This window comes from Rathayibacter sp. AY1C6 (assembly GCF_002931535.1).
Lineage (GTDB): Bacteria > Actinomycetota > Actinomycetes > Actinomycetales > Microbacteriaceae > Rathayibacter.
The window spans coordinates 1-230,686 of sequence record NZ_PSWC01000001.1; the positions used below are offsets into that span (position 1 = coordinate 1).

Sequence of the window (230,686 nt, forward strand, 5' to 3'; positions counted from 1 at the left end):
ACGGAGGACGTCGTCCTGGAGCTGCTGCGCGCCGCGCGGGAGACCGCGATGCCGTCGAGGACTGCGAGGAGAAGCGCCGCGTCGTCGGCGCCGAACGACGCCGCGGGATGCGCGGCGCGCAGCAGCTCCAGGACGACGTCCTCCGTTCGCGACCAGCCGGCGGTGTGGATCGCGCGGATCTCCGGATCGGTGCCGGCGCGGGAGGCGAAGGCGGTCCACACGATCGCGTCGGGCACGTCCTCGTCCGCGACGCACGCGATCTCGTCGCAGAAGACGCGCAGCCGCACCTCGGCCGAGGATTCGGCCTCCAGGCGGCTCCGCATCCGCTCGCGGAAGCGCTCCTCGACCCGGGCCATCGCGCCGGCCAGCAACGCCTGCTTCGTCGGGAAGTGGTGCTGGACGGCCCCCACCGAGACGCCGGCCTCGGCCGCGACGGTACGGATGCTGAGGTGCTCCGCCCCGCGGGTCGAGAGGACGGCGACGACCGCCGAGAGGATGTCGCTCCTGCTCTCGCGCCGATCCGGCATGGCGTCCCTCTCGTTCGACTGCTCGAGCAGGCTACGCTCTCGGATGTGACCAATACGACCGTATTGCCGCCCCGTGCCGGAGCCGGCCGCCGCATCGCGACCCTGGACGTCGTCCGCGGTGTCGCGATCATCGGGACCCTCGGCACGAACATCTGGATCTTCTCCCACCCCTGGGGGATGCTCGGATTGCTCTCCGTCCCGGTGACGCCGGAGACCTCCTCCTCCGCCGGGACTGCGCAGCTCCTGCTGATGGCGCTGGCGCAGGGCAAGTTCCTCGCCCTCCTCTCCCTCGCCTTCGGGGTGGGCCTCGCGATCCAGCACGCGTCCGCGGTCCGGCGCGGGACGCGCTGGCCGGGCCGCTACCTCTGGCGCGCGACGCTCCTCCTCCTGGACGGCGCGGTCAACTACGTGCTGATCGCGGAGTTCGACGTCCTCATGGGATACGCCGTCACCGGAGCGGTCGTCGCCTGGCTGCTGCTCACCCGGCCGACGACGCAGCGCCGCGTGATCCTCGTCTGCGGCGCTCTGCACGTCGTCCTGATCTCGACGCTCGTGGCGCTCGTGGCGGCGAGCCCGGACGGTGCCGGACAGGGGCCGACCGGCCGGAGCCCCTACGCGGACGCGTCGTTCCTCGGCCTCGCCCTCTTCCGGCTGCAGAACGCGGGCGTCTTCCGTGCGGAGCCGGTGCTCATCGGGCTCCTCAGCCTCGCGATGTTCCTCCTCGGCGCGCGCCTCCATCGGGCGGGGGTCCTCGCTGCCGAGGGCGCGTCACTCCGCCGTCGCATGATGGTCCTCGGCGCCCTCGCCCTCCCCGTCGACCTCGCGCTGGGCGTCGGCGGGAGCGCCGCCGGTCTGCTCGCCGAGCGCTACCTCGTCGCGCCCCTGGTCGGGCTCGGCCTGCTCGCGGCCCTCGCCGAGGCCTGCCTCCGCCGGGGCGCCGAGGGCTGGGCGGCACGCCGGGCGCGGGAGGTCGGCCGGGTCGCCCTGAGCGCCTACCTCCTGCAGAACCTGCTCGGCGGCGCCCTCTTCTACGGCTGGGGACTCGGGCTGGCGGTGACCGCCGCGCAGTGGCGCGTCCCGGCGACCGTCGGAGCGTTCCTGCTCATCGCGGCGGTCGTCGTGCTCGCGGCGCACCTGTGGCTGCGCCGGTTCGAGCTCGGTCCGGTGGAGTGGCTCTGGAAGCGGGGCGAGCGGATCGGTGTCCGCGCGCCCCGCTGACCGGAGGGGGACCTACGCGAGGAGCTCCGCGGCGCCGGTGCGCAGGGCGGCGAGGCGGGACGAGACGGCCGACCGGCGGGCGTCGGCGTCGGAGTCGTGCGACCAGGCGTCGAGGTAGAGCTTGACCTTCGGCTCCGTGCCGCTCGGGCGCGCGATGAGACGGGCACCGTCCAGGGAGAAGCGGAGCGCGTCGGTCGGGGGCAGCGCGCCGCCCTCGGCGAGCAGGTCCTCGCTCCGCTCGACGGCGAGCCCGCCGATCGCGGTCGGAGGCGTCGCGCGCAGTCCGGCCATGATCCGGCCGATCTCGGAGAGGTCGGTGACGCGGAGCGAGATCTGCTCCGATCCGAAGAGCCCGAACCGCTCGGCGAACGACTCCAGCTCGTCGTCGATCGTGCGCTCCTCGGCGGCGAGCGCGCTCGCGAGGGAGAGGAAGGCGAGCGCGGCCGAGACGCCGTCCTTGTCACGGACCGTCCCGGGGTTCACCAGGTAGCCGAGCGCCTCCTCGTAGCCGAAGACGAGGTCGGGGACGCGCGAGATCCACTTGAAGCCCGTGAGCGTCTCGGCGAAGTCGAGGCCGTAGTCGGCCGCCACAGCACCGAGGGCGGGGGAGGACACGATCGAGCAGGCGAGCGCTCCTCCGGTGCGGCCCTCGCGGCGGGCCTGCTCGGCGGCGCGCCAGCCGAGCAGCGCTCCGACCTCGTTGCCGGTGAGGCGACGGAAGCCCTCCGGGGCGGAGGCGTCGGGCACGGCGGCGGCGAAGCGGTCGGCGTCCGGGTCGTTCGCCACGATCAGCTGCGCGCGACCGGAGCGCGCGGTCGAGAAGGCGAGGTCGAGGGCGCCCGCCTCCTCCGGGTTGGGGAACGCGACCGTGGGGAACGCCGCGTCGGGCTCGATCTGCTCGACCACGACGGCCGGCTCGTCGAATCCCGCCGCGGAGAGCACCCGGTGCGCCGTCTCCCAGCCGACCCCGTGCATCGCCGTGTAGACGATGCGCAGCGGAGCGGACTGGCGGCCGACGGCTGCCGTCGCCTCGATGTAGGCGGCGACCACGGACTCGTCCGCGAGCCGGTACTCGCCGCGCGGAAGCTCCGGAACCCGCCGGTCCCGCGCGACCGCGAGGATCCGCTCGGCGATCTCGGAGTCGACCGGCGGCACGATCTGCGAGCCCTCGTCGGCGCCGCCGAGGTACACCTTGTAGCCGTTGTCCTGCGGCGGGTTGTGGCTCGCCGTGACCATCACTCCGGCGTCGGCGCCGAGGTGGCGCACGGCGAAGGCCAGCACGGGGGTGGGCAGGAGCCGGGGCAGCAGCACCGCGTCCACGCCGGCGCCCGCCATCAGCGCGGCGGAGTCCTCGGCGAAGACGCGCGAGTTCTTCCGGCCGTCGTAGCCGATCACGACCACGGGCCGCTGGACGCCCTGCGCCAGCAGGAAGTCGGCCAGGCCCACGGCGGCCTGCGAGACCAGCACTCGGTTCATCCGGTTTGATCCCGCCGCGATGGCGCCGCGCAGGCCCGCGGTGCCGAACGCCAGGCGGGCGCCGAAGCGGTCCTCGAGCTCGGCGCGGGCGGAGGCGTCGCCCGAGTCGGAGGCGGTCAGCAGGGCGACCAGCTCCTCCCGCGTCTCCGGGTCGGGGTCCTGGGCGAGCCAGGCCTCGGCGAGCTCCCGGACGTCGGCGCTCACAGGGCGCCCGTGATCCCGGCGAGCAGGCGGGCGAGGTCGTCCTCGGCGTCGCGGCCGGCCTCGAGCACCTCCTCGTGGCTGAGGGGGGTCTTCTGGATGCCGGCGGCGAGGTTCGTGATGAGCGACATGCCCAGCACCTCCATGCCCGCCTCGCGTGCGGCGATGGCCTCGAGGGCGGTCGACATGCCGACGATGTGGCCGCCGATGATCTTCGCCATCTGCACCTCGGCCGGGCTCTCGTAGTGCGGCCCGCGGAACTGCACGTACACGCCCTCGTCCAGCTCCGGACGCGTCCCCCGGGCGAGGTCGCGCAGGCGCGAGGAGTAGAGGTCGGTGAGGTCGACGAAGGTCGCGCCCTCGAGCGGCGAGTCGGCGGTGAGGTTGATGTGGTCGCTGATCAGCACGGGGGTCCCGGGCGTCCAGTGCTCCTTGATGCCGCCCGCGCCGTTGGTGAGGATCATCACCGTCGCGCCCGTCGCGGCGGCGGTGCGGACGCTGTGCGCGACGCGGCGCACGCCGTAGCCCTCGTAGTAGTGGGTGCGGGCGCCGATGATCAGCGCGCGCCTGCCGGTGGGGAGCAGGACGGAGCGCAGGGTGCCGCCGTGCCCGTGCACGGCCGGCTTGGAGAAGCCGAGGATCTCGGTGGCCTCCACCGTCGCGGTCGTCTCGCCGATCGCGTCGGCGGCCTTGCCCCAGCCGCTGCCGAGGGTGAGGGCGATGTCGTGCTTCTCGACCCCTGTCGCCTCGGCGATCTGAGCGGCCGCGCGGGCCGCGATCTCGAAGGGATCGGCGTCGGGGGCGTCGAGCGGGTGCAGGGTCTGGTCGGACATCCTCCCACCCTACCGACGGGCTGCGCGGCGGCGGAGGGCGACTCCCGCGGCCGATCCGACACCCCGCGATTGGGCGAACACTCAGTGAGAGAGGACAATGGGAAGCATGGCTTACGAGTTCGAGCGCGCGCAGAGGATCGCTGTACTCGGAGGGGGGCCGGGCGGCTACGAAGCCGCCATCGCGGGAGCGCAGCTCGGCGCTGAGGTCACCCTGGTCGAGCGGGTCGGAGTGGGCGGCTCGGCCGTCATCACCGACGTCGTCCCGTCGAAGTCGCTCATCGCGACGGCGGAGGCCACCAACGCCATCGGCGAGGCCGCCGACCTGGGCGTGCAGTTCTTCACCCGCTCGGAGCAGAACAAGCCGGTGCGCCCGGACGTGGCGGTCAACCTGGCGACGGTGAACAAGCGCCTGCTCGGGCTCGCGCGCCAGCAGTCCGAGGACATGCGCGCGAACCTGGTGCACCACGGCGTGCGCATCGTCCAGGGGGACGGGCGCCTGGACGGCTCGAACGCCTTGATCGTCTCCACGGCGGCCGGCGGCGAGGGCATGGACTTCGACCGCATCGAGGCGGACACGATCGTGGTCTCGGTGGGCGCCAGCCCGCGCGTGCTCCCGACCGCGGCTCCCGACGGCGAGCGCATCCTCAGCTGGACCCAGCTCTACAACCTCAAGTCCGTCCCCGAGCACCTGATCGTGGTGGGCTCCGGCGTGACCGGCGCGGAGTTCGCCTCCGCCTACCGTGCGCTCGGCGCCCGCGTGACCCTCATCTCCTCCCGCGACCAGGTGCTGCCCGGCGAGGACGCCGACGCGGCCGCGGTGATCGAGAACGTCTTCAAGCGCAACGGCATGGTCGTGCTCTCGAAGTCGCGCGCCGACCGCGTCGAGCGGACCGAGAAGGGCGTGCAGGCCGTGCTCTCGGACGGACGCGTCGTCGAGGGCTCGCACTGCCTGATGGCCGTCGGCTCCGTGCCGAACACGGCGGGCATCGGCCTCGAGGACGCGGGGGTGCAGCTGACGGAGTCGGGGCACATCCGCGTCAACCGCGTCGCCCGCACCAGCGTCCCCTCGATCTACGCGGCCGGGGACTGCACCACGTTCCTCCCGCTCGCCTCCGTCGCCGCCATGCAGGGCCGCACCGGCGTGTTCCACGCCATGGGCGACGCCGTGAACCCGACCGAGGTGCGCAACGTCGCGGCGAACATCTTCACGCAGCCCGAGATCGCGACCGTCGGGTGGAGCCAGCGCGAGATCGAGGAGGGCATCGCGCAGGGCGAGATCTACAAGCTCCCGCTCGCCGCGAACCCGCGGGCGAAGATGATGGGCATCCGCGACGGCTTCGTGAAGCTGTTCGCGCGCACCGGCTCCGGCACCGTCATCGGAGGCGTCATCGTCGCTCCGAAGGCGAGCGAGCTGATCTTCCCGCTCGCCCTCGCCGTGGAGCACCGCCTGACCGTCGACCAGGTCGCGCGGGCCTTCACCGTCTACCCGAGCCTCACCGGCTCGATCTCGGACGCCGCGCGCGCCATGCACATCGTCACCTGACGCGCCCCTCCGCCGGGCCGCGCGGGGTGCGGCCCTTCATCGGCAGAGCGCGCGACCGCGAATCGCGTGCGAAGCGATTGACGACAGCGCGACGCGACCCGCTCTGCGGTACCCCTCACGTCGAGGAGCAGACCGCGCCGGACCGCGCGGGGAGCGGCCCGGAACAAGCTCAGACGATCTGGAGGAGCACGTGTCCCGCGGGGACGGTCGCTCCGGCCGTCGCGTCGAGGCCCTTCACGACGCCGTCCTTGTGGGCGGTGAGCGGCTGCTCCATCTTCATCGCCTCGAGGACGACGACCAGGTCGCCGGTGACGACCGTGTCGCCCTCGGCGACGGCGACCTTGACGATGGTGGCCTGCATGGGCGAGGCGACGGAGTCGCCCGTGACGGTGCTGACGGAGGAGGAGCCGCGGCGCTTCGGGGAGGCGGCAGCGGCCCCGCGGGCGGGTCCCGAGCCGACCAGGTCGCCGGGGAGAGTGACCTCGACGCGGCGCCCGTCGACCTCGACGACCACGTTCCGGCGGGCCGCCGGCTCGTCGGTCGCTCCGGGCTCGCCGCTCCAGGCCGGGATCGTGTTCTCGAACTCGGTCTCGATCCAGCGGGTGTAGATCGTGAAGGGCGCGCCGCCCTCGGGGGCGAAGGCCGGGTCCTCGACGATCGCGCGGTGGAAGGGGAGGACGGTCGGCAGTCCGGTGACCTCGAACTCGGCGAGGGCGCGGCGCGAGCGCTCCAGCGCCTGCTCGCGGCTGTCGCCGGTGACGATCAGCTTCGCGAGGAGCGAGTCGAAGGAGCCGGAGATCACGTCGCCGGCGACGACACCGGAGTCGACGCGGACGCCGGGTCCGCCGGGGGCCTTGAAGACGTGCACCGGGCCCGGAGCGGGGAGGAAGCCGCGGCCCGCGTCCTCGCCGTTGATGCGGAACTCGAAGGAGTGGCCGCGGGGCGCCGGGTCGTCGTAGTCGAGCACGCCGCCCTCGGCGAGGCGGAACTGCTCGCGCACGAGGTCGATGCCGGTGATCTCCTCCGACACGGGGTGCTCGACCTGGAGGCGGGTGTTCACCTCGAGGAAGGACACCGTGCCGTCCTTGCCGATCAGGAACTCGCAGGTTCCGGCGCCGAGGTAGCCGACCTCCTGCAGGATCGCCTTCGAGGCGCGGTAGAGCTCGGTGTTCTGCGCGTCCGTCAGGAACGGCGCGGGCGCCTCCTCGACGAGCTTCTGGTGGCGGCGCTGGAGGGAGCAGTCGCGGGTGGAGACCACGACGACGTTGCCGTGCGCGTCGGCCAGGCACTGGGTCTCGACGTGGCGCGGCTGGTCGAGGTACTTCTCGACGAAGCACTCGCCGCGGCCGAAGGCGGCGACGGCCTCGCGCGTGGCGGAGGCGAACAGCTCCTCGACCTCGTCGCGCTCGCGGGCGACCTTGAGGCCGCGACCGCCGCCGCCGAAGGCCGCCTTGATCGCGACGGGGAGGCCGTACTGGTCCACGAACTCGAGCACCTCGGCGGCGCCGGAGACGGGGTTGAGGGTTCCCGGGGCCAGCGGCGCGCCGACCTTCTCGGCGACGTGGCGGGCCGAGACCTTGTCGCCGAGGCGCTCGATGGCCTCGGGACCGGGGCCGATCCAGATCAGGCCGGCGTCGATGACGGCGCGGGCGAAGTCGGCGTTCTCGGCGAGGAAGCCGTAGCCGGGGTGCACGGCGTCGGCACCGGAGCGGCGGGCCACCGAGAGCAGCTTGTCGATGACGAGGTAGGTCTCGGCGCTGGTCGTCCCGCCGAGGGCGTAGGCCTCGTCGGCGAGGCGGCTGTGCACGGCGTCGCGGTCCTGGTCGGCGTAGACGGCCACGGAGGCGATCCCGCTGTCGCGGGCGGCGCGGATGACTCGGACGGCGATCTCGCCCCGGTTGGCGACGAGCACCTTCGTAATCTTCGGCATGGTCCCCAACCCTAGGGGGCGGCTCCGCCCGGCCCGGCGCGGCTCACCACAAAGAAGCGGAGGGCCTTCGTCGGTTCCTCACAAGGGCGGGACGGGCCTCAGCGGTTCCAGAGCGCGGTCCAGTCGACGCCGAGGCTCCGCACCAGAGTGCGGAGGGTCGGCACCGACATCCCGATCACCGTCGAGGGGTCGCCCTCGATCGCGGTGATGAAGCCGGCGCCGCGGCCGTCGATGGTGAAGGCGCCGGCCACCTCGAGGGGCTCGCCGGTGGCGACGTAGGCGTCGATCTCGGCGTCGTCGATGTCGTCGGCGAACGTGACGGCGGCGGAGGTGACCGCTCCGGCTTCGGCGACGATCCTCCCGCCGCGGTGGTCGACGAGCCAGTGGCCGGAGTGGAGGCGGCCGGTGCGACCGCGCTGGGCGCGCCAGCGCTCCCGGGCCCGCTCCGGCTCGTGCGGCTTGCCGTGGACGACGCCGTCGAGGACGAACGCGGAGTCGCCGCCGAGCACCAGACCGTCGATGTCCGGGCGCAGGACGGCGTGCGCCTTGGCGCGGGCGAGCAGCGAGACGGTGGCGTCCGCGTCCAGCGCCGCGCCCCGCTCCTGCTCGGCCCGGGCGACGGCCGCGGGCTCGTCCACCTCGGAGGGGACGACGACGGGCTCGATCCCGGAGGCCCGCAGCAGCGCGAGGCGCGCGGGGGAGGTGGAGGCGAGGTAGAGGCGCACGAGGGCTCCCTGCGGCCGGGCCCACGCTGTGGGATGCTCGACGGATGGCACAGACCCCGTCCCGAGCATCCGCCCGCCCCGACGGGGCCGACGACGCACTCGGGACCGAGATCGAGCTCGACATTAGCAACGTCGCCCACGGCGGCGTGTTCGTCGCCCGGCACGAGGGCCGCGTCGTCTTCGTCCCGGACGTCCTCCCCGGCGAGCGCGTGCGGGCGCGGATCAGCGAGGTCCGGCACGACAGCTTCTGGCGTGCCGAGGCGCTCGAGGTGCTCGAGGCGTCCGAGCACCGGGTGGAGCACGTCTGGCCCGAGGCCGCCCTCGACCGCCGCCCGGAGGAGCGCGTCGGCGGCGCCGAGCTCGGCCACGCCGACCTGGCCTACCAGCGCGAGCTGAAGCGCCTCGTGCTCGTCGACTCCTTCTCCCGCTTCGCCCGTCGCGAGATCGAGGTGGAGGTCGCGCCGATCGGCGGGGACGACGCGTCCGGCGGCCTCGGCTGGCGCACGCGGAACCGCCTCCACGTCGACGACGACGGACGGGTCGGCCCCTACGCGGCACGCAGCCACCACGTCGTCACCGTGGAGTCGCTGCCCCTCGCGACCGCCGATTCCTCCCTGGCCGCACCGCTCGGCGAGCGCCTCGCTCCCGGCTCGGTGGTCGACCTCGTCGACGCGGCCGGGTCCGAGGGAGCCGCGGTGCTCGTGCACGACCCCTCCGACAAGCGCGCCCGCCGCGACCGCACGGTGGTGAGCGAATTCGTCGCCGACCGCACCTTCCGGGTCGACCGCACCGGCTTCTGGCAGGTGCACCGCGGAGCCGCCGCCGCGCTCTTCGAGGCCGTGCAGGCCGCCGTCGACGCGGACGCGGCGGACCCGTCGGCCGCCAACCACGACCTCTACGGCGGGGTGGGCCTGCTCGCCGCGGCGCTGGCCGACCGCCTCGGCGCCGGAGTGCGCGTGACCAGCGTCGAGAGCGACTCCCGCGCCACCGAGCACGCGCTCGAGAACCTGGCCGACCAGGTCGGCGCCCGCGCGGTGACCGCCCGCGTCGACCGCTACCTCCGCGACGTCGTCGCCCAGGCCGATGCGCGCGAGCGGGCGCGGTGGCGCGCGGCGACCGTGGTCCTCGACCCGCCGCGCTCGGGCGCCGGCCGAGCGGTCACCGACGCTCTGGCGGAGCTGCGGCCGGCGCAGCTCGTCTACGTCGCCTGCGACCCGGTCGCGCTCGCCCGCGACGTGGGCGCCCTGACCGGGGCCGGCTACGAGCTGGAGCGCCTCGAGGGCTTCGACCTCTTCCCGCACACCTCCCACGTGGAGGCCGTTGCGCGACTGGTCCGCCGAGAGGACTGACCGCGGGCCCGCGTCTGCGTACCATGGGCGGGATGGAGCCCCACGTCGACGCAGCCGAGGCCCCGCGCGTGCGCGTGGCGATCGTGGACGACCACGAGTCGGTGCGCCTGGGCGTGGCCGCCGCCGTCGAGAGCGCGGGGATGCAGGTGGTCGCCGCCGCCGAGACCGTCCAGGCCCTCGAGAGCACGATCGGCGGCGCCGAGATCGAGGTGCTCGTCCTCGACCTGTCCCTGAACGACGGCTCGAGCATCACCAGCAACGTCAAGTGGGGGCAGGTGCGCGGCTCCGCCGTCCTCGTCCACAGCATCGCCGACCGCGTCGTGGCCGTGCGGGAGGCGCTCGCCGCGGGAGCGGCCGGCGTCATCCCGAAGTCCTCGCCCATGTCGACGGTCGTCGCCGCCATCCGCACGGTCGCCCGCGGCGAGGTCCTCAACAATCTGGAGTGGGCCTCGGCCATCGACGCCGACGACGACTTCGCGCGGGCCGTGCTCGGTCGTCGCGAGCGCGACGTCCTGCACCTCTACGCCTCGGGGCTGCCGCTGAAGCTGGTGGCCGAGCGGCTGCAGATCTCGGTGTCGACGGCGAAGGAGTACCTCGACCGGATCCGCGACAAGTACGTCGAGATCGGCCGTCCCGCCCCGACGAAGGTCGATCTGCTGCGGCGCGCGGTGGAGGACGGCATCCTGCCGGGCATCGACCCGGACGACGGCGATGGCGGGCGCTGAGGCGCCGATCGCCCGCCGCAACGCCGGGCGCGAGCGGATCGACCGGATCATCAGCACGGTCGTGTCGTTCTTCGGCTTCGGCTTCGGCGTGCAGACCGTCCCGCCGATCCTCGCCCAGCTGCCCCTGCTGCGCCCCGAGGTGGCCTGGCCGGTGCTGGCGCTGGTCTTCGGATCGCTCACCGCCGCCGTGGTCACCGCCGTGCTGCGGCGGGGCACGCGGATCACGGCGGTCCTGGTCGCGGTCGGTGTCCTCGTCGCCCTCCTGACCTGGCCGGCCGCCGTCGCCACCGGGGGCGCGGACCGCGAGACCCCGTGGATCTGGTACCTGCTGACCATCGGCACCGCCTTCTGCACGATCGCGGCTCCCCTCCGGATCGCGATCGCGTACGTGTCGGTGACGACCGTGCTGTTCGGGCTGCTGCGCGTCCTCCCCTCCGGCGGCGGGGCGGAGCCGACCCGCGCGATCCTCGACGCCGCCTACGTGGGCATCGTCGGCTTCGTGATGCTGGTGCTGATCACCGTGCTCCGGCAGTCGGCCGACCAGATCGATCGCGCGCAGACGACGGCCATGGAGCAGTACGAGGCGGCGATGCGCCAGCACGCCGGCGAGGTGGAGCGGGTCGAGGTCGACGCCCTGGTGCACGACAACGTGCTCGCGACGCTGCTCTCCGCCGCCTCCGCCGAGTCGCCGGCCGAGCGTGCGCTGGTCTCCTCGATGGCGCAGCGCACCCTCGCCGTGCTGCTGCCCGACCACGAGCCGGAGCCGCCCGAGGGGCTGGTCCCGCTCGAGCTCCTGCAGCGCCAGCTCGCCCACGCGGCGTCCACCTTCGGGACCGAGATCGCAGTCGCGACGGCCGACGGAGTGGATCCGCGCGCGACGACGCTGCCGCGCCCGGTGGCCGAGGCGCTGCTCGGCGCGGTCTGGCAGGCGCTCGCCAACAGCGTTCAGCACGCGGGTCCGAGCGGCAGCGTCCACCGCGCCGTGCACGGGCTGCTGGGCGACGGCGCGGTGGAGGTCGTGGTGGAGGACGACGGCCGCGGCTTCCGGCTCGCCGACGTCCCGCGCGAGCGGCTGGGCATCCGGCTCTCCATCCTCGAGCGGGTGCACAACGCGCGGGGATCGGCGCGGGTCGACTCGACTCCGGGCGAGGGCACCCGTGTCGTCCTCTCCTGGCGGGCGGACGCGGGAGGAGGGCCGTGATCGCCTACCCGCGCCCCCTGCTCCAGGCGCTCGGCGCCGGCTTCTCGCTGTACCACGTGGTGCTCGCCTTCTTCTCCTTCCGCATCTCCCCGGCCACGCCGGCCGACCTCGTCGCGGTCGCGCTGTACGTCGCGGCGACCGTCGTCGCCCTCTGGCCGGGAGCGACGACCCGGCTCGCCCTGCCCGTCGCGGTCGGGATGACCGCGGTCGCCGTCGCGCTGCCGCTGCTGGTCGCGCCGTCGCTCGATCCGGGCGTCTCCAACGGCTACTCCACCTGGTACATCGCCGCGGTCGGCACCCTCATGACGATCGTGTGCGCCCGCCGGCGCGCGGCCTGCGCCTGGGTCGGCGTCGGCTTCCTGATCGTGCACACCGTGTTCTGGGCCGGCCCGGCCGCGCTGGCCACTCTCGGCGTCGTCGGGGGGATCGCCTGGGTCGCGATCGCGCAGCTGCTCATCGTCGAGCTCGGGCGCGCGGGCTCCGAGGCGCGCGTGCTCGAGGCGGCCGAGCGCGCGGCCGCGTCGTGGCGGGCCGCGGAGGAGGCGCACCTCACGGAGCGCGAGGTCCGGCTGGAGCAGACCCGTGCCCTCGCCGCCGACATGCTGCTGCGCATCGCCGAGCCGGGACCGGGCCTCACCGACGAGGAGCGGCGCGAGTGCCGGCTGCTCGAGGCGGCCGTGCGCGACGAGATCCGCGGCCGGCGGCTGCTGGACGACGAGGTGCGGCGTCTCGTGCTCGACGCGCGGCGGCGGGGGGTGACCGTGTCGGTGCTCGACGACGGCGGCCTCGACCGCACCTCCGAGGGCGAGAGCCGACGGGTGCTGGGGGAGCTCGCCCAGGCTCTGAGCGGGATCCGCGAGGAGGTCGACCGCGTGGTGGTGCGCACCGCGTCGGCCGACTCGGCCTCGGCGGTCACAGTGGTGGGCCTGCGGACGGCCGGCGACGGCAGCGCGGGCGCCCTCGGCTCCGACGACGCGGGGGACGAGGTCGACGCCTGGGTCGAGATCCGGCGCGACGGCGTCGGCGGACGGGACGTCTGAGCGGCGGAGCGCGCGCGGGACGGCGCGGCCGTCCGCCTGCGCAGCGACCGACGGCGGCCCGGTGCGGAGGTCGTGCGGATGTCGGATCGGTGCCGCGGGCGGGACGCTCCGGCTCTCAGCACAGCTCAGGTCTCGGCGCGCCCGGTCTCTCGGAGCGGACCGATCGTCGGCGCGGCACGAGCGTGAGCAGAGCCGTCGTGAGCAGTGCCCGTCGAGCGCACAGCACGTGATGAGAAGAGCCCGTTAACGGAGTGCGGCGGGCCGTCCACTCCTCCGAAGAGGGGGCCCGGCCCGCCGTCAAACCCCGAGTGAGGGTAACAACCCGAATATTACCCTCACTCGCCCCCAACACACCCGCCTGCTTACCCTGGTCGGCGAGTGATTGGCGGTGCCCCTTCCGAAGGAGGAGCACCGTACGTCCACTAGTGTGCTCGCTCCGCCAGGAGGCGCATAGTCAGCACTTTAGGGGACTAATCGGGGGACAAATTTCACGTTCCGCGTCGCGGATCGCTCGTTCCCCGACGGGCTGCGTCTGCGAGTCCGCTCAGCCGGAGAAGGAGCGCCACGCTCCGGGTGCCGGCCGGAGCGGCCTGCGGACCGCCGCGGCGCGGTCGTTCCAGCCCCCGCTGAGCTCCTGCGGGGTCTCCGGCTCGGCCTCGGTGCGAGAGGTCAGTGCGGTGACGACGGCCGTAACGGCGGCGATCTCGGCGGCGTCGAGGCCGGGGGTGGAGATGACGACGGCGGGTGCGGAGTCGGAGGCGGTCATCCCGCGACGCTATCGCATGCCGTTCACGGCGCCGGTCGGCGGGGCATGGCTATGCTGACGCCGGATGCCGCCGGAGCGTCGTCCGTCCGTTGCGAACAGGAGCGTTCCCGCATGCCGACGTGGTTCCCGAGGAGCGGTGCCGCGGCGCTGCGCCCCCTGCGTCTGCTGGTCCGGAGGTCGCCCGCGGCCGTCTCGGTCGTCCTGGTCCTCCTGGCCGCGAGCGCGATCACGGGGACGCTCGTCGCCCCCGCAGGAGCCGAGACGACGGCCTGGTGGGCGGCGGGCCCGATGACGACCCTCGACGGCCGTCCGTGGACAGCGGTGACCGCCCTCCTGATCGCGGCGGACCCGCTGCAGCTGCTCCTGGACGTCGTGCTGGTGCTCCCGATGCTCCTCGCCGCGGAGCGCCGCCTCGGCTCGGCCCGCACCCTCCTCGCCTTCCTCGTGACCGGCGCCGTCGGGATCGTCGTCGGGTCCTCCGTGCAGTCGATCGGCGCTCTCGTCGGGGAGTGGTGGGCGGGCGACACCGTCGGCGACCACACCTTCGACCCGCTGATCGGCGCGGTCGGCGCCCTCATCGCCTCGACCGCCTTCATGGGCGCTCTCTGGCGTCGCCGGCTCCGGGTGACCGTCTTCGCCGTCGTGCTGATGTTCGTTCTCTACGCGGGCGACTCCGCCGACGCGTACCGGCTCCTCGCGGGCGGCGCGGGGCTCGTGCTCGGCGCGGTGCTCGCGCGGGGAGCGGCGGGGCTGCGTCCGCAGCGTCCGGCGCCGAGCTCGCACCGCGAGTCCCGGGGGCTGCTGGCGGCGGTCGTCGTCGTCACCGCCATCGGTCCGCTCGTCGCCGTCCTCTCGGACTCGGGCTACGGTCCGTTCTCGTTCCTCGGCCGACTGCTGCAGAGTGCCTTCACGGGGACGACGGACCTCGAGGACCCGTGCAGCCGCGCCCTCCGGCACTGCGCGCACCACGTGAAGCTGAGCCTGGTCGCCCCCGGGCCGATCCTGCTGACGTTCGTCCCGCTCCTCCTCCTGCTCGTCGCCGCCTACGGCCTGCGCTCCGGGCGCCGCCTGGGCCTGCTGCTGGCGGTCGGGGTGAACATCGCGATCGCGATCCTGGAGGTCTTCTCCCTCCAGCGCGCCGCCCGTCACCCCGAGTTCCTGTACTACGCCGAGTACCTGCTCTGGGTGGCGACGACGGTGCTGGTGCCGCTGGCCGTCGTGGCGATGCTCGTGATCGGGAGGAGGCACTTCCGCATCCGCGCGCCCCGTGCCGCTGCGAGGCTCTGGACGCGGGTCGTCGCCATCGCCTTCGTCGTGTCCCTCGGCGGCTACCTGGCGCTCTCGGCCGGCGTGCGCACGAGCTTCGAGCCGCTCCTGGGCCTCGGGAGACTCCTCCTGGACGGGCTGCTGCGCTTCGTCCCGGTGAGCTTCCTCGGCGGCGCCGGACTGCTCGCCGTGCCGCGGGAGCCCGTCGCGCGGATCGTCTTCGAGTGGGTCGGCCCGGTGTTCTGGCTCGTGGTCGTCGTCGCGGTGGTCGCCCTGCTCCGGGCCACCGACGTGCAGCGGAACCGCGGCGACGAGGCGCGGTACCGCGCGCTCCTGTCCCTGCACGGCGCCGGCAGCCTCGGCCATCAGGGGACCTGGGAGGGCAACGCGCACTGGATCTCGGCCGACGGGACCGGCGGAGTCGCCTACCGGGTGATCGGCGGCGTGGCGATCACCCTCTCCGACCCGGCCTGCGCTCCCGAGCGGCGGGAGGACGTCGTGGCCGAGTTCGTGCGGTTCTGCGACGAGCGCAGCTGGACGCCCGTCTTCTACAGCATCCACGATGAGCTGCTCCCCGTCTTCGACCGGCTCGGCTGGTCGCGCCTCTCGGTCGGCGAGGAGACGATCATCGAGCTCTCCTCCTTCGAGCTCACCGGCAAGCGGTGGCAGAAGGTGCGCTACCCGCTCACGCGCGGCATCAAGCTGGGCATCGAGGCGCAGTGGACCAGCTGGCCCGAGCTCTCCCTCGGCATGGCCAACCAGATCGTCGACCTGTCGGAGCGCTGGGTCGCCGAGAAGGCGCTGCCCGAGATGGGCTTCACCCTCGGCGGCATCGACGAGGTCCGCGATCCCGACGTCGCCCTCCTGCTCGCGGTCGGACCGGACGGCGTGCTGCAGGGGGTGACGAGCTGGCTGCCCGTGCACCGGGAGGGGCGCGTGGTCGGCTGGACCCTCGACTTCATGCGCCGCTCCGACGACTCGATGCCCGGCATCATGGAGTTCCTCATCGCCTCCGCGGCGCTGCGCGTCAAGGAGGAGGGCGCCGAGTTCCTCTCGCTCTCGGGCGCTCCGCTCGCCACCGCGCCGGTCGAGGAGGGGGAGGAGCCTCCGGAGCCGACGGTCCTCTCGCGCCTGCTCGAGTTCCTCTCGCGGACGCTCGAGCCGGCCTACGGCTTCACGTCGCTGTTCCGCTTCAAGGCCAAGTTCCACCCGCGCTACGCGGGCCTCTGGATGACCTACCCCGACGCGCTGCAGCTGCCCCGGATCGGAGCCGCGCTGGGTCGCGCCTACCTGCCGGACCTCTCCGCCGCGCAGGCGCTGGCGTTCGCGCGGGTGGTCGGGGCGAAGCCGGAGGAGAAGCCGTCCGAGGCGTCCGCGGCGAAGCCGGATGCTCCGGCCGCCAGGGCAGGCGCTCCTGCGGCGAAGGCGGGTGCTCCGACAGCCGAGCCGGACGGTCCTGGGGTGAAGGCGGGTGGTCCTGCGGTGAAGGCGGGTGCTCCGGCTGCGAGGGCGGATGCCCGGGAAGCGGAGGCCGATTCCGCGACAGGGAAGCCGGGTGCTCCGGCCGCGGAGCCGGCCGCTCCCGTCGTGCGGCCCGATGCTCCCACGGAGTCCGCTGCCCGACGGACCGGCCCCGGCTCCTCCGACTGATCGTTCCGCCCCTCCGCCCCGTGAGGAGGTGGGCGCAGCGGAACGCCGCGGCACGGACGGTCTCCCGTCTCCTGCCGCGGCGTCCGAGCGAGCCGGGTCAGAGCGGGATGTTGCCGTGCTTCTTCGCGGGCAGGTTGGCGCGCTTGGTGCGCAGCGCCCGCAGCGCCTTGATGACGGAGACACGCGTCGCCGAGGGCTCGATCACGCCGTCGAGCTCGCCGCGCTCGGCCGCGAGGAACGGGCTCGCGACGTTGTAGGTGTACTCGTTCGCCAGGCGCGTCCGGACGGCTGCGACGTCCTCGCCGGCCTCCTCCGCCTTGCGGATCTCGTTGCGGTAGAGGATGTTCACCGCGCCCTGGCCTCCCATGACGGCGATCTCGGCGGTGGGCCACGCGAGGTTGATGTCGGCTCCCAGCTGCTTGGACCCCATCACGATGTACGCGCCGCCGTAGGCCTTGCGCAGGATGACCGTGACCAGCGGCACGGTCGCCTCGGCGTAGGCGTAGAGCAGCTTCGCGCCGCGGCGGATGACGCCGGTCCACTCCTGGTCGGTGCCGGGCAGGTAGCCCGGGACGTCGACCAGGGTCAGGATCGGCAGCGAGAACGCGTCGCAGAAGCGGACGAAGCGGGACGCCTTCTCGCCCGCCTCGATGTTCAGCGTGCCCGCCATGGCGCTCGGCTGGTTCGCGATGATGCCGACGGAGCGGCCCTCGACGCGGCCGAAGCCGATCACGATGTTCGGCGCGAACAGCGGCTGCACCTCGAGGAAGTCGCCCTCGTCGACGATGTGCTCGATGACGGCGCGCATGTCGTACGGCTGGTTCGGGCTGTCCGGGATGACCGTGTCGAGGAAGCGGTCCGCGTCGGTCGTCTCGAGGTCGACCTCGGTCTCGAAGACGGGGACCGGCGACAGGTTGTTGTCCGGGAGGAAGGAGAGGAGCGTTCGCGCGTAGTCGAGCGCGTCGTTCTCGTCGCTCGCGAGGTAGTGCGAGACGCCCGAGATCTTGTTGTGGGTCAGCGCACCGCCGAGCTCCTCCATGCCGACGTCCTCGCCGGTGACGGTCTTGATCACGTCGGGCCCGGTGACGAACATCTGGCTGGTCTTGTCGACCATGATCACGAAGTCGGTCAGGGCGGGGGAGTAGACCGCGCCTCCCGCGGCCGGGCCGCAGATGATCGAGATCTGGGGGATCACGCCGCTCGCCGCGGTGTTGCGGCGGAAGATCTCGCCGTACTTGCCGAGGGCGACCACGCCCTCCTGGATCCGTGCTCCGCCGGAGTCGAGGATGCCGATGATCGGGACGCCGGTCTTCAGGGCGAGGTCCATCACCTTGATGATCTTCTCGCCGGCCACCTCGCCGAGCGAGCCGCCGAAGATCGTGAAGTCCTGCGAGTACACGGCGACCTGGCGGCCGTGGATGGTGCCGGTCCCGGTGACGACGGCGTCGCCGTAGGGGCGCTTCTTCTCCATGCCGAAGGCGTGGGTGCGGTGGCGCACGAACTCGTCCAGCTCGACGAACGAGCCCGGGTCGAGGAGGGTGTCGATCCGCTCCCGTGCGGTCATCTTGCCCTTGGCGTGCTGCTTCTCGATCGCCGCCTCGCCACTGGCCGTGACGGCCTCGTGGTAGCGGTTCCTGAGGTCCGCGATCTTCCCCGCGGTCGTGTACAGATCGGGCGCGGGACGTTCGGTGTTCGCGGTCACCCGCTCACCCTACCGGCGGGGCGGACGCCTCCTCTTGTCGCACTCGCACAGGGAGGGCCGCTCCCGACGGGAGGATCCGGACAAGGGCGGGCCGTCGCGCGCGGCGCTCGGAGCGGCCTCGCGGGAGCCGCCGCTACCGTGGCGGCATGCTCCTCCCGCTCTCCTCCGCCGTCTCCCCCCGCGTCCTCGCGCTCGAGTCGGCGGGGTCGACGAACGACGAGCTCCGCGAGCGGGCGGCCGCCGACCCCGCCGCGTGGCCGCACCTCTCCGTCGTCGCCACCGGCGACCAGCGAGCCGGGCGCGGCCGGCTGGGGCGCGTCTGGCAGGCGCCCGCGGGCCGCACGCTCGCGGCCTCGACTCTGGTCGACGCCTCCGCCCTCGGCGCCGAGGCCTCCGGCTGGCTGCCGCTCGTGGCCGGCGCCGCTCTCGCCCGGGCCCTCGCACCCCTCGTCGACGGGGACGTCGCCGTCAAGTGGCCCAACGACGTCCTGATCGACGGCCGGAAGGTCGCGGGGATCCTCGCCGAGCGCCTGCCGGACGGGCGGGTCGTCGTCGGCACCGGCGTGAACCTGCTGCTGACGGAGGCGGAGCTGCCGGTCCCGACCGCCACCTCGCTCGCCCTCGCCGGAGCACGGACGACGAGCGCCGACGAGGTGCTCGCCGCGTTCCTGACCGGATTCCAGGGGCTGTTGGCTCCGCTGCTCGCCCAGGGCGACGCCGAGGCCTCCGGAGCGGCCGCCGCCGTCCGCGCCTCCTGCGGCACCCTCGGCACGCGCGTCCGGCTCGAGCTGCCCGACGGCACGCAGGAGGAGGGGACCGCCGCCGCACTCGCCCCGGACGGCTCGCTCCTGCTCGAGCAGGGCGGCGCGCTGCGCTCGTTCCCGGCCGGCGACGTCACGCATCTGCGCTCCTGATGGCCAGGACCGACCCCGCCGACCGCGAGCTGGCGCGGCTGACCCCGCGCGCCCGCCGGGCGGTCGCACCTGTCGTCGGCCTCCTCCTGCTCACCTGGACGGGCTTCTACTTCGCCGCGCAGTTCGAGCTCGCCCTGCAGCGCTGGATCATCGGGCTCGGTACCGCACTTCTGGTGCTTCTCCTCTGCGCTCCCGGGATCGCGGGCTGGGCGAGCGTGCGCTACCGCGTGACCGCCTCCGGCCTCAGCGCGCGCCGGGGCGTGGCGTCGATCCGGCGGGCCGAGGTGGTCTTCGATCGGAGGATGGAGGTCGCGGTCGAGCGCTCCCTCGGCCAGCGCCTCGCCCGGTGCGGCGACGTCCGGATCCTGCAGGCGGAAGCCGAGGTGTTCGTGCTGCGGGACCTGCCGGATCCGGAGCTCACGGCCGACCTGCTGCGGGAGGCGATCGGCGCGGCTCCCGCTCTCGAGCAGGAGTGGCCGCCGCCCGCGTGAGCGCGTCGGGGCCTCGGTAGCATGGAGCCGCCCCGCGCCAGCGGGCGGAGACGGAGGAGCGCCATGCGCGTCGGCGTGATCGGGGGCGGCCAGCTCGCTCGGATGATGATCCCCGCGGCGGTGGAGCTCGGCATCGAGATCGCCGTGCTCGCCGAGAGCGAGGGCGCCCCGGCGGGGCTCGCCGCGACACGGGTCGGCGACCACCGCGACGAGGCGACCGTGCTCGCCTTCGCCGAGACCGTGGACGTGGTCACGTTCGACCACGAGCACGTTCCCCAGCCGATCCTCCGCGAGCTCGTCGCCCGCGGCGTCGCCGTGCACCCCGGGCCCGACGCCCTGCTGTTCGCGCAGGACAAGCTGATGATGCGGCGCCGCCTGACCGAGCTCGGCGTGCCCGTGCCCGAGTGGGCCGAGGTCTCCTCCGCCGAGGAGCTGGGGGAGTTCCTGGCCGAGCACGGCGGCAGCGCCGTGGTGAAGACCGCGCGCGGCGGCTACGACGGCAAGGGCGTTCGCGTGGTGCGCGGCGCCCACGAGGCGGACGACTGGTTCACCGCCCTCGCCGAGGACGGCCGGGGCGGCTCGCTCCTGGTCGAGGAGCTGGTGGGCTTCCGCCGCGAGCTCGCGCAGCTCGTCGCCCGGCGTCCCTCCGGCGAGAGCATCCTCTGGCCGGTGGTGGAGTCCGTGCAGCGCGACGGCGTCTGCGCCGAGGTGATCGCTCCGGCCCCCGCGTCCGCCGGCCGGCTCGCAGCCGCGGCGGCCGAGATCGCGCAGACGATCGCCGACAGCCTCGGGGTCACCGGCGTCCTGGCCGTCGAGCTGTTCGAGACGACGGACGACCGGATCCTGGTCAACGAGCTGGCCATGCGCCCGCACAACAGCGGCCACTGGACGATGGACGGATCGACCACGTCGCAGTTCGAGCAGCACCTGCGCGCGGTCCTCGACCTGCCGCTCGGCGCGACGGGCTGCCGGGATCCGTGGACCGTGATGGTCAACGTGCTCGGCGGCCCGGTGGGGGAGTCGCTGACCGACCGCTACCCGCGGGTGCTCGCCGATCACCCGGGCGTGAAGGTGCACAACTACGGCAAGGAGCCGCGACCGGGCCGCAAGGTCGGGCACGTGAACGCCACCGGCGACGACCTCGACCTCGTGGTCTACGAGGCTCGCGCGGCGGCGGCCGTTCTCACGGACTGACCCGTACGATGGTCGCCGTGACGAGCCTGCCGACCTCCCCGACCCCTGCCGGAGCCCTCTCGTGAGCGCGGACGCGCTCGTGAACGGGCCCGCGCCGCTCGTCGGCGTCGTGATGGGGTCGGACTCGGACTGGTCCGTCATGCAGGCGGCGTCCGCCGTCCTCGCCGAGTTCGGCGTGGCGCACGAGGTCCGCGTCGTCTCCGCGCACCGCACCCCGGAGGCGATGATCGCGTACGGCCGCGAGGCCCGCGGCCGCGGCCTGAAGGTCGTCATCGCCGGAGCGGGCGGAGCCGCCCACCTCCCCGGCATGCTCGCCGCCGTGACCTCGCTCCCCGTCGTCGGAGTGCCGGTCCCGCTCGCCCGACTCGACGGGCTCGACTCCCTCCTCTCGATCGTGCAGATGCCCGCGGGCGTCCCCGTCGCCACCGTCTCCATCGGCGGAGCGCGGAACGCCGGACTGCTCGCGGTGAAGATCCTCGCGACCGCGGACGACGCCCTCTCCGCAGCGCTCGACGCCTTCGCCGCCGACCTCGAGGTGCAGGTCGCCGCGAAGAACGACGCCCTGGTGGCGGGCCTGTGACGGCCGTCGCCCTGCCGCTGCGGCACCCGGACGTCGCCTCCCGCGCCTTCATGACGCGGCGGGCGTGGTGGCTGCTGATCGTCAACCTCCTGGTGCCCGGGTCCGCTCAGGTCCTGGCGGGCAACCGCCGGCTCGGGCGCCTGGGGCTCGGCTTCACCCTCGGGCTCTGGGTCGCCCTCCTGGTCGCGGTGCTCCTCTACTTCGTCTTCCCGACCGGCCTCTACACGCTCGCGACCTTCGACCTCTCGATGCTCGCGCTCCAGGCCGCGCTCGTCGTCTACGGGGTGGTCTGGGCCGTGCTGACGCTCGACACCCTCCGCCTGATCCGCGTCGTCCGGGTGCGCCCGCGGATGCGCGGCGTGCTCGCGTTCGCGACGATCGCGCTGATGGCGGTCTCGGTCGGCACCACCGCCTACGGCACCTACCTGCTCGGCGTGACCCGGGGGACGCTGTCGTCGATCTTCGGCGGCGGAGCGATCGAGCAGCCGATCGACGGCCGCTACAACGTGATGCTCCTCGGCGGCGACGCGGGGGAGGACCGCGACGGTCTGCGCCCCGACAGCATCTCGGTGGTCAGCATCGACGCGTCGAGCGGCAAGGCCTCGATCATCGGCGTCTCGCGCGAGTTCGTCGACTTCCCGTTCCCCGAGACCAGCCCGATGCACGAGCTCTATCCCGACGGCTACGACACCGACAACTGCGCCGTCGACGTCTGCAAGCTCAACTCGGTCTACACCGAGGTCGAGCTGAAGCACCCGGAGCTCTACCCCGACGCCGTCGACCACGGCAGCGAGCCCGGCATCGAGGCGATGCGCGACGCGGTCGAGGGCATCCTCGATCTGAGGATCCAGTACTACGCGCTGATCGACATGGAGGGCTTCGCCCAGCTGATCGACGCGCTCGGCGGCATCGACATCGACTACGTGGCCGACGAGCCGCTGCCCCTGGGCGGGCTGCCCGACTCCGACGGCGTGATGCAGGGCGTGAACCAGTGGATCGATCCCGGGCACTGGCACTTCAACGGCGAGCAGGCGCTCGCCTACGCCCGCTCGCGCTACACCACGAGCGACTACGACCGGATGGCGCGCCAGCGGCAGGTGCAGGAGGCGCTGCTCGCCCAGTTCGAGCCGGGCAACGTCCTCGCCAAGTTCCAGGACGTCGCGTCCGCCGGGTCCCAGGTCATCAAGACGGACGTCCCGCAGGGGATGCTCGGCTACTTCGTGCAGCTGGGGCTCAAGACGAAGTCGCAGCCGGTGGATCCGATCGAGCTGGTCCCGCCGGCCGTCGACCCGGAGGACCCGGACTACGACGTCGTGCACTCGCTGGTGAGTGCCGGACTGTCGGTCGACTCCGCGCCGTAGACGGCCGGGTGCCGCACGCCTCAGAGGTCGGCGTGCAGCGCCCAGACGCGCTCCGCGGAGTCGCGCCAGCTGAAGGCGCGGGAGCGGTCGCGGCCGGCCACCGACATCCGCTCGCGCAGACCGGTGTCGGCGAGCACGCTGCTCATCGCGAGGGCGAGGCGGTCCGGATAGTCCTTCGCGTCGCCGCGCTCGACGGCGACGCCGGCGTCCGCGGCGACCTCCATCAGCGCGGGGTCGTCGGAGTGCACCACCGGCACTCCGAAGTGCATCGCCTCGAGCACGGGCAGGCCGAAGCCCTCGGCGATGCTCGGGTAGACGAAGAGCGTGGCACGGGAGAGGACGACGGCGAGGTCGGCGTCGCTGAGGACTCCCAGGGCGCGCACACGCGTCTCGTCGAGGCCCTGCTCGTCGGCGACGGAGGCCACGTCCAGGTCGCCCCAGCCGGTCGGGCCGACCAGGAGCAGCGGGATCGCCGGGGCGGACGCTCCTCCGAAGGCCGTTATCAGCGAGACCAGGCCCTTGCGCGGCTCCAGCGTGCCGACGCTCAGCACGTACTCCGGGGGGAGGCCCAGCGCCGTGGCGCGCTCGTCGGCGTCCTCCGGGACGACCAGGCCGGAGCCGACGGCTCCGCCGATCACGCGCAGTCGATCGCCGAAGTCCATCAGCTGGGAGAGCTGGTGGGCGACGGCGTGGGTGGGGACGACGACGGCGTCCGCGTGCTTGCGGGCGCGCTTGGCCATCGCCCGGTGCCACTTCGCGCCGTGCGGGGTGAGGGTCTCGGGATGCGTCCACGGCACCGTGTCGTGGATCGTGACGGCGATCTGCTCGCCCTCGCTCCCGTCGTGGCTGCGCAGCGGTGCGAAGAGGCTCGGGGCGTGGATCATGCCGCCGCCGGCCGGGATGGCGATCCCGTACTGCCAGGCGCGCGAGAGCTCGCGACGCCCGAGCGGCAGCCGGTGGATGCGCGCGAGGCCGGGCAGGCGCAGGCGCAGCTCCTCCTCCTTCTCGGGCGGGTGGGCGGAGACGACGGCCTCCACCTCGCAGTCGCGGGGAGCCGTCGCGATCAGCTCGCGGGTGAGCTCCTCGGTGTAGCGGCCGATGCCGCCGGGCACGCGGGCGAGCATCTGGTCGACGACGACGCGGAGAGTGGTGGTCACGGGGTCACCGCCTCGAGGGGTGCGGCGGCGAGCGCGTCCTGCCAGGAGCGCAGCGGCGGCAGGCCCGCCCGGCTCCAGCCGTCGTGGCCGAGGACCGAGTAGGCCGGACGCGGAGCGGGGCGGACGAACGAGCCGCTGTCGGTCGGGCGCAGGCGCTCGGGATCCAGGCCCGCCTTGGCGAAGACGGCACGGGCGAAGCCGAGCCAGGTCGTCTCGCCGGAGCTGGTGCCGTGGTAGATGCCGGCCGGGGCCTCCGCGTCGACCAGCTCAATGAGGCGCGCGGCGAGGTCGGCGGTCCAGGTGGGCTGGCCGTGCTGGTCGTCGACCACGGTCAGCGTCTCGTGCGCGCCCGCCAGTCGCACCATCGTCTTCGCGAAGTTGCCGCCGTGCTCGCCGTAGAGCCAGGCCGTGCGGACGACGTAGCCGCGCTCCGGGTTGGCCTCGAGCACCAGGCGCTCGCCCTCGGCCTTCGTGCGGCCGTAGGCCGAGATCGGGTTCCGGGGGTGGTTCTCGGAGTAGGGGGTCGTCGCGGAGCCGTCGAAGACGTAGTCGGTGGAGACCTGCACGAGTGCGGCTCCCGTCTCGGCGGTGGCGAGGGCGAGGTTGCGAGCTCCGACGGCGTTGACGCGGTGCGCCTCCTCCTCGTCGGTCTCGGCGTCGTCGACGCGGGTGTACGCGGCGCAGTTCACCACGGCGTCGTGTCCCGCGACGGCGGCGCGCACGGCGTCGAGGTCGGTCACGTCGAGGTCGGAGCGGCCGAGGGCGGTGTTGGGGCGGGAGCCGAGGGCCGCGCGCAGGTCGGTGCCGAGCATGCCGGAGGCGCCCGTGATGAGGAAGGTCACCTCCTCATCATGCCCGAGCGGTCCGTCGGCCGACGGTCGGCGCTCCGGCACGCCGCCGGGTGGCGCAGAGAGGCGTCGCGGGCCCGTGACACGCCGTCGTTACACTGGCGACCGTGCAGATCCGAGAGCTCGACATCCCCGACGTCTACGAAGTGACTCCGCGCCAGTTCCCCGACGATCGCGGGGTCTTCTACGAGTTCTACCGCTTCGACCGCCTGGCCGAGAAGGTCGGGCACCCGCTCTCGCTGCGGCAGGGCAACACCTCCGTCTCGCGGCGCGGCACCGTCCGCGGCATCCACTTCGCGCAGATCCCGCCGTCGCAGGCCAAGTACGTCTCGTGCTTCTCCGGCGCGGTCCTCGACTACGTGATCGACGTGCGCGTCGGGTCCCCGACCTTCGGGCGCTGGGAGTCGATCCTGCTCGACGACGTCGACCGCCGCTCCGTCTACATCGCCGAGGGGGTCGCGCACGCCTTCGTGGCGCTGACCGAAGGCGCCGTGGTCTCGTACCTCGTGAACGCCACCTTCGACCCTGTGCGGGAGAAGGGGATCGACCCGCTCGACGAGCAGATCGGCCTGCGCTTCCCGGAGGAGGCCGGCGAGCTGCTCCTCTCGCCGAAGGACACCGACGCACCGACGCTGGCCGAGGCCGAGGCGCAGGGCCTGCTGCCGACCTGGGACGAGGCGCGGGCCTTCTACACGGAGCTCGACTCCGCGTCCTGACCGCCGATCCGGCGGACGGGCCGCCCGGCGCCGGCCAGGCGGCCCGCCCGACCGGACCGGATCAGCTCTTCGAGCGCAGGCGCATCAGCGCGACCCGGGCGCCCAGCCCGGCGCGCACCGCCGCACGGATCGGCGCCTGGTACCAGGCCCCGTACTTCTGCGCGAGGTAGAGGTAGGCGCTGCGGTGGTGGACCGCGAGCATCCGCGCCGAGGCCAGGCGGGTGGAGTGCCCGCCGAGGTGGGAGACGACCGCGTCGGCGAGGTAGACGTTGGTCCACCCGCGCTGTCCGAGCGAGTCGCCCAGCTGGACGTCCTCGAAGTACATGAAGTAGCGGTCGTCGAACCCGCCGATCTCCTCGAAGGCCGTGCGGCGCACCATCACGCAGGCGCCGGAGAGCCAGCCCGCCTCCATCCGGCCGTGGCGGAGGGTCTCGGCCGCGCGCGAGCGCCGGTAGGTCGCCGACCACGGGTTGCCGGGCCAGACGTGGGCGAAGACGGCGTGCCCGACGCCCGTGCCGAGCGAGGGCAGAGCGCGGGCGGAGGGGTAGATCGTGCCGTCGGAGTCGAGGATCCGCGGCCCGATCGAGCCGATCCGGTCGTCCGCCGTCGCGGCGGCGTAGAGGGCGTCGATCGAGCCGGGGAGGAAGACCGTGTCCGGGTTGGTCACCAGGATCCACTCGACCTCGGGCCCGAGGCGGTCGACCGCGTAGTTGACGGCCCGGCCGTAGCCGAGGTTCTGCCCGGTCTCGTGGAACTCGACCTGCGGCAGGCGCTCGACGACGCTGCGGACGGAGTCGTCCGTGGTCAGGTTGTCGACCACCACGATGCGCACGTCGTGCTCCGTCGCCTCCGGCACGGACTCGAGGCACGCGCGGAGGACCTCACCCGAGAAGTGGGTGACGACGACGACCGCGATGGGCAACGTCGAGCGGGCGATGGGAGCCTCCGGGTGGTGCGGCGTCGACGGGAGGAGTGCCCCGTCGGAAGAACTCGACGAGGCTAGCACGCGGCTCGAGCGGGGCCCGGGAGCCTGCGGCCCTCAGCGGACGATGTCGACGGGCTCGGTGCTGACGGCCACGGCGGCGGGGGAGACCGTCTCGATCGCGGGCAGCGCATCGTGCGCCGGACGGCGGAAGACGACGAACTTGTACATGCAGAAGTTCCACACCAGTCCCACGAGGACGGCGACGGCCTTGGCGATGTTGATCGCGAGGAAGGCGTTCTCGCCGGAGCTGGGGAGGAAGAGCAGCGAGTTGCCGAAGCGGGTGTCGAAGAAGACCTCGAAGCCGTAGATGATCGCCGACTGCAGGACCAGCGAGCTGAACCCGGTGACGAGGAAGAACTTCGCGAACGTGGCGACCGAGACCCTGCCCGGGTGGCGGAAGACGAAGAAGTGGTTCAGCGCGTACGAGATCGTGATGCCGACCAGGACGGAGAAGACGTTGGCGACGAGGGTCGGCAGACCGAGCAGGAGCACGAGCGTGTTGAGGATGAGGAAGTCGATCGCCGTGTTGGTGCAGCCCGCGATGAGGAAGCGGACCTTCTGCGATTCGAGGAGTCTCTTCATCTGCGGCGCTCTTTCCCGTCCCCCTCTGGCGTCGATGCCCGACCGTCGGGCTCCGACGGGCGTCCATCGGGGCAGGCGAACAAGGGGTGAACCGCCGTGCACTGTCGTCCATCGTAACCGCGGACCCCTGCCGGGCGGTCGAACAGCCGGTGCCATGTTCCTGAGAGAGTGCGCGGACGGGGCGGCGGGCCGCGGGCGCGCTCGGAGGCTCGCGAGCACCGCCTCGTTATACTCGCAGGGCTCTCACCGGTCAGCCGGTGCACCGGAAGAACGGATCCTCCCCGCCTCATGCGCTCCCTCGCCGTCGTCGTCCCCACCTACAACGAAGTCGCGAACATCGCGACGGCGCTGCCGCGGGTCGCGCTCGCGGCGTCCCGCAACCCCGACTTCCACGTGACCGTCGCCGTCATCGACGACAGCTCCCCCGACGGCACCGCGGACCGCGCGCGCGAGCTCGCGGCCGAGCTCGGGTCCGACACCTTCGAGGTCCTCGTGCTCTCGCGCGAGAAGAAGGAGGGGCTCGGCGCGGCGTACATCTGGGCCTTCCAGCACCTCCTCGCGGCCGAGCGCCGCTACGACTACCTGCTGCAGATGGACGCCGACCTCTCGCACGACCCGGACTACATCGACGCCTTCCTCCGCGAGGTTCGCGCGGGCGCCGACTTCGTGGTCGCCTCCCGCTACATCGCGGGCGGGGGCACTCCCGACTGGACGCTCGACCGCAAGCTGCTGAGCGGTGGCGGCAACCTCTACACGCGCCTCTTCCTCGGCTCGAAGATCACCGACTGGACCGGCGGCTTCAACCTCTTCAGCGCGGACCTCCTGCGCACCCTCCACCTCGAGACGATCCGCGCAGCCGGCTACGGCTTCCAGATCGTGCTCAAGTACCGGGCGCTGCGCCGGGCCCGCGGAGTGAAGGAGATCCCGATCGTCTTCCTCGACCGCACGGTCGGCAACTCCAAGATCCCGAGCGACACCCTCCTGAAGAACCTCCTGCTCGTCCTGGCCATCCGGTTCGGCGGGAAGCACCGGTGACGGCGGGTCCGACGGGATCCCCTCGGACCCGGAGGGCCCTCCTCGAGCTCGCCGCCCTCGCCGTCGTCGTCAGCGGGACCCTGCTCGTGCTCGGATTCATGGTCGGCACGCCGTGGCGGCCGCTGCTCTTCCGCGACGGCGACTCGCTGGCGCTGCCGCTGATCCTGCAGTCCTTCGCCGAGGGCCGCCCGGCGGCGTGGGTGATGACGAGCCAGCTCTTCCTCTTCCCCGAGCTCCCCGTCTTCGGCGTCGCGTGGCTGCTGACCGGTGGCGATCCCGCGGCGGCGCTCGCGGTCAACGCCGTGCTCAACGTCGTCCTCCTCTACGGCGTGCTCCGGATACTCGCGCGACGGCTCGTCGCGGACCGGCACCGCCGGCTGCGGCCCGCGGCCGCGCTCGCCGGCATCGCCGTGCTGCTGGTGCTGTGCCTGACGGAGGGCCGCGCGCTCAACAACGAGGGGGCCCTGGCGACCACCTTCCTCCTCACGACCTACTACTACGGCGCGGTGCTCACAGGCCTCGCCGGGCTCGCCGTCGCTCTGGGCGCACTGCGCGAGCGCCGTCCGGCCGCGCGTCCGCTGCTCCTGGTCGGGGCGGCCGTCGCCGCGACGACCCTCTCCGATCCGCTCCTCCTGGTGCAGTTCGTCGGCCCCCTGCTGGTGGTCCTCGTCGTGCTGCTGGTGCTCGCTCTCGCTGCTCCCCGAGCGGTCCTGATCGTCGCGGGCACGGTCCTCGGGGCCGCCGCGCTCGGAGCCGCGCTGCGGGTCCCGCTCGGCTTCCTGATCGGGACCGACGCCGGCGGGTACCTCCGGCTGCCGCTCGCCGGGACGGCACTGGACGACCTGATCGTGCAGTTCCTGGTGCTGAAGGCGCCGCTGATCGGCAAGCTCGAGGTGGCGCTGCTGGGTCTGCTGCTGCTGGCGGCCCTCGCCGTCGTCGTGGCCGGTGCCGCCCGACTGGCGCGGGGAGCCGCCCTCGACGAGGCGGCCCGTGCGCGCTTCGCGGTGTGCGCGTTCCTGCCGGCGCAGACGGCGGTGCTCCTGGTGGTGCAGGTCTTCACCGGCAGCTCGGTCAGCCGCTACCTGATGCCGATCCCGGTGACCGCGACCGTGGTCGTGATCGCCCTGATCGGCGCCGCGGCGGCGCACCGGCGTGCTGCGGGCGCGCGGCTGGCGCCGGTCGTCCGCGTCGTCGCTCCGCTGGCCGCCGCAGGCCTCGTCGTCGCCGCCGTGCCGGCCACGACGGCGGTCGCCTCCGCGGCGGCCGAGGCGCGATCGGACCCGGACGCCGACTGCCTGGAGCGCTGGATCGACGGCCGCGAGCTCGCGGGCGTCGGCTCGTTCTGGTCCACGCGGCCGCTGGACCTCTACGGGCCGGCCTCGCTGCACGTCCAGCAGGTCAACTTCGACTTCACGGTGCAGCTGTGGATGAACAACCTGAGCGACTACCGCGACCGGCAGTACAGCTTCGTCCTGGCCGACCGCTCGCCCGACTGGGCGGGGCTCGCGCGCGGGACGCTCGGCGCTCCCTCCGATATCGTCGCCTGCGGGGGGTTCGACATCTACGACTACGCGGGCACCGACGGCGAGACCGAGCTGAACCGGATCGTCCAGACCAGCGTGGAGGAGCAGCGCCGTGAGCGCGGCTACTGACGTGCGCGGCCCGCGGACGGCGAGTCGGCGGCGCCGGACGCTCGTCGAGCTCGGATGGGCCCTCGTCGCCGCCCTCGTCTCGGTCGTCGCCGCCGTGCTCGCGCTCGGGATCGGGCCGCAGGACCTGACGGCCCGCTGGACCGTGGGCGGCGACGACCAGATCCTGCACTACACGCTCTTCACCAGCGCCACGCAGGCGTTCCCGTTCGACGGCAACGCGGCGCTCGGCTTCCCCGACGGGTTCAACGCCTTCTTCAGCGCGCAGTTCGACGTCGCCTCCGCCCTCGCCGTCTCGGTCCTGGCCCTCGTGGTGCGCGACGGGACGACGCTCCTGAACGTCTTCTACCTGGGCACGTTCGCGACGGTCGCCGTCACCGGCTACGTGTTCTTCCGCGCCCTCCGCACGCGGCCCTGGGTCGCGGCGTTCTCCGCGGTCCTGCTGTCGCTGCTGCCGTACCACTTCCTCCGGATCGGATTCGGCCACGCGTTCCTCGCCAACTACTGGGCGATCCCGCTCCTGGGCGTGATGGTGCTGATGGTCGCCGGACCGCGCACCGATCCTCTCCGAGCCTGGTCCGAGCGGGGCGCGACGCGGAGGAGCCGCGTACTGCGCTCCGTCGTCCCGGGAGTCGTGCTCGGGCTCCTGGTGGCGAGCACGGGCGGCTACTACTACGTCTTCGCGGTCCTGGTCCTCGGAGCGACCTGGGCGGTGAGCACGGCCGCCGGGCTCCTCTCCCGCGAGCGGCTGCGCGTGCTCGCGGTCTCGTCGGTGCCGATCCTCGCGCTCGGCGTGTTCGTCGGGCTCTCGCTGCTGCTGCTCTCGCTCGACTTCGGGGAGCGCTACAGCCCGTACTTCACGTCGCGGACCGTGGGGGAGTCGGAGGCCTACGCCGGCAAGCTCGTGCTGCTGGGCCTGCCCTGGTCGGGGACCGGGCTGCCGCAGGGGTACGGCCTGCTGAACACCTACGCGGGCCAGTCCGGCGTGGCGCCGACGACGGAGCCGCCCGGATTCTCGATGCTCGCCAGCGTCGCGCTCCTGATCACGCTCGTGGCGCTTCCGATCACCGCGCTCGGCGGCGGACGGGCGCTCCGTGCGACCGCGGTCGGCCGGTTCTTCTCGGACGCCCGCGTGCGCGTCCTCGCCGTGGCGACGCTGGCCGCGCTCCTCTTCTACACGGTGACGGGCCTGGGCGTCGTGGTCTCGCTGGTGGCGGGGCCGACGATCCGCGCGTGGGCGCGGATGTCGATCGTCATCGCGGTCCTCGTCCTCGGCGTGCTCGCGCTTCTGCTCGATCGGGTCACGGCCCGTGGCGGTGTCCGGATCCTCGTGGCGGCGCTCCTCGCCGCCGTCGCCGTGGTCGATCAGCTGGCCGGAGTATCGGCCGCGGTGCCGATCGCTCCCACCGACGACGCCGAGATGCGCTCGTTCGTGTCGGAGGCCGACGCGCAGCTGGACGACGGCTGCGGTGTGGTGGAGCTCCCCCTGAAGAGCTTCCCCGACAGCGGGCGGATCGGAGCGCTCTCCGACTACGACGAGGCGCTGCCCTACCTCGCGACCGAGGAGGGACGCCTCCGCTGGAGCTACGGGGCGGTGGAGGGCACCTACGGCTGGGACGTCTGGGGCGACGTCGACGACCCCGCGGAGTTCGCCGACGCCGTGGCGGGCAGCGGCGCCTGCGCCGTCTACGTGGACACCGCCGGCTACACCGACGACCCCGACGGCTGGCGGGCCTACGTCGAGGCGGCGACGGGGGACGTCGAGCCCGAGGTCGCCTCCGCCTCCGGGCGCTGGCTGCTGTTCACGACCCGGCGCTGATCAGCGCTCGTCGAAGGCCAGCTCGAGCAGGCGCCGGGCGGTGCGGTCCCACCCCGGGATGGGCTCCGGTGCGAGTCGCCGGGGACGGCGCAGCGCCTCTCCGATCGCGGCCGACCACCCGGTGCGGTCCGCCGGGTCGATGAAGACGGCGGCGGACTCCCGCCCGGCGAGCGCGTCGCGGAGGCCGGGGATGTCTGCCGCGAGCACCGGAGTGCCGCAGGCGACGGCCTCGAGGGCGGGCAGGCCGAAGCCCTCGTGCCAGGAGGGCATGGCGACGGCGTCGGCGCCCGTGAGCAGGGCCGGCAGATCCTCGTCGGCGACGTAGGAGGAGGCGAAGCGCACGTCGGCTCCTGCGGCGACCGCGCGGGCGACGGCGGAGTGGACGTCCTCGTTGTCCCAGCCGTCCCCGCCGACCAGGAGCAGGGTGTGGTTCTCCGGCCGCTCGGCCTGCCGGTACGCGTTCACCAGGGTGACGAGGTTCTTGCGGCGCTCGATCGATCCGACGAAGAGCAGGTAGGACCCGAGCCCGTGCTCCGCGCGGACCCGCGCCACCTCCTCCTCGCCGCGGGCATGGAAGAGGTCGGCGTCGATCGTGGTCGGCAGCACGCGGACGCGCGCCGGATCGACGCCCAGAGCGCTCTCGACCTCGGCCGCGGAGGACGGGGTGCCGGTCAGGACCAGGTCGCTGCGCCGGATCCACCCGGGCACGGACCGCGACAGCAGCTCTCGGCGCTCGCGCGGAACGAGCTCGGGCATCACAGCGAAGCAGACGTCGTGCACGAAGGTGATCGAGCGGGAGCGGGCGAGCGGCCAGCTCCGGAAGTTCGGGAAGAAGTAGGCGCCGCGGCCGAGCAGGAGGTCGATCCCCGGCGCGGGCACTCGGGTCAGTGCGCTCCACACCGGCCGGGGCAGCGGCACCGGTCGGACGCGCAGCGTACGGAAGCCGAAGCGCCCGAGCGAGCCCGCCTCGCTCGCCGGGACGACGAGGAGCACCTCGACGTCTGCGGCGGTCGCGTCGGTGTCCAGCGCGTGCAGCAGGCCGAGCAGGACGCGGCCGACCCCGGTCAGGCGCGGCGCCGCGAGGGCGGTCGCGTCGACCAGGAGGCGGCGGCGCCGCGCGGTCACGGCCTGCTGAGGCGGACGGTGGAGTCGATGTCGACGACGCCGTCGTGCACGGAGGCCCGCTCGACCGTGAAGGTCGCGGCGACCGGGATCCGCATGGTCTCGCCCTGCGAGAAGGTGGCCGAGGAGGCGTGCACGGCGTAGTTGCCGGCGCCGAGGTGCAGGTCGGGGAGGGTGAAGGTGACCGTCATCTCACCGTCGACCGCGCTCAGCGGCGTGCCGATGCGCTCGGTGTTCGTCCCGAAGACGCGCTGGCCGAGGGGCGTGTCGATGCCCATGCCGATGTTCCAGTCGTCGACCGGGCGGCTGGTGCGCACCGTGACGTCGAACTCGAGGGTCTCGCCGCTGCGGACGACCGTGCCGCCGTGCTCGATCGATCCGCCGCGCAGTCGGCAGCCCAGGATCTCGATGAGCTGGGGGGCGGGCTCGTCCGCGGCCTCGGCGGCCTCGGCCTCGCGCTCCTGGCGGGCGGCCCGACGGTCCTCGAAGCTCTCGCGGAGGACCTGGAGCCCCTCCGAGGTCTCGCCGTCGAAGACGACGGTGCCCTTCTCGAGGACGATGGTGCGGTCGCAGAGCTCGCCGACCTGCTCGAGCGAGTGGGTGACCAGCACGATGGTCTTCCCCGCGCGCTGGAAGGCGCGGATGCGGTCCATGCACTTGCGCTGGAACGGCTCGTCGCCGACGGCGAGCACCTCGTCGACCAGCAGCAGGTCGGGATCGGTGTGGATCGCGATAGCGAAGGCGAGCCGCACGTACATGCCCGACGAGTAGAACTTGACCTGGGTGTCGATGAACTCGGCGATCTCGGAGAAGTCGACGATCGAGTCGAACTTGCTGTCCAGCTCGCTGCGCGAGAGTCCGAGGATCGCGCCGTTGAGGTAGACGTTCTCGCGCCCGGTGAGGTCGGGGTGGAAGCCCGCTCCGAGCTCGAGGAGCGCGGCGAGGCGTCCGCGGCGCTCCACGGTGCCGGTCGTCGGCTGCACGATGCCGCCGATGAGCTTGAGGAGCGTGCTCTTGCCCGATCCGTTCGCGCCGATGAGGCCGACGGTCGAGCCCAGGGGGATCTCGAGGTCGACGTCGCGGAGTGCCCAGAACTCGTCGCGGTGCTTGCGCCCGCGGCCGAAGTTGACGATCCGCTCCTTGAACGACTTGTCCTTGCGGATGACGAAGCGCTTGGAGGCGTTGCGCACCCGGACGACGGTCGGGGTGCCGGAGGAGGCGGGCACGGACTCCTGCTTGCTGGTGAGGGTCACGATCAGATCTCCTGGGCGAAGTTGCCCTCGAGGCGGCGGAAGATCCGGTGGCCGATCCACACGAACACCAGCCCGACGACGAGGACGATGAGAAGGCGCAGCTCCATGTCCGGCGGCCACACCTGGGGGGCGATCTCGTTGCCGTCGATGATGCTGACGCGCGAGCCGTCTCCCCAGATCGCGCGCTGGAAGGCGAGGATCGCGTTAGAGATCGGGTTGATGAGGTAGAGCTGCTCGGCCCAGCCGTGGCCCGCTCCGGTGGAGGCGGCGACGACGAAGTTCCACGCGTAGACGATGGGGGAGAGCCAGAAGAAGATCTGCAGCCCGACCTCGACGAGGAACTGGACGTCGCGGAGGTAGACGTTGAGGGCCGAGAGGGCCAGGGCCAGCGCGAGGCCGTACACGAGCACGATCGCCAGCGCGGGCACGATGTAGAGGAGCTGGACGCCGAAGATCAGCGAGCCCGTGAGGACGGCTCCCGCGATCAGGACGACGAACTGCACACCGAAGTTGAAGAGGGCCGAGCCGATGGCCGCCACCGGGAAGATCTCCCGCGGCAGGTACACCTTCTTGATCAGTCCGCCGTTGCCGAGGATCGACGTGGTGCCCGCGGTCACGATCTCGCTGAACAGGCCCCAGAGGGTGAGCCCCGAGAAGACGAAGATCGCGAAGTTCGGGACGCCGCGAGAGGCCCCGAGGATCTGGCCGATCGCCACGTAGTAGATGAGGAGCATGATCAGCGGCCGGACGAGGCTCCAGACGAAGCCCAGGCTGCTGTCCTTGTAGCGCGACTTCAGCTCGCGCCCCACGAGCAGGCGGAGCAGCTCGCGGTGCCGCAGGATCTCGGCGAGGGAGGCGACGAAGCCGCCCGAGCCGCCGCCGACGGCCGACGTGGTGCCGGCGATCTGGAACGGCTCGTCGGCGATCGCGCGCGCGCGATCCACAGCTTTGCTGGGCATGGAACTCCAAGCTCTCGGCCTCCGCCGGGCGACGGACCGCATCATTATACGTGCGGCCCACCCTGGAGCCCCCTGGCTGGCGTGCCGGTGCGCGGCGCATGGCGGGTAGTCTTGCTCCCGCTCGCCGACTGAACGACACGAACGAGGTGTTCGCCATGCCCACGCAGCCATCCGACGTCCCCCTGGACCCGGCGCCGCAGAGCGCTGGGGACCCCGCCCCCGTCCTCGGCGGCACGGGCGAGGACGCTCCTCCCGCTCCCGACCCGAGCCTCGAGTCGGCCGTCGGCGACGCCGCTCCCGCCGCCGTCCCGGCCGAGCCCGCCCGCACGTCCGGGGCTCCCATCGAGCCCCGTCTCGCCGAGCCCGAGTCCCCGGACGAGGAGCTCGCCCGCCTGCGCGCGCAGGTCGACTCCCTCCTCAACGACCCCTTCGACGAGTGGGTCGAGCGGATCCAGGTGGGCGGAGTGACCGCCTCCGGCTTCGAACGCACCCTCTCCTGGCGGGTGACGAAGCCGCTCCGCCTGGTGCGCACCTTCCAGATCCGCGTCGAGCAGCTCGGGCTGTCGGGCGCCGTCGGCCACAGCGCGCGCTTCGTGAAGCGCCGCCTGTCCGGTCGGGCGCGATGAGCGACCGGTCGCAGGTCTCGGCCGCCGGCGCGGCCGCCGCGCGCGCCCACCGCACGGAGGCGATGCTGCAACGCCTGGAGCAGATCGGCGCGCTCCTCTTCGACGAGGAGCGCCGCGCCTCGCTGCGCACCCGCGGGCCCGGCCCGTACCTCGACGAGGTGGCCCGCGAGATCCGCTCGCGCCAGGACGACGAGCTGACCTGGGTCGCGCTGGTGTCGTTCACGGCCGCGTACCCGACGAGCGAGCTGTTCGACTGGTTCCGCCGCGCCCTCGAGCTCGCCCCCGAGGAGGCGGCGCTGCGCATCTTCCTCGAGGCGGGCTCCCGCACCGCGACCGGGTTCGCCGATCTGGACGCCCGTGTCGAGGTCGTCACCGGGGCCGTCCTGATCGACGTCGACTTCCCCGCCCGCCACGGTCACAACACCGGCGTCCAGCGGGTCGTGCGCCAGACCGTGTCCCGCTGGGATGCCGAGCACGAGATCGTCCCGGTCGCCTGGGTCCACGGATCGATGTCCTTCCGGCGCCTGAGCGCGATCGAGCACGAGCGCGTCGTCGACTGGTCCTCCGCCGGGCGGCGCGACTGGGAGCATGGCGATCCGGAGCGCATCGAGTTCGTCGTGCCCTACCGCAGCGTCGTCGTCATCCCCTCGGTGCCCGACTACAACCAGTGCGGGCCGCTCGCGGCCCTCGCCGAGTACTCCGGCAACGAGGTCGTCGTCCTCGGCCACGACGCCATCCCCGTCGTCAGCGCCGACACGGTGCCGCCGGAGGAGACGGTGCGCTTCGTCAACTTCCTCTCCGTGGTCAAGCACGCCGAGCGCGTCGCCACGGTGAGCGCCGCGGCCGCGCTGGAGTTCGAGGGCTTCGTGCGAGCGCTCCCCGCTCAGGGCCTCACCGGCCCGACCGTCGTCCCGGTCCCGCTGCCCGTGGAGCTCCCGGACGGCCTGCGCTCCGAGGGCCGGAGCGCGTCCGGCCTGCCGCTCGTGCTCTGCGTCGGCAGCCAGGAGCCCCGCAAGAACCATCTCGCGGTGCTGCACGCCGCCGAGGTCCTCTGGCGCGAGGGCCTGCGGTTCCGCGTCCGCTTCATCGGCGGGGCCAACCCGTGGGCGCACCAGGTCTTCGATCCCCGCGTGCGCGAGCTGGTCGCCGCCGGGCGCCCGGTCGAGGTGCTCCGCGGAGCCGACGACGACGTCCTGATCGCGAGCTACCGGGAGGCGCTGTTCCTGGCGTTCCCGTCGCTGCACGAGGGGTACGGCCTGCCGGTCGCCGAGGCGCTGTCGATCGGGCTGCCCGTGCTGACCTCGCGCTACGGCAGCACGGCGCAGATCGCCGAGCACGGCGGATGCGTCCTGATCGACCCGGAGTCCGACGAGGAGATCACCGACGGCATGCGCCGCCTGCTGACGTCGCCGGAGCTCGTCGACGAGCTCCGCCTCGAGGCGGCAGAGCGGCCCGAGCGCACCTGGGACGACTACGCCCGGGAGCTGTGGGCCGCCCTGATCGGCCCCTCGGCCCTCATCGAGCACGAGGAGGCGCCCCGTGCGCTCTAAGCAGTACCTGGTCGACCGTCTCGCCACCCTGGTGCGCACCCTGGCCCCCACTGTGGAGCCGCTGGGCAGCGTCGACGCCCTTACCGGACAGCTGAGCGTTCTGCTGCCCGCCCCCACCGACCGCGAGGTCTGGCTGGTGCTCGCCGTCCTCCGCGGCACGCTCCCGCGCCGGGAGGACGTCGTCGACGGCCGCCGCCGGGCCCGGCTGGACGGCACCGCCGGTCTGCTCACCCACGCCGCGTCCACTATCGCCTCGAACCGGGTCTTCGCCCGCTTCCACCACCCCGAGGTCGAGGTGGTCGTCGGCGCGGTCGTCGTCGACGTGCACCACACCGCGCGCACGGGGCTGGCCACGGGCATCCAGCGCGTGGTGCGCCAGAGCCTCGTCCGTTGGACGCGCGACCACGAGATCCTGCTCGCCGGCTGGGACTCGACCCACGAGTCGCTCGTCATGCTCACCCCGGAGCAGAGCCGGAACGCCGTCTCGGGCGACGTGCCCGACGCCGCCGAGGACCGCTCCCGCGTGATCGTCCCGTGGCAGGGCACCTACCTCCTGCCCGAGCTCGCCGTGGAGGACGAGCGGACGTCGCGCGTCTCCGCCCTCGCCGAGTTCAGCGGCAACCGCACGGGCACCATCGGCTTCGACTGCGTGCCGGTCACCACCGCCGAGACGGCGAGCACGGGCATCAGCGCCGCGTTCTCGCGCACGCTCGTCGCTGTGTCGCACATGGACCGCATCGCGACCATCTCCGAGGCGGCCGCGACCGAGTACTCCGGCTGGCGCCACATGCTCGGCAGCGTCGGGATGCAGGGGCCGGACATCCGCCCGATCCTGCTGCCCTCGCAGCCGGAGAGCGTCTCGGACGAGGAGCTGGCCACCGCCGCGCGCTCGCTGGTGACCGGTGACCTCCCGCTCGTCGTCTGCGTCGGCAGCCACGAGCCGCGGAAGAACCACCTGGCGGTGCTCCAGGCCGCCGAGCTGCTCTGGCGCCGGGGCGTTCGCTTCAGCCTGGTCTTCATCGGCGGCAACGCCTGGAGCAGCGCCGAGTTCGAGTACCGACTCGAGGTCCTCGAGGGCCAGGGCCGTCCGGTCCGCTCGCTCTCCAAGATCACCGACGCGCTGCTCTGGAGCGCCTACCGCCTGGCCCGGTGCACCGTGTTCCCCTCGATCAACGAGGGCTACGGTCTCCCGATCGTGGAGTCGATCTCGGTCGGCACCCCGGTCGTGACCTCCGGATTCGGCAGCATGCACGAGGTCTCCGCCTCGGGCGGCGCGCTGTTCGTCGATCCGCACGACGACCACGACATCGCCGCGGCCCTCGAGCGGCTGCTGACCGACGACGAGCTGCACGCGCGGCTCTCGGCGGAGGCGCTCGCGATCGACGGCGGCACCTGGGACGAGTACGCCGCCCGCGTCTGGTCTTACCTCGTCGAGGGAGACGGCGTCGACGAGCGGGCCCGGGCCGAGCAGTCGGACGCGACCGCCTAGGCGTCCTCGACCCACCGCGTGCAGAAGGCCCCCGCTCCAGGAGCGGGGGCCTTCTGCACGCGGTGGGCGCGGCTCAGTCGGAGCGGCGCGCCAGCTCGAGGTCGTTCTCGACCATGCGGGCGACGATCTCCTCGAAGCCGACGGTCGGCGCCCAGCCGAGCACTTCGCGGGCCCGGGAGGCGTCCCCGCGCATCTCGGGGGCGTCCACGGGGCGCGCGAACCGCGGGTCGATCGTGACCCGCTGCTCCCAGTCGTCGATGCCGGCCGCGGTGAAGGCGGCACGGACGAAGTCGCGGACCGAGTGCGCGACTCCGGTCGCCACGACGTAGTCGCTCGCCTCCTCGGCGCGCGAGGCGCGCACGAGGGCGTCCACGTAGTCGGGAGCCCAGCCCCAGTCGCGGCGCGCGTCGAGATTGCCGAGCGAGAGCTCCGACTCGGCGCCCGTCGCGATCGCCGCGACTCCGGCGGTGATCTTGCGGGTGACGAAGCCGAGCGGCCGACGCGGCGACTCGTGGTTGTAGAGGATGCCGGACGAGGCGTGGAGCCCTCGGCCGCGGTAGACCGCGACGAGGTGGTGCGCGAACGCCTTCGCGGCTCCGTAAGGCGAGACCGGGCGGATCGGGGTCCGCTCGGTCTGCGGGTTCTCGGTCGCGGCCCCGAAGATCTCGGAGGAGGAGGCCTGGACGAAGCGGACCTCCCGGCCCGCCGACTCCTGGAGCGCCAGCGAGGCCTCCAGGAGCGCGGCGACCGCGGTGCCGGTCACCTCGGCCGTGAGCACGGGCTCCTTCCACGAGAGCGCGACGGAGGAGAGGCCGGCGAGGTGGAAGACCGTGTCCGGCTGCGCCTCCGCGACGATACGGCCGAGGCCGGAGGCGTCGCGGAGATCGCCCTCGAAGGCGCGGACGGCGGCGGGAAGAGCGGCGTCGTCGGTCCCGCGCACGAGCGCGGAGACCTCCCAGCCGTCGGCGAGCAGGCGCTCGACGAGGTAGCCCCCGTCCTGACCGCTCGCTCCGGTGACGAGAGCGGCAGGCATGACTACTTGATCAGCGCGGACTGCTCGGCGAGGTCGTTCTCGACCATCATCGCCACGAGCTCGGGGAACGAGACCTTCGGCTCCCAGCCGAGGACGTCGCGCGCCTTCGCCGGGTCGCCGATCAGCAGGTCCACCTCGGCGGGACGCATGAACGCGGGGTTCTGGGTCACGTACGGGGTCCAGTCCTCGATGCCGACGTGGTTGAAGGCGATGTCGAGGTACTCGCGGATCTCGTGGGTCTCGCCGGTCGCGACCACGTAGTCGTCGCCCTCGGGCTGCTGCAGCATGCGCCACATCGCGTCGACGTAGTCGCCGGCGAAGCCCCAGTCGCGCTTCGCGTCGAGGTTGCCGAGCTCCAGCGTCTCCTGGAGGCCGAGCTTGATGCGGGCGACCGCGAGGCTGATCTTGCGGGTGACGAACTCCGGGCCGCGGCGGGGCGACTCGTGGTTGAAGAGGATGCCGGAGGAGGCGTGCATGCCGTACGACTCGCGGTAGTTGATGGTCATGTAGTGGCCGAAGACCTTGGCCACTCCGTAGGGCGAGCGCGGCCAGAGCAGCGTCTCCTCGCTCTGCGGGACCTGCTGGACCTTGCCGAACATCTCGGAGGAGGAGGCCTGGTAGAACTTCACGCGCGACATGTCGGAGCCGGCGTAGAGGCGGGTCGCCTCGAGGATGTTGAGCACGCCCTTGCCGGTCACATCGGTGGTGAGCGACGCGTTCTCCCACGAGTAGGCGACGAACGAGATCGCACCGAGGTTGTAGACCTCGTCGGGCTGGGCGGCGGCGAGCACGCGCACGAGGCTCGACACGTCGGTCAGGTCGCCGGTGAGCAGGGTCACCTCGGGCACGGTGCGGCGGACCAGCTCGTACTTGGGGTTGTTCTGCCCGCGGACGAGCCCGAAGACCTCGTAGCCCTTCGAGAGGAGGAGCTCGGCGAGGTAGAGGCCGTCCTGGCCGGTGATTCCGGTGATCAAAGCGCGGGGCACGTGGTGGTCCAATTCGTCGGGGTCGATGACAGCGGGACACATACTACCCACGGGCACGGCCGGGCGCCGGGAGCGATGCGGCCCGCCGGTATCCTGGCCGGGCTTCGGACCGATTGGACGCCATGCCGGAACTCCGCCCCGTCACGCTCGCCGTGCTCACCGTCGACCCGGGCGGGATGGGCGGCGGCGAGACCTACGCGCGCGCGCTCACGCGCCTCCTTGCGCCGCGGCCGGGGGAGGAGGGGCCCGCCGTGCAGGTGCTCGTCCCCGAGAACGCGCGCGGCTTCAGCGAGGGCGTGCCCGAGGTCGTGGCCGAGGGGGTCGTCAGCGGGGCGGGCCACCGCCGCCGGGCCGTGGGGATGCTCCAGGCGCTCCTGCGCACGCCGCAGCTGCGTCGGCGCCTCGGCCGGGACGCAGTGCTCTACTTCCCGTTCACGGTCCCGCTCCCGTGGCCGTCGCGGCGGCAGGGGCACGTGCAGATGCTGTTCGATCTGCAGCACCGCGACCTCCCGCACCTCTTCCCCCGCGTCGAGCGCGTCTTCCGCCGGCTCGCCTACGAGGCGACCGCTCGCCGCGCCGACGCGGTCATCACCATCAGCGCCTTCACCAAGGGGCGGATCGTCGAGCTGCTGGGCATCCAGGAGGAGAGGATCCACGTGTCGCATCTCGGCGTGGACACCCGGCGCTTCGTCGCGAATCTGGGCACACGCGAGGACTTCGTCTTCTACCCGGCGCGCGCCTGGCCGCACAAGAACCACGCCCGCCTGTTCGAGGCGGTGCGCCTGCTGCGGGAGGAGGGGCACGCCCTCCGCCTCGTGCTGACGGGAGGGGATCTGGACCGCCTCGGCCCGCTGCCGGACTTCGTCGAGTGGCGCGGCCACGTCACTCCGGAGGAGCTCGCCGACCTCTACCGCCGAGCCGCGGTGCTGGCGTTCCCGAGCCTCTACGAGGGCTTCGGCCTCCCGCCCATCGAGGCGATGGCGTCGGGATGCCCGGTCGCCGCGTCCGACGCGGGCTCGCTCCCGGAGATCTGCGGGGACGCCGCGGTCTACGTCGATCCGCTCGAGCCGCGCTCGATCGCGGACGGGATCCTCGAGGCGATCGAGCGGACCGGCGAGCTCGGCCCGCTCGGCGTCGAGCGCGCCCGGTCCTTCAGCTGGGAGCGCTGCCGGGAGGAGCACCTCGCCGTGCTCCGTCAGGTGGCGCGGCGGCGCGGGCGCTGAGGAGTCCGGTCAGTCCCGCGGGTGCAGGAGCCGGCGCCAGCTCAGTCCCTGGGCCGCGCGCATCGCGCAGAGCACCACGAGCAGCCAGCCGGCGTCGAGCAGGATCGAGCTCTCGGCCAGCGCGGTGACCATCAGCACGGTCAGCACCAGCACCGGCCAGACGTGCACGACCGCCTTGCGCTCGGAGGCGATCAGCCAGGAGCGCCAGAGCGCGAGGCCGATCAGCACGACGAAGAGGACCACCCCGACCGCGCCGACCTGCAGGGCCACGTCGAAGAGCGCGTTGAGGCTCGACGAGTGCGGGCGGCCCGAGAGGTAGTCGATGGCGGTGAAGGGGTAGAGGTCGGGCCGCCAGTAGCCCACCCAGCCCCAGCCGACGATCGGAGCGAGGTCCGTGAAGCGCCAGACCTGCTGCCAGAGCCGCAGCCGGAACTCGAACTCGCTGCCCGCGTTCAGCAGCTCGATCACCCGGTAGCGCAGGAGCCACACGGTGAGGGAGGCCGCGGCGGCGACGCCGAGCACCGCGAACTGCCGCCGACGGCGGTGGGTGCCGTCGCCGTGGCGCACCCAGCGCAGAGCGAGGGCGACGACGACGGCCACGGCGAGCACGCCCGCGCTCACGGCGGAGCGCGTGAAGAGGAGGGTGACCGCGGCGAGGGCGATCGAGGCGACGGCCGGCCCGCGGGCGACGGAGCGGGTCATCAGCTCCACCGAGAACGTCACGATCGCCAGCAGGCAGACCAGCCCGAGCTGGTTGCGCGTGCCGACGAGTCCCTGGATCGGCCCGCCGACCGCGAGCAGGCCCTCCACGCCGAGGAAGCGCAGCGGCTGGTCGATCAGCACCCCCGAGAGCACCTCCACGGCCAGCGAGGCGATCAGCACGACCCGCAGCACGTCGCCGACCGAGCGGATGATCTGGATGATGTCGCGCGTGAGGCCGATCGCGATCGCCAGGAACGCCAGGGCGAACTGGTAGACGACGCTCGAGACCGTGGCCCAGGTGTAGTCGCTCCACAGCACGCTGAGCGCGATCCAGCCGAGGAACACCAGGATGCTCGTGGGCAGCAGGCCCTCCCAGTCGAGCCGCCCGCGCCGCAGGACGAGCATGACCGCGGCGAGGGCGGTGAGCGTGGCGACGGCGGCGATGTAGCCGGGCCAGCCGATGAGCCCGCGGACCGCCGGGGCGCAGAGGACGGTGACGAGAGTGGTCTGCGCGAGGGCCGCCGCGAACTGCGGGGACGCCGTCGCGTCGGCGAGGGGGAGCGGGGTCGCGGCGAGGACCTCGGGCGTCTCGGTCGCCGGTCGCTTGGTCTGCACCGCGAAGAGGACGAGGAGCAGCCAGCCTCCCTCGATCAGGATCCGGCTCTCGAACAGCGACTGCGCCAGGAGGGCGACCACGATCAGCAGCGGAGCGAGGCTGACGGCCGTGTAGGGGAGGGTCGAGGTCGCGTCGCGCCGCGGGCGGTCGACCGCGCGGAACCAGGAGCGCCACAGCGTCGAGACGGCGAGCGCCGCGAAGAGGACGAGGCCGACCGCTCCCAGCTGGAGGGCGACGTCGAGCCAGGCGTCGTGGGCCTGCAGGTAGAGCACGCCCTTGCGCTCGGCGAGGGTGTCGAACGGGGCGGCCCAGGGAGCCCAGTAGCTGACCCAGCCCCAGCCGAGGACCGGGCGCTGCAGCGTGAGCGCGATCACCGAGTCCCAGATGTCGAGGCGGCCCGTGGCGTCCTCGCTCTTGCCGAGCAGGCCGAGGAGGGCGCCCCAGCCCGCGGCGCCTCCGGCGACGGCCGCCACCGCCAACCCCGCGGCGGTCAGGTAGACGGGACGGCGGCGGGACTCGCCCCTCCGGCGAGCCCAGAGCGCGAACGCGGCCGCGAGGACGACGGCGACGAGGCAGAGCAGGACGGTCGCCGAGCGGGTGAGCAGGAGGGTCGCGACGAACAGGGCGACCCAGACCGCTCCCCACCGGCGCCGGATCGAGTGGGCCGCCAGCTCGATCGCGATCACGATCAGGCCGAGCAGGGCGAGGAAGCCGAGGAGGTTGCGGTTGCCGACGATCCCCTGGACGGGCTCGCCGGTGAAGAGGGCGGCCTGCGACCAGTAGAAGGCGTCGGGCGTCGGTCCGTCGGCGGGAGGCTCGACGCCGAACGGCAGGACGGGCTGCCGCACGACGACCGCGATCACGAGCTCGAAGAGGAGCGACAGGCCGACGGAGAGGCGCAGGGCCCGTCCGAGAGCCGTGAGCAGCTCCCGGCTGCTCAGCGTGACGGCGAGGACGACGCCGCCGAGCGTCGTCGTGAGCTGCGCCGTGACTCCGATCGCGCTCGCTCCCGGATAGGCGGACCACAGCAGCGAGAGCACCGCGAGCCCGAGGAAGAGGACCAGCGACTTCGGCGTGCGGGCCCAGCGCAGGCGGGGGCGGGCGCGGACAAGCACGGCGATCGAGGCGCCCAGGAGCACCGCGACGACGACGCCCCAGCCCCACCATCCGGCGAGGTTCCGCAGCGACTGGCCGGCCAGCAGCACGGCCAGCACCGCCACCGCGAGCGCTCGGGGAGCGGCGGGGGCGGCGCGTCGGATCATGGCGACCAGTCTAGGGAGCGGGGGCGGCGCGGCGGCGTGCCGGGCGCGCAGCCGCACCCTCCCCGGCCGGGGAGGCTCAGACGAACGCAGCGGTGCCGGTGATCGAGCGGCCGACGATCAGCGTGTTCATCTCGCGGGTGCCCTCGTAGGAGTAGAGGGCCTCCGCGTCGGCGAAGAAGCGGGCGACGCCGTAGTCGAGGACGATGCCGTTGCCGCCCATCACCTCGCGGCACCAGGCGACGGTCTCGCGCATCCGGGCCGTCGCGTAGGCCTTCGCAAGGGCGGAGTGCTCGTCGCGCTGCTCGCCGGCGTCGAGCATCTCGGACACGCGGGTCGCCAGGGCGATGCTGGCCGTGATGTTGCCGATGCTCTTGACCAGGAGGTCCTGCACCAGCTGGTGCCCGACGAGCGGCTTGCCGAACTGCACGCGCTCCTTCGCGTAGCGCAGCGCCGCGTCGTAGGCGCCGATCGCGACGCCGATGGCCTGCCAGGCGACCTCGGCGCGGGTGAGCCGGAGCACCTTCGCGGTGTCGCGGAACGAGTTCGCGCCCTGTAGGCGCAGCGACTCCGGGACGCGGACGCCCTCGAGCACGATGTCGGCGTTCTGCACCGTGCGCAGGCTCTGCTTGCGCGCGATGGCGGTGGCGCGGTAGCCCGGTGTCGAGGTGGGGACGAGGAAGCCCTTCACCTGGCCGTCCTCCGCGTCCTTCGCCCAGATCACGGTCACGTCGCTGAAGGTCGCGTTGCCGATCCAGCGCTTCTCGCCGTCGAGGATCCAGTCGTCGCCGTCCCGGCGGGCGGTGGTGCGCAGGCCCTGGGCGGAGTCGGAGCCGGAGTGCGGCTCGGTGAGGCCGAAGGCGCCGACGACCTCGCCCGAGGCGAGCTTCGGCAGCCACTCGGCGCGCTGCTCCTCGGAGCCGGCGACGCCGATCGTGCCCATCACCAGGCCGTTCTGCACGCCGACGTAGGTCGCGATGCCCGCGTCCACCCGGCCCAGCTCGAGTGCCACCCAGCCGCGGAACACGGCGGAGTTCTCGATCGCGCGGGTCTCGGGCCAGGAGAGGCCGATGACGCCGGTGGCGTGGATCGCGGGGATCAGCTGCCGCGGGAACTCCGCGCGCTCCCAGTACTCGTCGGCGATCGGCCGCACCTGCTCCTCGAGAAACGCGCGGACGCCGACCAGCAGCTCCTTCTCGGCGGGCGTGAGCGCCGCCTCGAACCCGTAGAAGTCGGCCCCCAGGGTCTCGAAGGTCGTGCTGTCCATGCTCTGTGCTCCCTCGCTCGTCGGATGCGGCACGGCGACCGCTCCGACGGCGACAGTGCTGCGACTCCCAGCGTACGAAGCGCGCCTGCGAGTGCCGCGTCCGCTGGCGGAGAGCACCAACAGGCGGGCCCTCCTCCCGGGCCCGCGTTGTGGATCCTGCTAGCGTCGCAGCGGAGCGGCCCCGGCGCGTCCGGCTGAGCGGCTCGGACCCACCCCTCGGACGGAAGGCCAGCGCTCCCGTGTTCATCCCGATCGGCAACACCCCCCGCGACTACGCCTGGGGCTCGCTCACCGGCATCTCGGAGGCCCTCGGCACCGCGCCCTCCGGCGCCCCCGAGGCCGAGCTCTGGCTCGGCGCGCACCCGGGCTCGCCCGCGCGCATCCTCGACCCCGCCTCGGTCGGCGCCGGCACGCTCGCCGAGTGGATCGCCGATCACCCCGAGGCGGCGCTCGCCGGAGTGGAGGGGTCGGTCGATCCGGTCTCGGGCGCTCCCCGTCTGCCGTTCCTGCTCAAGATCCTCGCGGCGGGCGGGCCGCTGTCGCTCCAGGCCCACCCCTCGTCCGAGCGGGCCCGGCGCCGGTTCGTCGAGGAGGAGGAGGCCGGCATCCCCCGCGACGCCGCCGATCGCAACTACAAGGACCCGTTCCACAAGCCCGAGCTGATCTACGCGCTCAGCGAGACCTTCGACGCGCTCTGCGGCTTCCGTGAGCCGGCGGACGCCCGGGCGCTGCTCGCCGAGCTGGCCGGGCGCGCCCCGGCGGAGGAGGCGGCCGCGATCGCGCGGTTCGCCCGGACGCTCGAGGGCGAGCCCTCGGAGGTCCTCCGCGGCGCCGTGTCGTGGCTGCTCGCCGACGGCGACCGCGCCGAGGTCGCCGCGCTGGTCTCCGCAATCGTCGCGGCGTCCGCGGGCGACGACCGCCTCGAGACGACCACGGTCCGGGACCTGGCCGAGAGCTACCCGGGCGACCCCGGCATCGTGCTCTCGCTCCTGCTCAACCGCGTCCGCCTCGCCCGCGGCGAGGTGCTCTACCTGCCCGCCGGCAACATCCACGCCTACCTCGCGGGCACGGGCGTGGAGCTGATGGCCGCCTCCGACAACGTGCTGCGCGGGGGCCTCACGCCCAAGCACATCGACGTGCCCGAGCTGGTGAGCGTGCTCGAGTTCTCGCCGCTGCCCGTGCCCTACCTCCCGGCCGAGCAGGCCGGGCCGGGCGTGCGCGTCTACCGTCCGGACGTCCCCGACTTCGTGCTCGCCGTCGTGCAGCCGGCGTCGGAGGAGCCGGCCCGCGTCGCCCTGCACGGGCCCGCCATCGCGATCGCGACCGAGGGCTCGTTCTCGCTCGAGGGCGCCGAGGGCTCGGTCCGCGTCGAGCGCGGCGGCAGCGTGTTCGTGACCCCGTCGGAGGGCGCTCTCGCCGTCACCGGACGGGGCACGCTCTTCGTCGCGACGGTCTGATCCCTCCAGCGATCCCGGTGCCGGCCGCTCAGGCGGCGAACGTGCGGCGGTAGTCCGCCGGCGTGGTCCGCAGGACGCGCGTGAAGTGGTGGCGCATCACCGCAGCCGTGCCGAAGCCGACCCGCGCGGCGACCGCCTCGAGGGTCAGCTCCGTCTCCTCCAGCAGCACCTGCGCCCGGAGGAGGCGCTGGCGGGTGAGCCAGGCGAGCGGAGTCGTGCCGAGGTCGGCCCGGAAGCGGCGCGCGAAGGTGCGGGGGGCCATCAGGGCGCGACGGGCCAGCGCCTCGATCGAGAGGTCCTCGTCGAGGTGCTCCAGCATCCACTCGGTGACCTCGGCCAGCGAGTCCGCGCGCGCCTCGGGAACGGGGGTCCGCAGGTACTGCGCCTGCCCGCCGTGGCGCTGCGGGGGCACGACCATCCGCCGGGCGACGACGCTCGCCGCCGTCGCGCCCAGCTCCTCGCGCACCACGTGCAGCGCCGCGTCGATGCCGGCCGCGGTGCCCGCGCTCGTCACGATGCGCCCCTCCTGCACGTAGAGGACCTCGGGGTCCACCGTGACGGAGGGGAAGCACCGGGCGAGCTCCGCGGCGTGCATCCAGTGGGTGGTCGCGCGCCGGCCGTCGAGCAGGCCCGCCTGCGCCAGGGTGAAGGCCCCGCTGCAGACGCTGAGGATCCACGCGCCGCGCTCGTGAGCCTCGCGGAGGAGGTCGAGGACCCGCTCGTCGGCGGGCCCGCGGCCGTGGGCGGGGACGGCGATCAGGTCCGCGTCCCGGGCCGCGTCGAGACCATCGGCGATCAGCAGGTCGAATCCGAGGCTCGTGCGGACGGGGCCCGGATCGGGAGTGGCGATCCGGAAGTCGAGGGTGGGACCTCCGTCGACGCCGCGGTCGATCCCGAACACCTCGCAGACGACCCCGAACTCGAACGGCGCGAGGCCGGGCAGGGCGAGGAGGGCGACGGAGCGGAGCACGACGGCAGGATATCGCGACCCGTCGTCATCCGGCCGATCCGCGCCGTCGATCCCCGCCGCTAGGGTGTCTTCCGGCGCGCGGAGTCGCGGGCCCGCACCGAGGAGGATCCACATGGCATGGCTGGTCACCGGGGGAGCCGGGTACATCGGGGCGCACGTGGTGCGCGCGTTCTCGGAGCAGGGCATCGACCCCGTCGTCCTCGACGACCTCTCCTCGGGGCACGCGTCGTTCGTGCCCGAGGGCGTCCCGTTCCACCAGGGCTCGATCCTCGACGAGGCCCTGCTCGACCGCGTGCTCGCCGAGCACGACATCGAGGGCGTCGTCCACGTCGCCGGGTTCAAGTACGCCGGAGTCTCGGTGCAGCGCCCCCTGCACACGTACGAGCAGAACGTCACCGGCACCATGCGCGTGCTGGCGGCGATGGAGCGCGCCGGGGTCTCCTCGATCGTCTTCTCCTCGAGCGCTGCCGTCTACGGCGCGGTCGACGTCGAGATCGTCACCGAGGACACCCCCAAGAGCCCGGAGTCGCCCTACGGCGAGTCGAAGCTGATCGGCGAGTGGCTGCTCGCGGACGCGGGGCGGGCGCGCGGCGTCCGGCACGCCTCCCTGCGCTACTTCAACGTCGTCGGGTCCGGCTACCCGGACGTCTACGACACCAGCCCCCACAACCTCTTCCCCCTCGTCTTCGAGGCGCTGCTGGACGGCCGCACGCCCCGGATCAACGGCGACGACTACCCGACGCCGGACGGCACCTGCGTCCGCGACTACATCCACGTCGCCGACCTGGCGCTCGCGCACGTCGCCGCGGCGCGCCGCCTGGCCGCCGGCGAGCCGATCGACCCGGTCTACAACCTGGGCAGCGGATCCGGGGCCTCCGTCGGGGAGATCATGCGCGCGATCGCCGACAGCACCGGCATCGCCTTCACGCCCGAGGTCGCCCCGCGGCGGCCGGGCGATCCGCCCCGCATCGTCGCCTCCGGCGCGACAGCGGCCCGCGACCTGGGCTGGGAGATGCGGCACACGGTCGCCGAGATGGTGGAGAGCGCCTGGCGCGCACGGAGCGCCGCGACCGCCTGATCGGATCTCACGTTCGCGACACGCCGGTGTGTCGTGAACCCTCCACGGCGGGTTGAGGGTTTATGGTCCGCGACTTGACCTGAGCGAATGACACCGCTGTAATTACCTAGGCAGCGGCTCCGGGAGGAGCGGCCGCCGATCATCGGTTCGCAGGCGGGGTAGGAGACGGCATGACGCTTCCGGAACAGCACTCCGGAGTCCCCGAGGACTGGTTCGTCGATCCGGTCCGTCTGGGCGTGCCCGGGGTCCGACCCGGGATCGACACCGCGACCGAGGCGCCGGGGGGCGCGCTCTCCTGGCAGGTCGACTCGCTGTGCGCGCAGACCGATCCCGAGGCCTTCTTCCCCGAGAAGGGCGGCTCGACCCGCGACGCCAAGAAGATCTGCACCTCGTGCGAGGTCCGGGCGCAGTGCCTCGAGTACGCGCTCGAGAACGACGAGCGCTTCGGCATCTGGGGCGGCCTCTCCGAGCGCGAGCGCCGGAAGCTGCGCCGCCGGGCCTAGTCCCCTCCTCACCGCGACCCGACCGACGGGGCGGCGAGCCGCAGGCGGGCGGCGCGGCGGCATCGCTTAGGGTGGTCCGCGATGTATCCACGAGTCACCGCCGTCCTCGTCGCGCGCAACGGCGCGGCCTATCTGGAACGAACCCTCGCGGCCCTGCGGGCGCAGACCCGTCAGCCCGACGCGACGGTGTTCGTCGACGGAGGCTCGAAGGACACGACCGACGAGCTCCTCGCGTCCTGGGGTCCGACGCAGCTCGTGCAGGTCGCCGAGCACCTCCCCTTCGGCCAGGCCGTGGCCCGCGCTGTCCGCGTGATGCAGCCGCCGGCCGGAGAGGACGAGTGGCTGTGGCTGCTCGCGCAGGACTCCGCCCCCGAGCCCGGCGCCCTCGCGGCGCTGCTGGGAGCCGTCGAGGTCGCCCCCTCCGTCGCCGTAGCCGGTCCCAAGATCATGGACTGGACGCGCTCCGGCTACATCCGCAGCTACGGCGAGTCGATCACCAAGCACGGCACGACCGTCCACCTCGTCGAGGACGAGCTCGACCAGGGCCAGCACGACTCCACGCCCGACGTCCTGGCCGTCGCCGCCGGCGGCATGCTCGTGCGCCACTCCCTCTGGGAGGAGCTCGGCGGCTTCGACCCCGGCCTGCCGGTCGTCGACGACGCGCTCGACTTCTCGATCCGCACCCGGCTCGCCGGGCACCGGGTCAGCCGTGTGCCGGACGCCCGCGTCACCACCGCCCGCATCGGGCTGCAGCGTCCCGACGGCCGCCGCATCGACAGCGGCGAACGGCGCCGGGCGCGCCAGCACCGCACCGCGCAGCTGCACCGCCGGCTCGCCTACGCGCCCGTCGCGCTCCTCCTCCTGCACTGGCTCTCGCTCGTCCCCCTGGCTATCGGCCGCGCGGTCGTGCGCCTGCTGCGCAAGCAGCCCGGGCTGGTCGGAGGGGAGCTGCTGGCGGCCCTCGTCGTCGCCTTCGGGGGGACGAAGGTGCTGCGGGCCCGCACCGTTCTCCGCTCGTCGAAGAACGTGGGCTGGAAGGCCGTCGCGCCGCTGCGCATCCCGCTGGACGTGGTGCGGCAGCTGCGCTCGGTGCGCCACGACGCCGTGCGCGTGCAGGCCGGGCGGGACCGCCATCCGCTGCACTTCTTCCAGGGCGGGGGAGTGTGGGTCGTCCTCATCGCCGCGCTCGCCGGCCTGGTGGTCTACACGCCGCTCCTCGCTGCTCCCGCGCTCAGCGGCGGCGGTCTGCTGACGCTCTCGCCGACCGTCGGCGAGCTGTGGCGCAACGCGGCCTACGGCTGGCGCGACCTCGGCTCGGGGTTCATCGGCGCGGCGGACCCGTTCGCCGCCGTCCTCGCCGTGCTCGGCTCGGTCACCTTCTGGTCGCCCAGCTACTCGATGGTGCTGCTCTACCTCGTCGCGCTCCCCGCTGCCGCCCTCGGCGCCTGGCTGATGATCGCGCGGCTCACCCCGCGCGCGACCGCCCGCGCCGCCGGAGCCCTCGTCTACATCCTCGCTCCCGCCTTCTTCGCCGCGCAGGCCGACGGGCGCCCCGCCCCGCTACTGGTGCACGTGCTGCTTCCCTGGCTCTTCTTCGCCGGGTTCGGCGCGTACCGCTCCTGGTCCGCCTCCGCGAGCGCCTCGATCCTGGCTGCGGCCGTCGTCGCGTGCGCGCCGGTGCTGGCCGTGCCGCTCCTGGTGATCTGGCTCGTCGTCGTCGCCACCTCGGGGCGGCGGATCGGCCGCTTCCTCGGCCTGCCGATCCCCGCGGCCGTCCTCCTCTTCCCGCTGGTGGTCGCCCGCGCACCGCGGGGCGACTGGCTCGGCGTCCTCGCGGATCCGGGCGTCCCGCTGCCCTCCGCGCAGTCGGACCTCGTCGCGCTGCTCGCCGGCTTCCCGGCCGGTCTGCCCGACGGATGGCTCGCGTTCCTCGGCGGTCTGGGGATCGGCGCCTCCGCCGCCCCGCTGGTCACGGCCGTGCTCGTCGTGCCGCTGATCGTCGCGGCGCTGGCCGCCCTCCTCCTCCCGAACAACCTCTCGGCCCTCGGCGGAGTCGGCGTCGCGGCGGCGGGTCTCGTGACCGCCTCGCTCGCCCAGGGCGTGCAGGTCGCGACCACCGGCTCCGAGGCGGTCTCCGTCTGGAGCGGCACCGGTCTCAGCCTCTACTGGCTCGGCCTGGTGATCGGCGCGTCGCTCTCGCTCGCCGCCGTGCGCTCCGTGCGCGTGGTGCCGGCGCTCGTCGTCACGGCCGCGGCAGCAGCACTGGTCGGTCCGCTCGCGGTGGCCTTCCCGTCCGGCGCCGGCACGTCCGTGTCGACCACGTCGGACCGCTCGCTCCCCGCCTACGTGGCGGCCGAGGCCCGGAACGACCCGCGGGTGGGCACGATCGTGCTCGTCCCGCAGGCGGACGGCGGCGTCCTCGCCCGGCTGGAGCGCGGAGCGGGCGCGACCCTCGACCAGCAGTCGACCCTCGCGAACACCGGCGCCGAGAGCACGGACGCGATCGACGAGCTGGCGGGCAACCTCGTCTCGCGGACGGGCTACGACGTCCCCTCCGCGCTCGAGAGCCTCGGCGTGCGCTTCGTCGTGCTGACCGAGCCGGCCGGCACCCAGGTCGGCGACGCGGCCGCCGCCGTGCGCGCGCGGGCGGCCGTCTCCCTCGACGGCAACGCGGCGTTCTCGGCCGTCGGCGACACCCGCTACGGGCTCCTCTGGACGGCCGTCGACACCGAGGGGACCCGCACCGAGGCCGCTCCGTCCGGCGTGGTCGGGCCCTTCGGGATCGCCTACACGATCGCCCTCCTCCTCGTCTTCGTCGTCGCCCTCCTGCTGGCGGTGCCCACCGGGCTCTCGCTCGAGCGGGGCCGCTCCAGCGGCGCGGTCGCCGGGATCGACGACGAACCGGGCGAGGCCACCGGCCAGTTCGACGACGGGAACGACGATGTCTGACCCCGCCGACCAGGAGAAGCAGATGCCCGAGTCCTCCGCCCGCCGCTCCCGCGCGGAGCGCCGCGCCGATCGCGCCGCGGCCTCGACGCCCGATCGCGCACCCTCGGCCGCCCGTCGGCGCCGGACGGCCCTGCGCGGTGCGGTGGGCGCGGCCGGAGTCGTGATCGCCGCGGCCGCCGTGGTCGTGCCCCAGCTCCTCCCGTCCCCCCTGGTCTCGAGCGCCGCGGAGGGCGTCGTCGTGACGCCCGTCGCGGCCGACAGCTCGCTGGTCTGCGGCGGCGATCTGATCGACGCCGGAGAGCCGGAGCAGCTGCGTGCCCTCGACGGCGCGGCGACCGCGGTCCGGCCCGAGGGCTCCACCTCGGACCCCACGGTCCTCGACGAGGACGACGTCGCCGCACCGGGCACCGGCATCACCGGTCTGAGCGTGCCCGCGGGCTCCGACCCCGCTCCCGGCGGAGCCACCGTCCAGGGCATCGGCACGGACACCCTCTCCGGACTGTCGGCCCGCGCCTGCGCCGAGCCCTCGGCCGACAGCTGGCTCGTGGCCGGCTCGACCGACGTCGGGCGCACCTCCGTGCTGATCCTGGCGAACCCGAGCGAGGTCGCCTCCACCGTCGACCTCACGCTCTTCTCCGAGACCGGCACCGTCCAGGCCACCGGCGCCACGGGCATCGTCGTTCCGGCCGGAGCGGTCCGCGCGCTCCCGCTCGCGGGGCTCGCCCCCGGGGTCGTCCAGCCCGTCGTGCACGTGACCGCCCGGGGCGGCGAGGTCGCCGCGAGCATGCAGAGCAGCGCCATCTCCGGCCTCACCCCGGAGGGCGTCGAGACCACCGGCCCCTCCGCCGGCCCGGACACGCTCGCCGTGATCGCCGGCTTCACCGTCACGTCGCCTCCGGCCGAGACCGCGAGCGACGACGGCAGCGGCGGCGCGGGCAGCCCCGTGCTGCGCATCCTCACCCCCGGCGACGCCGACAGCACGGTCTCGGTCGAGGTCACCAACGAGGATCCGAGCGGGTCGGGCGCCTCCACCCAGGTCGTCGTCCCCGCCGGCCTCGTCGGCGAGGTCCCGCTCACGGGCCTGGCGGACGGCTCCTACCGCATCGTCCTGCGGGCCGATCAGCCGATCGTCGCGGCGGGGCGGACGACCTCGACCGGCTCGGCCGGCACGGACTTCGCCTGGTTCGCCTCCGGCACCGCGACCACGACGCCCTTCGGCGTCGCCGGCACGGGCGAGGGCGACGCGCGGCTGCACCTGGTCAACGGCAGCGACTCGACCGCCTCGGTCGAGATCGAGGCCCCGGGCGGCACCCGCACGCTCGAGCTCGGCCCGTTCGCGGCTCTCGCGACCCCGCTGGACGGCGACGGCGCGGTCGTCAGCAGCACCCAGCCCGTGCAGGCCTCGGTCTCGATCGCGCGCGACGGGCGGATCGCCTCGTACACGATCGTCCCGCCGGGACCGCTCTCCTCGCCGATCACGGTCTACTCGCACTGAGACGCGGGGCGGCGGCGCCTCGGCCGTGCCGGCGCCTCAGCGGTCCCGGCGCCTCAGAGCTGCCGGCGCCTCAGGGGTGCCGGTAGCGGTCCGGGGAGATGTCCCACGGGTCGCGGCCGAGCAGCTCCGCGACGGCGCGGAACACGTAGCTCTCGATCAGCATGCGCTGGTGCCACTCGTCGCGGCGGTGCAGCTTCGCCAGGCGCTCGATCGGCACGCGGTAGAGCGTGATGCGGCGCGCGGCGTGGTCGACGCGCCACCGCGCGATGCCCGTGCCCTGCAGCCGGTCGGGGTCGACGTCGGGAGTCGCCGCGACGTCGACGCGGATGCCGGCGAGCTCCTCCGGCCAGGTGCCGCGGAGGTAGTCGAAGGCCGAGCCGATCGTCGCCTCGAAGAAGTCGGAGCGGGTCTGCAGCAGGGGGAGGTGCGGACCGGTGATCGGCCCTCGTGCGCCGCGGCCGTGCCGGTCGCGGGAGCCTCCGCGCGACCCGCTCGTCGGGCGAGCGGCGGAACGACGAGCACGGGGCATGGCTCCAGCCTATTGCTACTGTGGGCGGCGATGACCGGACGGCACTGCTCGCGGACGGGCTGCCGTGCGCAGGCCGTCGTCACGCTGACCTACGACTACCGCGACTCGCTGGTGGCGGTCGGGCCGCTGAGTCCTGCGCCGGATCCGCACGGCTACGACCTCTGCGCCGAGCACGACCGGCGGCTCCTCGTCCCGCGCGGCTGGGAGACCGTCCGCTACGGCGCGGGGCCCGCCTAGGCCGCTGCCGCGCGCGTCAGGGCCGCTCGGGGAAGCCGCGCGGCGTGCTCGAGAGCACGGGGGCCAGCCGCTCGAGGCGCTGGTCGGACAGGAGCAGGGCGCGCTCCTCCCGCGCCCGGCGGAGTGCGGCCACGGCGAGGAGGAAGTCCTCCGCGGGCGCGGCGGGCAGCGGGGAGACGTGGACCGCGGTCTCGTCGGCCAGCGCGGCGGCGAGCTGCGAGCGCGACGGCTCCGTCATGCCGTGGCGCTGACGGAGGAACTGCGCCAGTCGGCGCGCCAGGGCGTCGGGGAGGCGCGCGGTGTCCGCCGTGACGGCCCAGCCCCGCAGCGGCTCCGGGATCTCGACGACCAGCGGCTCCGCGCGGGGAACGCGCTCGAGCTGGCTGTGCGTGCCCGCGAGGACGTCGCCGAGACGGCGCGATCGGCGCGAGAGGAGGCCGACGACCGCGGCGAGCCCGCCGAAGGTCATCAGGATCTCGAGGACGCCGGTGAGGCCGCGCACGAGGGCGTGCCGGAAGCCGATGGAACCGCCGTCGTCGCGGACGACGCGAGCGCCGACGGTGAGCTTCCCGAGCGAGCGGCCGCGACTGGCCGTCTCGACGGTGACCGGCACGATCACCACGGCGATGACGAGGGCCGCGATCGCCACGGCGGCCGAGGCGGCGGGGTCCAGGCCGCCGTCCCCGGAGAGGGAGGAGACCAGCAGGAACAGGCCCAGCGCGAGCAGGAGCTCCGCGATCAGGTCGATGATCGCGCCGACCGCGCGGAGCACGAAGGAGGTGACGGGCACCTCGAGCGCGATCGCCTCGCCGGTGATCAGGTCGGCGTCGTCGAACTCGGTGCGCTGCTCCTCCACGGTGCTCCTCCCGGATGCTCGGCCTCGGCGGCGTGCCTGGCTATCCTGTCAGGAGATGGACATCGACGCTCTCTCGGCCGCCCGCACTGCGCAGTGGATCCGCCTCGACGAGCTCTCGCGCAGGCGCCGCCTGACCGGAGCCGAGGCGGACGAGCTGATCGAGCGCTACCAGGCGGCATCCGCGGACCTCGCCACGATCTCCTCCACCGCCGGATCGACGGCCGTCGGCACGCGGCTCGCCGTCTCGCTCTCGCGGGCTCGGGGACGCCTGACCGGCACGCGAGACGAGCCGCTCGCCGCGGTCTCCCGCTTCGTCGTCCTCTCGCTCCCGGCCGCTCTGCACCGGCTGCGCTGGCTGACGCTCGCCGTCGCCCTCGCGACCGCGGTGGTGGCGACGCTCTACGCGCTCTGGATCCTCGGCGACCCGCGCCTGCTCGCCGCGCTGGGCGACGACGAGGAGCTGCGGCGCTTCGCCCGGGGCGACTTCATCGACTACTACTCCGAGAACCCCGCCGCCTCGTTCGCCGGGCAGGTCTGGACCAACAACGCCTGGATCGCGGCGCAGTGCGTGGCCTTCGGGATCGTCGGCGTCTACGTGCCGTACATCCTGCTGCAGAACGCGCAGAACCTCGGCACGTCGATCGCGGTGATGTTCCATGTGGGGGAGGGCGACACGTTCTTCCTCTACATCGCGCCGCACGGACAGCTCGAGCTGACGGCCGTGTTCGTCGCCGCGGCCGCGGGCCTGCGGATCTTCTGGGCCTGGATCGCTCCCGGCGCGCGCACCCGCGGCCAGGCGCTCGCCGAGGACGCGCGGAGCCTGTTCACGGTGGCGATCGGCCTGGTCTTCGTGCTGCTCGTCTCGGGCGTGATCGAGGGGTTCGTCACTCCGGCGCCCTGGCCCTGGTGGCTCAAGATCGGGATCGGGGCGCTCGCCCTCGGCGCGTTCCTCTTCTACATGATCGTCGTCGGCGGGCGCGCGGTGCGGGCGGGGGAGACGGGCGACCTCGACCGGTTCGAGGCGGGGTCGCGCAGCATCGCGGCCGGCTGAGCCGAGCCGGACGAGCACGGCCGTCGAGTCGCGCTCCCGGGAGCGGCGACGGCCCCTCTCGCAGGTCAGAGCCGTCCGGCCGCCTTGAGGGCGAGGTAGCGGTCCGCGAGCGCCGGCGGGAGAGCGGAGGGGCTGCCGAGCACGACGTCCCCGCCGAGACGGCGGACGGCGGCCGAGAGCCGGTCGACGTCCGCGAGCGAGCGCTCGGCGGCGGCGGCGGAGTAGACCGCGGCCCGGTCGCTCCGGTCCTCCGCCATCCGCTGCAGCTCGGGGTCGAGTGCGCAGGCGACCACGACCGTGTGCACGCGAGTGAGCTGCGGTAGCACCGCGAGGAGCCCCTCCGCCGAGCCGACCGAGTCGAGCGCTGTGAGCAGGACCACCAGCGAGCGCTGGGAGGCCAGGGTGCGCACCTGCGCGGGGACCGCCGCCCAGTCGGTCTCGATGAGCTGGGGCTGCACGGGGGCGAGGGCGTCCACGACGCGGGTCAGCACTTCCGTGCCGGTGGCGCCGTGCACGCGGGCTCGCCGGGTGCGGTCGAACGCGAGCACGTCGACCCGGTCACCGGCCGAGGCCGCGAGGGCCGCCAGAAGGAGTGATGCCTCGATCGCCGTGTCCAGGCGCGGCTCGTCCTCGATCCGTGCGGCGGACGTGCGGCCCGTGTCGAGAACGACGATCACGCGCCGGTCGCGCTCCGGGCGCCAGGTGCGGACGACCGGCTCCCGGCGCCGCGCGGTCGCCCGCCAGTCGAGCGAGCGGACGTCGTCGCCGCGGACGTACTCGCGCAGGCTGTCGAACTCCGTTCCCTGCCCGCGGATCATCACGCTGGTCCGCCCCTCCAGCTCGCGCAGCCGCGCCAGGCGCGAGGGCAGGTGGCGACGGGAGCGGAAGGCGGGCAGCACCCGGACGACGGCCGGCGCGGCCCGCGTCGCCTGGCGGCCGGCCAGCCCGAGCGGCCCGCGGGAGCGGATGGTGACGTGGAGTGCCCGGCGCTCGCCGCGGCGGAGCGGCTCCAGGACCGTGGTCACCGCGCGGCGCTCGCCCGGAGGCAGACGCAGGGGCGACCGGGTCTCGAGGGCGCCGGCCGAGGGCTCCCAGGCGTCGCGGAGGACCCCCGTGATCCTCCTGCGGCCGGTGCTCGTGACCAGGAGGGTCGCCTCGGCCCGCTCGCCGAGCCGCACCCGGTCCGGCACCCGCCGCTCGAGCACGACGGCCCGGGGCGAGCCCGCGACCGCGACGTCGATCCCGACGAGGACCGCCCAGGCCAGGAGCCAGAGGCCGAGCACGGCGAAGGCGACCTCGGGGCGGCCGCCCAGGAGGACGACCGGCACCAGGCCGACGAGGAGGACGAGGACGCTGCGTCCGGTGAGGTGCACGGCTCAGACCGGGACGCGGACCTGCTGCAGGATCCCGCCCAGGACGGCCTCGGTGCGGACGCCCTCGAGCTCCGCCTCCGGCTCCAGCTGGATGCGGTGGCGCAGCACGGGCAGGACCATCGCCTGCACGTGGTCGGGGGTGATCGAGCCGTAGCCGTTGAGCCAGGCCCAGGCGCGGGACGCCGCGAGCAGGGCGGTCGAGCCGCGGGGGCTGGTGCCGAGCTTGACGCTCGGGCTCTCGCGGGTGGCTCGGGCGAGGTCGACGATGTAGCCGAGGACGTCGGGGCCGGCTCCGACGCGCCGGGCCGACGCCTGGGCGGCGCGCAGACGAGCGGCGTCGAGCACGGGGCGCACGCCCGCGGCGTCGAGATCGCGCGGGTCGAAGCCGCCGGCGTGGCGCGAGAGCACCTCCACCTCGACGTCGCGCGGCGGGATGTCGAGCACGAGCTTGAGCAGGAACCGGTCCAGCTGGGCCTCCGGGAGCACGTAGGTCCCCTCGTACTCCACCGGGTTCTGGGTGGCGGCGACGAGGAACGGGTCCGGCAGAGGCAGGGTGCGCCCGTCGACGCTGACCTGGCGCTCCTCCATCGCCTCGAGCAGCGCGGCCTGGGTCTTCGGCGGCGTGCGGTTGATCTCGTCCGCCAGCAGGAGGTTCGTGAAGACCGGGCCCTCGCGGAAGGCGAAGCCGGAGGTGGAGGCGTCGTAGACGAGGGAGCCGGTGATGTCGCCGGGCATCAGGTCCGGCGTGAACTGCACCCGGCGGGTGTCGAGGCCGAGCGAGACGGACAGGGCGCGCACGAGCAGCGTCTTCGCGACTCCGGGGACGCCCTCGAGCAGGACGTGGCCGCCCGCGAGGAGGGCGATCAGGAGCCCGGAGACGGCGCCGTCCTGGCCGACGACCGCGCGGCCGACCTCGGAGCGGACCCGGTCGAGCTCGGCGCGCAGGTCGTCGTCGGAGACCGGCGCTCCGTCGCGGGCGGAGGGGGTGGTGTCGCTCATCGGGAGGGGCCTTCCGGTCGTCGGGCGGTCGTCGGGGAGAGGGCGGCGCGGAGCGCGCTCTCGAAGCGGAGGAGCTCGTCGGAGGCGGCGATGAGGGCGGCGTCGTCGCCCGGCAGGTCGTCGACGAGCAGACGGCGCAGCGCGGCCTGATCGCGGCCGAGGCGCTCGGCGGCGACGGCGACGATCTCGTCGACCCCGGTCGCCGGAGCGAGTCCCAGGAGCGCGGCCGTCCGCCGGAGGGTGCCGATGCGCAGTGCGTCGAGGGCGCGGGGCCGCAGGGCTCCGCGCGCGTAGAGCCGCGCGCGGCCGCGGGCTGTCTCGCTCGCATGCACGACGACCGGCAGCGGCTCGACCGCGAGCGGGCCGAGCCGGCGGCCGCGCCATACGGCGGAGGCGACGAACACGGCCACCAGCAGCAGGAGAGCCGGAGTCACCCAGCCGGGGGCGAGGTCGGCGGGTGCAGGGGTGGTGCTCGCCGAGTCGGCGGCTCCGGCGCGGTACCAGACCAGCCGGTCCTCACCGCCGAGCAGTCCGAGTGCGAGAGCGGCGCGGCCGTCCTGGCCGATGGTGCCGTTGCGGAGGAGGTCGGCGTCGCCGATCGCGGTGACGTCGGCGCCCTGCGGGAACCCTGTGCTCACGAGCAGGAAGCCGTCGTCGCCTGAGGGGAAGCAGCCGACCGCGTCGCCGTCGTCGAGGATCCGGTACGTGCTCCCTCCGGCGGGGAGCGTCCCGGCGCGCTCGGCCGCCGGGAGCGGGCACTCGGCGCGGAAGGGGCCGTCGCCGGCCGGGGAGCCGGCGAAGCGGACGTCCGGCAGCAGGGCGTCGAGCGCGGCTCCTCCCGGGGTCACCAGGACGAGCGAGGCCGAGGCGCGGGCGAGCCGGCGGTACTGGGCCTCGTCGAGGGCCACGTCCGGGTCGTCGACGAGCAGTGTCGCGTCCGGGGAGGAGGCGGCGAGAGCGGAGTCCAGGTCGTCGGCGCGGACGACCTCGACGCCCTGATCGCGCAGCACCTGGGCGAGCGCGCGGGCGCCGTCCGGGGTCGCGCTGTCGACGTCGAGGTCCGGGGCGGCCACCCGGGTCCCGGTCGCGACGGTGAGCAGCAGAGTGCCGACCGCGACGATCACGAGCAGGAGCACCCACACCCGTCCGCGGCGCAGCAGCGCGCCGAGGGTCGGGCTGGAGACCGTGTCGGCGCTCACCGGGGCGCCGCCAGGGCGTCCAGGACCGGCGAGGCCGCGGCGAGCTCGCGGTCCAGAGCCGCGACCCGCTCGTACTCGGCCGGGCCGCAGGGCTGCCCGAGGTAGCGCACGCGGTCGAAGTCGTCGGCCGTGCGGCGCAGCGCGGCGGCGGAGGAGGGGAAGGCCGCAGAGGCGCGCGACGCCAGGCCGAGCGCGGTCGTGCCGGGCGAGACCCGCAGGACGGTCCGCTCGTCGAGGGAGCGCACCAGGGCGCGGAAGCGCTCGACGAGCGCCTCGTCCCAGTCCCCGCGGGCGGCCGCGGCCTCGGCGAGCGAGCGGAGGATCGCGGCCGAGCGGGTGTCGTCGTCGGCGAGCACCGCTCCCGTGACGGTGCTGCGGCGACCGGCGCGGGGCCGTCCCGCGATGACGAGCGCGGCGACCACGAGCGCCACCAGCACCAGCACGCCGATCACGGCGGCGATCGGCACCGGCGGCCCGTCGCCCTGCAGCGTGAGGGAGGCGAACCAGTCGCGCACCGCCTGCACCACCCGGTCGAAGAGGGTCGGCTCGGCCGCCCGGTAGCGCGGGTCGGCGAGCTCCTCGAGGAGGAGTCGGCGCGCCTGCTCCGCGTCGGGCTCGAGAGGGGCCGCGGCGAGGATCACGGGCGCTCCCGCACGGGGAAGGGATCGGGGGAGGGGTGGCCCGCCGCGCGCTCCTCGACGTGGCGCATCAGCACCAGGTCGAAGCCCTCGCGGCGCATCCGTCGGTCGAGGTAGACGAGGCCCGTCACGGCCGACTGGAGCACGGTGCCGACGGCGCCGATCACGAAGCCCACGGCGACGGAGGCGATCGTCACCACGAGCGAGGTGACGAGCTGCGCGTCCGGGTCGGTCGGGGCGATCAGGGCGCCGGCGATCGGGATGAGCAGGCTGAACGGCGTGGCCACGATCTGGCCGGCGACCTGGATGATCACGGTCATCAGCGCGAGCGCGCCGAAGGTGCGCCAGAAGCCGCCCGCCACCAGCCGCCAGGAGCGCGCCACCGCACGGCGCAGCGGCAGCCGCTCGACGACGATCAGGCTCGGAACCAGGGCGAGCTTCGTCGACAGCCAGACCCCCAGCGCGAGGGCGACCAGGCCGGAGCCGACGAGCACCAGGATCCCGCCGACGATCGCGCTCGACGTCCCGTCCATCGCTCCGATGACGAACAGCGGCACGGCGAGCGCCACGGCGAGGAGCACCAGGAGGAGGTAGCCGACGCCCTGCAGGACCGTCCAGCCGATCAGCGCCCAGAAGCGGCCCCGCAGCCGGGCGAGCAGCTGTCGGAAGGTCGCCCGCTCGCCGAGGACGCCGCGGGTGACCTCGAGCACGACCACGCCCTGCACGAGGGCACCGCTGGCGAGCGAGACGGCGAGGGGGATGAGGGCGGCCAGGACCACGACCGCGAGGGAGCCCGCGCCGACGGCGTCGCGGTCGGCGGACTCCGCCTGCGCGATGCGCCCGACGGCGAGCACCGCGATCAAGCCGTAGACCGCCAGGGCGAGCACCGACCCGAGGCCCTGCACCAGCAGGGCGACGCCCAGGGTCGTGCGGGGGCTGCGGCGGAGGACCTGGAACGGGGCGCCGAGCAGGGTGCCGAAGCCGAGCGGGCGCAGCGGCACGAGACCGGGCTTGGGCGGGGGAGTCCAGCCGGGCGCTGGGCGTCCGGGCGACCAGGGGCCGGCGCCGGCGGGCGACCAGGAGCCCCCGGCGGGACCGGGTGGTACGGGGCCTGCGCTCAGCGGCGCGGGCGACCAGGCCGGGGCGACGGGAGCGGGCAGCGGCCTGCGCCGGTCGCCGTCCTGCGCCGGGACGGCCGCGTCGTCCGGACGCCCTGCGGGCGGGGGCCACTGAGCTGCGTCGGTCATCCCCTCCATGCTGTCACAGGCGTGCGGGCGGGGTCCTCCCCCGAGCGGACCCCCTTCGCCCGCAGAGCCCGCTCCCCGCCCACGGAGAGGTGCGTCGGTTAGCCTGGGTCGGGTCACCGTGCGCGCCGTGGGCGGGCGCGACCCGAGACGAGGAAGAGCAGACCGATGAGCGCGCGCATTCTGGTGGTCGACGACGACGCCGCCCTGGCCGAGATGATCGGCATCGTCCTGCGCGCCGACGGGTACGACGTCTCCTTCTGCGCGGACGGCTCAGGCGCCCTCGAGGCCTTCCGGCGGGCCCGGCCGGACCTGGTCCTGCTCGACCTGATGCTGCCCGGGATCGACGGGATCGAGGTGTGCCGCGCGATCCGCGCCGAGTCCGGCGTCCCCGTCATCATGCTGACGGCCAAGTCCGACACCTCCGACGTCGTGCAGGGCCTCGAGTCCGGCGCCGACGACTACATGGTCAAGCCGTTCGACCCCAAGGAGCTCGTCGCGCGGATCAGGACGCGCCTGCGTCCCGCCACCGCCGCCGCGAACGCGGTGCTGCAGGTCGGGGACCTGAGCCTCGACGTCGCCGGCCACGAGGTCCGCCGCGGCGAGACGCGCATCGGCCTGACCCCGCTCGAGTTCGACCTCCTCCTCGCCCTCGCCTCCAAGCCCCAGCAGGTCTTCACCCGCGAGATGCTGCTCGAGCAGGTCTGGGGCTACCACTACAAGGCCGACACCCGCCTCGTGAACGTGCACGTCCAGCGCCTGCGCGCCAAGGTCGAGAAGGACCCGGACGACCCCCGCATCGTGATGACCGTGCGCGGCGTCGGCTACCGCGCCGGCGCCGTCCTCCCGGGCTGACCGTGCCCCGCCTCGCCGCTCCCGACGTGCGCCGGTGGCCCCGCCGCGTGCTCGGGGTGTGGCGCACGTCGCTGCAGTTCCGCGCGGTCGCGATCACGGTCCTGCTCAGCGGCATCGCCATCGGCTCGACCGGCGTCTACCTCTCGTACAGCATCAGCGACAACCTGTTCCAGTCACGGCTGACGCAGGTCACGGGCGACACGTCGCGCGCGACCCGGGCCGCGCAGGGATACCTCGACGCCGCCACCGTCTCCACCCGCCAGGACATGGAGGAGGTGATGAGCTCGGTGCGCACCGCCGTCCGGGACGCCTCCTCCTCCGCGCTGATCGCCGTCGTGCGCTCGCCCGACCAGGAGGCGTCCTCGCTGGCGCCTCAGGACATCTACAACCGCGAGCTGCAGAACGGCGTGATCAGCGACGCGCTGCGCGAGCGGGTGCAGGCGGGCTCCGACGGGCAGTACTGGCAGTCGGTGACGCTCGACGCCTCCGGTCAGCAGCAGCCCGGCATCCTCGTCGGCTCGACCCTCGAGCTGCCGAGCTCGGCCGGGCGCTACGAGCTGTACATCGGCTACTCCCTCGCGGACGCGGAGCGCACGCTCCAGTTCGTGCAGCAGGTGCTCAACGTGGCGGGGATCCTGCTCATCCTGCTGATCGGAGCGGTCAGCTGGGTCGTCGTGCGGATCGTCGTCGCCCCGGTCCGGGTCGCGGCCGAGACGAGCCAGCGCCTCGCCGCCGGCGACTTCGACGTGCGGATACCCGAGCGGGGCCAGGACGTGATCGCGACCCTCGCCCGGTCCTTCAACGGCATGGCCGACAGCCTGCAGGACCGGATCAGCGAGCTCGCGACGCTCAGCCAGGTCCAGCAGCGCTTCGTCTCGGACGTCTCGCACGAGCTCCGGACGCCGCTGACGACGATGAAGCTGGCCGGGGACGTGCTGTACGACCAGCGCGAGGACTTCGCCCCGGTCGCCGAGCGCACGGTCGAGCTGCTGCACAGCCAGATCGACCGCTTCGAGAGCCTCCTCGCCGACCTGCTCGAGATCTCCCGCCACGACGCGGGATCGGCCGAGCTCGAGCTCGAGCCGGTCAACCTGGTGAAGCTGGCCGGCGACGAGATCGAGGCGATGCGCGGGATCGCGGAGGCGAACGGTTCCCGGCTCACTCTCTCCGCCCCGGGCGGCTACTTCGACGCCGACCTCGATCCGCGCCGCATCCGCCGGATCGTCCGCAACCTGCTGGGCAACGCGATCGAGCACGGCGACGGCCGCGAGGTCGTCGTCACCGTCGACAGCAACGCCAGCGCGGTCGCCCTCGCGGTGCGCGACTACGGGCACGGCATGAGCAGCGAGGAGGTGGTGCGCGTCTTCGACCGCTTCTGGCGCGCCGACCCGTCCCGCCGCCGCACGCTCGGCGGCACCGGCCTCGGCCTCTCCATCGCGCAGGAGGACACCGCCCTGCACCACGGCTGGCTGCAGGTCTGGTCCGTGCCCGATCGCGGCGCCTGCTTCCGCCTGACCGTGCCCCGGCACCGCGGCGAGCGGATCGAGGCCTCGCCGCTCCCGCTGCCCCCGGTCGACGCGGGCGAGCAGGCCTACAGCGGCCCGATCGTCCTCCCGCCGCTGCAGGCTCCTCCGGTCGGGGCCGCGGGGGTGCTCCCGTGAGGCGCGGCGTCCTCCGCGCCGTCGCGGCCGCCGCGCTGCTCGCGTTCGGGCTGGCCGGGTGCGCCGGCATCCCGCGGGACGGCGACGTCGGAGTCGGACGGCCCGACACCGCGCCGCAGGACCTCCAGTACGACTTCCTCCCGTCGGGACCCGCCGTCGGTGCGTCGCAGCGCGACATCCTGACCGGCTTCATCGACGCCGCGTCGAGCCCGCAGAACAACTACAAGATCGCCCGCGAGTTCCTCTCCACCGGAGCCGACTGGACGCCGGGCGAGCACGTGACGGTCGACGAGGGCCAGCGCTCCGCCTCGCCGCAGTCGGGATCCACGCTCTCGCTGACGATCACGCCCGTCGCCGAGGTCGACGCGACCGGCGTCTACACCGACGTCGCCACCACGGCCGGCCTGACCCTCGACTACGGCTTCGTCCAGGAGAACGGCGAGTGGCGCATCAGCGCGCCGCCGAGCGGCGTGGTGATCGACCGCACCACCTTCGAGCAGGTCTTCTCGACGCACGCGCTCTACTTCTTCGACCCCGGATACCAGTACCTCGTGCCGGACCTGCGCTGGTTCGCCTCGCGCGCCGACAGCTCCACCAGCACCACGATCGTCACCGAGCTGCTGCGCGGCCCCACGCCGTGGCTGCGGGACTCCGCCGCCGTCGTGTCGGCCTTCCCGACCGGGACGACGCTGGCGGCCGAGACCGTCCCGGTCGAGTCGCAGCGCGCCGTGGTGGACCTGAACCCGGCCGCTCTCGAGGCCGATCCGGCGCAGTGGCGGCTGATGGCCCTGCAGCTGAACCGGAGCCTCGCGAACGTCTCGAACGTCACCGGAGTCGCGCTCTCGGTCGAGCAGAACCCGATCGACGTCCCCTCCGAGGTCACCGGCCTGCCGACCTCGCCCCGCGTCGACACCCGGCCGCTCGTGCTGACCGACGACGCTTTCGGATTCCTCGGCTCCTCCGGGCTGGCCGGCCTCGGGATCTCGGATCGGATCGAGGCGCTGCAGCCGCGGGCCGCGGTCCTCGGCGAGCAGCGCGGGGCCGACTCGGACGCATCGGCGGCCGTGCTCACCGCCGCGGGCGTGAGCCTCGTGGAGCCCGACGGTGCCGACGTCCTCCTCGACGCGAGGTCGGGCCTCGTCGCGCCGACGATCGATCCGCTCGGGTACGTGTGGTCCGTGCCGTCGGCCTCGCCCGGGCAGCTGGTGGCGTACTCCGCGGACGGCTCGCGCTCGATGCAGGTCGCGACGGCCTGGAGCGAGGTCGAGTCGCTCGCCTCGATCGCCGTGTCGCGCGACGGCACCCGGATGCTGGCGCTCGCCCAGGACGGGCAGCAGGCCACGGTGCTGGTGGCCGGCATCACCCGCTCACGGGACGGCGACCCGGTGGCGGTCGGCGAGCCGGTCGTCCTCCGCTCGACCCTGGGGACCGCGGTCGCCGCGGCCTGGACGGACGAGCTCGACGTGGTGTCGGTCGTGCGCGGCTCGACGGGGGAGGACGCCGTCACGATGAACCTGCTCGGCGGAGGCGCCACGGCGCTCGGCACGACGACGGGCACGGTCCAGATCGCCGCGGGCAACACCTCGACCCAGGTCCGCATCCTCGCCGAGGGCGGGGAGCTCCGGCAGCAGCGGGGCTCGGCCTGGCAGACGACCGCGACGGACATCCGGCTGCTCGCGGCGCAGACCGGCATGGGGTCCTGACGGGTCCTGTCGGCGACGACGAGCCCTGTCGACGACGGCGCTCCCCGGATGATCCTCCCCAGGCGCGTCGGGCGGGCGGATCGTCCCGATCCGACGTATCAGCCCTCCGCGCCGAGGCCCGGACGGCGAGCGTGGAAGGCATGCTCTCCGATCACCTGCTCGACGCCCTCGCCGTCCTCCTCCCGCTGGAGTGCCCCGCCTGCGGAGAGCCGACGAGCCGGGCGCCCTGTCCGGACTGCTCGGCCGACGCGGCCGCCTCGGCCTGCCTGCTGACCCGCGTCGTCGGCCCGCCGGACGATCCGCTCCTCGTCATCACCGGTGCCCCGTACGAGGGCACGGTGCGCCGCCTCGTCGTCGCGCTGAAGGAGGAGGGCCGCACGGCCTGCCTCGCCCCGCTCGGCGCGCTGTTGCGTCCGGCCCTCGGCGCGGCGCTCGCCGGCAGCCCCGCGATCCTGGTCGTCCCGCCCGGCTCCTGGCTCGGCCGCGTGCGGCGGGGCGCCGATCCCGTCGCGCAGCTGGTCGCCGCGGCGGGAGGGCGGGCGGCGCGTCCTCTCCGGCGGTCGCGGATGGTCCGCGACCAGGTCGGGCTCGGCCGCGTCGAGCGGCGCGGCAACCTCGACGGGGCGTTCCGCGCCCGCCGTCCGCTCTCGTCGTGGCCGCCGGTGGTCCTCGTCGACGACGTGGTCACCTCCGGCGCGACCCTGCTCGAGCTCCGGCGCGCCGTGCGTGCGGCCGGCGGGACGGTCCGGGCCGCGGCGGCCCTGGCCGGCACCGCGCAACGAGGAGGGAACGTAGCAGCAGAATCCGGACGAACTCCCGGTGACGATCCGGTGGCCGGGGTCTACGGTGGGGGCACGGCGTGAACGGTCCGCCCCGGAGAAAGGCGGCACGCCGTACTCGACTGGGAGGTTGTCATGGACATCGACATCACAGGACGCAACATCGACATCACCGATCGCTTCCGCGCGTACGCGACGGAGAAGTCGGACAAGGTGGCGCACCTCGCCGATCGTGCTCTCGCACTCGAGATCAAGGCGAGCAGGCACGCCGAGGGCAAGGGCTCGGCCGGCGGCGACCGCGTGGAGCTGACGCTGATCGGCAAGGGGCCCGTGGTCCGGGCCGAGGCGAGCGGAGCCGACAAGTACGCGGCGTTCGACGTCGCCATCGGCCGGCTGCTCGAACGGGTGAGACGCGCCAAGGACCGGAAGAAGGTCCATCGGGGCCAGCATCGGCCGACCTCGCTCCGCGACGCGGCCGCCGACGACTTCAGCGTCGTCGCCATCCAGCCGGCCGACGCGGCGGTGCTGGAGCAGCTGAGCACAGGCGTCATCCCCGTGCAGGAGGCGCCGGAGCCGGTCGAGGACGAGGTCGAGGAGCCGTACTGCCCCGTCGTCATCCGCAAGAAGGTCTTCGCCTCCGTCTCGATGACCGTCGACGACGCCGTCGACTACATGGAGCTGGTCGGACACGACTTCTACCTCTTCATCGACTCCGACACGAACCGCCCGAGCGTGGTCTACCGCCGCAAGGGCTGGGACTACGGCGTGATCGGCCTCGGCGACGAGGCCGACGAGCTCGCCGAGCAGGCCGCCGGCTGAGATCCGACCCCGGGCCCCGGAGCATCCGCTCCGGGGCCCTCCCCGTGCCCAGGCAGGGAGTCCGCCCAGGGCGGACGCGTCGCCCCGACCGCTCGCCGCCCGCCCCGGCTAGGCTGGTCGCGGTCCGCGCTCCGGCGCGCGACTCCTGTCTTCTACTTTTTTGGAGTACCCCGTGGCCTCTGTCCTCGAAAAGGTCCTTCGCGTCGGGGAGGGGCGGGTCATCCGCCGCCTCGAGAACTACGCGAAGGCCGTCAACGCCCTCGAAGAGGACTTCACGCACCTCAGCGACGAGGAGCTGAAGAACGAGACCGTCGAGCTGCGCGAGCGCTACTCGAACGGCGAGTCCCTCGACGACCTACTGCCGGAGGCGTTCGCCGCCGTCCGCGAGGCCTCGCGCCGGACGCTCGGCCTCCGCCACTTCGACGTGCAGCTCATGGGCGGCGCCGCCCTGCACCTGGGCAACATCGCCGAGATGAAGACCGGAGAGGGCAAGACGCTCGTCGCGACCCTCCCGGCCTACCTCAACGCGATCGCCAGCCGCGGCGTGCACATCGTCACGGTCAACGACTTCCTCGCGTCGTACCAGTCCGAGCTGATGGGGCGCGTGTTCCGCGCCCTCGGCATGACGACCGGAGTGATCCTCTCGGGCCAGACCCCGGAGCAGCGCCGCGAGCAGTACTCGGCCGACATCACCTACGGCACGAACAACGAGTTCGGCTTCGACTACCTCCGCGACAACATGGCGTGGCAGGCGCAGGACATGGTCCAGCGCGGCCACTTCTACGCCATCGTCGACGAGGTCGACTCGATCCTCATCGACGAGGCCCGCACCCCGCTGATCATCTCCGGACCGGCGTCGGGCGAGGCGAACCGCTGGTTCGCGGAGTTCGCCAACCTCGCCAAGCGCCTCGACGAGGGCGAGGACTTCGAGGTCGACGAGAAGAAGCGCACCGTCGGCGTCCTCGAGCCCGGCATCGAGAAGGTCGAGGACTACCTCGGCATCGACAACCTCTACGAGTCGGCGAACACCCCGCTGATCTCGTTCCTCAACAACGCCATCAAGGCGCGCGCGCTGTTCAAGAAGGACAAGGACTACGTCGTGCTGAACGGCGAGGTCCTGATCGTCGACGAGCACACCGGCCGCATCCTGGCCGGACGCCGCTACAACGAGGGCATCCACCAGGCCATCGAGGCGAAGGAGGGCGTGCAGGTCAAGGCCGAGAACCAGACACTGGCCACCGTCACGCTCCAGAACTACTTCCGCCTCTACGCGAAGCTCTCCGGCATGACCGGAACGGCCGAGACCGAGGCCGCCGAGTTCATGTCGACCTACAAGCTCGGCGTCGTCCCGATCCCGACGAACCGCAAGATGCAGCGGATCGACAACGCCGACCTCGTCTACAAGAACGAGCAGGTCAAGTTCGCCCAGGTCGTCGAGGACATCGCGGAGCGCCACGCGGCCGGGCAGCCGGTCCTCGTCGGCACGACCAGCGTCGAGAAGAGCGAGTACCTCTCGCGCCTGCTCGCCAAGAAGGGCGTGCGCCACGAGGTCCTGAACGCCAAGAACCACGCGCGGGAGGCGGCCATCGTCGCCCAGGCCGGCCGCCTCGGCGCCGTCACCGTCGCGACCAACATGGCCGGTCGAGGCACCGACATCATGCTCGGCGGCAACGCCGAGTTCCTCGCGGTCTCCGAGATGACGGCCAAGGGCCTGAACCCCTCCGAGACCCCGGAGGAGTACGAGGCAGAGTGGGACGAGGTCTTCGCCGCCGTCAAGGAGAAGGTGGGCGAGGAGGCCGAGAAGGTCCAGGCCGCCGGCGGCCTCTACGTGCTCGGCACCGAGCGCCACGAGTCGCGCCGCATCGACAACCAGCTCCGCGGACGCTCGGGCCGCCAGGGCGACCCGGGGGAGAGCCGCTTCTACCTCTCGCTCACCGACGACCTCATGCGCCTGTTCAACTCCGGCGCCGCCGAGGCGCTCATGGGCCGCGGCAACGTCCCGGACGACATCGCCATCGAGTCGAAGGTCGTCTCGCGCGCCATCCGCAGCGCCCAGTCGCAGGTCGAGGCCCGCAACGCCGAGATCCGCAAGAACGTCCTCAAGTACGACGACGTCCTCAACCGCCAGCGCGAGGCGATCTACTCGGACCGCCGCCACATCCTCGAGGGCGACGACCTGCACGAGCGCACCCAGAAGTTCCTCGTCGACGTGATCGACGAGATCCTCGAGGTGCACACCGGCGACGGCAACGGCGACGACTGGGACTTCGACGCCCTCTGGACCGAGCTGAAGACGCTGTACCCGATCAGCCTCACCATCGACGAGGTGGTGCAGGAGGCGGGCAGCCGCGGCCGCATCAACAAGGAGTTCATGCGCCGCGAGATCCTCTCGGACGCGCAGCTCGCCTACCAGCGCCGCGAGGAGCAGCTGGGCTCTCCCGCCATGCGAGAGCTCGAGCGCCGTGTCGTGCTCTCGGTGATCGACCGCCGCTGGCGCGACCACCTCTACGAGATGGACTACCTCAAGGACGGCATCGGCCTGCGCGCGATGGCCCAGCGCGATCCGCTGGTCGAGTACCAGCGCGAGGGCTTCGCTCTGTTCCAGCAGATGATGGGGCAGATCCGCGAGGAGACCGTCGGCTTCCTCTTCAACCTCGAGGTCGAGGTGACCCAGAAGCAGGGCGAGGTCGCCGGAGTCGCGGCCAAGGGCCTCGCTCAGCCGGTCGCTCCGGCCGAGAAGCTCAGCTACTCGGCCCCGAGCGACACCGGCGGCGTCGAGGTCCGCGACCAGCGCGGACAGGTGCAGCAGGCGGCCACCGCGAAGGCCCGCGCCGAGGAGGCCCGCAAGGCGCTCCCCGAGGGCGAGGCGGAGGAGACTCCGACGACCGGCGCCTTCGGCCAGAAGCCGGGCGGCTCGGACGCCCCCGCCAACCGTGAGGAGCGGCGCGCGCAGTCCAAGCGCCGCTGAGTCCTCCCCGGACGACGCCGACGGCCCCGGTCCCGCAGCAGCGGGTGTCCGGGGCCGTCGGCGTTCCTGCGGAGGCTCGGAGCCCGCCTCGCCCGCCGTCAGGACTCGCCGCGCGCGAGGGCCGAGACGAAGCCGCCGGCGAAGGTGTCGCCGAGGCCGATCGTCGTCGGCCGGTCCGTCTCGAGGACGAGCCCGGGGACGCAGCTGGCCTCGAGCGCCGACTCCACCGCTGCGCACACCGCTTGCGAGCAGGGCTGGGGAGGGAGTCCGCCGACGCGGTCGTAGTCGGCGGCGGTGAAGCCGTCCCCGAGGAGGTCGCGGAGCTCGGTCGCGCGGATCATCTCGTCACCGACGCCCCGCCGCCCCCGGAGCTCGAGGAGGCCCTGCGCGACAGGGGAGTGGAGATCGTGCTCCCGGCCGGTGCGGCCGCCCCGGAGCGCTGACCCGCTCCTCACAGCACGTTGATCGCGGTGGCACGCCAGCGCGCGTCCGTGCCTTCGAGCCGGATCGCGACGGCCCGGCTCCGTGCGCGGTGATGCACCAGCACGACTCCCTCGACGACACCGTCCCGCGGCTCCGTGACGATCACCCGTCCGACCGTGAACGGGACGCGCTGCGCCGTCCGCTTCCGCAGGCTGCGGGCGCGGGCCGCGAGCACGACCCGCTTCTGCAGGTGGTGGTAGACCTCGTCGCTCAGCCACCGCGCGATCTGGTCGATCTCGCGCGAGCCCTCGAGGATCTCGATCACGAGGTGCGTGAGCCGGGCGAGCAGGGGCTCCGGTTCGGGCAGCTCCGCGCGGGTCGCAGGCTGCGGGGCGAAGAACTCCGCGAGGGTGAGCCGCTCCACGGCCGCCTCGGGGTCGAGGGGGAGGGTGCGGTAGTCGAAGGCGTGGAGGGGAAGGCTCATGCGGCGATCTCCTGGGGCAGGACGAGCTGTTCACGGGTCCGGGTCACCTCTCTGCTCGACGGGCGGGGCGCGCTGGGTCGGCACGCGAGGACGACCTCATCGAAGCAGTCGAGGGATGCTCATGGAAGGCAGAGGCGCAGACTGTGGATAATCGTCGGCCGTCCCGAGCTGTGGACAGCGAGCCCGGCGTGCGCCGCCCGGCCGCGCCCTAGGCTTGTCGGGTGTCGACCCTCAGTGACCTCGTCCTCTCCCACGGCCGATCCGACGAAGCGGACGTCGAATGGCTGCACCTGCTCGTCGGCGACCTGCAGCTGCTCGCCGACCTGGCCTTCGCCGACATCGTGCTCTGGGTGCCCACGGCCGACGACAGCTTCGTCGCCGTCGCCCACGCGCGCCCCAGCAGTGCGGCGACGCTCTTCTACCGCGACTTCGTCGGGCAGAGGATCAAGTCGGAGTGGCGCGCCCAGGTCGTCGAGGCGTTCGAGACGGCGCGGATCGTCGACACCTCCGCCCCGGACTGGTTCGAGGAGACGCCCACCCGCGTGCGCGCGGTGCCCGTCCTGCGCCGCCTGGGAGCCTCCGACGGCGGGACGACGGACCGCCCCATCGCGGTCGTCACACGCCACACCAACCTCAGCGAGACGCGCACGCCGAGCCGGCAGGAGTTGACGTTCAACGACTGCGCGAACGACCTCTTCTCGATGATCGCCTCGGGCGACTTCCCCGATCTGGGCGCGCCGACCGGTCCTCGCCGCGGGGCGCCGCGCGCGTCCGACGGCCTGATCCGCCTGGACGTCGACGGCGTCACCACGTTCGCGAGCCCCAACGCCCTCTCGGCGTTCAACCGCATCGGCTTCGCCGACGAGCTCGAGGGGGAGTCGCTCGCCGAGGTCACGACGAAGCTGATCGCGGGGAAGGTCGTCATCGACGAGTCGCTCCCGCTGGTCGTGACCGGCCGGGCGCCGTGGCGCACCGACATCGAGGCCCGCGGAGTGACGGTGTCGCTGCGCGCGATCCCGATCCGCGACCGCGGCGAGCGGGTCGGCGCCGTCGTCCTGTGCCGCGACGTGACGGAGCTGCGCCACCAGGAGCGGGAGCTCATCACCAAGGACGCGACGATCCGCGAGATCCACCACCGCGTGAAGAACAACCTGCAGACCGTGGCCTCGCTGCTGCGGATCCAGGCCAGGCGCACCCACTCCGACCTCGCCCGGGAGGCGCTCACGCAGGCGATGCGCCGCGTCGCCGCCATCGCGGTCGTGCACGACACGCTCTCGGAGGGGCTGAACCAGAACGTCGACTTCGACGCGGTCTTCGACCGGGTGCTGCTGCTGATCGCCGAGGTCGCCTCGACCCACAACACCACGGTGCACCCGAAGCTGACGGGGAGCTTCGGCAACCTGCCCAGCGAGTACGCGACTCCGCTCGCCCTCGCCCTGACCGAGCTGGTCACCAACGCCGTCGAGCACGGCCTGGCCGGACGGGAGGGCGACGTGGAGATCGTCGCCTCGCGCAGCGACGACGAGCTCACAGTGAAGGTGCGCGACACGGGCGTCGGGCTGCCGGAGGGCAAGGTCGGATCGGGCCTGGGCACGCAGATCGTGCGCACGCTCATCCAGGGCGAGCTCGGCGGCACCATCGACTGGCACACGCTGGTCGGGCGCGGCACCGAGGTCACCATCGAGGTGCCGCTGCGGTGGCTGGAGCGCGCCCGCTCCTGAGCCCGGAGACGACGCGACCCCCGCTGCCGAGAGGCGACGGGGGTCGGGGTCGTTCGTGCCGCCGAGCGGCTCGTGCGCCTAGGAGGCGCGGCGTGCGCGGGCGGCGCGGCGCTTCAGGGCGCGACGCTCGTCCTCGCTGAGGCCGCCCCACACGCCCGAGTCCTGGCCGGTCTCGAGGGCGTACTGGAGGCAGACCTCGGTGACGGTGCAGCGTGCGCACACCGACTTCGCCTTCTCGATCTGGTCCACGGCCGGGCCGGTGTTGCCGACCGGGAAGAAAAGCTCGGGGTCTGCGGTGAGGCAAGCGGCCTTGTCGCGCCAGTCCATGCGGGTGCTCCTTGTGTGAAGGCGTGCGTGGAGGAACCACGCAGTGTTCGGGTGGGATGATCGATCCACGCCGACGATCCCGACCAGTACTCGACCTCCGCGCCCTCACCGGCGCACGCCACGAGGCCCCGTGCTGGAGCGCGGGGTGGATCGGGGTGGTGGACGGGAGAACGCTCGGTTCTTGCCGGTGCACTCGACGCGATGCGCGAGCACTGCGTCGGCCACCCGGCTCCAGTGCTGGTCATCCGGCTCGCCCCCGTGCCTGACGGCGCGGCGGGATCGGATGTTCACATCGGCGGAAACCCACGACCCTGTGAGCGGTGAAACGAACTGGACTAGCCTGTCACGGGGATGAGCCCGAATCAAGAGTCCTGGATGGGATGTGCCTGTGACCGCTGACGCGAACGGGTCCCGCGGACCCCGCCCGACCGCCTCCCGGCCGCTCGGTCTGATGGTGCTGATCGCGGTCCTGGCCCTCGAGACGCTCGCCGTCGCCGGGGTCGCGGCGTGGCTCGTGCTCGAGCTGCTGACGACCCGGGCCGACACGGTCGGCGGAGGCATCGCCATCGTCGTCCTCGCGCTGATCGCCGTGTGCTGGGCCGCCGCGACGACGCTCGGCGCCGTGCGACGGCGCGGCTGGATGCGCGCGTCGGCGCTGACGATCCAGCTGGTGATGATGGCCGTGGCGCTCGGCGCCTTCCAGGGCCAGTACGCCGTGCCCGACATCGGCTGGGCGCTGCTGGCGCCGGCCGTGGTGGCCGTCGTCGCGCTGTTCCTCCCGAGCGTGGTCGCCGCCACTCGTCGCGATCCGGCCATGTAGCCCGACGGCTGGCGCGCCGCCGCTCGCGGGTGCGACGCTGGAGGGACCCCCTCCTCGACACGGAAGCGACGCGCATGGACTCCACCCGACTCGGCTCCAGCGGCCTGCAGATCTCCTCGATCGTCCTCGGCTGCATGAGCTTCGGCGCTCCTGACCGCGGGGCCCACGGCTGGAGCATGGGCGAGGAGGAGTCGCGGACCTTCCTCCGGCGGGCGCTGGACCTGGGGATCACCACGTTCGACACGGCGGACGTCTACTCCGACGGCACGAGCGAGGAGTTCGTCGGCCGGGCGCTCGCGGACTTCGCGGTCCGCGAGGAGGTCGTGATCGCCACGAAGGTCCACGGGCGGATGCGCTCCGGCCCCAACGGCGGCGGCCTCTCGCGGCGGCACATCCTCAGCGCGATCGACGACAGCCTCCGGCGTCTCGGCACGGACTACGTCGACCTCTACCAGATCCACCGCTGGGACCCCGAGACGCCGATCGAGGAGACGATGGAGACGCTCCACGACGTCGTCCGCTCGGGCAGGGCGCGCTACATCGGCGCCTCGAGCATGTGGGCGTGGCAGTTCGCGAAGGCGCAGTACACCGCGGATCTGGGCGGCTGGACGCGGTTCGTCTCGATGCAGGACCAGTACAACCTGATCCAGCGCGAGGACGAGCGCGAGCTGCACCCCTTCTGCGTCGACCAGGGAGTCGGCGTGATCCCGTGGTCGCCGCTCGCCCGGGGCCGGCTCACCCGCGACTGGGACGAGACCACGGCGCGCACCGAGACCGACGTCTTCGGCGGCACCCTCTACCGCCAGCAGGAGGAGGCCGACCGGCGGACCGTCGCGACCGTCGCACGCATCGCCGAGCAGCGCGGCGTGCCCCGCGCGCAGGTGGCGCTCGCCTGGGTCCGGCAGCAGGAGGCGGTCACTGCTCCGATCGTCGGAGCCACGAAGCTCCACCACCTCGACGACGCGGTCGCGTCGCTGGACGTGGAGCTGACCGCCGACGAGCTGGAGGCGCTGGGCGCCGACTACGCACCGCGCGCCAACGAGGGGTTCTGATCCGGCCGATGCGCCACCGCTGATCCGCCCGAGCGGTCTCCGCTACGCTTCCTCTCGAAGATGACGGAAGCTCGGAGCGGGAGGCGGCATGGCGAGGAGTGCCGGGGATCCGCTGGGGGCGCGCTACCGCCTGCTCGAGCGGATCGGCTCGGGCGCCGCGGGCGAGGTGTGGCGCGTCGCCGACGCGCAGGGGCCGGACCGCGCGGCGAAGCTCCTCCGCGGTGAGCACGTGCACGACGCGGGCCTGGTCGAGCGCTTCGTCCGTGAGAGGTCGGTGCTCACCCGTCTGCGGCACCCGCACGTCGTGGAGGTGCTCGACCTCGTCGTGGAGGGGGAGACGCTCGGGATCGTGATGGAGCTCGTCGGCGGCGGATCGCTGCGGGAGCTGCTGCGGGACGAGGGCACCCTCCCGGCGGTCGATGCACTGCCCGTGGCGGCCTCGATCCTCGACGCGCTCGCCGCCGCGCACGCGATCGGCACGGTCCACCGGGACGTGAAGCCCGACAACGTCCTGCTCGCGGAGGGTGCGGACGATGCGGGCTCCGCCGTCCGCGTCTCCGACTTCGGCATCGCTCACGTGGTCGCCGAGGGGCCGCGCGCGACGACGGGTGTCATCGGGACGCCGGAGTACCTCTCGCCCGAGATGCTCGCCACCGGAGCGGCCGGCCCGCCGAGCGACGTCTACTCGACGGGGATCCTGCTCTACGAGCTGCTGTGCGGCCGGACCCCCTTCGCCGGTCCCGGCGCCGACGTCGCGGTCGCCTACCGGCACGTCGCGATGCTCCCGCCGCCGCTGGATCTGCCGCCGCGGCTCGCGTCGCTCCTGGACCGGATGCTCGCGAAGGATCCGGCGTCGCGGCCGACGGCTGCGGAGGCGGCGGGGATCCTGCGACGCCTCTCCCCGGCGCTGGCCGGGCTGCCGGCGCTGCCGCTCGCGGCGGGCGCTGCGGAGTTCGAGGAGGCCGAGCGCCCGGGCACGGTCCTCCGCGGGATGGCGGTGGAGATGTCGTCGGAGCCGGTGGAGGAGGGGCCCGCTCCCGAGCTCGGCCCGTCGTCGCAGGCGACCGTGCTCCGCCCGGTGCCGCGCCGCGAGCAGCGCCTGGTGGAACGGCCGTTCGAGGCTCCAGCTCGGCGGGGGCGCGGCGGACGTCTGCGGATGATCCTCGCCGCCCTCGGCGCCGGCATCCTGCTCATCGGGGCGGTGCTCCTCGCCGTCCAGCCGCGCGGCGGCGGAGCACCGGCCTCGGCACCGGATGCCGACCTGTCGGCCCGGCAGCAGGACCGGCCGCTGCCGACGGGTCTCGGAGTGACGCGATCGGCCACCTGGGACGCGGAGCGACGGGCCGTGGTCGTCGAGATCTCCTACTCCGCCCAGAGCGCGCCCCTCTCGGGGTCCTTCCTCGAGGTGCTGCCGGGCCCGGACGCCGCGGCGGCGTGCCCCGCGGCCAGCTGGTCCGGAGTGACGGCGGTGCGCAACCGGCCGAGCGTCACCGGAGTCGGAGTCGGCTGCGGTTGGAGCCTGACGGACCTGGACGTCCCGGCGCAGGGGATCGTCGACGTCACGGCGACCGTGCCGATCGCGGTGGCCGAGCAGAGCGCCCTGGACGGGTGGCTGGCGGCGGCAGCGTCTGCGACGGCACAGGCCGTGGCCGACCCTGCGGTCACCGGGACGGCGTATCCCGTGCAGCGGCTGCGGGATGTGCGGATCGAGACTCCCGCGCGGACGGTCGGCCGGACCCCGCTGCCGGTGACGCTGGTGCCGGTCTGGCCGAGCGGGGCCGACCCCGTGAACCCCCTGCTCGCGACGCCGTCGTCCGCGCCGGCGAGCAGCATGCTCGAGGCGATCGCGGGCGGAGTGGAGGGCGTTCGCTTCAGCGACGGCTGCAGCGGCGCGGTCGCCGTGTCGTCCGACGGGCTGACGGTGACCGCCCTCACGGTGACTCCGTCCTGCGAGCTGCGCGCCCGAGTGGGCGCGTTCTCGGACCTCTCGAGCAGTCCCTTCGCGATCACCACTCGCGAGTGAGTCGACCTCCCGCGCCAGTGTCGAGCCGTCGACGCCACGCGAGCCGTCTGTGCTGTCTTGCCTTCTACCATGACGAGACATCCTCATGAAACGACGGTGGAGTGGGGAGCGGGCGGGACGGTCCCGTCCGCAGGGGTAGAAAGGTGTGATCCATGTCACGTGTTCTCTCGACCGACGAGGCGAAGTCCGCGATCCAGCAGATCCAGTCGATCGTCAACGGCGGCCTCGCCGATCAGATCAGCCGGCTCGACGCACAGGGGCGGACACTGTCCGATCCGAACGTCTGGGACGGTCCGCTGGCCTCGCAGTTCCGCTCGTCGACCTGGCCGGAGACGAAGTCGGCCCTCGAGAAGGCCAAGCAGGAGCTCGAGGAGCTGCGCAGCCAGCTGGCGACGATCTCGCAGAACATCTTCGCCGCCGGCGGAGGGAGCTGACCGGCCGTCCCGCCCCTGCGTGCTCCGGCGAGCGGGGGCGGGACGTGCTCGTCGTCTCCGCGCTCCTTCCTCCGCGCTCCTCCATCGGTGCGTCTCGGGGTCGTCGGAGCGCTCTCGAGGAGGACGCGCCGATCGACTCGGTGGCGGAGGCGCGAGCACCCGCCCGAGGGCTGATCAGCCGCCGTCCGCCGGCGTCGGCGAGACCGACTGCACGAAGTGGATCTCGCCGTCGAGGCTGACGAAGCCGCGGCCCATCGTGGGCGGGACGGGGAAGCGCCGCGGGATCTGCGCGCCGAGGAGAGTGCCGTCGTTGTCGACGTCGGGCTGGAGCAGCAGCACGGAGCGGGAGGCCGCCGCCTTCTTCGTCCAGTTCCCGAAATGGCTGCGGAGCTCGCTCGACCGGCCGGCCAGCACGACGCAGAGTCCCGGGCGACCCGACGAGACCAGCCTCATCAGCGCCTGGTCGGTGTCGTCCCAGCGCTCGGCGTCGTCGAGGAGGAGCAGCACGGGGCCCTCCTCCGTCGACAGCGACGCGAGGAGGGTGCGGAGTTCCTCCGCGCCCACGGCGAGTCGGTCGAGGTCGGCGCCCCTCAGCGGGGAGCGTCGATCGCACACTCCCCAGACGGCGACCGAGCCGGCGGCCCGCGCCGCCTCGGCCAGGGCGAGCAGCACGGTCGACTTGCCCGATCGGGCGGGTCCGGCGATGACGACGTGCTCGCCCTCGAAGACCTGGAACGCCAGCGGGGCGAGGTCCGACTCGCCGAGGCCGATCGGGAGCAGCCACGGCTCGCGATCGAAGCGGGCCTCGATACCGAGCGCGCTCACGGCGACCCTGTCGGGAAGCGTGCCGACCGTGTTCGTCCTGCGGCGCGCATCCGGCCAGGCGGCCGCGAGCTCGGCGATCGCGTCGTCGAGACCGGCCCTCGGAGTCGCGACCTGCGTCTGCAGGAGCGACGAGGTGAGAACGCAGCGCCCCGGCACCGCTGCCGGCGCCTGCACCGGCTTCACCCCGGCGGCGGCGTAGTCCTGCGGGTCGGCGAGGCGGAACAGCCACTTCTGCGTCGTGACCTCCTCCATCACCGCGAGGACCGCCCTCGCCCGGGTGCTCGTCACCGCGAAGTGCAGGCCGAGCTCCGGTCCGTCGGCGTAGGCGCGGGTGAACGCCTCCATCAGAGCCAGGCCCTCCCAGTCCTGGAACTCGTCCTTCAGAGTGGCGAGACCGTCGACGAGCACCAGCGCACGACGGTGGCCCCCGGGCGATGCTCGGCGCCGGCGCACCTCGTCGCGCAGGTGACGGAGGAACCGGGTCTGCTTCTCGTGGGATCCGCCACCTGCGCCGACGTAGGAGACGGTGTGCGGGAGTCGCGCGAGCGGGGCGGAGTCGCGGGAACCGGCATCGAGGACGTAGAGGTCGAGCTCGTCCGGGGGGAAGTGGCGGGCGGCCGTGAGCGCGATCGACGCGAGCGCCGTGCTGGTGCCGCTGCCGGGGATGCCGATGAGGAGCAGGTTCCCCTCGCCCAGATCCCAGCCGGTCGGCGTCCGGCGCTGCCGGTCAGGGTCGTCCGAGAGTGCGACGTGCAGGACGTCGCCGACGACGCGACCGAGGTCGGACTCCTCCGCACCGAACCCGCTGAGGGCCACGGTGTCCTCGAGCGGCTCCGGCCAGATCGGGCGGGGAGGGCCGAAGCCCGAAGCGGCGTCCGCCTCGACCACCGCGTCGATCAGGAGGTCGAGATCGGTCGGGGCCGTCTCGTCGGCGGCGACCGGGGAGGGGCCCTCGACGGGGACGCCCGTGGGTCCGACCGGGCGGACCTCGATCGCCTCGACGGCCGACGCCTCCGCGCGACCGGTGACCAGCGCCGTCTGGACGGGCGAGATGTCGTTCTGGCCCCGCTTCACATACGCTCGGCCGGTCTGGGAGCGGGAGATCCCGGCCGCGCTCGCGACTCCGATCACGTCGGCGGAGTCGTCCCGGCTCTGCACCCGGAGGGCGACGCGGAGGTTGGTGTTGGCGAGGATGTCGTCGTTCACCACTCCGGCAGGACGCTGGGTGGCGAGGATCATGTGCACGCCGAGCGTCCTGCCGACCGCGGCGACGCTCACGAGGGACGTCAGGACGTCGGGATGCTCCTTCGCGAGAACGGCGAACTCGTCGACGACGAGCAGGAGCCGCGGCATCGGCTCCGGCGGCGAGGTGGCCCAGTACGCGTCGAGGTCGTCGACACCCTCGCCGGCGGCGGCGAAGAGCCGCTGACGACGCCGCATCTCGGCCTGGAGCGAGCGCAGCGCGCGGTCGGCGAGCTGGGCGTCGAGGTTGCTGATGGTGCCGATCGTGTGCGGGAGCCGCTCGCAGGACGCGAACGCTGCACCCCCCTTGAAGTCGATGAGCACGAAGGTGAGGCGCGTCGGATCGTTCCAGGCCGCGAGGCCGGCCACGAAGGAGCGCAGGAACTCGCTCTTGCCCGAGCCCGTGCTTCCGCCGACCAGGCCGTGCGGGCCGTCGGCGACGAGATCGAGCACGAGCGGACCGTGCTCGGACGAGCCGACGGGCGCGCGCACGCCCCGGGCGCTCGACCACCACCCCCGGACGTCCGCGGCGGTCGGACGATCGGCGCCCAGGAGCGGCGGCAGCCGCACGAGCGCGGAGAGGGCCGCCCCCGCGGTGACGAGCTCCGGGTCCTCGAAGCGCGCCAGGTCGCGCGCACAGCGCTCGGCCGTGGAGGAGGCGAGACCGGCGAGCACCACGTCCTCGACGGTGATCCGCTCGTCGGGCCGGGAGAGGAGCGCCGAGGCGTCCGCTCCGACCCGGACGACGACCGTGCAGAAGGCGGGGAGATGCTCCTCCGACGCCGCGAGGACGAGGCCGGAGATCCGGGTCGCCGCCTCGCGCTCGCCGCGGCCGAGTCCGAGGAGTTCGCGCGCCGGAGCGGCGCGTCCCTCGGTCAGCACGTCGGAGTCGAGCACCAGGAGCACGCGCGGCGAGTCCTCGTCGCGGAGGGCGCGGAGGAGCTCGGAGCTGCGGTCGCGCCGGTCGGAGAGGCGGCGTCCGCCCCCGGGCAGACGCGTGTGGGGGAGCCAGGAGGCCCAGCTCCAGTCGGAGTCGCGTCGCCGGTCGCAGAACACCCCTATCGCCAGGTCGGCCGGACCGCAGTGGACCGCCGCCTGGCAGAGCAGGCTCCTCGCCAGAGCGAGGCCGCCCTCGCGGTCGCCGACGATCCCGACGACGCCCGAGTCCGCGAGATCGATGGACACCGGCGCGCTCGGGACGACGCTCACCGCGAGGATCGCGCGCACCTCCTCCTCGAGCCGCGGCACTCCGCGCTGATCGAGCGGGGGAGACCACGGGACGTCGCCGACGCCGATGTGCAGGCGGAGCACATCGGCGGAGGTCGCGCGCCGCTGCCACAGCGACGTGGCGGGCAGCGCCGCCCGGCGGATCGTCGTCGCCGGGTCGGGCGCGTCCTCCTCGAGGCGGGCCCGTTCGACACGCGCGGAACGGGCGATGTCGTCGCGGAGCGTCTGCAGCGCCTCGCCGTAGCGCTGCTCCTCGGACCGGGTCGCTCGGGCGTGCCGGTGCCGCTGCTCGAACCACATGCCCACCCCGGCCACGGGGCTGAGCGCGGCGAAGAGGGCGTAGCGCGCATCGCCCATGATGAGGACCATCGCGAAGGCGAGGACGAGCGGCGCGGCGACGGTGATCACGCTGAAGGTCGTCGCGGAGGCGATCTCGAGGCGGGCCGGCGGGACGACCGCCTCGCCGGCCGCCGGACGTCCCGGTCGCGGCGGCCGGTTGAAGGGCACGGTCGCCGTCGCGGTGACGTTGTCCGTGCTCCCCGGCTCGGGCGCGAGGAGCTCGGGAGGCGCGGGGCGCAGGCGGAGAGCCGCCCCACCGGCGATCACGACCACGGCGTCGGAGACCAGGACCCCGTCCCCCGTCGCGGAGACGCCGTCGACCAGAGTGCCGTTGGTGCTGTCGGCGTCGCGCACCCGCAGGCCGTCGCCCTCGCGGGTCACCGAGAAGTGCTCCCAGGAGGCGCTCGCCGTGTCGAGGACGACGTCGGCGTGCGGGGAGCGGCCCACGATCAGCGCACGGCCCCGCGGGATCTCGACCACGGCTCCCGCGCCGAGACCGCCCGACAGCACGGCCGTCCACCCGCGGGCCGCGGCAGGTCGGGGCAGGGGGGAGCGGGCGATCCGCGTTCCCTCGAGCAGCAGCAGATCGGCCAGCCGGGTCTCCACAGGGTGCAGGGCGGTGTCGACGGCGAGGGCCGTCCCGGGCGGGAGGCGGTGCCCGGTGGCGGTGGCGATCAGCTCGCCGAGTGTCGCGGAGTCGCGGTGGCGGCCGAGGTCGATGTCGGAGCGGGTGCCGTCGAGGTCGAGGAGGAGTCGCACCGGGGGCTCACGGTCGGGGCTGTCCGGCGAACCAGAGCAGCGGCGGGTCGGCGGGCCGCAGGCCGAGGCGCTGCGGCGAGGAGTGGAGGGGGAGTGCCGGGGCGTCCAGAGCGTGCGCGGCGCCGAAGTCGAGCGGCGGACCGGCGAGCCCGTCCGCCGCTCCGATCGTGCATCCCCGGAGTGCGGCGGCGACCGCCGAGGGTGCCCTGCTGCCTGCGACGGCCGCGGCTCGCACGAGCGCCACGACGGCGTCGTGGCTGGGGGCGTCCGCGACCGCGGAGAGATCGCGGAACACGCGGTCGCCGAGGAGGGTCGCCCGCGCGGCATCGTCGGCGGTCATCCGTACGGCCCCCAGGAACGCGGAGGCCGCGCGTCCGCGCTCGTCGCCGCGGAGGGCGACCGCGTCGCCGGAATCCGTGCCGATCGTCGTCAGATCTCCCGAGAGGGTGCCTCCGGCCGCGGCCAGGGCGGGAGCGAAGGCGGGGCTCAGCGCGTCGGGCGTGAGCAGGATCGGGACGGACGCCCCCGCCGCCTGCAGAGCGGCGACCGCCGTCGCCTGCGCCGCGGCGGGGCCGGACACGACGACGCGCTCGACCGCCGGCTCGCCCTCGAGGTGCGGGCGGGCGGCGGTGATGATCACGTCCGCGGTGGCGCCGGGATCGGCGGTCACCGTCGCGGCGGGCGAGAGACCGGTCGGGGTGCCTCCACCGGTGTCGACGAGGAGTACCCGGGCGCCTCCGCCGGCCTCCTCCACGAGTGCCGCGTCGGCCGAGGCGGTGTCGGGTCCGAGGGACCAGACGCCGTCGCCGGGCAGGGCGGGGCCGCCTCCGTACGGGAGGACGGCCGCTGTCCCCGCGGCCCGAGCGGCGTCCACGGCCGCAGCGGTGTGGGTGCCGTGGGTCGCGAGGACGAGGCCGGACACGCCCTGCCCCGTCAGCTCCTCGACGGCGGCGCGGGCACCCTCGGGCGTCCCGTGGTCGTCGACGGCGACGAGACCGATCTCGCAGCCGCCCATCGCTGACCGGTGCGCGGCGACGACGGCGCCGTTCGCCGCGTCCTTCCATTCCGCGCCCTCGCCCGGAGCCGAGCTGAGCGAGACCACCACCCCGAGCGTCATCCGCTCGGGCACCCGGGCGCACGAGAAGCCGACAGGCAGAGCGGCGACCTCCGTCATCGGAGCCGACTGCGGGGGCAGGAAGGAGACGAGGGCACCGCTGACGCCGAGGAGGGCGACGGCGCCGCCGACCAGCATCGTGGTCCGTCGGGCGGTGCGGGGGTGCTGCGCCGCGCGCCTGCCCAGGCGGGTCATCGCTCGTCCCCGATCCGGAAGGAGTAGACCGTCCGGGTCCGCGTGCCCTCGGGCAGGTCGAGGTGGAACGCGGGAAGCGTATCCCCGGCCCGGAGGGAGGCCCGCTCCTGGGCCTGCGCCAGCAGGATGCCCGAGACGTCCTCGGACCGCACCGCGGCGTAGCCCCGTGCGCTCTGCGAGGCGAGGGCGAGCTGCACGTCGGCGGTGCCGACCTTCGCGGCACTCGTGGTCATCGATCCGAGCAGGCCGGAGCCGCCGACCGTCCGGTCGCCGAGGTCCAGGAGCACCTTGTGCAGATCGGCTGCGAGGAGCGCGGCGGCCGCGTCGGTGTCGCGGGTCGAGGCGTCGATCGTCGTCGCGATGCCGGCCAGGGAGGCGCGCGTCCGCTCAGAGACGGCCCCGCCGATCCGGGCCTCCGCGGTGCGGAGAGCCCGGTGCCCGGCGTCCACCGTCGCTGCACCGTCGGAGCGGATGCCGGAGGAGGCCGTGCGCAGGCTCGAGACCGACCGGTCGAACATCGCGACGACCGCGTCGGCGTCGGCGCCGGAGCGCGTCGAGATCCGCCGCACCTGCTCGTCGAGGAGTGCGGTGACCGCGGATGCGGCTGCCGTGTCCGCCTCGGCGAACGCATTCTGGATCGCCGGTGCGAGAGCGTCCTGCTGGGCGCCGAGAGCATCGATGCGGGTGCCGAGGGCGTCGCGCTGAGCGGTCAGCGCGTCGACGCCGGTGCGGAGGGAGGCGAGCAGGCCGGTGAGGCGTGCGTCGTCCGAGCCGGCCGTCGCGCCGGCCTCGGCCACGCCGCTGCGGACCGTGGCGAGCGCGGCGCGCAGGGCGGCGAGGTCGGCACTCGCGCCGGTGCTGCCGACGGTGGAGGCGACGGCGGTCCACGCGTGGACCTGGTCGCTCAGCCGGTCGGCCAGGGGGGCCGGATAGCCGTCGGGAGCGTCGAGGCGGCCCGTGCCGGAGCAGGGCGTCGCGGTCAGGTAGGCGCGGAGCTCCTCGACGGAGCCCCGGGTCACCTCCACGGGTGCACGCGTCGGGCGCCCGGTCGGCGTGGGTGCGGCAGCAGGGGACCGTGTCGCCGGCGACAGCTCGCAGAGCCGATCGGCCAGCTCCTGGTTCTGCGCCGACAGCGACCTTGTGCTGGTCGGCGTGCCGAGCTCTTCCAGGGCGGTCGTGGCGGCGGTGCCGACCGAGGCGACCGTCGTCTCCAGGCCCGCGGTGTCCGCGTCGAGCCCGTCCAGCGTCGCCGACAGGGCGGCGAGTGCCCGGGTGACGGATCCCTCCGGGTCGGCCAGGGTGTCCACCGAGGCCGACGCGGCGTCCACCCTGCTCGCGAGGGCGGCGAACCCGGCCTGCACGCCGTCCATCAGCTCCGGCTGCAGGGAGTCGACGAGGTCCTGCCCGCGATCGAGCATCCCGAGCAGCACGGTGTCGACGGCGGCTCCGGAGGCGGCGAGGGAGCAGGTGGTCGAGGGTGCCGTGCAGGTCTCGGCGGAGGGCTGTGCCGGCCCCGCGGCAGCACGGAGAGCCGCGACGACCTCGTCGCGGCAGGACTCGGCCGCCGTCCCGTACGCGTCGAGCTCGGCCGTGAGCCGCAGCAGCTCGGAGTGGATCGAGCCGGAGCGGCCGCCGTCGACGGCGACTCCGCATCCGCTGCCCGAGACCGTCGGCGGCGGCACCGCGGCCGATGTGTCGCCCAGCAGGGCGTCCACCGCGTCGATCGCCTCGGACAGCTGCGCCAGCAGGCCGGACTCGGTGCCCGAGACCGTCGACGACAGCTGCGCCCGGAGCGCGCCGAGCTGCCCGGAGAGCCTCTGCATCGAGGCCGCCGTCGAGGCGGCGCCGGCCCGCAGCTCCTCGGCCGTGCGGACACCGAGAGTCTCGGAGGTCGCGTCGAGCGAGGCCCGCACCTCGGCGACGGTGGTGCCGGCCTGCGTCAGCAGGTCGTCCACCGCGGTGACGACCTCGATCGTGCGGCGCTCGAGGGCGAGCGGCGAGGCGTCGGAGGAGTCGAACGCGGCGCCCAGCGCCCCCTCGGTGGTCGGGTCGGTGCTCAGGCCGGGCTGGACCGCCAGGTCGAAGGCGGGGACGGCGAAGTCGGCGACGTCGGCGACGAGGGTCAGCGTCGCCGTCGCGCCACCGCCCGGGGGAGCGAGGAGAGCGGCCCACTGCACGACGGCGTCTCCGTGCTCGTCACGGCTGAGCACGCCGTTGGTGACGGCACCCGACTCGCTCTCGGTGACGACGCGGCTCGGCGGGACGCCCGGCAGGACCGCGGAGGCTGCGATCGTCAGCGGAGCGCCGACGAGTGCACTGCGGCGGGCTGCACGACCGGCCGCGTCGAACGCGACCTCCTCGGGCCGGACCGTCAGGTTCTCCACCGCGAGCGAGATCTCGATCCGTCCGGAGCGCCCGGCGAGGTCGGCCGGATCGGTGCCCGAGGCGTCGGCGGCGCGCCACGAGGGCCGGACACGGACCGGCAGGTCGGCGGCGACCTCGGGGGGATCGTAGACGGTGGTGGTCGCCGAGGTGTCGGACGGGTCGTCGCCGACGGCGAGGGCCGTCCCCTCGATCGCACGGACACCCCCGTCGGACGAGACGGCGACGGACACCGCCTGCAGCACCCTGGCGGCGGTGAGCGCCGGCTCCGGTGGCGTGCAGCCCGCCAGTACAGCGGCCACGACCGCGATCGCCGCTGCGGCCGTCGTCCTGCGAGCATTCGAGCGCACCCTGACCACCCCTCGTCCCGACGGGGCACCGGGCGGTGCCGCTCACGTCGACATGAGAGATGCTCGCAGATGAGCGGAACCCCGAGAGCCGGTGGCGCACGATGACCTGCACCGCGCGCCCCGGGGTCAGACGAGCTTCAGCTTCTTGCGGAGCGCCTGCACGTGCCCGGTCGCCCGGACGCCGTACTGCGCGAACTCGAGCGCTCCCTCGGCTCCGACGACGAACGTCGAGCGCAGCACGCCGACGACGGTCTTGCCGTAGAGGCTCTTCTCGCCCCACACCGCGTACGCGCGGTGCACGGTCATGTCGGGGTCGCTCAGCAGCGGGTACGCGATGCCCTGGGCGTCGGCCCAGCGGCGCAGCGCCTCCGGGGCGTCCCGCGAGATCCCGAGGACCTCGTAGCCGGAGTCGCGGAGGGACGCCGCGTTGTCGCGGAAGTCGCAGGCCTCCGTGGTGCAGCCGGGGGTGTCGGCCTCGGGGTAGAAGAACAGGATGACGCGCCGTCCGCGGTAGTCCGCGAGCGAGACGGGCTCGCCGTCCTGGTTCGGCAGCGTGAACTCCGGAGCGGAGTCGCCGGCGGCGAGGCGCGCCTCGGCGGGGAGGGGGGAGAGGTCGGTCATCGTCTGCTTCCGTCGGTCGTAGCGAAGGTGGTCAGGAGGCGCTGGAGCGAGTCGAGGCGCTCCGGTCCGCTGGCGCCCAGCAGTCCGCCCTCGACCGCCTCGATGATGGCGCAGTCGGGGGAGTCGGGCAGGTGCGTGCAGCCGCGCGGGCAGTCCCGGGCGATCACGGCGAGTGTCGTGAACGCGCCGAGGATGTTGTCGGTGTTCACGTGGCCGAGTCCGAACGAGCGGACGCCGGGGGTGTCGATGACCCAGCCGTGCCGGTCGCCGCGCTCCACGCGGAGCGAGACGGTGGAGGACGAGGTGTGCCGACCGCGGCCCGTCACGGTGTTCACGCGCCCGATGGCCCGGTGCGCGTCCGGGACGAGCTTGTTCACGAGGGTGGACTTGCCGACTCCGGAGTGCCCGACGACCACGGTCTCGTGGCCGAGGAGGGCGTCGGCGATCTCGTCGACCGGCGGCTCGTCCTGGCTCGAGAGGAACACGCGGAGGTCGAGCCCCTCGAAGTTGCGGAGGAACGGGGCCGGGTCCGCGAGGTCGGTCTTGGTGATGCAGAGCATCGGAGTGATCCCGGCGTCGAAGGCGGCGACCAGGTAGCGGTCGACCAGCCGGGTCCGGGGCTCGGGGTCGGCGGCGGCCACCACGCAGAGCATCTGGTCGGCGTTGGCGACGATCACGCGCTCGATCGCGTCGGTGTCGTCGGCGCTGCGGCGGAGGAGGGTCGACCGCTCGCGGATGCGGACGATGCGGGCGAGCGTCCCCTCGTCGCCGCTGGAGTCCCCGACCACGTCGACGCGGTCGCCGGCCACGATCGCCTGGCGCCGCAGCTCGCGGGCCCGGGCCGCCGTGAACTCGTGCTCCTCGGGCGTCCCGTCGCCGATCATCACCGTGTAGCGACCCCGGTCGACGCCGAGCACCATCGCGATCTCTGCGTTCTCGTAGGCGGGCCTGTTCTTGGTCCGGGGCTTCGTGCCCTTCGGGTTCGGGCGCACCCGCGCGTCCGACTCGTCGTACCCGTCGAAGTCGTCGAGAGCACCGTCGGCGTCGAGGCCGCTGTCCGTCCACCACGACACGGGTCAGACCGATCCGGCGAGGGTCGTCCACAGCTCCGGGAACTGCGGGAGGGTCTTCGCTGTCGTGGCGACGTCCTCGATCACCACGCCGGGGACCACCAGGCCGATCAGAGCGCCGGCGTGGGCCATGCGGTGGTCGGAGTAGGTGCGCCAGCGGCCGCCGTGTAGCTCGGCGGGCTCGATGCGCAGACCGTCCTCGAGTTCCGTGACCCGGCCGCCGAGGCCGGTGATCTCGGCGGCGAGGGCGGCGAGGCGGTCCGTCTCGTGGTGGCGGATGTGGCCGATCCCGGTCAGGGTGCTGGGAGTGGAGGCCAGCGCGGCGAGGGCGGCGAGGGCGGGGGCGAGCTCGCCTCCCTCCGACAGGTCGAGGTCCACGCCCAGGATCTCGTCGCCGCCGGTGACCACGAGGTCCTCGCCGTCGCGCTCGACGCGGGCGCCGAACAGCGGCAGGATCCGCTCGAGGTGCGCCCCTACCTGCGTGGTGACGGCCGGCCAGTGGCGAAGCCGGACGCGGCCGCCCGTGACGAGGGCCGCAGCGAGGAACGGCGCGGCGTTCGAGAGGTCGGGCTCGATCAGCACGTCGGCGCCGGCGATGGGCTGCGGCGCGACGGTCCACTCGCCGTCGGCGGACGTGCCGACCTCGACGCCCCGTGCCGCCAGCGCGGCGACGGTCATGTCGATGTGGGGCCGGGAGGGGACGGCGCTGCCCTCGTGGCGCAGGTGCAGTCCCTCCTCGAAGCGGGCGCCGGCCAGCAGGAGCGCCGAGACGAACTGGCTCGACCGCGAGGCGTCGACGACGACGTCGCCGCCCCGGACGGCCCCGGACCCGTGGACGGTGAAGGGGAGCGCGCCGCGGCCGTCGTCGGCGACGTCGACGCCGAGCGCGCGGAGGGAGGCGATCGTCGCCCCCATCGGCCGCTTCGCGGCGTACGCGTCGCCGTCGAAGGTGGTGGGGCCGAGCGCGAGGCCGGCCAGCGGCGGGACGAAGCGCATCACGGTGCCCGCGAGCCCGCAGTCGATCGTCGTCGAGCCGAGCAGCTCCTCTGCGGGCTCCACGACCAGGTCGGCGCCGAAGCCGCCGGTCGAGCCGGACTCCCGGATCGTGGTGCCGAGCGAGCGCAGCGCCTCGATCATCAGGGCGCTGTCGCGGGAGTGCAGCGGCGCCCGCAGCGTGGAGGGCCCGTCGGCCAGAGCAGCGAGCACCAGCTCCCGGTTGGTCAGCGACTTGGAGCCGGGCAGGCCGACCTCGGCGTCGAGAGCGCCGGCCGCGAGGGGTGCGGGCCAGGCATCGTCGCCGGGGAGCGCACGGGCGTCGCCGTACGGATCGAACTCGGGAGCGGAATAACGCGAGAAGACCATCGGTTGTCAGGATAGTCGGCGCGCAGGGCGTCGTCAGGAGCGTGACGGAGGCGAGCATGACGGCAGCACCCCCGGTCCTCCGGAGCAGCAGGCCCGTCGCCCGGAGGCGCCCTCGTGCCGCAACCCCGGTCGTCCGCCGCGCCGCCGCTCTAGAATCGCTCGTGATGACTCGCGACGACGAACCCCGCACCACCCCCGCCGACGAGGCTCCCGAGCCCGCCGACGCGGAGCAGACGATCGTGGAGACCGTCGAGGAGTCGCTGGACGACGCCCCGGTCGAGGCTCCCGTCGATCTCCGCTCCCTCTTCGAGCAGCAGGCGCTGCCCTTCATCGACCAGCTCTACGCGGCCGGTCTGCGGATGACGAAGAACCCCTCCGACGCGCAGGACCTCGTGCAGGAGACGTTCGCCAAGGCCTTCGGCGCGTTCCGCCAGTTCGAGCAGGGCACCAACCTGAAGGCCTGGCTCTACCGCATCCTCACGAACACGTTCATCAACTCGTACCGCAAGAAGCAACGCGAGCCCTATCAGAGCGCGATCGACGAGCTCGAGGACTGGCAGCTGGGCGGCGCCGAGTCGACCACGGCCACTTCCAGCCGCTCGGCCGAGGCGGAGGCGATCGACCACCTCCCCGACACCGCGGTGAAGGAGGCGCTCCAGGCGATCCCGGAGGACTTCCGGCTCGCCGTCTACTTCGCCGATGTCGAAGGCTTCTCCTACCAGGAGATCGCGGACATCATGAAGACCCCCGTCGGGACCGTCATGAGCCGGCTGCACCGCGGCCGGCGCATGCTGCGCGAACGACTCACCGACTACGCACGCGAGCGCGGATTCCGCGCCGCATTCACTTCCGGGAGCACGAAATGACCGACAGCGGCTGCACGAAGGCGAAGGCCGAGCTCGAGGAGTACCTCCACAACGAGCTGTGCAAGGAGGACGCCGCCGACATCCGCGAGCACATGGCGGGATGCGTCGACTGCGCCGATGAGGCGAAGGTCGGCGTGGTGCTGACGGTCGCCGTGCAGCGGGCGTGCAAGGAGACGGCGCCGGAGGACCTCCGCGCCCAGGTGCTCGGCATGCTCCGCGACGAGCACGCCGCGCACTCGCAGGCGCCCGCCCGCCTCTAGGCGCCGCACGACCCGGGGAGCCCCGGCCGTTCGAGACCTCCCGCGCACCGCGGGCCCTCGAGGGGCCGGGGCTCCGTCGTGTCCGGCGGCCTCCGGTCGCCGCGGCCCCCGCACGTCGAGAGCGCTTCTGCCGGTCTCTGCGGGCCTGCGGTCAGGCACGGTCCGCCCGCAACGCGACGGGCCCGCCGGAACACGAGGTTCCGACGGGCCCGACCGCGTCGTGCGGACCGCGGATCAGCGGGTGAGCGCCCGCGACAGCAGGTCTGCCTGCTCGGAGGCGTGCCGCTTGGCCGAGCCGGCCGCGGGGGAGGCCGCGGACGGCCGCGAGACCACGCGCATGGACCGGCCCAGCTTCGGAGCGACCTCGAGGGCCATGAACGGCCAGGCGCCCTGGTTCTCGGGCTCGTCCTGCACCCAGACGAGCTCAGCGTCCGGGTACCGCTCGGCGATGCCGCGCAGCTCCTCGATCGGCGCCGGGTAGTACTGCTCGACCCGCACCAGCGCGATGCCGTCGTCGGGCTTCTTCTCGAGCTCCGCCTTGAGGTCGTAGTGGACCTTGCCGGCGTGGAGCAGGACGCGCTTCACGGCGGAGGCGTCCTGGATCCGCGCGTCGTCGATCACCGGCTGGAAGCGGCCCGAGGTGAAGTCCTCGACCGGGCTCGAGGCTCCGCGCAGCCGCAGCATCGCCTTCGGGGTGAAGACGATCAGCGGGCGGCGGGGCCGGGAGTAGGCCTGGCGGCGCAGCAGGTGGAAGTAGGACGCCGGCGTCGACGGGCGCGCGACGGTCATGTTCCGCTCCGCGCACATCTGCAGGTAGCGCTCGATCCGGGCCGACGAGTGGTCGGGGCCCTGGCCCTCGTAGCCGTGCGGGAGCAGGAGCACGAGCGACGAGCGCTGGCCCCACTTCTGCTCAGCCGAGGAGATGAACTCGTCGATCACGATCTGGGCGCCGTTCGCGAAGTCGCCGAACTGCGCCTCCCACAGCACGAGCGAGTCGGGCCGCTCCACCGAGTAGCCGTACTCGAACGCCATCGCCGCGTACTCCGAGAGCAGCGAGTCGTAGATCCAGAGCCGGGCCTGCTGCTCGGACAGGTTCATCAGCGGCAGCCATTCCTGGCCGTTCTCGCGGTCGTGGAGGACAGCGTGGCGCTGGACGAAGGTCCCGCGGCGCGTGTCCTGGCCGACGAGGCGCACCGGGGTGTCCTCGAGCAGCAGCGAGCCGAGCGCGAGCAGCTCGCCGAAGGCCCAGTCGATGGAGCCGGAGCGGCTCATCTCCTGGCGCTTCGCCAGCAGCTGCTGGAGCTTGGGGTGCACGGTGAAGCCCTCGGGCGGCGTCGTGAACGCGTCGCCGATGCGGGTGACGACCTCGGTCTTCACGCCGGTCACCTCGGGCTCGCCCGGGTAGTCCTCGCCCTGCTGCGCGTCGGGCAGCTCGAGGTCGGCCACGGAGTCGCCGTCGGCGGTGATCACGGGGATCGCGCCGGTCTGCGCGGCGTGGGTCTCGGCGAACGCGCGCTCCAGGCGGTCCTGGAAGTCCTGGTGGGCGCGGTCGTACTCCTCCTCGGTGATGTCGCCGCGGCCGACGAGCGCCTCGGTGTACAGCTTGCGGACCGAGCGCTTGGCCTCGATCAGGCTGTACATCAGCGGCTGGGTCATCGAGGGGTCGTCGCCCTCGTTGTGCCCGCGCCGGCGGTAGCAGATCAGGTCGATGACCACGTCGCGGTGGAACCGCTGGCGGTACTCGAACGCGAGCTGCCCGACATGGACGACCGCCTCGGGGTCGTCGCCGTTCACGTGGAAGATCGGCGCCTGAATCGTCTTCGCGCCGTCGGTCGAGTAGATCGAGGTGCGGGCCTCGTGAGGGGGAGTCGTGAACCCGACCTGGTTGTTGATGTTGATGTGGATCGTGCCGCCGGTGCGGTACGCGCGCAGCTGCGACATCTGCAGGGTCTCGACCACCACGCCCTGGCCCGCCATCGCGGCGTCGCCGTGCACGAGGATCGGCAGCGTGGTGAAGGTGCCGATCGGCTTGCGGTCCTGCTTGGCGCGGACGATGCCCTCGAGCACGCCGTTCACGGCCTCGAGGTGCGAGGGGTTCGCCGCCAGGTAGACCGGGATCTCCTCGCCCGCCGCGCCGCGGAAGGTGCCCTCGGTGCCGAGGTGGTACTTCACGTCTCCGGAGCCCTGGACCGTGCGCGGGTCCTGGGTGCCCTCGAACTCGCGGAAGATCTGGCCGTAGGTCTTGCCGGCGATGTTGGTCAGCACGTTCAGGCGGCCGCGGTGGGCCATGCCGATCGCGACCTCGTCGAGGTGCTCGTCGGCCGCGCCCTGCAGGACGGCGTCGAGCAGCGCGATGAGCGACTCCCCGCCCTCGAGCGAGAAGCGCTTCTGGCCCACGTACTTGGTCTGCAGGAAGGTCTCGAAGGCCTCGGCCTCGTTGAGCTTGCCCAGGATGCGCAGCTGCTCGTCGTGGCCCGGCTTCTCGTAGCCGCGCTCGAGCTTCTGCTGCATCCAGGCGCGCTGCTCCGGGTCCTGGATGTGCATGTACTCGACGCCGACGGTGCGGCAGTACGAGTCGCGGAGGATCCCGAGGATGTCGCGCAGCTTGAGCTGGCGCTTGCCGCCGAAGCCGTCCGTGACGAACTCGCGATCGAGGTCCCAGAAGGTGAGGCCGTGGCTCTCGATGGCGAGGTCGGGGTGCGAGCGCTGCACGTACTCCAGCGGGTCGACGTCGGCCATCAGATGCCCGCGGACGCGGAACGAGTTGATGAGCTCCTGCACGCGGGCGGTCTTGGAGACGCGCTCGGCGAGGTCGACGGCGATGTCCGTGGACCAGTGGATCGGGTCGTAGGGGATGCGCAGCGCGGCGAAGATGTCCTCGTAGAACCCGCGGCCGCCGAGCAGGAGCTCGTGCACGATCTTGAGGAACTCGCCCGAGCCGGCACCCTGGATGACGCGGTGGTCGTAGGTCGAGGTCAGGGTGATGGTCTTGCCGATGCCCAGCTCGACCAGCGTCTTCTCGGATGCGCCCTGGAACTCCGCGGGGTACTCGAGGGCGCCGGCGCCGATGATGCACCCCTGGCCCTTCATCAGGCGGGGGACGGAGTGGACCGTGCCGATGCCGCCGGGGTTCGTCAGCGAGAGCGTGGTGCCCGCGAAGTCGCCGGCGACGAGCTTGTTGCCGCGCGCGCGCTTGACCAGGTCCTCGTAGGCCGAGAGGTAGGCCGTGAAGCTCAGCGTGTCGGCGCGCTTGATGCTCGGCACGAGCAGGGCGCGCGTGCCGTCGGGCTTGGGCATGTCGATCGCGATGCCGAGGTTGACGTGCGCCGGGGCGACGACCGCGGGCTTGCCGTCGACCTCGTCGTAGAACACGTTCTGGCTCGGGAAGTCCTTGAGCGCGCGGATGAGCGCCCAGCCGATCAGGTGCGTGAACGAGACCTTGCCGCCGCGGGTGCGGCGCAGGTGGTTGTTGATGACGATGCGGTTGTCGATCATCAGCTTCGCCGGGATCGTGCGGACGCTCGTCGCGGTGGGGATGCTGAGGCTGGCGTCCATGTTGGTCGCGAGGCTCTTCGCCATGCCGCGGAGCGGGGTGACGACGTCCTCGTCCGGCGTCGAGTCCTCGGCGGAGGGCTTGCTCACCGGAGCGTCGGCCGGGATCGGCTGCGCCTTCGGCTGCTTCGACGTGGTGCGGGAGGCGGGGGTCGACTCGGAGGAGGAGGCCGCGGCGGGATGGGTCACGGCGCCTCCGCCGCTCGACGAGACGCGCTCGGCGGCAGCGGCGGGCTTCGAGGCGGCGGGCGCGGGGGCCGCGGCGGGAGCCGGAGCCGGAGCGTCCTTGCCGGAGTTCGCGAGCTGGGCGCCGTAGCGCTCCAGGATGGGCCACCAGGACTCGTCCACCGAGGCGCGGTCGGCGCTGTACTGCTCGTACAGCTCCTCCACGAGCCACTCGTTGGCTCCGAAGTCCTCCGCGCCCTGCTCTGTTCCTGCTCCGGTCAACTGGCTCGACACAGCCGATCGCCCACTCTCTCCGTTGATTCGTCCTCGATCATCCGGACGGGCCCGTCGCATCCCTCGGCGCCTGCCACCGCGGCGGAGGAGGTCGTCCTCGCACCAGCGGGAACCGGTGCCGTCGCCTGGTCCCGTCCCGGTCGCCCAGCCTAGCCCCGTTCCCTGCACGGCCGACCCGGGGCCGCGCCGGAGTAGCGTTTCCGCCATGCGTTTCTCCGGCGGAACACCCTCAGGCGACCTCACCTACTCGGACGTCTTCCTCGTCCCCGGCCGCTCGTCGGTGACGAGCCGCCTCGACGTCTCGCTCGCCCCGGGCGACGGCACCGGGGCGACGATCCCCGTCGTCTCCTCCAACATGAACTCGGTCACCGGTCAGCGCCTCGCAGCGACGCTCGCGCGCCGGGGCGGGCTCGGCGTCCTCCCGCAGGACATGCCTCTGCAGGCGCTGGACGCCGCGATCCGCTGGGTGAAGCGCCAGCCGGTCGCCTTCTCCGGCGCCCTCACCGCCTCGCCGGCGACGACCGTGGAGGAGGCGCTGCGCATCCTGCCGGCCGTCGCCGGCCACGGCTTCGTGGTGCAGGAGGAGGGCGGCGCGATCCTCGGCTGCGTCCCGGCCGCGCGCCTGGCGACCGCGCTGCCGGACGCGCGTCTAGGCGACCTGGTGCACTCCGCCACGCCTTCGATCGACGCCGACGACGTGCCCACCGCGCGGGCCGCCTTCGACCTCATGGTGGCCGCCGACCTCGACTTCGCCCCGGTGCTGCACCACGGCGCCCTGGTCGGCACGCTGTCGCGCACCGGCGCCCTCCGCTCCACGGTCTACGACCCGGCGCTCGACGCGGACGGGCGTCTGCGCGTCGCGGCGGCGATCGGCATCAACGGCGACGTCGAGGCGAAGGCGCGCGCGCTCGTCTCCGCGGGCGTCGACGTCCTCGTCCTCGACACCGCGCACGGCCACCAGGAGGGGATGCTCCGGGCGCTCCGGACGGTCTCCGCGCTCGATCTCGGAGTGCCGATCGCGGCGGGCAACGTCGTCACGGCCGACGCGGTGCACGACCTCGTCGACGCGGGAGCGGACATCCTCAAGGTCGGCGTCGGCCCCGGCGCGATGTGCACCACCCGGATGATGACCGCGGTCGGCCGCCCGCAGTTCTCGGCCGTCCTCGAGACGGCCGAGCGCGCGCACGAGCTGGGCGCTCACGTCTGGGCGGACGGCGGGGTGCGCTACCCGCGCGACGTCGCCCTCGCGCTGGCCGCGGGCGCCGCCTCCGTGATGATCGGCTCCTGGTTCGCCGGCACGATCGAGGCGCCGGGGGAGCTGCGCAGCGACGCGGCCGGCCGGGTCTACAAGGAGAGCTGGGGCATGGCCTCGGCCAAGGCGGTGCAGGAGCGCTTCGACCGCCTCGACGCGTACGAGCTCGCCCGCAAGCGCCTCTTCGCCGAGGGCATCTCCTCCTCCACCATCTACCTCGACCCGTTGCGGCCCTCGGTCGAGGACCTGCTCGACATGATCACCTCGGGGGTCCGCTCGTCCTTCACCTACGCCGGCGCCCGGAGCGTGGCCGACTTCCACGAGCGGGCGCACGTGGGCCTGCAGTCGGCCGCGGGCTACGAGGAGGGCAAGGCGCTGCCGGTCAGCTGGTGAGCGGGCGCCGCGTGCTAGAACCGAGCCCATGACCATCGTCGACAACGCCGTGTACGTCGACGGCCGCCGCATCCGGAACCCCGACTCGCTCGAGGACACCTTCGAGCTGATGCGCGACGAGCACGGCATGGCCTGGATCGGCCTCTACCGCCCGACGCGCGAGGAGGTCGAGGCGGTCGCCGAGGAGTTCGGGCTGCACCCGCTCGCCGTCGAGGACGCGCTGAGCGGGCACCAGCGGGCCAAGCTCGAGCGCTACGACGACGGGCTCTTCGTCGTGCTGCGGCCGGCGCGCTACGCGGACGCCGCCGAGACGGTCGTCTTCGGCGAGCTGCACGTCTTCGTCGGCCCCGACTTCGTGGTCACCATCCGGCACGCCGACTCCCCGGACCTCGCCCGCGTGCGCCGCCGTCTGGAGGAGGATCCGGCCCTCCTCGCCCGCGGGCCCGAAGCGGTGCTCTACGCGATCCTCGACCAGGTCGTCGACGAGTACGCGCCGGTGGTGTTCGGCGTCCAGGGCGACGTGGACGAGATCGAGGACCAGCTCTTCGGCGACGACTCCGACGACGGGCTCTCCGAGCGCATCTACCGGCTCTCGCGCGAGGTCATCCACTTCCAGCGCTCGGTGCAGCCGCTGACCGCCCTGCTGCACGAGCTGCTGCAGGAGTCGACGCCCGTGGAGGGGGAGCCCTCGCCCTCGCCGGAGCGGATCGAGCTGCGCCGCTCCCTCCGCGACGTGCTCGACCACACCATCCGCGTGACGGAGGCGGTCGACTCCCTGCGCGCGATCCTCGACAAGGCGCTCACGGTGCACTCGACGCTCGTCTCGCGCCGGCAGACCGAGACCGGGCTCGCCCAGAACGACGTGGTCCGCAAGATCTCCTCGTGGGCGGCGATCCTCTTCGCCCCGACGCTCGTGGCCGGCATCTACGGGATGAACTTCGACGACATGCCGGAGCTGCACTGGCGCCTCGGCTACCCCTGGGCGCTGGGCCTGATGGTGCTGTTCGGCTTCGCGCTCTACGCGGTGTTCAAGCGGAAGAAGTGGCTCTGAGCCGCGGCATCGGAGCACGCCCGGCGGCGCTCCACGGCGGGTAGACTCGGCGCCACAATGGACGACCCTCCCTCTGCGCATCCGGCCTGTTCCGCTCGCCGCCGTGCTCCTCGGACTCCCGCTCGACTCTCCGGTGCCGCCGCTCCGCCGGCCCGCACTGTCCGGCTCTCCTCGCACCACCCTCTCGTGACCGGGGGCGACCACCGTGGGAACTGAGTGGCTCCTCCTCGGCGTCGGCCTGCTGCTGACCCTGGGCACCGGCGTCTTCGTCGCCAGCGAGTTCGCGCTGGTGAACCTCGACCGGGCCGACCTCGAGGCCCGTCGCGACCGCGGCGAGACGCGCCTGGGGATGACCATCGCGGCCCTGCGCGTCACCTCCACGCACCTCTCGAGCGCGCAGCTGGGCATCACGCTCACGACGCTGCTCACCGGCTACACGATGGAGCCTGCCCTCTCGACGCTGCTCCAGGAGCCGTTCAGCGGACTCGGCATCCCGGAGGAGGCGCTCGCGCCGGTCATGACGGTGGTCGCCATCGTCATCGCGACCCTGCTGTCGATGATCCTCGGCGAGCTGGTTCCCAAGAACTTCGCCCTCGCCCTGCCGCGGGCGACCGCGAAGCTCGTCGTGCCGCTGCAGACCGCGTTCACGACGGTGTTCCGCCCGGCCGTCGCCCTGCTGAACGGCAGCGCGAACGCCCTGCTGCGCCTGGTCGGCATCGAGCCGAAGGAGGAGCTCTCGGGCGCCCGCAGCGCCGAGGAGCTCTCGAGCCTCGTACGCCACTCCGCCAGTGCCGGACTGCTCGAGGAGGACACGGCCGACCTGCTCGGGCGCACCCTCCGCTTCTCCGCCCTCACCGCGGGCGACGTGATGACGCCGCGCCTGCGCCTGTCGACGGTCGAGCGCGCGAGCACCGCGCAGGACGTGCTCGACCTCGCCCGCACCACCGGGTTCTCGCGCTTCCCGATCACGGACGACGACATCGACGACATCGTCGGAGTCGTGCACGTCAAGCAGGCCGTCGCCGTGCCCCGCGGCAAGAGGTCCGACGTGCCGGTCACGGCGCTGCGCTCCGAGCCGCTCCGCGTCCCCGAGACCATGAAGCTCGACGTGCTGCTCACCGAGCTGCGCGGACGCGGCTTCCAGCTCGCGGTCGTCGTCGACGAGTACGGCGGGACGGCGGGCGTCGCCACGCTCGAGGACCTGGTCGAGGAGCTGGTCGGCGAGGTCGCCGACGAGCACGACCGCTCCCGGGCCGACGTGGTCAAGCTCCCCGGCTCCACCACCTTCCCCGGCATGCTCCGCCCCGACGAGGTCCTCGACCGCGCCGGCGTGCACATCCCCGAGGAGGGGCCCTACGAGACGGTCGCCGGATTCGTGATGAGCGAGCTCGGCCGCCTCCCCGCCGTCGGCGACCGGGTCGACGTCGAGGGCGGCTCGCTGCGCGTCGAGCGCCTGGACGGCCGCCGCATCGACCGCCTCCGCTTCACGCCCGACCCCGACGCGGATCCCGACGGGATCCCCGATCCGCTCGCCGACGTCGCCCGCGGACACCGCGGACGGAAGGAGTCCGACGATGAGTGACTGGGCCGGAATCGCCTGGCTCGTGGTGCTCCTCGCCGCGAACGCCTTCTTCGTCGGAGCGGAGTTCGCGGTCATCTCCGCGCGCCGCTCCCAGATCGAGCCCCTCGCGGAGAGCGGACGCCGCAGCGCGATCACCGCGCTCGCCGCGATGGAGCACGCCACACTGATGCTCGCGACCACGCAGCTGGGCATCACCGTCTGCTCGCTGCTGATCCTCAACGTGAGCGAGCCGGCGATCCACCACCTGCTCGAGGTGCCGCTCCACGCCGTCGGCATCCCCGACGAGCTCTCCGGCACCGTCGCCTTCGTCATCACGCTGCTGATCGTGTCGTTCCTGCACGTGGTGCTCGGCGAGATGGTCCCCAAGAACATCTCGTTCTCGATGCCCGACCGCGCCGTGCTCCTCCTGGCGCCGCCGCTCGTCGCCATCGCCCGGGTCCTCCGCCCGATCATCGTCGCCCTCAACGCGGTCTCGAACGGAGTGCTCCGCCTCTTCAAGGTGGAGCCCAAGGACGAGGCGAACAGCACCTTCACGCTCGAGGAGGTGCAGACGATCGTCGACCAGTCCACCCGCGAGGGCACGCTCCGCGACTCGACCGGGACCCTCCTCGCCGCGTTCGAGTTCACCGAGAAGAAGGTCCACGACGTCGCCCTGCCCCTCGACGGGATCGTCAGCCTCCCCAGCGGAGCGACCCCCGCCGACGTCGAGCGCGCCGTCGCCAAGCACGGCTTCTCGCGCTACGTGATCCTCGGCGAGGACGGCACCCCCGAGGGCTACATCCACCTCAAGGACGTCCTCGACCTCGACGGCGACACGGAGGGCGCCAAGTTCCGCCTCCCCGTCCCCGCCAAGCGCATCCGCCAGCTCGCCTCGATCTTCGAGGCCACCGACCTCGAGGACGCCCTCGCGATCATGCGGCGCACCGGCGCCCACCTCGCCCGGGCGTTCGACGAGCAGGGCCGCGCCACCGGAGTGCTGTTCCTCGAGGACATCATCGAGGAGCTCGTCGGCGAAGTCGACGACGCCACCCGCCGCTAGGCGCGGGCCGCGGAGGGGCCGTCTGCGGCGTTGTCGTCGGGCGCGATACCGCCGGTATCGCTTCCTCCTCCGCCTTGCATCCGACCTCCGCGGCCCGCGCCCGCGGGTGCTGGAGGCGGCGTTGTCGTCGGGCGCGATACCGCCGGTATCGCTTCCTCCTCCGCCTTGCATCCGACCCCTCCGCGGCCCGCGCCCGCGGGTGCTGGAGGGGGCGTTCGCGGCGTTGTCGTCGGGCGCGGTACCGCCGGTACCGCTTCCTCCTCCGCCTTGCGACTGCCCCCTCCAGCACCCGCGCCCCTCTGGAGCAAGGGGAGAGGGGTGCGGCTGCGCCGGCACCAGTGCGCTGCGCCGGCACCAGTGCGGCAGCGGCGGCACCGGGCGGCTCCGTCGCAGGGCGACGTAGGGTGGCGGGATGGGTGAGCGGGTCGGGACGGCGGAGGCGGCGCGGAGCATCAGGGAGCCGCGGGAGGACGACGACAAGTACACGCGCGGGGTGCTGGGGATCGCGACCGGGTCGGAGCGGTACCCGGGAGCGGCGGTGCTCGGCGTCGAGGCGGCGGTGCGGACGGGAGTCGGCATGGTCCGCTACCTCGGACCGGAGCGACCCGGGGGACTGGTGCTCGCCCGGCGGCCGGAGGTCGTGACCGCGGTGGGGCGCGTGCAGGCCTGGCTCGTCGGCTCCGGCACCAGCGCCGAGGACCGCAGCGACGAGGAGCGGCGCACCCTGATCGAGCAGCTGCACTCGGGAGTCCCGGTGGTGCTCGACGCGGGCGCGCTCGACCTGATCGACGAGGCCGCAGGCCCGGTCGTCATCACGCCGCACTACCGCGAGCTCGCCGGAGTGCTCGGCCGAGCGGGTCTGGACGCGGACGCCGCGACGATCGCCGAGGCCCCGGGGGAGTGGGCGCGCCGGGCGGCGGACCGCCTCGGAGTCTGCGTGCTCCTCAAGGGCGGCACCACCCACGTCGTCGCGGGCGGCGTCGAGCTCGAGGTCTCCGGATCCACGCCCTGGCTGGCGACCGCGGGCAGCGGCGACGTCCTCGGCGGCGTGCTCGGCGCACTCCTCGCCGGTCGGGCCGCGGACGCCGAGGCGGCCGGGGAGACTCTGACCGCGGAGGACCTCGCCCCCCTGGCAGCCGCGGCCGCCGTCCTGCACGCGGAGGCCGGACGGAGCGCCTCCGCCGGCGGCCCGATCGCCGCGCTCGACATCGCGGAGCACCTGCCCGGGGTGGTCGCCGCACTGCTGCGCTGACACGCCCGTCGGACGAGCGCTGAACCGAACCGGGACCGCCGCCGTTGTCCTGGAGGAAGCGACGCCCGCGGCCCGGCTCACCGGCTCCGCACCGCCGCCTCATCGGGTGCTCGAAGCGAGCACCTCTACCGTCGGATCCGCCGCGTCCGCCTTGACCAGGAGAACAGACATGACCGCGAAGACCACGACTCCCGCCCGCTACGCCCTGACCCTCCTCGCCGGCGCCGGCACCCTCGCCGCGCTCGCCGCCTGCTCCAGCACCACCACGACCGGGAGCGACGCCGCCGACGCGGCGACCACCACCGCTCCGAGCACCGCCACCAGCTCCGCCCCCGAGGCCACCGGCGCCGCGTCCTCCGCCGCGAGCGGCAGCAGCTACGCCGACGGCACCTACGAGGCCGAGGGCGCCTACACCTCGCCCGGAGGGAACGAGAAGGTGGGCGTCTCGCTGACCCTCGCCGACGGCGTCGTCACCGACGTGACCGTGACCCCGGAGTCGGAGAACCCCACCGGCCAGCAGTACCAGTCGCGCTTCGCGGGCGGCATCGCGGGCGAGGTCGTCGGCAAGCAGCTCGACGAGCTGAAGGTCTCCAAGGTGTCGGGGTCCTCCCTCACCTCCGGCGGCTTCAACGACGCCGTCGAGACCATCAAGGCCGATGCCACGGCCTGACGCCCCGACGGTCCTCGGCCACGCGTGGCGGTTCGACGCGATCGGCACCGGCTGGCAGATCGACACCGCCGAGCCGCTCGGGCCCTCCCATCGCTCGCGGGTCGAGGCGCGCATCGCGGAGTACGACCGCACCTGGTCGCGGTTCCGTGACGACTCCGCCGTCTCGCAGCTGCGGGTCGGAGGCGAGCACGTCTTCCCCGACGAGGCGGTCGACCTCTTCGCACTGTACGACGTGCTCGACGAGCTGACCGGCGGGGCGGTCACCCCCTTCGTCGGCGGCTCTCTCGAGCAGCTCGGCTACGACTCCGCGTACACCCTCGTCCCGCGCGGACCCGCCGTCCCCGCTCCCTCCTGGGCCGCCGCCCGACGCGGGGCGGCGGGCCTGCGGATCGAGCCCGGGACCGTCGTCGACGTCGGCGCCGCGGGCAAGGGCCAGCTCGTCGACCTCGTCCTCGAGGAGCTCGACAGCGCCGGGCCCGCCGTCGTCGACGCGAGCGGCGACCTCCGGGGCATCGGAGCCGGACCCGTCCGGGTCGGCCTCGAGCACCCGTGGGACCCGAGCAAGGCACTGGGAGTGGCGGTGCCCGGCGACCGCGCGCTCTGCGGCTCGGCGAGCAACCGCCGCGCCTGGGGCAGCGGCCTCCACCACGTCCTCGACGGGCGGACCGGAGCTCCGGTCGAGAGCATCGTCGCCACCTGGGCGGTGGCCGACACGGCCCTCGTCGCCGACGGGCTCGCGACCGCGCTGTTCGTCTGTCCGCCCGAGGCCCTCGCCGAGCGCTTCGACTTCGAGTTCGTCCGCGTCCGCAGCGACGGCACCCTCCACTACTCGCCTTCCTTCCCCGGAGAGGTCTTCCGATGATCGGCACCTTCGACCGCGCCCTCGGCCGCGTCACCACCTACCGGCTGGTCTGGATGACGCTCGCCGCGCTCCTGCTCGTCGCCGTCGGCTACGCCGCAGCCGGCCTGATCTTCTCGACGCCGCTCGAGATCCTCGGCACGACGCTGGTCGCCGTCGCCTCGACGGCCCTGGTCAGCGCGGTCCTCGCGCGGCTGTTCCGCAGCCGCGCGCACCTGGAGTCCTCGCTCGTCACCGGTCTGCTGATCGCCTGCCTGCTCTTCCCGACGGCCGATCCCCGCGGGCTCGCCGTGATCGCGCTCGTCGGCGCGATCGCCGCCGCGTCCAAGTACGTCCTGGCCTGGCGGGGCCGCCACCTCTTCAACCCGGCCGCGGTCGCCGTGCTGATCATCGGCTTCACCGGGCTCAACGCCGGAGCCTGGTGGATCGCCAGTGGCGCGATCTGGCCGTTCGTCGTCGTGGGTTCCCTCCTGATCGTCGCGCGGGTCCGCCGCTGGGCCGTCTTCGCCGTCTTCGTCGTCGTCGCCGGCGGGGTGTCCGTGCAGCAGGCGGTGCAGAACGGCCAGGACCTCGGCGCCGCGGCGGCCCTGGTCCTCACGGCCTACCCCTTCGTCTTCGCCGGCGCCTTCATGCTGACGGAGCCGCTCACGCTCGCGCCGCGCCGCTCGCAGCAGCTGATCATCGCGGTCGTCGCAGCGCTCGTGGCGAGCGTCCCCTTCCACATCGGCGTCGTCTCCGCCACTCCGGAGCTGGGCCTCGTGGTCGGCAACGCCCTCGCGTTCGCCTTCGCGTTCCGCCAGCGTCGGCGGCACACGCTCGAGCTCGCCTCGACCCGCGTGCTGGCGCCGGGCATCGCGGAGTACCGCTTCCGCTTCCGCTCGCCGCTGACCTTCGAGCCGGGCCAGTGGCTCGAGCTCGACCTGCCGCACCGCGCCGACAGCCGGGGCAGCCGGCGCACCTTCTCGGTCTCCTCCGCTCCGTCCGACGGCGAGATCGCGATCGCCCTGCGGATGCCGGAGAAGGCGAGCAGCTTCAAGCGCGCCCTCGCCGCTCTGGAGCCCGGCGACTCGCTCCGGGCGACGAGCGTCGGCGGTGACTTCGTCCTGCCTGCCGATCCCGCCGTGCCGCTGCTGCTGGTGGCGGGCGGCATCGGAATCACCCCGTTCGCCAGTCAGCTCCGCTCGCTCGCGGACGGTCCGCGGCGCGACGTCGTCGTCGTGGTCGCCGCGCCGAGCCTCGCCGAGGTCGCGTACCGCGACCTGCTGCAGGAGTCGGGGGCCCGGGTCGTGCTCTGCTCGAAGGAGGCGCCGACCGACCTGCCCGCACGGTGGTCGCACGTCACAGGCCGACTGACCGCCGAGCTGCTCGCGGACGCGGTGCCGGACGCCGCCCGCCGCGTGGGCTACGTCTCCGGGTCGCCGTCGTTCGTCGACTCGGTCCGCGGCGCCCTGCGCGGTGCCGGGGCGAAGCGGATCCGCACCGACGCGTTCGCCGGCTACTGAGTTCGTCGGGTCGCGACGCCGTCTGCTGACGCTCGGCTGCGACCGACGCCGCCGGGGGACCGATGCCCGGCGGGAGCGGCGCTCTCAGGCGGGCTCAGGTGCTGCCAGGGTCCCGTTCAGCGGCCCCTCTACAATGACGCGGTGCCGTCCTCCCCTCCTCGAGCGTCCTCCCGCCTCCTCGCCCGGCTGCGCGAGAACCGCGACTCCGTCGCCGTGCTCTGGGGCGCCTTCGCGCTGGTGCACGTGGTGCTCTCCCTCCTGGCGCTGTTCGCTCCGGGTCTGCCGATGGGCGACGTCAGCATCGTCTACAAGGAGTGGATGAGGACCGCCGTCGAGGGCGGCGGCATCGCCGGGATCGACACGGGCTGGGTCTACCCGATCCTCGCCTGGGGCCCGATCGCCGCCTCCTGGCTCTTCGGCTCGGCGGGCTACGACCTGATGTGGCTCGTCCTCGTCGCGCTCGCCGACGCCGCCGCCTTCGCCCTGCTGCTGCGCGGCCGGTCGGCACCGCGCCTCGCCGCGGCGCGCTGGTGGCTGCTGTTCCTCGTCCTCCTCGGGCCGATCGCGATCGGCCGCATCGACGCCTTCACTGCGCCGCCGGCCATCGCCGGGATGCTCTGGGCGGCGACCCGTCCGGGCGTCGCGGCGCTGCTGCTGACCGTGGCCACCTGGATCAAGGTGTGGCCGGCCGCGATCCTCGCCGCTGCCGTGCTGGTCCTGCGCGGACGGCTGCGGATGATCCTCGTCCCCGCGGTCGCCTCCGTGATCATCGTGCTCGCGGTCGTCCTCGTCGGCGGCGGGGACCAGGTCTTCAGCTTCGTCACCGATCAGACCGATCGGGGCCTCCAGATCGAGGCCGTCGTGAGCACTCCCTGGATGTGGCTGTCGGTCCTCCCGGGATCGGGGAGCTACGTCTACTACGCCGCCGACATCAACACCTTCGAGATGCACGGGCCCGGCACCGAGTTCGCGGCGAGCCTGATGACCCCGCTGCTCGCTCTGGCCATGCTCGGCGTGGCCCTGCTGGGTGCCCGTGCTCTCGCCCGCCGGGCGGACCCCGCCAGGTTGTTCCCGCTGCTCGCGCTGACCTTCGTGGTCGTGTTCATCGACACCAACAAGGTGCTCTCGCCGCAGTACATCGTCTGGCTCGCGCCGCCGGTGATCGCCGGGCTGATCGCGTGCCGCGACGGCGCGTTCGACCGGCCCGCGAAGCTGACGCTCGTCACTGCGGCTCTGACCCAGGTGGTCTACCCGTACCTCTACCTCTTCCTCCTCTGGTCGCACTGGTGGATGGTGCTCGTGCTGACCGTGCGGAACATCCTCCTCGTGGTGCTGCTCGGCTGGCTGCTGCGCGAGCTGTGGAGGATGGGGACGGCGCGGGTCGTCGCACCCGGCGCCACGACTTCCGCGTCGTTGCTGACCGGCGAGACCCGCCTGGCGCCCCAGGGCTCGTAGGCTCGAAGGGCGCGGGGCCGGCACGCGGTGCGCGTAGTCAAGGAGGCACCCATGCTCGTCGCATTCTCGGTCGCACCGTCCGGGGGCGAGGCGCCCGACGCGTCCGTCCACGACGCCGTCGCCGCCGCCGTCCGCATCGTCCGCGAGAGCGGCCTGCCGTCGCGGACGACCTCGATGTTCACCGAGATCGAGGGGGAGTGGGACGAGGTCTTCGACGTCGTCAAGCGCGCGACGGAGGCCGTCGGAGCGTTCGGGACGCGCGTGTCGCTCGTCCTGAAGGCGGACATCCGCCCCGGCTACTCGGGCGAGATCGACGGCAAGATCGCCCGGCTGAACGACGCGCTGGGGGAGTAGCGGGTCCCCGCCACGACCTCTCGTGTCAGGGCGTGCTCGAATCGATTCGACATCCGCCCGATCCTGAGTAGCCTTGACCGGTGACGCTCTCGCCCGCTCGGACCCGCCTCGCCCTGCTCGCCCTCGCGATGGGGGGCTTCGGCATCGGCTCGACCGAGTTCGTCGCGATGGGGCTCCTCCCGCAGCTCGCCGCCGACCTCCTCCCCGGGGTCTGGGCCGCGAGCCAGGAGCAGGCCGTCTCGCAGGCGGGGATGCTGATCTCGGCCTACGCGCTCGGTGTCGTGGTCGGCGCCCCCACCATCGCCGCCGCAGCGGCGCGTTGGCCGCGCAAGAGGCTCCTCCTGACCCTCCTCGTCGCCTTCACCGTCGGGACGATAGGCTCGGCACTGCTCCCGAGCTTCCCGCTCGTCCTGGCCGCGCGCTTCGTCGCCGCGCTCCCGCACGGCGCCTACTTCGGCATCGCCTCCCTGGTCGCCGCCGACCTGATGGGTCCCGGCAAGCGCGGCAAGGGAGTCGCGTTCGTCCTCTCCGGGCTCACGATCGCGAACGTCGTCGGTGTGCCCGCGATCACCTGGGTCGGGCAGGTGGCCGGCTGGCGCAGCGCCTACCTCGTGGTCGCGGCGCTCTTCGCGCTGACCGTCGTGGCCGTCCAGCTGCTGGTGCCCGCGCAGCCCGGGAATCCGGCGGCGACCGTCCGCAACGAGCTGCGGGCGTTCGGGCGCCTGCAGGTCTGGATGACCCTGCTCGTCGGCGCCATCGGCTTCGGCGGACTCTTCGCGATGTACAGCTACATCTCGCCGCTCGCGACCGAGGTGACGGGCTTGCCGCTCGGCGCGGTCCCGTGGATCCTGGTCGTCATCGGCCTCGGGATGACCGTCGGCAACCTCGTCGGCGGGTGGGCCGCCGACCGCGACGTGCGGCGGGCGCTGGTGGTGTTCTTCGCCGGCGTCGGCGTCTCGCTGATCGGGCTCGCGCTGTCGGCCTCGTCGGTCGTCGGGCTGGTGGTGTTCGCGTTCCTCTCGGCGGGCTTCTCGGCGGCCGCGTCGCCCGCGATCCAGACCCGGCTGATGGACGTGGCGCGCGACAGCCAGACGATCGCGGCCGCGCTCAACCACTCCGCCCTCAACATCGGCAACTCGGTGGGTGCCGCGCTCGGCGGCCTGACGATCGCCGCCGGACTGGGCTACCTGTCGCCCATCTGGGTCGGCGTGGGCCTGACCGCGGCCGGAATCGTGCTCGCCCTCGGCAGTATCGCGATCGACCGCGCCCGAGGCACGGTCTACCCGGTCCACCGCGAGCCCGCCCAGCCGGGCACCGGCGGCATCCCGGTCGACGCGCTGTAAGCAGAGCGCGGCCAGGGCCTCTGGAAGACTCTCGGCATGCGCGCCGTGAGCTACTCGTCCTTCTCCGCCCTCCCCGCGATCGTCGAGGTCCCGGAGCCCGTCTGCCCCGTCGACGGCGTCGTCGTCCGCGTCGCGGCGACCGGGGTGTGCCGGAGCGACTGGCACGCATGGAAGGGGCACGACGACTCGGTCGTCCTTCCGCAGATCCCCGGGCACGAGTTCGCCGGGACGGTGATCGCGACGGGAGCCCAGGTGTCGCTCTTCGCGGTCGGTGACCGGGTCACAGCGCCGTTCGTGTTCGCCTGCGGCGACTGCGAGCAGTGCCGGGAGGGGGCGACGCAGGTGTGCCTCCGGCAGCAGCAGCCGGGGTTCACCCTCGACGGGTCGTTCGCCGAGGTGGTGGCCGTGCCGGGTGCGGACCTCAACCTGGTGCGCCTGCCCGACTCCGTCGGCTTCGTCGAGGCGGCCGGTCTCGGCTGCCGCTTCGGGACCGCGTACCACGCCCTGCACGAGCGCGGCCGGGTCGCCCCGGGGGAGTGGGTCGCGGTGCTGGGCTGCGGCGGAGTCGGCCTCTCCGCGGTGATCGTCGCGCTCGCGGCCGGGGCCCGTGTGGTGGCGTCGGACGTCTCCGCCCTGGCGCGGGAGGCCGCAGCCGCGCTCGGGGCGGTGACCGTCCCCGGAGGCGAGGGTGCCGCCGAGGCGATCCGGGCGGCGACCGGAGGAGGTGCGCATCTGGCGATCGACGCCGTCGGAAGCAGGGTCACCGCGGAGGCGTCGATCGCCGCCCTGCGTCCGCGCGGCCGGCACGTGCAGGTGGGTCTGCTGCTCGGGCCCGACGCCGCACCGGCGATCCCGCTCGGCCGGGTCATCGCCCAGGAGCTGGAGCTGCTGGGCAGCCACGGCATCGCCCGGAGCGGCTACACGGCCCTCCTCGACGACGTCGTCGCCGGCCGTCTGCGCCCCGCCGACTCCGTCGGCCGCACCATCGCCTTCGAGGACCTGCCCGCCGCCCTCGTCGCGATGGACGCCCCCGCCGCCACGCCCGGCATGACGGTCGCCGTCCTGGCCCCCTGACGCGGGCCCGCAGCAGCACGGGCAGTCCCGGTCCGGTGGGTCTCGATGCCCCGCGTCCCGCGGCATCTCGACCAGCATCGACCCGTTGTCCGTGCCTGGCGGTTCTCGATAGGCCGCGTCCCGCGGCTACTCGACCGGCACGACTCAGGCACGCCCGCACTGCACGCCCGCAGGAGCAGGTGGCGGCCGCTCGACGAGGTGGAGCCCGCCGACAGCGATCCGCGTGCCGGCGGATCGATGCCGCGCGACGCACCTCGCTCTGCGGAACGCACCACGTCGTGAAGCCGACCGCGCCGCGGCGGGCGGGGACCGCCGCGCCCTCGTGGAGTCCGCCGACAGCGATCCGCGTGCCGGCGGATCGATGCCGGGCGACGCACCCCGCTCTGGGGAACGCACCACGTCGTGGAGCCGACCGCGCCGCGGCGGGCGGGGACCGCCGCGCCCTCGTGGAGCCCGCCGACAGCGATCCGCGTGCCAGCGGATCGATGCCGGGCGACGCACCCCGCTCTGGGGAACGCACCACGTCGTGAAGCCGACCGCGCCGCGGCGGGCGGGGACCGCCGCGCCCTCGTGGAGCCCGCCGACAGCGATCCGCGTGCCAGCGGATCGATGCCGGGCGACGCACCTCGCTCTGCGGAACCCGCCACGTCGTGAAGCCGACCGCGCCGTGGCGGGCAGGGACCGCCACGGAAGAGGACTCAGTCCGTCTCGATGAGGATCCCGTCGTGGATGGCGCGCTTGCGGAGCGCCACCTTCGTGCCGACGTCGATGCCGACGACGCGGTACTTCTCGCGGATCCGCTTGAGGTACGACTTCGCCGTCTCCTCCGAGATGCCCAGCTCGAACGCGACCGACTTCACCGGCTCGCCGCCGCCGTAGAGGGCCATCACTCGGCGCTCCTGCGCGCTGAGCTTCGGCGCTCCGTCGGAGTCGCCGGTGGAGAGCGCCATGTCGAGCTCGTGCGAGATGTAGGAGTGGCCGTCCTTGGCCGCGCGGATCGCCTCGACGATCATGTCCGCGTCCTCGGTCTTCACCAGGTAGCCGAGGGCTCCGGAGGCGAGTGCCTCGCGGACCACGGCGGGCTCGGAGTAGGTGCTCATCAGCACGGTCTTCACCCCGGTGGTCTTGAGGGTCGAGAGCTTCACCGAGATCGGGATGTTGTCCTTGAGGTCGAGGTCGAGGAGGACGACGTCGACGGGGAACTCGGGGTGCGTGAGCAGCTCGGGCCAGGAGGCGACCGCGGCCACCAGCTGGATGTCGGAGGCGGCTCCGCGGATCCACTCCGTGAGCGCTCCGAGGAGCATCTTGTGGTCGTCCACGACCGCGAGAGTGATCTTCGCGTCAGCGGTGGGTGTCATCGGTGTCCTTCGGTCGGCGGTCGTCGGCGGTCTCTCGGCGGCTGCTCACCGGTCGGCGGGATTCTCGACCAGGCAGTCGACCTCGATGCGGAGCTCCCCGTCGCGCGAGGTGTCGCGGAAGACGCCGACCTGAGCGATAGCCTCCCACGTCGCAGGATCGACGCCGCGCAAGGGCGCGCCTGAGGAGCGGAGCGTGATCGGCACGAGCAGTCCTCGGGCGGCCGTCCCGGCTCCGGGATCGCGGGGGCTGCCCGACTCGACGTGGAGGACCACGGCGAGCCCGGTCGCGCTGTCGGCGATCAGCCAGATCGCCGAGAGGAGCCCGTCGCGCTGCTGGTGCCCGAGGAGCCCGGCGGTGCCGTCCGGGTCGTCGAGCTCGACGAGCGGCGCGAGCAGCTCGGACTCGAGCACGGCATGGTGCAGCCAGGTCTCGCGCCGCCCCTCGATGAGGTGGAGGCGGAGCTGGGTGGCGAGCGAGGTCGCGTGGGCGGCGCGCTGGGCGTCGAGGGGCAGGCGGACCGAGCCGTCGCCCACCTCGGCGAGGAGGCGCTCGGCGGCGAGGTCGAGCCGTGCGAGCTCTTCCGAGGCGAGCATCCCGACCGCGTAGCGCGGGCCGAGCGTGGTGCTCTGCACGAGGGCGCGGTCGATCTCGAGCTGGACCATCCGGCGGAATCCGCGCATCATCACGACCACGACGACGGCCGGCGCGATCGTCACCACGAGGGCGCTGATGCGCACCGAGAGCGCGCCCGCGCCGCCCGACTCCATCGAGAGGAACGCGATCACCTCGGCGATCGCGACGAGGGCGCTCACCGCGAGGATCTCGATCCCGCGCCGGTGGACGATCAGCGCGGCGTGCGCGACGGCGCCCGCGACCGCGGCGGTGGGGACGGTGCGGGCCGCGCCGGAGTCGGTCACGGCCACCAGGTCGAGCACGACGGCGGCTCCGAGGGCGACGAGGAAGCAGAGGTAGACCGGGAGCGGCAGGCGGCGTCCGCCGAGGTGGATCGCGAGGACGGTGGACCCGAAGGCCAGGACGACGAGGACCCAGGCGATCGCCGCGGGTGCGAGGTCGCTGTAGCGGGAGGAGGTCGAGAGGAAGATCAGCAGCTCGTAGGCGAGGATCGCGGCGGCGATGCCGTTGAGGCCGCTGCCGAGGTAGTTGGTGCCGAGCCCCTCCTGCTGGCGGCGGACCGAGCGGGCCGACCGGGAGGAGCGGCCGTGCGTCGCGGGCACGCGTCCCAGCAGCGGGGCCCGCGACTCCGGCGCGGGGCTCACTTCGGGACCTCCAGCACCACGGTCGTCCCCGATCCGGGGGCGCTGAACAGTCTGGTGCGGCCGCCGACGTCGCCGAGCCGGGCGATCACCGACTCCTTGAAGCCGAGCTTCGTGTCGGGGACGGTCGCGATGTCGAAGCCCGCGCCCGCGTCCGTGACCATCGCGCGGACGGTCGTCTCGTCCTCGGTGATCGTCACGTCGGCCGAGGCGACGCCGGAGTGGCGGCGCACGTTCTCGAGGCACTCCGCCAGGGCGAGCACGAAGGAGTCGAGGGCCGCGCCGGTGAGCGCCACCTGGCCGGAGCCGTGCCAGATCACGTCGAGCCCCATCCGGCCGAAGCGGTTGCGGACGGTCTCGAGGGTGTTGGCCGCGGGGGCGGAGGTGACGCTGGTCAGCTGGTAGGAGCCGGACGCGCTCGGGGTGGGGGTCCCGCCGAGCCGGAGCTGGCGCAGGAGCTGCGCGTCCTGCGCCGCCTGCTGCCGGAGCGCGTCGACCGACACTCCGCGGCCCGAGTGCGCGAGGAGCGTGAGGGTGGCCAGCACCGTGTCGTGCAGGAGCCGCGCGCCCTGCCGGCGCTGCGCCTCCGTCTCGCTGGCGAGGCGCTCCACGCGGTGCGCGTTGCCGATGCTGTCGATCCGCCGCACCACCCGCGGGACCGCTGTGCCGATCCAGAGGGCGAAGCCGCAGAGCGTGCCCCAGGGCAGCAGGCTCTGGACGACCACGGTGGGGATCATGGTGCCGCTCGAGACGAGCACCGACGGGATCAGGCTCGGGAGGAGCACCGGCAGCAGCAGGAGCAGGCGGCGCGCGGACGTCGTCACGACCACGGCGATGCTCGCGGTCACGGCGTTCGCGGTGTTGACCAGGACGAACCCGGCGAAGTCGGCGCCCGGAGCGAGCCCCAGGGCGAGGCCCCAGCCCAGCAGCAGGCCGCCGACGGCGACCGCGATCACGCGGCTGCGGCGCCCCGTCCGGGCGAGCTCGACGTGGGCGGCCATCATGCCCAGGAGCAGCGCGACGGCGAACGGCACGGCGGCGGGCTGGAGCGTTCCGGGGATGAGGGCCATGCCGAGCGCCCCCGCTTCCGTGAGCAGGCCGATCCCGCAGGCGGAGTGGCGCAGCAGCCGGTCGCGCTCGCGGGCGCTGCGGATCATCGGCACGCTCTGGCCCCCTCCGGTCGTGGCGCGGGGCTGGCCCCCGTCTCACGATAGCCACTGCCCGGGCCGGTCGGAGCGGTTCGGGGCGTCGAACCGCGCCGGGGTCGGGCGGGTCAGGCCGTCGCGGGATGCGCCAGCAGCCGGGCGAGGTGCGCGCCGACCGCGTCGTCCTCGATGAGGAACCCGTCGTGGCCGAACGTCGAGGTGATCACCGCGACCTCTCCGCCGTCGAGAGCGCCGGGAGCGTGCGCCGCGATGATCCGCTGGCCCTCGACCGGGAAGAGCCGGTCGCTGTCGATGCCGAGGACGAGGGTCGGGCTGGTGATCCGGGAGAGGGCGGCCGCCTCGCCGCCCCGGCCGCGGCCGACGTCGTGCGAGTTCATCGCCTCGACCAGCGTGATGTAGCTGTTCGCGTCGAAGCGGCGGGTGAACTTGTTGCCGTGGAAGTCGAGGTACGACTCCACGGCGAAGCGGCCGCCGCCGCCGAGCGGGCTGAGCCCCGACTGCCAGCTGCGCTCGAAGCGGTCGTTGAGCTCGGAGGGGCTGCGGTAGTTGAGCAGTGCCATCCGGCGGGCGAGAGCGAGGCCGTGGTACGGGCCCTGGCCGTCGCCGGCGTCGTAGTAGGAGCCGCCCGCGAAGGCCGCGTCGTTGCGGATCGCCTCGAGCTGCACGAAGTTGAGGGCGATCTGGTCGGCCGTGGCCCGCGGGGGAGCGGCCAGGACCGCGAGGCGCGCGACCCGCTCCGCGTGGTCGATCCCCCACTCCAGCGCCTGCATCCCGCCCATCGAGCCGCCGATGACGGTGTGCCAGCGCTCGACGCCGAGCAGGTCGCTGAACTGCACCTGCGCCCGCACCTGGTCGCGGATGCTCGTGTACGGGAACCGTGCGCCCCACTCGTGGCCGTCGGGGGCGAGGGACGCGGGACCGCTGGAGCCCTGGCAGCCGCCGAGCATGTTCGGGGCGACCACGAAGAAGCGGTCGGTGTCGATCACGAGGCCGGGTCCGACGAGTCCCGACCACCAGCCGTCTGTCGCGTGGCCGGGATCGCCGCGGCCGAGCAGGTGGGAGTCGCCGGTCAGCGCGTGCAGGACGAGGACGGCGTTGTCGCGGCGCTCGTTCAGAGCGCCCCAGCTCTCGTAGGCGATGCGGGCGTGGGGGAGGCGGCCGCCCGCCTCGAAGTCGAACGGGCCGAGGTCGACGAAGCGGCGTCCGCCCGGGTGGTCGCCGTCGCGCCAGGCTCCGGTGGCGGGCGGCTTGCCGATGACCGAGAGGAGCTGGCGCTCGGTGACGAACGCCGACGGGACCGTGTCCTCGAGTGTCTGCTGCCAGTCCATAGCGCTGTCCATCGTGTCAGAGCGCCGCGGGGCGGAGCCGTTTGTTACGCCCTGCTCCCGCGCTCCTCCGCCCGCGCGCGGAGCGCCCTGACGCGATCCCCGAGCACGGGGACCCCGTCAGGGCGCCGAGGGGCCTCAGGCGTTCGCTCGGGAGGCCTCGACGACGGCGCGCGCGGCGCGGAGGGCCTGGTCGAGGTCGGCGCGGAGGTCGTCGACGTTCTCGAGTCCCACCGACAGGCGCACCAGGCCCGGAGTGACGCCGGCGGTCAGCTGCTGCTCGGGCGAGAGCTGCGAGTGCGTGGTCGACGCGGGGTGGATGACGAGCGAGCGGACGTCGCCGATGTTGGCCAGGTGCGAGAACAGCTCCAGCGAGTCGACGAAGGCCCGGCCGGCGTCCACTCCGCCCTTGAGCTCGAACGAGAGCACCGCGCCCACGCCCTTCGGCGCGTAGCGGTTGGCCGCGGCGTACCAGGGCGAGGTGGGCAGGCCCGAGTAGTTCACCGAGGCGATGTCGGAGTGGTTCTCGAGGTACTCCGCGATCTCCTGCGCGTTCTGCACGTGGCGCTCGATCCGGAGCGAGAGGGTCTCGATGCCCTGGATGAGCTGCCAGGCGCTCGCCGGGGCGATCGAGGCGCCGAGGTCGCGCAGCAGCTGCACGCGGGCCTTGATGATGTAGGCGAGGGAGTCGCCGACCGCGGCGGTGTAGACGGCGCCGTGGTAGGACTCGTCCGGCGTGGTGAGGCCGGGGAAGCGCTCGGCGTTCGCGGTCCACGAGAAGCGGCCGCCGTCGACGATCGCTCCGCCGATGACCGTGCCGTGGCCGCCGAGGAACTTCGTCGCCGAGTGCACGATGATGTCCGCGCCGTGCTCGAAGGGGCGGATCAGGTAGGGCGTCGCGATGGTGTTGTCCACGATCAGGGGCACGCCGGCGTCGTGCGCGACATCGGCCACGGTGCGGATGTCGAGGATGTTGATCTTGGGGTTGCCGACGGTCTCGGCGAAGAACAGCTTCGTGTTCGGACGGACGGCGCGGCGCCACTCCTCGCGGTCGTCCTGGTTCTCGACGAAGGTCGTCTCGATGCCGAGCTTGGCGAGGGTGTACTTGAAGAGGTTGTAGGTGCCGCCGTAGATCGAGGACGACGAGACGATGTGGTCGCCGGCCTGGGCGATGTTCAGCACGGCCGCGGTCTCGGCGGCCTGCCCCGAGGCGAGCAGCAGGGCGCCGGAGCCGCCCTCGAGGGCGGTGAGCCGCTCCTCCACGACCGCCTGGGTCGGGTTCTGGATGCGGGTGTAGATGTTCCCGAACTCGGCCAGCGCGAACAGGTTCTGGGCGTGCTCCGCGTTGTCGAAGACGTAGGAGGTGGTCTGGTAGATGGGCGTCGCGCGGGCCTTGGTCACCGGGTCCGGGGCGGCGCCCGAGTGGATCTGCTTGGTCTCGAACTGCCACTTCTCGGAGTCGGTCATGGTGCTTCCCATCGGATCGTCGGGGTCGGTGACGGGGCCGTTCTCCGTCGCGACGAGCGTACGCGGGGGCCCCACCGGGCGGCCAGGACCGCCGACACACGGGGTAACGGCCGTCAGCGCCGCTCGGGCTGCCGGTCGCGCTTGGCGCCCGTGGGGTCGGCGCGGTCCGGGCGAGGAGGCCTCTCGTCGGCCACCGGGGCGAAGAGCCAGGCCGCGCGGGGCTCGACCAGCCGGTGGAAGACGGTGCGGGTCCAGCCCAGCGAGAGCGCGACCGAGACCGCGACGCAGAACACGATCATCAGCCCGAGAGCGAGCGTGCTCTCCGTCTGCGAGAGGATCCCGGACTCCCGCAGCGGATAGAGGACGAAGCTGTGGAGGAGGTAGACGTACATCGTCGACTGCCCCCAGGCGGTGAGCGGGGTGCGGCGGCGGGGCACCAGCGCGAAGAGCGCGAGCGAGAGCACGACCGCTCCGGCCATCAGGGCCAGCCGCACCAGTCCGGCCCACCACTGGGTCTCGCCGAGGGCGTCGTAGGGGCGGTCGTAGAAGAACCAGTAGCGCAGGTCCGCCGCGCGGAACGCCTCGATGTTGACGGTCATGACGACCACCGTGACCGCGAAGAGGACGACGGCGAGGATCCGGGCGAGGAGGACCCGCGACGGCGGCTGATCGAGCCAGCGGTCGACGGCGGAGCGGCCGCCGGGGGCGAAGCCGCGCAGGCGCCAGCCGAACACGAAGAACGGCAGGATCCCGATCGCGCGTGCGAGCGAGAAGGTCGAGTCGATGTTGTCGTAGTAGCTGACCCCGACCGCGAGCACCACGCTGATCAGCAGCGGCCAGCGCAGCAGCGCCAGGTAGGGGAGGACGAGGCGGAAGATGCCCAGCGCGAGCAGGAACCACAGCGTCCAGCTCGGCTTCGTCGGGTTGAACTCCTGCTTCCCCTCGACCAGGAACTGCACCAGGGTCCAGATCGTCTCCATGATCAGGTAGGGCAGGAGGATGTCGGTCAGCACCCGCCGCATCGCGCGCCCGCTCGGTGCGCCGCTCTTGGAGAAGTATCCCGAGATGATCGCGAAGGCCGGCATGTGGAAGGCGTAGATCGTCAGGTAGACGATGAGCGAGGTGTCGGAGTTGGCCGTCAGCCTCTGGACGCCGTGCCCGATCACGACGAGGGTCACGCAGACGAAGCGCGCGTTGTCCCAGAGGGGCACGCGGCGCTTCGGGGTGACGGCTGTCCCGGCGGTCGCGGGAACCGGGTCGGCGGGCGGCACGCGGCCAGACTAGCGTTGGGCTGCGACGACGGAGTCGAGGGTGTCCGAGGCTTGACGGAAGGGGACGGGCGTGGATCGACGCGTTGTCGTGACAGGAGCGAGTTCAGGGATCGGGGCGGCCGCGGTCCGCCTGTTCCGCGAGCACGGCTGGGAGGTCGTCGCCGTCGCGCGTCGGCGCGACCGGCTGGAGGCGCTCGCCGCCGAGACCGGCGCGGGGTACTTCGCCGCCGACCTCACCGACGCCGCCCAGGTCGACGCTCTGCGCGACCACCTCGCCTCGTCCGGGCCCGTGCACGCGCTCGTGAACAACGCGGGCGGTGCGCTCGGACTCGACTCGGTCGAGAGGTCCGACCCCGAGGACTGGCGCCGCATGTTCGAGATCAACGTGCTCTCGGTGAAGCTCGTGACCAGCGCGCTGCTCCCGCTGCTGCGCGCCGGGATCCGGGGGAGCGGCACCTCCGCGGACATCGTGACGGTCACCTCGATCGCCGGCCACGTCGCCTACGAGGGCGGAGGCGGGTACAACGCCGCCAAGCACGCCGCGCACGCGCTGGTCGCCGTGCTGCGGCTCGAGCTGGCCGGCGAGCCGATCCGCGTGATCGAGATCGCGCCGGGGATGGTGCACACGGACGAGTTCTCGCTGGTCCGCTTCGGCGGCGACCGGGAGCGCGCCGACGCGGTCTACGCCGAGGTCCCCGACCCGCTCGTCGCGGAGGACGTCGCCGCCGCGATCGTCTCCTCGGTGGAGCTCCCCGCCCACGTCAACCTCGACCTGGTGACCATCAAGCCGGTCGCGCAGGCGGCCCCGCACAAGGTCGCGAAGGGACCCCTGGCCCCGCGCGCCTGACCGATGTGACGCGGAGGCCCGCGACGGCTTAGCCTGTCCCTCATGGTTTCCGACGCCGACGACTCCGCCGCCCTCCTCGCCGCCACGGAGAAGGAGGTGCTCGGCTGGCTCGAGTTCGGCGACGCCGCTCGGCACCTGGCCGACGACGTGGTCGCGTCGGGCTACCGGCCGGAGCTGGTCGTCGCCATCGCGCGCGGCGGTCTGCTCCTCGCGGGCGCCGTGGCCTACGCGCTCGGCATCAAGAGCTGCGGCGCGCTGAACGTCGAGTTCTACACCGGCGTCGAGGCGCGCCTGGCGGAGCCCGTGGTGCTGCCGCCGCTGCTCGACGAGGCGTCCGTGCGCGGCAAGCGCATCCTCCTGGTCGACGACGTCTCCGACTCCGGCCACACCCTCGCCCTCTCGGTGAAGCTCATCCGCGCGATGGGTGCCGAGGTGCGCACCGTGACCCTGTACACGAAGCCGCGCACGGTGCTCGAGCCCGATTTCTTCTGGCGCCGCACCCCGCGCTGGATCGTCTTCCCCTGGTCGGCTCTGCCCCCGGTGGACGGAGCCCTCGCCGAGGACGACGAGTGAGCGTCCACCTGATCGGCGGCGGAGGCGGCGTCGAGCACGACCAGCAGCTGTACGGGGCGTTCCTCGCGGAGGCGCGCGCCCACGCGGTCGACGCCGGCCGGATCGAGGGCCCGCGCATCGCGATCGTCGTCGTCCACGACGGGCTCGGCCCCGAGGCGTACGCCGGCTACGCGGCACTGCTCGCGACGGTCGGCCCGCTCGACGCGTTCGCCGTGATGAAGCCGGAGGGCGGCCGGATCGATCCCGCGGTCTTCGACGACGTCGACGGGATCTTCGTCGGCGGAGGGCTGACCCCGGCCTACCGCGACGCGCTCGAGGCCTGCTTCCCGCGGCTGCGCGATCTCGTCTCCTCCGGAGTGCCGTACGCCGGCTACTCGGCGGGGGCCGCCGTCGCGGCCGATCGCGCCCTCGTCGGCGGCCACCGGATCGGCGGTGTCGCCGTCGTCCCGGAGGGCGCGGCGGAGGAGCTCGACGAGGTCACGGTGCTCGAGGGCATCGGCCTCATCGACGTGACGGTCGACGTGCACGCGGCGCAGTGGGGGACCCTCGGCCGCCTGGTCGCGGCCGTCGAGGCGGGCCTGGTCGACGGCGGCGTCGCGCTCGACGAGTCCACCGTGCTGATCGTCGGCACCGGCGCGCTCCGCGTCGGCGGCGCCGGCTCGGTGTGGCGCGTGAGCGGCAGCGACGCCGGAGTCGTCGTCGCGACGCTCGCGGCGGGCTGACTCGGTGGACCTCGCTGAGCTCGCGGCCTCGGGACTGATCGACAGGGGCTGGGCGGAGGCGCTCGCCCCCGTCGCCGGGGACATCGCCGCGATGGGCGACTTCCTCCGCGGCGAGGTCGCGGCCGGCCGGCCCTACCTCCCCGCGGGCCGCGACGTGCTCCGCGCCTTCGCCGCACCGCTCGCGGACGTGCGCGTCCTCATCGTCGGACAGGACCCGTACCCGACGCCCGGGCACCCGATCGGGCTGTCCTTCGCGGTCGAGCGCCACGTGCGCCCGCTGCCGAGGAGCCTGCAGAACATCCACCGCGAGCTCCGGGACGACCTCGGCGTCGAGCCGCCCGAGCACGGCGACCTCAGCGGCTGGACCTCGAGCGGCGTGATGCTGCTCAACCGGGTCCTCACCGTCGCCCCCGGCTCTCCCGCCTCGCACCGCGGGAAGGGCTGGGAGGCGGTCACCGAGCACGCGATCCGCACGCTGGCCGCCCGGGACGCGCCTCTCGTCGCGATCCTCTGGGGCCGCGACGCCGCGTCGCTCCGCCCGATGCTGGGGGAGGCCGGAGTGATCGAGAGCGCGCACCCCAGCCCGCTGTCGGCCTCGCGCGGCTTCTTCGGCTCCCGGCCGTTCAGCCGCGCCAACGCCCTCCTGGAGGAGCGCGGCGCGGAGCCGGTCGACTGGAGCGCTCTCGCGTGACCGGGCGCTCGCCCGCGGGGCGGCTACGCTGGCCCGGATCGATGGGCGGAGCCGAAGGAGAGCCGGATGCTTGAGGAAGAGTACGAGAGCCGGCGCGTCCTGCCGCCGCACCTGCGGAAGGCGCCGCCTCCCGAGCCCGGCTTCTCGTTCGAGATCCGCGACGCCCGCGACGCCGACCTCCCGGACATCCGCGAGATCTACAACCACTACGTGCGCAACACGGTGGTGACCTTCGACGAGGACGACTCGACGCTGAAGGAGTGGCGCACGAAGTTCTCGCGCAACCAGAAGCTCGGGCTGCCCTTCATCGTGGCCGTCTCGCCGTCGAGCCAGATCCTCGGCTACGCGATGGTGTCGCCGTGGTCCTCCAAGCGGGCGTACCGCTTCACCGTGGAGAACTCGATCTACCTGCGGGCGGCCTCCACCGGCAAGGGCCTCGGCCGGGCGCTGATGGCCGAGCTCCTCGAGCGCGCGAAGGCCGTGGGGATCCGTCAGATCATGGCCGTCATCGCCGACAAGGGCGCGGAGGCGTCGCTGGCGATGCACGCGCAGTTCGGATTCGTCGAGGTCGGCCGGATGGGCCGCGTCGGCTTCAAGTTCGAGCGCTGGCTCAGCACCGTCCTGCTGCAGAAGACCCTCAAGTAGGGCCGACCCGCCCCTGCGAATGCGCCTCATCGACAGGTGCCGGGGAGCGCGCCGTCCCTACACTGGACGGCATGGAATGGCTCGTCCCGCTCATCGTCGTCGTCGCGCTCGTCGTCATCCTCGGGGTCTACCTCTGGGCGACGTACAACTCGCTGGTCACCCTCAACGTCCGCGTGGACGAGGCGTGGAGCGACATCACCGTCCAGCTGAAGCGCCGCGCGGATCTGATCCCCAACGTGATCGACTCCGTGAAGGGCTACGCCTCGCACGAGCGCCAGGTCTTCGAGTCGGTGACGCAGGCTCGCGCCGAGACGCTGCAGGCCCAGGGCCCGGCGGAGGCGTCGGTCGCCGAGGACCACATGCAGAGCGCGCTGAAGTCGATCTTCGCGGTCGCGGAGGCGTACCCCCAGCTGCAGGCGAGCCAGAACTTCCTCCAGCTGCAGGGCGAGCTGGTCGACACCGAGGACAAGATCCAGTCGGCCCGGCGCTTCTACAACGGCGGCGTGCGCGAGATGAACACCAAGGTGAAGGTCTTCCCGAACACGCTCTTCTCGCGCCGGCTCGGCTTCTCGGAGCGCGAGTTCTTCGAGGTCGGCGATCTCGCCGCGATCTCGGAGCCCCCGCGCGTCCAGTTCTAGGCAGCCGCCGTGTACAGCGCGATCGCCCGCAACAAGCGCAACACGGTCCTGATCCTCGTCCTGTTCCTGGTGATCATCGGCGGCCTGGGCGCCCTGGCGGCAGCGGTCTACCGCAGCACGACGATCGTCGTGGTGGTGCTCGTGATCGCCGCCGCTTACGCGTTCTTCCAGTACTTCTTCGCCGCTCGCCAGGCGGTCGCGCTCAGCGGCGGCGTGGCGGTGGAGAAGGCGGACGAGCCGAGGCTCTACCGCATCGTCGAGAACCTCTCGATAGCGACGGGCACGCCGATGCCGAAGGTGTACCTGATCGACGACCCGGCGCCGAACGCGTTCGCGACCGGCCGTGATCCCGAGCACGCCGTCGTCGCCGCGACGACCGGCCTGCTCGCGATCATGGACGACGCCGAGCTGGAGGGCGTAATGGCCCACGAGCTGGGCCACGTCCGCAACTACGACATCCGCGTCTCGATGATCGTCTTCGGTCTCGTCGTCGCGGTGGGCTTCCTCTCGGACGCCTTCCTCCGCCTGGCCTTCTTCGGGCGGGGCGGCAACGGCAACGGCGGGGGCAACCCGGCGCTCCTGATCGTCGGGCTGGTGTCGATGGTCCTCGCGCCGATCGTCGCCTCGGTCGTGCAGCTCTCGATCTCCCGCCAGCGCGAGTACCTCGCCGACGCGACCGGCGCGCTGACGACCCGCCACCCCGACGCCCTCGCCCGCGCCCTGCTCGAGCTCGAGTCCGCGGGCCGGCCGATGCAGCGGCAGAACAGCTCGATGGCGCACCTCTGGATCGCCGACCCGTCGAAGCCGGGAGTGGTCGCGCGCCTCTTCGCGACCCACCCGCCGATCGCGGACCGCGTCGCCCGCCTCTCCGAGATGGGATCGCGCTTCTAGCAGGCTGATCCGGCCGACGCCCCGTCGACGATCGCCGCCCCGCACCGCCTCCCGCTTCGGCCAGAGGTGCGCCCGTCACCGTGCCGGACGGGACCTCACCCGGTCGGAGCCGCGAGCGGACCGCCGTCGACGGTCGTCAGGTACTCGGCGAAGACCGGCGCCGGGTCGATGCCGCTCGCGGCCGCGTCGACCAGCGCCCGCCGGACCAGGGCGAGGACGACGGTGGCCAGGACGGCCGCCCGGTGCGGGGACGTGCGGCCGAGCCCCATCCGCTCCGCGAGGAACGGCGTCAGCGCCTCCTCGCCGTCGTGCAGCGACTGCGCCCAGACCGCGCGCATCGCCGAGGTCTCGGTGAGCAGGGGGATCAGCCGGAGGGTGCGGTCGAGCTGGGGACCGGAGGCCGCCGCGGCGAAGGCGTGACCGAGCGCCGCGTTCAGCGGCTCGGCGGCCGGGCGCTCGAGGAGGGCGCGTCCCATCGCGGCGATCGCGGCGGCGAGCACCGGACGCACGCAGTCCTCCTTCCCGCCGAGGTACCGGTGGAAGGTCCGGAGGGAGACGCCGGCCGCGTGGGCGAGCTCGCCCGTGCCGACCCCGACGACGCTCCCGCGCTCGAGCAGACGGGCGACGCAGCGCTCCGAGAGCGCCAGCGCCAGGACGCCGCCGGGCGCGCTCACGCGATCCTCCTCAGTGCTGCGGCGAGGGCGGCCGCGAGGTCGCCGCGACCGACGACCTCGACGGCGTCGAGGCCCTGCCAGGCCGCCGCCTCGACCAGCAGTGCGGCGAGCCGCTCCGGCGTGTCGGCCGGGGCCCCCGGCTCGAGCCAGGCGGCCTGCACGAGGAGGACCCGGCGCTTGCGCTCGCTCTTGAGGTCGACCCGTGCAGCGATCACGTCGTCGAGGAGCACGGGGAGGACGTAGTAGCCGTGGACCCGCTGCTCGGCCGGGGTGTAGATCTCGATCCGGTAGTGGAAGCCGAAGAACAGCTCGGCCCTCGGCCGGTGCCAGACCACGGGGTCGAACGGCGAGAGGAGCGCGTCCGCCCGGAGCGTGCGGGGGCGTCGGGCGTCGACGTGCCGCCAGAGCGGAACGGGCCGCCCGCCCCGCTCCCAGCCGCGCACCTCGACGCGCTCGAGCTCGCCCGCCTCGACCAGCTCGTCGATCGCGACGCGCGTGGGGGACTGGAGCAGCCGGTGGTAATCGGCCAGGTCGCCGAGGGTGCCGATCCCGTGGGCCCGGGCCGCCCGGCGCACGAGCTCGCGGACGGCGTCGGGGAGGGGCACGTCGGCGTCGAGCACCGCGCTCGGGAGGAGCCGCTCGGCGAGACCGTAGGAGCGCTCGAAGCGCGTGCGCCCCGCCGTCACCACCTCGCCCCAGCGGAACAGGACCTCGAGGCCGCGCTTGATGTCGGACCAGCCCCACCAGGGGCCCGTGCGGACGTTGGCCTCGTGCTCGATCTCGGAGGCGCGGAGGGGACCGTCGGCGAGCGCGGCGCGGAGCCAGTCGAGGGTGGCGCGGTTCTCGTGGGCCCAGCCCTCGTGCTCGGGCAGACGGACCCGGCGGTAGTGCTCCATCCGCCAGCGGTAGAGCGGGAGATCCTCGCGGCGGACGAGGGCGGCCTCGTGTGCCCAGTACTCGACGTAGGGGCCGTCGGGGGAGAAGGCCGCGGCGTCGAGGAGGGAGCGATCGTACGGGCCGAGCCGCGCGAGCAGCGGCAGGTAGTGGCTCCGCTCGAAGACGTTCACCGAGTCGAGCTGGAGCGGGCGGATCCGGTCCACGGCGGCGCGCACCCGGCGCGCGTCGACCCGGGAGGGACGGGGGACGCCGAACCCCTGCGCCGCCAGGGCGATGCGGCGCGCGAGCGCGGGGGAGAGCTGCTCGGTCATGGTCCGCCCACGCTAGCGAACGCCCCCGACATCGCCGTCCCCGATTCGGCCCCCGGCGTTCGCCCGGCATTCACCGCCCCGCTCCCTCGCCGTCTCGCGGCGCTCCTACCGTTCCCGAGGCCGTCCCACCGGGGCGGCCCACGCGACTCCTGGAGGACCCTTGACCATTCAGCGCCTGTCGCGCACCGCCGCGGTCGCCGCCGCCGGCACCGCCCTCGTCTTCACGCTCTCGGCCTGCTCCGGCGGCGCCACCGCCTCGTCCGACGGCGGCGGCGCGGACGCGGCGTCCGCCGCGGACCTCGGCGGGCTGGACGCCCTGGTCGAGGCCGCGAAGGCCGAGGGCGAGCTCAACGTCATCGCCCTGCCCGACACCTGGGCGAACTACGGCGAGCTGATCAGCGGCTTCGAGGACGAGTACGGCATCACCGTGAACTCCGCCGACCCCGACGTCTCCTCCGCGGAGGAGATCAGCACGGCGGAGAACCTCGCCGGGCAGGACACCGCTCCCGACGTGTTCGACCTCGGGCCGGCCGTCGCTCTGGCGAACACGGACATGTTCGCGCCGTACAAGGTCGAGTCCTGGGACGACATCCCCGAGGGGAACAAGGAGGAGTCGGGCCTCTGGGTCAACGACTACACCGGCCTGATGTCGATCGGGTTCGACGCGGCCGCGGTGCCTGCGCCCACGTCGCTCGAGGACCTCCTCGGCGCCGACTACCGCGGCTCGGTCGCGATCAACGGCGACCCGACCCAGGCGGGAGCCGCCGCGGCCGCAGTGCAGCTCGCGGCTCTCCAGTCCGGCGGCTCCGCCGACGACGTCCAGGCGGGGATCGACTTCTTCGAGAAGCTGAACGACGCCGGCAACTTCCTGCCGCTGGACCCGACCGACGCCACCATCGCCTCGGGCGAGACCCCGGTCGTCTTCGACTGGAGCTACAACAACCTCGCCGCCGGGAAGGCGAACGAGGGCACCCGCGAGTGGACGACGACCGTCCTCCCGGGCTCCGCCGTCGGCAGCTACTACAACCAGGCGGTCAACGCCGACGCTCCGCACCCCGCGGCCGCGCGGCTCTGGCAGGAGTACCTCTACTCCGACGCCGCGCAGAACCTCTACCTCGCCGCCGGCGCCTACCCGGTGCGCCTGGCCGCGATGACCGAGGCCGGCACGGTCGACCAGGACGCGCTCGACGCCGTCGGCGCCGCTCCCTCCGACCTCGTCCAGTTCACGGAGGAGCAGACCGAGGCGGCCTCGTCGCTCCTCGCCGAGAAGTGGGCCGCGGCGATCCAGTGACCACCGCTCCCGCCGAGGCCGTCTCCGGGGCGTCCGCGCTCCGGGGACGGCGCGGCACCCCGGCCGTGCTGGGCGTCGCCCCCTTCGCGCTCTACGTCCTGCTGTTCCTGGCCGTCCCCACGGTCCTCGCGGTGGCGACCGGATTCACGGACGGAGACGGCCGCTTCACCACGGCGAACGTGCTGGCGCTCGGGGATCCCGTCGTGCTGTCCGCCTTCGGCGCGTCGCTCGGGCTCTCGGCCGTCACCGCCGTCGTCGGCGCGGTGCTGGGCGCGGTCGTGTGCCTGGCCCTGCTCGGCTCCGATCCGCGCGGGGCGCTCCGGACCGTCGTCGATGCAGCGGCGAGCGTCCTCGCGCAGTTCGGCGGCGTGATGCTCGCGTTCGCGTTCATCGCGACGATCGGCGTGCAGGGGCTGGTGACCACCCTCCTCGCGGGAGCGGGCGTCGACCTCTACGCCGACGGCGTGTGGCTCTACCAGCTGCCCGGGCTCGTCCTCCCCTACCTCTACTTCCAGGTGCCCCTGATGGTGCTCACGTTCCTGCCCGCGCTCGAGGGCCTGCGTACGGAGTGGGCCGAGGCGAACGCGGTGCTCGGCGGGGGCCGGCTCGGCTACTGGCTGCACGTGGCACTCCCGGTTCTGGCGCCGTCGTTCCTCGGCTGCGTCCTGCTGCTGTTCGCGAACGCGTTCTCCTCCTTCGCCACCGCGGCGGCGCTCATCAGCCAGGGCGCGCAGATCGTCCCGTTGCAGATCCGCGCCGCGCTGGTCAGCGAGACGGTGCTGGGCCGCGAGAACCTCGCGGGCGCCCTCGCGCTCGGGATGCTCGCGGTGATGGTGGTCCTGATGTCCGGGTACGCGCTGCTGCAGCGCCGGGCCCGGCGGTGGCAGCGATGAGGCCCGCGCGGCTCCTGTCCGGGGCGGTGCTCGTGATCACCGGGCTGGTGTTCGCCGTCCCGATCGTCGCGATGGCGGAGTTCACGCTCCGCAGCGCCGGCGGCCACGACCTCTCGCACTGGACGGCGATCCTCGACCCGGAGAACGAGCGCGCCTACCGCTCGCTGTTCCAGGGGATCGGCAACTCGCTGGTCCTCGCCGTCGTCACCGCCCTCATCGTCCTGGTCCTGCTGGTGCCGACGATGCTGCTCGTCGAGATCCGGCTCCCGCGCCTGCGCCGGGCTCTGGAGCTGGTCTGCCTGCTCCCGCTGACCGTGCCCGCCATCGTCCTCGTCGTCGGCCTCGCGCCGGTCTACTCCGTGGTCACCCGGCTCGCCGGCTCCGCGCCGTGGACGCTCGCTCTCGCCTACGGGGTGCTGGTCCTGCCCTACGCCTACCGCGCCGTGGCGGCGAACCTCGCCGGTCTCGACGCCGTGACGCTCTCGGAAGCGGCCCGCTCGCTCGGCGCGGGCCCGCTCGCGGTGCTCGGGAGGGTCCTCCTGCCGAACCTGCGCCGGGGCCTGGTCGCGGCCGCGCTGATCACCGTCGCAGTCGTTCTCGGCGAGTACACGATCGCCTCGCTCCTCAGCCGCACCACCCTCCAGACCGGCCTGGTGCAGGTGTCGAAGTCCGACGCCTACGTCGCCGTGATCTTCTCGCTGCTCTCCCTCCTCTTCGCCTTCGCCCTCCTGATCGGGATCGGCCGCCTCGCGCGGATCGGCCTGCCGACGGGCCGGGCGCGCTCCTCGAAAGGCTCCTCGTGATGGCTCCCACCCTCCCCGGCGCCCGCGTGCGCTTCGTCGACGTGGAGCGGCACTACGGCTCCGCGCGAGCGCTCGACGGCGTCTCGTTCGACGTGGCCCCGGGCGAGTTCATCGCGCTGCTCGGCCCCTCCGGCTGCGGCAAGACCACAGCCCTGCGAGCCCTCAGTGGTCTCGAGCGGATCGACGCGGGGCGGATCCTCGTCGACGAGGAGGACGTCGCCCACGTCCCCGTCGCGAAGCGCGACATGGGCATGGTCTTCCAGTCGTACTCGCTCTTCCCGCACCTGCGGGCGCGCGAGAACGTCGAGTTCGGGCTGCGCACCCGGGGAGTCGGGGCGCGCGAGCGCCGGGCGGCCGCGGGGGAGGCGCTGGAGGTCGTGGGCCTCGGCGCCCTCGGCGACCGCTACGCGCACGAGCTCTCCGGCGGCCAGCAGCAGCGGGTGGCGCTCGCGCGCGCCCTCGTCACGCGGCCGCGGGTGCTGCTGCTGGACGAGCCCCTGTCGGCCCTGGACGCGAAGGTCCGCGTCCAGCTGCGCGACGAGATCAAGCGCCTGCAGTCCGAGATCGGCATCACCACGTTCTTCGTCACGCACGACCAGGAGGAGGCGCTCGCCGTCGCCGACCGCGTCGCGGTGATGAACGCCGGGCGGATCGAGCAGCTGGGTGCACCGGAAGACCTCTACGCGCGCCCGGCGACCGCCTTCACGGCCCGCTTCGTCGGCCTCTCGACGGTGGTCGCGGGGACGGTCTCGTCGGGATCGGTCCTCGCGCTCGGCGTGCGCCTGCCGCTCGTCGACGCGGCGGCAGCGGACGGGCCCGTGTCGGTGTTCCTCCGCCCCGAGGACCTCGCCGTCGTGGCCGACGGCGCTCCCGACTCCCTGCCCGGAGTCGTCCTCGCCTCGAGCTTCCTGGGGCCGGTGCGGCGCTCGACCGTCCGGCTGTCGACGGGCGAGGAGGTCACCGTCCAGCACGCGTCGGGGCATCGCCTCGAGCCGGGGGAGCGGGTCGGCGTGCTGCCCGCGCGGCGCCCGGTGGCGGTCGGTCCGGCACCGGAGCAGGCGGCGGTCGGCGCCGCCGCATGAGCACTCCCCGGGGATACCGCGCGGGGTATGCGCCGGGGCCTAGTCTGGGCAGATGAGACTCGGCAGGTCCCGCCGCACCTCCGGCCCGCGCGCCGTCCAGCCCGCCGCGCCCGTCGCCCCGGCCGCCCCCTCCCGGCCCGCTCCCGTCGCCGATTCGGCCTTCGTGAGCGACGGGATGCGCATCGCGGGCGCCTGGGCCTGGCGCGTCCTCGTCGTGGTCGCGGCGCTCGCGGTGCTGGTGCTGCTCGTCATCGAGCTGCGGCTGATCGTCATCCCGCTCCTGCTCGCGATCGTGATCGCCGCCCTCCTGGTGCCGTTCTCGAGCTTCCTCCAGCGCCACCGCTGGCCCAAGTGGGCCGCCGTCGTCCTGGCGGAGCTGGGGATCGTCGTGGTGATCGGCGGGCTCCTCTTCCTCGTCGTCACCCAGGTCTACTCCGGCTTCGACGACCTCAGCCGGCAGACGGTGCAGTCCTACGACGACTTCAAGGCCTTCCTCCTCGAGTCGCCGCTCCACCTCACCGAGACCGATATCAACCAGTACGCGCAGCAGGCCCTCACGGCCCTGCAGCAGGACTCGGGGATGCTGGTCAGCGGCGCGCTCAGCGTCGGCTCGACCGTCGGCCACCTGCTGACGGGCGTGCTGCTCACCCTCTTCTCGACGCTGTTCATCCTGATCGACGGGCCGAACATCTGGAGCTGGGTCGTCCGCCTCTTCCCGCGCCGCGCCCGCGGAGCCGTCGATGGCGCCGGTCGCGCAGGGTGGGTCACGCTGACCAACTTCGTGAAGGTGCAGATCCTGGTCGCCTTCGTCGACGCGGTCGGCATCGGCCTCGGCTCCTTCCTCCTCGGCGTCCCGCTGGCCATCCCGATCGGCGTGCTCGTCTTCCTCGGCTCCTTCGTGCCGGTCATCGGCGCCGTGGTGACCGGGGCGCTGGCCGTCTTCATCGCGCTGGTCTACAACGGACCGCTGATCGCGCTCTTCCTGCTGATCGTCGTCCTCGCGGTGCAGCAGCTCGAGGGCCACATCCTCCAGCCGCTGATCATGGGGTCGGCGGTCAAGGTCCACCCGCTGGCCGTCGTGCTCGCTGTGGCCGGAGGCTCGATCATCGGCGGCATCGCCGGCGCCTTCTTCGCGGTGCCCGTCGTGGCCACGCTCAACGTCATGGTCAAGTACGTCGCGAGCGGAGCCTGGCGCTCGCCGACCCGAACCCCCGAGAGAGTTGCCGCAGAGCATGCAGACTAGCCGCGTCGTCGGACCCGCCCTCCACGAGTTCGAGGCGGCCCGCGCCGTCCTCGCCCCCGTCATCGCCGCCACCCCCATGGAGACGAGCACCTTCCTCGCGCAGGTCCTCGGCTCGCCCGTGTTCCTCAAGTGCGAGAACCTCCAGCGCACCGGCTCCTACAAGATCCGCGGAGCCGTGTTCCGGATGTCGCGGCTCACCCCGGAGGAGCGGGCCCGCGGAGTCGTGGCGGCCTCGGCCGGCAACCACGCGCAGGGCGTCGCCTACGCGGCGCGAGAGCTGGGGATCAAGGCCACGATCTTCATGCCGATCGGCGTCGCGCTGCCCAAGCTCGCGGCCACCCGTGACTACGGCGCTGACGTGGTGCTGAGCGGGCACATCTTCAACGAGGCGCTCGCGGCGGCGGCGGAGTTCGCCGAGCGCACCGGCGCGGTCTTCGTTCCTCCCTACGACCACCCCGACGTGATCACCGGCCAGGGCACGGTCGGCCTCGAGATCCTCGAGCAGGCCCCCGCCGTCGAGACCATCGTGGTGCCCATCGGCGGGGGCGGCCTCATCGCCGGGGTCGCCTCGGCGGCCAAGCAGAAGGCGGCCGAGGAGGGGCGCACTCTCCGCGTCATCGGCGTGCAGGCGGCCAACGCGGCGCCGTACCCCCTCTCGCTCGCGAGCGGCGAGCCGACCGCGATCACGATCTCTCCGACGATCGCCGACGGCATCGCCGTGGCGAAGCCGGGGCAGCTGAACTTCGCGATCGTCCGCGAGATGGTGGACGAGGTCGTCACCGTCGAGGACGACGACATCGCCCGGGCTCTGCTGGTGCTGCTGGAGCGGGCGAAGCTCGTGGTGGAGCCCGCGGGCGCGGTGGGCATCGCGGCGATCCTGACGGGGAAGATCCGCGACGCCGGAGCGACCGCGGTCATCCTGTCGGGCGGCAACATCGATCCGCTGATGATGGAGCGGGTGATCAGCCGGGGCCTGGCCGCGTCGGAGCGCTACCTCAAGATGAGCATCGGGCTGCCGGATCGTCCGGGGCAGCTGTCGCGCATCGCGGAGCTCATCTCGGAGGCGAACGCGAACGTGGTCGAGGTGCTGCACACCCGGCACGGCCGGGGCCTGCAGATCAGCGAGGTCGAGATCGAGATCAGCGTCGAGACCCGCGGCCCCGAGCACGCCGACCGCGTCATCCAGGTCCTCACCGACGCCGGCTACGCCCCCCGCATCTCCCGCAACTGACCGCTTGAGGGCGCCGCGGTGTTCTCCGCAGAGCGGAGGACAAAGCCGGTACCGGCGATCTCGCGCCCTCGCCGTCGCCGCGAAGCCTGCGCGGCGCTCCCGTTCGGAGAGGGCTGATCGTGCGTCACGGTGCTCTCCGCAAGGCGGAGGAGGAAGCGGTACCGGCGGTGTCGCGCCCGACGCTGTCGCCGCGAAGCCGGCGCCCCCCGTCTGGAGAGGGCTGATCGTGCGTCGCGGCGTTCTCCGCAAGGCGGAGGAGGAAGCGGTACCGGCGGTATCGCGCCCTACGCTGTCGCCGCGCAGCCGGCGCCCCGCTCCCGTTCAGAGAGGGCTGATCGTGCGTCGCGGCGTTCTCCGCAAGGCGGAGGAGGAAGCGATACCGGCGGTATCGCGCCCGACGACAACGCCGCGGAGAGCGCCGCGACGCACGATCAGTGGCCGGACCAGGTCTCGACGTTGGCGACGCGGACCTCGATCTCCCGCCCGTTGGGTGCCGTGAAGCGGGCGGTGTCGCCGACGTCCAGGCCCATGATCGCCGATCCGAGGGGGCTCTGGGGGCTGTAGACGTCGAGGTCGCTCTCGCCCGCCATCTCGCGGTTGCCGAGGAGGAAGCGGGACTCGTCGCCGGCGATCTCGGCGGTGATGATGGTGCCGGCCTCGACGACCCCGTGGCTCTCGGGGGGCGTGCCGATCTCGGCTTCGCGGAGGAGGGAGGTCAGCTGGCGGATGCGGGCCTCGATCTTGCCCTGCTCGTCCTTCGCGGCGTGGTAGCCGCCGTTCTCCTTCAGGTCGCCCTCCTCGCGGGCGACCTCGATGCGCTTGGCGATCTCCTCGCGTCCGTTGGTGGACAGCTCGGTGAGCTCCGCCTCGAGGCGGTCGTACGACTCCTGGGTCATCCAGGTCACCTGTGACTGGTCGGCCATGGTGGGCTCCTGCTCTGCGGGCCGCGCTCGCGGCGCCCGGCAGCACCGTGCGGAGGTGTCCGCGTCCGGCGGTGGGGACGGCCGGCGTCAGGCGGCGGTGGGAATGGCGAGGCCCCGACGAGTCCGTCAGGGCTTCGGGCAAGCCTACGGGAGCCAGCAGGAGGAGATCAAACCTGTGTTCGCGAGCTCGGTGGTGCGGACGGTCTCCGTGTAGGAGCGGAAGCGCTCCGTCGAGGCGGGGTACTCCACGACCAGCCAGCCGACCACGGCGGACTGCTCGTTGAGGGCCTGGACCGCGCAGGCGACCTCGCGGCCGACGGGCGCGGTGAGGTCGAAGGAGACGGTGACGGTGCGGTCGTCCACGACCTGGTGCGCGGTGTCCTGGACGTCCACCCCGCCGCGTGCTCCGTCGAGTCCGGCCCAGACGACCCAGGCGGCGAAGACGGCGACGAAGGCGAGCGCGACGCCGCCGAAGAGCCAGCGGTTCCCGCGGCGGGTGCGCGTCGTGCGGCCGTAGCGGGTGGCGAGGGGTCCAGCGGCGCGGACGGCGTCCGGATCGAGCGCGGGCGCGGCGGCTCCCTCGACGCTCTCGGACGTGCGGGCGGCCACGGAACTCCCTGGGTGATGCGTCTACTCTGGACGGGTGGCGCGCGTCCTTCGCGGACGGGAGCGCCGATCCCATTAAACCCCGAGGAATCGAGCGATCGTGTCCCAGGCCGTCGAGGTCTCCGTCGATTCGGAGGTGCGGGACACTCCGCGCCTCCTCGCCGTGCACGCCCATCCTGACGACGAGTCGAGCAAGGGCGCGGCGACGCTGGCCGCCTACGCCTCGCGGGGCGCCGAGGTCATGGTGGTCTCCTGCACCGGAGGCGAGGCCGGCTCCGTGCTGAACGAGGGCCTCGAGGCCCGCGCGCACGCCGAGCGCGACATCGGCGGCCTCCGCCGGTACGAGATGGCGGCCGCTCGCGAGGCGCTCGGCGTCGAGCACGCCTGGCTCGGCTTCGTCGACTCCGGCATGCCCGAGGACGGGAAGGTCGACGCCGCCTCGTTCGCGGGCCTGCCGCTCGCCACGGCCGCCGCTCCGCTCGTGCGCCTGGTCCGCCGGTTCCGGCCGCACGTGATCATCAGCTACGACGAGAACGGCGGCTACCCGCACCCCGACCACATCCGCGCCCACCAGGTCGCCGTCGAGGCTTACCGCGCGGCGGGCCTCGCCGAGGAGTACCGGGGCACGGGCGCTCCGTGGTCGATCTCGAAGCTGTACTACGACCGCGTCTTCAGCGGCCAGAAGCTGCGGGCGATCGCCGAGCACCTGCGCTCGATCGACCCGGGGGACCCGCGCCTGTCGGTCTTCGAGGAGATGAAGCGCTGGAACGAGGACACCCCGTACCTCGCGACCACGCGGGTCGTGATCTCCGGCTTCCACGATCGGCGCGATGCGGCCCTGCTCGCCCACGCCAGCCAGGTCGCTCCGGACAACGCCTTCTTCTTCCTCCCGCACGAGGCGATCGACGCCGCCTGGCCGACCGACGACTTCCAGCTCGTCGAGAGCCGGGTCGACGCGCCGACGCCCGAGACGGATCTCTTCGCCGGTCTCGACCTGGCCGAGCTCGCCCCGGGCCCGACCGCGGTCGTCCCGCCGATCGCTCCCGACCCCGAGCCCTCGGGGGACGCCCCGGTGTCCCCGGAGCCCGACGGCTCCGGCGTCGTCGTCGCCGACGAGGTGCGCGCGTGATCGCCGCGCTGCTCGAGGGCGCCCAGCGCGCCGTCGTCCTCGCCTCCACGACGGTGCCGACCCCCGGCCCCGAGTTCAACGAGGACACGGTCACGCCGGGCCTCTTCGGCTTCATCACGATGCTCGTGATCGCTCTGGCCGCCGTCCTTCTCGCGCTCGACATGGTCCGGCGCGTGCGGCGGACCACCTACACAGCCCAGGTGAAGGAGCGGCTCGACGCCGAGGAGGCGGAGCGCAGCGAGGGCTGAGCCCGGCCCGCAGCGGTGGGCCCCGGCCCCGCTAGGCGTTGTACGCGGGGTGGAGCGAGACGATCAGCGCCGCCGTCCAGTGGCAGAGGAACGCCACGGCCGTGAGCGCATGGAAGATCTCGTGGAAGCCGAAGACGCCCGGGACCGGGTTGGGCTTCTTGATCCCGTAGATCACGGCTCCGGCGGAGTAGCAGAGCCCGCCGACGAGGACGAGCACCATCATCGTCGCGCTGGCCTCGAAGAGCGGTCCGAGGTACATCACGGCCGCCCAGCCCAGCAGCAGGTAGAGAGGCACGTAGAGCCAGCGCGGTGCCCCGATCCAGAAGACGCGGAAGCCGATCCCGAGCAGCGCCCCCGCCCAGACCAGGACCAGCAGGAGCGTGCCCTGCGCGGGCGGCAGGGCGAGCACGGCCAGCGGCGTGTAGGTGCCGGCGATCAGCAGGAAGATGTTGGCGTGGTCGATCCGCTTGAGGATCATCTTCGTCCGCGGCTTCCAGTCGAAGCGATGGTACAGAGCGGAGTTGCCGAAGAGCAGGAGCGACGTGGTCGCGAACACCGCGGCCGCCCACTTCGCCGCGGTCCCCTCCGCGACCACGATCAGCACCACTCCGGCGACGATCGCGAGCGGGAAGAGGCCGGCGTGGATCCAGCCGCGCCAGGTGGGCCGGGCCTCCGCGGAGGAGTCGTGCTCGATCGCGTCCTCGACGAGGGGGAGGGCGGGCAGGTCCGGGCCGTCCGCACCGACGGCGTCTCCGCCGCGGACGGTGCGGGCGCGGGGATCGGACGGGGGAGGCGTCGGCCGCTGGCTCATGCCGGACAGACTACGACGCCGTCCCGGGCCGACGCCGAGCGCCGCCGGGCTTCGAGGAGCGCCCCGGGTCGACTACCGTGTCACTGTGCCGAAGCCGAGACTGCCTGTGGGAAGGGACCTCCTCTACGGCGTCTACAAGAAGCGCCTCCGCTCGAGCCTTCCCCCTGACTCCCTGCCGAACCACGTCGCGATGATCATCGACGGCAACCGGCGCTGGGCGCGGCAGCGGGCCCTCGAGACCGCCGCGCACGGCCACCGGGCCGGCGCCGCCAAGGTGCACGAGTTCCTGCAGTGGTGCGACGAGCTCGGCGTGCGCCACGTCACCCTCTACCTGCTCTCGCAGGACAACCTCGTCGGCCGCGACAGCAGCGAGCTGACCGAGCTGATCGCGATCATCGCCGACCTCGCCGCGGAGGTCTCGCAGCAGCCCGACTGGCGCGTGCAGCACGTCGGCTCCGACGAGGGCCTCCCGCCCTCGCTCGTGGCCGCGCTCGACACGGCGGAGGCGCGCACCGCCTCCCACACGGGCCTGCACGTCAATCTCGCGGTCGGCTACGGCGGGCGGCACGAGATCGCCCAGGCCGTGCGGAGCATCCTGGAGGAGCACGGCAAGCGCGGCTCCTCCATCGAGGACGTCGCGGGCCTGCTGACCCCGGAGCTCATCGGCGAGCACCTGTACACCAGCGGGCAGCCCGACCCCGATCTGGTCATCCGCACCTCGGGGGAGCAGCGCCTCTCCGACTTCATGCTCTGGCAGAGCGCGCACAGCGAGTTCTACTTCATGGAGGCGCTCGGCCCCGACATCCGCGAGGTCGACTTCCTCCGCGCGCTCCGCGACTACGCCGGACGGCACCGCCGCTTCGGCAGCTGACCTCGCGGCTCCTGCCGCACCACCGACCGGAAGGGCCGGCATGAGCTCGAACGAGGCCACCTCCACCACGACCGAGGACTACCTCGCCGGTTTCGGCGAGGAGACGGGGTACCTCGACTTCGGCCGGGTGGGCCCGCTCTCGGCGACCGTCGCCGCCGAGCAGGAGGCGGCCGTCGAGCTGCTGGTGCGCGCGCGCAGCGGCACCCTCGACGAGCTGTTCCGGCAGGACGAGCGCGTCCGGGCGGCGGCGGCGGCTCTCGTGCGCGTCCCCGCCGACCGCGTCGTCTTCCAGCCCAACACCTCGACCGGCCTCCTGCACGCGCTGTTCGGCGCCTCGGGCGCGGTGCTGCTGTCTGCCGCGGAGTTCCCGAGCCTGCCGTTCGCGGCGGTGCGCTCGGCGCAGGCTCTCGGCTCGGTGGAGCCCCGCTGGCTGCGGACCGAGCAGGGACGGGTGACGCCGGAGGCGGTCCGCGAGCAGCTCACGGACGACGTGACGACCGTCGCGGTGAGCCTGGTCGACTCCCGCACGGGCTACCTCGCGGACGTCGCGGCGATCCGCGACGTGATCGGCGACCGGATGCTCGTCCTCGACGCGATCCAGGGCTTCGGCGTCGTCGACGCGCCCTACGAGCTGGCGGACGTGGTCGTCACCGGCGGCCAGAAGTGGCTCCGCGCCGGGTGGGGGACGGGCTTCCTCGCGCTCAGCGAGCGGGCGCTGTCGCGGCTGACCCCGGTGCTCTCCGGCTGGACGGGATCGGAGCAGGCGGAGCCGTGGGACGAGGTGGCTCCGCCGCGCGGCGACGCCCGCGCCTTCAGCATCAGCAACCCGGACCCGATCGCCCAGGCCCGGCTCGCCTCGGCGCTGGAGGAGGTCGCCGCGGTCGGGCAGTCGACGATCGCCGCGCTCGTGGCGGAGCGGGTCAGCGCGATCGTCGACCTCGCGGACGAGTTCGGGCTGGCGGTCGTGGGCTCCCGCGGCGAGCACGAGCGCGCCGGCATCGTGGTCGTCGAGCCGGAGCCGGAGGAGCTGGCCCCGCTGGCGGCCTCCCTCGCCGCGCACGGCGTCACCGCGCGCCTGCGTCCGAGCACCGTCCGCTTCAGCGCGCACGCCGGCACCACCGACGCGACCCTCGCGCTGCTCCGCGCCGCCCTGATCTCGTCGGCCACGAGCATCGATTACTAGGCCGGATTCCGCGCGTTCACACACTGGTTACACATTCGTAGCGGTGAGAAGCACACGGATGTCATTCGCCGGGTTAGGTTCGAGTCATCAGGTACAGCGCCTGGTCGAGACGGCCACAGAAGTACGGCTCGACATCGCGCAGACGCCGAAGGGACACTGCGCGGTGCACGACACGCACCGATGAGGCCGGCTCGAGGACATGAGCCGGGGGCTCCGGCCCCTGGAGTGTGGAGAGTCGTCGTGACAGTTCCCCAGGGCATGGATCCGCAGACCGGGACGCAGGGCGGCGTCCACCGCCGTGTCCAGCACGGCTCCTCGGATCCGGCCGATCAGCTCCTCCGCACCTACGTCCTGGACACCTCGGTGCTGCTGTCGGATCCGTCCTCGATGTTCCGGTTCGCGGAGCACGCCGTCGTGCTGCCGATCGTCGTCATCAGCGAGCTCGAGGGCAAGCGCAACGATCCCGAGATCGGCTACTTCGCCCGGCAGGCCCTGCGCCGCCTCGACGAGCTGCGCGTGCAGCACGAGCGCCTCGACTTCCCCATCGCCGTCGGCCGCGGCGGCACGCTCCGTGTCGAGCTCAACCACTCGAACATGTCGGTGCTGCCGAGCGGGCTCCAGATGGGCGACAACGACGCGAGGATCCTCGCCGTCGCGCTCAACCTGCAGAGCGAGGGCGCCGCGGTGACCGTCGTGTCCAAGGACATGCCGATGCGCGTGAAGGCCGCCTCCATCGGCCTCGCCGCGGAGGAGTACCTGGCCGAGCAGGCCCCCGAGTCCGGTTGGACCGGCATGGACGACGTGACGCTCGGCGGCGACGCGATGAGCGAGCTCTACGACCGCGAGCGGCTCTTCACGGACGTCGTGGCCGACATCCCGGTCAACACCGGACTCGTCGTCCACTCCGACCGCGGCTCCGCTCTCGCGAGGGTCACCGGCAAGCGGCAGATCACGCTGGTCCGCGGCGACAAGGACGTGTTCGGCCTGCACGGGCGGTCGGCGGAGCAGCGGCTCGCGATCGACCTGCTGCTCGACCCGGAGGTCGGCATCGTCTCGCTCGGCGGCAGGGCCGGCACCGGCAAGTCGGCGCTGGCGCTCTGCGCGGGCCTGGAGGCGGTGCTGGAGAAGCGCCAGCACAAGAAGATCATGGTCTTCCGGCCGCTCTACGCGGTGGGCGGCCAGGACCTCGGCTTCCTGCCCGGCGACGCGGCCGAGAAGATGAACCCCTGGGCGCAGGCGGTCTTCGACACGCTCGGGGCGCTGGTGTCGCAGAACGTGCTCGACGAGGTGATCGAGCGCGGGATGCTCGAGGTGCTGCCGCTCACGCACATCCGAGGGCGCTCGCTGCACGACGCGTTCGTGATCGTCGACGAGGCGCAGTCGCTGGAGCGGAACGTCCTGCTCACGGTGCTCTCGCGCGTCGGGCAGAACTCCCGGGTGGTGCTGACCCACGACGTGGCGCAGCGCGACAACCTCCGGGTCGGCCGGCACGACGGGGTCGCCTCCGTGATCGAGACGCTGAAGGGCCACCCGCTGTTCGCGCACGTCACGCTGACCCGCTCCGAGCGCTCGGCGATCGCCGCTCTGGTCACCGAGATGCTGGAGTCGAACGAGCTCGCCTGACGGGCTCGCCGTGCGTCCGGCCCGTGGGATCCGAGGATCCCCTGGCCGGGCGCGTCCCTGCAGGGCACCGGGGCGTAGCGTGGACGGGTGAGCATCCTCGACGATGCGCTCCTCGAGCGCTTCCGCACCCGCGCGGCCGACTACGACGAGCGCAACGCGTTCTGCGCGGACGACCTGGAGGAGCTGCGCTCGATCGGGTACCTGGCGCTGCTCGTCCCCGAGGAGCTCGGCGGTGCCGGCCTCGGCCTGGAGCAGGCGGCAGCCGAGCAGACGCGCCTCGCGACCGCCGCGCCCGCGACCGCGCTCGCCGTCAACATGCACCTGGTCTGGACCGGGATCGCGCGACTCCTGCTCGAGCGGGGCGACGACTCCCTCCGCTCGGTCCTCGTCGACGCCGCGGCGGGTCACGTCTTCGCCTTCGGCAACAGCGAGGCGGGCAACGACCTGGTGCTCTCGGATTCGCTGACGCGGGCGGAGCCGCTCGGGGACGGCGGCTACCGCTTCACCGGCACGAAGGTCTTCACCTCCCTCGCGCCCGCCTGGACGCGGCTCGGCGTGTTCGGCCGCGACGACAGCGGGACGGAGCCGCGGCTCGTGCACGGCTTCGTGCACCGTGAGAGCCCGGAGTCTGCGGTCGCCGGGCTCGAGGTCCGCGACGACTGGGACACGCTCGGCATGCGGGCGACCCAGAGCCGCACGACGGTGCTCGACGGCGTCGTCGTCCCGGCCGGGCGGATGATCCGCTCGCTGCCCGTCGGACCGACCGCCGACCCCTTCGTCTTCGCCGTCTTCGCGGCCTTCGAGCTGCTGATCTCCTCGGTCTACCTCGGTGTCGCGCAGCGCGCGCTCGACCTCGCCGTCGCCTCCGTCCGCCGACGGACCTCCCTCCGGGCGGGAGGGCGGCCACTGGCGGAGGACCCCGAGGTGCGGCACCGGGTGGCTGAGGCCGGGATGCTTCTCGACGGGCTCGAGGCGCCCCTGCGCACGGCGGCGGCCGACGTGGACGCGCTCGTCGACCGCGGTGCGCGCTGGTTCCCCTCGCTGGTCGGGGTGAAGATCCGCACCACGGAAGGAGCGCTCCGCGTGGTCGAGAGCGCCGTCCGGATCGCGGGCGGCTCGGCGTACCAGCGCCGGTCGGAGCTCGGTCGCCTCTACCGAGACGTGCTCGCCGGGCAGTTCCACCCCTCCGACGACGCGTCGGCTCACGGCGCCTGGGCGTCGCTCCTGCTGGGACCGCTGCCTCCGCGCGACTGAGGCCGGGGAGGGACCCGCCGCCGCCCGAGCACACCTGCGGGCCGCCCTGTGGAGAACTCCGACGCCCCGAGGGCGGTGCCCCCTAGTCTCGGCGGATGCTCCGCGGATCTCTACTCGACCGGGCCGCCCTGCTCCTCGGCGCCCTGGTGCTCCTCCTGATCGGGGCCCCGCACCTGGGTCGGGCGCCCGGCCTCGTCCCGGTGGCGCTCGCGAGCGTGCCGTTGGTGCTGGCGGACGTGCGCGGGCACCGGCTCCCGAACGCGGTCACGCTCCCGCTGCTGGTGGTCGGAGCCGTCCTCGCGCCCACGGCGGGGACGCTTCTCGCCGTCCTCGCGACGGTGCTGTGCCTGGGCGTGCTGCATGCGGCGGGCGGGCTGGGCCTCGGCGACGTGAAGCTCCAGGCGGCCCTCTCACCGCCGCTCGCGGCTCTCGGACCCGAGCAGGTCGTCGCCGCGCCCGCTGTCGGCTTCGCGGTGGCGGGGCTGTGGGTGCTCGTGCTGCGCGTCCGCGGACGGGTCGCGTTCGGACCGTTCCTGCTCGCGGGGTTCTGGCTGGTGCTCTGATGGCCCGCCTCCGCGCCGAGCGCAGGGACGGGCCGTCGGAGGGCCGGGCTCAGCCGGGGTGGGTCATCGACATGACGTCGAGGGCGCTGTCGAGCTGCTCCTCCGTCACCTCGCCGCGCTCGACGAAGCCGAGGTCGACGACCGACTCTCGGACGGTGATCCCCTTGGCGACCGAGTTCTTCGCGACCTTGGCGGCGGCCTCGTAGCCGATCACCTTGTTGAGCGGCGTGACGATCGAGGGGGAGGACTCGGCGAGGGCGCGGGCGTGCTCGACGTCGGCCTCGAGGCCGTCGACGGTCTTGTCGGCGAGCAGCACGGCGGAGTTCGCGAGCAGGCGGATCGACTCCAGCAGCGCCGTCCCCATGACGGGGATCGCGACGTTGAGCTCGAAGGCGCCCGAGGCGCCCGCCCAGGCGATGGTGGCGTCGTTGCCGATCACGCGCGCGCAGACCATGAGGACGGCCTCCGGGATCACCGGGTTCACCTTGCCGGGCATGATCGAGGATCCGGGCTGGAGGTCGGGGATCCGCAGCTCTCCGAGGCCGGTGTTGGGGCCGGAGCCCATCCAGCGGAGGTCGTTGTTGATCTTGGTCAGGCTCACCGCGAGCACGCGCAGCGCTCCGGAGGCCTCGACCAGCGAGTCCCGCGCGCCCTGGGCCTCGAAGTGGTTGCGGGCCTCGGTGACGGGCAGGCCCGTCTCCTCCGCGAGGCGCGCGATGACCTTCTGCGGGAATCCGGCGGGGGTGTTGATCCCGGTGCCGACCGCGGTGCCGCCGAGCGGGACCTCGGCGACGCGGGGGAGCGCCGACTGCACGCGCTCGATGCCGAGGCGGATCTGCGCGGCGTAGCCGCCGAACTCCTGGCCGAGCGTGACCGGGGTGGCGTCCATCAGGTGGGTGCGGCCGGCCTTGACGACCTCGGCCCACTGCTCCGCCTTGACCTCGAGCGACTCGGCGAGCTGCTCGAGCGAGGGGATCAGCGACTCGATGAGCGCGCCGGTGACGGCGACGTGGACCGAGGTGGGGAACACGTCGTTGGAGGACTGCGAGGCGTTGACGTGGTCGTTCGGGTGCACGGTGCGGCCGAGGGCCGTGGTCGCCAGCGAGCCCAGCACCTCGTTCATGTTCATGTTCGAGGACGTGCCCGAGCCGGTCTGGTAGACGTCGATCGGGAAGTGCGCGTCGTAGCCGCCCTCGACGACGAGGTCGGCCGCGTCGGCGATCGCCCTGGCGATGTCGGCGTCGAGCACGCCCAGCTCGGCGTTGGCCAGCGCCGCCGCCTTCTTGATGCGGGCGAGGGCCGCGATCTGGGCAGGCTCGAGGCCCGCACCGGAGATCGGGAAGTTCTCGACCGCCCGCTGGGTCTGCGCGGCGTAGAGGGCGTCGCGGGGGACCCGCACCTCGCCCATCGTGTCGTGCTCGATGCGGAAGTCGCCTGAGTCGTCGGTCGGGGAGTGATCCACCACGCTGTGTTCGTCCTTGTCTGATCGGTTGGTGCTGTGCTGTCCGGAGCCGCTCACGCGGGATCCGATCCCACCGCGCTCGGAGCGGCGGCGGAGGAGGCCGAGCCGGAGTCGCGCTCCAGCTCGGAGACGTAGGGGCTGAGCTCGGGCGGATCGATGCCGAGCACGACATCGGACATCACGGTGCCGTCCGAGAGCCGGTAGTTGGCGCCGACGAGGGCGAGCCGCCCGGTCGCGACAGCGTCGGCGATCAGCGGGGAGCGCTGGAGCAGCTCGGCGACCGTGTCGCGCAGGTGCTCGCGGCCGACGGCCAGCGCGTCGGTCGCCGACGGGTCGACGAGCACGCGGCCGTCCGGCTGAGCACCCACGAGGCGGCGCACCGCGGGGATGATCGGCTCGATCAGGTGCTCGATGTGCGGGGGGAGCCGCTCGGCGCCGGGCGCCTGCGACTGGATCGCTGCCCGGACCGCTCCGCACTCGTCGTGGCCGAGCACGAGCAGCACCTTCACGCCGAGAACGGCGACGCCGTACTCCAGCGAGCCGATGATGGAGTCGGCGATCACCTGGCCGGCGTTGCGGACGACGAAGAGGTCGCCGAGCCCCAGGTCGAAGATGATCTCGGCCGCGAGGCGGGAGTCGCTGCAGCCGAAGAGCGCGGCGAGCGGGGCCTGAGCGGCGGCGAGCTCGGCGCGGCGCTCGACGTCCTGGCGGGGGTGGCGGGGCTCGCCGGCGACGAAGCGCTGGTTGCCGCGGAGCATCTCCTTCCAGACCCACGCCGGCGGGCGGGACTCGCGGGGGACGGTGCTGCTGGTTCCGAGGCTCATCGGGACTCCTCCTGGCCGATCTGCGGGGTGATGGCGTCCACGACCAGGCGGATCTCGTCCGTCGGGGCCGTGCCGTAGACGAGGTAGGTGCTGGAGCCCTCCGTCGTCTCGAGTGCGTAGGGCGTGTTGCCGGTGTCGTCGCCGGAGTCGCGGTGGTCGTAGACGGTCCAGTCGCGGCCGTCGATCGTCTCGACGCCGGTCGCCGCCCGGCGGTCGAGCTGCGTCGCGACCCAGGCCGCGTCCGCGTCGAGCCCCTGGCTCAGGCCGATGTAGCCCGCCTTCGGGGTGATCAGGCCGACGTACCAGTAGTCGGTGCCGTTCTCGCGGCGGAGCTCGGCCGCGTTGGCCTTCCAGCCGTCGGGCAGGGAGGGCACGGCGAGCGTCTGCTCCTCGCCCAGCTGGACCTGTGCGGCGACGCGGGGGACGTCGACCGAGGAGAGCTCCACGGTGTCGCCGCGGGGGACGAGCAGGACGATGAGCGCTACGGCGCCGACGGTCGCGAGCAGCGAGAAGACGAGGTTGTTGACCGTCTTGCGCTGACGGTAGAGCCGGGAGTTCTCGGCCTTGCGTGCGGCCGTTTCGGCCGCCGTCTCCGGGCGCCCGAGCTCGGCGACGACCCGCGCGGGCTTCGCGCGGCTCATCCGGCGGCCGCCCCTCCGGAGCGGGCCGCGTCCAGCCGGGTGCGTGCTCCGATCAGCCACTCCTCGCAGCGGGCGGCGAGGGCCTCGCCGCGCTCCCACAGGGCGAGCGAGCGCTCGAGGGTGGAGCTGCCCTGCTCGAGCTCGGACACGACGCGGACGAGCTCGTCGCGCGCCTGCTCGTAGGAGAATCCCGAGACGTCGGAGTCGGTCGCCGAGGCGTCGGGGGAGTCGGGCATGGGTCTGATCCTATCGATCGGGGCTGAGGGGGACGGGTGGCGCGGCGGGCTCAGGACCGGCCGGCGGGATCGCCGGTGGGCCCCTCGGAGCGGGCGCCGACGGCACCCTCCGCGAGCGTGAGGACGAGTGCGCCGCCGGCCGGTGCGTCGCCGGGCGCCCGGACGACGTGCCCGGCCGCGTTCTGGACGATCGCATAGCCGCGGTCGAGGGTGTGCTGGGGGGAGAGGGCGCGCAGGTGGCCGTGCAGGCGCTCGACCTCGAGGTGCGCGCGCTCGAGGCGGCGGTCCACCAGCTCGGCGCCGCGCGCCACCCAGCGGGTCAGCTCCTCGGAGTGCCGGTCGACCAGGACGTGCGGCTGGGCGAGCACCGGCCGCGAGCGCAGCTGCGAGAGCCGGTCGATCTCGTGCGAGACGAGCCCGCTCACGCGGCCGGTCATCCGCAGCCGGGCCTGCTGCACGCGCAGCAGCTCGTCGGAGACGTCGGGCACGACCCTCTTCGCGGCGTCGGTGGGAGTGGAGGCGCGCAGGTCGGCGACGTCGTCGAGCAGCGGGCGGTCGGCCTCGTGGCCGATCGCGCTGACGACCGGAGTGGAGCAGGCGGCGACGGCGCGCACGAGCGCCTCGTCGCTGAAGCCGAGCAGGTTCTGGAAGTCACCGCCTCCGCGGGCGATCACGATCACGTCGATGCTGTCGTCGGCCTCGAGGGTCCGCAGGGCCGAGAGCACCTCCGGGACCGTCCGGTCGCCCTGCACGGCCGAGTGGACCACCCGGAAGCGCACAGCCGGCCAGCGCAGCTGCGCGTTCCGCAGCACGTCCTTCTCGGCGTCCGAGTCCTTGCCGGTGATGAGGCCCACGCCGTGCGGGAGGAACGGCAGCGGCTTCTTGCGGGAGGCGTCGAACAGCCCCTCCGACGCCAGCTGCCGGCGGAGCCGCTCGAGCTTCTCGAGCAGATCGCCCAGGCCGACGTGGCGCATCTCGAAGACCTGCATCGAGAGCGTGCCGCCCTTGACCCAGTAGTTGGGCTTCACCAGCGCAATGACCCGATCGCCCTGCTTGAGGTCGGCCGGGAGGCGGCTCCGCACCGACGACCAGACGGTGAAGCCGACCGTCGCGTCTCCGGACAGGTCCTTCAGCTTCCCGTAGACGTTGCCGCCGGACGCGCCCCACTGGGTGATCTCGCCCTCGACCCACGCGGTCCCGAGGCGCTCGATCCAGCCCTTGATCTTGCTGGCGAGCAGGCCGACCGGCCAGGGTGCGTCGGCGGTGGGTGGGGCGTCGGTCATCGCTGCCTCTGCTCGGAGGGACGGGGGGAGCGGGAGTGCCCTCCCGCGACGACAACGGTACGGGACGGGTCCGACACCGGGACGGCCCGGGCACAGGATGCACCACGTAGAATCAGGGGGTGAGCCAAGTCCCGATCAGCCTGCCCATGCCGCGCATGCCCCGCGCCACAGGGCGTCTGCGCGACGTCCCCGTCGAGGGCCGCAAGCGCGTCCTCCTCGCCGCGCCCCGCGGCTACTGCGCCGGAGTCGACCGCGCGGTCGTCGCCGTCGAGAAGGCCATCGAGCACTACGGTGCCCCGGTCTACGTGCGCAAGCAGATCGTGCACAACGTGCACGTCGTCTCCACGCTCGAGAGCCAGGGCGCCATCTTCGTCGACGAGGTCGACGAGGTGCCCGAGGGATCGCACATCGTCTTCAGCGCGCACGGCGTCTCACCGGCCGTCGTCCAGGGCGCGGCCGACCGCAGTCTCCAGGCGATCGACGCGACCTGCCCCCTGGTGACGAAGGTGCACCGCGAGGCCGTCCGCTTCGCGCGCGACGACTTCGAGATCCTCCTCATCGGCCACGAGGGCCACGAAGAGGTCGAGGGCACCGCGGGCGAGGCTCCCGATCACGTCACCCTCGTCGGCAGCCCCGACGACGTGCCGAACATCGTCGTGAAGGACCCGGACAAGGTCGTCTGGCTCTCGCAGACGACGCTCTCGGTCGACGAGACGATGGAGACGGTGCGCCGTCTCCGCGAGCGCTTCCCCAACCTGCAGGACCCGCCGAGCGACGACATCTGCTACGCCACGCAGAACCGCCAGGTCGCGATCAAGAAGGTCGCCGCGGGCGCCGAGCTGGTCATCGTCGTCGGCTCCGCGAACTCCTCCAACTCCGTGCGCCTCGTCGAGGTCGCCCTCGAGTACGGCGCGAAGGCCGCCTACCGGGTCGACTACGCGAGCGAGATCAAGCAGGAGTGGCTCGAGGGCATCCGCACCGTCGGCGTCACCAGCGGCGCCTCGGTGCCCGAGGTGCTCGTCCAGGAGGTCCTCGACGACCTCGCCGCCGCCGGGTACGGCGATGTCGAGGAGGTCAAGACGGCGGAGGAGGACCTGATGTTCTCGCTCCCCAAGGAGCTGCGCAAGGACGTCGCCGGCAAGCGCGACGCCCGCGGCGTCGGTGGACGCATCAGCGCGGGAGCGGGCGCCTAGAGCGTTCCGGCCCGGACACGGAAGAGGCCGCCCTCCCTCGGGAGCGGCGGCCTCTTCCGTGTGCGGTGGAACGGGGATCGACGCTAGACGTCGGTGCCGGCGCCGCCCTGCGAGCCCGACATGCGCGTGACGTACTCCGCGAACGTCGGGTCGCCCAGGATGGCGATCGCCGCGACGATCAGGGAGAGCAGCACGGTCGCCGCGATCCCGAGGATCGGGACGAGCACGGCGCGCTTGCCGGCGCGGAGCCGCCGGATCGAGATCCACACCGCGAAGGCGACGATCAGCGACTGCGCGAGCGCCACCACGACGCCGAGGATCCGTGCGAGCTCCGGCGACGCGTAGGTGCCGATGCCCTGGGAGCGGTAGAGCTCCTGGAGGGTCGTCGCGAAGCTCGAGGGATCGAGCAGCGTCGGCACGGCGAAGAACACGCCGAGCGCGAGCAGCACGATCGTGAGCAGGCGGTCGACGGGATGCGCGACGGGCTTCGCGGCCGGAGCGGTCGCGGGCCTCGGATCGGTCTCCGACCCCCTCGGGTCGGGGACGACCACGGCGTCCTCCGGCGGCTGCCACGACCAGCCGGGCGGCGCGTACTCGCCGTACTGCGGCTCCGGACGCCTGTCGCCCGGCTGATCGTGTGCGTTCGTCACGGAGCGGTGCCCTACTTCCCGGAGTTCCCGGCCGAGCCGAGCTGACGGGTCGCCTCGGCGACGCGCGCGGCCATCGCGGTCTCGGCGATCTTGCCCCACGAGCGCGGGTCGTAGACCTTCTTGTTGCCGACCTCGCCGTCGACCTTGAGGAAGCCGTCGTAGTTCTTCAGCACGGTGTCCGCGACGGAGCGGCTGAAGGCGTACTGCGTGTCGGTGTCGATGTTCATCTTGACGACGCCGTTGCGGACCGCCTCGGCGATCTCCTCGTCGGTCGAGCCCGAGCCGCCGTGGAAGACGAGATCGAGGGGGAGCGCGCCGGTGCCGTACTTCGCCTGCAGGCCGTCCTGGATCTCGCGGAGCAGCTCCGGGCGCAGGCGGACGTTGCCCGGCTTGTAGACGCCGTGGACGTTGCCGAAGGTCAGGGCGGCCATGTAGCGGCCCTGCTCGCCGAAGCCGAGGGCCTCGACGGTCGCGATCGCGTCGTCGAGCGTGGTGTAGAGGTGCTCGTTGATGTCGTGCGAGACGCCGTCCTCCTCGCCGCCGACGACGCCGATCTCGACCTCGAGGATGGCGTTGATGTTCTTGACGCGCGGGAGGATCTCCTTCGCGATGGCGAGGTTCTCGTCGAGCGGGATCGCGGAGCCGTCCCACATGTGCGACTGGAACAGCGGCTCGCGACCGGCCTTGACCTCCTCCTCGGAGGCGGCGATCAGCGGGTAGACGAAGCCCTCGAGCGCGTTCTGCGGGCAGTGGTCGGTGTGGAGCGCGACCGTGACCGGGTAGTTCTTGGCGACCTCGGTCGCGAACCTCGCGAAGGCGATCGCGCCTGCCGCGCGGTTCTTCACGGTGTGGCCGGCGAAGTAGTCCGCGCCTCCGGTGGTGACCTGGATGATGCCGTCCGAGCCCGCCTCGGTGAGGCCCTGGAGGACCGCGTTGATCGTCTGCGACGACGAGACGTTGAACGCCGGGTAGGCGAAGCCGCCCGCCTTCGCCTTGTCGAGCATCTCTGCGTACTGGTCCGGGGTAGCGACGGGCATGGCATCTCCTTTGACGGATGAACGAAGGGGGGTCGGGCGAGGCCCGCGTCGCGGACGAGTCTAGCGAGGCGCCCCTCCGCGGTCCCTCCGCCCGTGGAGGGCCCTGGACTAGGCTTCGGGCAGGGATGGGGATCCGCTCCGCGGGTCCTGCGACGACGTGCACGAACTCGACGACGAAGGACTCCGCTCTGTGATCGACAGCGACTCGCTCTACCTCCACCCCGACCGCAACCTCGGCATGGAGCTCGTCCGCGCCACCGAGGCCGCCGCGATCCGCGCCGTGCCCTTCATCGGCAAGGGCGACAAGAACGCCGCCGACGGCGCAGCGGTCGACGCCATGCGCACCTTCCTCGGGACCGTGAACTTCGACGGAGTCGTCGTGATCGGCGAGGGCGAGAAGGACAACGCGCCCATGCTCTTCAACGGCGAGCACGTCGGCAACGGCTCGGGGCCCGCCGCCGACATCGCCGTCGACCCGATCGACGGCACCTCGCTGACCGCGGCCGGGCGCCAGAACGCGCTCTCGATGATCGCCGTCGCCGACCGCGGCGCGATGTTCGACCCCTCCGCCGTGTTCTACATGGAGAAGATCGTCACCGGGCCCGAGGGCGTCGGGATCATCGACATCCAGCGCCCGATCGGCGAGAACATCCGCGCCCTGGCCCGCGCCAAGCGCAAGCCCGTCGAGGAGATGCGCATCGCGGTGCTCGACCGCCCGCGCCACGCTCAGCTGATCGAGGACATCCGTGCGGCCGGAGCCGGCACGCGCCTCCTGCTCGACGGCGACGTCGCGGGCGGCATCAACGCCGCTCGCCACGACTCCCGACTCGACATGTGCGTCGGCACCGGAGGCACGCCCGAGGGCATCATCACCGCCTGCGCCATCCGCGCGCTCGGGGGAGTGATCCAGGGCATCCTCCGCCCGAAGGACGACGACGAGCGCCAGCGCGCCATCGACGCCGGGCACGACCTCGATCGCGTCCTCCACGCCAACGACCTCGTCCGCAGCGACAACACCTACTTCGTCGCGACCGGAGTGACGAACGGCGGGCTCGTGAAGGGCGTGCGCAAGGAGGGCCACGTCATCACGACGGAGTCCATCGTGCTGCGCTCCCGCTCGGGCACCATCCGCCGCGTGACCGCCCAGCACCTCGCGGAGAAGTGGGTCTAGGCCGTCACCGTCTGTCCGAGACGCCGCCCCGCCGCTGAGGCGCCGCCCCGCTGACGGCGCCTCGGCGAGAGCGGTGGCGTCTCGGCGTGTGATGCGCGATAGAACGTCGGCCTCGATCATCACCAGGTGAGCGGGCGGAGCCGCGGCGGGTCTCGATGCGCGTCGCGGGCGCTCCTCCGGCGAGCCGCGGAGGCGGAGTGCCGTCGTGAGCTGCGGTCGTCCGGGTGTCGAGCCGGATGGACGGCGCCGCTCGCGCCCGGCCTGCACGCCCGGTGCTCGCTCAGCGAGAACCCGGGACCCTACGCGGTCCGCTCGGACTCGTCGTCCGCGGCGAGCAGCTCGACGGCGGTGAGGCGGCGCGGCGAGGAGGCGACTCCTCCGACCGGGGCGATGACGCGCGACTCGTCGAGGGAGTCGAACTGGCGCGCGGTGACCAGCACGCGGCTCTCGAGCGAGCCGGCGAAGGCGTTGTAGGAGTCGACCGTCTTCTCGAGCGAGCGGCGCAGGCCCTCGGCGTGGTCGGCGAGGGTGCCGAGACGGGCGTAGAGCGTCTTGCCGAGGTCGAGCAGGCGCTTGGCGTCGTCGGTGAGCACGTCCTGCTGCCAGGTGTAGGCGACGGTCTTCAGCACCGACCACAGGGTCACGGGCGAGGCGAGGGCGACGCGCTTGCGGAACGCGTACTCGAGCAGGCTCGGGTCGGCGTCGAGCGCGCTCGCGAGCAGCGGCTCGCTCGGCACGAACGCGATGACGAACTCGGGGCTCGCCGGGAGACCGGTCCAGTAGGAGCGGGCGGCCAGCGCGTCCACATGGCCGCGGAGGGCGCGGACGTGCGCGCGCAGGAGCCCCGCGCGCCGCGCCTCCTCCTCTCCGCCGGCGCCCGCGGGGATCGCGCTCGCCTCCAGGTACGCGTCGAACGGCACCTTGGCGTCCACCGCGATCGCCTTGCCGCCGGGCAGGCGGACCACCATGTCGGCGCGGCCGCGGCCCGCCTCGCCCTCGAGCCCGAACTGCACGTCGAAGTCGACCCGCTGGGTGAGCCCGGCGGCCTCGACGACGTTCCGCAGCTGCGTCTCGCCCCAGGCGCCGCGGCTCGTGGTGGAGCGGAGCGCGGACGCGAGGGTCTCGGTCGTCGAGCGCAGCTGCTCGCCCGCCGCCCGCTGTCCCTCGAGCTGCTCGGTGATCGCCCCGAACTGGGCGGCGCGCTCGCGCTCGAGCCGGCCGACCGCCTCCTGCATGCCGCGCAGGCTCTCGGCGACGGGGGAGAGGGTCTGCAGGATGCGCGCGTCGTGCCGCTCGCGCTCGGCGACGACGCGCAGCTGCTCCTGGAGCTCGCGGATCTGGTCGCGGGCGGAGCCGAGGTGCTCGCGGTGCTGCTCGACGACGGCCTCGTGCCGCTCCTCCAGGCCCTCAGCGCGGGCGCGGGCCGTCGCGAGGTCGAGGGCGAGGGCGGCGTCGGGCGTGCGGGAGCGGGCGAGGAGGACGGCCACGACTCCCGCGAGGAGCGCACCGACCACCAGGCCGAGGACGAAGGAGAGATCCATGCCGCCGATGACACCACGCACCTCCGACATCGAGCGATCGACGCGCCACGCCCACCGAACGAGGGCCAGGACGCCCTGCGACCGCCTCGTAGACTTCGCGATCATGGGGAATCACCACCGCTCATCGCGCCTGCTCACGGCCGCGCTCGCTCTCGCCGTCGGGCTCGGCACCGCCCTCGTCCCGATCACCTCCGCCTCCGCCGCCGAGGACGCGCCGTCGACCGTCTCGGTCGAGACCGGCGCTCTCGACGCGTCCCTCGACCGCGCCGACCTCGGCGTCCCGGACCAGTCGACGCAGTACAGCGCCGAGGAGACGAAGAGCTTCCGCGCCGGCTTCATCGTCAGCGACGCCCAGTTCTTCGACGGGGACGCGCTGAGCACCGGTCAGGTGCAGTCGCTCCTGAACGAGAAGGGCAGCCCGTGCTCCACCGCAGGCACCGCCCCCTGCCTCAAGAACTTCTCGCAGGCGACGCCGTCCAAGGCGGCGGACGCGATGTGCAGCGCCTACCAGGGCTCCGGCAGCGAGTCGTCGGCCTCGATCTTCACGCGCGTCGGCCTGGCCTGCGGCATCAACCCGCTCGCCCTGGTCGTGCTCGTGCAGAAGGAGCGGAGCCTCGTCACCGACGCGACGCCCAGCCCCGAGGACTACGCCAAGGCGACCGGCTACAACTGCCCGGACACCGCGGCGTGCGACCCCGGCTCGGCGGGCTTCTTCACGCAGGTCTACAGCGCGGCCCGCCAGTTCAAGCGCTACGCCAACCCGCCCGGCTCCGGCTCGAACTTCACCACCTACGCTCCGGGCACGACGCCGAACGTCGCCTACTACCCGAGCACCGCGTGCGGCTCCTCGCCGGTCACCATCCGCAACCAGGCCACGGCCGACCTCTACTACTACACGCCGTACCAGCCCAACGACTACGCGCTCACCGGCTCCGGCAACGCGGCCTGCGCGACCTACGGCAACATCAACTTCTGGTACCTCTTCAGCGACTGGAACCCGAACGGCACCCTGGCCAACGCCGGGATCGCCCCCGCGGGACGCGTCGACGCCCCGCGCATCTCGGGCAGCACCCTGAGCGTGTCCGGCTGGGCCGTCGATCCGACGACGCAGCAGGCCGCGCTGACCACGACGGTCACGGTGACCGGCCCCGACGGCACCCGCACGGTCCGCACGCAGACCGCGAACGGCGACCGCGGTGACATCCCGGGCGAGTACTCCGTCGCCGGCCGCGCCCACGGCTTCGGCGCCACCACGCCCGTCTCGGCACCCGGCACCTACCAGGTCTGCGTCTCCGCCGACTCCGTCGACTGGAACCGCTGGGTCGGCACGGGCGACTCCCGGGGCCCCGGCCGGAAGGATCTCGGCTGCTCGTCCGTGAGCACGTCGGCCGGGATCGACGTCTCGCGCCTGGCCGGCACGGACCGCCAGGGCACCGCCGTCGCGATCTCGAAGGCCGTCTTCCGCACGAACGTCCCGGTCGTCTACATCGCGACCGGCGCCAACTTCCCCGACGCCCTGAGCGCCGCCCCTGCCGCGGCCAAGCAGGGCGGTCCGCTGCTCCTGGTCGACCGGGACTCGATGTCGCAGCCCGTTCGCGACGAGCTCAGCCGGCTCAAGCCGGCGAGGATCGTCGTGGTCGGCTCCGCACTGAGCGTCGGCGACGGCCTGCTGAACCAGCTGAGGTCCTACTCGCCGACGGTGGACCGCATCGGAGGGAAGGACCGCTACGACACGTCCAGGCTCATCATCCAGAGCGCGTTCTCGGGCGGCTCGACGCGGGCCTGGCTCGCCACGGGCGAGAAGTTCCCCGACGCGCTCGGCGCGAGCGCCGCGGCCGGCTCCGTCGACGCGCCCGTCGTCCTCGTGAACGGCACCGGCAGCACGGCCGACGCCGTGACGAAGGGCATCCTCTCGAAGCTCAAGGTGCAGAACCTCACCATCGCGGGCAGCCCCCTGTCGGTGAGCGAGGGGATCAAGAACTCGCTTCCGGTGCCGACGATCACCCGCATCGGCGGAGTCGACCGCTACGACACCTCGGAGCAGCTGAACCGGGCAGCCTTCTCGAGGGCCGAGACCGTGTTCCTGGCGACGGGCGAGAATTTCCCCGACGCCCTCGCCGGAGCCACGGCGGCGGGCTACTCGAACAGCCCGCTGTTCGCCGTGCCGACGAACTGCGTGCCCCGCGCCGTCCTGACCGACATCGCGAAGTCGGGAGCTCAGCGGGTCGTCCTCCTCGGCGGTCCCACCACCCTCTCGGAGGACGTCGCGCGGCTCACCCCCTGCGGCTGATCGCCCGCGACCCCGCCACTAGCGTGGAGGGATGACCCCGACCGCACCGTCCCCGACCGGCCTCCGACGCCGGCGGGGCGGTGCGGTCGTCGTCGTCGCGGCGCTGGTGGCACTCCTGCTGGGAGACTCCGTCGACGGCACGCGCCTCGCAGCGGTGCCGTCCGAGCCGCAGACCGTCCGGCTGTGGACCTTCCTCCAGCCGGGCCCCGTCGCGGCCGACTTCGACCCGGGCGACCTGATCTCCGACGAGGTCTTCTTCGCCGGCGACGCGCTCGGACCGCTCACGGTGCAGGCGTTCCTCGACGCCCGCGTCCCCGACTGCGCGGGCGGGCCGGTGCCGTGCCTGCGCGACTACGCCGAGGACACCGCGGCGATCACGGCCGACGAGCAGTGCGATGCGCGGCCCGCCGGACGCGACGTCCCGGCAGCGGAGATCATCACCTCGGTCGCCGGCGCGTGCGGCGTGAATCCGGCCGTCCTCCTGGTGCTGCTGCAGAAGGAGCAGTCGCTCGTGACCGATCCGGAGCCGAGCGAGCGGCAGTTCCGCAGCGCCACGGGCTACGGCTGCCCGGACACCGCCGACTGCGACACGGACTCCTACGGCTTCGCGGCGCAGGTGTACGGAGCGGCGTGGCAGTTCCAGCGCTACCGGAATCCGGACTCGAGCTTCGACTGGTACCCGGTCGGCGCGGCCAGCGACGTCCGCTACTCCCCGGACGAGTCCTGCGGCACCGCCCCGGTGACGATCGCCAACGCGGCCACGGCGGGTCTCTACTACTACACGCCGTACCAGCCGAATGCGGCGGCGCTCGCGAACCTCTACGGCGAGGGCGACGACTGCTCGGCCTACGGGAACCGGAACTTCTGGCGCATCTTCAGCACCTGGTTCGGCGACCCCCGCGGCTGAGCCGATCGTCTCGAGCCGGCTCGGCATGACGGACGTCAGGCGGCGACGGGGGCCTTCGGGCGCAGGCGCTTCACGGAGACGCCGGCCAGCTCGCCGAGCTCGGCCATGCTCGCGGCGCCGTGCCGCCGGGCCGCGTGCACGACGATCGCGGCGCACGCCTCGGCGTCGGCCGACGCGTCGTGGTGGCGGAAGTCCTCGAAGCCCGCGGCCATGGCGACGACGGGGAGGCGGTAGGAGTCGAGCTCGTACGTCTTGCGGGCGAGCTGCAGCGAGCAGAGGTAGTCGTACTCGGGGTGCTCGAGGGAGGTCGCCGCGCAGGCTGCGCGGATGACGCCCATGTCGAAGCCGGCGTTGTGCGCGACGAACACGTCCTCGCCGGCGAAGGCCGCCAGGTCGGCGAACTGGTCGACCCAGGAGGCGGCGGCGTGCACGTCGTGCTTGCGGATGCCGTGGATCCGCGTGTTCCACTCGAGGAAGTCGTCGTACCCCAACGGCGGGCGGATGAGCCAGCCGGCGCGGTCGACGACGCGGCCGTCGCGGACCTTGACGAGCCCGACGGAGCAGGCGGAGGCCCCGTGCGAGTTGGCGGTCTCGAAGTCGATGGCGGTGAAGTCGATGGGCACGCTCCAGCCTCTCACGCACCTCCGACGCCGCCGGGAGCGTCGCGCGCGCGTCGCCACGAGCGGGCGGGAGCACCCGCCGGCCGCGGGCGGGCGCCTCCCGTTCCTCCGCGCCCCGCCCGCCCGGCCCTTCCGCCGCCACGCCGTAGGATGGATGCCCGTGGCTCTCACTATCGCAATCGTCGGTCTCCCCAACGTCGGCAAGTCGACGCTCTTCAACGCACTGACCAAGAACACGGTGCTCGCGGCGAACTACCCGTTCGCGACGATCGAGCCGAACGTGGGTGTGGTGAACCTGCCCGACTCCCGCCTCGAGGTGCTCGCCGGGATCTTCGGCTCCGAGCGCATCCTCCCGGCGCCCGTCTCCTTCGTCGACATCGCCGGCATCGTGCGCGGCGCGTCCGAGGGCGAGGGCCTGGGCAACAAGTTCCTCGCGAACATCCGCGAGGCCGACGCCATCGCGCAGGTCATCCGCGGCTTCGAGGACTCCGACGTCGTCCACGTCGACGGCAAGGTCGACGCCGCCAGCGACATGGAGACGATCAACACCGAGCTGGTCCTCGCCGATCTCCAGACCCTCGAGAAGGCCGAGGCCCGCTACGAGAAGGAGCTCAAGGGCAGGAAGATCGAGCCGATCGTGGTCGAGACCGCGAAGAAGGCGCGCGAGTTCCTCGACCAGGGCAAGCCGCTGTCGGCCTCCTCGATCGACCTGGAGCCGATCCGCGAGCTGGGCCTGCTGACCGCCAAGCCGTTCATCTACGTCTTCAACGTCGACGAGGCCGTGCTGACCGACGACGCCCGGAAGGCCGAGCTCGCGGCCCTCGTCGCGCCGGCGAAGGCGATCTTCCTTGACGCGAAGATCGAGTCCGAGCTGATCGACCTCGACGAGGCCGACGCCGCCGAGATGCTCGAGTCGACCGGCCAGACGGAGTCGGGCCTCAACCAGCTCGCGACCATCGGCTTCGACACCCTGGGCCTCCAGACGTACCTCACGGCCGGCCCGAAGGAGACGCGCGCCTGGACCATCGGGAAGGGCTGGACCGCGCCCCAGGCCGCCGGTGTCATCCACACCGACTTCCAGAAGGGCTTCATCAAGGCCGAGATCATCTCGTTCGACGACCTCGTCGAGACCGGCTCGATCGCCGAGGCCCGCGCGAAGGGCAAGGCCCGCATCGAGGGCAAGGACTACGTGATGCAGGACGGCGACGTCGTGGAGTTCCGCTTCAACGTGTAGGACGGCCGCGCTCGGCTCGAGGCGCCCGGTTCGCTCGGAACCCCGGATCCGCGAGCCGGGCCCTTCTGCACGGAGGTGCGGGATCGCCGACCCCGGGAGTCCGACACGAGGCCGGTCACGTCCGCGGACGTCCGCTCCGCCCGTCAGTTCAGCACGTCCCCGATCAGCCAGCTCGACAGCCCGACGAGGGTGCAGACGCCGACGACCACCCAGGCGACGGTCCGGCGGACCGAGCGGGAGACCGCCTCCGAGCTGCGGGGAGTGGGACGCAGCGGCGCCGTGTACGAGGGCGGGACGGTGTAGGTCCGGGCCGGCGGGAGGAGTCGGGGGAGAGTGACCGGACGGCCGTCGACCCACTCGGCGGGCAGCTCCGCGGCCTTCGCGGCCTGCAGCGTGAGCTCGACCTTCAGCGGGGATCCGCGGAGGGAGGCGTAGGCGGCGGCGGTGAGGCCGAGGCTCGCGAGGTGGCGGAGGGTCGGGGTGAAATCCGCCGAGAGGGTCGGGGAGAGCTCGCCCACCCGCTCGCCGTCGAGACGGAGCTCGACGAGGTCGCCGGCCGGGTGCAGGGTCACCAGCAGCATGCCGCGGCCGCTCAACGGAACGACCGTCGAGAGGCGGGCGAAGTGCTCGTCCTCGCGCAGGACCGGCAGGCCCCGCGACCAGGGGAGGATCGAGTGGCGCTCGACGGGCGGCTCGTTGAGCGGCACGAGCAGCTCGGGGGCGACCAGGGCGACGCGGAGGACGGCCCGCAGGCCCTCCTCGCCGCGCTCGACCCGGAGGCGCGCGGTCGTGACCGGGACGGCTCCGCTCGCCACGACCCGGTCGAGAGCGGCCCGGTGGGCGGAGGCGTTCGGCAGGTAGCCGAGGACGCGGCCGCCGACCCGGACCGAGACGGCGTCGAGGCCGGTGGGGTGGTCGGGCTCGGGGATCAGGTCGACCTCGAGGGTCCGCTCGTCGATCTCGCCCTGCTCGAGCGTGCGGCCGATCAGATCGGCGATCTCCTCGATCCGCTCGGCCTCGGCGAGGGCGTCGACGCTCGGGGCGCCGTCGGCGTTCGGGAGGCGGTAGACGACGCGCTCCGTGACGGGGGTGACGGGTGCGTCCCGCACCACAGCGGCACTGTCCTGCGCGGAGCGGCGCGCCCCGGTGAACCGCCTGCCGTCCCACCAGCGCATCTCGGCCGCATCGGCCTCGTCGCGGTACCAGCCCGCCGGCGCACCCTCGTCCATCGACCCCCCGTTCCTCCGGCGAACGAGTCTACGAGGAGGGCGGGAGCGTCAGAGACCCGGGTCCGTGGCGGCGGGATCCTCGGGGGCGAGCGCGGCCGCGGGCTCTCCCGAAGCGGGGCCGCTCCACGCACCGGACTCGTGCGCTCGAGGGCCGGCGATCCACTCCAGAGCCTCGCGGACGAGCATCCGGACGTGACGCGCGTGGCCGATGGTGACGGGGGCGGGATCCTCGAGAACCTCGAGCAGGCGGTGTAGCACGGCACGGCTCTGCAGTCGTGTCATGGGCCTCACGGTAGGGGCCCGGTCGCTCGGACGGTAGTGCCGATCCGCGACAGCACACCCGTCTAGGCTCGCCACATGACTCGTCTCGACGGTGCCGTCGTCCTCGTCCTCGGAGCCTCGGGCGGCCTCGGCCGCCTCCTGGCCGATTCGCTGGAGGCGCGCGGTGCCGTCGCGGTGCGCTCGGGGCGCGACTCCGCGGCGCTCGGCGAGGCACCCCTGGTCGCCGACCTGCGCGGGGAGGACGAGCCCCGGCGCGTGGTCGCCGAGGTGCTCGAGCGGCACGGGCGCCTCGACGGCGTCGTCGTGGCCGCGGGCGTCGTGGCCTTCGGGCCGTCCGCCGAGCTCGATCCGGCCGTTCTGGAGGAGCTCGTCGAGGTGAACGCGCTGGCGCCGATCCGGGTGCTGACCGCCGCGCTGCCGTCGCTCGTCGCGTCGGCGGGCGAGGGGCGCGAGCCGTTCGCGCTGACCATCAGCGGCGTGGTGGCGGAGGCTCCGACCGCGGGCCTCGCCGCGTACTCCGCCTCGAAGGCGGCACTGCACTCCTTCGTGAAGGCCTCGGCCCGCGAGTACAAGCGGGCGGGCGTCCTCCTGCTCGACGCGCGCCCCGGCCACACCGAGACCGAGCTGTCCCGGCACCCTCTCGCGGGAGACGCGCCCCGCTTCGGCGCGGGTCTGGCGCCGCAGGACGTGGTCGACCGGCTGCTCGACGCGGTCGAGGGCGGCGAGACCGACCTGCCTCCTGCGGCGTTCACCGGCTGACGCCGTCCCGAGACGAGGCGGAGCCGGTCGATCCTCGCGGGAATGCACCGGATCGAGCACTGCAGCCTCGGTCGCGTACAGCCGTCGTGGTCAGCCTGCGCGTCCGGCGGCCGGGTCCGCGATCGGCGCGGCAGCCTGTCCGACCGTCCTCCCCGCAGACGCGGGGATACCCGCCGTTCACCGGAGCGTCGCACGGGCGCACTAGCGTCCCTCCGTGCCCGACACCGCCGATGACGCCCTCCGTCCCACTCCCGAGCTGCTCCGCACGCTCACGCCCGCCGACGCGCGGGACCTCGTCGTGCTGGACGAGGACGACGACGATCCGGTGCTCCTGCGCCGCGACGGCACGCAGGTCGACACCTGGCGCGAGGGCTACCCCTACGACGAGCGGATGTCGCGCGAGGAGTACGAGGCGGGCAAGCGCCTCCTCCAGATCGAGCTGCTGAAGCTGCAGAACTGGATCAAGAAGCACGGGCGCCGACTCGTGGTCGTGTTCGAGGGGCGCGACGCCGCGGGCAAGGGCGGCACCATCAAGCGCTTCACCGAGCACCTCAACCCGCGCGGAGCCCGCGTGGTCGCGCTCGAGAAGCCGACCGAGCGCGAGGCCGGTCAGTGGTACTTCCAGCGCTACGTCTCGCACCTGCCGGCCGCTGGCGAGATCGTCCTCTTCGACCGCTCCTGGTACAACCGGGCCGGCGTGGAGCGCGTGATGGGCTTCTGCACGCCGGCGCAGTACGACGAGTTCATCCGCCAGACGCCGCTGTTCGAGCGGATGCTCGTCGGCGACGGCATCGACCTGGTGAAGCTGTGGTTCTCGGTCTCGGCGGAGGAGCAGCGCACCCGGTTCACGATCCGCATGATCGACCCCGTGCGCCAGTGGAAGCTCTCGCCGATGGACCTCGCCTCGCTCGACAAGTGGGGCGACTACACCGCGGCCAAGGAGGCGATGATGGCGGCGACCGACACCGCCGACGCTCCCTGGACCATCGTGAAGAGCAACGACAAGAAGCGCGCCCGGCTCGAGGCCATGCGCTACGTCCTGAGCCTCTACGACTACGACGGACGCGACGAGGAGGTCGTGGGCCCGCTGGGTCCGGACCCGCTGATCGTCGGATCGGCCGCGGACGTGTACGAGCGCGGCGAGCACGCCGCGACGAGCTGACCGGGGGGACGGACATGGGGGAGTCGGGGATCGGCGCGGAGCTGCCGGGGGTGCACCTGCGCTGGCTGGCGCTCGACGAGCAGACGCTGGACGCCGAGCGGCTGCTGCCGCTGCTGAGCGACGAGGAGCGCGAGCGCTACGCCGGCACGGTCGCCGCGTCGGCGGCCGAGCGCTTCGTCTTCGGGCGGGTGCTCCTGCGGATGCTCGCGGCCGAGCTCACGGGGACGCGCGCGTCGGAGGTCCGGGTCGTCGCGTGCTGCCCGCGCTGCGGGGGCGCGCACGGCCGGCCGCGGCTGGAGGGACGCGGGATCGCGCTCGAGCTGCTGTCGGTGAGCATCGCGCACTGCGCGGGCGCCGTCGTGGTCGCGGCGAGCAGCGCCGGTGCGGTCGGCGTCGATGTGGAGCCGACGCTGGGCACGCCCGAGCGCGGGGAGCGGATCACGCGCATCGCCGGGGCGCCCTTCGCCACGGGCGGGATGCGCCCCGCCGACCCCGTCCTGCACTGGACCCGGATCGAGGCCGCACTGAAGGCGGACGGTCGCGGGCTCGAGCTCGACCCGCGCCGGGTGCACGTGCACGAGTCGCACCACGCGGCGGAGGCGCGGATCGACGGCGTCCGCTTCCGGCTGGCCGAGCCGCAGCTGGACCCCGCGCTGCGGGTCAGCGTCGCCCTCGGGCCGATGGGGGACGCGGGCGCCGGGCCCATCATCGGCTGGCGGCGCGAGCACGGCGACGCGCTCGCGGACTCGCTGGTGTCAGCGCCGGGACGGTAGCGGCGGCAGCTCCTCGTCGAGGAGCCAGGCGTCGAGCAGATCGTCCACGCCCTCGCCGAGGACCTCGGTGCAGAGCTCGCGGAACTCCTCGTCGGTGACGGCGGCGGAGGCGTAGCGGGACGTCCACTCCCGCAGCAGCCGGAGGAAGGGCCCGTCGCCGACGGTGAGCCGCAGCGCGTGCAGGGTGAGCGCGCCGCGCTTGTAGACGCGGTCGTCGAAGAGCGCGACCGGCCCCGGATCGGCGAGCACGAGATCCTGCGCCGCAGCCCGCAGCACCGCGTGGTGGCGGCGGGCGCAGGCGTCGGCGGTGGCGCGGCCCGACTCCTCCGACCACAGCCACTCCGCGTAGCAGGCGAACCCCTCGTTGAGCCAGATGTGGCGCCACCGGGCGATGCCCACGCTGTTGCCGAACCACTGGTGCGCGAGCTCGTGCGCGATGAGGCGCTCCGAGCCGCCGCGGCCGTCGGCGTGGTTGGCGCCGAACACCGCCATCGCCTGCGCCTCGAGCGGGATCTCCAGCTCGTCCGCCGTGACGACGACGCAGTAGCGGGCGAAGGGGTAGGGCCCGAACAGCCGCGTGAACAGGGCGAGCATGCGCTCGAGCGGAGCGAAGTCGTGCGCGACCCGAGCGGCCAGGGCGGCGGGGCGGGCGAGGGTCACCGCGACGCCGGCGAGCACGCGCTCCTCGATCGCGTAGCGGCCGATCTGCACCGAGGCGAGGTACGCGGCGCTGGGCTCGCGCTGCTCGTAGAGCCAGGTGCGGCGGCCGGAGCGGGCGCTCGAGTCGATGAGCACCCCGTTCGCGAGCACGGCGTAGCCCTCCTCGGCGGTGACGCGCAGGCGGTAGGGAGCCTTCTCGGCGACGTCGTCGTTGCAGGGGAACCAGGTGGAGGAGCCGGAGGGCTGCGAGGCGACGAGCACCCCGTCCTCCAGCTCCTCCCAGCCGAGCTCGCCCCAGTGGCTGGCGCGGGGGGCGGGGTGGCCGCTGTACTCGATCTCGACGTCGACGCTCTCGCCGGCGGCCAGCGGCTCGGCGGGGGACACCCGCAGCTTGTGCGGCGCCTGCTCGTGGCGGGCGCGGCGTCCGTCGATCCGGACGCGGGCCACGCGGAGCCGGGAGAGGTCGAGGGAGAACCGCCGGAGCGGCTGCAGCGCGACGATCCGCAGCACGGCCCGGCCGGCCAGGCGGTTCGAGGCGACGCGGTAGTCGAGGTCGAGGTCGTAGGACTCGACGCGGTAGCCGGTGTTCCCGATGCCGGGGACGTAGGGGTCGCCGGCGGTCTCGAGCCCGGTCAGCGCGGGGCTCACGCGACGGGCGCGTGGTAGTCGGCGACGCGCACCTCGCGCCACGGGCCGATCGGGTTGCCGCTCCAGCGGCTGCCCGCGGGCACGAGCTCCCCCCGCATGACGAGCGAGGCCGGGCCGACCGTGCCGTGCTCGGCGATCCGCGCGGCGGGGAGGATCACGCTGTGCGGGCCCAGGGTGGCGCCGGCGTCGAGGCTCACGAGATCCATGCTCATGATTCGATCATGGAACAGGTGCGTCTGCACGACGCAGCCCCGGTTCACGGTCGCTCCGTCGCCGAGCGAGATCAGATCGGCCTCGGGGAGCCAGTAGCTCTCGCACCAGACGCCGCGTCCGATCCGGGCGCCGAGGCTCCGCAGCCACCAGACCAGCGCCGGAGTGCCCGCGGCGGCGTGGGCGAACCAGGGCGCGGCGACCATCTCGGTGAAGGCGTCGGCCAGCTCGCTCCGCCAGACGAACGAGGACCACAGCGGCTGCTCGCTCGGCTCGACCCGCTGGATCAGGATCCACTTCGCGGCGGTGGAGACGGCCGCGGCGACCGCTCCGGCGGCCAGCAGCACGACGCCTCCCACGAGCGCGGCGAGCACCGCCCCGAGCGTCTGGATCAGCGCGAGCAGTCCGGCTACCACGCCGAGGCCGATCGCGACCGAGACGACCACCGGGACGAAGCGGCCGAGCTCCCACGCGATGCGGGCCGCGCGGAGTCGGCGGGCCGGGCGGAAGGTGCGCGCCGACTCCGCCTCGACGACGGTGCGCCGCAGCCGCACGGGCGGTGAGCCCAGCCACGACGAGCCCGCCTTCGACTTGCGGGGCGCGGAGGAGAGGACGGCGACGAGTCCGCCGGCGGGCACGGTGTGGCCGGGCGCGGCCATGCCGGAGTTGCCGAGGAACGCGCGCTCGCCGATCTCGGCGCGGGCGAGCCGCATCCAGCCGCCGCCGAGCGCGTAGGAGGCGACGAGCGTGTCGTCGGCGAGGAACGCGCCGTCGCGGATGGTCGTCATCGCGGGCAGGAGCAGCACCGTCGAGGCCTCGACGTCGCGTCCGACCTTCGCGCCGAGGAGCCGCAGCCAGACCGGGGTGAACAGGCCCGAGTAGAGCGGGAAGAGCAGGACCCGAGCGGAGTCGAGCAGCCGCTCCGTCGACCAGACCTGCCAGCCGATCCGACCGCGCACAGGGTGGGTGCCCGGCTCGACGCCCCGGCCGAGCAGGCGCACCAGGACGACGACGAGAGCGGCGAGGACGACTCCGGAGACGGCGACGGCGGGCACGAGGGCGGCGAGAGCGGGCCCGAGCGCGGCGCCGAGGCCGGCCGAGCCGCGCACGGCGGCGGCCACGACGGCGAGCCCGGCCGCGAGGGCGAGGACCGGGACCGCCGCGAGGCCGACCGCGGACGCTCCGTACGCCCAGACCCAGCCCGGGCGGCGCGCCGGGCGCTCCGAGGGGAACCCGGCGTTCGCCCTGCCGAGCCGCTGGGCGGGGGATCCTCCCCAGCGCTGCCCGGCCGGCACCCGCCCGAAGACGGCCGATCCCGGCTCGATCTGCGCGTGCTTGCCGATCCGGGCGCCGGGGAGGAGCGTGCTGCGCGCGCCCACCGTGCTGCCGGCGCCGACCCGGACGGCACCGACGCGCAGGACGTCGCCGTCGATCCAGTAGCCGGAGAGGTCGACCTCGGGCTCGATCGCGGCGCCGCGCCCGAGCGTGAGCATCCCGGTCAGCGGAGGGAGGGAGTGCAGGTCGACGTCGTCGGCGATGCGGGCGCCGAGCGCGCGGGCGTAATAGGCGACCCAGGGCGCGCCCGCGAGGCTCACGGCCTTGAGCTGGAACGCGATCTGCTCGGCCAGCCAGAGCCGGAGGTGCACGCTCCCGCCGCGCGGGTGGTCTCCGGCTCGGATCCCGCGCAGCAGGGTGCGCGCGGCGAGGACGGTGAGCCCCATCCGCCCGAACGGCGTGAGGAAGAGCGCGAACGCGGGGATCAGCGCGGCGAGCGGAGCGGTGGGCAGCCAGCCGAACCCCGGCACCAGGTCGAGCACCGCGGTGACGGTGAGGATCGCAGTGACCCAGCGGGCGCTGCCGAGCACGAGCAGCGGTGCGCCGAGGAGGGTCTGCAGCACGCGCATCCTGAGGGGGACCGGCGCGATGCGGTGAGCGGACACCTCCGCAGTGCCGGTCGAGCGGCTCTGGATCTCGGCGGCCATCGCCGCGAGACGCGGGTGGGCGTAGACGTCGGCGACCGTGAACTCGGGGTCGCGCTCGCGGATCCGCGCGACCAGCTGGGCGGCGGCGAGGGAGCCGCCGCCGAGGTCGAAGAAGTTCGCCCGCTCGTCGACCGGCACGCCGAGCACGTCGCGCCAGAGGGCGGCGAGCCACGCCTCCTCGGGGTCGAGGGAGGCGTCCTCGGTCGTGCCCACGGCGAGCGGCCAGGGGAGTGCGGCGCGGTCGACCTTGCCGGAGACGCGGGTCGGCAGCTCCTCGACCACGGCCAGCAGCGGCACGAGGGATGCGGGCAGCGCCTCACGCAGGCGGGCGAGCGCCGCGTCGCGGTCGAGCTCCCGGCCGCCGGCGAGGGCCAGGTAGCCGACGAGGACCTGGTTGCCGGCCGCCGTGGTGCGGACCGCGGCCGCCGCCCCCGAGACTCCGGGGAGCGCCTGCAGCGCCGCCTCGACCTCGCCGAGCTCGATCCGCCGACCGCCGAGCTTCACCTGGTCGTCCGCGCGCCCCTGGAAGATCAGGCCGGCGCTCTCGAAGCGCACCAGGTCGCCGGAGCGGTAGGCCCGCTCCCAGCCCAGGAGCGGTGCCGGCGCGTACTTCTCGGCGTCCTTGACCGGGTCGAGGTAGCGCGCGAGCCCGACCCCGCCGATGACCAGCTCGCCGACCTCGCCCTCGCCGACCCGCTGCCCGTCCGCGTCCACGACGGCGAGCCGCCAGCCGTCCAGCGGCAGCCCGATGCGCACCGGGGGAGGCCCGCCGAGGGGCGCGGCGCAGGCGACGACGGTGGCCTCGGTCGGCCCGTAGGTGTTCCAGACCTCGCGGCCCTCGACGGCCAGGCGCTCGCCGAGCTCCGGCGGGCACGCCTCGCCGCCGAAGATCAGCAGGCGGACGTTCTCGAGCGACTCCGCGGGCCAGAGCGCCGCGAGGGTCGGCACGGTCGAGACCACGGTGATGCCGTGCGTGGTCAGCCATGGGCCGAGGTCCATGCCGCTGCGGACCAGCGAGCGGGGAGCGGGGACGAGGCAGGCGCCGTGCCGCCAGGCGAGCCACATCTCCTCGCAGGACGCGTCGAACGCGACCGAGAGACCGGCCAGCACCCGGTCCCCGGGGCCGAGCGGCTCCGCCTGGAGGAACAGGCGCGCCTCGGCGTCGACGAAGGCGGCGGCGGAGCGGTGGCTGACGGCCACTCCCTTGGGGGTTCCGGTGGAGCCGGAGGTGAAGATGATCCAGGCGTCGTCCTCGAGCGAGGGCGGCTGCAGCAGCGGGATCGACGCCGTGCTCGGGTGCGGCGCGCTCGCGGTGAACAGGCGGGCGGCCGGCTCGTCGGCGCCGGTGCGCTCGAAGCGGCCGGAGCCGGTGATCACGCCGCGGACGGCGGCCTCGCCGAAGACGAGGCGCGCCCGCTCCTCGGGGTCGTCCGCGTCCACCGGGACGTACGCGGCTCCCGCGGCGAGGACGGCCAGGATCGCGAGGTAGAGCTCGCGGGAGCCGCTGGGCATGCGGATCCCGACGCGGTCGCCGCGTCGGACCCCTGCGGTGGTGAGCTCGCCCGCGAGCTGCACCGTGCGGGCCAGCAGCTCCCGGTAGCTGAGCGCTCCGGCCGGGTCCTCCAGCGCGGAGGCGTCCGGGTGGCGCTCCGCGGTGTCGCGGAGGACGTCGACCAGCGTGCGGGGAGGAGGGGTGGCCGCTCCGGCGTCGAGCACGTCCTGGGGGCCGGCCGTCTCGGTCACGTCTCGTCTCCGTCCCGGCCGCGCGATCGGGAGCGCGGCGGCCGGGGCGACACCGTAGGGAGGCGGGGTGACGCGGAGGTGAACAGGCGGGGTCGGCCCGCCCGGCTCAGTGCGCCATCGGGAGCGGCGCGTCCGACTCCGCCGGGCGGCGGACGAAGAACGCGGCCACGATCGCGACCGTCGCGATCGACGCGCCCCACAGGAACGCGGAGTGGATGCCGCCGGCGTAGGAGGCGACCTCGTCGGCTCCGCCCTGCGCGAGCTCCGCCGACCGGATCGAGAGGACGGTGACGAACAGCGCCGTGCCCGCCGCGCCGCCCAGCTGCTGCACGGTGCCGATGATCGCGCTGCCGTGCGAGTAGAGCGAGGGGCGCACCGAGCCGAGGCCGGCGGTGAACAGCGGCGTGAAGACGAAGGCGAGGCCCAGGCTGAGGGTGACGTGCAGCGAGAGGACGAACCAGGGCGACGAGTCCGCCGCGAGCAGGGTGTACCCCCACAGTGCGCCGGCGACGACGATCGAGCCGGGCACGAGCAGCACGCGCGGGCCGAAGCGGTCGTAGCCGCGGCCGACGAACGGCGCGAGCAGGCCCATCAGCAGGCCGCCGGGGAGCAGGAGCAGCCCGGTCTCCAGCGGAGTGAGGCCCAGCACGTTCTGCGTGTAGAGGGGCAGCAGGATCAGGGTGCCGAAGAGCGCCGACATGCTGACCGCCATCATCGCGATGACGATGGTGAAGTTCGCGGAGGAGAAGGTCCGGAGGTCCAGCAGGGCCCGGTCGGTGCGCTGCAGCAGCAGCTGGCGCGCGATGAAGCCCGCGAGGCCGAGACCCGCGACGACGAACGGGATCCACGGCGCGACGACCGCGGCTCCGCCCTCGCCGAGGCTCGACAGGCCGTAGACGAGGCCGCCGAAGCCGAAGACCGAGAGGACGACCGAGAGCGAGTCGATCGGGATGGAGCGGGGCTCGGTGACGTTCTCGACCTTGCGCAGGCCCAGGAGCAGCGCGCCGATCGCGATCGGCAGCACGATCCAGAACATCCAGCGCCAGCCGAGGAAGTTGAGGATGACGCCCGAGATCGTCGGTCCGACGGCCGGAGCCACCGAGATGACGATCGAGATGTTGCCCATCATCCGGCCGCGGATCGCCGGGGGCACCAGCGTCATCACGGTCGTCATCAGCAGCGGCATCATGATGGCCGTGCCGCCGGCCTGCACCACGCGGGCCGCCAGGAGGACCGCGAAGGTCGGGGCGAGCGCGGCGGTGAGCGTGCCGAGGCTGAAGAGGATCATCGCGGCGGCGAAGAGCGTGCGGGTGTGCAGCCGCTGGATCAGGTAGCCCGTGATCGGGATGACGACGGCCATCGTGAGCATGAAGGCGGTCGAGAGCCACTGGCCCACGTGCGCCTCGACGTCGAAGTCGCGCATGAGGTCGGGCAGCGCCACGCTCATGATCGTCTCGTTGAGGATCACGACGAACGCCGACACCAGCAGGAGGCTGATGACCAGGCGGCTGCGCGGCTCGAGGGTCGTGGCGGCGGCAGGTGCGGCGGGCCGTGCGGCGGGAAGGGTGCTGCGCTCGGTCACAGGTGTTCTCCGGTCGTGAGGGGGATCGGTGTGAGGGGCGCATCGACGGCTCGACTCGCGGGCGCGGATGCGGGGTACGGAGGGAGAACAGCGGCGGACGCCCCGGACATTCCCGACCGACGGGGATCCGCTGCGAGAGGTCTCAGGCGAGGACCGTGGAGAGCGCGGAGGACGCGGCCTCGGCCTCCTCGAGCGTGGCGCCCTCGCCGAAGCTGAACCGCACGGCGGTCCGGGCGACGTCGGGGTCGAGGCCGAGGGCCAGCAGCGCGGGCGAGGGCTCGTCGCGCCCGGCGGCGCACGCCGAGCCGCTCGAGACGACGACGCCGCGCTCCTCCAGCTCGAGGAGCGTCGACTCGCCGCTGCGCCCGGGGACGGCGTACGCGGCGATCGAGGGGAGCCGGTGCGCCGCGGAGCCCAGCGGCACGGCCCGGGGCGCCAGGGCCGCGACCCGCTCGGCGAACGCGTCCCGGACCGCTCCGACCCGCGCCGCGCGGTCCGGATCGAGCAGGCGCACCGCGGTGCCGAGCGCGACCGCGAAGGCCACGTTCTCGGTGCCCGAGCGCCGCTCCCGCTCCTGGCCGCCGCCGTGCAGCAGGGGCTCGAACGGGAGCCGGCTGCGCAGCAGCAGCGCCCCCACGCCCTTCGGCGCCCCGAGCTTGTGCCCCGAGACCGAGACCGCGTCGGCGCCCCAGCCCGCGACGTCCAGCCAGCCGGCGGCCTGGACGGCGTCCACGTGCAGCGGCACGCCCCGCGATCGGCAGAGCGCCGCTATCGCCGGAACGTCCTGCACCGTCCCGATCTCGTTGCTCGCCGCGAGCACCGAGACCAGTGCGGTGTCCGGCCGGACCAGCGCGGCGAGCGCGTCGAGGTCGAGCAGGCCGGTCGCGTCGACGGGGGCCGTCGACACCTCGAAGCCGTGCAGGCGCCGGAGGTGGTCGGCCGACTCGACGGTCGCCTCGTGCTCGAGCGCCGAGATCACCAGGTGCCGTCCGCGCGGCGATCCCAGCGCGAGGCCCTTGACCGCCGTGTTGATCGACTCCGTGCCGCCGGAGGTGAAGAGCGTCTCGGAGGAGCGGCCGCCGAGGAAGCGGGCCACGTGAGCGCGCGCCGCCTCCAGCGCGCGCGCCGCGGCGTCGCCGAGCGAGTGGCTGCTCGACGGATTGCCGTACTCGGCGGTGAGGAACGGCCACATGGCCTCCAGCACCTCGCGGCGCACGGGCGAGGTCGCGGCGTGGTCGAGGTAGATCACTCGACCGCGATGTCCAGGCCGAGGTCGAGCGAGCGGACGCTGTGGGTGAGCGCGCCGACGGAGATCACGTCGACCCCCGCCTCCGCGATCGCGCGCACGGTCGAGAGGTCGACGCCGCCGCTCGCCTCGACCACGGCCCGCCCGCCGATGAGGGCGACGCCCTGGCGGAGCAGCTCGGGGGTGAAGTTGTCGAGCATGATCGTGTCCGCGCCTCCCGCCAGCGCGGGCTCGATCTGGTCGAGCCGGTCGACCTCGACCTCGAGGTGCGCCGTGTGCGGGATCGAGGCGCGCGCCGCCCGCAGGGCCGCGGTCAGGTCGATCCCGCGCGCGGCGAGCACCGCGAGGTGGTTGTCCTTCGCCAGCACCGCGTCCGAGAGCGAGAAGCGGTGGTTGCGGCCGCCGCCGCTGCGGACGGCGTGCCTCTCGAGCGCGCGCAGGCCCGGCGTGGTCTTGCGGGTGTCGACGATGCGGGCGCGCGTCCCCTCCACCGCGGCGACGTACTGCGCCGTCAGGGTGGCGATGCCGCTCATCCGCTGCACGAGGTTGAGCGCGACCCGCTCGCCGCGGAGCACGCCGCCCGCGGGGCCCTCGATCCGGGCGAGGGTCTGCCCGGCCTCGAAGACCGCGCCGTCCTCCACGAGCACCGAGCAGCGGATCCGGGAGTCGACCTGCCGCATCGTGCCGACGAGGACGGCGCCGCCGCTGAGGACGCCGGGCTCGCGGGCCACGAGGGCGGCGCTCGCGGTGGCGTCCGCGGGGAGGAGGGTGTCGGAGGTCAGGTCGCCCCAGGGCGCGTCCTCCTCGAGGGCGAGGGTGACGACGCGGTCGATGCTCTGGCGGGTCAGCACGGAAGGGCCGCCTCTCTGGTGGGGGCGGCGGCGCTCGCCGTCGCGGGGTCGGGGGAGTCGATGCGGTGGTGGGCGCCGACGGAGTGCGTGCGCGCGAGCGCGGCGTCGATGAGAGCGAGGGCGCAGGTCAGCAGGTTCGCGTCCTCGAGCGTCCTCAGTCCGAGCGGAGCGGGCGAGGCGGAGGCGACGAGCGTGCCGCGCGCCGCTGTGAGCCCCGCCGCGTCCCGGGAGAGGCCGGCTCCCGCCCACATCGCGTCCTGGAGAGCGGTGCGGTCGAGCGTCATCGGGACGACGGCGCGGGGAGGGGCGACCGGGCCGCCGCTCCAGGAGAGGGAGTCGAGGGCGAGCGCCGCGCGGCGCGCGAACACGACGCCCTCGAGCAGGCTGTTGGAGGCGAGGCGGTTCGCGCCGTGGACGCCGGTGCGGGCGACCTCGCCGACCGCGAGCAGCCCGGGGAGGCTGGTGCGCCCGTCCAGGTCGGTCGCGATCCCGCCCATCCAGTAGTGCGCGGCCGGAGTCACGGGCAGCAGGTCGTCGGCGAGCGAGAGCCCGTTCTCGCGGCAGGCCGCCGAGATCGTCGGGAACCTCTTCGCCAGCACCTCGGGGGCGATCGCCCGGGCGTCCAGGTGCACGGGCAGTCCGCCCTGCAGCCGCATCCGCTCCGCGATCGCGCGCGCCACGACGTCGCGCGGCGCCAGCTCGGCCTCGGGGTGCACCCCTGCCAGGAACCGCTCGCCCGCGGCGTCGCGCAGCACCGCGCCCTCGCCGCGCACCGCCTCCGAGACGAGGAAGCCGCCCGGCAGCGCGAGCGTGGTCGGGTGGAACTGGTAGAACTCCAGGTCCGCCGTCTCCGCTCCCGCCCGCAGGGCGGCGGCGAGCCCGTCCCCGGTCGCGACGGACGGATTGGTGGTGTGCCGGTAGAGCTGCCCGGCGCCTCCGGTGGCCAGCACGACCGCGTCGGCCGCCAGGCGCTCGAGCACGCCGTCGTGCAGGACGTCGGCGCCCGTGACCGAGCCGCCCTCCCGCACCACGTCGACCAGGGCGGCGTGCTCGCGCACCTCGACGGACGAGGCCCGCACCGCCGCCACGAGCGCGGCCTCGATCGCGGCGCCCGTCGCGTCGCCGCCGACGTGCAGGATCCGCGGACGCGAGTGGGCGCCCTCGAGTCCCCGCGCCAGCTCGCCGCCCTCGCGGTCGAAGCCGACGCCCCACTCCTGCAGCACCGCGACCGCCTCCGGCCCCTCGGCGCAGAGCACCTCGACCGCCGAGCGCACGGCGAGGCCCGCACCGGCGGTGAGCGTGTCCTCCACGTGCAGCGCCACGGAGTCGCCCGGCGCCGTGACCGCGGCGATCCCGCCCTGCGCGGCGCGCGTCGACGACTCCGCCAGCGCGCCCTTGGTGACGAGCAGCACCTCGTGGCGGCGCTGCGCCGTCAGCGCGGCGACCAGCCCGGCGATGCCGCTGCCGACGACGACGACCCGCGCCATGTCAGACCGCCGCCGGCCCGGCGGGCGGAACGGCCGCGAGCATCCGCTCGAGGGCGATGCGCGCCTCGGCCTGCACCGACTCCGCGACCTCGATCCGGTTGAGCACCGTCCCCGCGACCAGTCCCTCGAGCACCCAGGCGAGGTAGCCGGGGTGGATGCGGTACATGGTCGAGCAGGGGCAGACCACGTCGTCGAGGCAGAAGATCGTGTGCTGCGGGTACTGGACGGCGAGGCGCTGCACCAGGTTGATCTCGGTGCCGATCGCGAAGGTCGATCCCGCGGGTGCCGCCTGGATCGCCTTCACGATGTAGTCGGTCGAGCCGTACTCGTCGGCCGCGTCGACGACCGCCATCGGGCACTCCGGGTGCACGATCACGCGCACGCCCGGGTGCTCGGCGCGCGCCTTCGCGATCTGGGCCGTCGTGAAGCGCTTGTGCACCGAGCAGAAGCCGTGCCAGAGGATCACCTGCGCGTCCAGGAGCGTCGCAGTGTCGGAGCCGCCCTGCGGCTTGCGCGGGTTCCACATCGGCATCCGCTCCAGCGGCACGCCCATCGCCTTGGCGGTGTTGCGGCCGAGGTGCTGGTCGGGGAAGAACAGCACCCGCTGCCCGCGCGCGAACGCGTCCTCGAGAACGGTCGCCGCGTTCGAGGAGGTGCAGACCACGCCTCCGTTGCGGCCGCAGAACGCCTTCAGCGCGGCCGAGGAGTTCATGTACGTGACCGGGACGAGCGGCACGCGGCCGTCGGCGTCCGGCTCGGTGCCGTAGAGCTCGGTGAGCTCGGCCCAGGCGTCCTCGACGGAGTCGATGTCGGCCATGTCCGCCATCGAGCAGCCGGCCGCCAGGTTCGGGAGGATCACGGCCTGCTCCGGTCCGGAGAGGATGTCGGCCGTCTCCGCCATGAAGTGCACGCCGCAGAAGACGATGGCCTCGGCGTCGGGCCGGCTCGTCGCCGCCTTCGCCAGCTGGAACGAGTCGCCCACGTAGTCGGCGTACTGCACCACCTCGTCCCGCTGGTAGAAGTGCCCGAGCACGACGACCCGCTCGCCGAGCGTCTCCTTCGCCGCGAGGATGCGGTGGTGCAGCTCGTCGGCGCTCGCCGTCGTGTACTCCTCCGGCAGACGTCCCTGGACCGGGGCGTCGGCCGGGATCGGGTCGGCCTGGGAGGCGCCGGGCCCGTAGGCGGGCAGGCCGAGGTCGAACGACCAGGGGGCCTCCGCGAGCTCGGGCGCGCAGGTGGCGCCGGGCGCGGAGCCGCCCTCGATGAGCCGGATGGTGCTGTCGACGGATGTCACGGTGTTCTCCTCGTGAGGCGGGTGGGGGAGTCGGGCGGCGCGCTCAGACGGGCAGCGGGCCGTTGTCGGCGAGCGCCGCCGACTCGTCGTAGCGGTAGAGGCGCGGGGGACGGTGGCGGGTGCCCGTCAGGCGCTCCCCGGTGGGCACCACGGTGCCGGAGCTCTCGATCGTCCGGCGGAAGTTGGCCGGGTCGAGGGGCTTCTGCAGGACGGCCTCGTGGACCTCCCGCAGCTGGGACAGGGTGAAGGCGCCGCCGAGGAAGGCCTGCGCGATGCGGGAGTACTCCATCTTGTTGCGCAGGCGCCAGAGGGCGTAGTCGACGATCAGTCCGTGGTCGAAGGCGAGCTCGAGCGGCAGATCGGTGCAGAGCCAGGCGACGTTCTCTCCCACGATGGCCTCGTCGGCCTCGGCGGAGCGCACGAGCGCCCAGTAGACGATCGACACGACGCGGTCCTCGCCGGGGGAGCGGTCGGTGCCGCCGACGGCGTAGAGCTGCTCGAGGTAGCGCGGAGCCAGGCCCGTGGTCTCGCGGAGAGTGCGGCGGGCCGACTCGGCGAGATCCTCGTCCGGATGCAGCGGTCCGCCGGGCAGTGCCCAGAGTCCCTCGAACGGCTCGCGGATGCGCCGGACGACGGGGATCCAGACGGTGCTCGCTCCGGTCTCCGGGTGCGGCCGCAGGGCGAAGATCACCGTCGACACGGCGAGCTGCACGTCCGGCATCCGATGCCCCCTACTAAGAGTCGCACCGACTGTAAGTGCTGGGATCACCTTAGTGTCACCAACACCTGAACACCTAGCGGGAGAAGCGACACGCCGCTAAGGGCCCGCCCCGCCCGCTAGGCTGACCGCACAACCGAATACCGGGCCGCAATACGCGACGCGGGAGAGCCGACTCCGGTCGGCACCGAAGGAGCAAGCCTCCCCGCCAATCTCTCAGGTCTTGTACCGCGTCGAACTGGCCACTCTGGAAAGCGATCCGCTCGGATCCGCCCATGGTGAAAGCGCTCGACCCCTCGGGGCGGCGCGAATCTCTCAGGCTCCACGACAGAGGGGGAGTTCCCACGGCACTGCTGTGCTCTGCCGCGAACGCGGCGCGAGTCCAGCACTGCGACGAAATGGAGAACTCATGTCCGAGACCCCGACGACCAGCCCCGAAGCCCGCTACTCGCCCCTGCACGAGGTGCACGTCGCCGCCGGCGCGTCCTTCACCGACTTCGCCGGGTGGCAGATGCCGGTCCGCTACTCCGGCGATCTCGCCGAGCACCACGCCGTGCGCACCGCCGCCGGCCTCTTCGACCTCTCGCACATGGCCGAGATCCTCGTCGTCGGCCCCGAGGCGGTCGACGCCCTCGACTACGCGCTGGCGAGCGACATCTCGGCCGTCGCCGCCGGCCGCGCGAAGTACACCCTCCTCCTGGAGCGCACGGGCGGCGTGATCGACGACCTCGTCGTCTACCGCACGGGCGAGGACCGCTTCATGGTCGTCGCGAACGCGGCCAACCGGCACATCGTCGTCGAGACGCTCCGCGACCGCACCGCGATGTTCGAGTGCGAGCTGTTCGACGAGAGCGACGACGTCGCCCTCATCGCGCTGCAGGGCCCGCGCTCGCTCGAGATCCTGCAGAACGTCCAGGGCCTCGCCGTCGAGACCGAGCGGGGAGCGGAGTCGGTGCTCGACACGGACGACGCCGCCCGCCTGCTCGCGGAGCTGCGCTACTACCGCGCCGTGCCCGCGACCTTCGAGGCGCACCCGATCCTGATCGCGCGCACCGGGTACACAGGCGAGGACGGCTTCGAGATCTACGTCTCGCCCGACTCCGCTCCCGCGCTCTGGCAGGCTCTCGCCGAGACCGGCGCCGGAGCGGGCCTCGTCCCCGCCGGCCTCGCCGCCCGCGACACCCTCCGCCTCGAGGCGGGCATGCCGCTCTACGGCCACGAGCTCTCCCGCGACGTCTTCCCCGCACAGGCCGGCCTCGGCCGCGTCGTCGCCTTCGGGAAGCCGATCGACTTCGTCGGCCGCGCGGCCAGCGAGGAGGGTCCCTCCGGAGAAGCTCCTGTGCTCGTCGGGCTCGTCGGCGAGGGCCGCCGCGCCGCCCGCGCCGACTACACCGTCCTCTCCGGCGACGACGAGGTCGGAGTGGTCACCAGCGGCGTCCTCTCGCCGACCCTGGGCGTCCCGATCGCGATGGCCTACGTCGCCCCCGCCTCCGCGCAGCCCGGGACGGCGCTCGCCGTCGACATCCGCGGCACGCGCCTCCCGATGACCGTCACCGAGCTCCCCTTCTACTCGAGAAAGAAGAACTGACATGGCCGTGCCCACCGAGCTGCAGTACACCTCCGACCACGAGTGGATCCGGGTCGACGGAGAGGTCGCGACCGTCGGCATCACCGCCTACGCCGCCGACAAGCTGGGCGACGTCGTCTTCGTCGAGCTCCCCGAGGCGGGAGCCCGCGTCGAGGGCGGCAGCGTCGTCGGCGAGATCGAGTCGACCAAGTCGGTGGGCGAGCTGTTCGCCCCCGTCGACGGCGAGGTCCTCGAGGCCAACACGGCCGTCGTCGACAGCCCCGAGCTCGTCAACTCCGATCCGTTCGGCGAGGGGTGGCTGATCCGGGTCCGCTTCGACGCCCTGCCCGACGGCCTCCTCGACTCCGCCGCCTACACCGAGCTGGTCGGCGAGTAGATGGCGGCCACCAGGACCCCCGGCGCCTTCGAGTCCCGCCACATCGGGACCGACGCCGACGCGCAGCGCACCATGCTCGCGGCTCTCGGCTACGACTCCGTGGAGGAGCTCGTCACCGCCGCCGTCCCCGAGTCGATCCAGGTCCGCGACCTCCCGCGGGTGCTGCCCGCTCCGGCCACCGAGACGGAGGCGCTCGCCGAGCTGCGCGCCCTCGCCGCGAAGAACACGGTGCGTCGGCCGATGATCGGCCTCGGCTACTACGGCACGCACACCCCCGCCGTGATCAAGCGCAACGTGCTCGAGAACCCCAGCTGGTACACGGCCTACACGCCGTACCAGCCCGAGATCTCGCAGGGGCGCCTGGAGGCGCTGATCAACTTCCAGACGATGGTCTCCGACCTCACCGGCCTCGACACGGCCGGCGCGTCGATGCTCGACGAGGGCACCGCCGTCGTCGAGGCGATGCTGCTCGCGCGCCGCGCCTCGAAGGCGCGCACCGACGTCTTCGTCGTCGACTCCGACGCTCTCCCGCAGACCCTCGCGCTGCTGCGCGGCCGCGCGGAGGCCGTCGGCATCCGCATCGTCGAGCTCCCTCTCTCGCGCACCGCCGCGGAGGAGGTGCCGGAGTGCTTCGGCGCCCTCGTGCAGTACCCCGGCGCGTCCGGGCACCTCTGGGACCCGTCGGCGGTGCTCGCCGCGGTGAAGGCCCACGGCGGCCTGGCCGTCGTCGCCGCCGACCTGCTCGCGCTGACCCTGGTGCGCTCGCCGGGCGAGCTCGGCGCGGACGTCGCGGTCGGCACCACGCAGCGCTTCGGCGTCCCGCTGGGCTTCGGAGGACCGCACGCCGGCTACCTCGCCGTCCGCAAGGGACTCGAGCGCCAGCTGCCCGGCCGCCTCGTCGGCGTCAGCCAGGACGCGGACGGCCACCCCGCCTACCGCCTGTCCCTCCAGGCCCGCGAGCAGCACATCCGCCGCGAGAAGGCGACCTCGAACATCTGCACCGCGCAGGTCCTCCTGGCCGTCATGGCGGCGATGTACGCGGTCTACCACGGGCCGGACGGGCTCGCCGCGATCGCCGAGCGCGTGCACGGCCGGGCCGCGCTCCTCGCGCGCCTCCTCCTCGACCGGGGCCACTCCCTCCGGCACGCCGACTTCTTCGACACCGTCTCGGTCGTCGTGCCCGGCGGCGCGGAGGCGGCGGTCGCCCGCGCCCGCCAGGCCGGCTTCGACGTGCGCCTGGTCGACGCCGACACGGTCTCGGTGTCGATCGACGAGACGGTCACCGACCTCGAGGTGATCGCCGTCGCGACCGCCGTCGGGCAGCTGGACTCGTCGTTCGGCTTCCTCAGCGGCTCCGCGCGGAGTATCCCCGCCGAGCTCGACCGCCGCACGCCGTTCCTCGTGCACCCGGTCTTCAGCAGCCACCACAGCGAGACCTCGATGATGCGCTACCTCAAGCGCCTCGCCGACTCGGACTACGCGCTGGACCGCGGCATGATCCCGCTCGGCTCCTGCACCATGAAGCTCAACGCCGCCACCGAGATGGAGGCGGTCAGCTGGCCCGAGTTCGCGGACCTGCACCCGTTCGCCCCCGAGGCGGACGTGCAGGGCTCGCTGGCGCTGATCGACCAGCTGGAGGGGTGGCTCGCCCACCTCACGGGCTACGACTCCGTGTCGCTCCAGCCCAACGCCGGCTCGCAGGGCGAGCTCGCGGGCCTGCTGGCGATCCGCGGCTGGCACCGGTCGAACGGCGACGAGGACCGCACGATCTGCCTGATCCCCTCGAGCGCCCACGGCACCAACGCCGCGAGCGCGGTCCTCGCCGGCATGCGCGTCGTCGTCGTGGCCTGCGACGAGCTCGGCAACGTCGACCTGGACGACCTCCGGGCGAAGATCGCCGAGCACGCGGGCTCCCTCGCCGCGCTGATGATCACCTACCCGTCGACCCACGGCGTCTACGAGCACGAGGTCGCCGAGATCTGCCGCCTCGTCCACGAGGCCGGCGGACAGGTGTACGTGGACGGCGCGAACCTCAACGCGCTTCTGGGCTTCGCCCGCTTCGGAGACTTCGGCGGCGACGTCTCGCACCTCAACCTGCACAAGACGTTCTGCATCCCGCACGGCGGAGGCGGTCCCGGCGTCGGTCCCGTCGCCGCGAAGGCGCACCTCGCGCCGTTCCTGCCCGGTCACCCGCTCGCGCAGCGGCTCGAGCACGGCGTGGGCACGCAGGGCGAGCGGATCGTCCACGGCGGCGCACCGGTGTCGGCAGCGCCCTACGGCAGCCCCGGCATCCTGCCGATCTCGTGGGCGTACGCCCGGATGATGGGCGAGGAGGGCCTGCGGGCCGCGACCGGGGCGGCCGTCCTCTCGGCCAACTACGTCGCCGCGCGCCTCCGCGAGCACTACCCGGTGCTCTACACGGGGGACAACGGGCTCGTCGCCCACGAGTGCATCCTCGACATCCGTCCGCTGACGGCGGCGACCGGAGTGACCGTGGACGACGTCGCCAAGCGCCTCGTCGACTACGGCTTCCACGCCCCGACCATGAGCTTCCCCGTCGCCGGGACCCTGATGGTCGAGCCGACGGAGAGCGAGGACCTCGCCGAGATCGACCGCTTCATCGACGCGATGATCGGGATCCGGGCGGAGGCCGACCGCGTCGGCGCGGGGGAGTGGCCGGTGGACGACAACCCGCTGCGCGGCGCCCCGCACACCGCCGAGTGCCTGACGGCCGAGGAGTGGACACACCCCTACAGCCGCGAGCAGGCCGTCTACCCGGTCAGCTCGCTGGTGCGCGGCAAGTACTGGCCGCCGGTCCGCCGGATCGACCAGGCCTACGGCGACCGCAACCTCGTCTGCGCCTGCCCGCCCATCGAGGCCTTCGCCTGATCCGCCCGCACGCGCTCGTCCGCAACCGAGGGTGAGAGAGCAGGAACGGAGCCTCGAGCCCGTCCTGTCATCTCCCACCCTCGGCTGCGGATAACGGCGGTCCCGCACAGGCGCGGAGTGGGTCGCAGTCCTCCCGATCCGGGGGGAACGGCGCACGGCGATCCCGATGCACGAGGGAGCCCGACCGTGGGGAACGCGTCGTGGAGGTGCTGGCAGAGCTCGACGGAGTCGCGACGAGCGAGCGGCTCCACCGTGCGGGTGTCACGCCCCGGCTCCTGAGAGCCGCCGTCGAGCGCGGCGCGGTCCTGCGGCTCCTCGGATGCGATCGGTCCGTCGTCACGGCCGCGGAGCCGGCGGCGCGAACAGCTCGGGCCAGAGGGCGACGGCCAGCGGGTAGCCGACGAACGAGACGATGTCGATGATCGAGTGGGCGATCACCAGGGGCAGGGTGCGGCCGAAGCGCTGGTAGAACAGTCCGAACACCAGGCCCATGACCACGTTCCCGATGAAGGGCCCGATGCCCTGGTACAGGTGGTAGCTGCCCCGGAGCAGCGCACTGGTCACCAGGATCCGCCACCGCCCCCAGCCCAGATCGCCCAGGCGGGCGAAGAGGTACCCGATCACGACGACCTCCTCCTGCACTCCCGCCCGGATCGCGGAGAGCACGAGCACCGGCACCGTCCACCAGTACGCGTCCAGCGGCGAGGCCACCACCGCCACGGTGATGCCCAGCGCGCGTCCGACGGCGTACAGCGCGATGCCCGGCGCGCCGATCGCCACCGCGAGGACGGTCCCGGTCCGCAGGTCCGCGAACGGCCGGCGCAGGTCGAGCCCCAGGCGCCCGAGCGGACGGCCCGAGCTCTGCCAGAGCAGGAACGCGCAGAGGGCCACCGGCACCAGGTCGAAGAAGAGCGCGAGCAGCTGGTAGACGAGGTCGAAGCCCGGGCGGTCGCTGAGGGCGCCGTTGATCGTCGCGGTCTGGTCGGCCAGTGCGGTCGAGCGGGTGAGCCGGTTGGCGATGGAGACCACCGAGTAGACCGCGGAGGCGCCCAGCGAGAGCCCGAGGACCAGCAGGATCTCGGTGCGGATCCGGCGCCGTCCGGGCGCGGATCCTGACAGGTCGGTGGACACTCCGTGCGTCTCCTCTGAAGTCGATGTGTTGCGCGACGGCCGCCCGGTACGCACGTTTCGTGCAGAACAGCGCAAGGATTCCACCTCCCGGTTACCGCTGTGTAACGGTTGCCACATGCTTTTGTGCAGATAGCGGGCGAATACATAGTCTCGTTGAAGGCATCCGCGCGACGGCCACCAGTCTCGTGCGCCGCCGCCGTCGCCACGCGCACGGCACTCCACGCGTCAGGGAAACCACTTCTCGCGCGCCCCCACATCACTGGAGGAATAGTGAACATCAGACGTTACGGATTCGGGGCTCTGGCGCTCGTCGCCGCGAGCACGCTGGTCCTGGCCGGCTGCAGCAGCTCGAACGACTCGGGCGGAGGTGCATCGGGAGGCGACGCCGCCGCGATCATCTCCACCAACGGCTCCGAGCCGCAGAACCCGCTGATCCCGACGAACACCAACGAGGTGGGCGGCGGCAAGATCCTCGACGAGATCTTCGCGGGCCTGGTCTACTACGACGCCAAGGGCGCCCCCGAGAACGACGTCGCCGAGTCCATCGAGTCGGACGACGCGCAGAACTACACGATCACAATCAAGTCGGGCCTGACCTTCACGAACGGCGACCCGGTCACCTCCAGCTCGTTCATCGACGCCTGGAACTACGGCGCCAAGTTCTCGAACAACCAGCTCAGCGCGTCGTTCTTCTCGAACTTCGAGGGCTTCAGCGACACCGAGGACAGCGAGCTCACCGGCCTCAAGGCCGTGGACGACACCACCTTCACCGTCGCGCTCAAGTCCCCGCAGTCGGACTTCCCGATCAGCCTCGGCTACTCGGCGTACTACCCGCTGCCCGCCGCCGCGTTCGACGACATGGCCGCCTTCGGTGAGAACCCGATCGGCAACGGCCCGTACAAGCTCGACGGCGACGACGCGTGGCAGCACGACGTCCAGATCGAGCTCGTCAAGAACGGCGAGTACACCGGCCCCCGCGAGGCCCAGAACGGCGGCCTGAAGATCGTCTTCTACGCCACCCAGGACGCCTCCTACGCCGACCTCCTCGGCGGCAACGTCGACGTGATCGACCAGATCCCGGACTCCGCCTTCGGCACCTTCGAGAGCGACCTCGGCGACCGCGCCGTGAACCAGCCCTCGGCCGTGTTCCAGTCCTTCACCATCCCGGGCCGTCTCCCGCACTTCGACGGCGAGGAGGGCCAGCTCCGCCGCCAGGCGATCTCGATGTCCTTCGACCGCAAGGAGATCACCGACGTGATCTTCGAGGGCACCCGCACCCCGGCCTCCGACTTCACCTCCCCGGTGATCGACGGCTACAGCGACGCCCTCTCCGGCGCCGACGTGCTCGAGTACAACCCCGACGAGGCCAAGGCGCTGTGGGCTCAGGCCGACGCGATCAGCCCCTGGGACGGCACCTTCAAGATCGCCTACAACGCCGACGGCGGCCACCAGGGCTGGGTCGACGCGGTGACCAACTCGATCAAGAACACGCTGGGCATCGACGCCGAGGGCGACGCGTACCCGACCTTCGCCGAGGCGCGCACCAAGATCGTCGACCGCTCGATCGAGACCGCGTTCCGCACCGGATGGCAGGCCGACTACCCGAGCCTCTACAACTTCCTCGGACCGCTCTACGTGACCGGCGCCTCGTCCAACGACGGCGACTACTCGAACCCCGAGTTCGACACCCTGCTCCAGCAGGGCCTGTCGGACGCCGACGCCGACGCTGCGAACAAGACGTTCCAGCAGGCCCAGGAGATCCTCCTGAAGGACCTCCCGTCGCTGCCCCTGTGGTACGCGAACGTGACCGGCGGCTACGGCGAGGGCGTGTCGAACGTCGAGTTCGGCTGGAACTCGGTGCCGCTCTACTACGAGATCACCAAGAACTAAGCTCGAACCACTGGGGCGCTTCGCCCGTGCCGTCGGCCACCAGGTCACGGCACGGGCGGAGCGCCCTGTTTCGGTCACAATCGAATGAGGTCCCCATCCATGCGACTCCGGAACCGGCTGGGCTGACATGCTCGCCTACATCGTCCGACGCATCCTGCAAGCCGTCCCCGTGCTCATCGGCACCACGTTCCTCATCTACTTCATGGTCTTCTCCATGCCGGGGAACCCGCTCCTGTCGCTCTTCGGCGACAAGACGCCGAGCCCCGCACTCCTCGCCCGCCTCGAGGAGCAGTACCACCTGAACGAGCCCTTCTTCGTCCAGTACCTGTACTACCTGGGAGGCGTCGTCCGCGGCGACTTCGGCATCTCGTTCTCCGGCCAGTCCGTCAACGAGATCCTCGCCCGCACCTTCCCGGTCACCCTGACGCTCGCCATGATGGCGATCGTCATCGAGATCGTCGTCGCGCTGACCATCGGCCTCATCAGCGGTCTGCGCAAGGGCAGCTTCTTCGACGCGAGCGCCCTGGTCGTCAGCCTCCTGCTCGTGTCGGTGCCGATCTTCGTGCTCTGCTTCATCGCGCAGTCCTTCTTCGCGATCCAGCTGGGATGGTTCCCTCCGACCGTCGGAGCCGACGCGTCGTTCCAGAGGCTGCTGCTGCCCGCGATCGTGCTCGCCCTGTTCGTGGTCGCGTCGGCCATCCGCCTCACGCGCGGCTCGGTCATCGAGACGGCCGGCTCGGACTTCGTCCGCACCGCGTACAGCAAGGGGCTCTCGCGACGCCGCGTCATCCCCGTGCACGTCCTGCGCAACTCGCTCATCCCGGTCACGACGCAGTTCGGAGCCGACTTCGGCCTCCTGATCGTCGGCGCGACCGTGACCGAGGGCATCTTCAACGTTCCCGGAGTCGGGAACACGCTCTATCAGGCGATCATCCGAGGTGAGCGGCCGACCGTCGTCTCCTTCGTCACGGTCATGGTGCTGTTCTACCTCGTGGTGAATATCCTCGTCGACCTGCTCTACGCCGTACTCGACCCGAGGATCCGCTATGCCAAATGAGTCCACCGGCGGCGCGCAGAAGGCCCGCCGCATCGACCACTTCGTGGCCCCGCTCGAGGAGACGCCGATCGCGTCGGTCGACGCCGTCAGCCTCGACGAGAAGCCCAGCAACCTCTGGACCGACGCGTGGCGCGACCTGCGCAAGCGGCCCATGTTCTGGATCTCGGGCGTCCTGATCCTCGTCATCATCGCCGTCGCGCTGTTCCCGGGCCTGTTCACCTCGGTGGACCCCCGCCAGTGCGCGCTCTCGTTCAGCAACCAGGGCCCCGGCGACGGCAGCCTGCTCGGCTACACCAAGCAGGGGTGCGACGTGTTCTCGCGGATCATCCACGGCACGTCCACGTCGCTGACCGTCGGCCTCATCGTGATCGTGATCACGACGGTCTCCGGCGTCATCGGCGGCGCTCTGGCCGGCTTCTTCGGCGGCTGGGTCGACACCGTGATCATGCGCCTCGGCGACATCTTCTTCTCGATCCCCTACATCCTCGCCGCGGTCGTCATCATGTCCGTCTTCTCGGCCTACCGGAACGTGTTCGTCATCGCCCTGGCGATCGGCGCGTTCGCCTGGCCGACGACGGCGCGCGTCCTGCGCTCCGAGGTCCTCCGCGTGAAGCAGGCCGACTTCGTCGGCGCCGCCACCGCGACCGGCCTCTCCCGCATGGCGATCCTGTTCCGGCACGTGCTGCCGAACTCGATCGCTCCCGTCATCGTCGTCACGACGATCTCGCTCGGCGCGGCCATCACCGCGGAGGCGACGCTGTCGTTCCTCGGCGTCGGCCTGCCCGGCTCGGTCATGTCGTGGGGCAACGACATCAGCCAGGCCCAGCGCGATCTGCGCACCAACCCGCAGACGCTGATCTACCCGTCGATCGCCCTGACGGTCACGGTGCTGAGCTTCATCCTCCTCGGCGAATCGCTCCGCGACGCGCTCGACCCGAAGGCGAGGGCCCTCCGATGACCGCCACGACACCGAACGCACCGCACGGGCCGCTGCTCGAGGTCACCGACCTCGAGGTCGGCTTCCAGACCGGCAGCGGACTGGTCCCCGCCCTCCGCGGCGTGAGCCTCACGATCGAGCACGGCCAGACCGTCGCGATCGTGGGGGAGTCGGGCTCCGGCAAGTCGACGACCGCCGCGGCGATCATCGGCCTGCTCCCCGGCACCGGCCAGGTCACCGCCGGCTCCGTGCTGTTCGACGGCAAGGACCTCGCGAAGGCGACGAGGACCGAGCTCGAGGACATCCGCGGCCGCCGGATCGGCTACGTCCCGCAGGACCCGATGTCGAACCTGAACCCCGTGTGGTCGGTCGGCTTCCAGGTCGAGGAGACCATCAAGGCCAACGGCCTCGCGACCGGTCGCAAGGAGGTGCGCGCCAAGGCGATCGAGGTCCTGCAGAACGCGGGCCTCGCCGACGCGGAGAAGCGCCTCAAGCAGTTCCCGCACCAGTTCTCGGGCGGCATGCGCCAGCGCGTGCTGATCGGCATCGGCCTGGCCGCGGCTCCCCAGCTGCTGATCGCCGACGAGCCCACCTCGGCGCTCGACGTCACGGTCCAGCGCCGGATCCTCGACCACCTCGAGACTCTGACGAAGACCGACGGCACCGCGCTGCTCTTCATCACGCACGACCTGGGCCTCGCCGCCGAGCGCGCCGAGAAGCTCATCGTCATGTACAAGGGCCGCATCGTCGAGTCCGGCGCCTCGGTGGAGGTGCTGCAGAACCCGCAGCACCCCTACACGCAGCGCCTGATCGCGGCGGCGCCCAGCCTCGCGTCGCGCCGCATCCAGTCGACGGCCGGCCGGGCCGTGGAGTCGGTCTCCGGCGAGTCGGAGGCCGTGCGCGAGGTCGACCTGGTCGGCGCGGGCGCCGCGCACCACGCCGGCGCGGTCGCCTCGGGCGCCCCGATGATCGAGGTCGACGGCCTCACGAAGGTCTTCAAGATCCGCCGCGGCGGCCTGAAGGCCGAGGACTTCACCGCCGTCGACAACGTGTCTTTCTCGATCCCGAAGGGCACCACCACGGCGCTCGTGGGCGAGTCCGGATCGGGCAAGTCGACGATCGCCCGCCTGGTGCTGGGCCTCGAGACGGCGACGTCCGGAGCGATCTCGATCGCCGGTCGCCGGACAGAGAAGCTCAAGGGCCGCGACATGCTGGCGCTCCGGCGCTCCATGCAGCCGGTGTTCCAGGACCCGTACGGCTCGCTCGACCCGCTGCACAACATCGGCAACACCATCTCGGAGCCGCTGCGGGTGCACAAGGTCGGCGACCGGACGTCGCAGCGCGAGCGCGTCCTCGAGCTGCTCGACCAGGTGTCCCTCCCGCGCGTGATCGCGAGCCGGTACCCGAACGAGCTCTCCGGCGGCCAGCGCCAGCGCGTGGCGATCGCCCGCGCGCTCGCGCTGAAGCCGGAGATCGTGGTGCTCGACGAGGCCGTGTCGGCTCTGGACGTCCTCGTCCAGGCGCAGATCCTCCGCCTCCTCGCCGACCTGCAGGCCGAGCTCGGGCTGACCTACCTGTTCATCACGCACGACCTGGCGGTGGTCCGCGTGATCGCCGACGACGTCTGCGTGATGCAGAAGGGCAGGATCGTCGAGCACGCCCCGACGGACACCGTGTTCGACTCGCCGCAGCAGGAGTACACCCGCGAGCTGCTCGACGCCATCCCCGGCGCCGGCATCGAGTTCGCGGTCTGACCGACCGTCAACTGGGCCCCGGCCCCGCCTGGAGCGCTCCTCGGAGCCCTCCGGAGCGGGGATCCGGGGCCCTTCGCCGTGCGGACGCCTCGCTGCGGTACGATGGATGGTCCCCCTTTTGCACGAGAACACGAGACGAGTCCGTATCCATGGCAAGTGCCACCCGCTCCGACCTGCGCAACGTCGCGATCGTCGCCCACGTCGACCATGGCAAGACCACGCTGGTCGACGCCATGCTCAAGCAGACGAACTCCTTCGACGCGCACGCCCACGTGGACGAGCGCGCGATGGACTCCAACGAGCTCGAGCGCGAGAAGGGCATCACGATCCTCGCGAAGAACACCGCTGTCTCGTACAGCGGCAAGCACGCGAGCGACGGTCCCATCACCATCAACGTCATCGACACCCCGGGCCACGCCGACTTCGGCGGCGAGGTCGAGCGCGGCCTGTCGATGGTCGACGGCGTCTGCCTCCTCGTCGACGCGTCCGAGGGCCCGCTGCCCCAGACCCGCTTCGTGCTGCGCAAGGCGCTCGAGGCGAAGCTCCCCGTCATCCTCCTGGTCAACAAGACCGACCGCCCCGACGCGCGCATCGACGAGGTCGTCGCCGAGAGCCAGGACCTGCTCCTCGGCCTCGCCTCGGACATGGCCGACGACGTGCCGGACCTCGACCTCGACGCGATCCTCGACGTCCCCGTGGTCTACGCCTCCGGCAAGGCCGGCCGCGCCTCGGCGAACAAGCCCGAGGACGGCACGCTGCCGGACGCCGAGGACCTGGAGCCGCTGTTCGAGGCGATCCTCAAGCACATCCCCGCGCCGACCTACGACGACGACGCGCCCCTCCAGGCCCACGTCACCAACCTCGACGCGTCGCCGTTCCTCGGCCGCCTCGCCCTCCTCCGCGTCTTCAACGGCACGATCAAGAAGGGGCAGACGGTCGCCTGGGTCCACCACGACGGCACCCACACCAACGCGCGCATCACCGAGCTGCTGATCACGAAGGCGCTCGACCGCTACCCGGCCGAGTCCGCGGGCCCCGGCGACATCGTCGCGATCGCGGGCTTCCCCGAGATCACCATCGGCGAGACCATCGCCGACCCCGAGGACATCCGCCCGCTGCCGGCCATCACGGTCGACGACCCGGCGATCTCGATGACGATCGGCACCAACACCTCGCCGCTCGTCGGCAAGGTGAAGGGCCACAAGCTCACGGCGCGCATGGTCAAGGACCGCCTCGACCGCGAGCTCATCGGAAACGTGTCGCTCAAGATCGTCGACATCGGACGCCCCGACTCGTGGGAGGTCCAGGGCCGCGGCGAGCTCGCGCTGGCCATCCTCGTCGAGCAGATGCGCCGCGAGGGCTACGAGCTGACCGTCGGCAAGCCCCAGGTGGTCACCCGCCAGGTCGACGGCAAGACGCACGAGCCCTTCGAGCACCTCACGATCGACGCCCCGGAGGAGTACCTCGGCGCGATCACGCAGCTCCTCGCCGCCCGCAAGGGCCGCATGGACGGCATGTCGAACCACGGCACCGGCTGGGTCCGCATGGAGTTCATCGTCCCGTCGCGCGGCCTGATCGGCTTCCGCACCGAGTTCCTCACCACCACGCGCGGCACCGGTATCGCGAACGCGATCCTGCACGGCTACGAGCCGTGGGCCGGCGCGATCGTCACCCGCAACAACGGGTCGATCGTCGCGGACCGCAACGGCGTCGTCACCCCGTTCGCCATCATCGCGCTCCAGGAGCGGATGACCTTCTTCGTGAACCCCACCGAGGAGGTCTACGAGGGCATGGTGATCGGCGAGAACTCGCGCAACGACGACATGGACGTCAACATCACCAAGGAGAAGAAGCTGACCAACATGCGTCAGTCCACCTCCGACACCTTCGAGTCGATGACGCCGTCGCGTCAGCTGACGCTCGAGGAGTGCCTCGAGTTCGCCCGCGAGGACGAGTGCGTCGAGGTCACCCCCGAGGTCGTCCGCATCCGCAAGGTGGAGCTCGATGCTAACGCCCGCGCGCGCATGACGAGCCGCCTCAAGAAGCAGGGCTGAGCCCCGGGCGCCTCGGCGCCCGCCTACGACGAGACCGGCCGGAGCGATGCTCCGGCCGGTCTCGTCGTCTCCGCCCGGTGCTGCAGCGTGCAGCGCCGATCCCGTCCCTCGCGGTCCGGATCAGCCCGCCGGACTCGGAGAGGGAGAGGGGGTCGAGGACTCCGCCTCGAGCGTCGAGGTGACGAAGGAGACGAACGCCGCCGCGTCGTCCGGCTTCCCCGTGTACTGCTCGCCGTTCACCAGCACGGTGGGCGTCGACTCGAGCGTCGGCAGCGAGGAGTTCGCGAGGGGGAGCGAGGTGGCCCGCTCGGTCGCGGCCTTCACCCAGGGCCGGAACTCGCCCGCGGTCATGCAGGCGAGGACGTCGTCGTCGGTGACGCCCGCTCCGGTCACCAGCGCCCGCAGAGCGTCGTCGTCGAGGCCCGTCGTCCCCTCCGCCGGCTGCTGCGCGAAGAGCGCCGCGTTCACGGCGAGGAAGCGGTCCGGATCCTCGTCGGCGACGCACGCCGCGGCGTTCGCGGCCCGGCTGGAGTACTCGGAGCCGGCCGAGGAGGAGTCGAGGATCGCCACCGGGTGGATCTCGAGCGTGATCGCCCCCTTCGTCAGCCACGACTGCAGCTGCTCGGCGTTCGCCTTCTCGAACTGCCCGCAGTACGGGCAGAGGTAGTCGACGTAGAGGTCGACGGCGACGACTCCGCCCGCCCGCGTGGCGCTCTCGTCGGTCGGGACGGGGGATGCTCCCGGAGCGATCGCCGCGCTCGTCGTCGCCGTCACGGCCGAGCCGTCGCCCGCGAGGACGATGCCGTCGCTGAGCATGTTCGCCGGGCCGGCGCTCGCGACCTCCTGCTGCGTCCAGACGTTCCAGCAGACCAGGGCCACGACCGCGAGGAGCCCGACGACCGCTCCGCCCTGCCCGAGCAGCCGGTTCCGGCGCCGCCGGCGCCTCTCGGCTTCGCGGCGCTCCCGCGCCTGCGCTCGGGCGAGCTCCTGGCGCTCGCGCTTGGTCAGGCCGCTTCTCGCACTGTTCCCGGACATCGCCGACGACGCTACGGTCGGAGGCTTCGGCGCGCCGTGGAGTGAGCCCGCCGGATCCTGGGACGGAGTGCGGGTCCTCTCAGGGATCAGGCGAAGAGGCCGGAGCCGAGGAAGTCGGTCTCGTCGCGGGCACCGGGCGGCACCGCGAACACGGCCGAGCCGACGTGCTTCACGTACTCGTTCAGTGCGTCCGTCGCGAGGTTCCGCTGCACGGTGACGAACTGCTCCGGGGAGCGCTGGAACGAGAGGAAGAACAGCCCCGCGTTCAGGCGTCCGAGCTCGTCGTTGCCGTCGACGAAGTTGTAGCCGCGGCGCAGGAGCCGCACTCCGTTGTTCACGCTCGGATGCGCGAGGCGCACGTGCGACTCCTGATCGATCAGCGGGGCACCGGTGGCGCCGGCCGCTGCGAAGTCCGGCTCGGTGGACTCCGTGCCGCCCGAGAGCGGCGCTCCGGACCCCTTGCTGCGGCCGATGACCCGCTCCTGCTCGCCCAGCTGGCTGCGGTCCCACGTCTCGATGATCATCCGGATCTTCCGCGCGACCAGGTAGCTGCCGCCGACCATCCACGCGGGGCCGTCGGAGGAGGGGACCCAGACGTGCTCCTGGACGGCGTCGGCCTCCTCGGACTTCACGTTCGCCGTGCCGTCCTTGAAGCCGAAGAGGTTGCGCGGAGTCGCCTGGGCGGTGGACGTCGAGGAGGTGCGGCCGAAGCCGAGCTGAGACCAGCGGAGCGAGGCCCGGCCGAACGCGATCCGGCTCAGGTTGCGGATGGCGTGCACGGCGACCTGCGGATCGTCGGCGCAGGCCTGGATGCACAAGTCGCCGCCGCCGGCCGAGGGGACGAGCGCGTCGCCGCGGAAGCGGGGCAGGGCCTGCAGCTGCGGAGGCCGGCGGTCGGCGAGGCCGAAGCGGTCGGCGCCGGACTCGTCCGTGAAGAGGGTGGGTCCGAAGCCGACCGTGACGGTGAGGGACGCGGCGTCGAGCCCGAGCGCCTCTCCGGTGTCCTCCGGGGGAGCCGTGTCCGGCCCGTCCACCGCGCCGTTCTCGCCGACCTCGAGGCCCTGGGTCATCCGGGAGGCGGCGAGCGTCCAGTCCTTCAGGAGCTCGACGAGGTCCTCGCGCGTGGTGCCCGCGGCGAGGTCGAACGCGGCGAAGTGCAGCCGGTCCTGCGCGGCGGTGGTGATGCCCGCCTGGTTCGCGCCGAAGAACGGCACGGTGCGCGGGGCGGAGGAGGCCGTCGCGCTCGCGGACGATGTGACGGCCACCGTGCCGCCCACTCCGGCGGCCAGCCCGGCCGTCCCCGCCGAGACGAGGCCGAGCAGCCCGCGCCGCGAGAGGCGGCGGGGCTCGTCGGCGGGCTGCTCGGAATCCGTCGGCCGGGCTCCCTCGTGCTGCTCGGCGCCCACTACGCGGCCGGCTCCTCGACGCCCAGCACCGTGTGGGTCAGCTGCGAGAGCGGCTCGGAGAGAGCGTTGACCGCGTCCGAGAGCTCCTTCTTCTGCTCCGCGGTGACGGTGGAGTACGCGGCGAAGCCGGAGTCGATCGAGCCGTACTGCGCGAGCAGGGCGTCGAGCTCGGAGAACCGCTGCGTGATCCGTCCGGTGAGGTCGGCGCCCTCGTCGCCGCTGGCGGTCGCGATCGGCTCGACGTTGCCGAACGCCACCTCCGCGCCCTGGACGTTCGCGGCGAAGTCGGTGAGGTCAGTGCTCGACCACCAGTCCTCCTCGCCCGTGATCTTGCCGGCCGCGACCTCGTCGAGCAGGCCGATGGCGCCGTTGGAGATGTCGCCCACCGAGACGGTGAAGCCGGGCGCGTTCACGAGGTCGGCCAGGCTCTGCACGTCGTCGACGAGGCCCTGGCCGAACTGCACGCGCTGCTCGGGGGTGGAGGGCGCCCAGTCGAGGAGCGCGCTCGTGCCGTCGGAGTTGAGCGCACCCTCCGCGGGGGCCCACAGGTCCTTCTCGATGCGGTGGAAGCCGGTCCAGTCCAGGCCCTCGGCGACGGCGTCGACCTCGCGGTAGTCGATGCGCGGGTCGAGGTCGCCGAACGCCTCCGCGGTCGGCTCGATCCGCTCGTAGAAGACGCGGGTCGACGCGAAGAGGCCGCGCGCCTTCTCGTCGTCGCCGGCCTCGTAGGCCTGCGCGAACTCGGCCACCGCGGGGAGCAGCTCGCCCACCTGCGACTTCACGTACGCCACGTAGTTGGTGACCGCCGCCTCCGTCGCCGCCTTCTCATCCGCCGACTGCGCGGTGGCCTCACCGGTCACGGTGAACTCGCTCAGCCCGACCGGGGCGCCGACCTGCTGGAACTTGCAGGCGGTGTAGTAGGTGCCCGGCTCGAGCTGAGCGACGTAGGAGACGCTCTGGCCCGGGGTCACGTTCTCCTTCTCGCCCACGATCCGCAGCTTGTCCTCGGCCAGGATCTCGAACTCGTTGACGTCCGAGCCGCCGTTGGTCAGTGAGAACGTCACCGCTCCCGCCTCGGCGGTCGCCGTCGACACCTCGCAGGCGTCGTCCCTGATCGCGACGTCGAGCGCGGCGGAGGAGGAGGACGCGGGGGTGTTCGGCACGCAGCCCGTGAGGATCAGCGCCAGGGCGCCGGCGCCGGCGAGGCCGAGGGTGACGCGGGGGAGGGTGGGACGAGCGCGCGAGGACATGCTTCTCCTGGATCGGGGCGAGTGCGCCGGCGGTGCCGGAGCGGGTCAGACGGAGGTGGGAGCGGGAGCGGCGACCGGGGCCGCGCTGCCCCGTCGCGGACCGCGCAGGCGGACCTGGCGGACGAACAGGGCGCCGACGACGACGAGGTAGAGCAGCCAGGCGGCGAACTGCAGAGCGGTCGGCTCGGGCGTGTAGTTGAAGAGGCCGCCGACCACGGCGGTCACGGGCGGCGGGAGGATCGGGCCGAGCGAGAACAGCGGGGTGCCCCAGCCGGGCAGGAGCGACGCCTCCTGCAGGTCGCCGACGCCGTAGGAGAGGACGCCGGCCGCGACAAGGATGAGGAAGCCGCCCGTCCAGGTGAAGAAGCGCCCGAGGTCGATCCGGACGAAGCCCCGGAAGATCAGGTACGCGATGACGACCGAGCTGAGGATGCCCAGCATCGCGCCGACCGTGCCGACCCACGCGCTGGATCCCGACCCCGCAGTGCTCGAGGACACGCTCGCCCAGACGAAGAGCGCCGTCTCGATGCCCTCGCGGCCGACGCTGATGAAGCCGAGGACCACGATGCCGAGGGCCGAACCCGCGACGGCGCCGTCGAGCCGGGACTCGAGGTCGCCCTTCATGCTGCGGGCGTTCGCGCCCATCCAGAAGATCATCCAGGTGACCAGGCCGACCGCGAGGATCGAGAGGCCGCCGCCGATGAGCTCCTGAGCCTGGAACGACAGGGTCGAGGGGCCCCAGGTGAGGATCGCACCGGTGACGAGTGAGATCGCGATCGCGGCGGCGATACCGGTCCAGAGCCGCGGCAGCACGTCGCGCCGGCCGAGCTTGGTCAGGTAGGCCACGAGGATGCCGACGACGAGGCCGGCTTCGAGGCCTTCGCGGAGGCCGATGAGGTAGTTTGCGAGCACGCGTGTTCTCTTGGTCGATGGTGGACGAGGAGGGGGCGACTCCCGCCCCGAGTCGATCCGGTCGGCGGGCCTCCGTTGTTCGGTAAGCCTTGCCTAACCCGGGTCGACTGTAGTCCGCTGCCCGGTCGCTGTCCAGAAGCGCCCGCAGCGGAGGCCGCGCAGGACGAGAGGCGGAGAGTGGACGCGGGCCGGGACGCAGCAGCGGAGCGGGTGGTGGCGGTGCACGCCCACCCCGACGACGAGACGATCACCATGGGCGGAACCCTGGCGCGGCTGGTGGCACAGGGCGCCTCCGTGACCGTCGTCACCGCCACGCGGGGCGAGTGCGGCGAGGTCATCCCCGAGGACCTCGCTCCGCTCGAGGGCTCGGCCGAGCTGGCCGCGCACCGGACGACCGAGCTCGTCGTCGCCCTGACGGCCCTCGGCGTCGCCGACCACCGCTTCCTCGGCGAGGCGGGCGCCCGCGCACCCGGCCTCGCTCCGCGCGTCTACCGGGACTCCGGCATGCAGTGGGGCACAGGCCGCGTCCCGGTGCCGCTCGAGCCGGTGCATCCCGCGTCCTTCACCGCCGCGCCCGAGGACGAGGAGGTGGCGGATCTCGTCGCCGTCCTCCGGCAGGTCGACGCGGGCGTCGTGCTGTCCTACGACGCGGGTGGCGGCTACGGCCACCCGGACCACGTCCGTACCGCCCGGGTCGCCGAGCGCGCCGCCGAGCGCCTGGGCCTGCGCTTCCTCGCCGTCCTCCCCGACGCGGCCCCGCCCCTCCCCGGGGACGTCGTGATCGAGCTGTCCGCCGAGGACCACGCCCGCAAGCGCGCGGCCCTCGAGGCGCACGCGACGCAGCTGGTGGTCGAGGGCGACGAGGCCCGGCTCTCGAGCGGTCCGCCGTTCCCCATCGGCCGCATCGAGCGCTTCCGCCCGGTCGCGCAGGCGGGGCGTCCGGCGCCGCTGCCGGAGGAGCGTCCGACGCTGGGATCGCGCGTGCTGTCGGGCGTCGCCGGAGTCCTGGTCGGCGCGGTGGTCGGAGCGATCACGACCGTCGCCCATCAGAGCACCGTGTCGGTCGGCGGTGTCGTCCTCCCGGTCGGCCTCGCCGCCTCCCTCGCCGGCGTGCTGCTGCTCCTGCTCGGGCTGCGCCTCGTGCTCATCGACCGGTTCGTCGCGTTCTGCACCGCGATGGGCCTGCTCGGGATGATCGGGCTGCTCGCCCTGCGCAGCACCGGCGGATCCGTCCTCGTCCCGGCGAACGGCCTCGGCGTGGCCTGGACCTTCCTCCCCGCCCTCATCGCCCTCGTCGTGATCGCCTGGCCGCGGCTGCGGGCGGCCGCTCCCGCCGCCGCCCCGCGGCCCGCGGACGCCGACGCCCCGTCGGCCCCCGTACGATAGACACACTGTTCGAAGGGACCTGGAGCACCGTGACCTACGTGATCGCACTTCCGTGCGTCGATGTCAAAGACCGCGCCTGCATCGACGAGTGCCCGGTCGACTGCATCTACGAAGGCGAGCGCTCGCTCTACATCCACCCGGACGAGTGCGTGGACTGCGGTGCCTGCGAGCCGGTCTGCCCCGTCGAGGCGATCTACTACGAGGACGACCTCCCCGAGGAGTGGTCCGACTACTACAAGGCCAACGTCGAGTTCTTCGACGAGATCGGCTCCCCGGGCGGAGCCGCCAAGGTCGGCGTGATCGCGAAGGACCACCCGGTCATCGCGGCGCTGCCTCCGCAGAGTCACTGAGGCCGCTCCCATGGCCCTCGGCGCGCTGCCCGACTACCCCTGGGACCTGATGGCGCCCTTCGCCCGCACGGCGGCGGAGCACCCCGGCGGGATCGTCGACCTGTCGATCGGCTCGCCGGTGGACCCGACGCCCGCCCCGATCCGCGACGCGCTCGCCCGCGCGACTGACTCGCACGCGTACCCCACGACCGTGGGCACCCCCGCTCTGCGCGAGGCGATCGCCGCCTGGTACGCGCGGCGGCGCGGAGTCGAGGGCCTCGGGATCGACGAGGTCCTGCCGACTATCGGCTCCAAGGAGCTCGTCGCCTGGCTGCCCTTCCTCCTCGGACTCGGGGAGGGGGACGTGGTCGTGCATCCGCGCGCCGCCTACCCGACGTACGCGATGGGCGCGGCGATCGCCGGCGCCGAGGCGCTCGCCTCCGACGACCCCGCCGAGTGGCCTGTGACGACCCGCCTGGTCTGGCTCAACTCTCCCGGCAACCCCGATGGCGCCGTGCTCGACGTGCCCGCCCTGCAGCGCGCCGTCGCGCGTGCCCGTGAGCTGGGCGCTGTGATCGCGGGGGACGAGTGCTACGCCGAGCTCGGCTGGGACGGCCGCTGGGCCGACGAGCCGATCCCGAGCGTCCTCGACCCGCGCGTGGTGGGGGAGGACCGCACCGGGGTCCTCGGCGTCTACTCGCTGAGCAAGCAGTCGAACCTCGCCGGCTACCGCGCCGCCTTCGTCGCCGGGGACGCGGCCCTGATCGCGCGCCTGGTGACCGTCCGCAAGCACGCGGGCATGATCGTGCCCGGTCCGCTGCAGGAGGCGATGATCGTCGCCCTCGCCGACGACGAGCACGTCGCCGCGCAGAAGGAGCGCTACCGCTCCCGCCGCGACCGCCTCCGGCCCGCCCTCGAGTCCGCGGGCTTCCGGATCGACCGCAGCGAGGCCGGCCTCTACCTGTGGGCGACCGAGGGCCGCCCGGCCTGGGAGTCCATCGACCGGCTCGCCCGCCTCGGCGTCCTCGCGGGCCCCGGCGTCTTCTACGGGGAGGGCTTCCCCGAGCACGTGCGCCTCTCGCTGACGGCCTCCGACGAGCGGATCGACGCGGCCGTCGAGCGCCTGTTCGGCGGCCTCTGAGGCGCTCGACCCGGCCGATCCTGGGGGGTTCCGACAAGGCCCCGGCCCCAGCGCTGGGCGATGTCACAGTGCCCCCGCTTTGCCCATAGGCTGTATGTGGTTCGGTCGACGGCGCCTCGCGAGGCCCCGGCTGCACCACGATCCAGACCCGGCGCCGCCCGCTCCGCGCGAGCGCTTCCGGGGTGCGACCGCGACGACCTGGGAGGCGTTGTGACCGAATCCGGCACGCAGAGCGACGGAACCGCGACGGTGGGCTCCACGGAGCCCGCGACCGGGAGCGCCACGACGCCGCCTCCCGCGCCGGCGGAGCAGGAGCTCCCCGAGAAGGTCACGCTCACCTTCGGCGACCGCACCGCGGACTTCCCGGTCCTGCGCAGCGTCGACGGCTCCTCGAGCATCGACTTCTCGACCCTGTCGAAGCAGACCGGCTTCATGTCGCTCGACTACGGCTTCGTGAACACGGCGGCGACCAAGTCGCAGATCACCTACATCGACGGCGACCAGGGGATCCTCCGCTACCGCGGCTACCCGATCGAGGAGGTGGCCACCAACGCGACCTACCTCGAGGTGGCCTGGCTCCTCATCTACGGCGAGCTGCCGACGGCCGACGAGCTCGCGGGCTTCGACGAGCGCATCCGCCGCCACACGCTCCTCCACGAGGACCTCAAGCGCTTCTTCGACGCGCTCCCGCACAGCGCGCACCCCATGTCGGTGCTCTCGGCCGGGGTCTCGGCCCTGTCGACGTACTACGAGGACAGCTCCAACCCTAAGGATCCGGAGGCGGTGGAGCTCACCACGATCCGCCTCCTGGCGAAGCTGCCCGTGATGGCGGCGTACGCCCACAAGAAGGCGATCGGCCAGGCGTTCCTCTACCCGGACAACTCGCTGAGCTTCGTCGACAACTTCCTTCGCCTCAACTTCGGAACGATGGCCGAGCAGTACCAGGTCGACCCGGTGCTCTCGAAGGCGCTCGACCGCCTCCTGATCCTCCACGAGGACCACGAGCAGAACGCGTCGACGTCGACCGTCCGCCTCGTCGGCTCCACCGAGGCGAACCTCTACGCCTCCGTCTCGGCAGGAATCAACGCCCTGTTCGGCCCTCTGCACGGCGGAGCGAACGAGGCGGTGCTCACCATGCTCGGCCGGATCCGCGAGTCGGGCGAGAGCGTGTCGACGTTCGTCGAGCGGGTGAAGAACAAGGAGGAGGGCGTGCGCCTGATGGGCTTCGGCCACCGGGTGTACAAGAACTACGACCCGCGCGCGAAGCTGGTCAAGGAGAGCGCCTCCGAGGTCCTGCAGGCCCTCGGCGTGAAGGACCCGCTGCTCGACATCGCGATGGAGCTCGAGGCCCTCGCGCTCGAGGACGACTACTTCAAGGAGCGGCGCCTTTACCCGAACGTCGACTTCTACACGGGCGTCATCTACAAGGCGATGGGCTTCCCGACCCGGATGTTCACCGTGCTCTTCGCGATCGGCCGCCTGCCCGGCTGGATCGCCCACTGGCGTGAGATGAACACCGACAAGCAGACCAAGATCGGCCGCCCGCAGCAGCTCTACATGGGCTCGCCCGAGCGCCACTGGCCGAACGACCGCTGACCGGTCCCCGAGAGCCCGTCCCCGCCGGGGGCGGGCTCTCGCCGTGCGGCGCACCCGCCTCTCGTCGGCCGTCCGAGGCTCGAACCGCTTCTTCGAGGCGGGACGCAGAGCGGCGTGGTCGCCGCGGACTCGATCAGCACGGTTCGTCCCGGGGTGCCGCCTGCTGGGCCCGGCGGCGCCGGACGCCCGTCCTCAGGCGTGCAGGGCGGCGTTCAGCTCGATGCCGGCGCCGGTGCGGGGGAGGACCTCGACGGCCCCGGCGAGGGAGTTGCGGCGGAAGAGCAGGTTCGGCACGCCCGAGAGCTGCACGGCCTTCACGGTCTGCGGGGCGCCGTCGGCGCGCGGCGCTCCGCCGACCACGACGACCTTGGTGCCGGCGGTCACGTAGAGGCCGGCCTCGACGACGGTGTCGTCGCCGAGGGAGATGCCGATGCCCGAGTTCGCACCCAGCAGGGCCCGCGCGCCGATCGAGATGCGCTGCACTCCTCCGCCCGAGAGGGTGCCCATGATGGAGGCGCCGCCGCCGATGTCCGAGCCGTCGCCGACCACGACGCCCTGCGAGATGCGCCCCTCGACCATCGAGCTGCCGAGGGTCCCGGCGTTGAAGTTGACGAAGCCCTCGTGCATCACCGTCGTGCCGGGTGCCAGATGCGCCCCGAGGCGGACGCGCGAGGTGTCCGCGATGCGCACCTTCGCCGGGGTGACGTAGTCGGTCAGCCGCGGGAACTTGTCGATGCCGGTGGCCTGGATGCCGTGGCGCCGGAGCGAGGGGCGCAGGCGGGTGAACGACTCCGGCGAGACCGGACCGGCGTTCGTCCACACCACGTTCGGCAGGTGGGCGAAGACGCCGTCGAGGTTCACCTCGTTCGGGCGGACCAGGAGGTGCGAGAGCAGGTGCAGCCGCAGGTAGGCGTCGGACGTGGAGGCGGGCGGCGCCTGCACGTCGATCTGCAGCGTGACCACGTCGATGCGGACCTCGCGGCGCGGATCCTCGCCGGCCTGCTCCTCGAACTCCGCCGGCACGATCCAGGGGTCGCGGCCGGCCGGGATGGTGCCGAGGCGGGGCTCCGGGAACCAGGTGTCGAGGACGGTGCCGTCGTCGGCCACGGTGGCGAGCCCGTATCCCCAGGCGGAGGCGGGCGCGGAGGAGTCTGCGGAGTGCTCGAGGGTCATGCCGATCAGGGTAGCGCGGAGCGTCCGGCCGCTACCCTGGGGCGCATGGCCGATCCGACCACCGCCCCTCCGCTCGATCTGCGCACCGATCCGGTCGCCCTGACGCGGATCCTCTGCGACATCCCGTCCGTCTCGGGCGACGAGCTCGAGATCGCGGACGCGGTGCAGTGGGCGCTCGAGCAGTACGACCACCTCGAGGTCATCCGCGACGGCCACACCGTCGTGGCGCGGACGAACCTCGGCCTCGCCCAGCGCGTCGTGATCGCCGGGCACCTCGACACGGTGCCGGTCAACGGCAACCTGCCCGTCGTCGCCGAGACGATCGACGGCGTCGAGCATCTGGTCGGCCGCGGGACCGTCGACATGAAGGCCGGAGTGGCGGTGCAGCTCGTCCTCGCCGCCGAGCTCTCCGATCCGGCCGTCGACATCACCTGGATGTGGTATGACAACGAGGAGGTCGCAGCGGATCTCAACGGCCTCGGTCGGCTCTCCCGGCACCGCCCCGACCTCTTCTCCGCCGACTTCGCCGTGCTCGGCGAGCCGACGAGCGGAGCAGTGGAGGGCGGCTGCAACGGGACGCTCCGGGTCGACGTGGTCACCCGCGGCGTCCGCGCCCACTCCGCCCGCAGCTGGGTCGGCGAGAACGCGATCCACGCGGCGGCGCCGATCCTCGACCGCCTCGCCGCCTACGTACCGCGCGAGGTCGAGGTCGAGGGCCTCGTGTACCGCGAGGGCGTCAACGCCGTGCGCGTCACCGGCGGGGTCGCGGGCAACGTGATCCCGGACCTCTGCACGGTGCAGGTCAACTACCGCTTCGCCCCCGACCGGTCCGGGGAGGAGGCGCTCGCCCACCTCGAGGAGCTCTTCGAGGGGTTCGAGGTGAGGGTGGACGATCTGGCCGAGGGCGCCCGCCCGGGGCTGGACGCACCTCTGGCCCAGGCCTTCCTCGCGGCCGTCGGAGCCGAGGCGAAGCCCAAGTACGGCTGGACCGACGTCGCGCGGTTCTCCGCCATGGGCATCCCGGCTGTCAACTACGGACCGGGCGACCCGCTCCGGGCCCACGCCGACGACGAGCGCGTGGCGGTGCACGAGATCACCGAGTGCGCCGAGGGCCTCCGCCGCTGGCTGACCGCGTCCTCGTGAGCGCGAGCGCCACGGCCGTCCCCGTCCGACTCCGCCTCCGCCTGCGCCTGGTCCCGTGGTGGGCGCGGGTCCTCCTGGTGTACATCGCGACCCGCGTGGTCACGACGGTGATCCTGCTGCAGTTCGCTGCGCACCAGCTCGCGAACCCGTGGACCGGCCCCTCCCCGTCCTACTCGGCCTTCGCGTCGATGTGGGACGGCCGCTGGTACGAGATCATCGCGGCCACCGGGTACCCCGGCTTCCTGCCGATCACGCAGGACGGCCACGTGGGGGAGAACGCCTGGGCCTTCATGCCGCTCTACCCGGGGGTCGTGAAGGCGCTGATGGCGGTCACCGGCCTCACCTGGGCTCCGGCCGCCGTGACCGTCTCCGTCCTGTGCGGAGCCGGAGCCTGCCTCGTCCTGTACCGCCTCTTCCGGCACTCCCTCGGCGAGTCGCAGTCGCTGACGGCGGTGCTGCTGTTCTGCGTGGCGCCGACCTCGCCGCTGATGCAGCTCGCCTACGCGGAGTCGATGGCGATGCTCCTGACCGCGGTCACGCTCCTCCTCCTGGTGCGGCGCCGCTGGCTCGCGGTCGTGCCCGTCGTGCTGCTGCTGGGCCTGACCCGGCCGAGCGGGCTCGCCTTCGCCGCCGCGCTCGGCCTCTACGTCGTCTACCGGTTCGTCCGGCGCCGCACGGAGCCGTTCCCGCGGTCGGAGTGGCTGCCGGCCGTGGGCCTGACGGCGTGGGGGCTCGTGGTCGGCTTCCTCTGGCCCGCCGTGGCGTGGGCCGTCACCGGGTCGATGACCGCGTACACCGACACCGAGCTGGCGTGGCGTGCGGTCTACATCGGCTACCAGGAGCTGCTCCCGCTGACCCCGTGGTTCCAGGGCGGCGCCTGGTGGGGCTCGTGGTGGTTCGGTGCTCCGGCCGTCGGCGTCGTGCTGGTGGTGCTCCTGCTGGCGGCGTTCGTCGGGATCCTCGCCGCACCGTGGACACGGCGGCTCGATCTCTTCAGCCGGGCCTGGGTCGCCGGGTACGGCGTCTACCTGCTGGCGTTCTTCTTCCCGCAGTCGAGCACCTTCCGGCTGCTGGGCCCGATGTTCCCGCTCGTCGGAGCGCTGGCGGTGCCGCGCTCGCCGGTCTTCCGCGTCGCGCTGGTCCTGCTCGGGATCGGCGGCCAGATCGGCTGGATCTCGATCTGCTGGGCCGTCGCCGGATCGGACTGGACTCCGCCGTGATCGTGCCGCGCGCCCGCCCGGCGCGGTGCTCCTCCGGGGACTCCCGACTCCCGCACGGGTATGCTCGTCGGAATGTCTCCCCTCACGCCAGCCGGTGAGCCGCGACACGCGTCGCCCCTCCTCCGGCCGACCCGCCGGCGAGCCGCGGCGACACCCGCCCGCTCCCCGCTGACGACCGCCTCCTCGACGGACCGCGGGCCGCTCGCGTGAGCGCCACCGCGATCGCGCCGGAGACGGAGGACGCCTCTCCGTCCCGCTCCCGCTGGGGTCTGCTCCGGAGGATCCCGTGGTGGATCCAGGTGCTCCTGGTCTTCGCCGTGTCGCGGGTCGTCACGACCGTGATCATGCTCCGGGTCGGCGCCGTGCGTCAGGGCGTCGAGTGGACGGGACTCCGCGACACCTACGTCCGGTTCGCGACGACGTGGGACGGCGGCTGGTACGAGCGGATCGGGATGACGGGGTACCCGTCGGTCCTGCCGCTCTCGCCGTCCGGAGCCGTGGAGCAGAACCCCTGGGCGTTCATGCCCGTCTACCCGTTCACCGTCCGCGGCCTGATGAACATCACCGGGCTCGACTGGGCGAACGCGGCGGTGCTCGTCGCCCTGGTCTGCAGTGCAGCGGCGTGCCTGGTGATCTACCGGCTGTTCCGCGTCTCGCTCAGCGAGGGCCAGGCGCTGATGGGGATCGTCTTCTTCTGCGTCGCTCCGACGTCCCCGATCCTGCAGATCGGCTACGCGGAGTCCGGCGGCATCCTCCTGACGGCCGTGCTGCTCCTCCTGCTGGTGCGCCGCAAGTGGATCTGGACGTTCCCCGTCGTGCTGGTCGTGGGGCTCCTGCGCCCGAGCGGCCTCGCGATCGCGGCGATGACGGGCCTCTACTTCCTCTACCGCGTCTGGCGCCACGTGCACGGCACCGAGCCGTTCGCCCGCCGGGAGTTCGCCTTCACGGTCGCCCTCACGGTCTGGTCCCTCGCGGTGGGCTTCGCCTGGCTGCTCATCGCCTGGGCCGTGACCGGCTCCTTCACCGCCTACACCGACACCGAGCTCGCCTGGCGCAGCGTCTTCATCGGCGAGGGCGAGCTCATCCCCTTCACCTCCTGGTTCGCCGGTGGAGGCTGGTGGGGAGGCCTCTGGTTCGGCTCGCCGATCACGGGCATGGGCATCACCGTCGTGGTGGTGCTCGGATTCCTGGCGATCCTGTTCTCGCGGGCCACGCGCAGCCTCGACGTCTTCTCGCGGCTCTGGGTCGGCGGCTACGCGATCTACCTCTTCGCGTTCTTCTACCCGCAGTCGAGCACGTTCCGCATCCTGATGCCGATGTTCCCGCTGGCCGGGGCGCTCGCGGTGCCGCGGTCGACTCTCCTGAGGGTGTTCGTGGTGGCCGCATCGATCGTCGGGCAGATCGTCTGGGTGCTGCTGTGCTGGGTGTTCACCCCGGGCGACTGGTCCCCGCCGTGATCGGCTGACGCCCGACTTCCGGGCGCGGTTCGGAACACCCCCGCGGATGCACGATAATAGGGGGATACGTCACGAAAGGGGAACTCTATGGCGGCCATGAAGCCGAGGACCGGAGACGGACCGATGGAGGCTGTTAAGGAGGGCCGACTCATCGTCGTGCGCGTTCCGCTCGAAGGAGGCGGACGCCTCGTCGTCTCGGTCAACGATGCAGAGGCGAAAGAGCTGCACGACGCGCTCGCGTCGGTGGTGTCTCCCGCCTGATCCGCACCGTCGTGAACGCCCGTCGCACACCGTGCGGCGGGCGTTCCGTCTTTCCTCGGTCGGCCGCGCTCGTCAGGCGCGGCGCTTGTTGGCCTGCAGCAGGCCGTCGCCGATCGGCGAGAGCACGCTGACCACGGCGGGGGAGGCGCAGACCTCGGCCACCAGCGTGCGGAACGCCGTCGCGATCTCGTCGCGCTGCGCGGGGTTGGCCACGCGTCCGCGCCAGAGCGCGTGGGGGACGAGGACCGTCCCGCCCGGACGGACGAGCCGCAGCGCGTGCTCGACGTTCTCGATGACCTGCAGCGGATCGCCGTCGACGAAGACGATGTCGTAGGAGTTCTCGTTCATCCGGGGCAGCACCTCGAGGGCGCGGCCCGGGATGAGCCGCAGCCGGTTGGGCGAGATGCCCGCCTCGTGGAACTGGGCGCGCGCGTGCTGCTGGTGCACCGCCTCGGAGTCGATCGAGGTGAGCATGGCCTCGGGGGCGCCGTCGAGCAGCCACAGGCCGCTCACTCCGGTGCCGGTGCCGATCTCGATGATGGAGGTCGCGCGCGCCGCGGCGGCGACCAGCGCGGCCTGCGCGCCGATCGAGGGGGAGACGGCGTCGATGCCCAGCTCGACCGAGAGCCGGCGGGCCGAGGCGATGGCCTCCGACTCGACGACCGCGTCCTCGGCGTACTTCCAGTTGGCATCCTTGTCGGACACGGGGGCGCTCCTCTGATCGGTGCACCGGGCGGATCGCGCCCGGGCATCGTCAGGGTACGGTGGCGCGCGGGCTCCGCGAGGGAGGCGCGGCGGGTTAGTGTTGTCCTCGTGTTCGGTCTGACGTTCGACAAGCTCCTCATCATCGGGGTCATCGCCGTCTTCGTGCTGGGTCCCGACCGCCTCCCGCACTACGCCGCCCAGCTCGGGCAGCTCGTGCGCAAGGTGCGCGGATTCGCCACGCAGGCCCGGGAGCGCGTCAAGGACGAGATGGGCGACGAGTTCAACGACGTCGACTGGAAGAAGCTCGACCCGCGCCAGTATGATCCCCGCCGCATCATCCGCGACGCCCTGCTCGAGGACGATCCGGCCCCCACCGTGAAGCCGCCCACCGCTGTCGCCGCTCCGGTCGTGCCGGGCGGCACCGGCTCCGCGCAGGACAGCTACTACACGACGATGCAGCGCTCCGTCTCGTCCGGCACGCTCTCGAGCGTCGCGCCGCCGCCGATCGACTCCGAGGCCACCTGAGCCCTGCTCCGCGAGGTGCGCCGGGCGGGCGTCCCGACCGACGCCGTCCGCACCAAGCCGCGCGGAGGCGTCAGCCGACGGCGAGCGGAAGCCGACGGCCGATCAGTCCCCGCGGCCGCGCGGCGAGCGTCGCCGCCAGGGCGTCGATCGCCCGGGCAGCAGGATCCTCCGGATCGCCGACGACGACGGGCACGCCCTCATCGCCCCCCGCCCGCAGCGCGACGGAGATCGGCAGCGACGCGAGCAGCGGCACCTCGTCGCCCGCCGCGGTGAGCCGACGCGCGACCTCGGCGCCGCCTCCGCTGCCGAAGAGCTCCAGCACCGAGCCGTCGGGCTGGGGGAGTCCGGACATGTTCTCGACCACTCCGACGATGCGCTGACCCGACTGGCGGGCGAGCGCGCCGCTGCGCTCGGCCACGTCGGCGGCCGCCGGCTGCGGTGTGGTGACGATGAGGACCTCCGCATGCGGGAGCAGCTGCCCGATGGAGATCGCCACGTCCCCCGTGCCGGGAGGCAGGTCGAGCAGGAGCACGTCGAGGTCGCCGAAGTACACGTCGGTGAGGAACTGGGAGATCGTGCGGTGCAGCATGGGCCCGCGCCAGGAGACGGCCGCCCCGCGGGTGTCGCCCTCGAGGAACATCCCGATCGAGATGACCTTCACGCCGTACGCCACCGGCGGCAGCATCAGCTCGCCGACGCGGGTGGGCCCCGCGACGCGCCCGTCGTGCATCAAGCCGAGCAGGCCGGGGATGGAGAAGCCGTGCACGTCGGCGTCCACGAGGCCGACCGCGAGACCCCGCTGAGCGAGGGCGACCGCGAGGTTGGCGGTGACGGTCGACTTGCCGACGCCGCCCTTGCCGCTGGTGACCGCGTACACGCGGGTGAGCGAGTCCGGGCCGAAGGGCATGCTCCGGCGGCCGCCCTGGAGGCGCTCGGTGAGGGCGGTGCGCTGCGCCGACGTCATGACTCCGACCACGACGTCGACCGCCGTGACTCCGGGAGCCGATGCCGCGGCCTCGCGCACGTCACGCTCGATCGCGGAGGCGGCCGGGCAGCCGACGATGGTCAGTCGGATCGTGACGCGGACCGCTCCGTCGACGGCCGCCTCGACCGACTCGAGCATGTCGAGCTCGGTGATGGGCTTCCGGATCTCCGGATCGACGACGCGGGCCAGCGCCGTCCTGACGGCGGTCTCGATGGCGGCGACGTCAGGCATCGCGCCGCTCGGGCTCCTGCGCCCGATCCTTCTCGAGCTCCTCGAGCAGTCCGCGCAGCTCCGAGCGGATGAAGTCCTTGCTCGCCATGTCGCGGATCGCCAGGCGCAGGGCCACGACCTCGCGCGCGAGGTACTCGGTGTCCGCGAGGTTGCGCTCGGCCCGCTGCCGGTCCTGCTCGATCTGGACGCGGTCGCGGTCGTCCTGGCGGTTCTGCGCGAGCAGCAGCAGCGGCGCGGCGTAGGAGGCCTGCAGCGAGAGGATCAGCGTCAGCACCGTGAAGCCGAGGGCCTGCGAGTCGAAGCGCGCGTCCGCGGGCCCGTAGGTGTTGAACATCAGCCAGAAGACGCAGAAGATCGTCATGCCGACCAGGAACCACGGCGTGCCCATGCCGCGGGCAAACGACTCGGTCAGGCGGCCGAAGCGGTCGCTGCTCGGGCGGTTCCGCCGCGAGAGGACGCGGGTGCGCAAGCCCTTGGGAGCGTCCAGGCGCCGGTCCTGCTTGGTGTCCCTAGCCACGCGCGCCCCTCCGTCCCCGTCGTGTCCTGCCTGTCGCCGCGGGTGCCGGCGGCACGAGCGGTACGCCCTGCGTCGCCGTCGTCACCGGCTTCCTCGGTTCGTCGTCGTCGCCGTGGCTGCGCCAGTCGTCGGGGAGGAGGTAGTCGAGGACGTCGTCGATGGTCACGACGCCGACGAGGCGGTGGGACGCGTCGACGACGGGCACCGAGACGAGGTTGTAGCTGGCCAGGATCCGGGCGACCTCGGCCGCCGAGGTCTCGGGCGTGATCGGGTCCATGCTCTGGTCGAGCAGGGTGCCGAGGCGCTCGTGCGGCGGGTAGCGGAGCATTCGCTGGAAGTGCACCATGCCGAGGAAGCGGCCGGTCGGCGGCTCGTAGGGCGGCAGCGTGACGCAGACGGCGGCGCCGAGGGCCGGGGCGAGCTCGTGGCGGCGGATGAGGGCGAGACCCTCGGCGACGGTCGCCTCGGAGGAGACGATGATCGGCTCCGTGGTCATCAGACCGCCGGCGGACTCCGGAGCGTAGGTGAGGAGCATGCGGACGTCGTCCGCCTCCTCGGGCTCCATCAGCTCCAGGAGCGCCTCGCCGCGCTCCTCCGAGAGCTGGGCGATCAGGTCGGCCGCGTCGTCCGGCTGCATCTGGTCGAGGACGTCGGCGGCGCGGTCGTCGTCGAGCCGGCCGAGGATCTCGACCTGCTCGCTCTCGGGCATCTCCTCGAGCACGTCCGCGAGGCGGTCGTCCGAGAGCTCGCCGGCGACCTCGAGCATCCGCTGTTGCGGCAGGTCGAGGAGCGTGCTGGCGAGGTCGGCGGGCTTGAGCTCGGAGAGGCTGGCGACGTACTGCTCGGCGGACTGCGCCTCGGTCGAGACGCTCTCGCGGACCTCGCGCCAGCCGGCGAAGGCGGTCGCGCCCTTGGCGAAGGGGGAGGGGCTGGTCTTGGGCCGGCGGACGAAGAGCTGCGCGAGCTCCCACTCGCCGGGTGCGGCCTCCTCGATCGCGACGTCCTCGACGACCGCGTCACCGGAGCCGTCCACGAAGCTCACCCGGCGGCCGAGGAGCTCGGCGATGACGCGGACCTCGCCGCCCCGCTGCTCGAAGCGGCGCACGTTGATCAGCCCGGTGGTGATGATCTGGCCGCTGCCGATGCTGGTGACCCGGCCGATCGACACGAAGACGCGACGGCGCCCGGGGATCTCGACCACCAGGCCGACCACCCGCGGGGCGTCGTTCTGCCGGTAGACCAGGAGCACGTCGCGGACCTTGCCGACGCGATCGCCGGCCGGGTCGAAGACACTGCATCCGGCCAAGCGCGCGACGAAGACTCTGGCGGAACTCACGGCTACAAACCTAGTCCCGTGCAGCCGGGCGGACGCCGAGCGTTCCCGGCTCGCCCTCGGCCGGTTCTCCGAATCCGTTCAGAGATCTTCAAGTGGCCTGTGCGATTCTGTCCGGGTGACTCAGCAGACGCCGTTCAGCGGCCGAGGGCCGGCCTTCCCCACGATCCCGCGCGGGGAGATCCTCGCCACGTTCGACACGTACCAGGAGGCGCAGGCCGCCGTCGACGTGCTCGCCCGCGCCGACTTCCCGGTGCGCCAGCTCGCCATCATCGGCAACGAGCTCAAGAGCGTCGAGCGGGTGACCGGCAAGCTCACCTGGGGCCGCGTCGCTCTCGCCGGAGCGGCCTCCGGCGCCTGGCTCGGCGTCTTCCTGGGCCTCCTGCTCATCATCTTCTCGCCGACGACGGAGCTCTCCTTCCTCATCGCGGCGGTCCTCCTCGGCGCCGGCTTCGGGATGCTCTTCGGGCTCGCCTCCTACGCCGTGAACCGCCGCCGTCGCGACTTCACCTCGACCATGCAGGTGATCGCGACCAGCTACTCCGTGCTCGTGGACCCCGAGGTGGTCAACCGCGCGCGCAACCTGCTCGACGGCGGCACCTCCCCGGCGGAGGCGCCGCAGACGGCCTGGGCTCCGCCGCCCGCCGCGGTCGGCGACCCGCAGCCGCAGCCCGTCCGCCCCGAGGACGACCCGCGCTGACGATCCTCCACGAAGGCCCCCGGTCCGCCGGGGGCCTTCGTCGTTCCGGGGGCGGGGCGGCTCAGGCGGAGCCGACGGGCGGGAGGACGATGTCGACCGCGAGACCCCGGGGGGAGCGGTTGACCAGGGCGACCGTCCCGCCGGCCGAGAGCACGGTGGTGTGCACCAGGGCCAGCCCCAGACCGCTGCCGCCGGAGGCGAGGGTGCGGGAGTCGTCCGGGCGGGAGAAGCGGTCGAAGGCGACCGGGATGAAGGCGTCGGGCATCCCCGGTCCGTCGTCCGAGACGCTGAGCATCAGGCGCCCGTCCGACTGCGAGAGGGAGGCGACGATCATGCCGCCGCCGTTCATCGCCTGGATCGCGTTCCTCACGAGGTTGTCGATCACCCGGCCGAAGTCCTGGGACGCGACCGCGTAGAGCCGCGCCGGCTCGCGCTCGTCGATCTCGTAGTCGATCTCCACCCCCGACTCCGAGGCGAGCAGGCGGGTGCGGTCGACGGCGCCCACCAGCTCGTCGACGAGCTCGGCGAAGGGAGCGGTCGGGCGGACGGTGCGGCTCTCGATGCGCGAGATGTCGAGGAGGGCGGATGCGAGGCGCACGAGCCGGTCGACGCTCTTCTGCGCGTCGAGGATGACCCGGTCGACCGCGACCGGGTCGTCGACGCGGTGGTGGGCGATCTCGAGCTGGGCGGAGAGCGCGGCGAGGGGAGTGCGGAGCTCGTGGCTCGCATCCGACACCATCTGCTTCTCCCGGGCCAGCGACGCGGTCTGCTTGGTCAGGAACGCGTTCAGCGTCACCGCGAGCTCGTCGATCTCGTCGCGCGTGCCGACGACCGGGAGCTGGTCGCCCTGCCCGGGCTCGGCGGCGATCTGATCCGCGCGCGCCCGCATCCGGCGCACCGGGGCGAGGGCCGCGCCCGTCAGGATCCACGAGGCGAGCCCGAACGTGACGACGAGGAAGATCGCGGCGTAGACGAGCACGTGGGCGAAGTCGTCGAGGACGAGCTGCGACGCGGCCTGATCGCGGGCGGAGGCGACCTGCCAGACGCCGCGATCGCTCTCGATGGCCGTGAAGCGGACCAGGTAGCTGCCGTTCGCCGTCGTCACGTCGGCGTACCGGGGCGAGGTGTCGGCGGGCTCCTCCGCCAGAGCGCTGAGCACCTCGCCGCTCAGGCGCGAGGGCATGGTCGAGGTGCTGACGCTCCCGTCGGGAGCGAGGGCGAGGAACAGCTGGCCCGTCGACGAGCCCTGCGTGCGCGGGACGTTGCCCGCCGAGATGTCGCGGCGCACCTCGTCCTCGATCGACATCAGGATCGTCCGCTCGCTGCGGTCGACGATGCCGGTGACCACCTGGTAGAAGAGCAGCGCCGCGAGCGCGAAGAGGGCGGTCGCCACAGCGACCGTTCCCACGGTGATCCTCGCGCGGATCGAGAGCGCGCCGACCCTGCGGCGTGCCGTGCTCATCCGCGACACGGGCTACTCGACCGGGCGGAGGAAGTAGCCCTTGCCGCGGACGGTCACGATGCTGACGCCCGTGTCCTCGGTCGGGAGCTTCTTGCGCAGGTAGCTGACGTACTGGTCGACGATGTTGTTGTCGACGATCTCGCCGCCGCCCCAGATCTCGGAGAGGATCCGCTGGCGGGTCACGACGGAGCCGACGGGAGTGATGAGGAGCTTGAGGAGCTCGAGCTCCTTCGGGCTGACGTGGATGCGCGAGCCGTCGGCGGTGCGCCGGATGCTCGATCCGTCCACGGTGATGCGTCCGACGTCGATCGAGGTGGACATCAGCGACGGGCTGCGGCGCAGGAGGGCCCGGAGGCGCGCGTTGAGCTCGGTGAACGCGAACGGCTTGGTCAGGTAGTCGTCCGCTCCGGCGTCGAGCCCGAAGACGCGGTCCTCGATCGCGTCCCGCGCGGTCAGCAGCATGATCGGCGTGGGCCGGCCGAGCTCGCGGATCCGGCGGCAGATCTCGAAGCCCGACATCGCCGGGAGCATGACGTCCACGATGGCGGCCGAGAACTCGGCGTTGCTGAACGCGACGAGCGCGTCGATGCCGTTCGTGGTGAGCACGGCCTCGTAGCCGGCGTCTTCGAGGCCGCCGACGAGGGCCTCACCCATGGCTGGATCGTCTTCGACGACAAGGATCTTCACGCGCTCACCCTACGGCCCGGCTCCCAGGAGGACGCACTGCGCGGGCCGTGTGTCGATCGGATGCGGGATCGACCCATCCGATCGGCGCTGGGCGACGAATGAGGAATGACAGACCGCTGGGGGGCGTGGCGGGAGAGGCGCGATCAATGGCGCAATTCTACTCTTCTCCCCCCGTCGGCCCGATGATACTGTTCGCGAAGTTCACCTCTACCGTCACCCGAAGGCGGCACAAACATGCTCAATATTCTTTCCATCTGGGCGCGTCTCGCGCTGTCAGTCCTCCTGTGGATCGTCCTTCTCCCCGTCATGCTCGTCCTGCTGCCGTTCCGCACGGGCAGGAGCGCCTCGCTCCCCGCCCTGCGACCGGTCCCGGTTCCCGCATCGACGGTGGCGGTCGACACCCGGAGCACCAGCGGCGCGTACTAGGCCCACTTCCCGGTCGTTCCGGGCCCGACGCCCCGCTCCCATGAGCTCCGGCGTCGTCCGCCCACCGATCCCCGACACCCGAACAGCCGTGCCCCTCTCCGCCAGGAAGGGGCACGGCTGTTCGTCGTTCCCCGGGTCGATCCGGACTGACCGACAGGTGTCGATTTCGGCTACTCTCGATCACGAGCCGCGTCAAGCCCTTCGCAGAATCTCAGGGACTGGCAATACAGTGCTCGCACATGGTTCACCGATCGGAAGGAACACGGATGCTCCGCGCCACGCTCGACACCGCTGGGATCCAGCTCGATTCGACCACGGGAGCCCCCGTGCGCCCCGACACCCCGGTCTCGGTGGTCGCGTCGGCGCCTCAGAGCCTGATCTCGCGGATGCTCGGACGCCGCCGCTGCGAAGCATGCGGAGCGGCCTCGGCCCGTCGCCGCGACGGCTTCTGCTCGGCCGACTGCGCCGGCACCTTCCACCTCTACGAGTGAGCCCGACCGGCCGAGTGCCGGTGGTGAACGTTCCGAAGGCCCGTGATCGACGATCGCGGGCCTTCGTGCTGTCTCGGGAGTGTCGGAGCGCCGGGTGAGGAGCGCCACGGTCGGACTCGGTCGCCCACCGGGTGACGCCGCTCGGTCCGTGATGGAGGGGTGCGCCTCGAGGGGCGTCGAGCACCGGAGCTGAGCGCCCATGCGCGAGGAAGGAGAGCGGAAAACCGCAGATGTGCCCCCAGTAGGATTCGAACCTACGCCCCTGCCTCCGGAGGGCAGTGCTCTATCCCCTGAGCTATGGGGGCCAGGAGTGCCTGACCACATTAGCACCCGGGCGGGGCGGGCCCCGACGCCGGGAGCGGTCCTCGCGCATGCCACGATGGAGCCATGCTGCGCACTGTCTCCGCCTCGCTGGATCTGCGTCTGAACGGCCCGACCGACCTGATCTTCCTGGTGGCGGCGACGCCCACGGGCGACTCGTTCGAGGACTCCTTCACCGTCCGGCTCGACGGGCAGGACGTGCCGGTGCGGGAGTTCCCTGCGCGGCACGGCGCCCGCGTGCACCGCGTCGCGGGGAACGAGGGCGACCTGCGGGTCGAGTACCGGGCGCGGGTCGCCGGGCGCGGCGCTCCGGACGAGCCGAGCGAGCTCGAGCTCGTCGAGTACCTGCGGCCGAGCCGGTACGCCGAGGCGGACGTGCTCGGCGGGATCGCCCGGCGCGAGTTCGGGCGGGCCCGGGGCTTCGAGGCGCTGGCGGCCGTCGAGGAATGGGTGCACGGCCACCTGTCGTACGTCTACGGGTCGACGGTCGGCACCGGGGGAGCGGCGCAGGTCATCGAGAGCGGCCAGGGCGTGTGCCGGGACTTCGCGCACACGGTCGCCGGGCTGCTCCGCGCCCTCGACATCCCCGCCCGGGTGACGGCGGTCTACGCGCCGGGCCTCGAGCCGCGGGACTTCCACGCGGTCACGGAGGCCTGGGTGGGCGGCGCCTGGCACGTCGTGGACGCGACCCGGCTGGCTCCGCGCGGGTCGATGCTGCGCATCTCGTCCGGCCGGGACACGGCGGACACCGCGTTCCTCAGCAGCTACCTGACGGACCTGCGCCTGACCGGGATGAGCGTGGAGGCCGACTGCGACGCGGCGCTCGTCGACGACCACGTCTCGCCGGTGCGCCTGGGCTGACGCCGGGGCTCAGCCGGCGAGGACGCCGATCGCCGACCGCACGAGCGGCTCGGGGTCGCCCGGCTCGACGAAGGAGGCGCTGGACGCCTCGATCCAGTACTCGCCGACGAAGGCGTCCGCGACGCCCCGCCCCTCGGCCACCTGGTAGTAGCCCTCGATCTCCGGCGGCTTGCCGTAGGTGGGGACGGCCTTGCTGGTGGTGAAGAACTCGTTCTTGAGCGCCTCGATCACCGCGGGGTCGAGGTGGGCCACGGCCAGCTGCAGCTCGGCGCCCGAATCGTCGGACCATCCGCAGACCAGGCCGTCGTACTGGGCGATCTCCTCGGAGACGGCGGTGGTCCCGATGCCGTCTTCCGGGGAGAATCCGCCCCACAGGCCCGCGAGCGCCGAGGCCGGGACCAGCTGCTCGCAGGCGAGGGGGATCGGCGTGCCGCTGACGGCGCCGCTCGCGCTCGGCTCCGGGTCGGCCGCGGGGGAGCAGCCGGAGAGGGCCGCCGCGGCGAGGGCGACGAGGAGGAGGGCGGCGGGACGGCGCATGCGTCGCACCCTAGCAACGCCGCCCTGCCGAGCGGCCCCGCGGTGCAGGAGGGACGGGGGGCGCGGGCGCGGCGGCCGGTAGAATCGCTCCCCGTGACTCCCGAACAGCTCGCCGCCTCCCTGCACGCCCTCGTCCTCGACGCCGTGCAGCGACGGGGGAGCGATGCGGGCGTCGAGCTCTCGGACGTCGTGCTGGAGCGCCCGAAGAACCGCGACCACGGCGACTGGGCCTCGAACATCGCGATGAAGCTCGCGAAGCGGGTCGGCGCGAACCCGCGCGAACTCGCCGCCGAGCTGGCCGAGGGGCTGGGCGCGGTCGAGGGCGTCGCCACCGTCGAGGTCGCCGGTCCCGGCTTCCTCAACGTCCGGCTCGAGGCCGCGGCCGCGGGCGCACTTGCCGGCGCGATCGTCGAGGCGGGCGAGGCCTACGGCACCGGGTCCGCCTACGCCGGCGTCCGGATGAACCTCGAGTTCGTCTCCGCCAACCCCACCGGCCCCATCCACATCGGCGGGACGCGCTGGGCGGCGGTCGGCGACAGCCTGGCCCGGATGCTCCTCTCGCAGGGCGCCGAGGTGACCCGCGAGTACTACTTCAACGACCACGGCGCGCAGATCGACCGCTTCACGCGGAGCCTCCTCGCCGCCCACCGCGGCGAGCCGACCCCGGAGGACGGCTACGGCGGCGCCTACATCGGCGACATCGCCGAGCGCGTCGCGGCCGCCTACCCGGGCGACCTCGCCGTCCTGCCCGAGGAGGAGCTCGCCGAGACCTTCCGCTCGATCGGCGTCGAGCTGATGTTCGGCGAGATCAAGCAGAGCCTGCACGAGTTCGGCGTCGACTTCGACGTGTACTTCCACGAGAACTCCCTGCACGAGTCGCGCGCCGTCGACCGCGCGATCGAGCGCCTCCGCGAGCTCGGGCACATCTTCGAGGCCGACGGCGCCACCTGGCTGCGGACCACGTCGTTCGGCGATGATCGCGACCGCGTCATCATCAAGAGCGACGGGGAGGCGGCCTACATCGCGGGCGACCTCGCCTACTACCTCGACAAGCGCGAGCGCGGCTTCGATCGGGCGATCATCATGCTCGGCGCCGACCACCACGGCTACATCGGCCGGATGATGGCGATGTGCGCGGCGTTCGGCGACACCCCGGGCGTGAACCTCGAGATCCTGATCGGCCAGCTGGTCAACCTGCTCCGCGACGGCGAGGCGGTCCGGATGTCCAAGCGGGCGGGGACCGTCGTCACGATGGAGGACCTCACGGAGGCCGTCGGCGTGGACGCCGCGCGCTACTCGCTGGTGCGCTCCTCGGCCGACTCGACCCTCGACATCGACCTCGACCTGCTGACCAAGCGGAGCAACGACAACCCCGTCTACTACGTGCAGTACGCCCACGCGCGCACCCGCCAGGTCGCGGCGAAGGCCGCGGCGTCGGGCGTCCCCGTCGAGCCGTTCGCGCCCGAGACGCTGGTGCATCCGACCGAGTCGGCGCTGCTCGGCGGCCTGCAGGAGTTCCCGCGCATCGTGGCGCACGCCGCGGAGCTGCGCGAGCCGCACCGCGTCGCGAGGTATCTCGAGGAGGTCGCCGGCCTCTACCACCGCTGGTACGACAACTGCCGGGTCGTGCCGCAGGGCGAGGACCCGGTCGAGGCCGTGCACTCGACCCGGCTGCGCCTGAACGAGGCGACCGGGCAGGTGCTCCGCAACGGGCTCTCCCTGCTGGGCGTCACGGCCCCGGACCGGATGTGAGCGCGTCGGGGGCGGCGCCGCGGCGCCGGCGCGGGGGACGCGCGGCCGTGGTGGTCGTCGTGGTGCTGGTGCTGCTCGTGGTCGCGGCGGTGGTGGGTGACTCGCTCGCCCGCCGCGCCGTCGCGGACCGCGCCGCCGCGAGCCTCCGCGAGGCGCTCGCACTGCCCGCGGACCGGGCGGTGGACGTCGACGTCGCGGGCTGGGCCGTGCTCCCGCAGCTCGTCTCGGGGCGGCTGGACCGGCTCGACCTGCGCAGCTCGGACGTGACGTTCGGCGAGCTCGACGGCGACGTCGCCGCGACCCTGATCGGGGTGCCGGTGAGCGGCGTCGGAGCGGTCGAGTCCGGCAGCACGACGGTCGCGATCGACGCGGCCTCGGTGTCGCGGCTCGTCACCGAGCGCAGCACCGTTCCTGTCGACGAGGTGACCCTGGACGCTCCGCTCGTGCGCGTGACCGCCTCCGTCGAGGTGCTGGGTCTCCGGCTCGGCGCGGGCGTGGGGATGGAGCTCGCCGCCGTGGACGGCGCCATCCGGCTGACCCCGGCCGAGGTCTCCGCCGCCGGTGCGACCTTCTCGGCGACCGACTTCCGCGACCGCTTCGGCGCCGTCTCCGGCGACCTGCTCGCTCCGTCCTCCGTGTGCATCGCGGACTCGGTGCCGCGCGGACTGACGCTGACCGGAGTCGAGGTCGCCGACGAGTCGCTGAACGCGAGCTTCGCGCTCTCTCCGACGTTCCTCAGCGACCCCGCGGAGCAGGAACCGGGCACCTGCGCCTGAGCCCGCGCGGCGCCGCCGCCCCGGACCGGTAGGATCGGAGCCCTGTGCCGGCGTCTTCCGCGGGCCGAACACTGACATCGCTGGCTTCAGGGGTCAATCCGGACCCGCTCGCCCCGCAGTGACGCTCCCACTCTCTCCTGTGAGGTCTCACCCGTGGACACCGTCGACGCCCGCGCCCGCGCCCCCCGGCATCCGCTCGCGCCTGAGTGGCTGCACACGCCCGCCGACCCGAACGCCCTGGCCGACGGCGTGTGGCCGGACAGCGCCGAGCGCGGCGAGGACGGCGGGATCCGGATCGCCGGAGTGCCCGTCGCCGAGCTGGTGCGCGAGCACGGCACTCCTCTCTACGTGGTGGACGAGGCCGACGCCCGCCGCCGGGCCGTCGAGATGCGCGAGGTCTTCGCTCGCGAGCTCGGCCGCATCGGCACCGGCGTCACGGTCTACTACGCGGGCAAGGCGTTCCTCTCGACCGAGGTCGCCCGCTGGATGCGCGACGAGGGCCTGAACCTCGACCTCTCCAGCGGCGGCGAAATGGCGGTGGCCCTCGCCGCCGGGATCGAGCCCGAGCGCTTCGGCCTCCACGGCAACAACAAGTCGCTCCGCGAGATCGACCGGGCCGTCGAGGTGGGCGCGGGCACGATCGTGCTCGACAGCCTCGTCGAGATCGAGCGCGTCGCAGCCGCGGCCGAGCGGCACGGCCGCGTGCAGGCGGTGCGCCTCCGGGTCAACAGCGGAGTGCACGCGCACACCCACGAGTTCCTCGCCACGGCGCACGAGGACCAGAAGTTCGGCCTCGCACTCGCCGACTGCCCGGCCGCGGTCGCCCGCATCCGCTCCTTCTCCTCCCTGCGGTTCCTCGGGCTGCACTGCCACATCGGATCCCAGATCTTCGGCTCCGCCGGGTTCGCGGAGTCGGCGTCGCGCCTGCTCGACGTCCACGCGGCTCTGCTCGCGGACGGCCCCGTGCCGGAGCTCAACCTCGGCGGCGGCTTCGGCATCGCCTACACCAGCGCCGATGACCCGACGCCGATCGCCGAGATCGCGGCCGCCGTCGCCGACGCGGTGGCCGAGCAGTGCGCCGCCCGCGGCGTCCCGGTGCCGCACATCGCGATCGAGCCCGGCCGCTCGCTGATCGGGCCCGCCGGCGTCACCCTCTACGAGGTGGGCACCGTGAAGGACGTGACGGTCGGCTCCGAGGGCTCGACCGCGGTCCGCCGCTACGTCAGCGTCGACGGCGGCATGAGCGACAACGCCCGTCCGGCGCTCTACGGCGCCGACTACACGGCGCGGATCGCCGACCGCTCCTCCTCGGCCGAGCCCGCCCTCGTGCGGGTGGCCGGGAAGCACTGCGAGTCGGGCGACATCGTCGTCCACGACGACTTCCTGCCCGCGGACGTGCGGCCGGGCGACCTGCTCGCCGTCGCCGCGACCGGCGCCTACTGCTGGTCGCTCGCCAGCAACTACAACTACCTCGGGCGCCCCCCGGTGGTCGCCGTCCGCGACGGGCGCTCGCGCGTCCTCGTGCGCGGCGAGACCGAGGAGGACCTCCTCCGCCGCGACGCCGGCATCGAACGAAAGGCCACCTCCCGATGATCGAGTACCGCAGCCTCCGCGTCGCCCTGCTGGGTGCCGGGTCCGTCGGTGCCCAGGTGGCGCGCCTCCTGCTCGACCACGGCGACGAGCTCGCCCAGCGCGTGGGGGCGCCGCTGGAGCTCGTAGGCGTGGCCGTCAGGGACGTGGACGCGCCCCGCACCGCCGACATCCCGAAGCACCTCCTGACCACCGACGCCGAGTCGCTGATCCTGGGCGCCGACATCGTGGTCGAGCTGATCGGCGGGCTCGAGCCCGCCCGCAGCCACATCCTCACGGCGATCTCGTCGGGCGCGGACGTGATCACGGCCAACAAGGCTCTGCTCGCCGCCCACGGCAACGAGCTCTTCGAGGCCGCCGACCAGGTGGGCGCCCAGCTCAACTACGAGGCGGCCGTCGCCGGCGCGATCCCGATCATCCGGCCGCTGCGCGACAGCCTCGCCGGCGACCGGGTCCACCGCATCCTCGGCATCGTCAACGGCACGACCAACTACATCCTCGACCGGATGGACACCGAGCACGCGAGCCTCGAGGACGCGCTCGCCCGCGCGACCGAGCTCGGCTACGCCGAGTCCGATCCGACCGCCGACATCGAGGGCTACGACGCGGCGCAGAAGGCGGCGATCCTCGCCCGCCTCGCGTTCCACACCGACGTCCCGGTCACCCTGGTGCACCGCGAGGGCATCACCGGCATCACGAAGGCGCAGGTCGACCAGGCCCGCGACTCCGGCTACGTGATCAAGCTGCTCGCGATCTGCGAGCGGCTGACCGACGCCAAGACCGGCGTGGAGGGCGTGTCCGCGCGGGTCTACCCCGCGCTCGTGCACCGCTCCCACCCGCTCGCGGCCGTGCACGGGGCCAACAACGCGGTCTTCGTCGAGGCGGAGGCGGCCGGCGACCTGATGTTCTACGGCGCCGGCGCCGGCGGGATCGAGACGGCCTCCGCCGTCCTCGGCGACGTCGTCTCGGCCGCCCGCCGCCACGTCGTCGGCGGCCCCGGCCTGGTGACCAGCGCGAGCTCCGGGCTCGCGGTCCTCCCGATCGGCCACGTCACCACCCGCTACCAGGTCACCCTCGAGGTGCTCGACCGCCCCGGCGTGCTCGCGCAGATCGCGGGCGTCTTCGCCGACCACGGCGTCTCGGTCGAGACCCTGGTGCAGACCCCGCCCGGCGCCGACCCGCTGGAGGAGCAGGGCGGTGCGGAGCGGCGCGAGCCGACCGCTACCCTGGTCATCGGCACGCACGCCGCGGCGGAATCCGATCTGGCGGCCACCGTCACCGCCCTCCATTCGCATGGTTTCGTCGGCGCCGTGACGTCCGTTCTACGAGTTGAAGGAGCCTGAGATGGCCAAGCAGTGGCGCGGAGTCCTGCACGAGTACGCGGACCGCCTCGATGTCACCGAGGCGACCCCGGTCATCACTCTCGGCGAGGGCGGCACGCCGCTCATCCCCGCGGCGGCGCTCTCGGCGCGCACGGGCGCGAAGGTGTGGGTCAAGTACGAGGGCATGAACCCGACCGGCTCCTTCAAGGACCGCGGCATGACCATGGCGATCTCGAAGGCCGTCGAGCACGGCGCGAAGGCCGTCATCTGCGCCTCGACCGGCAACACCTCCGCGTCGGCCGCCGCCTACGCGACGCACGCCGGCATCACCGCGGCCGTCCTGGTGCCGGAGGGCAAGATCGCCCTGGGCAAGCTCAGCCAGGCGATCGCGCACAACGCGCAGCTGCTGCAGGTGCAGGGCAACTTCGACGACTGCCTCGACATCGCCCGCGACCTCGCGAAGAACTACCCGGTCCACCTGGTCAACTCGGTGAACCCGGATCGCATCGCCGGCCAGAAGACCGCGGCCTTCGAGGTCGTCGAGGTGCTGGGTGACGCGCCGGACTTCCACATCGTCCCGGTCGGCAACGCGGGCAACTACACCGCGTACTTCCGCGGCTACTCGGAGGAGCTCGAGCGCGGCGAGTCGACCCGCCTCCCGCGCATGTTCGGCTTCCAGGCCGAGGGCTCGGCTCCGATCGTGCACGGCGCCCCGGTCCGCCACCCCGAGACGATCGCCAGCGCGATCCGGATCGGCAACCCGGCCTCGTGGGAGCTCGCCCTGAACGCGCGCACCGTCAGCGACGGCTACTTCGGCGCGATCAGCGACGAGAAGATCCTCGAGGCGTACCGCATCCTCGCGGGCGAGGTCGGCGTCTTCGTCGAGCCGGCGTCGGCGATCAGCGTCGCGGGGCTCCTCGAGCGCGCCGAGGCCGGAGCGATCCCGAAGGACGCCACCATCGTCCTGACGGTCACCGGCCACGGGCTCAAGGACCCGCAGTGGGCGCTCCGCACGGCCGACGGCGCGGACATCACGCCGACCGTCGTCCCGGTCGACACCGCCGCGATCGCCGACGTGCTGGGGCTGGCCGGCGCATGACCTCGGCGGTTCCCGTCGGCCGCACCGTCCACGTCAAGGTCCCCGCCACCTCGGCGAACCTGGGCCCCGGCTTCGACACGCTCGGCCTGGCGCTCTCGTTCTACGACGAGCTCGACGTGACGGCCGTCGCGGCCACGGGTGCGCGGGTCACCGTGCACGGAGTCGGCGAGGGCGAGGTGGCGACCGACGAGACGAACCTCGTCGTGCAGGCCATCGCGTACACGTTCGCCGACCAGCGGCAGGAGATGCCCGGCATCGAGGTGATCGCGCGCAACATCATCCCGCACGGCCGCGGGATGGGCTCGTCCGGCGCCGCGATCGTCTCCGGCATCATGGCCGCGAAGGGCCTGCTCGAGGGCGTCGTCGAGCTCGACTCGGACGACCTCCTCCGCATCGCCACCGAGATGGAGGGGCACCCCGACAACGTGGCGCCCGCGCTGTTCGGCGGCCTCACCATCGCCTGGGTCGAGCCGCACGCCTCCGGCGCCGACGACTCGCCGCTGCGCCCGCGCTCGAAGAAGCTCATGGTCCACCGCGGCGTGTCCCCGGTCGTCTTCGTGCCCGAGCACACCATGTCGACGCGGCTGGCCCGCTCGCTGCAGCCGCAGAGCGTGCCGCACGAGGACGCGGTGTTCAACGTCTCGCGCTCCTCTCTCCTGATCGCCGCCCTCATCCAGAGCCCGGAGCTGCTGTTCGCGGCGACCGAGGACAAGCTGCACCAGAACTACCGCGCGGCCGCCATGCCCGAGACCTCAGCGCTGATCGCGCTGCTGCGCTCGAACGGCTACGCCGCCGTCGTCTCGGGTGCCGGACCGAGCGTCCTGGTGCTCTGCAGCGACCCCGCCCAGCGCCTCGCCGCCGCGGATCTGGTGGAGCGGGAGGCCCCCACGCCGTGGCGCGCGCACATGCTGGCCGTCGACTTCAAGGGTGCTACAGTGGGGACCGCATCCCGAGGAACCGCGTAACGAGCGGAATCTGTCCGACGGATCGTCCCGACAACCACGGCCATCACATCGTGTGAAGGGCGCCCCTGCTCCTCTTGCAGACCGGCGCCTGGTCTCCGGGCCCTCTCCTCGCTCTCTGCGGCAGTCGGTCCCGGCGGCCGAGAGCATCGCGTGGATCAGAACACGCGATGGCACCGCACGGTCGATGAGCTCTCCCGGTGAGCACTCGTTCCCGGGGGGAAGGAACCCTCTCCAGTGACAGACGTCAACACCCACGGCTCGACCGTGGACCTCACCGCCGACCTCTCCGGTCTGCGCGTCGCCGAGCTCCAGGCTCTCGCGACGCGGCTCGGCCTCGGCGGCGCCTCCAAGCTCCGCAAGGGCGAGCTGGTCCAGGCCATCTCGGACCTGCGCGCCGCCTCCGCCGAGGACGCGCCCGCCGCGATCGCCGACGCGGTCGCTCCGGACGACGCAGCGGTCGCCCCGGACGTCGACGCCACCGGCGTCGAGGCCGAGCCGGCCGATGTGGCCGAGCAGTCCGCTCCGCAGCCCGAGGTGCCGGCGGAGCTGCCGACGCCCGTCGAGAGCACCGAGGCCGACACGGCCGACGTCCTCGAGCAGGCCGCGCCCACCGTCGACGAGCCCTCCGCGACGGCCGCCGAGTCGGCCCCCGTCGAGCTCGAGCTCCCCGCGGCGGCCGAGCCGGTCGCCGAGCCCGCCGAGCGAGCGCCCCGCCGACGCAGCTCGCGCCGCGCCTCCAGCGGCACCGTCGCCGCCGGCGAGCACCTCAACATCCCCGGCGGGACCGGCGTCGAGTCGCTGATCCCCGACCTCCCCGTCATCGAGCAGGACCGCGACGCCGACCAGGCCGCGAAGCCCGTCATCGACATCGAGCTGCCCAACGGGCCGGAGTCGGACGACTCCTCCCGCGAGGGCGGCCAGCGCGAGCGCCGCGGACGCCGCCGCAGCCGCGGGGGCGCCTCCGAGCAGAGCGAGCAGGCCGAGCAGGCGCCCGCCGAGAACGACGCCGACTCCTCCGACTCCGGCGACCAGCAGGAGCAGCAGGGCGGAGACCAGCAGCAGAACGGCGACCAGCAGGGCACCGGCCGCGGCCGCAACCGACGCAACCGGAACCGCAACCGCGGGGACGACCGCCAGAACGACGCTCAGCAGAGCCCCGCCGCGCAGTCCCAGCCGCAGAACGGCCAAGGCGCGCGCGGCGCCGCGCAGTCCGAGGGCCAGCAGGCTCCTCAGCAGAACGGCTCCGGACAGCCCCAGAACGGCCAGCAGGCCGAGGGCGAGGACGGCCGCCGCAGCCGCTACCGCGACCGCAAGCGCCGCGGCGGAGCGATCGGCGACGACTTCGAGCCCGAGATCGGCGAGGACGACGTCCTCATCCCGGTCGCCGGCATCCTCGACGTCCTCGACAACTACGCCTTCGTGCGCACCACCGGGTACCTGCCCGGCGTCAGCGACGTCTACGTCTCCCTCGGCCAGGTCAAGAAGTACAACCTGCGCAAGGGCGACGCGGTCGTCGGCGCCATCCGCCAGCCCCGCGAGGGCGAGGGCGGCGGCCGCCAGAAGTACAACGCGATCGTCCGCGTCGACTCGATCAACGGCCAGACCGTCGAGGAGGCCGCTGCGCGCGTCGAGTTCCAGAAGCTCACGCCGCTCTACCCGACCGAGCGCCTGCGCCTCGAGACCGAGCCCGGCAAGCTGACCCAGCGGATCATCGACCTGGTCGCCCCGATCGGCAAGGGACAGCGCGGCCTGATCGTCGCGCCGCCCAAGGCAGGCAAGACCATCGTCCTGCAGCAGATCGCCAATGCGATCGTGCAGAACAACCCGGAGGTCCACCTGATGGTCGTCCTGGTCGACGAGCGTCCGGAGGAGGTCACCGACATGCAGCGCACCGTGCGCGGCGAGGTCGTCGCCTCCACCTTCGACCGCCCGGCCGAGGACCACACGACCGTCGCCGAGCTCGCGATCGAGCGCGCCAAGCGCCTGGTCGAGCTGGGCCACGACGTGGTCGTGCTGCTCGACTCCATCACCCGTCTCGGCCGCGCCTACAACGTGACCGCTCCTCCCTCGGGCCGCGTGCTCTCGGGCGGCGTGGACGCCTCGGCGCTGTACCCGCCGAAGAAGTTCTTCGGCGCGGCGCGCAACATCGAGAACGGCGGCTCGCTCACCATCCTCGCGACGGCGCTCATCGAGACCGGCTCGAAGATGGACGAGGTGATCTTCGAGGAGTTCAAGGGCACCGGCAACATGGAGCTCCGCCTCTCCCGTCACCTCGCCGACAAGCGGATCTTCCCCGCCGTCGACGTGAACGCCTCCGGCACGCGCCGCGAGGAGATGCTGCTCAGCGCCGACGAGGTCAAGATCACCTGGAAGCTGCGCCGCGCCCTCGCCGGGCTCGACCAGCAGCAGGCGCTCGAGATCATCCTGTCGCGCCTGAAGGAGACCTCGTCCAACGTCGAGTTCCTCATGCAGGTCTCGAAGTCGGCCGTCGGCCCGGCCACCGCCGGCCACGGCAACGGCCACCACTAGCGCCCCGACGTCCGCGGTCGCCCCTGTCACCGGGGGCGGCCGCGGACGTTTTCGCGTCCCCGGGCGATGAGCCCGACCCCGACCACCTCCGGAAGCCAGGACCCCATGTTCGAATCCGTCAGCGTCCTCCTCGCCGAGCACGAGGACCTGCAGACGCAGCTCTCCGACCCGGCACTCCACGCCGATGCCGCCCGCGCCAAGAAGGTCAACCGGCGCTACGCGGAGCTGAGCCAGATCAAGGCGGCCCACTCCGCCTGGATCCAGGCCGGCGAGGACCTCGAGGCCGCGCGCGAGCTCGCCCGCGAGGACGAGGCCTTCGCGGAGGAGGTCCCCGAGCTGGAGGAGTCGCTGCGGGTGGCGCAGGAGAAGCTGCGGCGCCTGCTCATCCCGCGCGACCCCGACGACGGCCGCGACGTCATCATGGAGATCAAGGGCGGCGAGGGCGGAGCCGAGAGCGCGCTGTTCGCGGCCGACCTCCTCCGGATGTACCTGCACTACGCCGAGGCGAAGGGCTGGAAGACGGAGATCCTCGACCGCGACGAGTCCGACCTCGGCGGCTACAAGAACGTGCAGGTCGCGATCAAGAGCAACGCCACCGATCCCTCGCAGGGCGTGTGGGCGCACCTCAAGTACGAGGGCGGCGTGCACCGGGTGCAGCGCGTCCCCGTGACCGAGTCGCAGGGGCGGATCCACACCTCGACCACGGGCGTGCTCGTGTTCCCCGAGGTGGACGCGCCCGAGGAGGTCGCGATCAACCAGAACGACCTGAAGATCGACGTCTACCGCTCCTCCGGTCCCGGCGGGCAGTCCGTCAACACGACCGACTCCGCCGTGCGGATCACCCACCTCCCGACCGGCATCGTCGTGTCGATGCAGAACGAGAAGAGCCAGCTGCAGAACCGCGAAGCGGGCATGCGCGTGCTGCGCGCCCGCATCCTGGCCCGCCAGCAGGAGGAGATCGCCGCGGCGGCCTCGGACGCGCGCAAGACGCAGATCCGCACGATGGACCGCTCCGAGCGCATCCGGACCTACAACTTCCCCGAGAACCGCATCGCCGACCACCGCACCGGCTACAAGGCGTACAACCTCGACGGCGTGATGAACGGCGCGCTCGACCCGGTGGTGGAGAGCGCCATCCAGGCCGACGAGGAGGCCCGCCTGGCCGACATCGGCTCCGAGGAGGCGTGACCCTCGTGACCACCGGTGTCGACGCGCGCACCCTCCTCGCGGACGCGGTCGCCCGCCTCGCCGCCGCCCGCGTCCCCACGCCGGACGTCGATGCGGAGCTGCTTCTCGGGCACCTGCTCGGGCTCGGCCGCGGCCGGCTGCAGGCGCGCCTCATCACGGGGTTGAGCGTCGACGAGGAGCACGCCGCGGCGTTCGCGAGCGCGATCGAGCGCCGGTCGGCTCGCGAGCCCCTGCAGCACATCACCGGGATCGCACCGTTCCGCTCGCTCGAGCTCGCGGTCGGACCCGGCGTGTTCGTCCCGCGACCCGAGACCGAGGGCGTCGCGCAGATCGCGATCGACGCGCTCCGAGCGGTCGTCGATCCGGAGCCGATCGCCGTCGACCTCGGCACGGGCAGCGGAGCCCTGGCGCTCGCGCTTGCGCACGAGGTGCCGCACGCGCGCGTGATCGGCGTGGAGAACGCTCCCGAGGCGTTCATCTGGGCCCGCGGCAACCGCGAGCGGCTCGGGCTCGAGAACGCCCGCATCGTCTTCGACGACCTCGCCCGGGCACTTCCCGAGCTGGACGGCACCGTCTCCGTCGTCGTCTCCAACCCGCCCTACATCCCGGCCGCCGCCGTCCCGCGCGACCCGGAGGTGCGCCTGTTCGACCCGCCCTCGGCGCTCTACGGCGGCGAGGACGGCCTGGACGTCGTCCGCTCGCTCTCGGCGACCGCCCTCCGCCTGCTCCGCTCCGGGGGAGTGCTGGTGATGGAGCACGGCGAGCTGCAGGGCTCCGAGATCCGCGCCCTGCTCACCGCCGACGGCTGGCGCGGAGCGACCACGCAGCGCGACCTCACCGGCCGCGACCGCGCGACGGTGGCGGTGCGCTGAGGCGTCGCGGAGCTCCGGCCTGGCCGCCCGAGCCGTCCGATCTCAGTCGTCGAAGGTGATGTCGAGGTAGGGGGTGGTGGTGGATTCGCGGGTCTCGATTCGGACGACGCTGCCTGCTGTTCCCGGGGGGAGGTGGGCTTGGTCGATGCCGAGGGAGAGGGTGGGGGTGGAGGCTGCGGCTTTGGCGGCGAGGGCGTCGGTGAGGTCGGTGGTGCGGGTGGTCTTGGTGGTGTCGACGAGGGTGCTGCCGAGGATGGGGCCGAGGGCGGGGCGGTTGGTGAAGGTGAGTCCCTTCTCGGTCCAGGTGGTGGGGGTGTCGTGGAAGTCGAGGAGGACGGGGGATCCGTTGTCGGTGATGGCGGCGGTGGTGGTGAGGGTGGCGCCGGTGACGGTGCGGCCCTGGAGGGCGCTGAGGTCGAAGCGGAGGTAGCCGACGCGGGTGTAGCTCTGGTCGGTGGTGGTGGAGGCGCTGGTCTTGACGAGCATTCCGGTGATGGCGCCGTAGTTGGTGCCCGCTGATGCTCCGCCCTGGACGTAGGAGTCGGCGGTCGGGTAGAGACGGACCTTCGTCCTGTCGACCACCGTCACCGGAACGCTCGCCGAGCGGATGACGCCGCCCGATTCGACGAGCACGCCGATCATGGCGGTCCCCGCGGTGCGCCCGGTGACCGAACCCGACCGGTCGACCGAGGCGACGGCGGGATCGGAGGAGCCCCAGGTGAGCCTCACCGAGGACGCGGGGAGCGTCCGCCCGTCCGGCCCGGTACCCGTCGCCGAGGCCGCGGCCGTTGCGCCGGCCTGCACCTCGGACGCGGAGATCGCGGCCGTCGCGAACGAGAGGCTCTTGTCCGGCACGTGCACGTGCGCGTCCTCGGTGAAACTGTAGATCCTGACCTCCCGCAGCGCCGTCCAGACGTCCTTCGTGCCGTCCCCGTGACCGACCAGGCGGACGAACCGGGAATCGGAGGGCATCGCCGCAGCGACGGAGGCCCATCCGCCGGTCCCGAGGTAGGACCCGGAGGTACGAGCGGTCCACGTCCGGCCGTCGGGGGAGCTGAGGAGATCGAACTTCGACAGTCGACTGGAGTTGGCGACCCAGGAGAGATCGAGGCGCTCGACCGCCGTGGCGCGCGCGAGCTGCCACGTGATCGAGTTGTCGCCCCACGTGGACCAGTACGTTCCCTCGGTCCCGTCGAAAGTCACCTCCGGTGACCCCGCCGTCGTCCGGGAGGCGACCGCGCTCTCGATCCGGATCGGCCCCGGTGTGAGGAGGACGCGGTAGGTGGTCGGAGTCCTGCCGGGCTCTGTGATGGTGGTCGAGGCCCAGCCGGGAACGGCGGCGGGCGAGGTCGAGGTGACGACCGATCCGGCCGCGGCCTGCGCGGCGACCACGGGCACCGGGCCGGTCGGGTCGACTGCTGCTGTGTAGGCGACGTCGTCGCCCGCGAAGGACGGGAGGGGGGTGCCGCCCACCGTCACGCCGGTGGCCCGGCTCGTCCCGACCGCATCCAGTGACCACGATGACAGGCCGACGACCGGGGCTGCCGCTGCCACGGGGGCGTCGCCGTGGAGCGGGGAGAACTGCACGGCGATCCGGACGCTGTCGGTCCCGGAGGCCGCGATGGTCAGCTTTCTGTCGGCGAGGTTCGAGCTCTGACCGGCCGGTCGCGGTGAGGTGGCCAGGGGAGCGGCGTCCATGACGGAGAACCGGAAGGAGTCGTCGGTGACGATGCGGGCCAGCATCCGTTGGCCGTCGCGGTAGAGGGTGGCGCTGCGGCCGTCGTCCGAGACGTCGATCAGGGCCTCGGTGTTCATGGACCAGAGCGCCTCGACGGGGCCGTACCGCTCGACCTCGTCCTGAACGAGGAACTGGTCGCGTCCGTCGAAGAGCTTCACGCCCCGCTGCCAGGTGGTGCCGCCCGGGAGAAGGGCGGACAGGTCGCTGACCGCCAGCGACGAGGAGGCGTTGGCGTCCGAGCGGACCATCGTCGACCGCCCGGTCGCGTAGGCGGTCGAGCTTCTGAAGGGGTCGACGAGGAGGGTGCTGTGCGCCTCCTGCCTGTTCCGGTAGTAGGTCCACCGGGACTCGCCCTCGAAGTAGCCGGCGAGGCTGTAGTCGTCCCGTCCGAGGTCGGAGGACCACCTCTCGCCCAGAGCGTCGAGGATGAAGGAGCCGGAGTCCTGGTGCTGGTGCCCGCTCGTGGGGCTGCTGGCCGAGCGGAAGCCGACGGAGGTGCCGTCCGCGTCCCAGGACGATCTCATCGTGCTCACGCCGGCGGCTGCGGAGAAGGAGTCCCTCGACGCCCCGGGGCCGGCCGCGGCGGTCGTGGCGGCTTGGTACCAGATGAGCCGCTGCGCATCGCTGCCGGTCTGCTTGCCGCCGACGGAGAGGAAGTCGGCGTTGTCGAACTTCTTCGCCAGGTACAGCTGCGACGGCGGGTTGAGCTGCGTCGAGTCGCTGTCGCCGAAGTCGTACATCTCCTTCGACGCCCCGAGCATCTGCACGGGGAAGTAGCCCGTCGTGCTGACGCCGGGCGAGGCTGCCAGGCCCCAGTCCGTCCCGGTTGCGACATCGAGTGTGCTCAACGCAGAGGCGAGATACCGCGTCGCGTACTCCCAGTACGTCGGCCCCTCGGCGTACCCGCCGTCGGGCCCGAACTGCGCGAGGCCCCGGCGGAGACTGGGGGTCGCGTAGCCGAGGATCCGATCGGAGAGGCCCGCATTGTCCTGCGCCGTCGCGACTGCACCGGCGATCATCCCTCCGTTCGCCACGATGTTCCAGTTGTTGGTGACGACGGCCCAATTGCCGCCGTGCGCATAGGGGCCGGAGGTGTTCGCCGGCGCGGAGTAGACGGGCACGGACGGCTGGAGGCCGAGCCGTTGGATGGCGGAGCTCAGTGTGCTCCGCTGGGAGGGTGTCCAGCGGGCGTAGAGCCAGTCGTAGCCGATGGCCATCCCCTGCGTCATCTCGGCGGTGTCGAGGAAGTGATCCGGATTCCAATCGGCGAACTTCGATGCCGCGTCGAGATCGAGCCAGAGCCGGTCCGCGTAGGCGGGGGACCCGGTCACCAAATAGCTGATGCCCAGAGTCCGGGCGCGCTGGACGAGGGTCTGCGACGTCTCCAGGATGCGGATGCCGTCCGGAGAGCTCCGCTTCAGAACCGGTTCAGTGAGCATCCGGTCGGCCTCCGCGCGGACGCGGTTCCATACGGCGGTGACGGCGGGATCGGACGACACCGACGCTCGCAGATCGACGACCGACTGCTGGTCGAGCTCGAGCCTCGGGTGCGCCGTCGTGACGTCGGCGGCCGTGGGGCCCGTGCCCGCTGCGGCTGCGCTGCCGGCCGGTGACACCGCGCCGAGAACGGCCAGCAGAGCGATGACCGAGGACACCGCGAACGCCTTGCCGAAGCGGAGGAACCGCCGGCGCGAGGAGGAGGACCGGTCCGGCCGTCGGTGAGAGCGGTCGTGCAGGGGAGTCGCTTCAGGGGCGTCGAGCATGATGGCGCGTCCTCCCGGGATTGCCGATGCGGTGCGCTTGCGACGGTATCCACGGTGAGGAGCGATCGGGCCGGACTGACGAAGCCTCGAGGCCGGTGACCCTCGAAAGGGTAGGAGGAGACGCGGGTCGTCCGCTCCGGGTACGGGCTCAGCGCTTCCGAGCGCGGAGCAGGAAGACGATCTGGACGATGAGGACGGTGAGCTCGGTGACGACCTCGGCGGCCAGACCTCCGGGCGCGCCGAAGGTCCGGGACAGCAGCCAGATGAGCACCGGCCCCGTCGCCGCTCCGACGAGCGCGCTGTTGCGCAGCGCCTTCAGGCGACGGAGAGCGACCAGGCCGAGACCGCCGGTAGCCCGCGACACGCAGGTGATGGCGATGACCCCTCCGCAGAGAGCGGTGATGGGGAGCGGGAGGGTGATCTCCCCGCTGAACAGGATCTGAGCCGCGAAGCCCCCGAAGAAGGCGAAGCCGGTTCCGGCGACGAGCCCGAGGACGGCGTTGGCGCCGACGGCGCGCGCGATGCGGCGGAAGCGGTCGGCATCGGATCCGGGCGCCCCGACCCATGCCTGCAGCGCGTTGGGAAAGGCGGCGAGCAGCGCCAGCACCAGGCGCTGGAGCCGCTCCGCGGCGGAGAAGACGACGAGAGCTCCCGGCGAGGCCGCTCCGACGATCGCCACCGGCAGGGCGATGTAGGCCGCGCTGGCCAGTCGTCCCTGGAGGGCGACGTTCTGCGCGCGGACAGCACGGAGGATCCGGCGCGGGCCCAGAGAGCGCAGGAACCCGAGTCGGCTCCCTGCAGCGGACCAGCCGAGGACCGGAGGCACGATCGTACCGACGGCGAGTAGCAGCGGGTAGACCGCCAGCGGCGCTCCCGCGGCACTGATCAGGAGCACGGTGAGCCCGTTGGCGGCCAGTCTGGGCAGAGCGTCGAAAAGCAGGATGTTCCGCGGCTGGCCTGCGCCGATGAAGAACCACGCCGGCGACAGCGTGCTCAGTGCGATTGCGACGGCGATCCACGCGGCCGCGACCGGATCCGCCGGCGCGAGCAGGCCGGTGACGATCACTACGGGGACGACCAGCGGCAGGAAGACGAGGACTTTCGTCGCCGTGGCCAGAGCATAGGTCTGCGATCGAGCCCGCCGCCCCATCCGGGCGATCCGCTGGGGGCCGTTCAGGCCCCAGCCGAGTTCGACGACGACCGCTGCGGCGGACCCGATGGACTGGGCGACGGCGACGGACGCCCACGCCGTCGCTCCGAAGGAGCTGGTGATGGAGGGGATGACGATCAGCGGGCTCAGGGCGCTGATCAGAGGGATCAGGACGAAACCGAGGAGGCGAAGGATCGGCTTCGAGCGCCGCGGACCGTTCGGAGCGGCTCCCCGCATCTACTTCTCCACGAGACCGTGGAGACCCACGATCATCGCGGCGACGTGGGGTCGGCGGCGGGACAGCTCCGCGACCGAGGCGGCGACTCCGCGCGGATCGCGGGCGCTGAGGGCGCCCCGCAGCATCTGCGTGGCGACGAAGTCTCCGTAGGCGCGGGAGTCCAGGGCGTCGCCGTGGCGGGCGAGCCAGGCGGCACTCGCGCGCCAGTCCGCCGTCTTCGAGATCGAGGCGGCGGAACCCTGCTGGACGTGCACGAGAGCGAGGGGGACGTAGGTCATCCGCGCGTCGGCCGCAGCCCACCGCGCGACGAGGTCCCAGTCCTGGTGCTTCTTCATCGAGGGGTCCCACGGGTGCTCGTCCAGGAGGCGCCTGCTCGCGAGCAGGGAGCTCGTCTGGATGTACCCCGTGCCGTGCTTGAGGCTCGGACGGGCGACGAGATAGGACGCGACGGACTGACCCGCCGCGAGCTCGCGCGTCGGCAGTCGGCGCACGCCGTCGCCCGACTCGTGGAAGTAGGTGGCGGTGTAGCAGAGATCGGCCGAGGACTCGGAGAGCGCCTTCACCTGGCGAGCGAGCTTCTCCGGCTCCCACCAGTCGTCGTCGTCGAGGAACGCGACGTGCGAGGTCTCGGCCGCTCGGGCTCCGGTGCTGCGGGCGTTCGCCCCGCCGGTTCTGCCCGCCGTCACCAGGAGGACCTCGTCCTCGAGAAGACTCCGTACGTGGTTCTCGCGGGAGGGGTCGTCGAGGACGACGACCGTCCGGCCTCCAGCGCCCGTCTGTCCGCGCACCGACTGCAGAGCGCGGGCGAGCGCAGGCCTGCCGAGGGTCGGGACGACGGTGGTCACGTCGCGGGTGGTGAGGCTCATCGGGTCCCCGCTCCGCGGAGCGTGTTGCGGAGGATCAGTCCGGCCAGCGCGAACGGCTCCACGAAGTACCGGGTGCAGAGGCGCCGCGGATCGTGCAGGAACCTCCACGCCCACTCCAGGCCGACCGAGCCGAGCCAGCGCGGACTCAGCTCGACAGCGCCTGCGATGTAGTCGACGGCCCCGCCCACGGTGGCGATGTACGCGTCGGGGAGGTCGTCCCAGTGCTCGTCCAGGAATCGCTCCTGCTTCGGCATCCCGAGGCCGACGATGAGGAGGGTCGGCGCGTGGCTGCGGATCGCGTCGACCACCGACTCCTCGTCCTCCCGTGCGAAGTACCCGGACATCCCGGCGACGTCGTCGACGGCACGCGCCCTGCTCCAGGCGCTGACGGCCGCGGCGTTGATCTCCTCGGTGCCGCCGAGGATGAAGACCCGGCGGCCGGGCGAGCGCGTGTCGGACCAGAGCGCGTGGATCCAATCGGTCGACCCGATGCGCTCCTCGGTCGTGACCCGGCGCTTCAGGGAGGCCAGGGCCAGGACGGGCCACCCGTCGATCACCGCGATGTCGCTGCGCTCGTAGAACCTGCGGAACCAGGCGTGCTTGAGGTGGAGGTAGCTGCTGTGCAGATTGTGGTTGAGGATCAGCGTCGGCCCGGAGGGCTCGCTCGACACGAGGTCGGCGACTCCCGCAGCGGTCATCGGAGTGACCTTCACGGAGAGAAGGGGGACCTGGACGGCTGCCGGTCGTTCATGCACGGTGGGTGCTCTTTCTGATCAGTGCCTTCTGGACAGCGGTGTCGAGAGTGTCGGCTGTTGCTTCGGGGGAGAGAAGAGTGGTGAACCTCGCCTGGAGCGCTGCTCCCAGCTGCTCCTTGTCGGCGGTTCTGATCGCTGCGAGGACGCCGACGGGATCCGACCAGTCGGTGACCGGCAGGAAGGCTCCGGCCGCGAACTCCTCGATCGGCGGGGTCGGCGTCGCCGCCACGGCAGTCCCGAACACGGCCGCGTCCACGAGCTTCGCGGGGAGCTGGTAGAGCGCTGCCGGGCTGCGGATGTCCATGGGGAGGACGAGCACGTCCACGTCCGCGTAGATCTCGGACAGCGGTGTCGTTGGAGGCCGCATGACCCACTGCGCCGCCACATCGGAGGGCGGCGTCCATGACTGGGCGAAGGTGACGATGCCGACGTCCGGATCGGCCCGCAGCAGGGCGTTCAGAGTGTCCGCGCCCTTGTAGCTGCGGACGGTCCCGATGAAGCCCAGAGTCAGACGGCCGTCGGTGGAGGGCCCGCGCGGCCGATCACGCGTCGTCGACACCCGGGTGTGGGGGATGACCGCGGACGCGTCACCGAGATCGAAGCGCTCGGCGTACACCCCGCGGAGTCCCGCGCTCGAGAAGGTGACGAGGCCGGCGTCGCGCGCGATCCTGGCCTGGCTCCGGCGGAGCCGGGACGGAGCCTTCCGGCGCAGCGGATTCGCCTTCGCCCGGTTGAGGAGGGACTCGGATCGGAAGGCCTCCATGATCGAGACGTCGTCGTCGTCGAAATCCGCGACCACGACTGTGTTCGGGATGCGGGAGAGGCGCCGAGCCAGACGCGGCAGGGGGTCCGTCCCCTTCGAGAACCAGACGATGGTCCTCCGCTCCGACGCTGACGCGCGGACGTCCCGCTCGATGCGCGCCAGATCCCTCCGACCGAAAGGAACGACCTCCGCAGGGAACTGTCTCGCTCCGGCCCAGAGCTCCCCGTCCTCGAAGGCGAGAACCCGCACGCGTCCGAGCTCAGCCGCGGTGAGCGCCATGCTCAGCGCACGGCCCAGGGAGTTCGTCTTCGTCGAATCGCCGATGACGAAGGTCTCGGTGTCGATGATCTCAGGCATGTGAGCTCCGATCGGCTGGTCTGGTGCGGTCTGGTCGGGCAAGGGGGAGCGTGCTGTCACCGCGAGGAGCGGGGGAAGGTCCTCACGCGGGTGCGGTCCCCTCCGCGCTGAGGACTCGGCGTCCCCCGCCGCGTCGGAGGCGGTTCCGCTTCGCGGGGCGGAGCCGGGCGGGCGAGCGCGATCAGGTCCGGCGGCAGCGTCAGCGAGATCACGAAGACGCTCACTGAGACGACCCACGTCATCAGGTCGAAGGAGAAGGCCATCGCGAGCATCACGGCGACCTGGGCCCGGCCGAGGCGGTCGGAGCCGATCCACGCGCCCCCCATCGCCAGCACCATGAGGGCGAGCCCGATGCCACCGCTGATCGCGAGCGTCCAGATGAAGTGGTTGTCGATGACCAGGAAGCCGTCCTGCTGCAGCAGGCCCTGCGCGAAGATGCTCAGCTCCGAGAAGAAGCCGCTGCCGATCGCTCCGGTGGGAGAGCCGCGGTGCAGGAGCTGATCCGCGCTCGCCCATCCTTCGAGGCGGTGGCCGAAGGAGTCCGAGGTGGCCGCCTGAGTCGCGACGGCCGAGAGCCCGAAGTCGCCGAGGAAGATCGCGACTCCCGCCCCGATGACGATCAGGACGTTCTTCACCCGCGTCCGGGTGTTGGGAGCGAAGAAGAGGTAGACGACGAAGCCGATGGCCGCTGCGACGAACGCACTGCGCGTCCCCGAGAGGACGAGGCCGGCGACCGCAGCAGCGAGCGAGACGAGCCGGACCGTTCGGGACAGCTTCGACCCGAGAGCGAGGATCAGGAAGAAGCCGAACATCACGATGAGCGAGAAGATGATCGGGTGGCCGGTCGTGCCCTGGATCCGGATCAGGCCGGGGAGGAACGGGTTGTACCGGATGACGGGAAGACCCGCCGTGGTGAGGTTGCGGTAGCCCCAGACCGGCTCGGGCAGGACGGTGAGCTCGGCGATGCCGACGGCGACCTGCACGAGGACGGTGAGCGCCGTCCAGCGCAGCAGCGGCACCAGGTCCTGCTCGCCGAGGCGGGACACGACGGGGAACAGCAGCAGCGGCACCGCGATGAGGGCGAGGACGGTCGCCGGGGAGCTCGAGGAGATCAGGAGGCTCACCCCGGTCGTCCAGACGAACCAGGCGAGCAGGAGGAGCCGCGTGCGCTTCCTCGGCCGCGTCCGCTCGCCGAACGCCCAGGCCAGGATCAGGAACACCGCAGCGACGCCCGTCGAGGCGTAGCGGACGGCGTCCGGAGCGGAGGTGCTCGCGCCGATGCCGAGGACGAAGATCGAGAGGCCGACGGCGTAGCCGCGGAGGCCGACGGCGCGCCGCGGGAAGGTGACGACCAGGAACAGCAGAGCGAGGGCGGCGGCGACGATCAGCATGCGGCACGCCCCGTCCCCCGGAGTCCGGCGGCGCGCGGATTCCGGTGACGGAGGCAGGGCGATCCGGCCGAGGCCACTGGTCCCCGGTTCCGCGCAGCGGCCGACCTCGAGTACGGTCCGGTCACGCTGTCCGCACCGCGTACTTCTCCTCGGTGGCGGCCTTTGCGGGGCGCCACCAGTCCTCGTTGGCGCGGTACCAGTCGATGGTGGCGGCGAGTCCGGCGTCGAAGTCGGTGTAGCGGGGGCGCCAGTCGAGTTCGGTGCGCAGGCGGGTGGAGTCGATGGCGTAGCGGAGGTCGTGTCCGGCGCGGTCGGTGACGTGGTCGAAGGCGTCCTCGGGTTGTCCGAAGGCGGTGAGGATGCGGGTGACGACGTCGAGGTTGCTCTTCTCGCCGTCGGCGCCGATGAGGTAGGTCTCGCCGATCTCGCCGCGGTCGATGATGGCCCAGACGCCGGTGTTGTGGTCGTCGACGTGGATCCAGTCGCGGACGTTGGCGCCGGTGCCGTAGAGCTTGGGGCGGATGCCGTCGATGGCGTTGGTGATCTGGCGGGGGATGAACTTCTCGACGTGCTGGTAGGGGCCGTAGTTGTTGGAGCAGTTGGAGATCGTGGCGCGCACGCCGAAGGAGCGCACCCAGGCGCGCACGAGGAGGTCGCTGGCGGCTTTGGTCGAGGAGTAGGGGCTGGAGGGGTTGTAGGGGGTGTGCTCGGTGAAGCGCGCGAGGTCCTCGAGCTCGAGGTCGCCGTACACCTCGTCCGTCGAGATGTGGTGGTACCGCACGTCGTGCCGGCGCACCGCCTCGAGCAGGGCGGCGGTCCCGAGGATGTTCGTCGCCAGAAACGGCGCCGGATCCTCCAGGGAGTTGTCGTTGTGCGACTCCGCGGCGAAATGCACCACCAGATCCGACTCCCGGACCAGCCG

The 230,686-nt window shown here is 72.9% G+C and carries 196 protein-coding genes, 1 tRNA gene and 1 riboswitch (1 of these 198 cut by a window edge); of the genes, 110 read left to right on the forward strand and 87 right to left on the reverse strand.

The genetic code is table 11. The annotated features are described in order from the left end of the window. Positions 1-527, reverse strand: a 527-nt coding sequence (locus tag C5D36_RS00005; protein WP_104294929.1) for a TetR/AcrR family transcriptional regulator, incomplete at its 3' end; no start/stop codon positions are given. Positions 528-572: 45 nt separating this feature from the next. Between C5D36_RS00005 and C5D36_RS00010 the strand changes: the two genes are divergently transcribed. Beyond that, entirely contained in the window at positions 573-1,745 is a 1,173-nt protein-coding gene (locus C5D36_RS00010) for a DUF418 domain-containing protein (RefSeq protein WP_258062817.1), read from the forward strand. Positions 1,746-1,757: 12 nt separating this feature from the next. On the opposite strand, the gene C5D36_RS00015 is transcribed toward C5D36_RS00010, so the two are convergent. Beyond that, positions 1,758-3,425, reverse strand: a complete 1,668-nt coding sequence (locus C5D36_RS00015) for a phospho-sugar mutase (RefSeq protein WP_104291611.1) — start codon at positions 3,423-3,425, stop codon at positions 1,758-1,760. After that, the gene (locus C5D36_RS00020; RefSeq protein WP_104238027.1) at positions 3,422-4,255 is read right to left on the reverse strand and encodes a purine-nucleoside phosphorylase; all 834 of its coding nucleotides are present in this window, start codon (positions 4,253-4,255) and stop codon (positions 3,422-3,424) included. The genes C5D36_RS00015 and C5D36_RS00020 overlap by 4 nt, the downstream gene beginning before the upstream one ends. A gap of 106 nt (positions 4,256-4,361) precedes the next feature. Here C5D36_RS00020 and C5D36_RS00025 point away from each other — a divergent pair, with 106 nt between their 5' ends. Further along, positions 4,362-5,798, forward strand: coding sequence for an NAD(P)H-quinone dehydrogenase (locus C5D36_RS00025; RefSeq protein WP_104223171.1), 1,437 nt, complete (start codon positions 4,362-4,364; stop codon positions 5,796-5,798). Positions 5,799-5,967: 169 nt separating this feature from the next. On the opposite strand, the gene C5D36_RS00030 is transcribed toward C5D36_RS00025, so the two are convergent. After that, entirely contained in the window at positions 5,968-7,728 is a 1,761-nt protein-coding gene (locus C5D36_RS00030) for a biotin carboxylase N-terminal domain-containing protein (RefSeq protein WP_104223170.1), read from the reverse strand. Between the two features lie 98 nt (positions 7,729-7,826). Further along, the gene (locus C5D36_RS00035) at positions 7,827-8,453 is read right to left on the reverse strand and encodes a nucleoside triphosphate pyrophosphatase (RefSeq protein WP_181027094.1); all 627 of its coding nucleotides are present in this window, start codon (positions 8,451-8,453) and stop codon (positions 7,827-7,829) included. Positions 8,454-8,497: 44 nt separating this feature from the next. Here C5D36_RS00035 and C5D36_RS00040 point away from each other — a divergent pair, with 44 nt between their 5' ends. From C5D36_RS00040 to C5D36_RS00055, 4 genes are read left to right on the forward strand one after another with little or no spacing between them, the layout of a single operon-like run. Beyond that, positions 8,498-9,802: a class I SAM-dependent RNA methyltransferase gene (locus C5D36_RS00040; RefSeq protein WP_146083669.1), complete on the forward strand. Its 1,305-nt coding sequence runs from the start codon at positions 8,498-8,500 to the stop codon at positions 9,800-9,802. A 23-nt stretch (positions 9,803-9,825) separates the two neighbouring features. Next, entirely contained in the window at positions 9,826-10,527 is a 702-nt protein-coding gene (locus C5D36_RS00045) for a response regulator transcription factor (protein WP_104223169.1), read from the forward strand. Continuing rightward, positions 10,514-11,728, forward strand: a complete 1,215-nt coding sequence (locus C5D36_RS00050) for a sensor histidine kinase (RefSeq protein ID WP_104294930.1) — start codon at positions 10,514-10,516, stop codon at positions 11,726-11,728. Before C5D36_RS00045 ends, C5D36_RS00050 begins: the two co-directional genes overlap by 14 nt. Further along, positions 11,725-12,768 carry a hypothetical protein gene (locus C5D36_RS00055; RefSeq protein ID WP_104294931.1) on the forward strand — a complete coding sequence of 348 codons (1,044 nt, stop codon included), beginning with the start codon at positions 11,725-11,727 and terminating at the stop codon, positions 12,766-12,768. The genes C5D36_RS00050 and C5D36_RS00055 overlap by 4 nt, the downstream gene beginning before the upstream one ends. Before the next feature lie 544 nt (positions 12,769-13,312). Here C5D36_RS00055 and C5D36_RS00060 read toward each other — a convergent pair. Further along, on the reverse strand, positions 13,313-13,534 hold the full coding sequence (locus tag C5D36_RS00060) for an acyl-CoA carboxylase subunit epsilon (RefSeq protein ID WP_104225462.1): 222 nt from the start codon (positions 13,532-13,534) through the stop codon (positions 13,313-13,315). A gap of 111 nt (positions 13,535-13,645) precedes the next feature. On the opposite strand from C5D36_RS00060, the gene C5D36_RS00065 reads away from it, so the two are divergent. Next, the gene (locus C5D36_RS00065; RefSeq protein ID WP_181072706.1) at positions 13,646-16,450 is read left to right on the forward strand and encodes a DUF2156 domain-containing protein; all 2,805 of its coding nucleotides are present in this window, start codon (positions 13,646-13,648) and stop codon (positions 16,448-16,450) included. A 97-nt stretch (positions 16,451-16,547) separates the two neighbouring features. Here C5D36_RS00065 and C5D36_RS00070 read toward each other — a convergent pair whose 3' ends face one another. Next, complete coding sequence (locus tag C5D36_RS00070) at positions 16,548-18,152, reverse strand: acyl-CoA carboxylase subunit beta (protein ID WP_104223164.1); 1,605 nt, start codon at positions 18,150-18,152, stop codon at positions 16,548-16,550. Positions 18,153-18,298: 146 nt separating this feature from the next. Here C5D36_RS00070 and C5D36_RS00075 point away from each other — a divergent pair, with 146 nt between their 5' ends. The 5 genes from C5D36_RS00075 (at position 18,299) to C5D36_RS00095 (ending at position 22,692) form a co-directional block, all read left to right on the forward strand. Next, positions 18,299-19,066, forward strand: coding sequence for a biotin--[acetyl-CoA-carboxylase] ligase (locus tag C5D36_RS00075; protein ID WP_104272570.1), 768 nt, complete (start codon positions 18,299-18,301; stop codon positions 19,064-19,066). Beyond that, on the forward strand, positions 19,066-19,557 hold the full coding sequence (locus C5D36_RS00080) for a PH domain-containing protein (protein ID WP_104294933.1): 492 nt from the start codon (positions 19,066-19,068) through the stop codon (positions 19,555-19,557). Before C5D36_RS00075 ends, C5D36_RS00080 begins: the two co-directional genes overlap by 1 nt. A gap of 63 nt (positions 19,558-19,620) precedes the next feature. Beyond that, complete coding sequence (locus C5D36_RS00085) at positions 19,621-20,751, forward strand: 5-(carboxyamino)imidazole ribonucleotide synthase (RefSeq protein ID WP_104294934.1); 1,131 nt, start codon at positions 19,621-19,623, stop codon at positions 20,749-20,751. Between the two features lie 112 nt (positions 20,752-20,863). Then, the gene (gene purE / locus C5D36_RS00090) at positions 20,864-21,331 is read left to right on the forward strand and encodes a 5-(carboxyamino)imidazole ribonucleotide mutase (RefSeq protein ID WP_104249647.1); all 468 of its coding nucleotides are present in this window, start codon (positions 20,864-20,866) and stop codon (positions 21,329-21,331) included. After that, positions 21,328-22,692, forward strand: a complete 1,365-nt coding sequence (locus C5D36_RS00095) for an LCP family protein (RefSeq protein ID WP_258062818.1) — start codon at positions 21,328-21,330, stop codon at positions 22,690-22,692. Before purE ends, C5D36_RS00095 begins: the two co-directional genes overlap by 4 nt. 20 nt (positions 22,693-22,712) lie before the next feature. Here the strand turns inward: C5D36_RS00095 and C5D36_RS00100 are convergent, their stop codons facing one another. Together C5D36_RS00100 and rfbD are read right to left on the reverse strand one after the other, a co-directional pair. After that, on the reverse strand, positions 22,713-23,849 hold the full coding sequence (locus C5D36_RS00100) for a glycosyltransferase family 1 protein (RefSeq protein ID WP_258062819.1): 1,137 nt from the start codon (positions 23,847-23,849) through the stop codon (positions 22,713-22,715). After that, the gene (gene rfbD / locus C5D36_RS00105) at positions 23,846-24,691 is read right to left on the reverse strand and encodes a dTDP-4-dehydrorhamnose reductase (protein ID WP_104294935.1); all 846 of its coding nucleotides are present in this window, start codon (positions 24,689-24,691) and stop codon (positions 23,846-23,848) included. Before rfbD ends, C5D36_RS00100 begins: the two co-directional genes overlap by 4 nt. A gap of 113 nt (positions 24,692-24,804) precedes the next feature. On the opposite strand from rfbD, the gene C5D36_RS00110 reads away from it, so the two are divergent. Then, positions 24,805-25,413 carry a dTDP-4-dehydrorhamnose 3,5-epimerase family protein gene (locus tag C5D36_RS00110; RefSeq protein WP_104232821.1) on the forward strand — a complete coding sequence of 203 codons (609 nt, stop codon included), beginning with the start codon at positions 24,805-24,807 and terminating at the stop codon, positions 25,411-25,413. 61 nt (positions 25,414-25,474) lie between these two features. Here the strand turns inward: C5D36_RS00110 and C5D36_RS00115 are convergent, their stop codons facing one another. Both C5D36_RS00115 and C5D36_RS00120 read right to left on the reverse strand, forming a co-directional pair. Next, positions 25,475-26,335, reverse strand: coding sequence for a glycosyltransferase family 2 protein (locus C5D36_RS00115; RefSeq protein ID WP_258062820.1), 861 nt, complete (start codon positions 26,333-26,335; stop codon positions 25,475-25,477). Between the two features lie 117 nt (positions 26,336-26,452). Next, positions 26,453-26,980, reverse strand: coding sequence for a GtrA family protein (locus C5D36_RS00120; RefSeq protein WP_104223158.1), 528 nt, complete (start codon positions 26,978-26,980; stop codon positions 26,453-26,455). 288 nt (positions 26,981-27,268) lie between these two features. Here C5D36_RS00120 and C5D36_RS00125 point away from each other — a divergent pair, with 288 nt between their 5' ends. Genes C5D36_RS00125 through C5D36_RS00135 form a run of 3 tightly spaced genes read left to right on the forward strand, consistent with a single transcriptional unit; the run spans position 27,269 to position 31,483 of the window. Continuing rightward, positions 27,269-28,015, forward strand: coding sequence for a polyprenol monophosphomannose synthase (locus C5D36_RS00125; protein ID WP_104223157.1), 747 nt, complete (start codon positions 27,269-27,271; stop codon positions 28,013-28,015). Continuing rightward, complete coding sequence (locus C5D36_RS00130) at positions 28,012-29,667, forward strand: hypothetical protein (RefSeq protein WP_104232820.1); 1,656 nt, start codon at positions 28,012-28,014, stop codon at positions 29,665-29,667. The genes C5D36_RS00125 and C5D36_RS00130 overlap by 4 nt, the downstream gene beginning before the upstream one ends. Then, positions 29,651-31,483, forward strand: a complete 1,833-nt coding sequence (locus tag C5D36_RS00135; RefSeq protein ID WP_146083670.1) for a hypothetical protein — start codon at positions 29,651-29,653, stop codon at positions 31,481-31,483. Before C5D36_RS00130 ends, C5D36_RS00135 begins: the two co-directional genes overlap by 17 nt. Here C5D36_RS00135 and C5D36_RS00140 read toward each other — a convergent pair whose 3' ends face one another. From C5D36_RS00140 to C5D36_RS00150, 3 genes are read right to left on the reverse strand one after another with little or no spacing between them, the layout of a single operon-like run. Beyond that, positions 31,484-32,608 carry a glycosyltransferase family 1 protein gene (locus C5D36_RS00140; protein WP_104294937.1) on the reverse strand — a complete coding sequence of 375 codons (1,125 nt, stop codon included), beginning with the start codon at positions 32,606-32,608 and terminating at the stop codon, positions 31,484-31,486. It abuts the gene before it with no gap. Beyond that, positions 32,605-33,858 carry an ABC transporter ATP-binding protein gene (locus tag C5D36_RS00145; RefSeq protein ID WP_244229465.1) on the reverse strand — a complete coding sequence of 418 codons (1,254 nt, stop codon included), beginning with the start codon at positions 33,856-33,858 and terminating at the stop codon, positions 32,605-32,607. The genes C5D36_RS00140 and C5D36_RS00145 overlap by 4 nt, the downstream gene beginning before the upstream one ends. Positions 33,859-33,860: 2 nt before the next feature. After that, the gene (locus C5D36_RS00150) at positions 33,861-34,817 is read right to left on the reverse strand and encodes an ABC transporter permease (protein ID WP_104223153.1); all 957 of its coding nucleotides are present in this window, start codon (positions 34,815-34,817) and stop codon (positions 33,861-33,863) included. Positions 34,818-34,972: 155 nt separating this feature from the next. Between C5D36_RS00150 and C5D36_RS00155 the strand changes: the two genes are divergently transcribed. Genes C5D36_RS00155 through C5D36_RS00165 form a run of 3 tightly spaced genes read left to right on the forward strand, consistent with a single transcriptional unit; the run spans position 34,973 to position 38,482 of the window. Then, on the forward strand, positions 34,973-35,443 hold the full coding sequence (locus tag C5D36_RS00155) for a hypothetical protein (RefSeq protein ID WP_104223152.1): 471 nt from the start codon (positions 34,973-34,975) through the stop codon (positions 35,441-35,443). Next, positions 35,440-36,993, forward strand: coding sequence for a glycosyltransferase (locus tag C5D36_RS00160; protein WP_104232816.1), 1,554 nt, complete (start codon positions 35,440-35,442; stop codon positions 36,991-36,993). The genes C5D36_RS00155 and C5D36_RS00160 overlap by 4 nt, the downstream gene beginning before the upstream one ends. Continuing rightward, the gene (locus tag C5D36_RS00165) at positions 36,983-38,482 is read left to right on the forward strand and encodes a glycosyltransferase family 1 protein (protein WP_104232815.1); all 1,500 of its coding nucleotides are present in this window, start codon (positions 36,983-36,985) and stop codon (positions 38,480-38,482) included. Before C5D36_RS00160 ends, C5D36_RS00165 begins: the two co-directional genes overlap by 11 nt. Positions 38,483-38,555: 73 nt before the next feature. Here C5D36_RS00165 and C5D36_RS00170 read toward each other — a convergent pair whose 3' ends face one another. Beyond that, the gene (locus C5D36_RS00170; RefSeq protein WP_104232814.1) at positions 38,556-39,515 is read right to left on the reverse strand and encodes a GDP-mannose 4,6-dehydratase; all 960 of its coding nucleotides are present in this window, start codon (positions 39,513-39,515) and stop codon (positions 38,556-38,558) included. Between the two features lie 2 nt (positions 39,516-39,517). After that, positions 39,518-40,501, reverse strand: coding sequence for a GDP-mannose 4,6-dehydratase (locus C5D36_RS00175; RefSeq protein WP_104275317.1), 984 nt, complete (start codon positions 40,499-40,501; stop codon positions 39,518-39,520). A 122-nt stretch (positions 40,502-40,623) separates the two neighbouring features. On the opposite strand from C5D36_RS00175, the gene C5D36_RS00180 reads away from it, so the two are divergent. After that, positions 40,624-41,724, forward strand: a complete 1,101-nt coding sequence (locus tag C5D36_RS00180) for a glycosyltransferase family 1 protein (RefSeq protein WP_104294938.1) — start codon at positions 40,624-40,626, stop codon at positions 41,722-41,724. Positions 41,725-41,733: 9 nt separating this feature from the next. On the opposite strand, the gene C5D36_RS00185 is transcribed toward C5D36_RS00180, so the two are convergent. Continuing rightward, positions 41,734-44,304, reverse strand: coding sequence for an O-antigen ligase (locus C5D36_RS00185; RefSeq protein ID WP_146083671.1), 2,571 nt, complete (start codon positions 44,302-44,304; stop codon positions 41,734-41,736). Between the two features lie 76 nt (positions 44,305-44,380). Beyond that, positions 44,381-45,568 carry an acyl-CoA dehydrogenase family protein gene (locus tag C5D36_RS00190; RefSeq protein ID WP_104294940.1) on the reverse strand — a complete coding sequence of 396 codons (1,188 nt, stop codon included), beginning with the start codon at positions 45,566-45,568 and terminating at the stop codon, positions 44,381-44,383. A gap of 239 nt (positions 45,569-45,807) precedes the next feature. Here C5D36_RS00190 and manA point away from each other — a divergent pair, with 239 nt between their 5' ends. After that, on the forward strand, positions 45,808-47,025 hold the full coding sequence (gene manA / locus C5D36_RS00195; protein WP_104294941.1) for a mannose-6-phosphate isomerase, class I: 1,218 nt from the start codon (positions 45,808-45,810) through the stop codon (positions 47,023-47,025). A 28-nt stretch (positions 47,026-47,053) separates the two neighbouring features. On the opposite strand, the gene C5D36_RS00200 is transcribed toward manA, so the two are convergent. After that, on the reverse strand, positions 47,054-47,995 hold the full coding sequence (locus tag C5D36_RS00200; RefSeq protein ID WP_104294942.1) for a GlxA family transcriptional regulator: 942 nt from the start codon (positions 47,993-47,995) through the stop codon (positions 47,054-47,056). A 112-nt stretch (positions 47,996-48,107) separates the two neighbouring features. Here C5D36_RS00200 and galE point away from each other — a divergent pair, with 112 nt between their 5' ends. From galE to C5D36_RS00220, 4 genes are all read left to right on the forward strand, one after another. Continuing rightward, the gene (galE, locus tag C5D36_RS00205; protein ID WP_104294943.1) at positions 48,108-49,073 is read left to right on the forward strand and encodes a UDP-glucose 4-epimerase GalE; all 966 of its coding nucleotides are present in this window, start codon (positions 48,108-48,110) and stop codon (positions 49,071-49,073) included. Positions 49,074-49,243: 170 nt separating this feature from the next. Continuing rightward, positions 49,244-49,576: a WhiB family transcriptional regulator gene (locus C5D36_RS00210; protein WP_104224145.1), complete on the forward strand. Its 333-nt coding sequence runs from the start codon at positions 49,244-49,246 to the stop codon at positions 49,574-49,576. Positions 49,577-49,657: 81 nt separating this feature from the next. Further along, a complete protein-coding gene (locus C5D36_RS00215) occupies positions 49,658-52,525 on the forward strand; it encodes a glycosyltransferase family 2 protein (RefSeq protein WP_104294944.1) in 2,868 nt (955 codons plus the stop codon). Next, positions 52,518-54,020, forward strand: coding sequence for a DUF5719 family protein (locus tag C5D36_RS00220; RefSeq protein ID WP_146078918.1), 1,503 nt, complete (start codon positions 52,518-52,520; stop codon positions 54,018-54,020). The genes C5D36_RS00215 and C5D36_RS00220 overlap by 8 nt, the downstream gene beginning before the upstream one ends. Positions 54,021-54,090: 70 nt before the next feature. Here C5D36_RS00220 and C5D36_RS00225 read toward each other — a convergent pair whose 3' ends face one another. Continuing rightward, entirely contained in the window at positions 54,091-54,549 is a 459-nt protein-coding gene (locus C5D36_RS00225) for a metallopeptidase family protein (RefSeq protein WP_104224142.1), read from the reverse strand. A 30-nt stretch (positions 54,550-54,579) separates the two neighbouring features. Between C5D36_RS00225 and C5D36_RS00230 the strand changes: the two genes are divergently transcribed. Next, positions 54,580-54,786 (forward strand): DUF3499 family protein, encoded by a 207-nt coding sequence (locus C5D36_RS00230; protein WP_104224141.1) that lies wholly within the window; start codon positions 54,580-54,582, stop codon positions 54,784-54,786. A 16-nt stretch (positions 54,787-54,802) separates the two neighbouring features. Here the strand turns inward: C5D36_RS00230 and C5D36_RS00235 are convergent, their stop codons facing one another. Beyond that, positions 54,803-55,642 carry an RDD family protein gene (locus C5D36_RS00235; RefSeq protein WP_244230605.1) on the reverse strand — a complete coding sequence of 280 codons (840 nt, stop codon included), beginning with the start codon at positions 55,640-55,642 and terminating at the stop codon, positions 54,803-54,805. 55 nt (positions 55,643-55,697) lie between these two features. Here C5D36_RS00235 and C5D36_RS00240 point away from each other — a divergent pair, with 55 nt between their 5' ends. Beyond that, positions 55,698-56,693: a stage II sporulation protein M gene (locus C5D36_RS00240; RefSeq protein WP_104294945.1), complete on the forward strand. Its 996-nt coding sequence runs from the start codon at positions 55,698-55,700 to the stop codon at positions 56,691-56,693. Between the two features lie 65 nt (positions 56,694-56,758). Here C5D36_RS00240 and C5D36_RS00245 read toward each other — a convergent pair whose 3' ends face one another. The 5 genes from C5D36_RS00245 to C5D36_RS00265 are packed head-to-tail and all read right to left on the reverse strand — an operon-like array spanning position 56,759 to position 62,149. After that, positions 56,759-58,066, reverse strand: a complete 1,308-nt coding sequence (locus C5D36_RS00245; RefSeq protein WP_104294946.1) for a DUF58 domain-containing protein — start codon at positions 58,064-58,066, stop codon at positions 56,759-56,761. A 3-nt stretch (positions 58,067-58,069) separates the two neighbouring features. Then, a complete protein-coding gene (locus tag C5D36_RS00250) occupies positions 58,070-59,065 on the reverse strand; it encodes a MoxR family ATPase (RefSeq protein ID WP_104294947.1) in 996 nt (331 codons plus the stop codon). After that, positions 59,062-60,264 carry a DUF4350 domain-containing protein gene (locus C5D36_RS00255; RefSeq protein ID WP_104294948.1) on the reverse strand — a complete coding sequence of 401 codons (1,203 nt, stop codon included), beginning with the start codon at positions 60,262-60,264 and terminating at the stop codon, positions 59,062-59,064. The genes C5D36_RS00250 and C5D36_RS00255 overlap by 4 nt, the downstream gene beginning before the upstream one ends. Beyond that, positions 60,261-60,905: a DUF4129 domain-containing protein gene (locus tag C5D36_RS00260; RefSeq protein ID WP_104232800.1), complete on the reverse strand. Its 645-nt coding sequence runs from the start codon at positions 60,903-60,905 to the stop codon at positions 60,261-60,263. Before C5D36_RS00260 ends, C5D36_RS00255 begins: the two co-directional genes overlap by 4 nt. Then, positions 60,902-62,149 carry a hypothetical protein gene (locus C5D36_RS00265; protein WP_146083673.1) on the reverse strand — a complete coding sequence of 416 codons (1,248 nt, stop codon included), beginning with the start codon at positions 62,147-62,149 and terminating at the stop codon, positions 60,902-60,904. Before C5D36_RS00265 ends, C5D36_RS00260 begins: the two co-directional genes overlap by 4 nt. A 165-nt stretch (positions 62,150-62,314) precedes the next feature. On the opposite strand from C5D36_RS00265, the gene mtrA reads away from it, so the two are divergent. The 6 genes from mtrA to secA all read left to right on the forward strand — a co-directional run bounded on the left by mtrA (position 62,315) and on the right by secA (position 70,931). Then, positions 62,315-63,001 carry an MtrAB system response regulator MtrA gene (gene mtrA, locus C5D36_RS00270; RefSeq protein WP_104224133.1) on the forward strand — a complete coding sequence of 229 codons (687 nt, stop codon included), beginning with the start codon at positions 62,315-62,317 and terminating at the stop codon, positions 62,999-63,001. Between the two features lie 2 nt (positions 63,002-63,003). Next, positions 63,004-64,662, forward strand: coding sequence for an MtrAB system histidine kinase MtrB (gene mtrB, locus C5D36_RS00275; protein WP_244229464.1), 1,659 nt, complete (start codon positions 63,004-63,006; stop codon positions 64,660-64,662). Next, complete coding sequence (locus C5D36_RS16690; protein ID WP_181067739.1) at positions 64,659-66,365, forward strand: LpqB family beta-propeller domain-containing protein; 1,707 nt, start codon at positions 64,659-64,661, stop codon at positions 66,363-66,365. Before mtrB ends, C5D36_RS16690 begins: the two co-directional genes overlap by 4 nt. Before the next feature lie 140 nt (positions 66,366-66,505). Beyond that, a complete protein-coding gene (locus tag C5D36_RS00285; RefSeq protein WP_104232797.1) occupies positions 66,506-67,228 on the forward strand; it encodes a ComF family protein in 723 nt (240 codons plus the stop codon). Positions 67,229-67,279: 51 nt separating this feature from the next. Further along, the gene (hpf, locus tag C5D36_RS00290) at positions 67,280-67,963 is read left to right on the forward strand and encodes a ribosome hibernation-promoting factor, HPF/YfiA family (RefSeq protein WP_104224131.1); all 684 of its coding nucleotides are present in this window, start codon (positions 67,280-67,282) and stop codon (positions 67,961-67,963) included. A 172-nt stretch (positions 67,964-68,135) separates the two neighbouring features. Beyond that, positions 68,136-70,931: a preprotein translocase subunit SecA gene (gene secA / locus C5D36_RS00295; RefSeq protein WP_104232796.1), complete on the forward strand. Its 2,796-nt coding sequence runs from the start codon at positions 68,136-68,138 to the stop codon at positions 70,929-70,931. A 98-nt stretch (positions 70,932-71,029) separates the two neighbouring features. Here secA and C5D36_RS00300 read toward each other — a convergent pair whose 3' ends face one another. Further along, positions 71,030-71,272: a carbohydrate kinase family protein gene (locus C5D36_RS00300; RefSeq protein ID WP_146078409.1), complete on the reverse strand. Its 243-nt coding sequence runs from the start codon at positions 71,270-71,272 to the stop codon at positions 71,030-71,032. Between the two features lie 110 nt (positions 71,273-71,382). Continuing rightward, positions 71,383-71,838 (reverse strand): Rv3235 family protein, encoded by a 456-nt coding sequence (locus tag C5D36_RS00305; protein ID WP_219812255.1) that lies wholly within the window; start codon positions 71,836-71,838, stop codon positions 71,383-71,385. A gap of 221 nt (positions 71,839-72,059) precedes the next feature. Between C5D36_RS00305 and C5D36_RS00310 the strand changes: the two genes are divergently transcribed. Further along, positions 72,060-73,559, forward strand: coding sequence for a sensor histidine kinase (locus tag C5D36_RS00310; RefSeq protein WP_104224128.1), 1,500 nt, complete (start codon positions 72,060-72,062; stop codon positions 73,557-73,559). Between the two features lie 78 nt (positions 73,560-73,637). Here the strand turns inward: C5D36_RS00310 and C5D36_RS00315 are convergent, their stop codons facing one another. Beyond that, complete coding sequence (locus tag C5D36_RS00315; RefSeq protein WP_055788231.1) at positions 73,638-73,886, reverse strand: WhiB family transcriptional regulator; 249 nt, start codon at positions 73,884-73,886, stop codon at positions 73,638-73,640. Between the two features lie 388 nt (positions 73,887-74,274). On the opposite strand from C5D36_RS00315, the gene C5D36_RS00320 reads away from it, so the two are divergent. The 4 genes from C5D36_RS00320 to C5D36_RS00335 all read left to right on the forward strand — a co-directional run bounded on the left by C5D36_RS00320 (position 74,275) and on the right by C5D36_RS00335 (position 78,215). Further along, entirely contained in the window at positions 74,275-74,706 is a 432-nt protein-coding gene (locus tag C5D36_RS00320) for a hypothetical protein (RefSeq protein WP_104294950.1), read from the forward strand. Between the two features lie 74 nt (positions 74,707-74,780). Continuing rightward, a complete protein-coding gene (locus C5D36_RS00325) occupies positions 74,781-75,758 on the forward strand; it encodes an aldo/keto reductase (RefSeq protein ID WP_104283369.1) in 978 nt (325 codons plus the stop codon). 88 nt (positions 75,759-75,846) lie between these two features. Beyond that, positions 75,847-77,781, forward strand: a complete 1,935-nt coding sequence (locus tag C5D36_RS00330; protein ID WP_104294951.1) for a serine/threonine-protein kinase — start codon at positions 75,847-75,849, stop codon at positions 77,779-77,781. A 152-nt stretch (positions 77,782-77,933) separates the two neighbouring features. Beyond that, on the forward strand, positions 77,934-78,215 hold the full coding sequence (locus tag C5D36_RS00335; RefSeq protein WP_104224124.1) for a pyrophosphorylase: 282 nt from the start codon (positions 77,934-77,936) through the stop codon (positions 78,213-78,215). A 174-nt stretch (positions 78,216-78,389) separates the two neighbouring features. On the opposite strand, the gene C5D36_RS00340 is transcribed toward C5D36_RS00335, so the two are convergent. The 6 genes from C5D36_RS00340 to aroA all read right to left on the reverse strand — a co-directional run bounded on the left by C5D36_RS00340 (position 78,390) and on the right by aroA (position 89,701). After that, the gene (locus tag C5D36_RS00340; protein ID WP_104294952.1) at positions 78,390-82,607 is read right to left on the reverse strand and encodes an FtsK/SpoIIIE domain-containing protein; all 4,218 of its coding nucleotides are present in this window, start codon (positions 82,605-82,607) and stop codon (positions 78,390-78,392) included. Between the two features lie 7 nt (positions 82,608-82,614). Beyond that, entirely contained in the window at positions 82,615-83,916 is a 1,302-nt protein-coding gene (locus tag C5D36_RS00345) for an ABC transporter substrate-binding protein (protein ID WP_104294953.1), read from the reverse strand. Continuing rightward, positions 83,913-86,648, reverse strand: a complete 2,736-nt coding sequence (locus tag C5D36_RS00350) for a hypothetical protein (protein ID WP_146083674.1) — start codon at positions 86,646-86,648, stop codon at positions 83,913-83,915. Before C5D36_RS00350 ends, C5D36_RS00345 begins: the two co-directional genes overlap by 4 nt. 126 nt (positions 86,649-86,774) lie before the next feature. Further along, complete coding sequence (gene bcp, locus C5D36_RS00355) at positions 86,775-87,269, reverse strand: thioredoxin-dependent thiol peroxidase (protein WP_104232788.1); 495 nt, start codon at positions 87,267-87,269, stop codon at positions 86,775-86,777. Then, positions 87,266-88,342, reverse strand: coding sequence for a ribosome small subunit-dependent GTPase A (rsgA, locus tag C5D36_RS00360; RefSeq protein ID WP_104294955.1), 1,077 nt, complete (start codon positions 88,340-88,342; stop codon positions 87,266-87,268). Before rsgA ends, bcp begins: the two co-directional genes overlap by 4 nt. A 3-nt stretch (positions 88,343-88,345) precedes the next feature. Continuing rightward, positions 88,346-89,701 (reverse strand): 3-phosphoshikimate 1-carboxyvinyltransferase, encoded by a 1,356-nt coding sequence (aroA, locus tag C5D36_RS00365; protein ID WP_104294956.1) that lies wholly within the window; start codon positions 89,699-89,701, stop codon positions 88,346-88,348. A gap of 164 nt (positions 89,702-89,865) precedes the next feature. On the opposite strand from aroA, the gene C5D36_RS00370 reads away from it, so the two are divergent. Both C5D36_RS00370 and C5D36_RS00375 read left to right on the forward strand, forming a co-directional pair. Continuing rightward, entirely contained in the window at positions 89,866-90,567 is a 702-nt protein-coding gene (locus C5D36_RS00370; protein ID WP_104224117.1) for a sigma-70 family RNA polymerase sigma factor, read from the forward strand. Beyond that, positions 90,564-90,827 carry a zf-HC2 domain-containing protein gene (locus C5D36_RS00375; RefSeq protein ID WP_104224116.1) on the forward strand — a complete coding sequence of 88 codons (264 nt, stop codon included), beginning with the start codon at positions 90,564-90,566 and terminating at the stop codon, positions 90,825-90,827. Before C5D36_RS00370 ends, C5D36_RS00375 begins: the two co-directional genes overlap by 4 nt. 234 nt (positions 90,828-91,061) lie before the next feature. Here the strand turns inward: C5D36_RS00375 and C5D36_RS00380 are convergent, their stop codons facing one another. After that, a complete protein-coding gene (locus C5D36_RS00380; RefSeq protein ID WP_181068290.1) occupies positions 91,062-94,838 on the reverse strand; it encodes a multifunctional oxoglutarate decarboxylase/oxoglutarate dehydrogenase thiamine pyrophosphate-binding subunit/dihydrolipoyllysine-residue succinyltransferase subunit in 3,777 nt (1,258 codons plus the stop codon). A gap of 205 nt (positions 94,839-95,043) precedes the next feature. Between C5D36_RS00380 and C5D36_RS00385 the strand changes: the two genes are divergently transcribed. The 12 genes from C5D36_RS00385 to C5D36_RS00440 all read left to right on the forward strand — a co-directional run bounded on the left by C5D36_RS00385 (position 95,044) and on the right by C5D36_RS00440 (position 108,664). Then, positions 95,044-96,483 carry a GuaB1 family IMP dehydrogenase-related protein gene (locus C5D36_RS00385; protein ID WP_104246650.1) on the forward strand — a complete coding sequence of 480 codons (1,440 nt, stop codon included), beginning with the start codon at positions 95,044-95,046 and terminating at the stop codon, positions 96,481-96,483. Between the two features lie 28 nt (positions 96,484-96,511). Next, positions 96,512-97,534 carry a magnesium/cobalt transporter CorA gene (gene corA / locus C5D36_RS00390; RefSeq protein ID WP_104224113.1) on the forward strand — a complete coding sequence of 341 codons (1,023 nt, stop codon included), beginning with the start codon at positions 96,512-96,514 and terminating at the stop codon, positions 97,532-97,534. 205 nt (positions 97,535-97,739) lie between these two features. Beyond that, positions 97,740-99,116 carry a hemolysin family protein gene (locus C5D36_RS00395; RefSeq protein WP_104225499.1) on the forward strand — a complete coding sequence of 459 codons (1,377 nt, stop codon included), beginning with the start codon at positions 97,740-97,742 and terminating at the stop codon, positions 99,114-99,116. Then, entirely contained in the window at positions 99,109-100,155 is a 1,047-nt protein-coding gene (locus tag C5D36_RS00400) for a hemolysin family protein (RefSeq protein ID WP_104224111.1), read from the forward strand. The genes C5D36_RS00395 and C5D36_RS00400 overlap by 8 nt, the downstream gene beginning before the upstream one ends. A gap of 412 nt (positions 100,156-100,567) precedes the next feature. After that, entirely contained in the window at positions 100,568-101,407 is an 840-nt protein-coding gene (locus C5D36_RS00405; RefSeq protein ID WP_104294957.1) for an ADP/ATP-dependent (S)-NAD(P)H-hydrate dehydratase, read from the forward strand. A gap of 169 nt (positions 101,408-101,576) precedes the next feature. Further along, on the forward strand, positions 101,577-102,077 hold the full coding sequence (locus C5D36_RS00410) for an FMN-binding protein (RefSeq protein ID WP_104224453.1): 501 nt from the start codon (positions 101,577-101,579) through the stop codon (positions 102,075-102,077). After that, positions 102,064-102,939, forward strand: coding sequence for an FAD:protein FMN transferase (locus C5D36_RS00415; protein ID WP_104294958.1), 876 nt, complete (start codon positions 102,064-102,066; stop codon positions 102,937-102,939). Before C5D36_RS00410 ends, C5D36_RS00415 begins: the two co-directional genes overlap by 14 nt. Next, a complete protein-coding gene (locus C5D36_RS00420; protein WP_104294959.1) occupies positions 102,936-104,438 on the forward strand; it encodes an oxidoreductase in 1,503 nt (500 codons plus the stop codon). Before C5D36_RS00415 ends, C5D36_RS00420 begins: the two co-directional genes overlap by 4 nt. A 141-nt stretch (positions 104,439-104,579) precedes the next feature. Beyond that, positions 104,580-105,893, forward strand: coding sequence for a glycosyltransferase 87 family protein (locus C5D36_RS00425; protein WP_104294960.1), 1,314 nt, complete (start codon positions 104,580-104,582; stop codon positions 105,891-105,893). Between the two features lie 51 nt (positions 105,894-105,944). Beyond that, on the forward strand, positions 105,945-106,247 hold the full coding sequence (locus C5D36_RS00430; protein WP_104224449.1) for a thiamine-binding protein: 303 nt from the start codon (positions 105,945-105,947) through the stop codon (positions 106,245-106,247). A 128-nt stretch (positions 106,248-106,375) separates the two neighbouring features. Next, entirely contained in the window at positions 106,376-107,590 is a 1,215-nt protein-coding gene (locus C5D36_RS00435) for an MFS transporter (RefSeq protein ID WP_104295038.1), read from the forward strand. Positions 107,591-107,626: 36 nt separating this feature from the next. Continuing rightward, positions 107,627-108,664: an alcohol dehydrogenase catalytic domain-containing protein gene (locus C5D36_RS00440; RefSeq protein WP_104294961.1), complete on the forward strand. Its 1,038-nt coding sequence runs from the start codon at positions 107,627-107,629 to the stop codon at positions 108,662-108,664. A 698-nt stretch (positions 108,665-109,362) separates the two neighbouring features. Here the strand turns inward: C5D36_RS00440 and C5D36_RS00445 are convergent. The 6 genes from C5D36_RS00445 to C5D36_RS00470 form a co-directional block, all read right to left on the reverse strand. After that, on the reverse strand, positions 109,363-110,022 hold the full coding sequence (locus C5D36_RS00445; RefSeq protein ID WP_104224447.1) for a response regulator: 660 nt from the start codon (positions 110,020-110,022) through the stop codon (positions 109,363-109,365). A gap of 45 nt (positions 110,023-110,067) precedes the next feature. Then, positions 110,068-111,300 (reverse strand): hypothetical protein, encoded by a 1,233-nt coding sequence (locus C5D36_RS00450; RefSeq protein WP_104294962.1) that lies wholly within the window; start codon positions 111,298-111,300, stop codon positions 110,068-110,070. Further along, positions 111,297-112,454, reverse strand: a complete 1,158-nt coding sequence (locus C5D36_RS00455; RefSeq protein ID WP_104224445.1) for a sensor histidine kinase — start codon at positions 112,452-112,454, stop codon at positions 111,297-111,299. The genes C5D36_RS00450 and C5D36_RS00455 overlap by 4 nt, the downstream gene beginning before the upstream one ends. 116 nt (positions 112,455-112,570) lie before the next feature. Then, positions 112,571-113,791, reverse strand: a complete 1,221-nt coding sequence (locus C5D36_RS00460; RefSeq protein WP_104232776.1) for a homoserine O-acetyltransferase — start codon at positions 113,789-113,791, stop codon at positions 112,571-112,573. Between the two features lie 135 nt (positions 113,792-113,926). Continuing rightward, on the reverse strand, positions 113,927-115,255 hold the full coding sequence (locus C5D36_RS00465) for a bifunctional o-acetylhomoserine/o-acetylserine sulfhydrylase (RefSeq protein WP_104225507.1): 1,329 nt from the start codon (positions 115,253-115,255) through the stop codon (positions 113,927-113,929). Positions 115,256-115,368: 113 nt separating this feature from the next. Then, a complete protein-coding gene (locus tag C5D36_RS00470) occupies positions 115,369-116,526 on the reverse strand; it encodes an acyltransferase family protein (protein WP_258062821.1) in 1,158 nt (385 codons plus the stop codon). A 70-nt stretch (positions 116,527-116,596) separates the two neighbouring features. On the opposite strand from C5D36_RS00470, the gene C5D36_RS00475 reads away from it, so the two are divergent. From C5D36_RS00475 to C5D36_RS00505, 7 genes are all read left to right on the forward strand, one after another. Then, a complete protein-coding gene (locus C5D36_RS00475; RefSeq protein WP_258062822.1) occupies positions 116,597-117,373 on the forward strand; it encodes an SDR family NAD(P)-dependent oxidoreductase in 777 nt (258 codons plus the stop codon). Between the two features lie 42 nt (positions 117,374-117,415). After that, on the forward strand, positions 117,416-117,946 hold the full coding sequence (locus C5D36_RS00480) for a phosphoribosyltransferase (RefSeq protein ID WP_104224441.1): 531 nt from the start codon (positions 117,416-117,418) through the stop codon (positions 117,944-117,946). Continuing rightward, positions 117,943-118,668 (forward strand): peptidase S51, encoded by a 726-nt coding sequence (locus tag C5D36_RS00485; RefSeq protein ID WP_104224440.1) that lies wholly within the window; start codon positions 117,943-117,945, stop codon positions 118,666-118,668. Before C5D36_RS00480 ends, C5D36_RS00485 begins: the two co-directional genes overlap by 4 nt. A 4-nt stretch (positions 118,669-118,672) precedes the next feature. Continuing rightward, positions 118,673-119,359 carry a uracil-DNA glycosylase gene (locus C5D36_RS00490; RefSeq protein ID WP_104232774.1) on the forward strand — a complete coding sequence of 229 codons (687 nt, stop codon included), beginning with the start codon at positions 118,673-118,675 and terminating at the stop codon, positions 119,357-119,359. A 66-nt stretch (positions 119,360-119,425) separates the two neighbouring features. Next, positions 119,426-120,004, forward strand: coding sequence for a GNAT family N-acetyltransferase (locus C5D36_RS00495; protein ID WP_104294963.1), 579 nt, complete (start codon positions 119,426-119,428; stop codon positions 120,002-120,004). Positions 120,005-120,075: 71 nt separating this feature from the next. Then, on the forward strand, positions 120,076-120,642 hold the full coding sequence (locus C5D36_RS00500; protein ID WP_104225511.1) for a LemA family protein: 567 nt from the start codon (positions 120,076-120,078) through the stop codon (positions 120,640-120,642). Positions 120,643-120,651: 9 nt separating this feature from the next. After that, the gene (locus C5D36_RS00505) at positions 120,652-121,533 is read left to right on the forward strand and encodes a M48 family metalloprotease (protein WP_104294964.1); all 882 of its coding nucleotides are present in this window, start codon (positions 120,652-120,654) and stop codon (positions 121,531-121,533) included. A 95-nt stretch (positions 121,534-121,628) separates the two neighbouring features. Here the strand turns inward: C5D36_RS00505 and C5D36_RS00510 are convergent, their stop codons facing one another. Beyond that, positions 121,629-122,207, reverse strand: a complete 579-nt coding sequence (locus tag C5D36_RS00510; RefSeq protein WP_104224435.1) for a TetR/AcrR family transcriptional regulator — start codon at positions 122,205-122,207, stop codon at positions 121,629-121,631. Further along, on the reverse strand, positions 122,204-123,415 hold the full coding sequence (locus C5D36_RS00515; protein WP_104294965.1) for a winged helix-turn-helix domain-containing protein: 1,212 nt from the start codon (positions 123,413-123,415) through the stop codon (positions 122,204-122,206). The genes C5D36_RS00510 and C5D36_RS00515 overlap by 4 nt, the downstream gene beginning before the upstream one ends. A gap of 166 nt (positions 123,416-123,581) precedes the next feature. On the opposite strand from C5D36_RS00515, the gene C5D36_RS00520 reads away from it, so the two are divergent. From C5D36_RS00520 to ilvA, 6 genes are read left to right on the forward strand one after another with little or no spacing between them, the layout of a single operon-like run. Further along, positions 123,582-124,706, forward strand: coding sequence for an ABC transporter substrate-binding protein (locus C5D36_RS00520; protein WP_219812564.1), 1,125 nt, complete (start codon positions 123,582-123,584; stop codon positions 124,704-124,706). Next, the gene (locus tag C5D36_RS00525; protein WP_104295040.1) at positions 124,703-125,599 is read left to right on the forward strand and encodes an ABC transporter permease subunit; all 897 of its coding nucleotides are present in this window, start codon (positions 124,703-124,705) and stop codon (positions 125,597-125,599) included. Before C5D36_RS00520 ends, C5D36_RS00525 begins: the two co-directional genes overlap by 4 nt. Further along, positions 125,596-126,402, forward strand: coding sequence for an ABC transporter permease (locus C5D36_RS00530; RefSeq protein WP_104294967.1), 807 nt, complete (start codon positions 125,596-125,598; stop codon positions 126,400-126,402). Before C5D36_RS00525 ends, C5D36_RS00530 begins: the two co-directional genes overlap by 4 nt. After that, positions 126,402-127,484: an ABC transporter ATP-binding protein gene (locus C5D36_RS00535; protein ID WP_104294968.1), complete on the forward strand. Its 1,083-nt coding sequence runs from the start codon at positions 126,402-126,404 to the stop codon at positions 127,482-127,484. The genes C5D36_RS00530 and C5D36_RS00535 overlap by 1 nt, the downstream gene beginning before the upstream one ends. A gap of 52 nt (positions 127,485-127,536) precedes the next feature. Continuing rightward, a complete protein-coding gene (locus C5D36_RS00540; protein WP_104225517.1) occupies positions 127,537-128,727 on the forward strand; it encodes an AI-2E family transporter in 1,191 nt (396 codons plus the stop codon). Continuing rightward, positions 128,717-129,958 carry a threonine ammonia-lyase gene (gene ilvA, locus C5D36_RS00545; RefSeq protein WP_104224429.1) on the forward strand — a complete coding sequence of 414 codons (1,242 nt, stop codon included), beginning with the start codon at positions 128,717-128,719 and terminating at the stop codon, positions 129,956-129,958. The genes C5D36_RS00540 and ilvA overlap by 11 nt, the downstream gene beginning before the upstream one ends. A 431-nt stretch (positions 129,959-130,389) precedes the next feature. Here the strand turns inward: ilvA and greA are convergent, their stop codons facing one another. Then, the gene (gene greA, locus C5D36_RS00550) at positions 130,390-130,881 is read right to left on the reverse strand and encodes a transcription elongation factor GreA (protein WP_104294969.1); all 492 of its coding nucleotides are present in this window, start codon (positions 130,879-130,881) and stop codon (positions 130,390-130,392) included. A gap of 144 nt (positions 130,882-131,025) precedes the next feature. Continuing rightward, the gene (locus C5D36_RS00555; protein WP_104224427.1) at positions 131,026-131,490 is read right to left on the reverse strand and encodes a DUF4307 domain-containing protein; all 465 of its coding nucleotides are present in this window, start codon (positions 131,488-131,490) and stop codon (positions 131,026-131,028) included. A 97-nt stretch (positions 131,491-131,587) separates the two neighbouring features. Between C5D36_RS00555 and mca the strand changes: the two genes are divergently transcribed. Next, positions 131,588-132,616, forward strand: a complete 1,029-nt coding sequence (gene mca, locus C5D36_RS00560) for a mycothiol conjugate amidase Mca (RefSeq protein ID WP_258062824.1) — start codon at positions 131,588-131,590, stop codon at positions 132,614-132,616. Further along, positions 132,613-132,864 (forward strand): hypothetical protein, encoded by a 252-nt coding sequence (locus tag C5D36_RS00565; protein ID WP_104224426.1) that lies wholly within the window; start codon positions 132,613-132,615, stop codon positions 132,862-132,864. Before mca ends, C5D36_RS00565 begins: the two co-directional genes overlap by 4 nt. Positions 132,865-132,895: 31 nt before the next feature. On the opposite strand, the gene C5D36_RS00570 is transcribed toward C5D36_RS00565, so the two are convergent. Further along, positions 132,896-133,675 carry a hemolysin III family protein gene (locus tag C5D36_RS00570; protein ID WP_104294970.1) on the reverse strand — a complete coding sequence of 260 codons (780 nt, stop codon included), beginning with the start codon at positions 133,673-133,675 and terminating at the stop codon, positions 132,896-132,898. A gap of 106 nt (positions 133,676-133,781) precedes the next feature. Between C5D36_RS00570 and C5D36_RS00575 the strand changes: the two genes are divergently transcribed. From C5D36_RS00575 to C5D36_RS00595, 5 genes are all read left to right on the forward strand, one after another. Next, complete coding sequence (locus C5D36_RS00575; RefSeq protein WP_258062825.1) at positions 133,782-134,546, forward strand: isoprenyl transferase; 765 nt, start codon at positions 133,782-133,784, stop codon at positions 134,544-134,546. Positions 134,547-134,586: 40 nt separating this feature from the next. After that, on the forward strand, positions 134,587-135,729 hold the full coding sequence (locus tag C5D36_RS00580; protein WP_104283395.1) for an aminotransferase class V-fold PLP-dependent enzyme: 1,143 nt from the start codon (positions 134,587-134,589) through the stop codon (positions 135,727-135,729). A 258-nt stretch (positions 135,730-135,987) separates the two neighbouring features. Beyond that, complete coding sequence (locus C5D36_RS00585) at positions 135,988-137,352, forward strand: PhoH family protein (RefSeq protein WP_104224423.1); 1,365 nt, start codon at positions 135,988-135,990, stop codon at positions 137,350-137,352. An 87-nt stretch (positions 137,353-137,439) separates the two neighbouring features. Beyond that, positions 137,440-138,606 carry an acyl-CoA dehydrogenase family protein gene (locus C5D36_RS00590; RefSeq protein WP_104291555.1) on the forward strand — a complete coding sequence of 389 codons (1,167 nt, stop codon included), beginning with the start codon at positions 137,440-137,442 and terminating at the stop codon, positions 138,604-138,606. Positions 138,607-138,701: 95 nt separating this feature from the next. Then, positions 138,702-139,169: a prepilin peptidase gene (locus C5D36_RS00595; protein WP_104232763.1), complete on the forward strand. Its 468-nt coding sequence runs from the start codon at positions 138,702-138,704 to the stop codon at positions 139,167-139,169. A gap of 49 nt (positions 139,170-139,218) precedes the next feature. Here the strand turns inward: C5D36_RS00595 and C5D36_RS00600 are convergent, their stop codons facing one another. Genes C5D36_RS00600 through xseA form a run of 5 tightly spaced genes read right to left on the reverse strand, consistent with a single transcriptional unit; the run spans position 139,219 to position 143,615 of the window. Beyond that, positions 139,219-140,634, reverse strand: a complete 1,416-nt coding sequence (locus C5D36_RS00600) for an aspartate ammonia-lyase (protein ID WP_104232762.1) — start codon at positions 140,632-140,634, stop codon at positions 139,219-139,221. A gap of 50 nt (positions 140,635-140,684) precedes the next feature. Then, entirely contained in the window at positions 140,685-141,455 is a 771-nt protein-coding gene (locus C5D36_RS00605) for a carbonic anhydrase (RefSeq protein ID WP_208543312.1), read from the reverse strand. After that, positions 141,452-142,096, reverse strand: coding sequence for a DUF4245 domain-containing protein (locus tag C5D36_RS00610; protein WP_104232761.1), 645 nt, complete (start codon positions 142,094-142,096; stop codon positions 141,452-141,454). Before C5D36_RS00610 ends, C5D36_RS00605 begins: the two co-directional genes overlap by 4 nt. After that, positions 142,093-142,332: an exodeoxyribonuclease VII small subunit gene (locus C5D36_RS00615; RefSeq protein ID WP_104294972.1), complete on the reverse strand. Its 240-nt coding sequence runs from the start codon at positions 142,330-142,332 to the stop codon at positions 142,093-142,095. The genes C5D36_RS00610 and C5D36_RS00615 overlap by 4 nt, the downstream gene beginning before the upstream one ends. Positions 142,333-142,382: 50 nt before the next feature. After that, entirely contained in the window at positions 142,383-143,615 is a 1,233-nt protein-coding gene (gene xseA / locus C5D36_RS00620; protein ID WP_104224417.1) for an exodeoxyribonuclease VII large subunit, read from the reverse strand. Positions 143,616-143,761: 146 nt separating this feature from the next. Between xseA and C5D36_RS00625 the strand changes: the two genes are divergently transcribed. Next, a complete protein-coding gene (locus tag C5D36_RS00625) occupies positions 143,762-144,808 on the forward strand; it encodes a 4-hydroxy-3-methylbut-2-enyl diphosphate reductase (RefSeq protein WP_104232760.1) in 1,047 nt (348 codons plus the stop codon). A gap of 83 nt (positions 144,809-144,891) precedes the next feature. On the opposite strand, the gene C5D36_RS00630 is transcribed toward C5D36_RS00625, so the two are convergent. Continuing rightward, positions 144,892-145,458 (reverse strand): DUF6264 family protein, encoded by a 567-nt coding sequence (locus C5D36_RS00630; RefSeq protein ID WP_104224415.1) that lies wholly within the window; start codon positions 145,456-145,458, stop codon positions 144,892-144,894. An 11-nt stretch (positions 145,459-145,469) separates the two neighbouring features. Continuing rightward, on the reverse strand, positions 145,470-146,495 hold the full coding sequence (gene fbaA / locus C5D36_RS00635) for a class II fructose-bisphosphate aldolase (protein WP_104224414.1): 1,026 nt from the start codon (positions 146,493-146,495) through the stop codon (positions 145,470-145,472). Positions 146,496-146,733: 238 nt separating this feature from the next. Between fbaA and glpX the strand changes: the two genes are divergently transcribed. After that, on the forward strand, positions 146,734-147,666 hold the full coding sequence (glpX, locus tag C5D36_RS00640) for a class II fructose-bisphosphatase (RefSeq protein WP_097165697.1): 933 nt from the start codon (positions 146,734-146,736) through the stop codon (positions 147,664-147,666). A gap of 299 nt (positions 147,667-147,965) precedes the next feature. Here the strand turns inward: glpX and C5D36_RS00645 are convergent, their stop codons facing one another. After that, complete coding sequence (locus C5D36_RS00645; RefSeq protein ID WP_219812562.1) at positions 147,966-149,207, reverse strand: DNA recombination protein RmuC; 1,242 nt, start codon at positions 149,205-149,207, stop codon at positions 147,966-147,968. 103 nt (positions 149,208-149,310) lie between these two features. Between C5D36_RS00645 and C5D36_RS00650 the strand changes: the two genes are divergently transcribed. Together C5D36_RS00650 and C5D36_RS00655 are read left to right on the forward strand one after the other, a co-directional pair. Continuing rightward, the gene (locus C5D36_RS00650; RefSeq protein WP_104294974.1) at positions 149,311-151,497 is read left to right on the forward strand and encodes a cell wall-binding repeat-containing protein; all 2,187 of its coding nucleotides are present in this window, start codon (positions 149,311-149,313) and stop codon (positions 151,495-151,497) included. Between the two features lie 31 nt (positions 151,498-151,528). Further along, entirely contained in the window at positions 151,529-152,404 is an 876-nt protein-coding gene (locus C5D36_RS00655; protein ID WP_104294975.1) for a hemagglutinin, read from the forward strand. Between the two features lie 35 nt (positions 152,405-152,439). On the opposite strand, the gene C5D36_RS00660 is transcribed toward C5D36_RS00655, so the two are convergent. Next, positions 152,440-153,027 (reverse strand): exonuclease domain-containing protein, encoded by a 588-nt coding sequence (locus tag C5D36_RS00660; RefSeq protein WP_104224410.1) that lies wholly within the window; start codon positions 153,025-153,027, stop codon positions 152,440-152,442. Between the two features lie 157 nt (positions 153,028-153,184). Between C5D36_RS00660 and ychF the strand changes: the two genes are divergently transcribed. Then, the gene (gene ychF / locus C5D36_RS00665; RefSeq protein WP_104222958.1) at positions 153,185-154,258 is read left to right on the forward strand and encodes a redox-regulated ATPase YchF; all 1,074 of its coding nucleotides are present in this window, start codon (positions 153,185-153,187) and stop codon (positions 154,256-154,258) included. A 143-nt stretch (positions 154,259-154,401) separates the two neighbouring features. Here ychF and C5D36_RS00670 read toward each other — a convergent pair whose 3' ends face one another. Both C5D36_RS00670 and C5D36_RS00675 read right to left on the reverse strand, forming a co-directional pair. Continuing rightward, complete coding sequence (locus C5D36_RS00670) at positions 154,402-155,487, reverse strand: DUF2510 domain-containing protein (protein WP_104294976.1); 1,086 nt, start codon at positions 155,485-155,487, stop codon at positions 154,402-154,404. 48 nt (positions 155,488-155,535) lie between these two features. Next, the gene (locus C5D36_RS00675) at positions 155,536-155,769 is read right to left on the reverse strand and encodes a hypothetical protein (protein WP_104222960.1); all 234 of its coding nucleotides are present in this window, start codon (positions 155,767-155,769) and stop codon (positions 155,536-155,538) included. Positions 155,770-155,844: 75 nt separating this feature from the next. Here C5D36_RS00675 and C5D36_RS00680 point away from each other — a divergent pair, with 75 nt between their 5' ends. From C5D36_RS00680 to C5D36_RS00690, 3 genes are all read left to right on the forward strand, one after another. After that, positions 155,845-156,528 carry an SDR family oxidoreductase gene (locus tag C5D36_RS00680; protein WP_104222961.1) on the forward strand — a complete coding sequence of 228 codons (684 nt, stop codon included), beginning with the start codon at positions 155,845-155,847 and terminating at the stop codon, positions 156,526-156,528. 301 nt (positions 156,529-156,829) lie between these two features. Then, positions 156,830-157,690: a polyphosphate kinase 2 gene (gene ppk2, locus C5D36_RS00685; RefSeq protein WP_244230712.1), complete on the forward strand. Its 861-nt coding sequence runs from the start codon at positions 156,830-156,832 to the stop codon at positions 157,688-157,690. Between the two features lie 14 nt (positions 157,691-157,704). Further along, the gene (locus C5D36_RS00690) at positions 157,705-158,463 is read left to right on the forward strand and encodes a 4'-phosphopantetheinyl transferase superfamily protein (protein WP_104222962.1); all 759 of its coding nucleotides are present in this window, start codon (positions 157,705-157,707) and stop codon (positions 158,461-158,463) included. Here the strand turns inward: C5D36_RS00690 and C5D36_RS00695 are convergent. From C5D36_RS00695 to C5D36_RS00730, 8 genes are all read right to left on the reverse strand, one after another. Then, complete coding sequence (locus tag C5D36_RS00695) at positions 158,446-159,771, reverse strand: M1 family metallopeptidase (RefSeq protein ID WP_258062826.1); 1,326 nt, start codon at positions 159,769-159,771, stop codon at positions 158,446-158,448. The two genes, C5D36_RS00690 and C5D36_RS00695, sit on opposite strands and share 18 nt — an antisense overlap. Further along, entirely contained in the window at positions 159,768-163,706 is a 3,939-nt protein-coding gene (locus C5D36_RS00700) for a Pls/PosA family non-ribosomal peptide synthetase (RefSeq protein WP_181072710.1), read from the reverse strand. The genes C5D36_RS00695 and C5D36_RS00700 overlap by 4 nt, the downstream gene beginning before the upstream one ends. Positions 163,707-163,812: 106 nt before the next feature. Next, positions 163,813-165,288, reverse strand: coding sequence for a DHA2 family efflux MFS transporter permease subunit (locus C5D36_RS00705; RefSeq protein WP_104222964.1), 1,476 nt, complete (start codon positions 165,286-165,288; stop codon positions 163,813-163,815). A gap of 142 nt (positions 165,289-165,430) precedes the next feature. After that, on the reverse strand, positions 165,431-166,537 hold the full coding sequence (locus C5D36_RS00710) for a cysteine desulfurase family protein (RefSeq protein ID WP_104249543.1): 1,107 nt from the start codon (positions 166,535-166,537) through the stop codon (positions 165,431-165,433). Further along, positions 166,534-167,385: a carboxylating nicotinate-nucleotide diphosphorylase gene (nadC, locus tag C5D36_RS00715; protein WP_104249544.1), complete on the reverse strand. Its 852-nt coding sequence runs from the start codon at positions 167,383-167,385 to the stop codon at positions 166,534-166,536. The genes C5D36_RS00710 and nadC overlap by 4 nt, the downstream gene beginning before the upstream one ends. Next, entirely contained in the window at positions 167,379-168,872 is a 1,494-nt protein-coding gene (gene nadB / locus C5D36_RS00720; RefSeq protein WP_104294978.1) for an L-aspartate oxidase, read from the reverse strand. Before nadB ends, nadC begins: the two co-directional genes overlap by 7 nt. A 1-nt stretch (position 168,873) precedes the next feature. Next, positions 168,874-170,166, reverse strand: coding sequence for a quinolinate synthase NadA (gene nadA, locus C5D36_RS00725; protein ID WP_104222968.1), 1,293 nt, complete (start codon positions 170,164-170,166; stop codon positions 168,874-168,876). Positions 170,167-170,209: 43 nt separating this feature from the next. Further along, positions 170,210-170,887, reverse strand: coding sequence for an NUDIX domain-containing protein (locus C5D36_RS00730; RefSeq protein ID WP_104291543.1), 678 nt, complete (start codon positions 170,885-170,887; stop codon positions 170,210-170,212). A 150-nt stretch (positions 170,888-171,037) separates the two neighbouring features. Further along, a riboswitch (glycine riboswitch) is annotated at positions 171,038-171,125 on the forward strand. 168 nt (positions 171,126-171,293) lie between these two features. On the opposite strand from C5D36_RS00730, the gene gcvT reads away from it, so the two are divergent. The 3 genes from gcvT to gcvP are packed head-to-tail and all read left to right on the forward strand — an operon-like array spanning position 171,294 to position 175,737. Further along, a complete protein-coding gene (gene gcvT / locus C5D36_RS00735) occupies positions 171,294-172,472 on the forward strand; it encodes a glycine cleavage system aminomethyltransferase GcvT (RefSeq protein WP_104294979.1) in 1,179 nt (392 codons plus the stop codon). A 1-nt stretch (position 172,473) separates the two neighbouring features. Further along, complete coding sequence (gene gcvH, locus C5D36_RS00740; protein ID WP_104237541.1) at positions 172,474-172,848, forward strand: glycine cleavage system protein GcvH; 375 nt, start codon at positions 172,474-172,476, stop codon at positions 172,846-172,848. Next, the gene (gene gcvP, locus C5D36_RS00745) at positions 172,849-175,737 is read left to right on the forward strand and encodes an aminomethyl-transferring glycine dehydrogenase (protein ID WP_104294980.1); all 2,889 of its coding nucleotides are present in this window, start codon (positions 172,849-172,851) and stop codon (positions 175,735-175,737) included. A gap of 336 nt (positions 175,738-176,073) precedes the next feature. Here gcvP and C5D36_RS00750 read toward each other — a convergent pair whose 3' ends face one another. Further along, the gene (locus C5D36_RS00750) at positions 176,074-176,868 is read right to left on the reverse strand and encodes a CPBP family intramembrane glutamic endopeptidase (RefSeq protein ID WP_258062827.1); all 795 of its coding nucleotides are present in this window, start codon (positions 176,866-176,868) and stop codon (positions 176,074-176,076) included. A gap of 270 nt (positions 176,869-177,138) precedes the next feature. Between C5D36_RS00750 and C5D36_RS00755 the strand changes: the two genes are divergently transcribed. The 5 genes from C5D36_RS00755 to typA all read left to right on the forward strand — a co-directional run bounded on the left by C5D36_RS00755 (position 177,139) and on the right by typA (position 184,560). Further along, entirely contained in the window at positions 177,139-178,758 is a 1,620-nt protein-coding gene (locus C5D36_RS00755; RefSeq protein WP_104294982.1) for an ABC transporter substrate-binding protein, read from the forward strand. A gap of 127 nt (positions 178,759-178,885) precedes the next feature. Beyond that, positions 178,886-179,815, forward strand: coding sequence for an ABC transporter permease (locus C5D36_RS00760; protein ID WP_104222975.1), 930 nt, complete (start codon positions 178,886-178,888; stop codon positions 179,813-179,815). Continuing rightward, on the forward strand, positions 179,805-180,773 hold the full coding sequence (locus tag C5D36_RS00765) for an ABC transporter permease (protein WP_104222976.1): 969 nt from the start codon (positions 179,805-179,807) through the stop codon (positions 180,771-180,773). The genes C5D36_RS00760 and C5D36_RS00765 overlap by 11 nt, the downstream gene beginning before the upstream one ends. Beyond that, positions 180,770-182,506, forward strand: coding sequence for an ABC transporter ATP-binding protein (locus C5D36_RS00770; protein WP_104260189.1), 1,737 nt, complete (start codon positions 180,770-180,772; stop codon positions 182,504-182,506). Before C5D36_RS00765 ends, C5D36_RS00770 begins: the two co-directional genes overlap by 4 nt. A 149-nt stretch (positions 182,507-182,655) precedes the next feature. Further along, positions 182,656-184,560, forward strand: a complete 1,905-nt coding sequence (gene typA / locus C5D36_RS00775) for a translational GTPase TypA (RefSeq protein WP_104222978.1) — start codon at positions 182,656-182,658, stop codon at positions 184,558-184,560. A gap of 120 nt (positions 184,561-184,680) precedes the next feature. Here typA and C5D36_RS00780 read toward each other — a convergent pair whose 3' ends face one another. From C5D36_RS00780 to efeU, 4 genes are all read right to left on the reverse strand, one after another. Next, positions 184,681-185,595: a thioredoxin domain-containing protein gene (locus C5D36_RS00780; protein WP_104294983.1), complete on the reverse strand. Its 915-nt coding sequence runs from the start codon at positions 185,593-185,595 to the stop codon at positions 184,681-184,683. A gap of 86 nt (positions 185,596-185,681) precedes the next feature. Continuing rightward, the gene (efeB, locus tag C5D36_RS00785; protein ID WP_104291539.1) at positions 185,682-187,001 is read right to left on the reverse strand and encodes an iron uptake transporter deferrochelatase/peroxidase subunit; all 1,320 of its coding nucleotides are present in this window, start codon (positions 186,999-187,001) and stop codon (positions 185,682-185,684) included. Further along, positions 187,001-188,251 (reverse strand): iron uptake system protein EfeO, encoded by a 1,251-nt coding sequence (gene efeO, locus C5D36_RS00790; RefSeq protein WP_104294984.1) that lies wholly within the window; start codon positions 188,249-188,251, stop codon positions 187,001-187,003. The genes efeB and efeO overlap by 1 nt, the downstream gene beginning before the upstream one ends. A gap of 45 nt (positions 188,252-188,296) precedes the next feature. Continuing rightward, positions 188,297-189,163 carry an iron uptake transporter permease EfeU gene (gene efeU / locus C5D36_RS00795; protein WP_104225548.1) on the reverse strand — a complete coding sequence of 289 codons (867 nt, stop codon included), beginning with the start codon at positions 189,161-189,163 and terminating at the stop codon, positions 188,297-188,299. A 177-nt stretch (positions 189,164-189,340) separates the two neighbouring features. Between efeU and C5D36_RS00800 the strand changes: the two genes are divergently transcribed. From C5D36_RS00800 to C5D36_RS00815, 4 genes are all read left to right on the forward strand, one after another. Then, the gene (locus C5D36_RS00800) at positions 189,341-190,549 is read left to right on the forward strand and encodes a PIG-L family deacetylase (RefSeq protein WP_146083675.1); all 1,209 of its coding nucleotides are present in this window, start codon (positions 189,341-189,343) and stop codon (positions 190,547-190,549) included. Between the two features lie 29 nt (positions 190,550-190,578). Further along, on the forward strand, positions 190,579-190,899 hold the full coding sequence (fdxA, locus tag C5D36_RS00805) for a ferredoxin (protein WP_104222984.1): 321 nt from the start codon (positions 190,579-190,581) through the stop codon (positions 190,897-190,899). Between the two features lie 10 nt (positions 190,900-190,909). Then, the gene (gene dapC / locus C5D36_RS00810; RefSeq protein WP_104294985.1) at positions 190,910-192,019 is read left to right on the forward strand and encodes a succinyldiaminopimelate transaminase; all 1,110 of its coding nucleotides are present in this window, start codon (positions 190,910-190,912) and stop codon (positions 192,017-192,019) included. 210 nt (positions 192,020-192,229) lie between these two features. After that, positions 192,230-193,615: a citrate synthase gene (locus tag C5D36_RS00815; RefSeq protein ID WP_258062828.1), complete on the forward strand. Its 1,386-nt coding sequence runs from the start codon at positions 192,230-192,232 to the stop codon at positions 193,613-193,615. Between the two features lie 192 nt (positions 193,616-193,807). Here the strand turns inward: C5D36_RS00815 and dapD are convergent, their stop codons facing one another. Beyond that, complete coding sequence (gene dapD, locus C5D36_RS00820; RefSeq protein WP_104294986.1) at positions 193,808-194,788, reverse strand: 2,3,4,5-tetrahydropyridine-2,6-dicarboxylate N-succinyltransferase; 981 nt, start codon at positions 194,786-194,788, stop codon at positions 193,808-193,810. A 45-nt stretch (positions 194,789-194,833) separates the two neighbouring features. Between dapD and dapE the strand changes: the two genes are divergently transcribed. From dapE to C5D36_RS00840, 4 genes are all read left to right on the forward strand, one after another. After that, positions 194,834-195,931 (forward strand): succinyl-diaminopimelate desuccinylase, encoded by a 1,098-nt coding sequence (dapE, locus tag C5D36_RS00825; RefSeq protein ID WP_104294987.1) that lies wholly within the window; start codon positions 194,834-194,836, stop codon positions 195,929-195,931. Beyond that, entirely contained in the window at positions 195,928-197,151 is a 1,224-nt protein-coding gene (locus C5D36_RS00830; RefSeq protein ID WP_146083676.1) for a hypothetical protein, read from the forward strand. Before dapE ends, C5D36_RS00830 begins: the two co-directional genes overlap by 4 nt. A 206-nt stretch (positions 197,152-197,357) precedes the next feature. Continuing rightward, entirely contained in the window at positions 197,358-198,608 is a 1,251-nt protein-coding gene (locus C5D36_RS00835) for a hypothetical protein (RefSeq protein WP_104294988.1), read from the forward strand. 87 nt (positions 198,609-198,695) lie between these two features. After that, entirely contained in the window at positions 198,696-198,869 is a 174-nt protein-coding gene (locus C5D36_RS00840) for a DUF3117 domain-containing protein (protein WP_068208299.1), read from the forward strand. Between the two features lie 72 nt (positions 198,870-198,941). Here the strand turns inward: C5D36_RS00840 and C5D36_RS00845 are convergent, their stop codons facing one another. Continuing rightward, positions 198,942-199,574, reverse strand: a complete 633-nt coding sequence (locus C5D36_RS00845) for an O-methyltransferase (protein WP_104222989.1) — start codon at positions 199,572-199,574, stop codon at positions 198,942-198,944. 108 nt (positions 199,575-199,682) lie between these two features. Between C5D36_RS00845 and C5D36_RS00850 the strand changes: the two genes are divergently transcribed. Then, positions 199,683-200,099 (forward strand): twin-arginine translocase TatA/TatE family subunit, encoded by a 417-nt coding sequence (locus tag C5D36_RS00850; protein ID WP_146076468.1) that lies wholly within the window; start codon positions 199,683-199,685, stop codon positions 200,097-200,099. Positions 200,100-200,169: 70 nt separating this feature from the next. On the opposite strand, the gene C5D36_RS00855 is transcribed toward C5D36_RS00850, so the two are convergent. From C5D36_RS00855 to C5D36_RS00865, 3 genes are read right to left on the reverse strand one after another with little or no spacing between them, the layout of a single operon-like run. Continuing rightward, positions 200,170-201,315, reverse strand: a complete 1,146-nt coding sequence (locus tag C5D36_RS00855) for an Mrp/NBP35 family ATP-binding protein (protein ID WP_104291535.1) — start codon at positions 201,313-201,315, stop codon at positions 200,170-200,172. Continuing rightward, positions 201,308-201,832, reverse strand: coding sequence for a DUF1003 domain-containing protein (locus tag C5D36_RS00860; protein ID WP_104222991.1), 525 nt, complete (start codon positions 201,830-201,832; stop codon positions 201,308-201,310). Before C5D36_RS00860 ends, C5D36_RS00855 begins: the two co-directional genes overlap by 8 nt. Continuing rightward, positions 201,825-203,168, reverse strand: a complete 1,344-nt coding sequence (locus C5D36_RS00865; protein ID WP_104225554.1) for a magnesium transporter MgtE N-terminal domain-containing protein — start codon at positions 203,166-203,168, stop codon at positions 201,825-201,827. Before C5D36_RS00865 ends, C5D36_RS00860 begins: the two co-directional genes overlap by 8 nt. A 115-nt stretch (positions 203,169-203,283) precedes the next feature. On the opposite strand from C5D36_RS00865, the gene C5D36_RS00870 reads away from it, so the two are divergent. Continuing rightward, complete coding sequence (locus C5D36_RS00870) at positions 203,284-203,865, forward strand: general stress protein (RefSeq protein ID WP_258059272.1); 582 nt, start codon at positions 203,284-203,286, stop codon at positions 203,863-203,865. Between the two features lie 61 nt (positions 203,866-203,926). Here C5D36_RS00870 and C5D36_RS00875 read toward each other — a convergent pair whose 3' ends face one another. Together C5D36_RS00875 and C5D36_RS00880 are read right to left on the reverse strand one after the other, a co-directional pair. Continuing rightward, positions 203,927-205,327, reverse strand: coding sequence for a cell wall metabolism sensor histidine kinase WalK (locus C5D36_RS00875; protein WP_146076469.1), 1,401 nt, complete (start codon positions 205,325-205,327; stop codon positions 203,927-203,929). Positions 205,328-205,339: 12 nt separating this feature from the next. Continuing rightward, positions 205,340-206,014 (reverse strand): response regulator transcription factor, encoded by a 675-nt coding sequence (locus tag C5D36_RS00880; RefSeq protein WP_258059273.1) that lies wholly within the window; start codon positions 206,012-206,014, stop codon positions 205,340-205,342. A gap of 234 nt (positions 206,015-206,248) precedes the next feature. On the opposite strand from C5D36_RS00880, the gene C5D36_RS00885 reads away from it, so the two are divergent. Beyond that, positions 206,249-206,440: a hypothetical protein gene (locus C5D36_RS00885; RefSeq protein ID WP_104294989.1), complete on the forward strand. Its 192-nt coding sequence runs from the start codon at positions 206,249-206,251 to the stop codon at positions 206,438-206,440. Positions 206,441-206,706: 266 nt separating this feature from the next. After that, positions 206,707-206,931 carry a hypothetical protein gene (locus C5D36_RS00890; RefSeq protein WP_104249561.1) on the forward strand — a complete coding sequence of 75 codons (225 nt, stop codon included), beginning with the start codon at positions 206,707-206,709 and terminating at the stop codon, positions 206,929-206,931. 233 nt (positions 206,932-207,164) lie between these two features. Here the strand turns inward: C5D36_RS00890 and C5D36_RS00895 are convergent. Then, positions 207,165-207,236, reverse strand: a tRNA-Arg gene (locus C5D36_RS00895). An 82-nt stretch (positions 207,237-207,318) separates the two neighbouring features. Here C5D36_RS00895 and C5D36_RS00900 point away from each other — a divergent pair. Next, positions 207,319-208,113: a transglutaminase family protein gene (locus C5D36_RS00900; protein ID WP_104291533.1), complete on the forward strand. Its 795-nt coding sequence runs from the start codon at positions 207,319-207,321 to the stop codon at positions 208,111-208,113. Between the two features lie 9 nt (positions 208,114-208,122). On the opposite strand, the gene C5D36_RS00905 is transcribed toward C5D36_RS00900, so the two are convergent. Beyond that, on the reverse strand, positions 208,123-208,650 hold the full coding sequence (locus C5D36_RS00905; RefSeq protein WP_104294990.1) for a hypothetical protein: 528 nt from the start codon (positions 208,648-208,650) through the stop codon (positions 208,123-208,125). Between the two features lie 93 nt (positions 208,651-208,743). Between C5D36_RS00905 and argS the strand changes: the two genes are divergently transcribed. From argS to prmC, 9 genes are all read left to right on the forward strand, one after another. Next, on the forward strand, positions 208,744-210,402 hold the full coding sequence (gene argS / locus C5D36_RS00910; RefSeq protein WP_104222999.1) for an arginine--tRNA ligase: 1,659 nt from the start codon (positions 208,744-208,746) through the stop codon (positions 210,400-210,402). A 47-nt stretch (positions 210,403-210,449) separates the two neighbouring features. Beyond that, complete coding sequence (locus tag C5D36_RS00915; RefSeq protein WP_104262485.1) at positions 210,450-211,178, forward strand: LmeA family phospholipid-binding protein; 729 nt, start codon at positions 210,450-210,452, stop codon at positions 211,176-211,178. A gap of 153 nt (positions 211,179-211,331) precedes the next feature. Further along, a complete protein-coding gene (gene lysA, locus C5D36_RS00920; RefSeq protein ID WP_104255072.1) occupies positions 211,332-212,771 on the forward strand; it encodes a diaminopimelate decarboxylase in 1,440 nt (479 codons plus the stop codon). Further along, entirely contained in the window at positions 212,768-214,111 is a 1,344-nt protein-coding gene (locus tag C5D36_RS00925; RefSeq protein WP_104223002.1) for a homoserine dehydrogenase, read from the forward strand. The genes lysA and C5D36_RS00925 overlap by 4 nt, the downstream gene beginning before the upstream one ends. Before the next feature lies 1 nt (position 214,112). Beyond that, the gene (gene thrC / locus C5D36_RS00930) at positions 214,113-215,189 is read left to right on the forward strand and encodes a threonine synthase (protein ID WP_104294991.1); all 1,077 of its coding nucleotides are present in this window, start codon (positions 214,113-214,115) and stop codon (positions 215,187-215,189) included. Then, positions 215,186-216,154, forward strand: coding sequence for a homoserine kinase (thrB, locus tag C5D36_RS00935; RefSeq protein ID WP_104225562.1), 969 nt, complete (start codon positions 215,186-215,188; stop codon positions 216,152-216,154). The genes thrC and thrB overlap by 4 nt, the downstream gene beginning before the upstream one ends. A gap of 234 nt (positions 216,155-216,388) precedes the next feature. Further along, complete coding sequence (rho, locus tag C5D36_RS00940) at positions 216,389-218,683, forward strand: transcription termination factor Rho (protein WP_104294992.1); 2,295 nt, start codon at positions 216,389-216,391, stop codon at positions 218,681-218,683. Positions 218,684-218,788: 105 nt separating this feature from the next. Continuing rightward, entirely contained in the window at positions 218,789-219,871 is a 1,083-nt protein-coding gene (gene prfA / locus C5D36_RS00945) for a peptide chain release factor 1 (RefSeq protein ID WP_104232724.1), read from the forward strand. Further along, entirely contained in the window at positions 219,868-220,743 is an 876-nt protein-coding gene (gene prmC / locus C5D36_RS00950; protein ID WP_104294993.1) for a peptide chain release factor N(5)-glutamine methyltransferase, read from the forward strand. Before prfA ends, prmC begins: the two co-directional genes overlap by 4 nt. Before the next feature lie 42 nt (positions 220,744-220,785). Here the strand turns inward: prmC and C5D36_RS00955 are convergent, their stop codons facing one another. The 7 genes from C5D36_RS00955 to rfbB form a co-directional block, all read right to left on the reverse strand. Next, on the reverse strand, positions 220,786-224,244 hold the full coding sequence (locus tag C5D36_RS00955) for a DNRLRE domain-containing protein (protein ID WP_104294994.1): 3,459 nt from the start codon (positions 224,242-224,244) through the stop codon (positions 220,786-220,788). A gap of 148 nt (positions 224,245-224,392) precedes the next feature. Further along, positions 224,393-225,631 (reverse strand): hypothetical protein, encoded by a 1,239-nt coding sequence (locus C5D36_RS00960; RefSeq protein ID WP_104232721.1) that lies wholly within the window; start codon positions 225,629-225,631, stop codon positions 224,393-224,395. Beyond that, positions 225,632-226,498: a glycosyltransferase family 2 protein gene (locus tag C5D36_RS00965; RefSeq protein WP_104232720.1), complete on the reverse strand. Its 867-nt coding sequence runs from the start codon at positions 226,496-226,498 to the stop codon at positions 225,632-225,634. Then, positions 226,495-227,196, reverse strand: a complete 702-nt coding sequence (locus tag C5D36_RS00970; protein ID WP_146087854.1) for a WecB/TagA/CpsF family glycosyltransferase — start codon at positions 227,194-227,196, stop codon at positions 226,495-226,497. Before C5D36_RS00970 ends, C5D36_RS00965 begins: the two co-directional genes overlap by 4 nt. A 49-nt stretch (positions 227,197-227,245) precedes the next feature. Next, complete coding sequence (locus C5D36_RS00975; protein ID WP_104232718.1) at positions 227,246-228,373, reverse strand: hypothetical protein; 1,128 nt, start codon at positions 228,371-228,373, stop codon at positions 227,246-227,248. Between the two features lie 56 nt (positions 228,374-228,429). Continuing rightward, complete coding sequence (locus tag C5D36_RS00980) at positions 228,430-229,764, reverse strand: O-antigen ligase (RefSeq protein ID WP_104232717.1); 1,335 nt, start codon at positions 229,762-229,764, stop codon at positions 228,430-228,432. Positions 229,765-229,885: 121 nt separating this feature from the next. Continuing rightward, positions 229,886-230,686, reverse strand: partial view of a dTDP-glucose 4,6-dehydratase gene (gene rfbB / locus C5D36_RS00985; protein ID WP_104232716.1) — the 3' portion only. It continues 195 nt past the right edge of the window; the window shows 801 of its 996 coding nt (coding positions 196-996); the start codon falls outside the window, past its right edge; it ends in the stop codon at positions 229,886-229,888.

Bases quoted from the DNA above. Each gene is read 5' to 3' on its own strand.
- efeO (WP_104294984.1), bottom strand. From the start codon at position 188,251: ATGTCCTCGCGCGCTCGTCCCACCCTCCCCCGCGTCACCCTCGGCCTC.
- aroA (WP_104294956.1), bottom strand. From the start codon at position 89,701: ATGGTCTTCTCGCGTTATTCCGCTCCCGAGTTCGATCCGTACGGCGAC.
- C5D36_RS00515 (WP_104294965.1), bottom strand. From the start codon at position 123,415: ATGACCGAGCAGCTCTCCCCCGCGCTCGCGCGCCGCATCGCCCTGGCG.
- C5D36_RS00455 (WP_104224445.1), bottom strand. From the start codon at position 112,454: ATGATCCGCAGCGCCCGCGAGCGCGACCGGCTGCTGCGCCACTCCGCC.
- C5D36_RS00610 (WP_104232761.1), bottom strand. From the start codon at position 142,096: ATGAGCCGCGCGAAGCCCGCGCGGGTCGTCGCCGAGCTCGGGCGCCCG.
- C5D36_RS00495 (WP_104294963.1), top strand. From the start codon at position 119,426: ATGCTTGAGGAAGAGTACGAGAGCCGGCGCGTCCTGCCGCCGCACCTG.
- C5D36_RS00445 (WP_104224447.1), bottom strand. From the start codon at position 110,022: ATGACACCCACCGCTGACGCGAAGATCACTCTCGCGGTCGTGGACGAC.
- C5D36_RS00430 (WP_104224449.1), top strand. From the start codon at position 105,945: ATGCTCGTCGCATTCTCGGTCGCACCGTCCGGGGGCGAGGCGCCCGAC.
- C5D36_RS00460 (WP_104232776.1), bottom strand. From the start codon at position 113,791: ATGGACTGGCAGCAGACACTCGAGGACACGGTCCCGTCGGCGTTCGTC.
- C5D36_RS00535 (WP_104294968.1), top strand. From the start codon at position 126,402: ATGGCTCCCACCCTCCCCGGCGCCCGCGTGCGCTTCGTCGACGTGGAG.
- C5D36_RS00625 (WP_104232760.1), top strand. From the start codon at position 143,762: ATGCCGCGCATGCCCCGCGCCACAGGGCGTCTGCGCGACGTCCCCGTC.
- C5D36_RS00690 (WP_104222962.1), top strand. From the start codon at position 157,705: ATGGGGGAGTCGGGGATCGGCGCGGAGCTGCCGGGGGTGCACCTGCGC.
- mtrA (WP_104224133.1), top strand. From the start codon at position 62,315: ATGAGCGCGCGCATTCTGGTGGTCGACGACGACGCCGCCCTGGCCGAG.
- gcvT (WP_104294979.1), top strand. From the start codon at position 171,294: ATGTCCGAGACCCCGACGACCAGCCCCGAAGCCCGCTACTCGCCCCTG.
- C5D36_RS00645 (WP_219812562.1), bottom strand. From the start codon at position 149,207: ATGGATCTCTCCTTCGTCCTCGGCCTGGTGGTCGGTGCGCTCCTCGCG.
- C5D36_RS00900 (WP_104291533.1), top strand. From the start codon at position 207,319: ATGCTGCGCACTGTCTCCGCCTCGCTGGATCTGCGTCTGAACGGCCCG.
- C5D36_RS00265 (WP_146083673.1), bottom strand. From the start codon at position 62,149: ATGACCGACGCAGCTCAGTGGCCCCCGCCCGCAGGGCGTCCGGACGAC.
- C5D36_RS00385 (WP_104246650.1), top strand. From the start codon at position 95,044: ATGCGTTTCTCCGGCGGAACACCCTCAGGCGACCTCACCTACTCGGAC.
- C5D36_RS00840 (WP_068208299.1), top strand. From the start codon at position 198,696: ATGGCGGCCATGAAGCCGAGGACCGGAGACGGACCGATGGAGGCTGTT.
- C5D36_RS00210 (WP_104224145.1), top strand. From the start codon at position 49,244: ATGACGCTTCCGGAACAGCACTCCGGAGTCCCCGAGGACTGGTTCGTC.
- C5D36_RS00315 (WP_055788231.1), bottom strand. From the start codon at position 73,886: ATGGACTGGCGCGACAAGGCCGCTTGCCTCACCGCAGACCCCGAGCTT.
- C5D36_RS00955 (WP_104294994.1), bottom strand. From the start codon at position 224,244: ATGCTCGACGCCCCTGAAGCGACTCCCCTGCACGACCGCTCTCACCGA.
- C5D36_RS00220 (WP_146078918.1), top strand. From the start codon at position 52,518: ATGTCTGACCCCGCCGACCAGGAGAAGCAGATGCCCGAGTCCTCCGCC.
- C5D36_RS00190 (WP_104294940.1), bottom strand. From the start codon at position 45,568: ATGGACAGCACGACCTTCGAGACCCTGGGGGCCGACTTCTACGGGTTC.
- C5D36_RS00760 (WP_104222975.1), top strand. From the start codon at position 178,886: ATGCTCGCCTACATCGTCCGACGCATCCTGCAAGCCGTCCCCGTGCTC.
- C5D36_RS00215 (WP_104294944.1), top strand. From the start codon at position 49,658: ATGTATCCACGAGTCACCGCCGTCCTCGTCGCGCGCAACGGCGCGGCC.
- C5D36_RS00155 (WP_104223152.1), top strand. From the start codon at position 34,973: ATGCCCACGCAGCCATCCGACGTCCCCCTGGACCCGGCGCCGCAGAGC.
- fbaA (WP_104224414.1), bottom strand. From the start codon at position 146,495: ATGCCCGTCGCTACCCCGGACCAGTACGCAGAGATGCTCGACAAGGCG.
- C5D36_RS00160 (WP_104232816.1), top strand. From the start codon at position 35,440: ATGAGCGACCGGTCGCAGGTCTCGGCCGCCGGCGCGGCCGCCGCGCGC.
- thrB (WP_104225562.1), top strand. From the start codon at position 215,186: ATGACCTCGGCGGTTCCCGTCGGCCGCACCGTCCACGTCAAGGTCCCC.
- xseA (WP_104224417.1), bottom strand. From the start codon at position 143,615: ATGACCGACGCCCCACCCACCGCCGACGCACCCTGGCCGGTCGGCCTG.
- C5D36_RS00540 (WP_104225517.1), top strand. From the start codon at position 127,537: ATGAGACTCGGCAGGTCCCGCCGCACCTCCGGCCCGCGCGCCGTCCAG.
- C5D36_RS00065 (WP_181072706.1), top strand. From the start codon at position 13,646: ATGCCGACGTGGTTCCCGAGGAGCGGTGCCGCGGCGCTGCGCCCCCTG.
- C5D36_RS00120 (WP_104223158.1), bottom strand. From the start codon at position 26,980: ATGAAGAGACTCCTCGAATCGCAGAAGGTCCGCTTCCTCATCGCGGGC.
- C5D36_RS00730 (WP_104291543.1), bottom strand. From the start codon at position 170,887: ATGCCGGACGTGCAGCTCGCCGTGTCGACGGTGATCTTCGCCCTGCGG.
- dapD (WP_104294986.1), bottom strand. From the start codon at position 194,788: ATGACCCTCGAGCACTCCGCAGACTCCTCCGCGCCCGCCTCCGCCTGG.
- C5D36_RS00185 (WP_146083671.1), bottom strand. From the start codon at position 44,304: ATGATCCGACGCGCCGCCCCCGCCGCTCCCCGAGCGCTCGCGGTGGCG.
- C5D36_RS00240 (WP_104294945.1), top strand. From the start codon at position 55,698: ATGGACATCGACGCTCTCTCGGCCGCCCGCACTGCGCAGTGGATCCGC.
- C5D36_RS00680 (WP_104222961.1), top strand. From the start codon at position 155,845: ATGACTCGTCTCGACGGTGCCGTCGTCCTCGTCCTCGGAGCCTCGGGC.
- C5D36_RS00885 (WP_104294989.1), top strand. From the start codon at position 206,249: ATGCTCAATATTCTTTCCATCTGGGCGCGTCTCGCGCTGTCAGTCCTC.
- C5D36_RS00960 (WP_104232721.1), bottom strand. From the start codon at position 225,631: ATGCGGGGAGCCGCTCCGAACGGTCCGCGGCGCTCGAAGCCGATCCTT.
- nadB (WP_104294978.1), bottom strand. From the start codon at position 168,872: ATGGCGCGGGTCGTCGTCGTCGGCAGCGGCATCGCCGGGCTGGTCGCC.
- C5D36_RS00605 (WP_208543312.1), bottom strand. From the start codon at position 141,455: ATGAGCCTCGGAACCAGCAGCACCGTCCCCCGCGAGTCCCGCCCGCCG.
- dapE (WP_104294987.1), top strand. From the start codon at position 194,834: ATGGCCGATCCGACCACCGCCCCTCCGCTCGATCTGCGCACCGATCCG.
- C5D36_RS00965 (WP_104232720.1), bottom strand. From the start codon at position 226,498: ATGAGCCTCACCACCCGCGACGTGACCACCGTCGTCCCGACCCTCGGC.
- C5D36_RS00325 (WP_104283369.1), top strand. From the start codon at position 74,781: ATGGACTCCACCCGACTCGGCTCCAGCGGCCTGCAGATCTCCTCGATC.
- prfA (WP_104232724.1), top strand. From the start codon at position 218,789: ATGTTCGAATCCGTCAGCGTCCTCCTCGCCGAGCACGAGGACCTGCAG.
- C5D36_RS00770 (WP_104260189.1), top strand. From the start codon at position 180,770: ATGACCGCCACGACACCGAACGCACCGCACGGGCCGCTGCTCGAGGTC.
- C5D36_RS00650 (WP_104294974.1), top strand. From the start codon at position 149,311: ATGGGGAATCACCACCGCTCATCGCGCCTGCTCACGGCCGCGCTCGCT.
- C5D36_RS00180 (WP_104294938.1), top strand. From the start codon at position 40,624: ATGCCGGAACTCCGCCCCGTCACGCTCGCCGTGCTCACCGTCGACCCG.
- C5D36_RS00285 (WP_104232797.1), top strand. From the start codon at position 66,506: ATGCTCTCCGATCACCTGCTCGACGCCCTCGCCGTCCTCCTCCCGCTG.
- C5D36_RS00435 (WP_104295038.1), top strand. From the start codon at position 106,376: ATGGGGGGCTTCGGCATCGGCTCGACCGAGTTCGTCGCGATGGGGCTC.
- greA (WP_104294969.1), bottom strand. From the start codon at position 130,881: ATGGCCGACCAGTCACAGGTGACCTGGATGACCCAGGAGTCGTACGAC.
- C5D36_RS00080 (WP_104294933.1), top strand. From the start codon at position 19,066: ATGGCCAGGACCGACCCCGCCGACCGCGAGCTGGCGCGGCTGACCCCG.
- C5D36_RS00400 (WP_104224111.1), top strand. From the start codon at position 99,109: ATGAGTGACTGGGCCGGAATCGCCTGGCTCGTGGTGCTCCTCGCCGCG.
- C5D36_RS00530 (WP_104294967.1), top strand. From the start codon at position 125,596: ATGAGGCCCGCGCGGCTCCTGTCCGGGGCGGTGCTCGTGATCACCGGG.
- C5D36_RS00170 (WP_104232814.1), bottom strand. From the start codon at position 39,515: ATGCCTGCCGCTCTCGTCACCGGAGCGAGCGGTCAGGACGGGGGCTAC.
- C5D36_RS00970 (WP_146087854.1), bottom strand. From the start codon at position 227,196: ATGACCGCTGCGGGAGTCGCCGACCTCGTGTCGAGCGAGCCCTCCGGG.
- C5D36_RS00230 (WP_104224141.1), top strand. From the start codon at position 54,580: ATGACCGGACGGCACTGCTCGCGGACGGGCTGCCGTGCGCAGGCCGTC.
- C5D36_RS00585 (WP_104224423.1), top strand. From the start codon at position 135,988: ATGGATCCGCAGACCGGGACGCAGGGCGGCGTCCACCGCCGTGTCCAG.
- C5D36_RS00345 (WP_104294953.1), bottom strand. From the start codon at position 83,916: ATGACCCGCCTGGGCAGGCGCGCGGCGCAGCACCCCCGCACCGCCCGA.
- C5D36_RS00410 (WP_104224453.1), top strand. From the start codon at position 101,577: ATGACCGCGAAGACCACGACTCCCGCCCGCTACGCCCTGACCCTCCTC.
- C5D36_RS00925 (WP_104223002.1), top strand. From the start codon at position 212,768: ATGATCGAGTACCGCAGCCTCCGCGTCGCCCTGCTGGGTGCCGGGTCC.
- purE (WP_104249647.1), top strand. From the start codon at position 20,864: ATGGGGTCGGACTCGGACTGGTCCGTCATGCAGGCGGCGTCCGCCGTC.
- C5D36_RS00440 (WP_104294961.1), top strand. From the start codon at position 107,627: ATGCGCGCCGTGAGCTACTCGTCCTTCTCCGCCCTCCCCGCGATCGTC.
- C5D36_RS00030 (WP_104223170.1), bottom strand. From the start codon at position 7,728: ATGCCGAAGATTACGAAGGTGCTCGTCGCCAACCGGGGCGAGATCGCC.
- hpf (WP_104224131.1), top strand. From the start codon at position 67,280: ATGGACATCGACATCACAGGACGCAACATCGACATCACCGATCGCTTC.
- ilvA (WP_104224429.1), top strand. From the start codon at position 128,717: ATGCAGACTAGCCGCGTCGTCGGACCCGCCCTCCACGAGTTCGAGGCG.
- C5D36_RS00420 (WP_104294959.1), top strand. From the start codon at position 102,936: ATGATCGGCACCTTCGACCGCGCCCTCGGCCGCGTCACCACCTACCGG.
- C5D36_RS00025 (WP_104223171.1), top strand. From the start codon at position 4,362: ATGGCTTACGAGTTCGAGCGCGCGCAGAGGATCGCTGTACTCGGAGGG.
- C5D36_RS00875 (WP_146076469.1), bottom strand. From the start codon at position 205,327: ATGAGCACGGCACGCCGCAGGGTCGGCGCGCTCTCGATCCGCGCGAGG.
- C5D36_RS00085 (WP_104294934.1), top strand. From the start codon at position 19,621: ATGCGCGTCGGCGTGATCGGGGGCGGCCAGCTCGCTCGGATGATGATC.
- C5D36_RS00370 (WP_104224117.1), top strand. From the start codon at position 89,866: ATGACTCGCGACGACGAACCCCGCACCACCCCCGCCGACGAGGCTCCC.
- C5D36_RS00780 (WP_104294983.1), bottom strand. From the start codon at position 185,595: ATGTCCGGGAACAGTGCGAGAAGCGGCCTGACCAAGCGCGAGCGCCAG.
- C5D36_RS00570 (WP_104294970.1), bottom strand. From the start codon at position 133,675: ATGAGCCAGCGGCCGACGCCTCCCCCGTCCGATCCCCGCGCCCGCACC.
- C5D36_RS00465 (WP_104225507.1), bottom strand. From the start codon at position 115,255: ATGACCGACTCCGAGAAGTGGCAGTTCGAGACCAAGCAGATCCACTCG.
- thrC (WP_104294991.1), top strand. From the start codon at position 214,113: ATGGCCAAGCAGTGGCGCGGAGTCCTGCACGAGTACGCGGACCGCCTC.
- C5D36_RS00980 (WP_104232717.1), bottom strand. From the start codon at position 229,764: ATGCTGATCGTCGCCGCCGCCCTCGCTCTGCTGTTCCTGGTCGTCACC.
- bcp (WP_104232788.1), bottom strand. From the start codon at position 87,269: ATGACCGACCTCTCCCCCCTCCCCGCCGAGGCGCGCCTCGCCGCCGGC.
- C5D36_RS00050 (WP_104294930.1), top strand. From the start codon at position 10,514: ATGGCGGGCGCTGAGGCGCCGATCGCCCGCCGCAACGCCGGGCGCGAG.
- gcvH (WP_104237541.1), top strand. From the start codon at position 172,474: ATGGCCGTGCCCACCGAGCTGCAGTACACCTCCGACCACGAGTGGATC.
- C5D36_RS00890 (WP_104249561.1), top strand. From the start codon at position 206,707: ATGCTCCGCGCCACGCTCGACACCGCTGGGATCCAGCTCGATTCGACC.
- C5D36_RS00125 (WP_104223157.1), top strand. From the start codon at position 27,269: ATGCGCTCCCTCGCCGTCGTCGTCCCCACCTACAACGAAGTCGCGAAC.
- C5D36_RS00250 (WP_104294947.1), bottom strand. From the start codon at position 59,065: ATGAGCGACACCACCCCCTCCGCCCGCGACGGAGCGCCGGTCTCCGAC.
- C5D36_RS00580 (WP_104283395.1), top strand. From the start codon at position 134,587: ATGAGCTCGAACGAGGCCACCTCCACCACGACCGAGGACTACCTCGCC.
- glpX (WP_097165697.1), top strand. From the start codon at position 146,734: ATGGAGCTCGTCCGCGCCACCGAGGCCGCCGCGATCCGCGCCGTGCCC.
- C5D36_RS00500 (WP_104225511.1), top strand. From the start codon at position 120,076: ATGGAATGGCTCGTCCCGCTCATCGTCGTCGTCGCGCTCGTCGTCATC.
- typA (WP_104222978.1), top strand. From the start codon at position 182,656: ATGGCAAGTGCCACCCGCTCCGACCTGCGCAACGTCGCGATCGTCGCC.
- C5D36_RS00305 (WP_219812255.1), bottom strand. From the start codon at position 71,838: ATGAGCCTTCCCCTCCACGCCTTCGACTACCGCACCCTCCCCCTCGAC.
- C5D36_RS00040 (WP_146083669.1), top strand. From the start codon at position 8,498: ATGGCACAGACCCCGTCCCGAGCATCCGCCCGCCCCGACGGGGCCGAC.
- gcvP (WP_104294980.1), top strand. From the start codon at position 172,849: ATGGCGGCCACCAGGACCCCCGGCGCCTTCGAGTCCCGCCACATCGGG.
- corA (WP_104224113.1), top strand. From the start codon at position 96,512: ATGACCATCGTCGACAACGCCGTGTACGTCGACGGCCGCCGCATCCGG.
- C5D36_RS00415 (WP_104294958.1), top strand. From the start codon at position 102,064: ATGCCACGGCCTGACGCCCCGACGGTCCTCGGCCACGCGTGGCGGTTC.
- C5D36_RS00595 (WP_104232763.1), top strand. From the start codon at position 138,702: ATGCTCCGCGGATCTCTACTCGACCGGGCCGCCCTGCTCCTCGGCGCC.
- C5D36_RS00335 (WP_104224124.1), top strand. From the start codon at position 77,934: ATGTCACGTGTTCTCTCGACCGACGAGGCGAAGTCCGCGATCCAGCAG.
- C5D36_RS00300 (WP_146078409.1), bottom strand. From the start codon at position 71,272: ATGATCCGCGCGACCGAGCTCCGCGACCTCCTCGGGGACGGCTTCACC.
- C5D36_RS00075 (WP_104272570.1), top strand. From the start codon at position 18,299: ATGCTCCTCCCGCTCTCCTCCGCCGTCTCCCCCCGCGTCCTCGCGCTC.
- C5D36_RS00375 (WP_104224116.1), top strand. From the start codon at position 90,564: ATGACCGACAGCGGCTGCACGAAGGCGAAGGCCGAGCTCGAGGAGTAC.
- C5D36_RS00330 (WP_104294951.1), top strand. From the start codon at position 75,847: ATGGCGAGGAGTGCCGGGGATCCGCTGGGGGCGCGCTACCGCCTGCTC.
- C5D36_RS00655 (WP_104294975.1), top strand. From the start codon at position 151,529: ATGACCCCGACCGCACCGTCCCCGACCGGCCTCCGACGCCGGCGGGGC.
- C5D36_RS00225 (WP_104224142.1), bottom strand. From the start codon at position 54,549: ATGCCCCGTGCTCGTCGTTCCGCCGCTCGCCCGACGAGCGGGTCGCGC.
- C5D36_RS00855 (WP_104291535.1), bottom strand. From the start codon at position 201,315: ATGCCTGACGTCGCCGCCATCGAGACCGCCGTCAGGACGGCGCTGGCC.
- C5D36_RS00405 (WP_104294957.1), top strand. From the start codon at position 100,568: ATGGGTGAGCGGGTCGGGACGGCGGAGGCGGCGCGGAGCATCAGGGAG.
- dapC (WP_104294985.1), top strand. From the start codon at position 190,910: ATGGCCCTCGGCGCGCTGCCCGACTACCCCTGGGACCTGATGGCGCCC.
- C5D36_RS00045 (WP_104223169.1), top strand. From the start codon at position 9,826: ATGGGCGGGATGGAGCCCCACGTCGACGCAGCCGAGGCCCCGCGCGTG.
- C5D36_RS00150 (WP_104223153.1), bottom strand. From the start codon at position 34,817: ATGCCCAGCAAAGCTGTGGATCGCGCGCGCGCGATCGCCGACGAGCCG.
- C5D36_RS00675 (WP_104222960.1), bottom strand. From the start codon at position 155,769: ATGACACGACTGCAGAGCCGTGCCGTGCTACACCGCCTGCTCGAGGTT.
- C5D36_RS00765 (WP_104222976.1), top strand. From the start codon at position 179,805: ATGCCAAATGAGTCCACCGGCGGCGCGCAGAAGGCCCGCCGCATCGAC.
- C5D36_RS00975 (WP_104232718.1), bottom strand. From the start codon at position 228,373: ATGCCTGAGATCATCGACACCGAGACCTTCGTCATCGGCGATTCGACG.
- C5D36_RS00615 (WP_104294972.1), bottom strand. From the start codon at position 142,332: ATGCCCGACTCCCCCGACGCCTCGGCGACCGACTCCGACGTCTCGGGA.
- galE (WP_104294943.1), top strand. From the start codon at position 48,108: ATGGCATGGCTGGTCACCGGGGGAGCCGGGTACATCGGGGCGCACGTG.
- C5D36_RS00480 (WP_104224441.1), top strand. From the start codon at position 117,416: ATGGTTTCCGACGCCGACGACTCCGCCGCCCTCCTCGCCGCCACGGAG.
- C5D36_RS00020 (WP_104238027.1), bottom strand. From the start codon at position 4,255: ATGTCCGACCAGACCCTGCACCCGCTCGACGCCCCCGACGCCGATCCC.
- C5D36_RS00670 (WP_104294976.1), bottom strand. From the start codon at position 155,487: ATGGACGAGGGTGCGCCGGCGGGCTGGTACCGCGACGAGGCCGATGCG.
- C5D36_RS00060 (WP_104225462.1), bottom strand. From the start codon at position 13,534: ATGACCGCCTCCGACTCCGCACCCGCCGTCGTCATCTCCACCCCCGGC.
- C5D36_RS00905 (WP_104294990.1), bottom strand. From the start codon at position 208,650: ATGCGCCGTCCCGCCGCCCTCCTCCTCGTCGCCCTCGCCGCGGCGGCC.